Source organism: Marinifilum sp. JC120 (assembly GCA_004923195.1).
Taxonomy (GTDB): Bacteria; Desulfobacterota; Desulfovibrionia; order Desulfovibrionales; family Desulfovibrionaceae; genus Maridesulfovibrio.
This window is the reverse complement of the sequence record RDSB01000008.1, coordinates 1-202,496: the sequence shown is the minus strand read 5'-3', so window position 1 is coordinate 202,496 and position 202,496 is coordinate 1. Positions and strand designations below refer to the sequence as shown.

At 49.7% G+C, this 202,496-nt stretch carries 171 protein-coding genes and 1 pseudogene; 73 read left to right on the top strand and 99 right to left on the bottom strand.

Annotation, left to right across the window (positions count from 1 at the left end; translation table 11 throughout):
- Nucleotides 1-222 precede the first annotated feature (222 nt).
- The 26 genes from D0S45_10215 to D0S45_10090 all read right to left on the bottom strand — a co-directional run bounded on the left by D0S45_10215 (nucleotide 223) and on the right by D0S45_10090 (nucleotide 32,062).
- Nucleotides 223-1,407, bottom strand: coding sequence for an NAD-dependent epimerase/dehydratase family protein (locus D0S45_10215; protein TIH15944.1), 1,185 nt, complete (start codon nucleotides 1,405-1,407; stop codon nucleotides 223-225).
- 50 nt (nucleotides 1,408-1,457) lie between these two features.
- Nucleotides 1,458-2,501, bottom strand: a complete 1,044-nt coding sequence (locus D0S45_10210; protein ID TIH15943.1) for a polysaccharide biosynthesis protein — start codon at nucleotides 2,499-2,501, stop codon at nucleotides 1,458-1,460.
- A gap of 148 nt (nucleotides 2,502-2,649) precedes the next feature.
- Nucleotides 2,650-4,578 carry a glycosyltransferase family 2 protein gene (locus D0S45_10205; GenBank protein TIH15942.1) on the bottom strand — a complete coding sequence of 643 codons (1,929 nt, stop codon included), beginning with the start codon at nucleotides 4,576-4,578 and terminating at the stop codon, nucleotides 2,650-2,652.
- Nucleotides 4,579-4,883: 305 nt separating this feature from the next.
- A complete protein-coding gene (locus D0S45_10200) occupies nucleotides 4,884-5,189 on the bottom strand; it encodes a hypothetical protein (protein ID TIH15941.1) in 306 nt (101 codons plus the stop codon).
- A 344-nt stretch (nucleotides 5,190-5,533) separates the two neighbouring features.
- Nucleotides 5,534-6,061, bottom strand: coding sequence for a hypothetical protein (locus tag D0S45_10195; GenBank protein ID TIH15940.1), 528 nt, complete (start codon nucleotides 6,059-6,061; stop codon nucleotides 5,534-5,536).
- Nucleotides 6,058-6,492, bottom strand: a complete 435-nt coding sequence (locus D0S45_10190; protein TIH15939.1) for a biopolymer transporter ExbD — start codon at nucleotides 6,490-6,492, stop codon at nucleotides 6,058-6,060. The genes D0S45_10195 and D0S45_10190 overlap by 4 nt, the downstream gene beginning before the upstream one ends.
- A gap of 11 nt (nucleotides 6,493-6,503) precedes the next feature.
- The gene (locus tag D0S45_10185) at nucleotides 6,504-7,094 is read right to left on the bottom strand and encodes a MotA/TolQ/ExbB proton channel family protein (protein TIH15938.1); all 591 of its coding nucleotides are present in this window, start codon (nucleotides 7,092-7,094) and stop codon (nucleotides 6,504-6,506) included.
- On the bottom strand, nucleotides 7,091-8,917 hold the full coding sequence (locus D0S45_10180; protein ID TIH15937.1) for a GTP-binding protein: 1,827 nt from the start codon (nucleotides 8,915-8,917) through the stop codon (nucleotides 7,091-7,093). Before D0S45_10180 ends, D0S45_10185 begins: the two co-directional genes overlap by 4 nt.
- 77 nt (nucleotides 8,918-8,994) lie before the next feature.
- On the bottom strand, nucleotides 8,995-10,164 hold the full coding sequence (locus tag D0S45_10175; protein TIH15936.1) for an MBL fold metallo-hydrolase: 1,170 nt from the start codon (nucleotides 10,162-10,164) through the stop codon (nucleotides 8,995-8,997).
- 24 nt (nucleotides 10,165-10,188) lie between these two features.
- Nucleotides 10,189-11,592, bottom strand: coding sequence for a hypothetical protein (locus D0S45_10170; GenBank protein ID TIH15935.1), 1,404 nt, complete (start codon nucleotides 11,590-11,592; stop codon nucleotides 10,189-10,191).
- Between the two features lie 87 nt (nucleotides 11,593-11,679).
- Nucleotides 11,680-11,874: a hypothetical protein gene (locus D0S45_10165; protein TIH15934.1), complete on the bottom strand. Its 195-nt coding sequence runs from the start codon at nucleotides 11,872-11,874 to the stop codon at nucleotides 11,680-11,682.
- A gap of 19 nt (nucleotides 11,875-11,893) precedes the next feature.
- Nucleotides 11,894-12,571, bottom strand: coding sequence for a FadR family transcriptional regulator (locus D0S45_10160; protein TIH15933.1), 678 nt, complete (start codon nucleotides 12,569-12,571; stop codon nucleotides 11,894-11,896).
- 294 nt (nucleotides 12,572-12,865) lie between these two features.
- Nucleotides 12,866-14,140 (bottom strand): diguanylate cyclase, encoded by a 1,275-nt coding sequence (locus D0S45_10155; protein TIH15932.1) that lies wholly within the window; start codon nucleotides 14,138-14,140, stop codon nucleotides 12,866-12,868.
- Between the two features lie 311 nt (nucleotides 14,141-14,451).
- Nucleotides 14,452-16,254 carry an ABC transporter ATP-binding protein gene (locus D0S45_10150; protein TIH15931.1) on the bottom strand — a complete coding sequence of 601 codons (1,803 nt, stop codon included), beginning with the start codon at nucleotides 16,252-16,254 and terminating at the stop codon, nucleotides 14,452-14,454.
- On the bottom strand, nucleotides 16,200-17,969 hold the full coding sequence (locus D0S45_10145) for an ABC transporter ATP-binding protein (protein ID TIH15930.1): 1,770 nt from the start codon (nucleotides 17,967-17,969) through the stop codon (nucleotides 16,200-16,202). Before D0S45_10145 ends, D0S45_10150 begins: the two co-directional genes overlap by 55 nt.
- Nucleotides 17,970-18,140: 171 nt before the next feature.
- Nucleotides 18,141-20,234 (bottom strand): TonB-dependent receptor, encoded by a 2,094-nt coding sequence (locus D0S45_10140; GenBank protein ID TIH15929.1) that lies wholly within the window; start codon nucleotides 20,232-20,234, stop codon nucleotides 18,141-18,143.
- Between the two features lie 128 nt (nucleotides 20,235-20,362).
- Nucleotides 20,363-21,379, bottom strand: coding sequence for an AraC family transcriptional regulator (locus D0S45_10135; protein TIH15928.1), 1,017 nt, complete (start codon nucleotides 21,377-21,379; stop codon nucleotides 20,363-20,365).
- A 60-nt stretch (nucleotides 21,380-21,439) separates the two neighbouring features.
- A complete protein-coding gene (locus D0S45_10130) occupies nucleotides 21,440-22,747 on the bottom strand; it encodes an MFS transporter (GenBank protein ID TIH15927.1) in 1,308 nt (435 codons plus the stop codon).
- 118 nt (nucleotides 22,748-22,865) lie between these two features.
- Nucleotides 22,866-23,873, bottom strand: a complete 1,008-nt coding sequence (locus D0S45_10125) for a class I SAM-dependent methyltransferase (GenBank protein TIH15926.1) — start codon at nucleotides 23,871-23,873, stop codon at nucleotides 22,866-22,868.
- Between the two features lie 117 nt (nucleotides 23,874-23,990).
- Nucleotides 23,991-25,157, bottom strand: a complete 1,167-nt coding sequence (locus D0S45_10120) for a hypothetical protein (protein ID TIH15925.1) — start codon at nucleotides 25,155-25,157, stop codon at nucleotides 23,991-23,993.
- Nucleotides 25,154-25,822, bottom strand: coding sequence for an energy transducer TonB (locus D0S45_10115; protein ID TIH15951.1), 669 nt, complete (start codon nucleotides 25,820-25,822; stop codon nucleotides 25,154-25,156). Before D0S45_10115 ends, D0S45_10120 begins: the two co-directional genes overlap by 4 nt.
- Nucleotides 25,822-26,232 carry a biopolymer transporter ExbD gene (locus D0S45_10110; protein TIH15924.1) on the bottom strand — a complete coding sequence of 137 codons (411 nt, stop codon included), beginning with the start codon at nucleotides 26,230-26,232 and terminating at the stop codon, nucleotides 25,822-25,824. Before D0S45_10110 ends, D0S45_10115 begins: the two co-directional genes overlap by 1 nt.
- A 9-nt stretch (nucleotides 26,233-26,241) precedes the next feature.
- Complete coding sequence (locus D0S45_10105) at nucleotides 26,242-26,862, bottom strand: MotA/TolQ/ExbB proton channel family protein (protein ID TIH15923.1); 621 nt, start codon at nucleotides 26,860-26,862, stop codon at nucleotides 26,242-26,244.
- Entirely contained in the window at nucleotides 26,849-28,270 is a 1,422-nt protein-coding gene (locus D0S45_10100; protein ID TIH15922.1) for a flagellar motor protein MotA, read from the bottom strand. Before D0S45_10100 ends, D0S45_10105 begins: the two co-directional genes overlap by 14 nt.
- Complete coding sequence (locus tag D0S45_10095; protein TIH15921.1) at nucleotides 28,267-29,022, bottom strand: DUF3450 domain-containing protein; 756 nt, start codon at nucleotides 29,020-29,022, stop codon at nucleotides 28,267-28,269. The genes D0S45_10100 and D0S45_10095 overlap by 4 nt, the downstream gene beginning before the upstream one ends.
- Before the next feature lie 355 nt (nucleotides 29,023-29,377).
- Complete coding sequence (locus D0S45_10090; GenBank protein TIH15920.1) at nucleotides 29,378-32,062, bottom strand: response regulator; 2,685 nt, start codon at nucleotides 32,060-32,062, stop codon at nucleotides 29,378-29,380.
- 7 nt (nucleotides 32,063-32,069) lie between these two features.
- Between D0S45_10090 and D0S45_10085 the strand changes: the two genes are divergently transcribed.
- Nucleotides 32,070-32,570, top strand: coding sequence for an HD domain-containing protein (locus tag D0S45_10085; GenBank protein TIH15919.1), 501 nt, complete (start codon nucleotides 32,070-32,072; stop codon nucleotides 32,568-32,570).
- Between the two features lie 70 nt (nucleotides 32,571-32,640).
- On the opposite strand, the pseudogene D0S45_10080 reads toward D0S45_10085, so the two are convergent.
- The 5 genes and pseudogenes from D0S45_10080 to D0S45_10060 form a co-directional block, all read right to left on the bottom strand.
- A pseudogene (locus D0S45_10080) lies at nucleotides 32,641-32,751 on the bottom strand (IS3 family transposase).
- 17 nt (nucleotides 32,752-32,768) lie between these two features.
- Entirely contained in the window at nucleotides 32,769-33,815 is a 1,047-nt protein-coding gene (locus tag D0S45_10075; GenBank protein TIH15918.1) for a tRNA-dihydrouridine synthase family protein, read from the bottom strand.
- Between the two features lie 349 nt (nucleotides 33,816-34,164).
- The gene (locus tag D0S45_10070; GenBank protein TIH15917.1) at nucleotides 34,165-35,127 is read right to left on the bottom strand and encodes a glycyl-radical enzyme activating protein; all 963 of its coding nucleotides are present in this window, start codon (nucleotides 35,125-35,127) and stop codon (nucleotides 34,165-34,167) included.
- Nucleotides 35,128-35,254: 127 nt separating this feature from the next.
- Nucleotides 35,255-37,645 carry a glycyl radical protein gene (locus D0S45_10065; GenBank protein TIH15916.1) on the bottom strand — a complete coding sequence of 797 codons (2,391 nt, stop codon included), beginning with the start codon at nucleotides 37,643-37,645 and terminating at the stop codon, nucleotides 35,255-35,257.
- 257 nt (nucleotides 37,646-37,902) lie between these two features.
- Nucleotides 37,903-38,301, bottom strand: coding sequence for a heme-binding protein (locus D0S45_10060; GenBank protein TIH15915.1), 399 nt, complete (start codon nucleotides 38,299-38,301; stop codon nucleotides 37,903-37,905).
- Between the two features lie 447 nt (nucleotides 38,302-38,748).
- On the opposite strand from D0S45_10060, the gene D0S45_10055 reads away from it, so the two are divergent.
- Nucleotides 38,749-40,641, top strand: coding sequence for a PAS domain S-box protein (locus D0S45_10055; protein ID TIH15950.1), 1,893 nt, complete (start codon nucleotides 38,749-38,751; stop codon nucleotides 40,639-40,641).
- The gene (locus D0S45_10050; GenBank protein TIH15914.1) at nucleotides 40,634-42,049 is read left to right on the top strand and encodes a sigma-54-dependent Fis family transcriptional regulator; all 1,416 of its coding nucleotides are present in this window, start codon (nucleotides 40,634-40,636) and stop codon (nucleotides 42,047-42,049) included. The genes D0S45_10055 and D0S45_10050 overlap by 8 nt, the downstream gene beginning before the upstream one ends.
- A 109-nt stretch (nucleotides 42,050-42,158) precedes the next feature.
- Here D0S45_10050 and D0S45_10045 read toward each other — a convergent pair whose 3' ends face one another.
- The 6 genes from D0S45_10045 to D0S45_10020 all read right to left on the bottom strand — a co-directional run bounded on the left by D0S45_10045 (nucleotide 42,159) and on the right by D0S45_10020 (nucleotide 50,238).
- Nucleotides 42,159-45,194, bottom strand: a complete 3,036-nt coding sequence (locus D0S45_10045) for a hypothetical protein (GenBank protein ID TIH15949.1) — start codon at nucleotides 45,192-45,194, stop codon at nucleotides 42,159-42,161.
- 60 nt (nucleotides 45,195-45,254) lie between these two features.
- Complete coding sequence (locus tag D0S45_10040) at nucleotides 45,255-46,196, bottom strand: hypothetical protein (protein TIH15913.1); 942 nt, start codon at nucleotides 46,194-46,196, stop codon at nucleotides 45,255-45,257.
- 13 nt (nucleotides 46,197-46,209) lie between these two features.
- Nucleotides 46,210-47,490: a TRAP transporter large permease gene (locus D0S45_10035; protein TIH15912.1), complete on the bottom strand. Its 1,281-nt coding sequence runs from the start codon at nucleotides 47,488-47,490 to the stop codon at nucleotides 46,210-46,212.
- A gap of 4 nt (nucleotides 47,491-47,494) precedes the next feature.
- Nucleotides 47,495-47,992, bottom strand: a complete 498-nt coding sequence (locus D0S45_10030) for a TRAP transporter small permease (protein ID TIH15911.1) — start codon at nucleotides 47,990-47,992, stop codon at nucleotides 47,495-47,497.
- 58 nt (nucleotides 47,993-48,050) lie between these two features.
- Nucleotides 48,051-49,052 carry a C4-dicarboxylate ABC transporter substrate-binding protein gene (locus tag D0S45_10025; GenBank protein ID TIH15910.1) on the bottom strand — a complete coding sequence of 334 codons (1,002 nt, stop codon included), beginning with the start codon at nucleotides 49,050-49,052 and terminating at the stop codon, nucleotides 48,051-48,053.
- 151 nt (nucleotides 49,053-49,203) lie between these two features.
- Nucleotides 49,204-50,238, bottom strand: coding sequence for a LacI family transcriptional regulator (locus D0S45_10020; GenBank protein TIH15909.1), 1,035 nt, complete (start codon nucleotides 50,236-50,238; stop codon nucleotides 49,204-49,206).
- Between the two features lie 195 nt (nucleotides 50,239-50,433).
- Here D0S45_10020 and D0S45_10015 point away from each other — a divergent pair, with 195 nt between their 5' ends.
- A complete protein-coding gene (locus tag D0S45_10015) occupies nucleotides 50,434-51,735 on the top strand; it encodes a hypothetical protein (protein TIH15908.1) in 1,302 nt (433 codons plus the stop codon).
- Nucleotides 51,736-51,822: 87 nt separating this feature from the next.
- Here D0S45_10015 and D0S45_10010 read toward each other — a convergent pair whose 3' ends face one another.
- The 8 genes from D0S45_10010 to D0S45_09975 all read right to left on the bottom strand — a co-directional run bounded on the left by D0S45_10010 (nucleotide 51,823) and on the right by D0S45_09975 (nucleotide 62,000).
- Nucleotides 51,823-52,695, bottom strand: a complete 873-nt coding sequence (locus D0S45_10010; GenBank protein TIH15907.1) for a DMT family transporter — start codon at nucleotides 52,693-52,695, stop codon at nucleotides 51,823-51,825.
- A 234-nt stretch (nucleotides 52,696-52,929) separates the two neighbouring features.
- Complete coding sequence (locus D0S45_10005; protein TIH15906.1) at nucleotides 52,930-54,312, bottom strand: SLC13 family permease; 1,383 nt, start codon at nucleotides 54,310-54,312, stop codon at nucleotides 52,930-52,932.
- 8 nt (nucleotides 54,313-54,320) lie between these two features.
- Nucleotides 54,321-55,238: an FAD-dependent oxidoreductase gene (locus D0S45_10000; protein TIH15905.1), complete on the bottom strand. Its 918-nt coding sequence runs from the start codon at nucleotides 55,236-55,238 to the stop codon at nucleotides 54,321-54,323.
- 49 nt (nucleotides 55,239-55,287) lie between these two features.
- Nucleotides 55,288-55,596 (bottom strand): thioredoxin, encoded by a 309-nt coding sequence (locus tag D0S45_09995; GenBank protein TIH15904.1) that lies wholly within the window; start codon nucleotides 55,594-55,596, stop codon nucleotides 55,288-55,290.
- A 64-nt stretch (nucleotides 55,597-55,660) separates the two neighbouring features.
- Complete coding sequence (locus D0S45_09990; GenBank protein TIH15903.1) at nucleotides 55,661-57,184, bottom strand: DUF229 domain-containing protein; 1,524 nt, start codon at nucleotides 57,182-57,184, stop codon at nucleotides 55,661-55,663.
- A 179-nt stretch (nucleotides 57,185-57,363) separates the two neighbouring features.
- Entirely contained in the window at nucleotides 57,364-58,071 is a 708-nt protein-coding gene (locus tag D0S45_09985; GenBank protein TIH15902.1) for a Crp/Fnr family transcriptional regulator, read from the bottom strand.
- A 90-nt stretch (nucleotides 58,072-58,161) separates the two neighbouring features.
- The gene (locus D0S45_09980; GenBank protein ID TIH15901.1) at nucleotides 58,162-59,565 is read right to left on the bottom strand and encodes a sigma-54-dependent Fis family transcriptional regulator; all 1,404 of its coding nucleotides are present in this window, start codon (nucleotides 59,563-59,565) and stop codon (nucleotides 58,162-58,164) included.
- Nucleotides 59,565-62,000, bottom strand: coding sequence for a DUF3365 domain-containing protein (locus tag D0S45_09975; protein ID TIH15900.1), 2,436 nt, complete (start codon nucleotides 61,998-62,000; stop codon nucleotides 59,565-59,567). Before D0S45_09975 ends, D0S45_09980 begins: the two co-directional genes overlap by 1 nt.
- Before the next feature lie 138 nt (nucleotides 62,001-62,138).
- On the opposite strand from D0S45_09975, the gene D0S45_09970 reads away from it, so the two are divergent.
- A complete protein-coding gene (locus D0S45_09970) occupies nucleotides 62,139-62,483 on the top strand; it encodes a hypothetical protein (GenBank protein ID TIH15899.1) in 345 nt (114 codons plus the stop codon).
- A gap of 16 nt (nucleotides 62,484-62,499) precedes the next feature.
- On the opposite strand, the gene D0S45_09965 is transcribed toward D0S45_09970, so the two are convergent.
- Both D0S45_09965 and D0S45_09960 read right to left on the bottom strand, forming a co-directional pair.
- Nucleotides 62,500-62,754, bottom strand: a complete 255-nt coding sequence (locus D0S45_09965; GenBank protein ID TIH15898.1) for a hypothetical protein — start codon at nucleotides 62,752-62,754, stop codon at nucleotides 62,500-62,502.
- A 71-nt stretch (nucleotides 62,755-62,825) separates the two neighbouring features.
- Nucleotides 62,826-64,577 (bottom strand): putative sulfate exporter family transporter, encoded by a 1,752-nt coding sequence (locus D0S45_09960; protein ID TIH15897.1) that lies wholly within the window; start codon nucleotides 64,575-64,577, stop codon nucleotides 62,826-62,828.
- Nucleotides 64,578-64,665: 88 nt separating this feature from the next.
- Here D0S45_09960 and D0S45_09955 point away from each other — a divergent pair, with 88 nt between their 5' ends.
- The 25 genes from D0S45_09955 (at nucleotide 64,666) to D0S45_09835 (ending at nucleotide 100,393) form a co-directional block, all read left to right on the top strand.
- Nucleotides 64,666-64,983 carry a hypothetical protein gene (locus tag D0S45_09955; GenBank protein TIH15896.1) on the top strand — a complete coding sequence of 106 codons (318 nt, stop codon included), beginning with the start codon at nucleotides 64,666-64,668 and terminating at the stop codon, nucleotides 64,981-64,983.
- Nucleotides 64,984-65,087: 104 nt separating this feature from the next.
- Nucleotides 65,088-66,110, top strand: a complete 1,023-nt coding sequence (locus D0S45_09950; protein ID TIH15895.1) for an AraC family transcriptional regulator — start codon at nucleotides 65,088-65,090, stop codon at nucleotides 66,108-66,110.
- Nucleotides 66,111-66,320: 210 nt separating this feature from the next.
- Nucleotides 66,321-68,444, top strand: coding sequence for a TonB-dependent receptor (locus D0S45_09945; protein TIH15894.1), 2,124 nt, complete (start codon nucleotides 66,321-66,323; stop codon nucleotides 68,442-68,444).
- A 128-nt stretch (nucleotides 68,445-68,572) separates the two neighbouring features.
- A complete protein-coding gene (locus D0S45_09940) occupies nucleotides 68,573-69,838 on the top strand; it encodes an MFS transporter (protein ID TIH15893.1) in 1,266 nt (421 codons plus the stop codon).
- 235 nt (nucleotides 69,839-70,073) lie between these two features.
- Nucleotides 70,074-72,758 (top strand): RND transporter, encoded by a 2,685-nt coding sequence (locus D0S45_09935; protein ID TIH15892.1) that lies wholly within the window; start codon nucleotides 70,074-70,076, stop codon nucleotides 72,756-72,758.
- 148 nt (nucleotides 72,759-72,906) lie between these two features.
- The gene (locus D0S45_09930) at nucleotides 72,907-73,731 is read left to right on the top strand and encodes an outer membrane lipoprotein-sorting protein (GenBank protein ID TIH15891.1); all 825 of its coding nucleotides are present in this window, start codon (nucleotides 72,907-72,909) and stop codon (nucleotides 73,729-73,731) included.
- Nucleotides 73,728-75,020, top strand: coding sequence for a hypothetical protein (locus D0S45_09925; protein TIH15890.1), 1,293 nt, complete (start codon nucleotides 73,728-73,730; stop codon nucleotides 75,018-75,020). The genes D0S45_09930 and D0S45_09925 overlap by 4 nt, the downstream gene beginning before the upstream one ends.
- Nucleotides 75,021-75,057: 37 nt before the next feature.
- On the top strand, nucleotides 75,058-75,537 hold the full coding sequence (locus D0S45_09920; protein ID TIH15889.1) for a MarR family transcriptional regulator: 480 nt from the start codon (nucleotides 75,058-75,060) through the stop codon (nucleotides 75,535-75,537).
- Nucleotides 75,538-75,724: 187 nt separating this feature from the next.
- Nucleotides 75,725-79,708, top strand: coding sequence for a CoA activase (locus tag D0S45_09915; protein ID TIH15888.1), 3,984 nt, complete (start codon nucleotides 75,725-75,727; stop codon nucleotides 79,706-79,708).
- A gap of 19 nt (nucleotides 79,709-79,727) precedes the next feature.
- Nucleotides 79,728-80,330 carry a methyltransferase domain-containing protein gene (locus tag D0S45_09910; GenBank protein TIH15887.1) on the top strand — a complete coding sequence of 201 codons (603 nt, stop codon included), beginning with the start codon at nucleotides 79,728-79,730 and terminating at the stop codon, nucleotides 80,328-80,330.
- 18 nt (nucleotides 80,331-80,348) lie between these two features.
- Nucleotides 80,349-80,900: a hypothetical protein gene (locus tag D0S45_09905; protein ID TIH15886.1), complete on the top strand. Its 552-nt coding sequence runs from the start codon at nucleotides 80,349-80,351 to the stop codon at nucleotides 80,898-80,900.
- 194 nt (nucleotides 80,901-81,094) lie between these two features.
- Entirely contained in the window at nucleotides 81,095-82,654 is a 1,560-nt protein-coding gene (gene tssA / locus D0S45_09900) for a type VI secretion system protein TssA (GenBank protein ID TIH15885.1), read from the top strand.
- Between the two features lie 44 nt (nucleotides 82,655-82,698).
- Entirely contained in the window at nucleotides 82,699-83,181 is a 483-nt protein-coding gene (gene tssB, locus D0S45_09895) for a type VI secretion system contractile sheath small subunit (GenBank protein ID TIH15884.1), read from the top strand.
- An 11-nt stretch (nucleotides 83,182-83,192) separates the two neighbouring features.
- Entirely contained in the window at nucleotides 83,193-84,674 is a 1,482-nt protein-coding gene (gene tssC / locus D0S45_09890) for a type VI secretion system contractile sheath large subunit (GenBank protein ID TIH15883.1), read from the top strand.
- Between the two features lie 90 nt (nucleotides 84,675-84,764).
- Nucleotides 84,765-85,247, top strand: a complete 483-nt coding sequence (locus D0S45_09885; GenBank protein TIH15882.1) for an Hcp family type VI secretion system effector — start codon at nucleotides 84,765-84,767, stop codon at nucleotides 85,245-85,247.
- A gap of 52 nt (nucleotides 85,248-85,299) precedes the next feature.
- On the top strand, nucleotides 85,300-85,719 hold the full coding sequence (gene tssE / locus D0S45_09880; GenBank protein TIH15881.1) for a type VI secretion system baseplate subunit TssE: 420 nt from the start codon (nucleotides 85,300-85,302) through the stop codon (nucleotides 85,717-85,719).
- Between the two features lie 118 nt (nucleotides 85,720-85,837).
- A complete protein-coding gene (tssF, locus tag D0S45_09875; GenBank protein ID TIH15880.1) occupies nucleotides 85,838-87,568 on the top strand; it encodes a type VI secretion system baseplate subunit TssF in 1,731 nt (576 codons plus the stop codon).
- Nucleotides 87,532-88,572 carry a type VI secretion system baseplate subunit TssG gene (gene tssG / locus D0S45_09870; protein TIH15879.1) on the top strand — a complete coding sequence of 347 codons (1,041 nt, stop codon included), beginning with the start codon at nucleotides 87,532-87,534 and terminating at the stop codon, nucleotides 88,570-88,572. Before tssF ends, tssG begins: the two co-directional genes overlap by 37 nt.
- Nucleotides 88,569-91,262 (top strand): type VI secretion system ATPase TssH, encoded by a 2,694-nt coding sequence (gene tssH, locus D0S45_09865; protein ID TIH15878.1) that lies wholly within the window; start codon nucleotides 88,569-88,571, stop codon nucleotides 91,260-91,262. The genes tssG and tssH overlap by 4 nt, the downstream gene beginning before the upstream one ends.
- Nucleotides 91,263-91,283: 21 nt before the next feature.
- On the top strand, nucleotides 91,284-93,593 hold the full coding sequence (tssI, locus tag D0S45_09860) for a type VI secretion system tip protein VgrG (GenBank protein TIH15877.1): 2,310 nt from the start codon (nucleotides 91,284-91,286) through the stop codon (nucleotides 93,591-93,593).
- A gap of 26 nt (nucleotides 93,594-93,619) precedes the next feature.
- Nucleotides 93,620-97,453 (top strand): DUF2169 domain-containing protein, encoded by a 3,834-nt coding sequence (locus D0S45_09855; protein ID TIH15876.1) that lies wholly within the window; start codon nucleotides 93,620-93,622, stop codon nucleotides 97,451-97,453.
- Nucleotides 97,450-98,514, top strand: coding sequence for a pentapeptide repeat-containing protein (locus D0S45_09850; GenBank protein ID TIH15875.1), 1,065 nt, complete (start codon nucleotides 97,450-97,452; stop codon nucleotides 98,512-98,514). Before D0S45_09855 ends, D0S45_09850 begins: the two co-directional genes overlap by 4 nt.
- A gap of 10 nt (nucleotides 98,515-98,524) precedes the next feature.
- On the top strand, nucleotides 98,525-99,148 hold the full coding sequence (locus tag D0S45_09845; GenBank protein ID TIH15874.1) for a DUF3540 domain-containing protein: 624 nt from the start codon (nucleotides 98,525-98,527) through the stop codon (nucleotides 99,146-99,148).
- A 42-nt stretch (nucleotides 99,149-99,190) separates the two neighbouring features.
- Nucleotides 99,191-99,595 (top strand): DUF4150 domain-containing protein, encoded by a 405-nt coding sequence (locus tag D0S45_09840; protein ID TIH15873.1) that lies wholly within the window; start codon nucleotides 99,191-99,193, stop codon nucleotides 99,593-99,595.
- Between the two features lie 9 nt (nucleotides 99,596-99,604).
- Nucleotides 99,605-100,393: a hypothetical protein gene (locus D0S45_09835; GenBank protein ID TIH15872.1), complete on the top strand. Its 789-nt coding sequence runs from the start codon at nucleotides 99,605-99,607 to the stop codon at nucleotides 100,391-100,393.
- A 145-nt stretch (nucleotides 100,394-100,538) separates the two neighbouring features.
- On the opposite strand, the gene D0S45_09830 is transcribed toward D0S45_09835, so the two are convergent.
- Nucleotides 100,539-101,999, bottom strand: coding sequence for a hypothetical protein (locus D0S45_09830; GenBank protein ID TIH15871.1), 1,461 nt, complete (start codon nucleotides 101,997-101,999; stop codon nucleotides 100,539-100,541).
- A 195-nt stretch (nucleotides 102,000-102,194) separates the two neighbouring features.
- Here D0S45_09830 and tssJ point away from each other — a divergent pair, with 195 nt between their 5' ends.
- The 6 genes from tssJ to D0S45_09800 all read left to right on the top strand — a co-directional run bounded on the left by tssJ (nucleotide 102,195) and on the right by D0S45_09800 (nucleotide 109,677).
- A complete protein-coding gene (tssJ, locus tag D0S45_09825) occupies nucleotides 102,195-102,767 on the top strand; it encodes a type VI secretion system lipoprotein TssJ (GenBank protein TIH15870.1) in 573 nt (190 codons plus the stop codon).
- A 3-nt stretch (nucleotides 102,768-102,770) separates the two neighbouring features.
- Nucleotides 102,771-104,150 (top strand): type VI secretion system baseplate subunit TssK, encoded by a 1,380-nt coding sequence (gene tssK / locus D0S45_09820; protein ID TIH15869.1) that lies wholly within the window; start codon nucleotides 102,771-102,773, stop codon nucleotides 104,148-104,150.
- A gap of 3 nt (nucleotides 104,151-104,153) precedes the next feature.
- On the top strand, nucleotides 104,154-104,891 hold the full coding sequence (locus D0S45_09815; GenBank protein ID TIH15868.1) for a DotU family type IV/VI secretion system protein: 738 nt from the start codon (nucleotides 104,154-104,156) through the stop codon (nucleotides 104,889-104,891).
- Between the two features lie 27 nt (nucleotides 104,892-104,918).
- Nucleotides 104,919-108,422, top strand: a complete 3,504-nt coding sequence (locus D0S45_09810; GenBank protein ID TIH15867.1) for a hypothetical protein — start codon at nucleotides 104,919-104,921, stop codon at nucleotides 108,420-108,422.
- 10 nt (nucleotides 108,423-108,432) lie between these two features.
- Nucleotides 108,433-109,146, top strand: a complete 714-nt coding sequence (locus D0S45_09805; GenBank protein ID TIH15866.1) for a hypothetical protein — start codon at nucleotides 108,433-108,435, stop codon at nucleotides 109,144-109,146.
- 141 nt (nucleotides 109,147-109,287) lie between these two features.
- Nucleotides 109,288-109,677, top strand: a complete 390-nt coding sequence (locus D0S45_09800) for a PaaI family thioesterase (protein ID TIH15948.1) — start codon at nucleotides 109,288-109,290, stop codon at nucleotides 109,675-109,677.
- Nucleotides 109,678-109,805: 128 nt separating this feature from the next.
- On the opposite strand, the gene D0S45_09795 is transcribed toward D0S45_09800, so the two are convergent.
- From D0S45_09795 to D0S45_09770, 6 genes are all read right to left on the bottom strand, one after another.
- Entirely contained in the window at nucleotides 109,806-110,186 is a 381-nt protein-coding gene (locus D0S45_09795) for a RidA family protein (GenBank protein ID TIH15865.1), read from the bottom strand.
- Nucleotides 110,187-110,205: 19 nt separating this feature from the next.
- Entirely contained in the window at nucleotides 110,206-111,405 is a 1,200-nt protein-coding gene (locus tag D0S45_09790) for a YgeY family selenium metabolism-linked hydrolase (protein TIH15864.1), read from the bottom strand.
- Nucleotides 111,406-111,514: 109 nt separating this feature from the next.
- The gene (locus tag D0S45_09785; GenBank protein TIH15947.1) at nucleotides 111,515-112,990 is read right to left on the bottom strand and encodes a BCCT family transporter; all 1,476 of its coding nucleotides are present in this window, start codon (nucleotides 112,988-112,990) and stop codon (nucleotides 111,515-111,517) included.
- A 110-nt stretch (nucleotides 112,991-113,100) separates the two neighbouring features.
- On the bottom strand, nucleotides 113,101-114,267 hold the full coding sequence (locus tag D0S45_09780; GenBank protein TIH15863.1) for an aminopeptidase P family protein: 1,167 nt from the start codon (nucleotides 114,265-114,267) through the stop codon (nucleotides 113,101-113,103).
- Nucleotides 114,268-114,291: 24 nt separating this feature from the next.
- Nucleotides 114,292-115,503, bottom strand: coding sequence for a diaminopropionate ammonia-lyase (dpaL, locus tag D0S45_09775; GenBank protein TIH15862.1), 1,212 nt, complete (start codon nucleotides 115,501-115,503; stop codon nucleotides 114,292-114,294).
- Between the two features lie 249 nt (nucleotides 115,504-115,752).
- Complete coding sequence (locus D0S45_09770; GenBank protein TIH15861.1) at nucleotides 115,753-117,504, bottom strand: AAA family ATPase; 1,752 nt, start codon at nucleotides 117,502-117,504, stop codon at nucleotides 115,753-115,755.
- 148 nt (nucleotides 117,505-117,652) lie between these two features.
- Here D0S45_09770 and D0S45_09765 point away from each other — a divergent pair, with 148 nt between their 5' ends.
- Both D0S45_09765 and D0S45_09760 read left to right on the top strand, forming a co-directional pair.
- Nucleotides 117,653-118,138 carry a transcriptional repressor gene (locus D0S45_09765; protein ID TIH15860.1) on the top strand — a complete coding sequence of 162 codons (486 nt, stop codon included), beginning with the start codon at nucleotides 117,653-117,655 and terminating at the stop codon, nucleotides 118,136-118,138.
- A 131-nt stretch (nucleotides 118,139-118,269) separates the two neighbouring features.
- Entirely contained in the window at nucleotides 118,270-118,491 is a 222-nt protein-coding gene (locus tag D0S45_09760; GenBank protein TIH15859.1) for a hypothetical protein, read from the top strand.
- Nucleotides 118,492-118,699: 208 nt separating this feature from the next.
- Here the strand turns inward: D0S45_09760 and D0S45_09755 are convergent, their stop codons facing one another.
- The 5 genes from D0S45_09755 to D0S45_09735 all read right to left on the bottom strand — a co-directional run bounded on the left by D0S45_09755 (nucleotide 118,700) and on the right by D0S45_09735 (nucleotide 122,959).
- Entirely contained in the window at nucleotides 118,700-119,590 is an 891-nt protein-coding gene (locus D0S45_09755) for a peptidase (protein TIH15858.1), read from the bottom strand.
- A 116-nt stretch (nucleotides 119,591-119,706) separates the two neighbouring features.
- Complete coding sequence (locus D0S45_09750) at nucleotides 119,707-120,462, bottom strand: DUF362 domain-containing protein (GenBank protein TIH15857.1); 756 nt, start codon at nucleotides 120,460-120,462, stop codon at nucleotides 119,707-119,709.
- A 146-nt stretch (nucleotides 120,463-120,608) separates the two neighbouring features.
- On the bottom strand, nucleotides 120,609-121,460 hold the full coding sequence (locus D0S45_09745; GenBank protein ID TIH15856.1) for a MerR family transcriptional regulator: 852 nt from the start codon (nucleotides 121,458-121,460) through the stop codon (nucleotides 120,609-120,611).
- A gap of 147 nt (nucleotides 121,461-121,607) precedes the next feature.
- Nucleotides 121,608-121,874: a hypothetical protein gene (locus D0S45_09740; GenBank protein TIH15855.1), complete on the bottom strand. Its 267-nt coding sequence runs from the start codon at nucleotides 121,872-121,874 to the stop codon at nucleotides 121,608-121,610.
- Nucleotides 121,874-122,959 carry a hypothetical protein gene (locus D0S45_09735; protein ID TIH15854.1) on the bottom strand — a complete coding sequence of 362 codons (1,086 nt, stop codon included), beginning with the start codon at nucleotides 122,957-122,959 and terminating at the stop codon, nucleotides 121,874-121,876. The genes D0S45_09740 and D0S45_09735 overlap by 1 nt, the downstream gene beginning before the upstream one ends.
- A 754-nt stretch (nucleotides 122,960-123,713) precedes the next feature.
- Between D0S45_09735 and D0S45_09730 the strand changes: the two genes are divergently transcribed.
- The 19 genes from D0S45_09730 to D0S45_09640 all read left to right on the top strand — a co-directional run bounded on the left by D0S45_09730 (nucleotide 123,714) and on the right by D0S45_09640 (nucleotide 140,307).
- Entirely contained in the window at nucleotides 123,714-124,331 is a 618-nt protein-coding gene (locus D0S45_09730; GenBank protein ID TIH15853.1) for a BMC domain-containing protein, read from the top strand.
- Nucleotides 124,332-124,393: 62 nt separating this feature from the next.
- A complete protein-coding gene (locus tag D0S45_09725; protein TIH15852.1) occupies nucleotides 124,394-125,881 on the top strand; it encodes an aldehyde dehydrogenase family protein in 1,488 nt (495 codons plus the stop codon).
- A 30-nt stretch (nucleotides 125,882-125,911) separates the two neighbouring features.
- Nucleotides 125,912-128,458: a choline trimethylamine-lyase gene (gene cutC / locus D0S45_09720; GenBank protein ID TIH15851.1), complete on the top strand. Its 2,547-nt coding sequence runs from the start codon at nucleotides 125,912-125,914 to the stop codon at nucleotides 128,456-128,458.
- A 67-nt stretch (nucleotides 128,459-128,525) separates the two neighbouring features.
- Nucleotides 128,526-129,455 carry a choline TMA-lyase-activating enzyme gene (gene cutD, locus D0S45_09715; GenBank protein TIH15850.1) on the top strand — a complete coding sequence of 310 codons (930 nt, stop codon included), beginning with the start codon at nucleotides 128,526-128,528 and terminating at the stop codon, nucleotides 129,453-129,455.
- 30 nt (nucleotides 129,456-129,485) lie between these two features.
- The gene (locus D0S45_09710; GenBank protein ID TIH15849.1) at nucleotides 129,486-130,133 is read left to right on the top strand and encodes a BMC domain-containing protein; all 648 of its coding nucleotides are present in this window, start codon (nucleotides 129,486-129,488) and stop codon (nucleotides 130,131-130,133) included.
- A 4-nt stretch (nucleotides 130,134-130,137) separates the two neighbouring features.
- Nucleotides 130,138-131,583 carry an acetaldehyde dehydrogenase (acetylating) gene (locus D0S45_09705; protein TIH15848.1) on the top strand — a complete coding sequence of 482 codons (1,446 nt, stop codon included), beginning with the start codon at nucleotides 130,138-130,140 and terminating at the stop codon, nucleotides 131,581-131,583.
- Nucleotides 131,584-131,685: 102 nt separating this feature from the next.
- Nucleotides 131,686-131,970 (top strand): ethanolamine utilization microcompartment protein EutM, encoded by a 285-nt coding sequence (eutM, locus tag D0S45_09700; protein ID TIH15847.1) that lies wholly within the window; start codon nucleotides 131,686-131,688, stop codon nucleotides 131,968-131,970.
- 153 nt (nucleotides 131,971-132,123) lie between these two features.
- Nucleotides 132,124-132,795 carry a phosphate propanoyltransferase gene (gene pduL / locus D0S45_09695; GenBank protein TIH15846.1) on the top strand — a complete coding sequence of 224 codons (672 nt, stop codon included), beginning with the start codon at nucleotides 132,124-132,126 and terminating at the stop codon, nucleotides 132,793-132,795.
- A 115-nt stretch (nucleotides 132,796-132,910) separates the two neighbouring features.
- Nucleotides 132,911-133,726: an ethanolamine utilization protein EutJ gene (gene eutJ, locus D0S45_09690; GenBank protein TIH15845.1), complete on the top strand. Its 816-nt coding sequence runs from the start codon at nucleotides 132,911-132,913 to the stop codon at nucleotides 133,724-133,726.
- Nucleotides 133,727-133,841: 115 nt separating this feature from the next.
- Entirely contained in the window at nucleotides 133,842-134,441 is a 600-nt protein-coding gene (locus tag D0S45_09685) for a hypothetical protein (GenBank protein ID TIH15844.1), read from the top strand.
- 10 nt (nucleotides 134,442-134,451) lie between these two features.
- The gene (locus D0S45_09680; protein ID TIH15843.1) at nucleotides 134,452-134,721 is read left to right on the top strand and encodes an ethanolamine utilization protein EutN; all 270 of its coding nucleotides are present in this window, start codon (nucleotides 134,452-134,454) and stop codon (nucleotides 134,719-134,721) included.
- A 5-nt stretch (nucleotides 134,722-134,726) separates the two neighbouring features.
- Nucleotides 134,727-135,275 (top strand): BMC domain-containing protein, encoded by a 549-nt coding sequence (locus D0S45_09675; GenBank protein TIH15842.1) that lies wholly within the window; start codon nucleotides 134,727-134,729, stop codon nucleotides 135,273-135,275.
- A 2-nt stretch (nucleotides 135,276-135,277) separates the two neighbouring features.
- Nucleotides 135,278-135,622, top strand: a complete 345-nt coding sequence (locus D0S45_09670) for a hypothetical protein (GenBank protein ID TIH15841.1) — start codon at nucleotides 135,278-135,280, stop codon at nucleotides 135,620-135,622.
- A 24-nt stretch (nucleotides 135,623-135,646) separates the two neighbouring features.
- Complete coding sequence (locus tag D0S45_09665; protein TIH15840.1) at nucleotides 135,647-135,934, top strand: BMC domain-containing protein; 288 nt, start codon at nucleotides 135,647-135,649, stop codon at nucleotides 135,932-135,934.
- Between the two features lie 106 nt (nucleotides 135,935-136,040).
- Nucleotides 136,041-137,150, top strand: a complete 1,110-nt coding sequence (locus tag D0S45_09660) for an iron-containing alcohol dehydrogenase (GenBank protein ID TIH15839.1) — start codon at nucleotides 136,041-136,043, stop codon at nucleotides 137,148-137,150.
- Nucleotides 137,151-137,360: 210 nt separating this feature from the next.
- The gene (locus tag D0S45_09655) at nucleotides 137,361-138,686 is read left to right on the top strand and encodes an electron transport complex protein RnfC (GenBank protein TIH15838.1); all 1,326 of its coding nucleotides are present in this window, start codon (nucleotides 137,361-137,363) and stop codon (nucleotides 138,684-138,686) included.
- A 29-nt stretch (nucleotides 138,687-138,715) separates the two neighbouring features.
- Entirely contained in the window at nucleotides 138,716-139,267 is a 552-nt protein-coding gene (locus D0S45_09650; protein TIH15837.1) for a BMC domain-containing protein, read from the top strand.
- A 148-nt stretch (nucleotides 139,268-139,415) separates the two neighbouring features.
- A complete protein-coding gene (locus tag D0S45_09645; GenBank protein ID TIH15836.1) occupies nucleotides 139,416-139,769 on the top strand; it encodes a BMC domain-containing protein in 354 nt (117 codons plus the stop codon).
- A gap of 115 nt (nucleotides 139,770-139,884) precedes the next feature.
- The gene (locus D0S45_09640) at nucleotides 139,885-140,307 is read left to right on the top strand and encodes an ethanolamine utilization protein EutP (protein ID TIH15835.1); all 423 of its coding nucleotides are present in this window, start codon (nucleotides 139,885-139,887) and stop codon (nucleotides 140,305-140,307) included.
- 105 nt (nucleotides 140,308-140,412) lie between these two features.
- Here the strand turns inward: D0S45_09640 and larB are convergent, their stop codons facing one another.
- From larB to larC, 3 genes are all read right to left on the bottom strand, one after another.
- Nucleotides 140,413-141,165 carry a nickel pincer cofactor biosynthesis protein LarB gene (gene larB, locus D0S45_09635; protein ID TIH15834.1) on the bottom strand — a complete coding sequence of 251 codons (753 nt, stop codon included), beginning with the start codon at nucleotides 141,163-141,165 and terminating at the stop codon, nucleotides 140,413-140,415.
- Nucleotides 141,166-141,302: 137 nt separating this feature from the next.
- Nucleotides 141,303-142,100: an ATP-dependent sacrificial sulfur transferase LarE gene (larE, locus tag D0S45_09630; protein TIH15833.1), complete on the bottom strand. Its 798-nt coding sequence runs from the start codon at nucleotides 142,098-142,100 to the stop codon at nucleotides 141,303-141,305.
- A gap of 107 nt (nucleotides 142,101-142,207) precedes the next feature.
- Nucleotides 142,208-143,425 (bottom strand): nickel pincer cofactor biosynthesis protein LarC, encoded by a 1,218-nt coding sequence (larC, locus tag D0S45_09625; protein TIH15832.1) that lies wholly within the window; start codon nucleotides 143,423-143,425, stop codon nucleotides 142,208-142,210.
- Nucleotides 143,426-143,643: 218 nt separating this feature from the next.
- On the opposite strand from larC, the gene D0S45_09620 reads away from it, so the two are divergent.
- The 5 genes from D0S45_09620 (at nucleotide 143,644) to D0S45_09600 (ending at nucleotide 147,919) form a co-directional block, all read left to right on the top strand.
- Complete coding sequence (locus D0S45_09620) at nucleotides 143,644-144,879, top strand: patatin (protein ID TIH15831.1); 1,236 nt, start codon at nucleotides 143,644-143,646, stop codon at nucleotides 144,877-144,879.
- Between the two features lie 114 nt (nucleotides 144,880-144,993).
- Nucleotides 144,994-145,758, top strand: a complete 765-nt coding sequence (locus D0S45_09615) for a hypothetical protein (protein ID TIH15830.1) — start codon at nucleotides 144,994-144,996, stop codon at nucleotides 145,756-145,758.
- On the top strand, nucleotides 145,748-146,287 hold the full coding sequence (locus tag D0S45_09610; protein ID TIH15829.1) for a methyltransferase domain-containing protein: 540 nt from the start codon (nucleotides 145,748-145,750) through the stop codon (nucleotides 146,285-146,287). Before D0S45_09615 ends, D0S45_09610 begins: the two co-directional genes overlap by 11 nt.
- A gap of 5 nt (nucleotides 146,288-146,292) precedes the next feature.
- Nucleotides 146,293-147,201, top strand: coding sequence for a hypothetical protein (locus D0S45_09605; protein ID TIH15828.1), 909 nt, complete (start codon nucleotides 146,293-146,295; stop codon nucleotides 147,199-147,201).
- Between the two features lie 55 nt (nucleotides 147,202-147,256).
- The gene (locus D0S45_09600) at nucleotides 147,257-147,919 is read left to right on the top strand and encodes an HAD family hydrolase (GenBank protein ID TIH15827.1); all 663 of its coding nucleotides are present in this window, start codon (nucleotides 147,257-147,259) and stop codon (nucleotides 147,917-147,919) included.
- Between the two features lie 89 nt (nucleotides 147,920-148,008).
- Here D0S45_09600 and D0S45_09595 read toward each other — a convergent pair whose 3' ends face one another.
- The 10 genes from D0S45_09595 to D0S45_09550 all read right to left on the bottom strand — a co-directional run bounded on the left by D0S45_09595 (nucleotide 148,009) and on the right by D0S45_09550 (nucleotide 158,642).
- Nucleotides 148,009-148,680, bottom strand: coding sequence for a D-lyxose/D-mannose family sugar isomerase (locus D0S45_09595; GenBank protein ID TIH15826.1), 672 nt, complete (start codon nucleotides 148,678-148,680; stop codon nucleotides 148,009-148,011).
- A 22-nt stretch (nucleotides 148,681-148,702) separates the two neighbouring features.
- Nucleotides 148,703-149,587 (bottom strand): carbohydrate kinase, encoded by an 885-nt coding sequence (locus D0S45_09590; protein TIH15825.1) that lies wholly within the window; start codon nucleotides 149,585-149,587, stop codon nucleotides 148,703-148,705.
- Between the two features lie 87 nt (nucleotides 149,588-149,674).
- Nucleotides 149,675-150,514 (bottom strand): carbohydrate ABC transporter permease, encoded by an 840-nt coding sequence (locus D0S45_09585; protein ID TIH15824.1) that lies wholly within the window; start codon nucleotides 150,512-150,514, stop codon nucleotides 149,675-149,677.
- A gap of 3 nt (nucleotides 150,515-150,517) precedes the next feature.
- Nucleotides 150,518-151,636, bottom strand: coding sequence for a sugar ABC transporter permease (locus D0S45_09580; protein TIH15823.1), 1,119 nt, complete (start codon nucleotides 151,634-151,636; stop codon nucleotides 150,518-150,520).
- 70 nt (nucleotides 151,637-151,706) lie between these two features.
- Nucleotides 151,707-152,969, bottom strand: a complete 1,263-nt coding sequence (locus D0S45_09575; GenBank protein TIH15822.1) for a carbohydrate ABC transporter substrate-binding protein — start codon at nucleotides 152,967-152,969, stop codon at nucleotides 151,707-151,709.
- 117 nt (nucleotides 152,970-153,086) lie between these two features.
- Entirely contained in the window at nucleotides 153,087-154,184 is a 1,098-nt protein-coding gene (gene ugpC / locus D0S45_09570) for a sn-glycerol-3-phosphate ABC transporter ATP-binding protein UgpC (protein ID TIH15821.1), read from the bottom strand.
- 32 nt (nucleotides 154,185-154,216) lie between these two features.
- Nucleotides 154,217-155,236 carry a galactose mutarotase gene (locus D0S45_09565; protein TIH15820.1) on the bottom strand — a complete coding sequence of 340 codons (1,020 nt, stop codon included), beginning with the start codon at nucleotides 155,234-155,236 and terminating at the stop codon, nucleotides 154,217-154,219.
- Entirely contained in the window at nucleotides 155,236-156,258 is a 1,023-nt protein-coding gene (locus D0S45_09560; GenBank protein TIH15819.1) for a LacI family transcriptional regulator, read from the bottom strand. Before D0S45_09560 ends, D0S45_09565 begins: the two co-directional genes overlap by 1 nt.
- A gap of 1 nt (nucleotide 156,259) precedes the next feature.
- The gene (locus D0S45_09555) at nucleotides 156,260-157,588 is read right to left on the bottom strand and encodes a galactokinase (GenBank protein ID TIH15818.1); all 1,329 of its coding nucleotides are present in this window, start codon (nucleotides 157,586-157,588) and stop codon (nucleotides 156,260-156,262) included.
- 1 nt (nucleotide 157,589) lies between these two features.
- Nucleotides 157,590-158,642, bottom strand: coding sequence for a UDP-glucose--hexose-1-phosphate uridylyltransferase (locus D0S45_09550; GenBank protein TIH15817.1), 1,053 nt, complete (start codon nucleotides 158,640-158,642; stop codon nucleotides 157,590-157,592).
- A 620-nt stretch (nucleotides 158,643-159,262) separates the two neighbouring features.
- On the opposite strand from D0S45_09550, the gene D0S45_09545 reads away from it, so the two are divergent.
- The 4 genes from D0S45_09545 (at nucleotide 159,263) to D0S45_09530 (ending at nucleotide 162,755) form a co-directional block, all read left to right on the top strand.
- Nucleotides 159,263-159,868: a sigma-70 family RNA polymerase sigma factor gene (locus D0S45_09545; protein TIH15816.1), complete on the top strand. Its 606-nt coding sequence runs from the start codon at nucleotides 159,263-159,265 to the stop codon at nucleotides 159,866-159,868.
- A 99-nt stretch (nucleotides 159,869-159,967) separates the two neighbouring features.
- Complete coding sequence (locus tag D0S45_09540) at nucleotides 159,968-160,282, top strand: hypothetical protein (protein ID TIH15815.1); 315 nt, start codon at nucleotides 159,968-159,970, stop codon at nucleotides 160,280-160,282.
- Between the two features lie 193 nt (nucleotides 160,283-160,475).
- Nucleotides 160,476-161,138, top strand: a complete 663-nt coding sequence (locus tag D0S45_09535; GenBank protein ID TIH15814.1) for a flagellar hook assembly protein FlgD — start codon at nucleotides 160,476-160,478, stop codon at nucleotides 161,136-161,138.
- Nucleotides 161,139-161,165: 27 nt separating this feature from the next.
- Nucleotides 161,166-162,755, top strand: a complete 1,590-nt coding sequence (locus D0S45_09530; GenBank protein ID TIH15813.1) for a flagellar hook-basal body complex protein — start codon at nucleotides 161,166-161,168, stop codon at nucleotides 162,753-162,755.
- Here D0S45_09530 and D0S45_09525 read toward each other — a convergent pair.
- The gene (locus tag D0S45_09525) at nucleotides 162,740-162,994 is read right to left on the bottom strand and encodes a hypothetical protein (protein TIH15812.1); all 255 of its coding nucleotides are present in this window, start codon (nucleotides 162,992-162,994) and stop codon (nucleotides 162,740-162,742) included. The two genes, D0S45_09530 and D0S45_09525, sit on opposite strands and share 16 nt — an antisense overlap.
- 2 nt (nucleotides 162,995-162,996) lie before the next feature.
- On the opposite strand from D0S45_09525, the gene flgK reads away from it, so the two are divergent.
- From flgK to ade, 4 genes are all read left to right on the top strand, one after another.
- On the top strand, nucleotides 162,997-165,081 hold the full coding sequence (gene flgK, locus D0S45_09520; GenBank protein ID TIH15811.1) for a flagellar hook-associated protein FlgK: 2,085 nt from the start codon (nucleotides 162,997-162,999) through the stop codon (nucleotides 165,079-165,081).
- A gap of 9 nt (nucleotides 165,082-165,090) precedes the next feature.
- A complete protein-coding gene (flgL, locus tag D0S45_09515; GenBank protein ID TIH15810.1) occupies nucleotides 165,091-166,584 on the top strand; it encodes a flagellar hook-associated protein 3 in 1,494 nt (497 codons plus the stop codon).
- A 12-nt stretch (nucleotides 166,585-166,596) separates the two neighbouring features.
- Nucleotides 166,597-168,330 (top strand): flagellar hook-associated protein, encoded by a 1,734-nt coding sequence (locus tag D0S45_09510; protein TIH15809.1) that lies wholly within the window; start codon nucleotides 166,597-166,599, stop codon nucleotides 168,328-168,330.
- 94 nt (nucleotides 168,331-168,424) lie between these two features.
- Entirely contained in the window at nucleotides 168,425-170,122 is a 1,698-nt protein-coding gene (gene ade, locus D0S45_09505; protein ID TIH15808.1) for an adenine deaminase, read from the top strand.
- Nucleotides 170,123-170,149: 27 nt separating this feature from the next.
- On the opposite strand, the gene D0S45_09500 is transcribed toward ade, so the two are convergent.
- From D0S45_09500 to D0S45_09375, 26 genes are all read right to left on the bottom strand, one after another.
- Nucleotides 170,150-170,920: an FkbM family methyltransferase gene (locus tag D0S45_09500; protein TIH15807.1), complete on the bottom strand. Its 771-nt coding sequence runs from the start codon at nucleotides 170,918-170,920 to the stop codon at nucleotides 170,150-170,152.
- A gap of 175 nt (nucleotides 170,921-171,095) precedes the next feature.
- On the bottom strand, nucleotides 171,096-173,039 hold the full coding sequence (locus tag D0S45_09495; protein TIH15806.1) for an aldehyde ferredoxin oxidoreductase: 1,944 nt from the start codon (nucleotides 173,037-173,039) through the stop codon (nucleotides 171,096-171,098).
- 155 nt (nucleotides 173,040-173,194) lie between these two features.
- Nucleotides 173,195-174,058, bottom strand: a complete 864-nt coding sequence (locus D0S45_09490) for a hypothetical protein (protein ID TIH15805.1) — start codon at nucleotides 174,056-174,058, stop codon at nucleotides 173,195-173,197.
- Nucleotides 174,059-174,157: 99 nt separating this feature from the next.
- Complete coding sequence (locus tag D0S45_09485) at nucleotides 174,158-175,318, bottom strand: 4-coumarate--CoA ligase (GenBank protein ID TIH15804.1); 1,161 nt, start codon at nucleotides 175,316-175,318, stop codon at nucleotides 174,158-174,160.
- A gap of 3 nt (nucleotides 175,319-175,321) precedes the next feature.
- Entirely contained in the window at nucleotides 175,322-176,215 is an 894-nt protein-coding gene (locus D0S45_09480; protein TIH15803.1) for a hypothetical protein, read from the bottom strand.
- Nucleotides 176,212-177,402, bottom strand: coding sequence for a beta-ketoacyl-[acyl-carrier-protein] synthase family protein (locus D0S45_09475; GenBank protein ID TIH15802.1), 1,191 nt, complete (start codon nucleotides 177,400-177,402; stop codon nucleotides 176,212-176,214). The genes D0S45_09480 and D0S45_09475 overlap by 4 nt, the downstream gene beginning before the upstream one ends.
- Before the next feature lie 4 nt (nucleotides 177,403-177,406).
- Nucleotides 177,407-177,652 carry an acyl carrier protein gene (locus D0S45_09470; protein TIH15946.1) on the bottom strand — a complete coding sequence of 82 codons (246 nt, stop codon included), beginning with the start codon at nucleotides 177,650-177,652 and terminating at the stop codon, nucleotides 177,407-177,409.
- A gap of 23 nt (nucleotides 177,653-177,675) precedes the next feature.
- Nucleotides 177,676-178,599: an acyltransferase gene (locus tag D0S45_09465; GenBank protein TIH15801.1), complete on the bottom strand. Its 924-nt coding sequence runs from the start codon at nucleotides 178,597-178,599 to the stop codon at nucleotides 177,676-177,678.
- Nucleotides 178,600-178,615: 16 nt separating this feature from the next.
- Nucleotides 178,616-179,770 carry a DUF2062 domain-containing protein gene (locus D0S45_09460; GenBank protein TIH15800.1) on the bottom strand — a complete coding sequence of 385 codons (1,155 nt, stop codon included), beginning with the start codon at nucleotides 179,768-179,770 and terminating at the stop codon, nucleotides 178,616-178,618.
- On the bottom strand, nucleotides 179,760-181,154 hold the full coding sequence (locus D0S45_09455) for a lipid biosynthesis B12-binding/radical SAM protein (protein ID TIH15799.1): 1,395 nt from the start codon (nucleotides 181,152-181,154) through the stop codon (nucleotides 179,760-179,762). The genes D0S45_09460 and D0S45_09455 overlap by 11 nt, the downstream gene beginning before the upstream one ends.
- A 6-nt stretch (nucleotides 181,155-181,160) precedes the next feature.
- A complete protein-coding gene (locus D0S45_09450) occupies nucleotides 181,161-181,640 on the bottom strand; it encodes an acyl-CoA thioesterase (protein TIH15798.1) in 480 nt (159 codons plus the stop codon).
- On the bottom strand, nucleotides 181,640-182,026 hold the full coding sequence (locus D0S45_09445; GenBank protein TIH15797.1) for a 3-hydroxyacyl-ACP dehydratase: 387 nt from the start codon (nucleotides 182,024-182,026) through the stop codon (nucleotides 181,640-181,642). The genes D0S45_09450 and D0S45_09445 overlap by 1 nt, the downstream gene beginning before the upstream one ends.
- Before the next feature lie 2 nt (nucleotides 182,027-182,028).
- The gene (locus D0S45_09440) at nucleotides 182,029-182,550 is read right to left on the bottom strand and encodes a hypothetical protein (protein TIH15796.1); all 522 of its coding nucleotides are present in this window, start codon (nucleotides 182,548-182,550) and stop codon (nucleotides 182,029-182,031) included.
- Nucleotides 182,537-184,933, bottom strand: coding sequence for a transporter (locus D0S45_09435; protein TIH15795.1), 2,397 nt, complete (start codon nucleotides 184,931-184,933; stop codon nucleotides 182,537-182,539). The genes D0S45_09440 and D0S45_09435 overlap by 14 nt, the downstream gene beginning before the upstream one ends.
- Before the next feature lie 2 nt (nucleotides 184,934-184,935).
- Complete coding sequence (locus D0S45_09430; GenBank protein TIH15794.1) at nucleotides 184,936-185,568, bottom strand: outer membrane lipoprotein carrier protein LolA; 633 nt, start codon at nucleotides 185,566-185,568, stop codon at nucleotides 184,936-184,938.
- Nucleotides 185,556-186,053 (bottom strand): 3-hydroxylacyl-ACP dehydratase, encoded by a 498-nt coding sequence (locus tag D0S45_09425; protein ID TIH15793.1) that lies wholly within the window; start codon nucleotides 186,051-186,053, stop codon nucleotides 185,556-185,558. The genes D0S45_09430 and D0S45_09425 overlap by 13 nt, the downstream gene beginning before the upstream one ends.
- A gap of 17 nt (nucleotides 186,054-186,070) precedes the next feature.
- Nucleotides 186,071-187,102 carry a radical SAM protein gene (locus D0S45_09420; GenBank protein TIH15792.1) on the bottom strand — a complete coding sequence of 344 codons (1,032 nt, stop codon included), beginning with the start codon at nucleotides 187,100-187,102 and terminating at the stop codon, nucleotides 186,071-186,073.
- 1 nt (nucleotide 187,103) lies between these two features.
- A complete protein-coding gene (locus D0S45_09415; protein ID TIH15791.1) occupies nucleotides 187,104-187,502 on the bottom strand; it encodes a hypothetical protein in 399 nt (132 codons plus the stop codon).
- Nucleotides 187,503-187,546: 44 nt separating this feature from the next.
- Nucleotides 187,547-188,299: a 1-acyl-sn-glycerol-3-phosphate acyltransferase gene (locus D0S45_09410; protein ID TIH15945.1), complete on the bottom strand. Its 753-nt coding sequence runs from the start codon at nucleotides 188,297-188,299 to the stop codon at nucleotides 187,547-187,549.
- A 39-nt stretch (nucleotides 188,300-188,338) separates the two neighbouring features.
- Nucleotides 188,339-188,593, bottom strand: a complete 255-nt coding sequence (locus D0S45_09405) for an acyl carrier protein (protein ID TIH15790.1) — start codon at nucleotides 188,591-188,593, stop codon at nucleotides 188,339-188,341.
- On the bottom strand, nucleotides 188,593-189,819 hold the full coding sequence (locus D0S45_09400; GenBank protein ID TIH15789.1) for a beta-ketoacyl-[acyl-carrier-protein] synthase family protein: 1,227 nt from the start codon (nucleotides 189,817-189,819) through the stop codon (nucleotides 188,593-188,595). The genes D0S45_09405 and D0S45_09400 overlap by 1 nt, the downstream gene beginning before the upstream one ends.
- Nucleotides 189,801-191,297, bottom strand: coding sequence for an NAD(P)/FAD-dependent oxidoreductase (locus tag D0S45_09395; protein ID TIH15788.1), 1,497 nt, complete (start codon nucleotides 191,295-191,297; stop codon nucleotides 189,801-189,803). The genes D0S45_09400 and D0S45_09395 overlap by 19 nt, the downstream gene beginning before the upstream one ends.
- Complete coding sequence (locus D0S45_09390; protein TIH15787.1) at nucleotides 191,297-192,511, bottom strand: beta-ketoacyl-[acyl-carrier-protein] synthase family protein; 1,215 nt, start codon at nucleotides 192,509-192,511, stop codon at nucleotides 191,297-191,299. Before D0S45_09390 ends, D0S45_09395 begins: the two co-directional genes overlap by 1 nt.
- An 18-nt stretch (nucleotides 192,512-192,529) precedes the next feature.
- Nucleotides 192,530-193,252: a 3-oxoacyl-ACP reductase FabG gene (fabG, locus tag D0S45_09385; protein TIH15786.1), complete on the bottom strand. Its 723-nt coding sequence runs from the start codon at nucleotides 193,250-193,252 to the stop codon at nucleotides 192,530-192,532.
- Nucleotides 193,253-193,707: 455 nt separating this feature from the next.
- Complete coding sequence (locus tag D0S45_09380) at nucleotides 193,708-195,195, bottom strand: diguanylate cyclase (GenBank protein TIH15785.1); 1,488 nt, start codon at nucleotides 195,193-195,195, stop codon at nucleotides 193,708-193,710.
- Between the two features lie 32 nt (nucleotides 195,196-195,227).
- The gene (locus tag D0S45_09375) at nucleotides 195,228-197,192 is read right to left on the bottom strand and encodes a PAS domain-containing sensor histidine kinase (GenBank protein ID TIH15784.1); all 1,965 of its coding nucleotides are present in this window, start codon (nucleotides 197,190-197,192) and stop codon (nucleotides 195,228-195,230) included.
- Nucleotides 197,193-197,427: 235 nt separating this feature from the next.
- Here D0S45_09375 and D0S45_09370 point away from each other — a divergent pair, with 235 nt between their 5' ends.
- The 3 genes from D0S45_09370 to D0S45_09360 all read left to right on the top strand — a co-directional run bounded on the left by D0S45_09370 (nucleotide 197,428) and on the right by D0S45_09360 (nucleotide 202,294).
- Nucleotides 197,428-198,585: an efflux RND transporter periplasmic adaptor subunit gene (locus D0S45_09370; protein ID TIH15783.1), complete on the top strand. Its 1,158-nt coding sequence runs from the start codon at nucleotides 197,428-197,430 to the stop codon at nucleotides 198,583-198,585.
- Nucleotides 198,585-201,821: an efflux RND transporter permease subunit gene (locus D0S45_09365; protein TIH15782.1), complete on the top strand. Its 3,237-nt coding sequence runs from the start codon at nucleotides 198,585-198,587 to the stop codon at nucleotides 201,819-201,821. The genes D0S45_09370 and D0S45_09365 overlap by 1 nt, the downstream gene beginning before the upstream one ends.
- Before the next feature lie 110 nt (nucleotides 201,822-201,931).
- Entirely contained in the window at nucleotides 201,932-202,294 is a 363-nt protein-coding gene (locus tag D0S45_09360) for a cupin domain-containing protein (GenBank protein TIH15781.1), read from the top strand.
- Nucleotides 202,295-202,496: the final 202 nt, after the last annotated feature.

Here is a 202,496-nt window from a genome sequence, read left to right as displayed (position 1 = left end):
GGGAAAAATGTGTTGCGGTAGAACACCAATGGCAACTATGCTGGATGGAAGAGAACTCTGGAACGACAAGGTCCAAAGTTTAAACTAAACTGACAATTTCGGTCCCATCAGAAAGGCGGACTGTCAGATCAAGTATGAACCACTACAAATAAAGGCTGAGCATGCATGCTCAGCCTTTATGTTTGTGGTGTCTGGGGATGCCCGTAAGGCAATGGCGGGCGCTTACCATTTTACTCCCTTGAATATTACATCATTGCGTATGTTCTTTTTGTGTTTGGCGACTAAATTAAACATTGAGGTAATTACTTCGTCAGTAAGATAATGGGGGGTGACTCCTATTTCAAGCAGTCCTTGATAGGTTGGGTTGTAGTAGTGATCCTCTGCTTCTTTTCTCGGGTTTTCGAGTTGTTGAATTTCAACATCGTAACCAAGTGCAGTTCCTACCCGCTGAACCTGCGCTGCAATTTCGTTTACGGAAAATAGTTCCATTACCTGATTGTAAATTCTCAGTTCTCCTGCTTTGGCCGGAGAAAGAGCTACTTTTTCAACACATTGCAATGTGTCTTTGATGTTTAAATAGCCTCTGGTCTGTCCGCCTTTTCCATAAACTGTTAACGGATATCCCGTAACAGCCTGAACAACGAATCTGTTTATCACAGTACCAAAAATCTCGTCATAATTGAAAATGGTACTTAAACGTTCGTCAATAGCCGACTCTTCTGTTTCAAGCCCGTAGACAGGGCCCTGCATCAGATCAGTAATTTTTAAGCCCCACATGCGTACGCAGAACCACATGAGATCTGTGTCCATGATTTTAGTTGTGTGGTAAAGCGAAGAAGCTTGCCGCGGGAAGAGAAATTTATCTTTACGCCCTTTGTGTTCTATCTCAAGCCATCCTTCCTCGATGTCGATGTTCGGGGTGCCGTATTCTCCCATGGTTCCTATGTGAACAACATGTGTTTCCGGACTTAAATCGCGCAGGGCAAACATTAGGTTGTTTGTTACCAGAAGGTTGTTGGAAACAGTTTTGTTTGCATATTTGTAGTTCAGTAGAGAGTACGGTGCAGATGGTTGCTCTGCATAATGAAAAACAGAGTCGGGTGCTCCGCTGTATGAGTGATCTACGGCCCAGTCGTATTTTACGGTGCCGCTGAATAATGAGCGCATCATCTCCGGACAAGTAAGGTCTGCTATGACGACTTTGATCTCAAGTCCTGTTTTTTCGTTCCATATTTTTGCCCGCTCCTGTAAAGTGGGAAGAGGGTAGAGCATGCCTACGTCGAGTTCTGTGCATGCGTTGCGACGCATGTAGTTGTCGACAACAGTTACCTGATGTCCGCGCTTAGACAGATACATTGCAGTCGGCCAGCCTAAATAGCCGTCTCCGCCAAGGATTAATGCGTTCATGGTTTTGCTTCCTTTTTTGCTCAGTCTTTAAGGTTTGGTCGGATTCTGATTTATTCGGGCTCTTCAAGCAGATCGTAGTTCAAGAGAAAATCTTTCAGCTCAGAGCGTGTTAAGGCCGTTTCGTTTGCTGAATTATATGGTCGTGTGACAGTTGAGGACATTATACCAGAATATTCATAGGAAATGTTTTTATAAAGATCTCTGAAGGCCGGGAGAATTGCGAAATAATTTTTCAGTTCAAGTGTTCTGCGGGTCTCTTCAATGTTCATGAGTTCTTCATAAAGTTTTTCGCCGGGCTTTGAGCCGATAATATCTATTTCAATGTTGTCTGGGTTGTTACCATAGCGCGGTGCGAGCTCTTCTAACATTACCTTTGCAAGATCGTAGATGCGGATAATCGGCATTTTGGTGACAAAAACTTCGCCGCCTTTTGCATATTCAACTGAATCGATAACCTGCTTGGTTGCCTGGTTGATGCTCATGATGAAGCGTGTCATGTCCGGGTCGGTTAAGGTTACTTTTTCGCCTTTTTTTATCTGTTCCCGAAAGATGGGGATAACCGAGCCTCTGGACCCTAAAACATTACCAAAGCGTGTTGAAGCAAATATAGGACCTTTGCGCGTGGAGCTGTTGGCCGCGGTAATGAGCCGTTCACCCATTAATTTGGAGGTTCCCATAACATTGGTCGGGTTGACGGCTTTATCTGAGCTTGTAAAAATTACTTTTTCAACGTTGCATTCACTTGCTGCATCAATGATATTCTTGACTCCCAGGATGTTTGTCTGCACTGCCTCGAAAGGGGATCTTTCACAAAGAACAACATGTTTATACGCAGCCGCATGAAACAATATATCTGCGCCAAGGCATTTTTGGGCTAATGCATCTTTATCCCTGACATCTGTAAGAAAGAAGTTGGCATTTGGATAATCTATGTATTGCTGTTCCATGAAGAAAAGTTCAGACTCATTGTTGTCCAGTCCAATCAGTTCTTTGACATTATATACATTCAGTAATTGGTTTATGAGTTCTGATCCGATTGTTCCACATGCCCCGGTAACAAGAGCAATTTTATTTTCAAAGTATGAGTGAGTCATATAATGTTTCCTGTAATATGTTGTATATGGGGATATCTATAGCCTGATGCAAAGTCTATCAGATTGCAGTGTTGTGCTGTACGTATCATTTCAGAATGATTAATTGGATATTGTGTAAAATGTCATTCTGGATAATTTTGTCTTTGCTTTATTTTTGCGATTTTACCCCGTAAAGAGCTTCGCGTATATCAAGATAGCAGTCATCATTGCCGTTGTTCCATCTGCATGGTTTGTTGATTGGCGGATATGAATCCTTTATTTCTTGCATTGCTGCCAGGAATTTTTCCTGATCATTGAATATAGGGATAACCTTATTGATGTTGTCCCAGTTTAAAAACCAGTCGGGGAAACGGTAAACAGCGAAGGTTTTAAAAGCTTCTGCCCGTATCTCACGACTTAGGTCTAAGCGGAACCACCATGGATGAAGAGAAGTAATTTCTTCTTTACTGGAAAGGTTTGAGATGTCGCTTAATCCTGGTCTCCGGCAGGCGTGCCGGTATAGAAAAAGAGGGCTGTCCGTAGCAACAGAAGTCCAGCCGTTTTCAGCCAGACTTATCCATATTTCCGCATCTTCCCTATTGGTTAGGTCTTCACGATATCGTCCTAGCTGTTCCAGGGCACAACGCCGAAGCATGGAAGAGCTTGGAGACGGAGATATCATAATTGATCTTGCAAAGTTGTATTCATCGCTCCATGCAACATGGTTGTCCTCACCGAAAACAAGTGTTTTAGGGGTAATCCATGCGACACGTGGGTTCTTTTCCATGAGGCTGATGCTCTCGGCAAAATAGTCGGGAGTGATCATGTCATCCGAGTCAAGGGTGACCACAAATTCTCCGTCACTTTCCTTTATGCCTCTGTTGCGGGTGCCGCCTTTGCCCCTGTTTTTCTGGGTGACGAGTTTGATTCGGCTGTCATCCAGTTCTTTTACAAGCTTTTCGGCTACCTTGTAGGAGTTGTCTGTTGAACCGTCATTGATGATAATGAGTTCCCAGTTTGTCCATGTCTGCCTGATGACAGAGGTCACGGCCTCTTCAAGGTATTGGCCCTGATTGAACAGGGGAATAATTACACTTACCTTTTCCGGGCCGGAAATGGAGTGATCTTTCAAGGGAAAATTAAGGGCTATTTGCTTATACAGTCTCATCAGAGCCGGGCGCTCGCTCACGACGCTGAAACTTGTTTCCATCATCTGGCGGGCACTTTCTGTCTCTCCTGAGAAAAGCGCAAGCAGGCAGTATTGGAAAACATGGCGGTCATAATCTTCAACAGATTCCAGAACTCCACTTTGCAGTTTTTTAAAGATCTCTATTGTCTGTGCAATATGGTATTGATAAATATCGGTGAGTTCTTTGACTGGAAGAATCGTAAATTCCCGTTCAAAAAAAAGTTTCTGATACTTTTCGAGAATTTTGTTTTCTTCGTCCATGATGCGCTGTTCATTCTTTTTCTGAAAAGTCTTTGAACTGGCCGGAATTTTTGGGATGTGCGCAGGGGGCAGATATTTGATTTTTGCCTGCAAAGAGAGTCTGAGCAGCAGTTCCGGCAGAGCGAAGAAAAATAAATCTTCGTGGAGAACTGTTGCATGCGGTTGAAGCAGGTCATTTCGTAAAACTGTCAGAAGTGGGTAAAAAGGATTTTGCAGTATATCCAGAACAAAGGAACTTGCTGACGGGGGATTGTTGAAAGTCTCACCGACAACGGCAAGACCGTATTCGGGGTTGTTTTTTAAATCCGCGATGGCAGAAGGGATGGCTTCTTCGGAAAGTTCCAGTCTTCCGTCAAAAATAATTGTCAGTCCTGCAGAGTGCCGGGTTAGCACTTTTTGCAGGGCTTTTTCCAGAACGAGTGCGGATGATGACAGTTCGGAGGCAAGACAAAGGTTTAAGCGGTTTGTCTCTTCAGCAAGTTTTTGTAGCATTAAAACAGTTCGTTCAGGAAGGCCGGCAGCAGAAATTGTCAGGCGTTTATTTCCAATCCTGTCCAGTGTTGTTCTGATACGCGGTTCTGGAAGATAGGTTCCGGGAGGACAGGTCAATATGTACGAAACCGGAGTTGTCTTATTTGTCATTTTCACTGTGTTTCCTTTCTTAAAATAATTTTAAGCTACAAAATTATTTATTATACCTAATCTGAGCGATCAGCCCGCCTGACACAACATCACGGCTGGCGTCTTTCGTTTTTATTTACACTTTCATCCAGATAACAACCAAAACAATTTCACCCATTTGGTGGAGTCTGGATGTCCAAACGCAAACACAATAGATCAAAATTCATTGACGATGTCCAGACCACGAATGACTGCCTGACGGGGCGGGCTGACCTTAACCTCTCAGAGACTGTCCGTCATCTATAGGGCACTTCACAAGAGGAAATGGGGCCTTATCCCAAACACTCCTCAAGCTTCCGAACAGCCTCAGCATGCTTCTTCTCGTTCTTCCGCAATTTCTCTATATTATGCAGTTTCCAAAGCACGGCAGGAAGTTGTGCGGCGTGAGAGATTCCCAGAAGTTCCCATTCAGGATTTCCTTTTTTGACGGAGAGCAGGAATTGCTTGTCGTCATTGCTTAGGCCAGACTTGATTTCTTGGACCAGCTGAGCGCGGGTAGCTTCCAGCTTTTCAGGGCAATGATGAAATTGTCTCCACAAGGAGTAAATACACTTAATTTTAGTGTTTGGAAAAATCACTAGTCTATCAGATGATCTGTCCGCAAAGTGTCCGCAAAGTGTCCGCAAATCTGCGTACAAAACTCGGTAGTTTTAGGTGGTTTTCGGCAGTTTTGGAAATGGGCTGAAATAGGGGGAGGGTGCATGAATCAAGGAATTACGGGCATTTCCGGCTGAAATTTTGATCTCCCGCCAGACAATTCGTAACCAGCAGGCCGTCGGTTCAATTCCGATCGTTGGCTCCATGGAAAAGTAAAGCCTCACAGTGTGTTAGCACATTGTGAGGCTTCTCCTGTTTGGAGTTGTACTCAGTGTAAAAAATAAAACTGACAGTCTGTGCTTTGTATGTCGCGCAATATCTATACTTACATATTGCGTTGATATTTAACGGTGATTTTTAAGGTGAATGACTGACCCTGAAGGATGCGGGGGCGTTTGACCACTCCACTTGCTGCGGCGATGGCCCGGCCTGCGGCTTTGTCCATATGTTGACTGCCTGAGGAACGGACAAGCCGTATTTCCGAAAAAGTATCATCGGGACGGATGTGGAAGAAATACTGCACATTCCCGATAAGTCCGGAAAGGTCAGCCTTTTCCGTAAGGAATTTGCGCTGTTCAACAGCCTCTCGGATCTGTTTCAGATACCGTTTTTTTGCCAATCGTTCCAACCTGCGCGCACGTTCTTCCGCATTATTTTTATCGGAATTTCTTGTAGCCCCCTGTTCAAGGACCATGGAATCAGTGGAAGAAGCCGCTGGAATATCAAAGTCAATGGGAAGAGTTATCATCTCTCCGCACATGGCCGGTTCGGGAGTCCAGTCAAACTGAATCAGGCAGAGGTGAATTAAGATGGAAGTGGCTATGCAGCAATCGAGAAGTTGGCGCGAGCTCATCGGGATTCCTTAATCTTGTCTTCCTTGCTGTTCATGGTGGCGATGACCAGATTGCCGCATTCTTCTTTGCGAACCAGATCGACAATACGGACAAAATCTTCAACTCGCGCCTGCGGTGCTGATTTGAACAGGATATGCTCCGGCTGCATGGCTGCCGGTTTGCCCGCCAGTAGGTGCAGTTCATGGCTCAGGGCGTGAAAAGTGACCGGCTGCATGTCACACAAGATCTTACCGTCCTCCCGCAATTCTATTTCCAGTGATTTTCCGGCAACAGGTTTGGCTGTCTCTGCCGAGGGCAGGTCCATTTTCATGCCTTTTGCCGTATAAACAGTGGAGACTACGAAAAAGATCAAAAGAATAAAAACAACATCCAGCAGAGGAGTCAGGTCCGGTCCGGCGGGCTGAATTTTTTGGCGGGTAAATGAAATCATGACGGAACCTGTTAGTCCTGCCGGGTGTTATAAATCAGATTGGCTGTATGCTGCATGGCAAAGGCTTCTTTTTCGTGCAGACGGCAGAACCAGCGGTGGGCGATAAGGGCCGGGATAGCTACGCTCAGTCCCGCCGCAGTGGTCAGCAGGGCCTGCCATATACCTCCGGCCAGCATGGTTATATCCACATTGCCTGAAGCTGAAAGCTTGGAAAACGCCTTAATCATGCCAAGGACTGTACCCAGCAGACCTATGAGCGGAGCGGCAGTAGCCACTGTAGCCAGAAAATCAAGGCGGCGGCTGAGGGAATATAGGGCCTCATCCCCGGCCAGTTGAATTTCCTGTTTTTTCTCAGCAGACGGCAGTTCGCTGAGAAAGGCTTTGAATATATGTAGATAGACAGGGCAGGATTCATCCACAGTCTGTAAAACCTCATCCGCTTTTTTCTGGCGGACCATGCTTAGGATTTCATTTAACCGCTTACCCTTTGGGAATCTGTTGGTGGAAAAGGCCACAAATCGTTCCGCCATGATCGCTAATGAACCAATGGAAAGAATAAGCAGCGGCCACATTATGAAACCACCCTGCTGCAAAATATTCATGAATAAACTCCTTCAAGTTTTTCCAATTCTGAAAGATCCATATCCCTGCCAATAGCTACGAGAAAGCTTTCATCATTAAACTCCCCGCCAAGGCTGGAAAATTCATATCTTCCGCATACGTATTGCACGACCAGCGGGTCATTATTTTCAGCAATTTTTACGATTCCTTTAAGCCGGAAAACATTTTCAGGCAGTGTATCCATTAACTGCTGGAGTTTTTTGCGGGGCAGAGATTCGTTAAAGGCAAAACGACGGGAGGTGAATCCTTCCATGTCGTGAGTATGCCCGGGGCGTTCCTGCGGGGGAAAGAAATCCTCTCTGGATTGTTGCTTCCGCGGATCGTTTTCATAAATTGTTCCGGGGTTGATTTCGCCGAACTCGGTGTTGACCAGCAAAGCCCGGCTGTTGAGGGTGCGCAGGTGCTCTGTCAGAGCTTCTTGTTCTTTCCGGGAGACAAGGTCGCACTTATTAAGAATTATGGTGTCGGCAGCCTTGACCTGATTCCGGGCGATGTCGCTTTCTTTAAAGAGTTGCGGTCCGTTTTCGGCATCGACCAGTGTGGTCACGGACTCAAGGCGGACAAGTGAACGGATGGTTTCTATCTCATTGAGGACATTGAAAGGATTGGCGACCCCGGTTGCCTCAAGGACAATAACCTTGGGTTTGAAGCGGGCTTTCAATTGTCTGATTCCCTTGGTGAGGCTGCCAGCCAGACTACAGCAGATGCAGCCTTCGTCTAGTTCGATGATGGAATCATCCCCTTCGAGCAGCTTGCCGTCTACCCCGGTCTGGCCGATTTCATTCTGGATAATGGCTACCAGTTCTTTGCGTGCGGCATGGTATTCCAGCAGCTGGTTCAGGAAGGTTGTCTTTCCTGCCCCCAGAAAACCGCTGATCATGATTAATGCGGGCCGGTCATCAAAAGCGTAATCATGGTCGCCTTTGTTTCCAATGGCGGCAAGGTCGTGGGTTTCCCAGAAAAGAGCTTTGTCCAAGGGGGCCGGTAAATGGTCTCTGTCTTCGGCATTCCCTGATGCTGTAGAGGTAGAGGAATGGGAGAACGCAAGACTGGGTAATGCCTCGCGTTCTCTCCAATCCAATGCGTCAGTGAGGGTAGTGGTTTTGTGGTTGCTAGGAAATTTGTTTCCCATGGCATCGTAGCCCAAGACTTTGCCCGGAGTTTCGATCCTCTCAAATCTACAGGGAGGAATTTCAAGACTGTTGGATATTGCTGCTCCCAGTACAAGCAGGAAATCCGTGGCAATAGCATGAGCCGGAATCTTTTCTTCCATCTCTCCGGGAGCAATGATCCACTGGCCGTCCTCGGTCGCCACACCGTCACGGCAGATAGATATTTTGTACTGGTCGGCGGAAAATTTCAGGGAAAAATTATTTTTGTCCGTATCAAGTTCGGCATCAACCGCTGCGATACGAAACGGAGCCGCCCACTTCTCATCAGATGAAAAGTGGCGGACGGATTCAATATAGTCGTCCTGAATGGCTGAAATATTGGCGGCAAGAGACATAGACTCCAGCAGCTCTTCATCTTTTTCGGGGAAATAATAAAGGGCAAGCAATGCACGGCAACCCGATTCTCTTTGGGTTTCCTTATCAGCACAAAACCCGAAGACTCCCGGCCTTGCACTTATTATCATGGTCCATGCTTTTTTGCCCTTGGGGCAGACCGCGATGCCTTTCCAGCCAATCATTTTTTTGAATTCATCATGCTGGCAGGCAGCCAGCATGCAGTTGACCAGAATTTCCGGCATGTTGATCAGGTGGTTCCTGTTTCGTCCGGGAGGTAATATTGAGGAAAGGTTCATGGTTGATTTACCTTGTAGGGCTGCCCTGACCATTTCATGAAAAGGTCAGGACAGCTTCCATAGGAGTGGTGGGGGCTTTAACAGCCGAAATTGATTTTGTCGCCGTTGCCGAGATAGTCCTTGGATGCTGAGCGGAAACGCGCCGTTCCGCGCACAACAGGATAACCTGCCTCGATGAATTTTTTGGCGGTGAGGTGCCCGGTGCAGTGGTTGCAGCCGATACGCTCAAAGCCCCATTCTCCAAGAGAGATTACGAGGTCGTCGTATTTGGGGTCCCAGTCATCAAAGGGCGAAATGTGCAGCCCACCGTAAATGCCGTAAAACTTATCTTTTTCATATTTAAGGTTGTTGTGTGCAAAGTCGGCAAATTTCAGGATTCCCTGATGGCAGCAGCCGGAGATAAGCACCAGACCATGGTCCTTGACGTTGAAAGCCAGAGAGGTTTCACCAAAGACGCGGTTGATGATGGGGACATCAAACTTAAGCAGTGCCATGCCGGGAATGATCTCAGTGATGGCTTTGTCTGCGATTTTCAGGTCACCCTTGTAGCCGCAGTCCTTAACATACTGGATTCCTTCTTCGTAGAAACCGTCATGCAGGTACAGAGGGATACGATTGTCATATTTCAGGGTAACAGGGAGACCCCAGAAATGGTCCCAGTGTTCATGTGAAATGAACAGAGCTTCGATTTCCTGATCACGCAGCATTTTATCAATGCCTTCACGTTTGAAGCTGTCATTCATCCATTCGTATGACCATCCGGTATCCAGCAGATATTTATGTCTGGTGCCGTCCAGTTCTTCCACTTCGATAAGGCAGGAATAACCGCCGGGATTATCCGGGTGCAGGGCCAGTTTTTTCTGGATTTCCCAAGCTTTTTCCAGATCGTGGGGCAGCAGGTCCTTGATGCTGCTGATGCCCTCTTCGTATGAACCCTGTGCGGAACCTTTACCGTTGGCAAAAGGAGCCCAGTTCAGGGTGTACTGGTTAACCAGCAGTCCCCCGGCTTCGTGGATATCACCGATGAGGTGGGCATTATTGAACCAGCTTGTTTCAGAGATATTGGTTACGCGTACGCTGCGGCAGACACCGAAATCATGCTGTTTACGCTCGGGTTTGGTTAGGTTGCTGTAAGCCATGGGAGTGTATGAATACAGCCCCATTCCAGCCATGGCACCGGCTACGACACCGGTGGCCGCACCTTTGACAAAGTCACGTCTACTTATACTTTTTTTATTACTACTCATAATTTAACTCCTTGTTCCTTGCGCTTATTCAATAATGGTGAAGTTTGCGCTGACCCAGGGCAGGACTTTGATAACGGCGAAGTAGATGATAAGTCCGCAAGCCAGACCAACGGCCAGACCTTTGGCAAGGCTGGGGGTCCATTTCACATCATCCGCTACAATTTCTTCCTTGATCTCTTCGAGTTCTTCAGGGGTTTTGGGAACGGCTTTCCATCCCGGCCATCCATCCATGAACCATACGTTGATCAGGAAGATGTTGATCAGCCAGATCATTGCGATCATGGGGAACTGCTGGGGATGTGAAAAACCTTTCTGGGTTCCAAGGAACAGGTGGGAGGTTTTGTAGTATACAACGTAAACAACTATAGCCATAACCACAGTCAGTAAGGTGCGGATGCATACATTTACAGGGCGGCTGAATTTGGTAGGCCAGTTACCGCAATAGAAGGTCAGGTAAAGACTGGGAACAAGCCAGAAAATAGCCATTTCACCAACGTGGAGCCAGCGCCAGTCCGGAGCCATGAGACGGCGGGTACCGCGAATGGTCTCACCCCAGACAAGATCCTGAGCGTAGTAGAGGAAAAAGCACAAAGCCAATGCTATGCCGATAATTCCGAAGAATGATGCGGTACGGCGCAGAGCGTCGTTTTTGATCAGGTTGAAAGGATAACGTTCCCAGATTCCTTCATATAACCAGACAACAACTGTACAGCACATGATCCAGGCAATGTGGAAGTTACCGGAAACAGTGTTTGCAAAACCTTCCCAGTATGGGGGACAAATGGCCGTAAATTTCTGCCAGGGGTAGAAAAGGATTGCCATATGCGAGTGCATGGTCAGAAAGTAAACAATCATACTGAAGAAGAAGGTAACCAGAACAATTGTTATGCCCCGTGCTGGTTGCTTCAGCTTCTGCCATGGAGCGTTTTCGCAGGCCACAACCCAGCTGGGGGAAAGCCATGATGCGATTGCTGCAAACATCATGATTGCTTCTGCAGCATATTCAATTGCATAGAAATCGGTTAGCCCCATACTTTCAAGGCGAGCCGGGTTGAAGTAGGCAATACCGAAGTTACCCAGAATTTCAATAAAGAAACCTTTGATGAGTAAAAGCATGGCCGCGACACTGACCAGAGTCAGTACTGACCCTTTGACCAACGGGTGCGTTTTTTGAAGCCATGATCTTTTAAACGGCCAGAAGTCAAAAATATATGCAAGCCAGATAAACAGGATCAGCAGCCAGCGACAGACCATGTAACCGATATACGGGGTATACATGCGCATGATGCCGCGGGGGTCCTGAAAAATCCACCAGGTTGCATAAAAGAAAGCAAAAATGATAATCGTGTTGACTAATGCTGGAATGGGACCATTCCAACGTTTTACCAACTTCCGACTCTCAAGGTAGCTGACACTACTATTATCCATGAGACTACTCCTTTGCGAGTACGCCGGGGGGATGATCAGTCCCCGTATCCCAACAGTGCTCTAATAAAGTCCAAATACAGGTTTCCGTCAGGAAACCAGTTCCTCCAATTGCCCGGGCGTAACAGTAGCCGGATCAATCCCCTTGGCCATGGCGAGCAGGAACAGTTCGTTTTCCGTTAGAGGAGTTTTTTTGCGCTCCTCCTGTTTTTGAACTGGTTTCTGCTGTTCTTCGCTTTGAGCCTTTGGTGAAATGAAACGACCGAAAAATTCTCTACGGTTCACAGGTTTTCCCTTTACGACTTTAATTCTCCGGCAGAACCAGCTGTCTGAATGTTTGAACGCAGCTTTCAGCTAGTTTTTCAGCCTGTTCGGGCTGGCCGTTTTTAAGGGCGTTGAACAGTTCTACGTGGTAGGCGAAAAGGGCATCGATCTGCACTTCGGATAATCCCATCCCGCCATGTTCAAGGCTTTGGGATGCCGTCTCAAGCTCTTTCAACAGAAGAATCAGATAACCGTTGTTGGATATTTCCGCCAAAGAAAGGAAAAATGATATGTAAACGCGGCTGATGGTTGTAAGGTCAAATTTTACAATGGCTTCGCCAAGTTTTGCTGTTGCGGATTCCAGCTTGGCCATGTCTTTTATGGAGAGGCGCAACGCTTCGTTACGAACAAGTCCCGGCACCACAATGGAAAGGGTTTCCACCAGTTGCCGACTTGCCTCCAAGTCCTTGCGTCTGCGCAGCATTTCCCAACTGAGGCTCCCTTCCTTGCATTTCAGGTAGCAGCCGCTTTTTTCTCTGATTTCGAGATAGCCCATGCTTTCAAGGTTGCAGAGAGCTTCCCTGATTGTATTACGGCTGGTCTTGAACATTTCGGCAAGGCGTCTTTCTCCGGGCAGGCGGTCGCCCACTGCGAATGTTCTGCCTTGCAGCATTGTGGTTATTTTCCGACAGAGAACAGGTCGTTGTGTAGAAGCCATATCTGGTCCAACCAGTTTTAGTGTTTTTATGAGGTGCTAATTGCTGAGAGCATTTCTAGGGGGCGTTTTTTTAAAAAACAAGTCAATTGTGATTTTTTGCACTTAAACTGGTCCAGCCAGATGTAGGGAGCGAAAAAGCTTGGTTAGTCTGCTCTTGTCTTAATGTCTGAAAATAAAGGGAAAAGTTTATAGATAAGAGAGAAGGGAGGTATAAATACAAAAACGCGATGGAAATTGTTTCCATCACGTAAAGTGTTCATTTTGGCCTTTTGGTTGGACCAGATCAGATTGATTTTAATTGAGGCAACGTTTCATGTTGGCGAGGAATTCTTCGTATACTTCATGCAACGGGGCCGCGGCATCAGCGTCATATCCGTGGCTTTTTGTGGAACAGAAAACCAGCACTCCGGTCAGGATTCCGTTATCGTAGAACGGCTGGGCGTAATATGAATGAATTCCGTGAGGAATAAAAAGAGCCCAGTCAATTGGTTTAATGCTTTTCGAAGTCTCCATTACCACATGCTTTTTAAGATTGAAGCGAACTATATTTTCGGCAATTGAGCCTTCATACGGATGAGTGCGGTTCTCGGACAGTTTTGCAAAAGGGGTTCCTGCACCAGTGACTTTAACCTTATTTTCGGAAATCGAAATATGTGAAAACATTATTGCATCGGTAGATGATCCTGTAGGTATGGTCTTAAGCATTGTTTTCAAAAGACATTTGACGGTGTTGCATTTGGCCAGTGCTTTGGAAATTCCCTTCAGGGGTAAAGTCTCATTTCCATGAACCGGGATTCCCTTACAGGTCGGGCAATCATTTTGATGGATCAGAGTGATCCAGAGCAGGTTTTCTTCATTCCGGGAGAGAGCCTGAATGTTGACCGCACATTTGTGATGCCTGTTTTGACTGTCAGTTACATTCAGTTTCCCATTCCAGCGGTCGGAAAAGATTAGGGCCTCATAAAGTTTGTGTAAATCAGCATCTGTATTGTTTCGGAAAATGTCCTGAAAATTAAGCGAAAGCAGCTTCTGCTGGTCATATTTCAGCAAATCTTCCGCAGCATTGTTGGCTGAATAAACGGATCGGTCTGAAAAACGAACAAACAAGACCGGATCTTCAATGAGGTTTATTTTGGTGGAAAGACTGGGTTTGCCTTCTGTAGTCAGGACAATATCAACCTGCGTTGAAATATCGATAAGCAGACCTATTGAGCAGGTCTGCTGTATCGGGTCTGGCATGGCGACAATCTTCAGCCATCTGGTTGAATTTTTGGCCGAATGCATACGAAATACACAGGTGGTTGCCACACGATTTCTAATCTGTTGAAAACAATTTTGAAAACGTTCCCAATCCTCTTCGAGAATCATATTGCGGGCAAGTTGCGGTTTTTGCAGAACGTCCCTTATGTTATGATTCTGGTTTGGAATTACAAAAGAGTTAAGAAAAGAAATTTTATTTTCCACAATATCAACACGCCATGCAATGGCCGGGAGCTGTTCAAGGTAGCTGGAAAAATATTTTTCCAGATCTGCACGGACTGTCTCATTTTCATTAATATGCTTAGGCATTCTGTTCCTTAAAAAATAGCTGCTCTATAAATAAATACACGATAGCTCCGTTTATACCGTCATTTAGCTGCTTGGCAAACCGGTTTTTTATTGGTCCATCCAGATTAACCGGAAAGTTCCCGCTGAGGACTGCGTGTCTTCAAATGAAAGAATACATGCAATTCGTAACCAGCAGGCCATCGGTTCAATTTGGAATTTTAGCTCCATGAAAAAGTAAAGCCTCACAGTGTGTTAGCATGTTGTGATGCTTTACTTTTTTGGGCTGCTAGGTATGAAAAATGTGTATAGAGTTTGCGTGTATTACTTGAATACTATTTACTTTTCTCCTTAATACTCCAACTTTCGGCTTTTTCCCGTGATTTCCAGAAGCGTTTGTACAGTCCCTCGGATTGCATCAGGGTTTGGTGGTTGCCTGTCTCTGCAATTCCTCCTTTGCCGTCAAGTACTATGATCTGGTCTGCCGAGGTTATGGTGGAGAGACGGTGGGCGATAATCAAAAGCGTTTTTGACTGGACAAGCCCTGCTAGAGCCGCCTGGATCAGGGCTTCGTTTTCAGGGTCCACCGATGCGGTGGCTTCATCCAGCAGGATGACCGGAGCATCTTTGAGGATTGCCCGGGCAATTGAGATCCTCTGCCGTTCTCCGCCTGAAAGCCTGTCGCCCCGTTCTCCGACGATTGTGTCGTATCCTTCAGGAAGCCCCATGATAAATTCATGGCAATACGCGGTCTTCGCTGCATTTATGATTTCTTCCCTTCCTGCTTCAGGAGCCCCGAACGCTATGTTGTTGTAGATAGTGTCGTTAAAGAGGTAGACATCCTGAAAAACCATGCTCAGGTTGTCCATAAGTATTTTTTGAGGGATTTGTTTTACGTCCCTGCCTCCTATGGAGATTGTACCGGAATCTACATTCCAGAATCTTGCGATCAGGTTGGTGATCGTGGTCTTGCCTGCTCCTGACGGTCCTACCAGCGCAGTTATTTTACCTTCCGGGACAGTAAAGCTGACATTATCGAGGATTTTTCTGTCGTGGTAGCTGAAGGTGGCATTTTTGAATTTGATTTCATGCCCTTCTGGAGCCTTCTCAATGTGAGGTTCCGGAAGCGGTTTTTGCTCGAGGATTTCTTTAACCGCAACAAGTCCCGGTTCGGCAAAGCGGTACATGCCGGATGCTCCCAGAAGTTGGCGTAAAGGGTCGTGGATTCGGGGGGCCAGAAGAATGAAGATGAGAAAAGTCTCCAGACTCAGGGAGCCTTCCAGATAAAATAATGTTGCTCCGGTCAGGACTAGCGGGGTTCCGAGGTCAAGACAGGTCAGGAATGCGAAACCGGGTGTGATGCCGGGGATGATCGATTTCAGGCTGTCTTTGTGAAATTGACGCATAGATGAATCAAGGCGTTTAAAACCGCTGCCTACATGCTGGAAAGCCTTAAGTGCTTCCATGCCTTGAATGTATTCAAGAGTGTCGGAGGTCATTCGTGCCAGAGATTTGGATCTACCATTGAATCCCTTTGCGTGTGCTTTTTGTCCACGTACGAAGAATAATATTGCCGGGGGGATCACTGCGACAAGCATTAAGGATAATCTCCAGTCCAGCCAAGGGAGGAAGAGAAGTAATGCTGCCGGGATGAAAAATACCGGAACCAGACTCGGCAGGATGTATGATGGAATCATTTGAATCATCTGCATTTCGTCCGATACCAGAGAGTTTAGCGATGCCCCTGTGGATCGTCCTTGAAACCAGCCCATAGGAAGTTTTCTAATGTGTTCTCCGATCAGTAAGCGCATGCGGGTTGAAAGCAGTGTGCCGAGGGGCCATGAAATTCGCAAAGACACAAAAGTGGTTCCCCAGTACAGCAGTGCGCAGACCAGCATTATTCCGCTATAAAAGATAATGGTTTCAGTCGTAGCGGTGCCTTTAAAAAGGGCTGTCATGATGGCGATCAGCACCACCAGCGGAACAGCTCCTATTATGGTTTCAATTATTTTGCCCAGAAGGACAACCAGTAGTTTTTGTTTGAGTTCCGGGACCAAGCCCAGAATCATTTTAAGCCCTTGTCTCATGCAATGCCTCCCTGCGGGGTCCATCCGGTGGTCGCCGTGTGGGCTTCCCATAAATCATGGTATAGTGTGCAGCGGTCTAAAAGATTTTCGTGAGTTCCCCGGTCTTCTACCGCTCCTTCTTTCATCACGATAATTTCATCGGCCCCGGTGATGGTGGACAGCCGGTGGGCTATGACTATCAGGGTTTTTCCTTTAGCCAGCCTGTTGATTGCTTCCTGAATCAGCACCTCATTTTCCGGGTCGATAAAAGCCGTTGCTTCATCCAGCACCACGATGGGGGCATCTTTCAATATGGCGCGGGCTATGGACAGCCGCTGTTTTTCCCCTCCTGAGATAAAGCAGCCCCGTTCTCCTATCCGGGTTTCGTATCCTTGAGGCAGGGCGCTGATGAAGTCATGGCAACGGGCGTCTTTTGCCGCACGGACCAGCTCTTCGTCTGTGGCGGAGGGGTTGCCCATGCGCAGGTTGGCGGCAATAGTGTCGTCGAAAAGTTGCACGTTCTGGAAGACGAAGGTCATCTGTTTCATGAGGGTCTCAGTATCAATTTCTCTGATGTCTTCCTGTCCCATGCGTATGGCTCCTGAATCAACATCCCAGAATCTGGGAATAAGCCTGGCAAGGGTTGTTTTTCCGGCCCCTGACGGCCCGACCAGAGCCATGAATCTGGCTGTTTCAACTGAAAAATGGACATTTTTCAGCACGGAAACTCCTCTTTCGTATGAAAAATCTACGGCCTCTCCGTTCAGGGGCAATGAGGGATGCCCGGAACGTTGCGCTTCCGGCAGGGGAGAGCTTTTCAATACTGACCTGATGCGGTTTTGGGCTTCGATAATTTTTTCCAGATGATGCCAGAACATGGCCAGAATCATAAGCGGGGCAGCCAGCATCGGTCCCAACAGCAGAAAAAAGGTCAGAGCCTGAATGGTCAGCTCCCCGTTAAGGTAAAGATAAGATCCGACTGGAATAATAACCAGCACAGCACTCGGGATTGCAGCATAAAAGAAGCTTAGTGATGGATGCCAGCGTTTGTTGGCTTGATCTTCTAACTGCCTACAGTCTTCTACTGCTTTGCTGTATTGTTTGAATGTATCGACAGTGTGGTTAAATGCTTTGATCAGCGGCATGCCCTGAATGTACTGAAGCATGGTGGCGTTCATATTTTCTTGTGCAGTGTACCATTCCCGCACTTCTTCCTTGCCTGTGGAAAACATTATGATTTGGCCTGCCATTCCAAGTGTAGGAAGGGCCAGCGAGGCAAGAGCCATGCGCCAGTCCACGACAAAAAGGGCCAGTGTCAGAGTCAGGGTTGATGTTATCGCCCCGAAGAATTCCGGTATGTTGTGGGCCATAAACAGCTCCAGAATCTCAATGTCTTCACACATCACCTTTTTTAATTGAGCAGCTCCCTTGCGGTTGAAGTAGCCAAGAGGAAGACGGCTTATATGCGAGGCCAACCGCACTCGCATGCCATGCAGGATGGAGTATGCGCTTTTGTGGGAAAGAATGCTTGATTGCGCGAGACAGATATTTTTCAGGATGACCGCCAGAGCACAGGTCGCCAGTAGGGGAACGAATTGCGAAAGGCTTAAATCGCTCCGGGAGGTTGTGGATATGATTTCAATGATTCGGTAGGTAATGTAATACGGGGCAATGCCCAGAAGGTTGCCGAGAAGGTTAAGCAGTGAGGACAGGATTAGGCTGTATCTGTGCCCGGCAGTCATTTTTAACAGCCATTTTGAACCCTGTCGCGTAGCGTCGTTAGCCATGGGAAAACTCCTGATGGGTGAAAAACGTTGTGTGGGGGGCGAAGGCCCCCCACGCAAGGCGATTGTTAGTGTCTAGTCCATTAAAGTCATAGATATGAATTTACGAATTTAAAAATGAAGAAAATTAATTTTTCTTCAAAATAAGTATGGATATATTTTTAGCATGTGACACTAAAATGTTAATGATGCGCCGATCCCGATAGTGCGGGGGTCCCCGTCAATGGCCTGTCTGTCCGTACCCGTTCCGGTCATGTCCCAGGCAAATACTGACTTATGGTATTTTGTGTCGAAGATGTTGTTGCACCAGACATATACGCTTCCCATCTCCCATTCTTTACCCACTTTGACGTTGACCAATGAATAACCGTCTTCTTTGGACTGGTTTTTTAAGTCCCCGGTAAAGTCGCCTATCCCGTGCAAATCAACACGCCCATAGAATCCAGTGATATGGTTGTACTGGGTTCCGAGGTTGTAGGTGTAGGTGGGAACATCAGGCAGTCGTTTGTTTTTGTAGTCGAATGTTCCTCCAGCCGCTTCCGGGAGGGTGAGTTTATCGATTTTTGCCTCAGTCACGCCTACACTACCGAAGACCTGCCAACCCTGTGCAGGGCGTGCGTTAAGCTCCAGTTCAAAGCCTTTGCTGTGGGCTTCTGCTGCATTAAGTACTTCAAAAGCATTGGTGCCGGGGTCCCAGCTCATGACCTGCTTGTCCTGAATCTGGATGTAGAATGCGGCAAGGTTTGCAGTCAGGCGGTTGTCGAACCATGATGATTTGATACCGACTTCATAGTTCCAGGTGTACTCGGGGTCATAGGTATAGGTCTTCATGTCGCGGGCGTTGGAGTAGTTGTAGCCGCCGGATAGGAAACCTCGGGTTATGGAACCATAGGTCATCACGTTGTCGGTGATGTCGTAAGCCACGGAGAATTTGGGAAGGGTCTCAAAGGTTTCAAGTGTTTCTTTAAGGTCCAGATCCGTTGCGTCATGCACCTTTCCATCGAAGATGTCGTAGGCGAAACGAAGGCCGGCTGTAATATGAAGATCGTCGAAGAGTGTGTAGGTTCCTTCCCCGAACAGGGCCACACCGTCTTTCTTGATCTTGTTGTTCATATAGTTGATCGGATTGGGCCCGTTACGGAGCATGTAGTCGGTCATGAGGATTTTAAGTTCTTCGTGATAACCATAAAGTCCGACAACCCATTTGAAAGTTTTAGAATCTTCCGGGGAGGTTAAGCGAAGTTCCTGTGAGAATATCTTGCTGTCATATTTAGCGTCTGTCTCTCCATAATAGTATATCGGAGAGGACGAGCAATCCACATCCTGTGAATAATGGTTGGTGTAGCCCCTGAAGCCGGAGACGGAGAGAAAATCGAAATTGTCACCGGTGTGTTTTGCGGTCAGGTTGATTCCGTTTCCTTCCTGAATTGAGAACAGGTCGTGGCCATAATCACTTTCAAGATAACCCGCTACAGCAAGGTCACCTTCTGTTGCACGGACATCCATAATGTTGTCATCGGTTTTGAGGTAGTCCGCTATCAGGCTTACATCCCATGCTTCATCGGGGGTCCATCTCAGGGTTCCGCGCAGGTTGCGGTGCAGTTTTTTGTTGGCCTTGTCGTTGTCATCGTAAATATTAGTTACATGCCCGTCGGTCTGGTCTTGCTGGACAGCCATGCGCAGGTAGAGGTTGTCTTCAATAATGGGGAAGCTCGTGTACCCTCCCAGCCGGGAGGTGTTTGCGGTGCCGTATTCCCCGAAGACTCTGGTCCTTGTTTCGTTGTCAGGCTTTTGGGTGATTACGTTGAATACCCCAGCCTCGGAGTTCATACCGTAAAGTGTTCCCTGTGGCCCTTTGAGGATTTCAACCCGTTCTACGTCCATGAGGTCTAGGTTGTGGGCGTAGTGCAGGGGCAGGGGGACATCATCCACATACATGGGCGCGTTGGGGGTGAGGGAGCTCATGAAGGTGGTGATCCCCCTGATGACGAAAGAATGTTCTACAAAGGAGCCTGATCTGTAGACGTTGGGGGTATAGAGGTACAGATCCTCCATGTTATGCATCCCGGCATCTTCAATACTCTGAGAGGTGATGACGTCAACAGAGGCGGGAATGTCCTGAACATTCTCTTCCCGTTTTTGTGCCGTAACCTTGACCGGGGTCAAGGTTACGGCTTTTTTTTGTTCTTCGGCCAGCACATGAGCGGGGCAGGACAGTAGTAACGCCAGTGTCAGCGTGATCAGCCATAGGGGGGATCGATGTTTCATTTGTGTTTTCCTCTTCACTTTTGCTATAAAGATGATCTCATTGATATTGAGATTCGATTTCGTATAGCGTCCTGTGGAATACGTATCTATTCCACAAAGGAGGAAAACTGTGCTGAAAGGTGGAAGTGTTAGTTTATTAGTGCAATCCGGCGGGCTGTGCTTTTATCACGATGTTCGTAAAGATATTTTTTAGGGGTTACTCCGAAGCGGCTTGAAAAGGCTTTACTGAAGTGTCCAAGGCTGATGTAGCCGATACGATAGGCTGCTTCACTGACAGTAATATCGCCTTTTTCAAGATATTCACGGGCCTTATCCATGCGGAAATCGCGGTAGTAACCAAATACGGAATTTCCGAATACAGCTTTGAAGCCGCGCTTCAGTTTGTTGTCATTGACCCCCACATGCTGGGCGATTTCCATAAGGGTCGGCGGGTTTTCAAGGTCATTAACCAGAAAATCTCGTGCAGCCCGGATGCGTTCCACATCCGAGGGATTAAGATTTATGCCGGAACTGTTGCAGCATTTTCTTTCCGTAATGCATTCATGTAGCTGTCCAGCGATAATCTCAAGTGCCGTTCCTTCATAAAACAAGTTCCGCATGTTTCCTCCATACGGACAATCAAGAATGCGTTGCAGAAGTATTCGTTTTGAGGGGTGGTCAGCTCCATACCAGACAAATTGCTTTTCTTTATGTCCTTCGGTGAGGCTGCGGAGGCAGGAGGGTATTGAATCCAAATCATCTTTAATGAAATCGAGGAGTCGAGCTGGGGTCACAAGGATTGTTACCGTACACATCGGCGAATTTACATCCTGTTCCATGATTCCTTTGGTTTCGGGGAGATAGGAGATCCCATTGCTGCCTTGCGGCATTTCATGGCTGAATCCGCGCAGCTGACCATTATAAAATGATGCTCTTGTATGCCCGGAAGTGAGAAACCCAAATTGGATGGGCGATTGGTCTATTTCAAATTGTACCGTAGATTCCGCAGGTTTACCGAGTCTTTCAATGGATATACTGAATCCGGGCCTGAGTTCTATCAGTTTTGATTTTCCATACGGGTATTGTTTGGAAGGACTCAGGTACTGAATTTCTTCAGCTGCGTCTCTTTTTGTATCATGTGAAACGTTAAGAATATATTTGTCCATGTCGTCTCCGGGCCTGAAGATAAAGATTTTATCTACGCTTATCAAAAATGAAAATCATAATCAACTTCCCGTGTCCGGTATAGTCTGCGATGCAGGGCTTGGAGGTGTTGCCTCAACAGGGGGACGGCTGCTATTTACGGCAAGAGCATAGTCACCCCACTTGGCGTTTAGGATGAATGTGACCGCAAGGGCCAGAAGAATAGAAGATCCTGCCAGTATGCCGTACATAGTTTGATAGCCGTAAGTGTCTCCGATGATTCCAAGCAGGGGCGGGCTTAAGACCGGGGTGAAGTTTGCAATACTGGACAAAAGCCCGGCGTTTGTCGCGGCTTGCGAACCGACACTCACTTCCATGATCATTGTGTAAAGTACAACTCCGGCAATGCTGCCCAGTGACATCTCTCCGGCTAGCAGCAGCAGGGCCTGATAGTATGCAGGATTGGGAACGGCAGCAAGATGCACGGCGAAGAGTTGTATCCCGGCTGCAGTAATCATGCAGAGCGGCAAAAGTGTCTTGGCCGGGATTTTTTGCATAACCCACCCGGAGAGCACAGCCGTAGCAAAAGCGGAGGGGTAAGCCCAGTACATGAGTATTTCTCCAATTTTATCATGGGAGAAGCCGAGGTCTATAAGAAATGGCGGGTATGTTTGAAATGCAGAGTATATTGAGCTGACAAAGAGAATTTCGGCCAGTATGAACCATCCTATTCCGGGACTTTTGGCGAATTTTAGTGTGCTGGGCCGTTCTGTTTTAGTGTTTACGGTTGATTCGTGAACGGGAGCTATTTCTTTATGCAGTACAGCCGGAACAGCCATCAGGAGTGTAAGTCCGCCTAAAAGATAGAATGTGTTTTCCCACCCTGTGATGGAATAGATTGACAGGATTACGCCTCCGCCGAAAATCATCCCTAGATAATGTCCTCCCAGACGTACGGAGCTCCCCCAGGCCATTTCTTTATGTGTCAGGATGTCTGTGGAATATGCACTGACAGCGGTGTCATTTATGGAGAGCAGCAGGTTGAGCATGAAAATTGTGATCATCAGCCGCGGGCTGGACTCCGCAGGGATGTAAACCGCCACAAATAGAATGGTGGCGACTGACAGCAGCAGGCTCAACATCAACCATGTGCGTCTTTTTCCTATTCGTTTGATGTAGTAGTGATCGAGGAAAGGCGCATAAAGAAATTTTCCCGCCCAGGGCAAAAGAAGGAGAGAATACAGCGTGATGGTGGTCAGGCTTTCGTTTAAGCCCCGCAGTATGGCCGGTAATCCCATCTGAATGAAGGCCAGCGGCATTCCCTGACTCAGGCAGGCTGTTCCGAGGATGAAAAGCTTAAAAAGTCGGCCCGATGTGGCTGATGTTCTCATGTGTTAGTCCTGGAAATATTAAAGAGTGTTGGAGTGTGGAGAATCGAGTCGGCAGCGTCCCCGTAAGACTAGGAGATAGTCCCGTAGGAACGCTGCCGCGTGGTTGCTGTGATTATGGTTAATCTTTGTAAGCAGTGTGAATCATGTAATGATGGGTCATGTGGTGCTGGGGAACGCTTTTAATACCTTTGAATCCAGCTTGTTTAAGGGCTTCGGGAATAGTTCCCTCTGTGAACATGTAGTCACCGAAGCCCATAAGTGCCGCTCCCAGATTGAGAAGGGCATTTGTCTTGGGGGCATTTTCATTATGGTTGGTTTCGTTGTGCCTGAGTATGACGGCACCGCCTGTAGTGAGGTTATCTTTCAGCCCTTTTAGAAAGTTTACCAGATCATGTCTGGCCATGTAGATGCAGTCTGATGAAAAAATTATATCGTATGGTCCGCCGAGATCTTTTTGGAACATGTCTCCGCTCAGGAAGTTGAGTCGGTCTTGCTTGCGGTACCGCTCAGCAATTTTTTTCGCATGTGCGGCAACTTCCGGAAGATCAAATAGCGTGACATCAAGATCATCTTTCCGGTCAGCAATCGTCATTGCGAAAACACCGGGCCCGGCTCCCAGATCAAGAAATGATGATGCGTTTTTGAAGACGTCCAGATTTTCGATCAGATCGGCGGTGTGCTTTAGAGTGTGGGGAAGTGCGAAGCCCACACCTGCTTCCGCTCCCAGTATGGCATCCTTTTCACTATAGCCCTTTTGTTCTTCCGGAGGGCTTAAAGGATCGCATTGCTCGTAAAAAGGGCTACCGAATGTTTCGTGGGTGTGCTGGAATAGATGGCCCTGAAACAGTTTATTGCCGCTGACACAAAAAGCTTCTGCAACCGGGGTGTTCTGGTATGAATCATTTTCTTTTTGAACAAGTCTCAGAACCATAAGGGCTTCTAAAAGCTTGAGGATCATTACCGGATCTTTACGGACATGTTCGGCAACTTGCTTGCAACTGTTCGGAGATTGTAGGTACTCGAAAATATTGATGTTAAAAGCGGCCTTTAGTGTGCAATACTGGTAGAAACCAGACTGCGCCTCGTAAATAAAATCAGGGGTGATGTTTGATGGTGCATTGTGCATGTTTCGTGTCCTTGTTGTAAATAATGTTTATTATGACGGCTTATTGCCCGATATTTTTTTTGAGTGCTGCTCTGTAATGGAGAAGGTTTTGCCTGCAACGGACTCTGGTTTTTAGCGCTATCCTTCCGCTTCTATGCGTGCGGTTTCCAGCTCCCTGATGACGGTAAGAGAGCCGGATGCCCTTTGTTTGTATTGACCCTTGCCGGAAACTTTGGAGAACTGTTTTTCGGCTGTTTTCCAGTCTCTTCTCTCCCACGCGCACAAGCCGAGGAAAAAGCGGGCTTCCGGCGTTGATTGTTCTTGAAGGGTCTTGTTGAAAACGTCTTCCGCCTCCTTGAATTTTCGGGCCTTATAGAGCATTTCCCCTTTGCGAAGAGTCGGCATAATCTTGTTTGAATGTTTTTCAAGAAAGCTTACTGCCTGATCTAAGCGTCCTGCTGAACCGTACAGGGTTGCAATCTTCAAGGCCTGTTCCGCAGAAGGGGATGTTCCATATGCCTGACGAAGATTATCAGCTGCCATGAGCGGGGCTTCCAGATAGTTGTAGAGGGAAGCCAGCCGTTCAAAATCTTGCTTTGATGGTTTGACCAGACGGTGACATACTTCCAGGGCTGCTGCGGCTTCGGAATATCTTTCACGATCAAGGTGCAGTTTTGCCAGCAGTTTCCAGTAATCGGCTTCAGACTGATTATTGTTCAGTAATTTGAGTAGCATCTTTTCCGCCCGCTCCGGCTGTCCTCCGTCAAGCAAGGCGTGTACTGCCAATCTAATCCATTCCTTGCGAGGGGTAGGGGATGTGCTGATCAACCTGCTCAAGACTCCGGCTGATTCTGAATATTTACCTCCCAGATAGTATGCCGATCCGGCCTGATAAAGAGTTTGCGGGGTGGGTTGCTTTTGCAGTCCGTATGCTTTTTCCAGAAATTTCCCCGCTTCCCCAAACCGTTGCAGTTCGTATAGAATAACTCCGGTATTGCGGCATAAATGCTCGTTTTTCGGATGTGCTGCATGTCCCTGTTTGAAAACGTTCAGGGCTTTTTTAACTTTCCCAGCCTGATACAAGGCCCCTCCCCTTACAAGGTAGACCTGTTCAGGGACCGGGGTCTCTGTTTTGTCAGCATACATTTTGAGTAGGGTGGCAGCCTCATCGAATTTTTTCTCATCCATGAGTAACTGGGCCTTGTGCAGTGCCTGCCGAGCCTCGGGCGGCAGGGATGCCCGGGCACTGCCGCAGAATGCAATGGTAAGAGCGATTGTTAAGATTATATTTGTAAGTGTTTTCATTGTGTCAGCGTAAAGTTAAATGGAAGCAGAACCCAAGTGTCCACAGCCTTCCCTTTGTATTTTCCGGGTCTGAATCTCCAGCGTTTGGCTGCGTTCAGGGCGGCCTCTTCGAATATTCCTTCAGGGGTTGCCGAGTGGATGGATAGGTTGGTTGGAGCGCCCTTGGCATCGACAAGCATGCGTACCACTACTCCGCCTTCAATATGATTACGTTTGGCTCCGTAGGGATACTGCGGAGGAATGCTGCGCATCACCTGCGGAGTCTCGTCCACCTCGTCCATACTGAATCCTATCCCACCGAATCCGCCGAGGTCGGTTGCCGGGATGGAGATACCTCCGCCCAGACCTGGATGCATGTCCGCACTGAAGTTGGGGACATTGATGTTCATCACGGGTTTGAGTGCTTTGGCCTTGTTTTGGGATGAAAAAGTTTTGGGTAATTGTTTTGGCGGTTCAGGTTCCTTGAGTCTTTTATGTTTCAGAGTTTCTACCACGGAGTCCTTTTGGGGCTGCGCGATTCGTATGGCTCCTTCAACGACGGTAAAATCAGTGGACTGTTCCACGTTGTTGAGTTGCTGCATACCGATGTAGATAAGTCCGGCAATGACTACCGAAGCCAGTGTAGCGAGGAAAAACTCGCTGGAATCTCTTGCTGTGCGGGTCATCATCGCTTTCTCGCCGCAATGCTGATGTTGCGGACTCCGGCAAGGCGGCACTGATCCAGCAATTGGACTGTCTCTCCGGTCATGCTGCTTTTGTCAGCTACAATCACCACGGAGCCGTCCGGGGTTTCGGCCAGAAAGCGTTCCATGTAGGCCCGTACCGAGCGGATATCCAGAGGCCTGCCTTCAACGAAAATCTGTCCTTCACCGGTAAGGCCGAGGATGACGTTGGCCTTTTCTTTTGTTTCAGCACTCTGGGCCGACGGTCTTTGCACATCGACCCCTGCTTCCCTGACAAAGCTGGTGGTAACAATGAAGAAGATCAGCAGAATAAAAACCATATCAATGAGCGGGGTCATGTTGATCTCGCTTCTGTGGGAGCGGGCATTGCGGGGAAAACGATTGTTTTTCATGTTATTCCTCTAGGTCTGCCGGGAATCAGTTTGCTGCTGTAGTCCGATGCAGAACAGTTCCATGCGGTCCTTGAGTTTTTCCGCGTGGCGGAAAAGCAGTCCGCCGAGAATGAGTCCGGGAACAGCGATAACCAGTCCGCTTTGGGTCGTAACCAGTGCTTCGGAAATACCTGAAGCAAGTGCTCGTGCATTACCTGTTCCGAACTGGGCAATGACGTCGAAGGTGGTGATCATCCCGGTAACTGTTCCCAGCAGTCCGAGCAGGGGAGCGATGGCAGCTAGAATGATAATAGTGCCGATAAAACGCATGATTCTGGTTTCCTGGCGGATTCTTATGGAGTCGAGAATTTCGCGGTTAAGTTTTTGATCTTCGCAACGCTCCTCCATATAGCGGGACAGGATGTCCCATTGCCAGCGGGCAAGGCATGCCTTACACTCGCCGCAATCCCTGCGGAAAAGGTTTACGCATTCTCCGGGTGGGTTTTCCCTGCGCCATTCAGATATGAAGCGGATGCATTTAAAAATTGCCAGCGTCCACATAATCAGGGAAAGCAGAGCCAACGGGATCATGATATCACCCCCGGCCTGAAAATGTTCGGCAGTGCTTTCAATTAGGTTATGCTGTAGCATTAAGGATCTCCTCCTTCTTTATCTGGCCCTTTTTCATGAGGGCCACGGTAAATCCCGTACCTTTTTCCTCCATATCGCCGAGAATTTTGTCCACCCGCCTTTCAAGCAGGTGATGGAGGATCATGATGGGGACCGCCACGGCTAGCCCGAGCTGGGTTGTGACCAGTGCTTCCGATATGCCTCCAGACATCATGCGTGGATCTCCCGTTCCGTACAGGGTAATAGTCTGGAATGTATTGATCATTCCGGTGACTGTTCCTAGTAGTCCCAACAGTGGGGCCACTGCGGCTAGAACTCCGAGGGTCGGAAGAAACCTTTCCAGCATGGGCAGTTCTTTGAGCACTCCTTCCTGAAATGCGTTTTCGATGATTGCCCGGGTATTTCCTAAGTGCTTAAGGGTATGTCCGATGATGCGGCAGGTGGGGAATCTGGATTGTTCTCGGCAGAATTCTCGGCATTTTTCCCATTCACCTTTGGAGACCATGTTAATGATACGTTTCATGTTGCGGTCCGAGTTTGCCCGTATCCTGCTCAGGGCGAAGAAACGTTCCACAACGAGTGCCAGTGCTATTGCTCCCACCAGAATGATGGGCCAGACCAGCAGGCCGCCCGCACTAAGCCAGTCGAGGATACTTTTTTGCTCCTGCGCAAGTCGTGTGAATGCCGCTCCGTTTGAAATATCTATTGGAAATGTATTGCTTTTGCCGTCAAAGAATTCATTTATTGTCTGGGAAAGTGACCAGCCCGGTTTTCCCTGCACTGCGATAAGTTTGCTGCCTTCGCTTCCGGGGCGTAGAAATCCGAGAGTTCCGTCCGGCAGGCGGAAGGCTGTGGTAAAGGTTCCGATTCTGACCAGTTCACCTGTTTTATCCATGCCGTCAGTGCCGATGAAAGTGCCTTTATGGCGGTTGATGGTTCCTGCTGCGGCCATTTCGTCAAGGTAAAGGCTGAGCAAGTTTTGTATTCCTTCAAGACCGGGAAACTTTTCCGGTTGGAGGATTCCGGCCAGAACTTGACTTCGCTGCGGATATTCCGGCGAGGTCAGACTTTCATGAAAGTAGTCACGGGCCTGTTTGGCGGAAGTGCGGATAGTTCCGTCAATCGTTTTGAGTTCGTGGGCCTTGGCTTCAAGCCTTTCCTGCAAATTCTTTTCCTGCTTCAGCAGTTCTTCGTAGCGGGTTTTGAGATGGTCGAATTCCTTTTGTCTATTGTTAACACTTGCCTGAAGGGTTTTCTTTTCTCCATTCAATTCTCTCTGTTCGCTTTCAATCAGTTCCTGCGTCTGTCGGGCATTCTTTTTTGCTTCATCCAGAACGGCGGAAATTTGCCCGGTTGCCTCTGTCCAGCCTTGAGCGCAGACCCCGGAGGGCTGGATTAGTAACAATGTTAAAAATAGCAAGGTTCTCATTTTGATTCTCCTATGGGAAGAACCAGCAATTCTACGGATCGTTTGCGGTCGGCCATATCTCTGGCTTTGCGCAGGGTTCTTGCTTGTTGTTCTTCAAGATGTATCCATTTGCCGGAGGATTTGTCCCAGGTTCCTGCGGCTGAGCCGTCAGCAGTCTGGTAGAACAGGGCGGTGCGTCCGAGACGGAAAACTGAAACCTGTGTGGGAGTTCCGTTGATGTCCAGTGTTTGTGAAGGGGAGGCCACGGTGCGTCCGTATTCAGTTTCCACCAACAATGCTTCGAATACACGGCGCAGCTTTTCGCTCAATTCCAGCCTGTAATCGTTAAGAGATGATCGCAGGAATTGAACCCGGTTGCGGCGTTCTTCTGTCAGGAAAGGCAGGTCTGTGGAAATGAATTGTTCAAGTCTCTCCACAATTGTTTCCAGAAAAGGTTCAAGCTCCATCTCAATGCGTTTTGCTTCTTCCTCGCGGCGCTGAAGTTCAGCTATGACTTCTTCCTGTTTTTTGACATAGCTGGCGTATTTCCTGTTTTTGAATTCCAGCCAGGAATCCTTTGCCTTCATATCCAGTATATCCGCAGCGATTTGTTCTTTGCGATCAACCCATTGCTGATATTTTACCGTGGCCGCAGCTTCTGTTTCAGCGGCACGGGCAGCCATTTTATGGACCGCTTGAGCTGTTGTCGCAGCTGCTGATATTGATGGAATCAGCATGAGCGTAATTAAGACCGGAAATATGAACCTTGGCATGTATACTCCTGATGGAAAGGTATTTGCTAACGTTGTTTGATCTGTACTGAACGAGGTGAATACTATTGAGTGTGTGGAAGCTCTGTTCCTGGGGGGAGTAAAACTATTCGATTGTGAATTTCATTTTCGTTTAGATGTGGAGAGTGTCCGCAAATCTGCGTACAAAATTCGGTAGTATTGGGTAGTTTTGAAACTTAGCTGAAATAAAGGTCGTCCGTATTAACCACCGGATAACGGGCGTTCCCGGCGAAAATTTTAATCTTCCGTCAGACAAATCGTAACCAGCAGGCAGTCGGTTTAATTCCGGTCGTTGGCTCCATGAATATCAAAGGCTTACGTCCGTATGGGGTAAGCCTTATCCATTTTCTCTCTTTTCCTGCTCACATTCCGATATAAACCGTTCAACCTTTGTTCGTCCGTGTGTAAAATCGAATTTACCAAGCATAATACCAAGTTCCTTTGCAAACTTGGGAGCAGCATGAGTTAACTCAGGCTCAATGGAGCGATAAACATCCCTGGCTTCGACATCGTGTTTTTCAAGGAGGTCCGACATTTTCCTTATTTGCGGCAAGAGTTTTTGAACTTCATGAAACAGAATGGTTTCGCCTTCAGCGTTGTCAGCACTGACACATTCGTCCTTTTCAGTCTCAGGAAATGCTTTGATGATTGCTTCTGCAATTCTTTTTCTTTCCGGATCCATATTTTTTATTAAAGTTAAAGCGGTATCAGAACCATTTTTCAAAGCAGTCTCAATTTCTTGAAAAGCTTGATATAAGGTTTCAGCACCGATATTCCCCGAAACTCCCTTCATGGTGTGAGCTAAGGAGCGCGCTTCTTTATATTTTTTTTCGGAAATCATAGAGAAAAGCCTTGAGTGCACCTCATCGCAATCATGGGCAAAGTTAACGAGGAGTTTTTCATAAAGCGCAACATTTCCCCTGACTCTAGCTATGGCCATTCTTGCATTGATCCCAGGTAAATTTGTGAAAACAACAGGAATATTATTTTCTTTAAACATCGAAGATTGATGTTCAGATTCAGTTTTAGGTTCATCTGGTAACCAATTGGCAAGTACTTCCATGAGTTGATCGGGATCAATGGGCTTTGTGACGTGGTCATTCATGCCCGCCAGAAGGCTTTTCTCCCTGTCTCCCACCAGGGCGTGTGCCGTCATTGCGATAATAGGGAGAGACTGTAGCTTTTCATCAGATCGAATATTCTTTACAGCCTGAAAACCATTCATGAGCGGCATCTGGATATCCATCAGCACTGCATCGTAAGTGTTGGCCTTGACCATTTCCACCGCCTCCTGTCCATTATTGGCTATTGAGACAGTCACGTCTGCGCCTTCAAGTATTTCCCGTGCTACCTGCTGATTGATTTCGTTGTCTTCTGCCAGCAGGATATGTGATCCGGCTACATTGGCCGGGATTCCATTTCGAATATTTTCATGAACAGTTTCTCTCACCCGGTAGTCATCATGAGCAAAAGCACCCATGATAGTGTCAAAAAGGAGTGAACGATTGAACGGCTTGAGCATGAATCCATCCAGATCAATTTGTTCCACGCGGTGACGGATTTCATCATGTCCGTATGCAGTAAGCATGATAACTTTTGGTATATTTTCAAGAAGACCGGGGCCCTTAATTTTTTTGACTAATTCAATTCCATCGATATCCGGCATTCTCCAATCTGTGACCACCAGTTTGAAGGGATTGGATTTGTCGTGTTCATGCAAAAGTTCAAGTGCCTGTGCTCCATTTGTCGCTGTCTCAACATTGAATGTAAATGACTGTAAAACCTTACTAAGAACTGTCCGTAGCATCTTGCTGTCGTCCACAACAAGAACGCGCATCCCCCTGACATTTTCGGGGTAGATGTAGTGTTCTTGGGTGTGTCTGCTTTGTAGTTCGAATGGGATGGTGAAAAAGAACTCACTCCCTTTGCCCATTTCACTTTTTAGTTCCATGGTTCCACCCATCAACTCTACCAGACGTTTGCTGATAGTTAGCCCGAGTCCGGTACCTCCAAACCGTCTGGATATGGATCCATCTGCCTGAGAAAAAGGTTGAAAGAGCTTTGACGACTGTTCCGGGCTGATGCCTATGCCGGAGTCCTTAACTGAAAATCGGATATTTGCGATGCTACCGGTTTCTTCGAGAAGTCCAGCCGAAATAATAATTTCACCTGAATCGGTGAATTTTATGGCATTTCCTGCCAAGTTCAAGAGTACCTGTCCAAGACGAAGTCGATCGCCAACAAGCAGATTAGGTACCGTGCTTTTGACCATTAAAAGAAGTTCAAGACCCTTTTGCTCAGCCTGAAGGCCGAGTATGTTGAGCATGTCGTTGAACACGTCATCCAGAAGGAAATCAACCTTTTCCATTTCCAGCCTGTCTGCCTCAATTTTTGAAAAATCAAGTATGTCATTAATTATCCCAAGTAATGATTTCGCGGACATATCAACTTTTGTTAGATAGTCATACTGCTTGGGAGACAGTGCTGTTTTGAGAGCCAAATGAGTCAAGCCGATTATTGCGTTCATCGGGGTACGGATTTCATGGCTCATCCGGGCTAGAAAATCACTTTTAGCCCGGTTGGCATCTTCTGCTGCAAGTTTGGCTATTTCTAACTTCTTTTGTCCGAGAACGCGCACAGTTACAAATCTGGCCCTGGTCAGCGCTCCAAAAAGTATGATCAGGAGAATGCCGCAATATACAATAGCGTAGCGAGAAAACACCCGTGAAAGCATAGCCTTGATGGTCGACGCCGGAGTCAGACAAACTATTTTCCATATGCGTACGTTGCCGTTGAGCTCTCTTTTTCTCACTTCTGGAGATACGACAATTGTTGAGTATGTATAGAGGCCATTAATAGATGAGAACTGCCCGTCAAGGGACGAGGAAATTTGTTTCCAGGCTTCTGGATTTACGGTTCTGAAATTAATTTCTTTCCGGTCAGGGTACATGAAGGCCCATTCTTGGGTTCTGTCTGGAGAGAGAAGCCAGTATCCGTCACTGTTTAAGAGCATTGATAACATAGAATGATTGCTGGGGGCTGTTGATTACATCACCAAACCAATTAATCCTGCCATAGTGAAAGCGCGGGTCAGGACGCATTTAGCCTTGTACAATCAGAACATTGCCTTGGAACTTCAGGTGGCTGAGCGGACTAAGGATTTGTATTCAACTCGTCTGGAAATTGTCCGCCGTCTTGGAATAGCAGCAGAGTACAGAGACAATGAAACCGGTCTTCATATTCTCCGTATGAGCAAATATTGCCGCACAATAGCCAAAGGGGCCGGTCTCAGTGAACGGGAAGCGGACATCCTGTTAAATGCGGCCCCTATGCACGACGTCGGCAAGATCGGTATCCCTGATAACATTCTCATCAAACCGGGAAAACTTACCCCTGAAGAATGGGAGGTAATGAAGACTCACACGTTGATTGGGGGAAAGATTCTTGGCGATCATGACAACGAACTTATTGAAGTTTTCTTCAATAACATAGAGGAAATCATGTCCATTAAAGAGAGGTATAGGCAATGAAATATTGGCAGAGGAGAGCTTTTGGTGCAAGAATAAGGTGGATAAGCAAATGAACAAAAAGCGAGTACTTGTTATATGTCCAGAGCCATTTGGTCGCGTGATCCTGCACCTCATAGATGCTTTCAAATATGTAATGGCTCAGCCAGTCGTACCGCACAGTCCTATTAAAGCGTTGGGAATACTTGCCTGTATCCCGGCTTAGAGATTGTACAAATTCATGTTGGGAGACTGGCTTAAGGGCATGTTAGGTCTGATATGTTCTTCGGCCAACCGGCGGACATCATCCATGGTCTTTGCTGTGGAAAAGGTGGCCAGCAGGCTATGGCCAAATTGGAAATTGGCTGCAAAATAGGGCGCGAACATCCGAAATCTTTTGATTGCCCGGACAGGATCGAATTCCTGTTCCAATGCTGTAGCCATGCGCAGGATGTAATCCTGAAAAATATTGTCTCCGGGCGTGAATCCTGCTGTCCACTGGGCAAAAATCCATGGTCGGGCTATAGCCATACGGCCTACGGACACGCCATCGCAGCCTGTTGTATCCAGCATATTCTGGCAGTGTTGCGGGGTTGTTACATTGCCATTGCCAAAGACAGGTATGGATACCGCTTCTTTGATGAAGCGGATGTTGTCAATAACGGGCGGGCGGGTGCGCTTGTCCGGGGCTACTCGTGGGTGGAAGACAAGGCAATCGGCTCCTGCTGCCTCAAGCTTTTGGGCTAGAGCTACTGCCGGACTAATATCCTTGGACCAGCCGGTGCGGAATTTGACAAAAACAGGGATGGACACAGCCTTTCGTACTGCTTCCACCAATGCCACGGCTTTTTCTGGCGTATTGAGTAATACAGCTCCCGCCTCGCGTTTGAGCATTCCCCGTGCCGAACATCCCATATTGATGTCCACGCCAAAGAAGCCTTCGCGCTCCACGCGCTTTGCTGCAATTACCATCTCCTTTGGAGTTGCGCCCACCAATTGACATACCAAGCTGGGGAGTTCCCACTCATGCCACCGAAATACCGGAGATATTCTGGGGTTTTCTGTAGGCACAGCCTTGGCGTTGCACATTTCCGTAAAGGCCAAGCCGCAGGAACCATAGTGAGCGAGAACCTGACGAAAGACACTGTGGGTCAATCCGGCCATGGGGGCCAGCCACAACCTATTGGGGATAGTTTTTCCGCCAATGGTAATGGGGGTGTTGAGTTGGGCCGCCAGCTTGGGTAGATGGGGATAAATGGATTTGATCATGGGAGCTGCAAAACAGGTTGTTGGTTTCATGGAATGCAGCATTGCGTATCCTGTTGTCGCACAAGGGGCAAGTCTTGATATCTGGAAAAGGCTCTTTTCTGTGTCACTCCTGATTGAAATTTTCATTGTCCGAAAAATTGTCCGCAAATCTGCGTAAAAAACTCGGTAGCCTTACGTAGTTTTGGTTGTTGGATCTATGAAAAGTAAAGCCCCACAGTGTGTTACTGCATTGTGAGGCTTTGGCCTTTTTATTCGTTGAAATAATTCGTGTCGCAAGAAACCTTGTTTGGTGCAAGTAAGAATATGGTTTGCAAATATTCTTATAAAAAATTTCTTGGTGTAATTAACGTCAACCTCCCACTGAAACATTAGGACAGTGAGGCTGGACGATTTCCTTCAAGCTCAATACATGCTCGCGTTCCGGGGGCATTACTCCGCTAAGTGGATATTCACGGTTCAGTTGTTCCCATTTGGGTTCACCTAGTCGGTGGTAGGGCAGAATATCCAGCCCTTCGACACTTTTACCTAGAGACTCCACGAATCTGGCAGTAGCTTCAATATTTTCTTCCGAGTCGTTGCAGCCCGGAATGAGCGGAATCCTGATGCGTAGTTTTTTGCCCATTTTTGCCGCCATGCGGATATTATCCAGAATCTGTTCGTTAGGTGCTCCGGTCAGTTCTTCGTGGCGGTCTGAATCCATGTGTTTGATGTCGGTGAGCACAAGATCAGTATACTTAAGCACCTCTGAAAAAGTACTTTTTGTACACAGGCAACATGACTCTATTGCCGTATGCAGCTCCCGTTTTTTGGCCTCGCGCAGGGCACTGATCAGAAAAGGTGACTGTAAGGTCGGCTCTCCGCCTGAAAAAGTAACCCCGCCGTCAGATGTGTTGTAAAACGGGCGATCGCGCTCAACTTCATCCATTACTTCATCAACAGTCAGATAGCGGCCTACAATGGTCATGGACCCGGCGTAGCATTTTTCCACACACTCGCCGCAGTAGGTACATTTATCCCGGTCTATGAACACCCCGTCTTCCCGGTATTCAATTGCCTGTTCGGGGCAGAGCGTCGCGCATTTAACGCAGCTGATACAGAGGTGCGGGATGCGCATAATCTCCGGTTTACTGCTCATGGATTCGGGGTTCTGGCACCATTTGCAGCTTAAAGGACAGCCTTTCAAAAACACCAAAGTACGGATGCCGTCGCCGTCATGCACAGCAAAGCGCTGAATATCAAAAACTAATCCTGTAAGATCAGCCTTGTTTTTGTCGTCCAAACTAAATTTATGCTGCCGCTCTTTCCATCTCATATGCTTACTCACTTTCCCGCATAAAGCGGCGAAGCCTTATTAAAAAGTTTTGGGATTCTTAAACCCTTTTCCCAAAAGGGTTTAAGGCCCCCGGCAGGGCCGCCGGAGGCTTATATGGTACAATCTTTTAGAAGTTCTGTTCAGTACGAGCGAGGATGTCATCCTGTAAGGATTTATCGAGCGCGGTGAAGAATGCGCTGTATCCTGCTACGCGGACAACGAGTCCTTTATGTTTTTCAGGGTTGGCCTGTGCATCGAGCAGGGTATCCCGGCTGATGACATTGTACTGTACGTGGAACCCGCCATTCTGGAAGTATGCTTCGGTCACGGCTTTGAGGCTTTCCAGTCCTTTTTCGCCTTCAATGGCGGAGGGATGGAATTTCTGGTTCAGCAGGGTGCCGTTGGATGCAATTTCGTGATCCAGCTTGGCAACGGAGAGTACGGAAGCGGTGGGACCGCAGGAATCGTAACCGGAAATGGGGGATACGCCATCTGCCAGAGGTGACCATGCCTTACGTCCGTCAGGAGTAGCCATAACTACGGAACCCAAGGGCACGTTGGCGGAAGCGGGATACAGACCGGGCTGGAATTTACCACCACGGGGGTTGGTGTATTTGTTTACTTCCTCGCAATAGATGAGCGCGGCTTCTTTGGCGATTTCGTCGGCGTAATCATCGTCATTACCGTACTTGGGAGCGCGGTTGATCAGCATCATGCGCAGATCTTCCTGACCTTCGAAGTCGTTGGCAAGAGCTGCGTGCAGATCTTTAAGAGTGATGGCTTTTTCATCGAAGACCATCTTCTTGATGGCGGTCAGGGAGTCACCTGCGTTGGCAACACCTACGCCTTGAGGTCCGGTGAAGTTGTAATGCGCTCCGCCTTCCTGAAGGGATTTAGCATCGGCAATGCAATCGTCAACGAGTGAGGAGAGGAAAGGCAGCGGGCAATGCTTGCCGTGGGTCATGTCTACTGCGTTGTCGGCGGCAGCCATGAGTTTTACGAAGTAGGAAGTCTGCTGGGTGTAGGCATCCATGACGTCCTCAAATGATTTAAAGCTTTCCATGGCTCCGCTTTTGGGACCGATTTGCTTTCCGGTGCGCTGGTCAACGCCGTCGTTGAGGGCCAGTTCGATGATTTTGGACATGTTGTAGAATGCAGCATCGTGCCATCCTTCAGTCTTGCCGCCAACCTGCGGTTCAACGCAACCTATGATACCGTAATCGCGGGCATCTTCGCGTTCAAGGCCACGGGCCAGCAGTGCGGGAACGATAACGCGGTCGTTGTAGTATGCGGGGTAACCCATACCCATGCGGCTCAGTTCGGCTGCTTTTTTGTACAGCGGATCAGGGGTGCCTTCATGGATACGCACAGACAGGGAAGGAGCGTAAAGTTTGGTGTTGGCTCCGGCCTGAAGTACGAGGTAGGACATGGCGTTTGTTGCATCAGAGCCGTCACGTTTTTGTCCGCCAACAATCAGGTTCATGAACATGGGATATCCGGCGAAAGCCATGGTGGAATTCTCGTCACGGACCTTGTTTAATTCGGCGAATTTGATCCAGAGCATGTCCAGCATTTCCTGAGCCTGTTCAATGGAAATACCGTCATTTTGCAGGAAGGGATTCATGTATTGGTCAAAGCGCATGGGGGAGATGGAGTGGCCGTTTGATTCAATCTGGATGACCAGATGCACGAACCAGAAGGCCTGCAATGCTTCCTGAAAGTTTTCAGCAGGCTGGGCCGGAACCTTGCGGCAGATGCGGGCGATTTCGTTTAGCTCGATCTTGCGGGTCGGTTCTTCGCAGGCGGAAGCCATTTTTTCAGCCAGATCTGCAAAACGTTCGGCAAATGCGATAACAGCTTTGTTGGCTGTGATGACCGAGTTAAGGAAATGCATCTGGTTCAGCTGTTTGCCGTCTGCAAAATCGATCTCGGCAAGCTTGTCTTCGGCTTGTTTGATGATGGCGTTAATCCCGACATTGAGCACTTTTTCGTAGTCGGCGGAAATATGACCAACACCATTGTAAAAGTAGTTACCAACGGTATAGACAACATCGTTGTGCGCTTCGAGGGATTCGGGGGGCATAAGCTGGGAAGCGATTTCGTTAACTGTTTTGCCGTCCCAGTAGGTGAAGGATTCGCGCAGTTTGGCTTTTACGTCTTCGGAAATAAGGAAAACATCTGCGGTTCTTTTTTCAAGACGGTCCAGTTCGTCTTCAACCCATTTGCAGGAAAATTCAGGGAAGATAGGCGCAGAGCGGGGCATGGAGCACTGGTTGCCGACTAGCAGTTCGTCATCCTGAATAAAAATTGACATGCCGGAGAGGATCTTTTCCAGAGCCTTAGCACGACGGATGGGCATGGGCTGGCCTTCGGTCTCCTTGTAGGACTCGGTGATCAGCACTGCGCGTTCGGCGCAGACTGCCGGGGCGGTATTCAGAAAACGGTCAAGCGTTTTAGTTATTCTGCCGGATGCGCCAACTGTTTTTGGGATTTTAACGCTGGGTTTGTTCTTGGTCATGATTCCATTCCTTTTTTTGATTGAAAGTTGCCTCCGGCGGCTCTTTGAGAACCCTCCGGGGGCCAAAGAAACTTTTTTGAAAAAAGTTTCTCTGGACTCTTCAAAAAACTTTTTTAGTAAGCTGTCGCTACGTTTGCTTTCAATTGTCATCGTCCGCATTTATGAGCTTTAAACGGCGAAGCCTTAATAAAAGGTTTTGGGATTCTTAAACCCTTTTGCAAAAGGGTTTAAGGCTCCCGGCAGGGTCGCCGAAGGCATTAATAAGCCGCAAGGCCCGCTTCCGCACAAGCGATGTCCTGCTCGACACTTCCGCCGCTGACGCCGATTGCGCCAAGGACTTTTCCGTCTTCTTCAATGGGCAATCCGCCACCGAAAATGACAATGCGTCCATTGTCTGCGGTGTGGATGCCGTAGAGCGGTCCGCCGGGCTGTGATACAGAGCCGAGAGTCTCAGTACTCATTTTTGCGGCGACAGCAGTGTAGGCCTTGTTCAAGGCCAGATCTATGCTGACTAAAAGGGCGTCATCTTGCCGCAGCTGGGCCACGAGATTTCCACCCTGATCCACCACGGCAATGACCATGGGTACACCGATTTCATCCGCTTTCTTTTCTGCGGCAGCGATCATCTGCTGCGCAATTTTTGCTGTTACCGGCATCGGTTTTCCTTCAGTTAAAAATTTGATTGAATCCGTTCTCCTTCCATCACGTTACAGACTTTCCTAAAGAGAAAAACGTGCCATGGTTGGTTCTGGTTTGTATTGCGGGCAGTTAGCTGTGATTGGTGACTTCTATGGCATAATAAGCGTAAAAACAGGCTGTCAGCGCAGGTTGACAGGAATGTGGTTCTGTTGGCTGTTCGGGATGGCAAAAACAAATAATTTACGGTGGTTAGTAGGCGGATGTTTGTTTGGTTGACGTATGGTTTACCAAGGTTGTCAACAAGGGTTGATCAGGGGGGTGAGGAACGGGTGCATTGCGCTGGCTGTGGGGATGTGTTTACCTTGCATGAAGGCAAATTAAGGGCTGGCACTGAAAATGCTGTTCTCAGAGCATGAAAGTGTGGCCGCTAAAGATGATTTTTCTTGAAAGTAGATATGGGCAAAATGGAAGCAGATAAAACAAAAGATAAGAACGCAGATGTTCATGAGGACTTTATTGAGGAACTAAACACCTTGCGCGGCAGGGTGGCTGAGCTGGAGGCAACCCGTACTCTTTGCGGTAATTTCGGGAACGATTGTAATCTTAATTCCTGTTTTACTGATTCTGAAAAGAACGGCAGGGAGTATCGGTTTGAGGATTATTTTGATGTTGAAGCTCTTCAGCGAATTCAGGATGCTTTTTCTGAAGCTACCAATGTCGCTTCTATAATCACCGACCTTGATGGGCGCCCCATCACCCGGCCCAGCCGTTTCTGCCGTCTTTGCAACGATGTTATCCGTAAGACTGATAAAGGGTTGAAGAACTGTATGCGTTCCGATGCTTCCTTCGGAACCAAAAGTCCGCTGGAACCGATCATGCGTCCCTGTTTGAGTGGCGGGTTATGGGATGGCGGAACCAGCTTCTATGTCGGTGACCGTCATATTGCCAACTGGATTATCGGGCAGGTGCGTTGTCCGCCCATCAACGATGACAGGATTAAAAGATATGCTCATGAAATAGGTGCAGATGAAGACGAATTCATGGCGGCTCTGGAAGAAGTCCCGGTTATGTCCCGGGAACAGTTTTTGAGTGTCTGTAATGCCCTTTGTCTCATCGCTAACCAGATTTCTATTCTGGCCCGCAAGAATTTTCTACAGGCGCAAGCCATTGCCCGCAGGCGTGTGGCCGAGGCTGCTCTGCGTGAAAGTGAGGAGCGTTTCCGTCAGCTTGCCCAGTCCACTTTTGAGGCCATTTTTATTCATCATGAGGGTGAAATTCTGACCACCAACAGGGCCGGGCAACGTCTGTTCGGTTACTCTCAGGGAGAGTTTGCCGGACTGAATATTGATGATCTTGCTGATCCTGATAACCGGGAGACGGTCCGTTTCCACACAGCCAAGAACCGTAAATCCCGGTTTGAAGCCTGTTTCCGCAGCCGGGACGGGCGTATGCTGATCTGTGAAATTCAGCAGCGGCAAATTATTTTTCAAGGCGAAAGAGTCGGAGTTTGTGCTATCCGTGATATTACCGAACGGGTGGAGTCGGAGCGACAGGCCAAGGAAAAGGAACAGCAGCTTATTCAGGCCGATAAAATGGTTTCACTGGGAGTGCTGGTTTCCGGCATGGCTCATGAGATCAATAATCCCAATAGCTTCATGACCTTGAATCTGCCTTTGCTTGATGAAATATGGCGGGATATCACCCCGATACTTGAGGACTACTATTATGAGAACGGGGATTTTCTAGCCGGGGGGCTTGAATACAACGAACTGCGCAGCTTCATGCCCGATTTGCTCGCACGCATGCAGGAGGGAGCCAGCCGTATCAGCGGTATTGTGAACAGTCTCAAGGATTATTCCAGACTGGAACCCGGTGAACTCATGTGGGAAGTTGATCTTGTTGACGTGATTGAGAATTCCTTGCGGTTGCTGGAAAACCTGATCAGCCAGAAGACAGCCCGTTTCGAGCTGGATCTTGCTACTGAGCTTCCGCAGGTGCGCGGAAATTCGCAACGTCTTTCACAGGTGCTCATCAATCTGCTGGTCAATTCATGCGAAGCTTTGACGGACCGGAATCAAGGTGTTCTGCTTTCTTCAAAATTTGTTGAACGCGAAGGGGTTGTTGAGATTGTTGTCCGCGATGAGGGGATCGGGATTGAAGATGAACATTTGAAAAAGATTACCGATCCTTTTTTCACTACCAAAAGGACCAGCGGCGGTACCGGGCTGGGTTTGTCCGTGTCCTCAACCATTGTGCAGGAGCATGGCGGACGGCTGGAATTTTCAGCTAATCCCGGTGGCGGGACCATTGCCAGATTTTCAATTCCGGTAATCACTGACGGAGAAGACGATGAATAAAAGCACAGGACTGACACCCAGATTTCCGTTGCTGCTGGTTGATGATGAAGATTCGTGGTTGCAAAGTTTCAGGGCCACACTTCGTTCACAGGGTCTCGATAATGTTGTGCTGCTAAATGACGGGACAAAAGTGATGGCAACTCTTGCCGAACGTAAGTTTTGTGCCGTTGCTGTTGATTTGATGATGCCCAATGTGTCTGGAGAGGATCTGATCTCCATGATTGTCGAGGAGCATCCCGAGCTTCCTGTTTTGGTCATTTCCGGGCTGAACGAGATCAAGGCCGTGGTCAATTGCATCCGCAAAGGGGCATTTGATTTCATAGTCAAGACCGAGGACCGCAATACCCTTATTGCCGGGGTGCGTCATGCCATTGAAATTTTCGAATTGCGGCAGGAAAACAAGTCTCTGCAACAACGTTTTTTCAAGGACAGCCCGGATCGTCCTGAATTGTTCTCGGATATTATCACCGCCCACAAGGACATGATTTCTATTTTTAAATATATTGAGGCCATTGCCGAAACCTCCCGCCCGGTGCTGGTTACCGGGGAATCCGGGGTAGGCAAAGAGCTTATCGCCCGTGCTGTGCATAATGCCAGCGGCCGCAAAGGAAATTTTGTGGCGGTGAATGTTGCCGGACTTGATGACAATGTATTTTCCGATACCCTTTTCGGGCACAAGAAAGGTGCTTTTACCGGAGCAACCGAAGCGCGTATCGGTTTGGTGGAAAAGGCCAAGAACGGCACCCTGTTTCTTGATGAAATCGGCGATCTCAGTGCAGCTTCACAGACCAAGTTGCTGCGCTTGTTGCAGGAACATGAATTCATGCCGCTGGGCTCGGATATGGCCAAGCGTTCCAGTGCCCGGATTATTACTGCTACCCATCAATCCATTATCGGTATGCAGGAAGATGGAAAATTTCGGAAAGATCTTTTTTTCAGGTTGCGCGGCCATATGTTGACTATTCCGCCTTTGCGGGAACGTAGGGAAGACCTGCCGCTTTTGCTTTCTCATTTTCTTGATGAGGTGCAGAGTGAAACAGGCAGCGAAGTAGATGCTGATGTACATGAAATTACAGCTTTTCTGGATAATTATCCCTTTCCGGGCAATGTGCGCGAATTACAGCATCTGGTGCATGATGCGGCCAGCATCTGCGGCTACAAGGAATTGAGACCTAAGCATTTTGAAAAACTGCTGGTGGTTCCGGGGGAATCTTTCGGTTCTGTTGATCCGGCACCTGATTCCGGGGAAAGCGTGACCTTCGGTACCCGTTTACCTACCTTGCAGGAAGCGCGGGCCAAACTCATCGACGAGGCCCTGCGTCGGACCAAGGGCAATCAATCCTCAGCCGCACAGCTTATCGGGGTCACCCGGCAAGCGGTGAGTAAATATCTGAAGAAGAACGGGTAATTCTGCTCTATGCAAATCAGCACAACAAAAAGCCCACAATATGTTAACACATTGTGGGCTTTTTTGTTGTTTCTGGTTAGGGAAAGGCAGGCTTCTTTGGTGCGGCCAGCTAGGATGACTCCAGTCCGTAGTCCTTTTTTTCCAGCTTTTTCATGTCCGCAAGGTATTGCGGGGATTGGTCCAGATAGAAGGAAAGGGCTTTGGAAAAATTCTTACCCACCAGACCATCCACAAAGACCTGACTGATTTCCTTATGCCGTTTCAGGATAAGTTGGGAGCGGTAGAATATGAGCCACTCCTCGCGGGACATATTTTGAATCATTAGGGACAGTGCTTTTCGCGAACGCGGCTGATAGAGCCAGAAATACATGAGGTCCAGAGCGTTTACGATGATCAGCTTTTCGAGATCTCTCGCTTCCTTGCTCAAGGTCCGCATCATGATTTTCGGGGTCTGAAGCATTTCAAGCACATCCTCTTCTGGGAACATGAGATCCAGTCTTGAAAAAACAGAAAAGAGCTGGGCTATCTTGGTCTTGTATCCGGTTAACCGAGCTTTGACGTTGGTCTGCCGGTCGGCAAGTCCTTCGATAAAGGCCGCTACTCCGTCTGATGCAAACTTGGAGATGATTGCCGCCCATTTTTGTAGGATTCCAGTGGCGTCCGGGATTCCGGCCATGCCCAGCGAGGCCCCGATCAGTCCGCTAAGGGCCACCGCCACAGGGATGGCAAGGATGGACCTGAAAAAGTTACCCACAGTGGCACCTTTGGGCAGTCCGCGGATGGCGTTGTGACTGGAAAGGTAAATGCCGTTAGCCAGTCCCATTACTGAATAGAGCAGTATGGGATTGGTGGAGGTGGTCACCCCGAAGGTGTTATCCAACAGCAGGGTTTTGACCAGATAATCCAGCAGAGGCACTGAGAATCCGGTATAGAGCAGGGAGTCGGAAATACGGCTCCAGCTGACCAGTGAGTTCCACGGCAGTAAGGGGGAGCGGCGCAATCCTCCTCCGCCGAGGACCGATTGGATAATGTTGCGGCACCCGGTAATGGCAAACCAGATTACCGCCCCGAAATAGGATAACAGCCACCAGTCCTTAGTTAAGTAGAAGGTCAGGAAAGCTGGAATAAAACCCAGCAAAACCTTGGCGGTATTTTTTATGTTGGTGTTCAGATAGTTCCAGGGCTTGTCCAGTGAGTCTGTATTCTGTTTGCTTTCGATGCTGTTTTCAGACTGGATATTCAGGCCGCCCAGCGTACCGATGTTACCCGGTTTGCCTGCATGTATCCTGAAAGAATCAAGGGTCCATTTTACCCAGCGTCTGCCACTGTTTTCAGATATGCGGGACAGCCCGCGCCCGGCAAGACCTACCTTGCTGTTGACGCTTTTGGTCATCAGGGCACTGACAGGTATACGGGTGCGCCCTTCTCCGCAGTTATTGCGGTTGAATGGTTTGCGGGCCCGGGCGGGAAGGGTGTCGAGAACTACGAATCCCATGCCGTGCCTGTGCTCAGCCTGTCCGGTTGAGCCAGACCCGATCCGGGATTTCAGGCTGCGTTTGCGGTAAATCTCATGAAATTTTTCAAGATCTGAAAGTATGGCTACCAGTTCCGGCTTGCGCTCTTGCATGGCCTTGCGGGCAGCAGTTGTCTCATGGTCTTTTTTTAATTGTTCAAGCTGGTCGTCATGGTCATAAATTATTTCGCGGATGGCACTTTTCAGGGTGATCACGCTGTCTTCGTTGAGGGCTTTCTGTAATCTGCCGATCAGTCTGTAATGTTTTTCCTGCCCGGTGAGCTGGGTTCTCTGTTCATTACCGGCAGTGATTTCCTTGCAGGCATCCTTCAGATTGTAGGCCTCAATATGGGTGATCATCCCTCCGCCGTCGTAGAGCAGTTCCAGTGTATCCTGCGCTGTGAGATTGGCAAGGTTGAGGGTGAACTTCGAGCTGGAGTGAATGCGTAGCAAGCGGGTCATCAGTTCGTTGATGTTGCAACGCAGGAGTTTTGGAAGCTCGGTTTCTTTGTGCGGCTCAGCCGGGTCGTGTAATTGCGGATTTTTTTCAGGAACCAGATATTCCGCAATGATGGTCCTTACAGGCAGTGCATGGAGCTGTTCTTTTTGTTCCGGTGTAAGCTGCGTGTCTGCTTTGTCTTCAGCGTAAAGGGAAAGCTTGTTGTGGATGAACCGCCCAAGGTGCAGGATGGAGGGTTGTCCGGTGCCCACAAAGGCCAGAAATTCGTCCTGATTCAGCAGAGGCAGTTTTAATTCCAGCTCTTTGCCGAGGTCATGGCGGTGTTTGTTGTTAAATTCAGTCAGGACATCAAAGACGTATCTCTGCTGATAGCGCGAGACTTCCCTTCCTTCTTCAAAGAAGTTGCTCACACGTTCTTTGTCCAAGAATTTTTGGTAACTGGAACTGTCGGAAAGGACGTTCGGTTCCCATGTGAAACGGACATACTTATCCCGGAACCGGGCGGAGAGTTCAATGACCACCCGTACCTTGATGTCCAGTATGCTGCCTGCTTCAAGTAGTTCCTCAATGACCTGCGGGCGCACGTAGTTGTAGTAGACAACGGTGATATCGCGGATACCCTTGATCCAGGCATCCATGATCAGGTGAGTGGGGGATTTTCTGCCTTTGGTATTGGCATCGTGCACATGGTCGTCAAAGGCGAAGTGATTCCACTCCTCGGGCATTTCAATCAGATGATATTTTGCCAGTTCCTTTCTTATTTTGCGGGGGTTGCCAGCTGAAACCATACGAAAATCATGGGCCAATTTGAGCCTTTTCAACTCACTGTTGCCCGGGCGGACCAGTTGCTTCATGATTTGCAGGAGAACCCGGGCTGTGTTCTTGCGGTAATAGCCGGATGAGGAAAGGAAAACTTCATCCCGCAATGAACGCAGGGCCTTCAGCCGGTCGCGGGTCCTGCCGTTTTCAAAGCTGCCTAGCAGGCTGATAACGGCATAGGCAATGCGCAGCCCTTGCGGTGCCGCCATTTCCTTGATCCCGTGGGGATGCATGTATTCAACAAAAAGGGAGCGGAAAGCGCGGGATTTAGGACCGCGCTTGAGGACATCGTCAACAATCTGCAAAAGCTGATAGTCGAGTTTATCGAAGAAAATAGAAGATATTCTGGTCATGGCATGAAGTTGGCTCGGGGTGGCAGAAGCCGGAAGCCCCGTGCCTGACCCCATGTCCGGTTAAAATTTGTAATCAGCCAGCGTGCGTGTTGCCTCTGCGTAAAAGTCGGTGAAGATTCCATCGACTCCAATTTTAGCGAGGGCAGTCCATTCTTCGGGGAGGTTGGCAGTATACACAAGTACAGCAAGCTCCTTTGCATGGGCTTTGTCAATAAATTCCGGTGAGATTGTGAGAAACCAAAGGTTCACTGAGGTGGCATTCATCGCGGTGGCACTATCCAACAGTTCATCCGTGTAGTAGCGACCGTCGAGGCAGTCCTTAAGTTCCTGACTGAGCAGTTTGTGGATATGTCGGTCAGCACAAATCCTATCAAGAAGCTTTAGATTCTCCGCCAAAACAGGAAACCGGGGCAGCATATAATCTTCATTGCCGTAGGCGAACAGCTCGGCAAAGTAGCGTTCCGCTTCCGGTCCGGTTTTTGTCAGCAGGAGATTGCGGCGGATAGCTCCGTCCAGCAGGCCGATTTTAGCTTCGGGACATACTTCGCGAATAGCTTCCAGTTCCTTCCAGTTAAAGGAACTGACCAGCATGTCAGACATGTCGAGCTTTCCAGCGGCAACGTATTCATTGAACAGTTCTCCCGCCATTTTGCCGGTATTATTTCCTTTCAGTTCCATGTGGATTGCCGGGCGTTTGTCCGGCCCGCAGGAAGCAAAGAAATCGAAAACGTCCGCAAGGAAGGGAATACGGTCCTCGCCTTGCGTGGGGTCTCCGGCAAAGAGGGTTTTCAGGGTAGCAGAGTCCGTGCTGGAAACTTCCCCTTTACCTGTGGATACTTCTTCAAGGTCGAGGTTGTGCACAACCACCAGTTCCTTATCTGCGCTTAGCTGCACATCAAATTCAATGGCCGGCACCCCTTCGGAAGTGACTTTTTTAAAGGAGCGGATAGTGTTTTGATTATATCCTGTGTACTTACATCCCCGATGTCCGATGATCATCATTTAAAAAACTCCATTATAGGATGTTGGGCAGAAACATGACCACTGAGGGCATATAGGTGACGATTACCAAAACAATGAGCAGGGCCAGAATAAACGGCCAGATTTCACGGCAGAATTCCCCTACAGTCGATCCGGTAATGGCGCAGGTCGTGAACATCATCGAGCCGAACGGCGGCGTTATCCCTCCGATCATAATGTTGACGATCATGATTAATCCGAAATGGATAAGGTCGATGCCCATGCCTTTGACCAATGGGACCAGCAGCGGGGCTACGATGATCAGCAGTGCTCCCCCTTCAAGGAACATTCCGAGGAACAGGAGCAGGAAGTTGATTACGACCAGAATCAGCCACGGGGATTCGGAGATAGCCAGAATGCTCTTGGTCAGCTGGTGGGGAATCCGTTCCCAGCTCATGTATTGCCCGAATACAGAGGCGGCGATAACGATCAGCATGACCGAGCTGGTGCCCAGTATGGTATTCTTCATGATGATGGGGAAATGTTCCCATCTCAGCTTCTTATAAAAGAAAACTCCAATGATGATACAGAACAGTACGGCCATGGCTCCCGCTTCTGTGGGGGTAAAAACCCCGAAACGAATACCGGCGATGATACCCAGCGGGAGGAGCAGGCCCCAGATGGATTCGCGGAACTGTTTGAAAATTTCCTTGCCGGAAGCCATTTTTTCGCGGGAAGGCTTGTAGTCTCTTTTCTTGGCAATGAAATGTACGGTGAGCATAAGTCCAAGGCACATGAGAAGTCCCGGAGTGTAACCGCCGATGAACATTTTTGCCACTGAGACCTGCGCGATGAGGGCGTAGATGATCAGGTTGATACCCGGCGGAATTACAGGTGCAATTGCGGATGATGCGGCGGTGATGGCGGTAGCAAAAGGTGCGCTGTAGCCGCGTTTAGTCATCTGCGGGACAATTATTTTGGACTGCATGGCTGCGTCCGCGTTAGCAGATCCTGAGATTCCGCCCATGAGAGTGGAAAGCAACACGTTGACCTGAGCCAGACCGCCGCGCAGGTGTCCGGTCAGTACTTCTGCCATCTTCATGAGGGCGGCACTGATTCCTGAGAAGTTCATAATCTCTCCGGCCATGATGAAAAATGGAATGGCCAGCAAAGGAAAGGAAGCGGTGGATGTGATGAACTTCTGCAGGATCAGGTCCGGCGGCGTGCCAACATCGCCGAAAGTGAAATATGCGAGTGCTGCGGCAAGCAGGGCAAAAGCAATGGGAATACTGGTGAAGTACAGGGCCATTACAATGGTTACGGGAAATGTAAGCATGGTTCTATTCTCCTTCTTCTGCCTGTTTGCCGAAAAGTTTTCCTAAATCCTGATACAGGAAAGCCAGTGCGTAGACAGCCATCAGGGAGAAACCGACCGTAAGTGCCAGATTCACGTAAATGGCGGGAATGTCGAGAACGGGGGTGCGTTTCAGCTTGTTTGCCTGAATATAAAAAATACTGAGATACACGATGTATCCGTTAATGATGAACATCATGAGGTCGATGACCACAGCAATGAAATTGCGCCAGACCCGGGGACCGACCTTGCTGATCAGATCGATGCCGATGTGCATTTTGTAGCGGTATGCAGCGGCTGATCCCACGAAAACTGACCAGATGAAGGCGGTTGTAGCTACTTCTTCGGCCCAGAAAAGACCGCCTTGAAATAGATAGCGCAGCCCGACATTGACGATGACCACCGCAACGGTAATGCACAGGAAAAAACCGCTGAGCAGGAGGTCGAAATTTTTAAAAATAAATCTGCATGCTGTAGTAGACATTGTTCACCACCAAAAGCAGGGCATAGGAGCGCAGGCTCCCATGCCCTGAATTTATTGTTTATCTCAGTGCGTCGAGTTCTTTGAAGATAGACTGGTAGATACCGGGAGTCATACCTTTTTGTTCTTTGTAGAGAGGCTTGAGGGCTGCGCGGAAAGCGTCGCCGTCAACTTCGTTGAACTTCACGCCGTAGGATTCCAGCTCCTTCACTACGCCGCCGTGCTGGGACTTGAGCAGGTTAACCATGTGGTTTGCACCATTGTTGAATTCATCCTGAATGATTTTCTGGTAATTAGCCGGAATTTCGTTCCAAACTTTGGTGGAGATGTATACACCGCAGGTTCCGAGGATGTGACGGGTGTTGGCTACGTTCTTGGTGGGGCCTTCGTAAACTTTGGTACCGATGTTGGTGAACTCGGAACCTTCAAGACCGTCAACAACGCCCTGCTGTACTGCGGAAAGTGTTTCGCCCCAAGGCAGGGGAGTCGCAACCGCGCCCATAGCATTGAGGGTGTCGATGTAGGATTTGGAACCGGGAGTACGGATTTTCATGCCTTTGAGATCAGCAGGAGTCTTGATGACTTTCTGGGTGATCAGGTTACGGAAACCGTAAATGAAGTCGAGAGCGAGAATTTTGATGCCCTGCTTTTCTGCTTCAGCTTTCATTTTTTTAACGAGTTCGGACTGGGTAAGAGTCACGTATTCGTCAAAGCTGCGGTAAAGCATGGGAGCGTAGAGAGCCTTGAAGTCAGGAACATAGTCACCGATGAAAGACGGATCTTCTACGGAAATAAATTTAGCACCGCGAACAACCTGCTCCACGCCTTCCTTGTATGCGGGCAGCTGGGCCTGCGGGAAAGTCTGGATGTTGATTGCGCCGTCGGTTTTTTCATGGATGGATTCGGCAACAGCATCCATGGATTTGGAAAGCTGTTCAGCCGGGCTGAAAACATGGCTCAATTTCAGAGTCAGTTTGTAATCGTCAGCCATACACATGGTACCCATGGACAGGATCAGGACAGCTCCTGCACAAAGCACGGAAAGGGTCTTCTTGAAGTTCATTGTAATCTTCCTCCTAAGGTTGTTTCCTTACTTATCAGGATTACGGCAACAATTGCGGCAATCCTTTTGCTACTGTCTGCCCCCGCCATCCTCTGCTTCCGTTTCCCGTGTACGTTAAAATAAATCATATTTATTTTAGTAAAAACAACACTTAGTGTTGTTTTACGTGTGTTTGCGGGATGGCGGCAGTAGATTCGCGGACAACCAGTTTGGTCTCCATCATATGCTGCTCCGTTTTGTCCGGAGCATCAATTTTCTGTAGCAAAAGTTCACAGGCGCGCCTGCCCATCTCATAAGCGGGTTGGCGGATAGTGGTCAGGGCCGGGACCATATATGAGGCTGTGGGCATGTCATCAAAACCCACGATGGACAGGTCTTCGGGCAGGTTCAGCCCTGCTTCCCGTGCACCCTTGATCGCCCCGAGGGCAATGTAGTCGTTGGAACAGAAAACCGCGCTGGGCGGGGAGTCCTGCTCAAGAAGCTCTTTGATAGAATCCCGCCCTCCGGCGAGAGAATATTCTGTCTGGACCAGCAGGTCCTTGTTGTAAGGGATTTCATTGTCTTTGAGGCATTGGCGATAGCCGTGCCAGCGATGATATGAGCGGTCTGTCACGGAAAAGCTACCCGCGATCATTCCGATCCTGCGGTGGCCGAGGGAGATAAGGTGCTCGGTGGCAACGTAGCCGCCCCGGTAGTTATCAACTCCTACGGCTGAAATGGGACCGCCTTTGACTGTACTGAAAAGCAGTACAAAGGGGATTTCTTCGTCCACAAGGGTTTTGATAATTTCGCCCTTGGGATTGGTCGTGGTGATGATGAGTCCGTCCACTTGACTTTCACGCAGTGCTTTGATCAGGCTTTCTTCCTGTGATATCTTGTAGGATGTGTTGCCGAGGATGACTTTGACCTTTTTTTCATCGGCATATTCTTGAACCCCCAGAGTGGATTCAGCAAATACGGGGTTGTTTATGTTAGGGATGATCAGTCCGATGGTGTTGGACTTCTTGGTGGCAAAACCGCGTGCAAGGGCATTGTATTTGTAATTGCACATCTTCATGGCCCGGAGAACTTTCTCACGGGTTTCTTCACGTACGGTGTCGGGTGAATTTATAACCCGGGAGACCGTAGCGGTGGAGACTTGCGCCAGTCGCGCAACATCACGAATTGTGCTCACAAATAACCTCACTATGTAAACGTTTACATTTTGTTAGCAGCTTGCTAATGTTTATGTCAACGAAATTGTTAAAAAATGAATTTTGTGCTTGTTTTTATTGAGTTTTTGGTTTTGGTAAGTTGAAAATATATAAGCTTGATGTGGCATTATGATCTAGTTTGTGTCATTTCTATGTAAACATATACATTGTGAAGAAGGGATATGTAGATGACAACCAGTACGTTACGGAAGCTGACAGACCGGGTGCAGCGGATTGAACATTGCGGGATGTTTGTGGATCTGGTGCGTACCTCAAAGGGGACTGTGCGGGTCGGCAGTATGCCTGATGTTGCAAAATTCCTGACTGAACACGGTTTTCGAGAGGAGATCGTGGTGGTTCCTGAATGGGAGGTCTCGTTGGCCGGGGACAATCGTACCGGAGAAGAATTTATTCTTTGGCAGTCTCAGATAAAAGGCGGTATTTTAAGGGAATATGTAGGTTTAAAGCAGAACGTGGAGCAGGTTTACAGCCACCTTGAATGCATTTTTCCATATTTTTTTGATGACAAAAATCTCAAAGTGGTACGCAGGGATTGGCTGGGCAAGTGGTTTCATCATAATGTAGCTGATCCTTCTTACCGCAACGGTAGTCTTGAGATCTGTTGCCAAGACGGCAATGTGATCATTTATGAGGAAGGAGCTGTGCTTTACTCCCGCAATGAGCTTGCTCCGGTTGGAAGTCCCGACGAAGAGATTGAATCCCTGCTGGAGACCATTCCCAGAGACGGAAATATTCGTGAGCATCTTGAAGTTATCCCCATCGGCTGCGGAAACGGGGTTTACGGTACTGTTGCCAATACCATTGTCCGCTTCGGAGAATATGTAATCTGGATAGATCCCTGCGGTTATCCGGCCCATACTCTTGCCCGGCATAACATCCACATTGATGACATCACCCACTTTCTGTTCACCCATAACCATGAAGATCATGTGCAGGGTTTCACCGCCTGTATGCAAAGGGCCCGTAAGTTCAATCGCAAGTTGAAGTTGATTCTTGCGGAGAATGTTTATCGGGTTCTTGGCGATCTTTATTTACCGCTTTTCCCTGATCTGAAAGAGCATGCGGAAGTCTTTTTGTTACAGCCCGGTTCGCCGCTGCAGCTTGGTCCCATACAAATAGACAGTCGCTGGAACCATCATATTCTTCCTTACGGGACTGTGGGGCTGAAAATTTCAGCCGGGGGGAGAAGTTTCGGTTATTCCGGCGACACCAAGTATGATGAGAATATCAATAAAATCCTCAAGCGTGCTGAACTGAAAGCCGAGTGGTTTGCATCCTGCGATCTGGTTTTTCATGAAATAGAGTTTAATAACCCGGATAGTGTGCACACCCACTGGAAGCAGGTGGAGTCTTTGCAGGCTAAAATCGATGGCAAAGTGCTCGGTTATCATACCCCTTACCTGGCCAACAGCCCTTTTCCTCTGGCAGAGGAGGGGCTTTGTTATGTTTTGGATGAATATTGGGGATAGCTGATCAATAAATTGGTGTACAAAGCAAAGCCCCACAATGTGTTTACACGCTGTGGGGCTTTTGTCTTTTCCGGGGAAAGCTTACTTTTATTCTACAGAATCCGGTGATCCTGCCAGAAACATTCCGCCGAGAACGAGGGCGGCGCCGCCGTATTGAACGGGAGTGAGCGTTTCGCCAAGGATCAGGAAGGCAAGGACGAGGGTTGCCACCGGGATCAGGTTGGAAAAAAGGATAACGTGGGCGGCCTTGATTTTGGTCAGGGCGTAGTTGATGACGAAATAAACCAGAAAGGTGATCCCCAGCCCCAGATAGACCAGTGCCCCGAAGGCCTGCCAATTCAGATTTTCCGGCATGGGAGACATGAGTGCTCCGGGCAGAAAGAGGATAGTGGCTCCGAAGACCTGAATGGCCGAAAGGTACATGAAGTGGTAGCGGGTTGCGAGGTGCTTTACGGTCAGGGCATAGCAGGTGGCTGAAAGCACTGCGCAGAAGATGAAGAAGTTACCCAGTATTGGATTACTGCCGTGTTCATTGGCTTCTCCGAAAGCGGATACAATTCCCACACCCAGAACCGCAAACAGAATTCCGGCCATGCAGCGGCGGCTGATTTTTTCTTTGTAAACAACGTAAGCACCGATAGCCACAGTCATGGGTACGCAGGCCACAATCATCCCGCCCTGTGAAGCGGAAGTGTATTGCAATCCAAGAGTTTCAAAGATGAAGAGCAGAAACGGTTCGCAAAGAGCGAGAAGCAGCAGCATCTTCCAATCCCCTTTTTGATAAGTGGGCTTGGGAATGCGTGACCAGAGGATCAGATAGAGAAGGGAAGCGAAAAGTACCCGGCCCAGCAGAATCTGTTCCAGAGTAAAGGTTTCTTGCACCATTTTGAGGACGATGAACCCGCCGCCCCAGATGATGTGGACCACGGCAAGGGCCACGAGAAGAAGGGTTTTAGACATGAGAAATCTCCTGAGTACCCTTGGCGGGCCTACAGTAATTAAAAATTTGAATAGGAAAATTGGATAAGGCGGGCTGCGAGGACTCAGCACGCCCAGACTGCTGAGAAAGCGCCATCTGCTGCGTTGCTGCAACAAATCCAGAAACTCACGTATATCTGGATACGCTTCGTTCCTGCATTTGTTTTGCGCCTTACATCTGGACTTCCTCAGCAGCCTGCTATTTTTGTGGTGTGTTTAGAAAATCCACTGCCAGTAGGTGGAGGCTACAATCCAGACCGCAACAGCTCCGCAAAGCATTCTGATGGCCATGATCAGCATCAGGTAACGCATGCGTACGTATCCGGTGGCGAACATGATCAGCGCAGCGGCAAGCTCGTAAGGAAACAGGAATTGGTCCAACCCGTAGAAGAAGCTGTACAGCAGCGGCTTGATATCCATGTTCAGTGAAGTGGCAATTTCAGCCAGCGGGATACTTAGCGAAGTGGCCGCTGCAACAGGTGTCAGGGCGAAATTAGACAGAATTCCGGTGCAGTAGGCCAGCAGCGAGGAGCCTGCCAGACTCTGGACATTTTCAAGATAGGGCACAATTTTGCCGGCCATCCATGCGGGAATTCCGAGACTTCCGGCCACGATACCGATAGCCATGCAGCCGACAATAAAGAATAGGATGGAGAACTGAACCTTAGCTACATCTTCTTTCTTGAGCAGATTAAAGAGCGGGGTAAAACCCAGCAGGACCACGGCGCAGAAAGCGTAGTAACCGGGAATGCCGTGCAGTGTTTCAGTGGCAAAAGCGGCAAGGGCCAAAGTGGTCAGAACCAGAGTTTTCTTTTCATCGCGGGTGATGGAACCCATGGAGGCGAGGTTCTCGCTGGCGTGCTCAAGGCACTGATCCATGTATTTGCCCAGTTCTTTGGAACCGAAAAAGTGTAGAATTCCTACACAGGCAACACCTACCAGCAGGGCGAAGGCTATGTTTTCGATAAAAAAGCTCAGCCATTCAATGGGTACGCCCATATCTTTAACCATAAGCAAGCCGACAATACCGACATTGTTAGGCAGGTAGTTGGTGGCTGGAACAGTAGCACCGAAGAAAGCAGCCATAATCAGGGTGGTGGCGGCTTTAGAGCCTTTCTCCAGCTTCATCGCTGCGCACATACCGGAGGCGATAGCCATGAACAGGATGGTTACGGTGATGACGTCCGGGATGATGGCCCCCACTGCGTATCCGGCAACAATCATGGCGATGTAGAGCCGTAAAGGAGTGCGTCCGATGCGGGTGATAGCCAGCAGGGCGATGCGGTTGGACAACTTGGTCTTTTCCATGAGTGCGCCGATAAGCATTCCGCACATGCAAACCCATGGGATGGGGGTGGTCCAGCCCACAAAGGCGAGGTCCGGGGTGGCGATGCCTGTGACAATGTAGGCCATGAGCAGCAATACCGCTGTGGCGAACAGGGGCATGATTTCAAAGGCGAAACCCGCGATGGCGAAAATTGTTTCAAACCAGTAGAGGGCGATTTTGGGGTTGCCCGGATCGTTCATGATGAAGGCCCCGGCAGCGGCGATTGCAGCGGCCATGCCCCATTTTTTTATTGTTTGCATTGCGTTGGTCATGGTTCTTCCTATGTGCGAATATATCTTTCAGCGGCTAAAGCCGCAATTGTTCCGTCGGACATGGCTGTGGTTATCTGGCGGTAGGCTTTATCGTTGATATCGCCTGCGGAGAAAACGCCGGGGATGCTGGTTGCCATGTGTTCATCGGTAATGATGTAGCCGTTCTTAGACAATTCTATTTTCTTGGCAAAAAGTTCGTTATTGGGATTCTGGCCCAGAAAAACGAATACTCCGTCTACAGGTACGGTTTCCTGTTGGTTGGTAGCTACATTTTCCAGCACAGCGGCTTTGAGTTCGTCATTTTCTACAACGAGATCGACCACTTTGGTCTCAGAGCGGGCGTCTACTTTGCCTGTACCGAGCAATTGATCCTGAGTCCCCTGAGCAGCAAAGAAACGGTCCATCACTTCCACAAGGGTGATATGCTCAATGCCGAGGGTGATCATGTACAGGCTTTCATCAAAAGCACTATTGCCGCCGCCGACCACCAGAACTCTTTTACCCTTGTACGGACCACCGTCGCAGATAGCGCAGTGGTGGACCTGATCGCATTCGGTAGGCACATTAAGAGGAATGGGTTTGCGTCCGGTGCAGATGATAACTGTCTTGGCGTTGAAAGTTTCATCGTCTGTTTCCACGATCTTTATATCTCCTTCCAGAGACATACTCTCGATTTCGCAAACTTCTTCTACTTCTACCTCAAGGCTGTCCACATGGGCACGCATCTTTTTCATCAGATCCATGCCGTGGATGGTGGGGTAGGAAGGAAAGTTCTCTACAGTATAAGTAGAGTTTACCAGTCCTCCGGTGATGTTTTCCTCAAGGATTATGGCTTTCAGTCCGGCGCGGGCTGCGTAGATGCCTGCGGTCATTCCTGCGGGGCCGCCACCTACAATGATGATATCGTATGTTGTGCTCTCACTCATGTTTCCTCCCGTTGCTTGTTTGCGTTGGCTTGGGCAAGTCGGGTTAACGCTATGCCGCAGCGAAAAAGGCCTTCATTTCTTTGGGGTTCATCAGGCCGCCTTTGCGGGCTACCATTTTTCCGCCTTTGATGATGAAGATGGTCGGGGCGCGTTCGGAATCAAGATCAGCCAGTGCTTCGGGGTTGGCTTCGCTGTCCAGTTTGAACAGGGTTACATCAGGATTTTTCTTGCTGAATTTTTCCAGCACCTTTTCCATATTTTTGCAGTGGGGGCACTGCTGCTTGTAGCAGATGAGCACACCGGATTCGGTGTCTGCCATGGTCTGGACGTAGTTGGCGTCGGTCAGTTCGGTAAACATGATCTCTCCAATGAGATATTATTATGGGCGGCCGGGATTACCGGGCCGCCCTTGTTAGTTTGAATTAGGTAGTGCGCAGTTCGCCGATGACCAGCTTGAGCTTTTGGAGCAACTCTTCGGCTTTTTCGGGATTCTCTTCGGCAATGTTATTCAGCTGGAAAGGGTCCTTGCGGCGGTCATAAAGTTCGTTGTGCTGGGGAACTTCGATCTTGGCTCCGGCTGTGCAAGTCCACATGTCCTCGGACATGACTTTGTCAGCACCTTCCACGCAGTCGGCGTTGTCTTTTTCTTCTTCACTGACCAGCCAGTGCACGTAGCTGTAATCATCGGTGATGATGGACCAAGACATGCCGTAGTATCCGGCAATGGCATAATCGCGGACTTTGTCCACTTCGCCTTGCATCATGGGCAGCAAACTTTCACCCTGATAATCTTCGGCACCAAAGGTTTTCATGCCGTGATCGCTGACACCGTCTTCGGTCTCGAGCAGGTCGAGGACATCCATAATAGTGGCGGTTACGTCCACGTTCTGCACAAAGGAGGAAATGCGCTGTCCGCCTTCAACACCGGGGATATGCATCATGAGCGGTACGTGGACCAACTCTTCATAAGGCCAGGGGCGGGATTTACGCATGATGCCGTGGCCGTGTTCAGCTTCGCCCATGGGCTGTCCGTGGTCGGACATGATAACAACCATGGTTTCATCCATGAGACCCTGTTCGCGGATGGAATCCAGAGTCCGGCCTACCCAGCGGTCTACATCGGTGATTTTTTCCATGTACAGAGCGCGGATGTGTTCGCATTCGCGTTCGGTGATGCGGCCTTCCACCGGAACCCACGGAGCGAGCATGATGGGGTTTCCTTCGTACTCTGGATCGTAGGGGCAGGGCTCACCTTTCCATACGGACGGCGGATCCCAAGGCTCGTGGGGATCAAATGAATCGATCCAGAGGAAGAACGGGCGGTTTTTATCGCGGCGTTCCTTGAGCCAGCTGTCGGTGCGGTTCATGACCTTGGCAACGTAGCTGTCGGCTTCAGTGCGGCGGTGCTGCTGCTGGCGCAGGAAGCAACCGATTTCGTCCAGAAGCTGCGGGCTTTCATCATCGATGTATTCGCCGTTTTCATCCCAGACCATGGTGGCGGAGGTGTAATCTTCGGGCTTGAGGGCCGGGTCGAGAGGTTCGTTTTCAAAAGTGGTGTGGTCCAGCTCCTGTCCGGGGCAGAAGTCTACATAATCGAAACCGCGGGAGTAGCCGAATTTGGCGAGGCGCATGGGGGCGGTGTCGTAAATGAGTGCGGTCTGCATGTTGCGGCCCCAGAGGATGTCAGTGATGGTGGTGTCATCACTGCCCAAGGGTTTCCAGCCGCCGTAAGGCAGGGTGAAGCGGCCGGTCATAAGTGCTCTGCGTACGGGGATGGTCGGTACGCCTTCACTGTATGCATTTTCGAAAAGAACTGACTGGCGGGCGAAACGATCAAGATGCGGGGTCTTGACCGTCTCGTTGCCGTAGCATCCGAGATAGTTGAATTGCAGGGTATCCAGCATAATGAATACCACGTTTTTGATCTTGCTTTTGTCAAAGGACATTGCGGGCTCCTTGAAAAATGTTTGCGAAGCATTGAATGTCGCCTCGCGCTTTTTTTCACATATGGAGCAGGGGAGTGAAAAATTCTGTCTCATATGAGACAAAAACCAAATGAGTTGAATTTTTTATGACCGGAATATGAGGATGAAAAGCTGTTTTGAAAAAGTGTTTGCCGATTATATCACAAGCTTAAGCTCTGAAAGAGCAGTCCGCCCGCTTCGCGAGACAACGCATCGGGATCAAGAATTTCAAGGGTTGTTTTGGTGAACTTTCCGATAACTCCGCTCTGGCGCAGGGCTTTGATGACTCGGCATAAAGAACTGCGGTGAACCCCAAGGGTACTGGCCAGCTCACTTTGGGTCAGGCCCGGGGAAAAGGATTCCGATTCACCGTTTTCCTGCCAGAGTTGGTAAAGAGAACGACTGACCCGCGTATTTACCTCAAGTAAACCGGAATCAAAAAGCTGTGCAAAAAAAGCTCCGGCCTTGATGCCCAGTGAATGGATCAGGTTGCAGGCCAGTTCCGGGTGCTGACGGAAGAATTCCTGATCGTTCAGAATGGATTTGGGAAAACGGGCTACAACGCATTCTTCCAATGTGTGCAGGCTATGGCTTTGGAGTAGGGATATATGGATGTGCGAAATTTCATTGAAAAGGGTTCCGGGACCGATACGCATCACAACCCGTTCCTGTCCATTCTCAGAAAGGCAGGACAGTTTAACAGATCCCTTAAGCAGGAAAAAGAAATAGTCTGGGTGGTTGGCTTCTAGTTCATGATCTTTGGGCAGGGTAGCCTGCACTGCTCTGTTCAGCACGGATTCCCAGTTGGAATTAACTCCTTCAATGCTGAAAAAGGCCTTTTCCTGACGAAATATTTTATCTGTGGGCATGCCTATTCATAATAGCCTTGGGCCAATGAGTCGATAGCTTTATTGGCGGGGGAAAATTTAGTTTGCAAACTGGGTACAAAATTAAGCGGTTCACTCTTTTTTAAAATTTGAAGTCTTCAAATTGAACCGTGAGAGCATTTTCTGCACTGCCACTCTGGACAAATCTGACATTCGTGCCGCCTCTGAAACATTACCACCGCTACGGCTCAGAATATCGCTGATGTAACTTCTGCTGAAGCTGTCCACCAATTGCTGCTTGGCTTCTTTAAACGGAAGGTTTGCCATAGAATCGTTTTTTAACTCCATTGACATCTTACCTTCGGCCATGTCCACAGCCAGCATAGTTATGGATTCCCCGGTGCTGAATACGGCCAGCTTGCGCATGGTGTTCTGCAACTCACGGACATTTCCGGTCCATTTCTGTCCGCTTAAATGTCCTACGACAGCCGGTTCCAGTTCTTTTTCAGGCAGCCCCAATTCAATGCAGGCTTTTTGCGCAAAATAACGGGCCAGTAGAGGAATATCTCCGGGACGGTTCTTCAGCGAAGGCAGGTTTAAGGGAAGTACGTTCAAGCGGTGATACAGGTCTTCGCGAAAAGTTTTTTCAGCTACCCGACGGGGCAAATCCTGATTGGTTGAGGCCAACACCCGCACATCGATATTTTTTGAATGGTCTGAACCTACGGGTCTGATTTCTCCTTCCTGCAGGACGCGCAACAGTTTGGCCTGCGTTTCCAGTGGAATATCGCCAATTTCGTCCAGCAGTATTGTTCCGCCGTCAGCACGGGTGAATAGTCCTTCGCGGTCATGGTCCGCACCGCTGAACGCTCCCTTGATATGTCCGAAAAGTTCGCTCTCCAGAAGATTGTCAGGGATAGCAGTACAGTTGACGGTTACGTATGGCTTGTCAGCCCGTGAACTCAGGTCCCGTACCATCCCGGCCACCAATTCTTTACCCGTTCCGGATTCGCCCATAATCAGAACGTTGTAATCAGTACGAGCCACGGCGCCTATGGATTGCTTTAGCTGCTGCATGACGGGGCTTTGCCCAAGCAAACGGTCCTTACGCTGTTCTATCTGTGCCCGAAGTAATCTGTTCTCCTCAAGTAAACGGCTTCGCTCCATGCCTTTGCTGATGACTCGGAACAGATTCTCCTGTTCAATGGGCTTGGTCACAAAATCGTAGGCTCCGGCTTTGAGGGCTTCCACTGCGGTCTCCACTGTTCCGTGGGCGGTAAGCATTACCACAGATAATGAATCGCTTTGAGCAAGGGCGGTCTTTAAAAGTTCCAGACCATTCATGCCGGGCATTTGGAGGTCACTGACCATTAGGGTCACCTGCTGTGATTTAAGCATGGCAAGTGCCTGCTCACCGTTGAAAGCCATCAAAACGGTGTTTTCAGGGAAGGCGCCTTCAATCAATCTTTTGATTCCTCGGGCAAAATCTTCCTGATCATCAACTATCAATATCTTTTGCTGATGTGTGTCAGCCATTATATATCCTTTTTAGTCAGGGGAAATTTCAGGGTGAATACGGCCCCGGACAGTTCTCCTTTGTCCTTGCTGCCGTTTTCCACTTCAATAGAGCCGCCGAGATCGCTCATGAACCCAAATACTACAGCCAGTCCCAGACCGGAACCTTTATTGACTTCTTTGGTGGTGTAAAAGGGGTCAAATACATATTGCAAGTCTTCCTGCGCTATGCCGGGACCGTTATCCGTGACTTTAAGCACAGCCTGCCCCGGCTGTTCAAAACCAAGGCTTATTTTTAATCTGCCTTCGTTTTCCGGCACAGCATCAAGTCCGTTCAAGAGCAGGTTGGCAACAATGTGCTCAAGAGCTTGCGGTTCCACATTCAGTTTCGGAGTGGAGTCGTCAAGTTCAAGACTTATTTTAGCTCCTTGCTTATCCGCCTGAATACGGAATACATCGGCAACATCGCGGACTATCTTTGTTAAATCGCTGCCAACTGTTGAAGAAACTTTTGGTCGTGCGAAGTTTAGCAGATCCTTGAGCACTGTCTGTGCCTGTCTGGTATGTTTGAGGATAACTTCAATATCTTCTGCGTTCTGTCCGGTAGCCTCTTTTTTTAACAATTCTGCATAACAGAGGATAACCCCCAGCGGGTTGTTGATTTCATGGGCCAGTCCGGCTGAAAGTTTTCCTACTGTCGCCATTTTTTCAGCCTGAGTCATATGGGCCAGCATTTGCTTCTGGCTGGTTGTTTCATGAACGTAGATGACTACCCTGCGTTCAAGTGGATTTTCCGCATCGTGAATGGGATAGATATTGATGGCAAAAGAACGGCCCTCCGGCAGAGAAACTTCTCTGGACAAGGGTTTGTTCATAAACAGGGATTTAGAAATTCCACAATTACCGGAATCTCCGGGGCCGTGGCAGAGCAGGCTGACCACGCCGCCGTTAGTAATGGTTCCATCGGAAAGTTCCTCTCCCAGCTTGCGGGCAGATTCGTTGGCAACGATGGGATTTCCTGTTCCGTCAGCAAGCAGCAGCGGATCACTGATGCCTTCGAAGATCGATTGCAGGTTAGCATTGTGGCGCACGATGCTGTTCAGTGCGGAGATGCTGTCTGCTGCAATTCCGAGCTGGCGTCCGATGGCCCGCAACACGGTACGGTCTTTTTCACGGAAGGATGATTTTTCCTTACGGAACAGGCAGAGCAGTCCCTCGGCACTTCCCGAAGAGGACTCAACTGGAATGTATGCCCGGTCATCAAGAATAAGCGGAACGGATTCGGTCAGCAGTTCCACCCAGTTGTCAGGAAGCAGCGGACGTTCCTGGTTTTCCGGCAGGGAGTAGAAATTTTTACTGGAAAAAGTGCAGACATAAGCGGTTCGTTCAAGATTAAATCTTTTATGAATCAGGGGCAGGGTTGCTCTCCACAGTTCTGAACGGGACTGGCTGCGGCTGGACCCGGCTAGAAGTTGTACGAAAAGTTCTACATCTGATTGACGGGCAGTTGCTTCCAGTTCCAGTTCCCCGGTGCGTTCCTCGACCATGTTTTCAAGATTGGATGCATAATCCTGTAGTTTCTGGCGGGTGTCGAACATGTAGTCACTGAGTTTTTCAATGCCGCCGATCATCTCGCCTATTTCATCTTCTTGTTCCACTTCCCGGAATAAAGCCACACCTTTTTCATCACTGAAATTGCGTCGGAAATTGGTGGTCAGGATACGGATGTTGTTGGCCACTATCCGCTTAAAGAGCATGTTGGTGGCTCCGAGGTAGAGCAGAACGGCCAGCAGGAAAACCCCTATGTAGGTCATGATGGTGTTCTGAATTCGGGCTACGGACGCGCTGACCGGCAAGCCGACGAAATCCACTCCGCCGATGCTGTCAGCGGTATGTCCAAAACCTCGATTGCCGTAGAGTTCAACCAGTTCTACCGGCCCGTCTTCGATTTTTCCATGGCAGCGCAAACAGCTTTTTTTGAATACTGCCGGACGGGCCAGGACAAAATGTTTTTCCCCGTTGATAGTTTTGTAACCTTCCCACAGCTGTTGGGCGGGCTTTTTCTTGAAGTGGTTGATCAGTTCCAGTTCGATTCCCTTGGCTTCATAGTCTGGATTACGTGCACCCTCAGCTACACGGCGGTACGTGAAGCTTGAAGTTGCATTCTTATCACGGGCCATGATGTTGCGGGTAATAAATGAGGAGGACATGGCTTGGATTACGAATTTGTCCGGAAGCTCTTCATACATCTGCGGGCGAAGCACACCGCGTACGTAATTCTGCACTGAGTCCACCTGTCCGAAAACCATGCTCGCTTTTTCGCGCACGACATTTTCGAGAACTTTGCTCATATGCATGGAGAAACCCGCAAAAAGAACGCCCCCGATAATAAGGGAGGTCAGAATCAGGCTTAAAAGAAATTTGCTTTGTATGGAATATGGTCTGGGAAGTTTCATGCTTTGCCGCCTGCTCAAGAGTTTATAGCTGGAACCCCCGAAGTCAAGCCCGGTTTCCTTGACCGTGATTGCTTGAGCAGGGTAGGGTTATATTAAATGGGGTAGTCTTTTTTGTAACGGACTTTGAGCGGGGGGCCTATGAACAGTTTTTATCAATTTTTTGCAGCGGTTCTAGCCGGTATTATCACTGCGGACTTGTTTGTGCGTGGCTGGAACAGTTTTTTGCAATGTGCGGCATCCCTGATTCTTTTTTTTCAAGGTAAGCTTAAAGTTAAGGATTTATTCACTCGTCTGAGCAGCTCAATCCCTATAACCATCCTGTGTCTTTTAAGTCTTATTCTTTGTTTTAAGATCTACTTTTCCACCTTTGATTTAGGCAGGACAGAGCTTGAACAGCTTGGGTATTTTCTTGGTGCTGTTCCCCGCACTGGATATTATCTTATTTCTGCCGGTAAAATGATAGATTCCATGTTTAGATCATGAGCCACTGGTCCTTTTTTTATTCCGGGCCGGGGCCATGGGGCAGGTATTCCATTGAACTGCGGGCGTTGTGGTCTGCATGTCCCACGATTTCTACGTCCGTATAGTAGAATTCTCCGGTTTCAATGTCGGATTCGACCACAAAGTCGGCCAGAGTGCGGAAGGCCGGGCTTGTGTCTATGAGCATGGGACCGGCTACAAAGACCATGGCCCAGATTACGGCGCAAGTGGCAAAAAAAGAAAAAATTCTGAAGCTGAGAGGTTTATTTTCCATCTTTTTGTTCCTTTATGGGGAGGGAAGCGTATTTACGCTTCCCTCCGTGCAGGGGGTGTGATTCCAAATGTCTAGATTTTGGAAGTGATATCAGGGAAGACCACGTAGAACATGAGGTAAGCCATGATCAGGGTCAGGCACAGGTTTAAGGACTGACCGCATACGTAAAGGATGAGCGGTTTGCCGCCTTTGAAGTAATGCTTGAGCTCGCGGAAGTTGGTTGCCAGTCCGATTGCTGCAAAGGACAGGCAGAAGAACCAGCCGCGGAAGATGCGGGAGAAGCCGCGCAATACGCCCTGGTCAACCATAGTGAAGCCTGCGTCGGAACCAAGTGAAGTGTAAATGATGGAGAAGATTACCGATGCGGTCAAGAAGCCGAGTACGAACTTGGGAAAGCGGTGCCAGATTTCCATTGCATGTACTTTCTGTCCGGCTTTGGCTTCAACTTTAGTGGCCCAGAAGATGGCGATACCGAAAGCGGTTACACCGATCAGCACGTTCTGGATCATTTTAATGGTCGCCGCCACGTAAAGAGCCTTTTCAGAAAGGAAGGCTCCAGCTGCTGCAACAGCCCCGGTAGCGTCGATAGTTCCGCCCATCCATGCTCCGCCGAGAATGAAAGGCATTCCGGTGCCCTTGATGATGGCGGGCATGATGATCATCATGACGGAAGTGAAGACAAGGGAAAGACCGATTGCGAGGGTTAGTTCTTCTTTCTTCGCTTTACATGCCGCAGCCGCTGCAATAGCTGCGGAAGTACCGCAAACGGACATGTCGGCGGAGATAACCATGTTCAGGGTTTTGGAAGGCACCTTGATTACTTTCTGACCGAAGATGAAGGTAGTGATCAGAACAACCGGGGTGACAACCCAGGCCACGAAGATACCGGGAATACCGATGGCTACGACTTTGTTGAACAGAACTTCCGCACCGAGCAGAACCAGTCCTGTTTTAATGAAGAATTCAACCTGAAGAGCTTTCTTGGCCCAGCTTGGAGTTCCGATGGTGTTGGAAATTACGAGACCGATGGCAATAGCCCAAGCCGCGTATCCGATACCGTACTGTTTCATGGTCGCTTGATTGGACATGAGATAGGAAGCGACGGCAATAACGAAAACCAATCCGAATCCTTTGAGAAATTGTTTGGCCTCACCGTCAATGAAGCGCATTCCCAATGCGAAGAAGAGTCCGAATCCGATCATTAAAACCAACAGTGAAGGGAACAGGTTATATGGCTTGTTTTTGATTTTTTTCTTAGCAGATGATTCCTTTGCGCGCAGTTTTAGCCATGCTTCAATGGAAGCGGAGGTCTCTGCGTTAAGCTTGGCATCCTTGAATCCTGCTTGTTCAGCCTTGGCCTGTGCAATGAGGGCTGCGCTTTTGGCTGCTGTTGCTGCGGCTTTTGCCTTCTCATATTTGGGCATGCCCGCTGCATTTTTTATATCAGCCTGTTCCTGAGTCTGGATGAAAGCATCCAGCGGGTTGGTTGTCCACTTTTGGGGTTTAGCCATGAAGGCTTTAATGGCCTTACCCACAGGCTGATTTTTTGCTTTGATTTTTTCTTTAGCGGTCTGAGCCTCGTACCATGCTACTGTTTTAAAGGGAGCGCGGGCGGCTTCCTCGGTCATGATAGCGTTTTGTTTTGCGAACTTGGCTTCCATGTCCGCGGGCTTGTTGTTGAAAAAGATTATTGCGCCGACGGTCAGGATCAGGAATCCCAGCCAGATGGCCCAATAATCTTCTTTTTTCCAAAGGTCGGACCATGAGCTGGCTGCTTTGTCGACTACGACATCACTGCTTTGCTTAACTGCGTTTTCTGCCATTTCTTACATATCCTCCAAATTTATTTTCAAAACAGACCGGGGTCTGCCTGTATCCTGAAGTCAGTAAAGGCAAAAGGCGGGCCAAAAAATGTATTTCCACAAGTTGCTTAAAATAAAGAGTTTGTTGGTGTTGGGGTGCTTACTTTGGATTGCAGTTGCTGGTTGCGGAGGTGTAAAGTCCGGTTTGCAGTTTAGGCGCGTTTATTTACGTCTGTCTGTGCAAGAAGATTTAAAGATCTCTCTTAAGATCAAAAAAACACCCCATTTGTTAAGCTGCTTAATAATCTGCATGGGCAGACCTCGTCCTTTCAGGACGAGCATGATCGTGTGGTTGTTCTTGTTAGACGCAGAGCAAAGTCAACTGGTTGTACTGAAGGATTTGGAATTAATATCTTCACAGCAATAGAGAAAATGTATACACCCCTCTTGACAGTTAAGCAGGTTAACTATATTTCATATGGAAAATGAAATTCAAACTCAGTTAGAACCTCTCGGGTCAGGAGTGGAGAAATGGAAAACAATACGCTTTCTGAAATAAACAAAAGCTGTTGGGGAATTGAAAATGCATCGACTAAGAGTGCGGTCCGTGCGTTTGAGTCTGTATGTGAGAATGGGGCAATAGCAACCCCTGTCTGGAGGGAAATGGAGCTCAGGCCCGGATTGAGGTTGAGTGCTTTTGAAGCCACCCTTTTTAAGGGGTTCTCCTTCAACTATCAGAAAAAAAACAATTATATAGATTTTGGTTTTTTTCTTGAGGGATCAATCATCAACAATATGAATGAAACCTCACTCGGGCCTTTGCGGGTGGATAATTTTCCCGGTAGCGGAGGCTTGGGATTTTTCCGTGAAATGTCGGGTGTGGTTGAGTCTGCGGCAGAAGGGAAGGCAAGAACCATTCATTTGCACATTAGCCCGGAATTGCTGCACGAACTGCTTTATACAGATATGGATGCAATTCATGATGACCTGAAGGGGGTCTTGGAAAATAGCTCCGAATGTGGTTTTTTTCTCCATCACGCCATGGATCCGGTGGTCCAGGCTGCGGCTAATGAATTGTTTTACGCGTTGGTGGGTGGAAATTGCAGCAAGCTTTATCTTCAGGGGAAGGCTCTCGAGTTGATTGGTTTGCAGGTCATGAAGCTCGAATCCTCCGAGCGGGTTCGCAGTTCCGGTTTGAGCATGCACGAGATTGAAAGAATTAAGTCTATTCAAGAGGAACTAAAGGAAAATTTCGATTCTCCGCCGACCATGGCTGAGCTTGCCAGTGCGCATATGATGAGCATCAGTAAGATTCAGGCCGGTTTTCATGAGCTTTACGGCATGACTGTTTTTGCTTTTCTCAAGGAATACAAATTACGGAAGGCCAGAATGCTTTTTGAAGCTGGAGATATGAACGTGAGCGAAGTTGCATGGGCATTGGGGTATACAAATCTGAGCCATTTTAGTGCGGCATTTAAGAAAAAGTACGGAGTGCTGCCTAAAAAGTTTTTAACTTCAGTGCGCGGTAAAAAAGTTTTTCCGATATCTAATTGACCAAGTGTATTGTTAAATTTGAGTTCATTGAGACTGTATTGCATCTTGGTAATACAGTCTTTTTGTTTATATAAATCAAGAATATTAATTGGGTTAAAATAATAATCTCTTCGAGTAGTTTGTTATTGCGTATCCATATATCTGCTGGTGACGTGTGTTCGTATCTTTCATTTTAGATGTGGACAATATTCAGCAATATATGGAGAAGGTATGTTTAAAAAACGATTTTTGAAAACTGTCTCGTTATTGATAATGACAGTCTATTTCAGTTCAGCAATTGCTTTTGCAGATAACTCGACAGAGGATGGGTTGTATCTTGCTCCTGTGACCGTCAAGGCCCAGAAAAGGTCAGAAAAGGCGCAGAATGTCCCGGCCAGTATTGTGGCTTTGAACGATGTGGAGCTAAAGGACATGGACATCAAAGATACAGATGATCTGGCATTGCATGTGCCTAATCTTGAGTTCAGTGATTTCGGCAGCCGCAGGCATGGCTTCATGTTTTTACGCGGGATCAAGAGTTTGCCCAATGCCGAACCTGCCACCGGATATTTTGTGGACGGGATCAACTTTTCCAAATCTTACATGTTCAATTTTCCACTTTTCGAAGTGGAGCAGGTTGAAGTGCTTAAGGGGCCGCAGGGAACCCTTTACGGACGTAACACTATGGGGGGGGTTATCAATGTTTTTACCAAACAGCCCGGAAATGAGGTGGAAAGTTCCCTTGGTGTGGAGATCGGAAATTATCACAGCAAGGAATTCCGGGCTAGCTGGTCCGGTCCCATTGTCGAGGATAAGCTTTTTCTCGGCGTGTATGGATTGGGGGCTTTTAAAGACGGATACATGGAAAACGACACTCCTGCGGACGGTGATGACGGTCGGCATCAGGACGGAAAATCAGGGCGTTTGAAACTTCGTTACCTGCCTACAGATGATCTGGATATGACTCTTTCCTTTGACATCCAGAATCATGATGATGGTGCTTATCCCATGCGCCGCACCGAGCGAAATTCCTTTGTTAAGTCCGGTAAATTCGCTGTGGACGATCCCTACCATTATTCCCACGATTATGAGGGCAGCCAGAAAAACGACTGCTGGGGGCTTGCGCTCAACTCAGAATACAAAACGGATTACGGAAAGCTCTTTTCCGTGACCGGGTACAGATACTTTGACAGCAAAGAGAAGATGGATGCCGACTTTACCCCTGCTGACATGATGCGCAAGACTTACAATCAGAAAGATAGTGATTTTTCTCAGGAATTTCGTTTTGCCTCGCCTGAAGACAATGGGCCGCTGGAGTGGCTGACCGGGGGGCATTTTTTTCTTTTGAAATCAAAGACCGACATCACCAACCTTTATGGAGTTAATTCCAAGGCTCCGGGATCGAATCTGAAATTCAAGACTGATAAGGATAACGCCGGTGGGGCTGTTTTCGGGCAGGGAACCTATACTTTCTGGGATAATCTGGATCTTACTGTCGGCCTTCGTTACGAATACGAATATGCTTCAGCAGACACGTATAAAGGGCAGACTCCTGCCGGAGGTTCGGAAGCCCCCCTTGTGAACCGTGATGTTTCCAACAGCTTTTCCAAATTGTTGCCTAAGTTTGCACTGGCATGGCATCTCAGCGAAGACCAGACTTTATACGGAACCGTGGCCCGAGCGCACCGTGCCGGGGGCTTTAATGACGCCTCGGCTCCAGAGGCTCATCAGGCTTATGGCGAAGAAGACAGCTGGCTCTATGAGATCGGATTCAAATCAGCTTTCTTTTCCAATCGTTTGAATTTCAATGTCAGCGGTTTTTACACTGCTATTGATGATGAACAGTTGCCTTTGTTCATGACCGATTCCATGCAGCCCTATACCGCTAATGCCGGACGTTCCCACAGGCTGGGCGTGGAAGTGGATTCACGTTTTGTGGTTATGGAAGGCTTGAACCTGAGCGGAACGTTCACTTGGATGGAAGCTGAGTTCGATAAGTATTCTCCTGCCGAAGGTGAAGATTACAAGGGTAACCGGGTGTTCGGCGTGCCTGATTATACCTACACCGTCGCCACTGATTACCGCCGCAATATCATCGGCCAGTGGGGCTTTTTTGGACGGGCGGATTTAGTCGGAGTCGGTTCCCGTTACTTTGATGATGCCAATACAGTTAAGGAAGATCCTTATGAATTGGTCAACCTCAAAGTCGGTGTGGAAGGTGAGCATCTGGATGTTTACCTCTGGTCCAAGAACCTGCTGGACCGCGAATATGTGATTATGGAGAACGTCTCTGCCGGTCTGGCTGAGGACGGCGAACCGAGAACTTTCGGTATTTCAATTGATTACAGGTTTTAAATGCGTGATGCGTCCATGCCCCTGCATGGGCGCATCATTTTCGGGCAAAAACTCTCCTCTTGAGAGTGGAAATCATTTTCCTTTGCCTGTATAAGTTAATCAGCAAGGAGTGAAGAGGAATTAAGGAAATGAGTATTTCAAACAATAAAAGACCGCACAAGACTTCAAAATTATTCAAGCTTTCACTGCTGGCATCCATGTATTTGTGTCAGGCCATACCGCTTGGTTATGTCTTTGGAAGTCTGCCGGTCATCCTGCGTGAGCAGGGCGTAAATCTTAAGGCCGTCGGGGCCGTCTTCGCACTCCATTTGCCGTGGGCTTTAAAGTTTCTCTGCGCTTCATGGGTGGACCGTAAATATATACCTGCCCTTGGCAGACGCAGGTCGTGGATATTTCCCTTGCAATGGATCGGAGCGGCGGTGTTGGTCTGCGTTTCATATTTTCCGCCCTCCACAGATTTCGGCATTATGTACGGGCTGCTCCTTCTTTTGAGCTGCGTCATGGCCACCAATGACATTGCCGTGGATGGTTATGCTACTGATATTCTGACCGAAGAGGAGCGTCCGTGGGGCAACTCCATTCAGTCAGCTGCCCGTTTTGCAGGACTCATGCTCGGAGGCGGGGTCATGCTGTTTATGAACTCAACTTTCGGCTGGCAGACCCTCTGCCTGTTTCTTGCCGCTGCTGTATTCTCCTTCAGTCTTCCGGTTCTCTTTCACCGCGAGATTGATCCCCTCATAACAGCACCGGCGGACAAGGAAACCAGTGGGGAAGGGGTGTGGGCTTTTTTGAAAAAGCGTGAAGTTATCAGAGTCCTCCCAATTCTGATCGCTCCCACGGCATTTGCCTTTACTTCTGTGCAGATGCGCACCCCGCTGCTGGTTGATATGGGATTTGATTCCCGAAGCGTGGGTATTATTCTTATGCATTATGCCTATCCTGCGGGACTTATCGGAACTTTTCTCAGTGGATGGTTTTTGCACCGTGTAGGCGGGCGTACTTTCCTGCGGGTTTTCTGCTCCACAGTGATTTTGCTGGCTGCATACACCGTATTTGTGGCCCGCTGCGGGGTAATTCCTTACTGGCAGGCGGCTCTGCTGCTGAGCATTGATAATATTCTTATCGGGGCGGTCATGGTCTGGAGTTTTACCCTGATGATGAAGGTGAGTGCCGGAAAAAATGCCGGGACCGGGTTTGCTGTTTTGAGCAGTTTGTTCATCATCGTACCCATGGCCGGGTCTCCTGTTTTCGGTCATGTCGGGGACCTGCTCGGCATGGAAGGGCTTTATATTCTTCTCGGGGTACTCTGCTTTGCCGGGTTTCTGGTGGCAGAACTGGCCGGACGCCACGAAGGTAGGGCTGGAGCACCCCGTATGGTTGAATTTCCGGGTTAGTGGATTGATTGTGAATGACTAGTTCCGGGCTTGTAGTCCGGGGCGGTAAAGGCTGCACGGGTCTCCGGTGCAGCCTTTATTTTTGCTTCCGGTAAATGGGGCAATTTTAAGGTTTCGCGGAGTAGTTTCGGTTTTTTACGAGAGCTATAAGTAAGTCAAAGGATGTTTCTGTCTGGGGAAATTCTATGACAATAGTTAAGTTGCTAAACTAAAATTAACCCATAGGGGAAAATAAATGAATAAAATAAAACAAATGCTGATTTCATTCGCCACAAAAAGGAGCTGGATGACCATTGTCCTGCTCCTGTTGCTGGCGGTTTTTTGCGGCTCCTTCTTCCCGAAGGTAGTCATCGATACTGACCCTGAGCATATGCTCCCGGCAGACGAACCTTCCCGGGTTTTCCATAATGAGGCTAAGGAAAAATTTGCTCTTTCTGAAATTGTTGTGCTCGGTATTCTTAATGAGCAGAACCCGCACGGGGTTTTTAATCCTGATACCTTAAAGCGTGTCCATGAGCTGGCAGAATTTGCCCGGACCCTGCGCTGGGAAAATCCTGATGACCCCTCAAGAATGGATGGGGTTATTGAAGTTGATATGATTGCTCCGTCCATGGTGGAGCATATCAGTCAGGATGGACCGGGAGTCATTTCATTTGACTGGCTCATGTCCCGGCCCCCGTCCACTCAGGCGCAAGCTGACGTTGTGAAGGAAAAGGTTTTCTCTAATCCTATGCTGGTGGGGCAGATGGCTTCCGAAGACGGCAAGGCTATCTGCATCTACCTGCCCCTGACCGATAAGTACCAGAGCTACCGCGTCTACATCGCCTTGCAGGAAAAAATAAAGGAACTGGGCGGTGATGATGAATTCCACATTACCGGGCTGCCCGTGGCACAGGATGCCATTGGCATTGAAATGTTTACTGAAATGAGCCTTGCCTCGCCGCTGGCCATGGGTACCATTTTTCTGCTCCTGTATTTCTTCTTCCGTAAACTCTCACTGACCTTCCTGCCCATGATTATTGCCACTCTTTCCGTGGTCATGACCATGGGAACCATGATCGGCTGCGGATTTGAAGTGCACATCATGAGTTCCATGATTCCGGTATTTCTAATGTCCATTGCAGTGGTGGATTCGATACATATTCTATCGGAATTCTTTGACCTTTATACGCCGGAGAAGGGTAGGAAGCAGACCATTATCGAGGTTCTGAACATTCTGTTCATGCCTATGCTCTATACTTCCCTTACTTCTGCGGCGGGCTTTATTTCTCTTGCCCTCACTCCTATTCCCCCGGTCCAGATATTCGGCGTGTTCGTGGGGCTGGGTATTATGGTCGCATGGTTGCTGACCATTATGTTCGTACCCGCTTATATATTGGTCCTTCCGGCCCGGATTTTCAGCAACTTCGGGTTGAATAAACACGGCAGCGGCAAAACCACCCTGCTGTCCCGCATTCTGGAAAAAACCGGGGGAGTTTCCTACCGCTACGCCAAGCCGCTGCTGGGTCTGTTTCTGGTCCTGCTGGTTGTTTCCGCATGGGGAATCAGCAAAATCAGAATCAACGATAACCCGGTTAAATGGTTTGCGACCAGCCACCCTATCCGTTTGGCTGACACCGCTTTGAACAAGCATTTTGCCGGAACCTATCCTGCTTATCTGATTCTGGAGAGTGAGGAAAACGAGATCAATTTCTCTGAATCCGATAAACGCAAGCTGGCTGATAAGTTCGTTGCCTTTACCGAAACCCTCAGCACCGAATTCCCTGATGCACGGGCGAAAGGTGTGAGCTTCATGGCCGAGTTGATGGATAAACCAGATTCGGCAGCGGATGTTTCGTTCCTTGACCGGGCTGTATCTTTTGCCGGACTCAAGGCGGAAAAGTCCACAGGTGATGACTTCTATCTGTATGATGAATTCAGCAGCTTTTTCGGCCTTGAAAAGGAACTTCTGAAACCTTTTAAACAGCCTGCAATGCTCAGTTACCTTGCCGGATTGCAAAAGGAAATTGAGGAGGCCGGACTGGTAGGCAAGAGCACCGCCCCGTCTGATCTGGTCAGCAAAATACATCAGGAACTGACTGACGGTGAAGATGCAAGTTACCGCGTGCCTGGGAAAATGCAGACTGTGGGTGAGTGCTACATGCAGTTTCAGCAGAGCCATCGTCCGCACGATCTCTGGCATTACGTGACCCCGGACTACAACGGAGCCTGCGTGGTTTTCCAGCTTACCAGCGGTGACAACATGGTCATGGAAGCGGTGGAGACCTTTGTCAGCGACTACTTAAGAAGCAATCCCCCGCCCTGCGACATCACCCATAACTGGGCTGGCCTGACCTACATTAACGTTGCTTGGCAGAGCCAGATGGTGGAAGGCATGCTGCGCTCATTTATCGGTAGCTTTGCCATTGTCCTGCTCATGGCTGTGTTCCTGTTCCGTTCATTCAAATGGGGCGTGTTGTGCATGGTTCCGTTAACCATCACCATTGCTTTTATTTACGGCTTCATCGGTCTGATCGGTAAGGATTACGATATGCCTGTAGCGGTTCTCGGCGTACTCACGCTGGGAATGTCGGTGGACTTTGCTATCCATTTTGTAGAGCGCAGCCGGAAAATCTACTCTAAGACCGGATCATGGGAGGAAACCCTGCCCCGTATGTACGGTGCCCCGGCAAGGGCCATCAGCCGCAACGTGCTGGTCATCGCCATCGGGTTCCTGCCCATGCTTATCTCGGCTTTGATTCCGTACCGCACCACCAGTTTGCTGCTTTCTTCCATTATGATGATCTCCGGCATCATGACTTTGGTAGCCATGCCCGCGATTATCACCATGGCCTCCAAGTGGTTCTTTGCCGGAGCCAAGCTGGAAATCCCGGCTCAGTCCACACCGGAAGCGACCGTAACAGTGAAGGTTAATCAATAATAAAATACGATTTGTCCTCTCAAGGCGGCAAAGCCCAAATAAAAGTTTTTGGGATTCTTAAGACCTTTTTGAAAAAAGGTCTTAAGCCGCCGGAGGCAAAATGAGTTCATAAAAAAGCGCGAAGCGCATCAAATCAAAGAGGCTCCACATGAAATCAAAAATACTCTCTCTCATAGCAACAATGGCACTGATTTCGTTATTGAGTGCACCCGCATGGGCAGAAACTGAGGACGTTGAAACCATAGTAAACAAGGCCAACCACATGGCCCTTTATCAGGGTGAAACCTGCAAGGGCAAAGTACACCTTGAAATCACCGATAGTCAGGGCCGTACCAGAGAGCGGGACTTGAACATCCTGCGTAAAGACGCGGGCGATGGTGATTCCAGACAGCTTTACATGTCCTACTTTAAATCCCCGGCGGATGTGCGCAAAATGGTTTTTCTGGTCCACAAAACAGTTGAACCGGGCAAGGACGATTCTCGCTGGCTGTACATGCCCAGCCTCGATATGGTTAAGCGGATCGCTGCCGGTGATAAAAGAACCAGTTTTGCGGGTTCCGATTTCCTTTACGAAGATATCTCCGGGCGCAGCCTGCATGAAGACATGCATGAATTGCTCGGGACTGAGAACGGCTGCTACATGCTCAAGAATACCCCTATAAATCCCGGTGATGTGGAATTTTCCCACTATGTCGCTTATGTGGATATGAAAACCTATTTGCCCATAAAAATGGAATACTTTAAAAGTTCAGACAAACCTTACCGGACTATGGAAGTGATTAAGGTAGATGAGATCGCATCAGATAAGAGCGGTGAAGTCTATCCCACGGTGACAGTTTCAAAGGTGAAAAACCTTGAAACCGGAAGTGAAACCGTGATGACCTTTTCCGGCGTGACTTATGACCTCCCGGTTAAAGAGTCCATCTTCGGCGAAAGGTATCTGCGTCGTCCGCCGAGGGAATTGATGCGATGAGGTTGCTGAAAAGTATATGCGTTATGGTCTGGCTGGTGCTGCTTGCAGCACTGGTCGGATCGGCCTCGGCAGCTGAGAGTGATGACAACTGGCTGGAGTCATTCAGTGAACAGTTTGCGCCGCTGGAGTTCAATGGTTTCATTGAAGCCCGCACAGGGGCGCGTACCCAGCAGGACCCGGAGGAAAAGCAGATTTCCATGGCTGAACTGCGCTTGCAGGGAGAACTATTCACCTATACCGACTGGGCCGACTTTAAATACAAAGGAGATCTGCGCGCGGACGGTGTGACAAATCGTATTGTTTATGAAACCCGTGAATTGTGGATGTTCTCACGGCCTACGGATTACATGGATATCAAATTCGGGCGGCAGGTGCTTACTTGGGGGACGGGCGGGTTGGTTTTCCTGAACGACCTTTTTCCCAAGGACTGGCGTTCTTTCTTCATGGGCAGGGATGCGGAATACCTGAAGGCGCCTTGCAATTCAGCAAAAGTCAGTTTTTTTACGGAAGCGGCAAGTATTGATCTGGTCTACACCCCTAAATTCGAGCCGGACCGTTATATTGACGGGGAATACATTTCATTTTTTAGCGGAATGGAAGACCGTTTGGTGGGCAGGGATAATATCCTCGACACTGACGTGCCTGATGAATGGTTTGAAAATGATGAATTCTCCGCACGTATTTATAAGAATATCAACAACTACGAGTTAGCTCTGTACGGTTATTGGGGTTACTGGAAAAAACCTGCCGGAATGAACGCCGCTGAGGAGGCCACTTTCCCGGCACTCAATGTCTACGGCGCAAGTATCCGCGGTCAGGTTGGACCGGGTATCGGGAACATTGAAGTTGCGTGGTACGATTCCACCAAGAGCAGGGGCGGAACCAATGCGGACGTGGATAACTCCGAGATCCGTTATCTGGTTGGCTATGCGCAGGAACTTTGGACCGACAGCAATTGCGAAGTGCAGTACTATGTGGAGCAGATGCTGGATTACGGCAACTATCTCAATGTGCATAATCCCAAGAATCCAAAGGATGAGTTTCGGCATGTGATCACCATGCAGTTCACCCAGCAGTTCATGAATCAGAACCTGACCTTGAATTTTGACGGCTATTATTCGCCCAGCGATGAGGATGCATATTTGCGGCCCGGATTACAATACAAGGTGTCAGATCGTATGACCGTTGGTTGCGGGGCTAACATTTTTGTAGGTGCCGGAGAGCAGACCTTTTTCGGGCAGTTCACTAACAACTCCAACGTGTACAGCTCGATTAGGTATAGTTTTTAGCTTGACAGGCATAGTTAAGTATCTTTATCAAAAGCGTATGGACAATAATGAAGAAGCGATCCGTTACATGACTGGCAGACTGATCCGTATAATCAATAAGCATAGCAGGATTGAGGAGCAACCCATAGTCCTTGGCGATGGGCTTGAGCTTACGCCGCGGGAAATCCGCTGTCTGCATGCCATTGGCCTCAATGAGGGGGCTAACTTGAAGAGCATAGCTTCCGTGCTTGGGGTAACCAAGAGCGCGGTTTCGCAGATGGTCGGAAAATTGGAAAAACGTGGGGTTGCCCGTAAAGAACATGCCCCGGATAACCGCAAGGAGCTTCTGGCAAGGCTTACAGATAAAGGTTGGGAGGCATTCAATATTCATCAGGAATTTCATGAGCGACATATGGCTAACCTGAAGAAACGTTTGGATGAATTTACCGATCCGCAGCTTGCAACAGCCTCGGCTGTCCTTGCGGTGGTGGAGACCGTGGTTGATGATCGGCTGGCTGAAATGTTCGGGAAGATTTAGCTTTTTTGCTCTGGCTGGTTAAGTCTTTTGTAAAACGAGTTTAATTCCCCAACTCCGCAGGAAGTGGATTTGGTGTTCGTTCGTAGGCAGCACCCCGTAGTGGTGGGCCTCAAGATGAGTAGTTGTGTCCGATTTAGATATTTTTTTGTCACAATAGTTAAGTATCTTAACTAAAAAGGAGGATTTTATGAACAGCATAGGCATAGATATCGGTTACTCCTCGGTAAAAGTGGCTGTTCTTGATGAACAGCGGAATATAATCAGTAGTAGGTATATACTCCACAAAGGGCGTCCAATCCAGATGCTGGCTGAAATGCTGGATGATTTGAAGCCGAAACTTGATACGGAGGAACTTTACGGGGCAGTTGTCGGTTCCGGTGGGAAGGTCTTCGCCGGAGAAGGGTTGGTCCATGGGGCAAACGATCTGGCTGCCGTTGTGGAAGGAGCGCAATTGCTGGCTCCCTCCTGCTCATCTATTATCGAAATCGGCGGTCAACGGGCCGGGTTTATTACCGGGTTTTCCAAGGAGATAAAGAGCGGGATAGAGTTTTCTCTTAATCCTGATTGTTCTGCCGGTACAGGTTCATTTCTTGAAGAGCAGGCTTCGCGTATAGGCATTGAGATTGAGGATTATTCTCGCATCGAATCCAAGGCAAATTCAACTCCCAGGATCGCCGGGAGATGCAGTGTCTTTGCCAAGACCGATATCACCCACCATCAGCAGGAAGGTGTATCCATTCCAGATATCCTGCGCGGGCTTGCTTATGCTACAGCCAGAAATTATCGCAATGCAGTCATGCGCGGGTTACCCAAACGCGCTCCGTTCTTTTTTGCCGGGGGAGTATCCCGGAACAAAGCCATTGTTTCTGCTCTGCTTAAGGTGCTGGATTTAAATGATGATCAGCTCATTATTCATCAACAGGGCAAAGTTGCCGGAGCTGTGGGAGCGGCGGTTATTGCCCGCAAAGAACGAAGAACATTAAATTTAGCACTGTTGCAGGATTTCTTAAAAAACAGTTGCGGCCCCATCATATGCGCGGAAGAGAAGGTCGTTCTGCCTGCACTGGCCGGTTACGGAATCGCAGATGGATCGGGCAAGCATATCTGCCGGGATATTTCTTTGGAAACTGAGTCCGTGGACTGCTGGGTAGGGGTGGATGTCGGTTCCACCAGTACCAACGTGGTGCTGGTAGATTCCGGCAATCGCGTACTCGGTTATCGTTATTTGCGTACTGCGGGCGATCCGGTCAAAGCGGTTAAAAGGGGGCTGGCCGAGCTCGGAGAGGATTTTGCCGGGAAAGTTAATGTTCTCGGCGCGGCAACCACCGGTTCTGGACGTAACATGACCGGGCGGCTTATTGGCGCGGATATAATCAAAGATGAAATCACAGCACAAGCCCGGGCTGCGGTCAGCTTTTGTCCGGATGTGGATACGGTCTTTGAGATTGGCGGGCAGGATTCAAAGTTCATTTCCATCAAGAACGGTGCTGTTTCAGATTTTCAGATGAACAAGGTCTGCGCCGCCGGGACCGGGTCATTTATTGAGGAGCAGGCTAAAAAGATCGGCATTGCACTGGACGATTACGCGGAGATTGCTTTCAAGAGTGAAGCCCCCCTTAATCTGGGTGAACGCTGCACCGTGTTCATGGAAACCAGCATTGCCGCACATCTCGCGCAGGGTGATCCAATTGAAGATATTGCCGCCGGGCTTTGCTATTCCATCATTAAAAATTACACCAACCGGGTGGTCGGCCGCAAAAAAGTAGGAAAGAAAATCCTTCTGCAAGGCGGAGTGGCCTACAATCAAGCCATTATCAATGCATTTCGCGCCGTCCACGGCATGGATGTACAGGTGCCGCCATTTTTCAGTGTGACCGGAGCTGTCGGCGCGGCTATCATTGCCCGCGAAGAGATGAAAGGGGCAACATCGTTTAAAGGGTTCTGCCTGGAAAATGAGCAGCCGGATTTAGTGGAAGTTGAAGCTGAGCCGCAATTCGCTCCCGGTTCATTCAACAAGCAGGTGCAGGACTTTATTTTTCGCGACTATGACGGAACAATTGATCCGCAGAAAAAGACTGTGGGTATGCCCCGTACTCTGTTTACTTTTGGTATGTTCCCCATGTTCCACACCATTCTTAAGAGGATGGGGGTGAATGTTGTTCTCTCTGACCCCACTTCCAATGAAACTATCAGGCTGGCGCAGGAATATTCCCTTGATGAAACCTGCTACCCGGTCAAGCTTATAAACGGGCATGCGGCCCAATTGGTGGAGCGGGGGGTGGATTTCCTGTTCTTCCCCGACCTTTTTACCGCTTTTCATCCCAATTCAAAGTCCCGTCAGACTTACGGTTGCGCTTACATGCAGCTGGCTTTCAAGATCATCAGCGAAGCTATGAAGCTGGAGGAAAAGAACATCAAGCTGCTTTCCCCGACGCTGGCATTTAATCAGGGACCTGATTTTATGAAGAATGTGTTTGCAGATCTTGGCAGGCAATTGGGCAAGACTCCGGAAGAGAGTGGGGCTGCCGTACAGTTCGGGATGGATTATTTCCGGGAATATCAAAAACGTATGAGCCACAGAGGCAGAGAGACTCTGAATTCCCTTGATCCCAACTCCAAGGCTTTTGTGCTTATCTCCAAGATATACGGAGTGGCCGACCCGGTGTTGAACATGGGCATCCCGGACAAACTTGCTGAAATGGGCTACCGGACTATTCCTCTTTTTGATCTCCCGGAATCGGATATTTTTATGGAGCATCCCAATATGTTCTGGCCTTTCGGTCAGCACATGTTAGCCGCTGCCAAATTGGTGGCCAAGCATCCCAACCTTTATCCCATATTCCTGACTCATCACGGTTGCGGACCGGATACGGTCTTTGCACATTATTACGGTGAAATCCTGAAGGACAAACCGTCCCTGACCATTGAGGTGGACGAGCACTCCTCCAGTGTGGGCGTACAGACTCGGGTGGAAGCCTTTGTAAACAGCTTGAGCAGGGTGCCGGAGCGAGAAGCGCTTGCTGTGGAGGAATATGTGAATCTGGGGTCTGCTGATCCGGTGAATATTCAGACGGATTGTTCGCAACTCGGTTCCCGTCCTTTGTTGTTGCCGGACTTTTATCCTTATTCCGATATCGGCTGCGCCATGCTTCAGGCCAGCGGGATTGATGCCCGGGTTATTCCTGCTGCTTCAAAAGAATCCGTGGATATAGGGCGCAGGTTTTCTTCAGGTAATGAATACTTTTCCCTGACAGCCTTGTTGGGGGAAGTTCTTTCTTCTTTGCAGAAGGATGTGGGCGCGGTCAGTCCGGCTGTGCTTATCCCCCAGAATGAGGGAGCTGAGGTGGATGGGCAATACAGCCGTTTTATGCGCTGCGTATTTGATCAGGAAGGGCTGGAGAATGTTCAGTTGATCTCTCCGTTTATGGAAGAGTTGCGGGTGCTTAACGATGATGATGCCCGCAAGCTTTTCCTTTGCCTGCTGGCTGGTGACCTTGTGCTGCTTACTCCTCCCGCTTTGCGGGCAGAGACACTTGAATTTGTGCTCCGTCTGGCCTCACGCGGGCAGTTGGGTATTGAAAAGCTTGAGTCCACAGCCCGGATTATTCGTGAAAGTCTTGCCCGGCAGGATTATGAGGGAGCGATCATGGCCATCGGCGAACCGCTGGTTCTTTTCAAGAGTCTGCTCAATGACAATACCTTTGACAGACTGGAAGAGCAGGGCCGCCGGGTCATTTATGCTCCTTTGAGTGAGTACGTTTGGAATCATTGGTATGACTATTACAATTTCAACAAGGTTGATTCGCATTCATCCCTGCGCAGTAATATTGCTCAATTTAAGGAGTATCTGGGTAGGATTTCTGATTTGCTGGGTGAATTCAGCCATTACGAAAGCAGTTTTGGTTCCCTTAAAAAAACCGCCGACCGGGGCCTCGGATACTATGCCGGAGGATTCGGTCGTTATCGGGGAGCCAAGATCATGGAAAGGGTGGCCGGGGTCAAAGGGGTAATCTCGGTCACCTCCATGTACGAAAATACCGGGATAAGTCTCGGCATCCTCAAGGATCGTCTGGATGACAAGCCCTATGCCCCGATTTTGTCCCTAACCTTTGACGGCAACCGGAATGAGAATAACAGGCTCAAGGTGGATTCCTTTCTATACAATCTTTAACGGCAGCAAAGAGGTCGCAATGAATAAAGAACATAAAACCGGCATACGTTGTCACGGCGGACATGGCCGTCATAGGCGGGGGCCCACCAGTTACGGCATGCACGATTCAAATCAGGTCTTCAAAGCTCTTGCTCTTCAGGATGGTAATGTCTTCCTCGATCTGGGGTGCGGTCCCGGAGATTACTCGATCCATGCCGCCGGCGATGTGGGAACATCCGGCAGGGTTTACGCTTTTGACAGCAATAACGCGATGCTGGAGCAGGTAAAGTTGCAGGCTGAGGAGAACGGACTGAAAAATATCAGCACTTCTCTTGGTGATATGACCGGTAAGTTACCGTTTGAGGACGATAGTGTGGATACCTGCTTCATGAGCACTTCCCTGCATTGTATGAGCCTTGAAGAATATGGGAAATCAATCTTTGCGGAGGTCCGTAGAGTTTTGAAAGTTTCGGGAGAAGTCGCTGTGCTGGAATGCAAAAAAGAAAGGACTGAATTTGGTCCGCCGTTACATATGCGTATTTCCGGCGATGAACTCAAAACTGTACTCGGGCCTCTGGGGTTCACTGAGTCTAAATATGTGGATCTTGGGTTTAATTATTTGATTTGTTTCACAAAAAAATGATATGGAAGGAATTAAAATATGAAAATTCTCAATCTTTACGGTTCTCTTAACGGCCAGACCGAGAAAGTGGCCCTTGAAATCGAAAAGGCGGCAGTTCAGGCCGGGCATAATGTCAGCACCGTTAATCTTAATAAAGAAGGCGTGATTTTCGACCTGCTGAATTACGATCTTACTTTTGTCGGTTCTGGGGTTTATACTTGGCTTCCGGGAAAGAGTGTGCAGAGTTGGATCAACAGGCAGCTAGGCAATGCCCGCGACAATAATCTGATTCTTCCCGGATCACCGCGCATTCCCGGCAAATTTGCCTGCGTTTACTGCACCTACGCCGGGCCGCATACCGGGGAGGCCGAGGCCATCCCGGCTTTGAAGTACATGGGCCAGCTTTTCGATCATCTGGGGGTTACCGTAGCTGATGAATGGTCGATTGTGGGGGCTTTTGTTCCGGAAAAGATGCAGCACTTCAATACCAGCGGACGACTGGGAGATATCGAAGGCCGTCCTAATGCTGATGACTTGAAGCAGGTCCGCGAAAGGACGGTTGGGTTGTTGGGGACTCTGCAATCTGTATAGACTTTTAAAAAAGTAGCCTTTCCCTGTTTCAGGAAAATTAACGCCCCGCAGTGTCTTCACATTGCGGGGTCTTTATTATGCGGCGATCTTTGTTTGCCGCAATACGTATGTATGTTATGCTTTATTTGGACTCTAGCCTGTTCACGATGTTTTAGGGCGGGGTTTTACAGTACATACTCGATTGCGGAGGGAAAATGGATCTACTTGATCTGGGTAGAAAGCCGGTCAGCGAAGAACACCCGGCCGGGGCAGATGCCCGTTACGAACCGGAATATGACCTTTTGCAGCAGGAGATAGATAAGCTTGCCAGCGCTACTGCCGGTGGTGCTGTGGATTGGAAGCGGGTGGTCAAGCTCGGTTCGGTGATCCTGAACACCAAGTCAAAGGATTTGAAAATCGCTTCATATCTTGGTGTGGGGCTTTTGCACCTTAAAGGAGTCGAAGGTCTTTCTGCCGGGGCGCAACTCCTGCTCGATTTGATTTCCAATTTCTGGGACACGCTTTATCCGGCAAAAAAACGTATGCGCGGTAGATTCAGTGCTGTCAGTTGGTGGGCCGAAAATGCCGAAAAATTTCTTAAAAATTATGATGACGGTGATCTTGCCAAGGACGTTGTGGATCTGCTGGGTAAACGCATATCTGATCTGGACGGGGCCTTGGCTGAAAAATCAGAAGACGCGCCTGTTCTCAGAGATTTATCCGGGGCTGTGCGGCGACTGCCAGTGGTGGCGGAGCCTGATTTAAAGCAGTCCGCCTCATCCGAAGGAAGCGATGCTTCCAGTGTTGTCCCGCCCATCGGGACGACTACCCTCTCCGCTCCCCATGCTGCGCTCAGTGTGGGCAATATAAATTCTTCTGAAGAATATGCAGCCGGACTAAAGAACGCTCTTGTTGCTCTAGGTTCTGTGTCCGAATATCTTCTTGCCAACAATCTCTCAGCTGCCGAGGGCTATAGGTTGCGGCGCATGTCTGCGTGGATGCCTATTGCTGTACTTCCGCCTGCGGAAAACGGGCGGACCATGATCCCTGCACCGGACGGCCCGGTCAAAGATTCCATTCTCAGTCAGCTTCAAAAATCTGATTTTGCCGGGGGCTTGCGTGAGGCTGAATCCCGCATCGGGGAATATCTGTTCTGGCTCGATCTAAGCCGCATGTCAGCTGAGGCTCTGAAAGGTTTAGGCGATGGATATGCCGACGCATTGGCCGCTCTTGAACTGGAAACAGGGTTTTATGTGCAGCGCCTGCCCGGTTTGGCTTCCCTGAGCTTTGCTGACGGCACTCCTTTTGCCGATCCCAAGACACGTTCATGGTTGCAATCCCTTGGGAAAAGTAAGGGTGGTGGTGCTCTCGGGACAGAGGGTAAAGCGGACGAAGTTGCTGAAATAATGATCAAAGCTAACGAATTGGCAGCGGACAAAAAAATGTTCGAGGCAGTTTCCATCATTTGTGATAGTATCAATACATCTCCCTCTTTGCGCTCTGCTTTCCGGTTGCGTTCCGAGTTGACCGGATTGCTTACGGCAGAGGAACAGGCCGGAGTGGCTCATGCACATGCAGTTGAATTGCTGGAACAAATTGACAGTTCCGGCCTTGAGAAGTGGGAGCCGGAGCTGGCTTTGTCCGGGCTGCTGGCTGCCTACGGGGCCATGGTCGCAGAGGGCGGACCGGAGGCAGCTGCAAAGAGTATTGAAATTTTACAGCGTATCAGCAGGCTCAGCCCTGTTGAGGGGTTGAAAATTAACGGATTTAACTGACGGTTTGGACTGATCCCAGAAACTTTTCAGCGGAGGTCTTGAATATGGCTAAAGAAGGTTCAGTTGCTCCCAAGGAGCGGGTTAACATTGTTTACAAGCCTGAGACAGGAGACGCCAAGGAAGAGGTCGAGCTTCCTCTCAAGCTGTTGGTGGTCGGAGATTTCACCCAGAAGGAAGATGAGCGCATGGTCGAGGATCGTGATCCGGTGAATATCGATAAGGATAATTTTAACGAAGTCCTCAAGGCACAGGATCTTGAGCTGAATATGGGGGTCGAGAACAAGCTCGGCGATGACCCGGATGCGCAGATGGCGGTCAAACTTAAATTTGAAAGCCTTAAGGATTTTGATCCGGATCGGATTATCAAACAGGTACCGGAGCTGCAAAAACTTATGGAATTGCGTGAGGCCCTGAAAGCCCTGAAGAGTCCGCTCTCCAATGTGCCGGAATTCAGGAAAAAAGTTCAGGAACTGGTCAAGGATGACGGCGCGCGCGAAAAGCTGCTTAAAGAACTTGGAATCGAGTAGGGAGACTATCCATGGCAGAAGAAAAACTTGAACAACAGCAGGCTGCGCAGTCGGCTGCCGAAGGTTCGCTTCTTGATGACATTGTGGAAGCCACCAAGCTTAAGCCCGAAGATGAAGCCTATTCCGTGACCAAGGCCGGCTTGCAGGCATTCCTTGAGGAAATGGTCAAGCCGGAACGCGAGGGAGCCAAAATTTCCGGTAATCTTGTGGACGACATGCTGGCCCAGATTGATGGAAAGCTTTCCTCCCAGATGGACAGCATCGTCCACAATAAGGATTTTCAGAAAATGGAATCCTCGTGGCGGTCACTTAAATTTCTGGTGGATCGCACCAACTTTCGGGAAAACGTACGTATCCAGATGATGAACGTATCCAAAGAGGATATGCTGGATGATTTTGACGACGCCCCGGAAATTACCAAATCCGGACTCTACAAGCAGGCCTATACTGCGGAATACGGACAGTTCGGCGGCCAGCCCTTCGGGGCCATCATCGGCAATTACGATTTCGGGCCCGGCCCGCAGGATATGAAGCTGTTGCAATACACCGCTTCGGTTTCAGCCATGTCCCATGCGCCGTTTATCGCCGCAGCCGGACCGGATTTTTTTGGCATTGAAAAATGGAGTGAACTGCCCAATCTCAAGGATCTTAAATCCATTTTTGAAATGCCGCAGTACGCCAAATGGAATTCTTTCCGCGAATCGGATGATGCCCGCAATGTGGGGCTGACTCTACCTAAATTCCTGCTCCGGCTTCCCTACGGACCGGAAACACTTCCGGCCAAGAGTTTTAATTACCACGAGTCCGTATCCGACGGTGATGATGACTTTTGTTGGGGCAACACCGCTTTTGCTTTTGCCTCCAAGCTGACCGACTCATTTGCCAAGTACCGTTGGTGTGCCAATATTATCGGACCGCAGGGCGGTGGGGCTGTGGAAGACCTGCCTCTCTATCAGTACGAGGCCATGGGGGCGGTGCAGACCAAGATTCCTACTCAGGTACTCCTTTCCGAGCGTAGGGAATTTGAGCTTGCCGAAGAGGGCTTCATCGGTCTGACCATGCGCAAGGGCAGTGACAACGCGGCCTTCTTCTCCGCTAACTCCTGCCAGAAACCGAAGTTCTTCGGCACCAGCAAGGAAGGTAAGGAAGCAGAGCTTAATTACAAGCTCTCCACCCAGTTGCCTTACATGATGATTATGGACCGCTTGGCCCATTATATCAAAGTCATCCAGCGCGAAAATATCGGCACATGGAAGGAACGTGGCGATCTGGAGCGTGAACTGAACACTTGGATTTCCCAGTATGTCACCGAGATGGACAACCCCGCACCAAGTGTGCGCAGCCGCCGTCCCTTACGCATGGCCAAGATTGAGGTCAGCGATGTGGAAGGTGATCCGGGCTGGTATCAGGTTTCCCTGAAGGCCCGCCCGCACTTCAAGTACATGGGGGCTTCTTTCACCCTCTCATTGGTGGGCAAGCTGGAGAAGGAATAGTTAGTCGAAAGAGTCCGGTTGTTGTCCCATATTGGGGCGGCAGCCGCTGCAACGGTCAACCTTTAATCATGCATTTTGAGGAGAAGGGTTATGGCACTTACTTCGTATATGAAGGTAACAGGAAAGACTCAGGGACAGATCAAAGGTGATTGCAACCAGCTCGGTGATAAAAAAGATACCATGCTTGTCTATGCGCTGGATCATAATGTGGAAATCCCCAAAGACACACATACCGGACTTCCCACCGGGCAGCGTATCCACAAACCGTTCACCGTGACCAAGCATGTGGACAACGGTTCTCCCAAACTGGCTCAAGCCTGCTGTAAGGGTGAGCAGCTTACCGTAGAAATTGACCATTACCACATCGACGCCACTGGAATTGAGAAGAAGTACTACACCATCAAAATGGAAGAAGCGATCATCGTTAACCTGCATAGTTACAAACCCATAACTTTCCTGCCCGATAACAAAGGGTATCACGACATGGAAGATGTGAGTTTCACCTATTCCAAAATTACTTGGACCTACGCTGACGGCAATATCGAATACACCGATGATTGGAAATCCAGCTAATATTGATATTCAGGACAGGGGATTACCCCTGTCCTGAATAACGGAGAAAATATTGACCACTCAGCGTTTGCTCGAACGTATACGTTTCATGGAAGAGGACCCGGACTGGCGGGACTCTGCCGAGCCGGGGCAGGTGGTCAAGTCTGTGCTGGATTACCTGCGGATGATCCTGAACACCCGGCAGGGCAATGCCCAGATCGCTCCTGATTTCGGAGTGCCGGATTTTACTTCCATGATCGGGGCTACCGGGTTGGATGCGGTACGCTCCATTGAGGAATCCATGACCGAGGTTATCCTAAAATATGAACCCCGGCTGGCAAACGTAAATATTGAATTTGTTCCCATGGAGGATAACCCGCTGGCTCTGCATTTCAAGTTGCAAGCCAAGCTGGCCTTAGAGGGCCAAGACATGCCCGTAGTATTCGAGACGGTTCTCGATCCCGACGGACAAATTTCAGTGAAAGATAATTAACGCACGCCTAACCAAACAAAGCGGCGAAGCCCTATTAAAAGTTTTTGGGAGAGTCCAGAGAACCCTTTTTACAAAAAGTTTCTCTGGCCCTCGGAGAGCCGCCGGAGGCATCTTAAATATGATCGAAAAGTATTATCAGAGGGAACTTAGCCATTTGCGCGAACTGGCGGTGGAATTTTCCAAAACCCACCCCGCGCTGGCTCCCATGCTGACCGGACCGGGCGCCGATCCTGATGTGGAACGGCTTCTGGAAGGCTCGGCATTTTTGTCCGGCATGATCAACCAGAAGCTGGATGATGAATTCCCGGAGATAGTACACGGTCTGGTGCAGCTGATTTTTCCGCATTACCTGCGTCCTATCCCTTCCACTACTATTGTTAAATTTACCCCCAAACCGAGTTTGATGGAAAGCATCCGGGTCCCTGCCGGGGCGCAAATAGGGTCCATCCCGGTCAGCGGAACGTCCTGCATATTCGCCACAACTTATGATGTGGACCTGCACCCGCTGAGTATAACCGGGGTCGATCTGGTCAAAGAGGCCGGGACTTCGGGTTCCTTGACCATCAATCTGGAATTGAAGGGTCTTCCACTGGATGAATGGGATAATTCCAGTTTGCGTTTTCACCTGACCGGAGACGCGGCTTCAGCTTCCATGCGTTATAAATTCTTGTTTAACTATATCCGCGATATCCAGATCAGCGGGGAAGACGGAAGTCTTTGCGTGCTCGCCAAGAGTAATTTCAAGGCTGTAGGGTTTGAGGATGAAGAAGCTTTGCTGCCTTATCCCTCGCAATCCTTTCCGGGCTACCGGATTTTGCAGGAATATTTCATTCTGCCGGAAAAGTTCCTTTTTTTTGAAATTACCGGGCTGGATAACTGGCGCTACCGGGGCGGAGGCTCAAAGTTCAAGATAGTTCTGGAACTGGAGAAAATTCCCCAGACTTTTGACCGCTTTACCAAGGAAGACATTTGTTTGTTCGCCACTCCGGCCATCAATTTGTTTAAGCGCGATGCTGAACCTGTGATTCTTGACCACAAGAGGCCGGAATATCAAGTCCGCCCGTCAGGAGATTCCGGGGGGGATTATCAGGTTTATTCCGTGGATTCAGTGGTGGGCTATGTGCAGGGCACGGTGGAAGAAAAACCTTATAAGCCGTTCCATATGTTCAATCCGCAGGCCGGAGAAATGCCTGTCTACACTGTGCATCACCGCCGTTCTCCAGTGCGGGACAAGACTGATCTTTTTGTTTCCGTGGCTTACCCGGCGCAGGGTAGTGAACCCATGACCGAGACTCTTTCTATGGCTTTGACCTGTACCAATGGCACCCTGCCGGAAAAGTTGCGTTACGGCGATATCAGCAAACCAACCGGAACTTCTCCAGAACTGGCCTCTTTCGAAAATATTCGCCAGCCTACTTCCCCGGTTCAGCCTCCGTTGGGCCGGAATCTGCTCTGGCGGCTGCTCTCACACCTTTATCTAAACTATCTTTCCGTGGCTGATGTGGAAAGTCTGCGGGCCATGGTCAAACTTTACATTTTTACCGATACCCGCGACCGGAGCGCGGTGGTGGCCAATACCAAAAGGGTGGAAGCCATTTCCGGTATGGAGGTAAGCGAGGGGGACCGTCTGGTACGTGGGCTGGTTATGCGTGGGCGGGAAATCAAGATGTCGCTGAGCTGTGACGGCTTTGCCAACAGCGGTGATCTTTATCTTTTCAGTTCGGTGATGGACCGGTTTTTTTCCGGCTATGCCTCAGTCAATTGCTTCACTCGGCTGACCGTTGAGGACACCTTAAACAAGGAGCTGTATAAGTGGGCTGCGATGATCGGAAATCGTCCGCTTCTGTAACCGGAAGCCTGTTCGACAAACCGACCGGGTTTTCCTTTTTTCAAGCTATCCGGCTGTTGCGGTTGCATTCGCATACCTGCACTGAAAAGGAGCTTGAAGAGTTCTTTCGCGACCATCTTCGTGTGCGTCCGCAACTCTCCCTCGGCTTTCCGGCCACCGATCTAATCGACATTGAGCAACAAAAAGATGAGGACGACGATTTTTACCGCCTTGAAGCCACCTTTTTGGGACTTTACGGGGCTTCCTCTCCACTCCCGGTTTTTTATACCGAGGAATTGCTGTCCGAAGCTTCCGATGACAAGTCTGTTACCCGTGATTTTTTGAATATCCTGAACAACAATGCCTACGTGCAGTTCTTCCGGGCCTGGAGTCGTTCCCGGTTGATGATCAAGGCTGTGGATGAGCAGGATCATTCATGGCTTGAACGGTTGGACAGCCTGTTGGGCTTCGGTCACTACAAGGCTTTTTCCCATGTTCCGCCGGAATGCCGCCGTTATCGTCATATCGGACTTTTGACTCAGTATCCGCGCAGTGCGCTGGGCCTTGAAACCCTGCTTAAGGATTCCCTGCGCCATGCGGATATTCATGTGGAGCAATGCGTGTTGCGTAAGGTCAAGATCCCCGAAGACCAGCGTTTCTGCCTTGGGGAAAGCTCCAATGTTTTGGGCGAGCGGTCATGGATCGGGGAAGAGTTGGAAGACCGCAATAGCAAATTCGCGGTCCATCTGCGTAAACTGGATTCAGGGCGTTTTCACCAGCTGCTGCCCGGAGACGGCAACGGCAAGAAGTTGGATAATCTGGTGCGCGGCTATCTGGTGGAACCGTTTAAATATGATCTGGTCCTTGAAATGATGCCCGGTGAGGCCAATGCTGCTGTACTCGGCGGAGAGGGATGGTCTGCACTTGGCTGCGATACCTGGGTTTTTGCCGGGGAACATCTGGAACATGCAAAAGCGTCTTTTCCCAATAAAGGCGGACACATCCATGAGAGGTACGAAGCATGATCAATGTGGACATAAGAAATCTGCTTTCAAAACTGGACACTTTCTGCACCAACGCATTGCACAATGCAGCGGGCCTTAGCGTTTCGCTCAGCAATTACGAAGTTTCGGTGGAACATTTTTTCATCAAATGCATTGAGGAAGTGAACAGCGACCTGCCGCTTATTTTCCGTCAATACGGGGTGGAAGCACCGCGGGTTAACGCCTCACTTACGGATGTGTTGCAGGATTTCAAAACCGGGAATTCCGGCAAACCTGTGTTCTCGCCCATGCTCTTGGAGCTTTTTGAGGACGCATGGCTGATTTCATCGGTGGAACTTGGCGAAACCCGCATCCGTTCCGGGGCAGTGTTGCTGGCCTTTTTGGGCAAACCTAATTTTTATGCTTCCGGCAATTATGGTGATCTTTTTTCAGCCATTAACCGTGAAACCCTGCTTAAAGAATTCTGGACCGTAACCAAAGCGTCAGTGGAATATAAGATGCCCGCCGCCGCACCGGGAGCCAGTGGAGCTGCTCCTTCCAAGGGAGATGGTGGATTTATTGAGCGTTTTTGTGTTGATTTTACTGCCAAGGCCCGTGAGGGCGGCATTGATCCGGTTTTCGGGCGTGACCCGGAAATGCGCCAGATGGTAGATATTCTTGCCCGCCGCCGTAAGAATAACCCCATTCTGGTGGGTGAACCGGGTGTGGGTAAGACTGCGGTTATTGAGGGAATGGCCCTGCGTATTACTGAAGGCGATGTGCCGGAAGTCTTGAGTGATGTAACTTTGCTCGGTCTGGACATGGGCTTGCTCGAAGCTGGAGCCGGGATGAAGGGCGAGTTTGAAAACAGGCTTAAGGGTGTCATCGACGAGATCAAATCCAGCGAGACACCGATTATCCTGTTCATTGATGAAGCGCACACTCTTGTGGGAGCCGGGGGGGCCGCCGGGGGCGCGGACGCCGCCAATCTGCTCAAGCCGGCATTGGCCCGCGGGGAGCTGAAGACCTGCGCCGCCACCACTTGGACTGAGTACAAGAAATATTTTGAAAAGGACCCGGCTCTTGCCCGCCGCTTCCAGCTGGTTAAGCTGGATGAGCCGTCTGTGGACACTTCGACGATCATTTTGCGCGGGCTGCGCGAAAGTTACGAAAAGGCCCACAACGTAATCATCCGTGATGACGCCAACGTGGCTGCGGCTGTTTATTCCGACCGCTACATTGCCGGACGTTTCCTACCGGATAAGGCCATCGACTTGCTGGATACCACCTGCGCCCGGGTCAAGGTAAATCTTTCGGCCAAGCCCGGAAGGTTGGAGGATTGCCAGCGCATAGTACAGGCCCTTGAAAGGGAAAAGAAAGCCGTGGACCGTGACCGCTCCAACGGTGTGGAAGTGGATGAAGATCACTACAAAGAGCTTTTAGAACAGATTGAAATCAAAAATTCTGAGGCCGCGGAAATCAGCGAAAAGTGGCTCAAGGAAAAGGACGCCGCCCACGCAGTACTGGATGTTAGGGCCCAGATTCAAGAAACACGCAATGGTGACTCTGTTGCAGTAGAAACAGGCGAAGGCGAGGCGGTCGAAGACAATTCCGCTGGAGACGAAGAAAATCTTTCCAAGCTCAAAGAAGAATTGAATAAGGTTGATGCTGCTTTAGCCGAACTTCAGGGCGAAGATCCCATGGTCCAGATTGAGGTTACCCCTGATCTGGTGGGCCGCGTTGTTTCCGATTGGACTGGAATCCCGGTGGGTAAGATGGCCCGTGATGAGGCGGCTACTGTTGCTGACCTTGATGAAAAACTCAACGTGCGCATCAAAGGACAGGATCAGGGGCTTGAGGCAATTGCCGAGGTCATCCGCGCTTCCAAGGCCGGGATCAAGAACCCGGACCAGCCCATTGGCGTTTTCCTGCTGGTTGGCCCTTCCGGTGTGGGTAAAACCGAGACCGGACTTTCGCTGGCTGATCTGCTCTTCGGGGATGAGCGGTCAGTAGTTACTGTGAATATGAGCGAATTTCAGGAAAAGCATACTGTTTCTCGGCTGATTGGTTCTCCTCCGGGGTACGTGGGGTACGGCGAGGGCGGTATGCTTACCGAAGCTGTGCGCCGTCAGCCTTATTCGGTGGTCCTTCTGGACGAGGTGGAAAAGGCTCATCTGGACGTGATGAACACATTCTATCAGGTCTTTGACAAGGGAGTGCTCACCGACGGCGAGGGCAAGGATATCAACTTCAAGAATACCATTCTCATCCTGACTTCCAATCTCGGCACGGATGTTATTCAGGAAATGACTACCGCAGAAGGTGAGGACGAGATGCCCATGGACGCGGTGCTTTCCGCAGTGCGGCCCATTCTTTCTCAGCATTTCAAGCCTGCACTTCTGGCGCGTATGAACGTAGTTCCCTTTTTCAGTCTTAATCCTGACGCCATGAAAATGATCACCAAACTTAAGCTTGGCAAGCTGGAAAAAATGCTTCTTGCCAACAATAAGATGAAGCTGAGCTACGGCGATGAAGTTGTGGATCAGATTGCGGCCCGCTGCACTGAAGTGGAAACCGGGGCGCGCAACATTGAATATATTCTGAACGGCAATGTGCTGCCGAAGATGTCAAAGGAAATCCTGCTGCATATGACCGAGGGCGGTATGCCTGCGGCAGTGCATCTGGGTGTGGACGAAGACGGTTCCTTTACCATGGAATTTTCCGCTGAATAAAGAGCATGAGAGGGTAGTTTTATGGCAGATAACTCCAAGCCCAAGTTTGTTTTTGAGTCCAAGGGTGCGGATAAGAACACCTTCAGCGTAGTCCGCTTCAAGGGAACTGAGGGGCTTTCGAGTATTTACCGTTTCAGCATCATGTTGATTTCGGAGAAGAATGATCTCGATATAGGTTCTATCCTTCAGAATCCGGCGGAATTCACTATTAAACGGGATGACGGGGATATTCCGTTCAAAGGCATCCTCAGTTCTTTTGAGCAGATGCATCAGGTGGGGAAGATATGCTTTTACCGCGCGGAACTTGTTCCTAAACTTTGGTGGGCCACCCTGACCCATTGCAACCAGATTTTTCTTAATGAGAATGCGCAGGGCTTCCTAGGTGATGTGCTCAAAAAGGCAGGACTCAAAGAGGGGCTGAGCTTTGATTTCAAACTGCAAGGTTCCTATCCCTCGTGGGAATATATCTGCCAGTATGATGAATCCCATTTCAATTTTGTCTCTCGCTGGATGGAACGGGACGGCATGTATTACTATTTTGAACAGACCGAACAGGGCGAAAAGATGGTCATTACCGATACTCATATTTCCCATTCGCCCATGAAGGAAGGGACCAGCCTGACCTATTCTCCGCCCAGCAATCTTGACCACACCCATCGCGAGGAGATCGTCAAGAATTTCACGCTCAAGCAGCAGCCTTTGCCCAAAAAAGTGCTGCTTAAAGATTATAATTACCGCAAGCCCAGTCTTGAAATGAAGGCTGAGGCCATGGTTTCGCAGCAAGGGATGGGCGAAATTTATATTTATGGCGAACATTTTAAGACTCCGGGTGAAGGAAATACCTTAGCCCAGATCAGGGCGCAGGAATTTCTCTGCCGGGAAAAGGTATTCCACGGTGTGTCTACAGTTCCTTACATTCGTACCGGGTACATTTTTGAGTTGAAGGATCATTACCGTCAGGATTTCAACCAGCGTTATCTGACCACTGAAGTTGTTCATGAGGGCAGTCAGGAAGCTTACCTTGTTTCCGGTTTGGGTCTCAATCTTGCGGAAGATGCGGACCGTCTTTATTACCGCAATTCATTTACCTGCATCCCGGCCAACACCCAGTTCCGGGCAGAGCGCAAGGCTGTGAAACCCAAATTTTCCGGGACCATCAATGCTAAAGTAGATGCATCCGGCAGTGGTCAGTATGCCGAACTGGATGGCGAAGGACGTTACAAGGTGATCATGCCTTTTGATGAGTCCGGGCGTAGCGGCGGAAAGGCTACCACATGGTTACGCATGGCTCAGCCATACGGTGGTTCCAATCATGGAATGCATTTCCCGTTGCACAAAGACACTGAGGTACTGATCACTTACGTTGAGGGAGATCCGGATCGCCCTATCATCCAGTCAGCGGCTCCCAACCCTGAAAATCCCAGTTTGGTTAAGGATGCCAATCAGACCAAGTGTATTCTCGTCACTGGAGGTCAGAATTTATTTCATATTCAGGACAAGCAGGGCAGTGAGGGTATGCACCTTAAAACTCCCAAAGATAATACTTATGTGCGGCTTGGTTCAGCCGCAGCAGAGCCTTCAGGCGGCGAAAGTTCAATGACTGAGGATAAGGTTAAAGAAATTGCAGACGAGCAGATCGAAGCAAAAAAGAAAGAAGAAAGTCTGGCTCTATCTACTGAAGGTAATATCAAAATTAACGGTAAGAACATTGCCAGCTATATTCTCGGTAATGAGAGCAAGGTTGTGCTCGGTTTTTCTCAGTTGGTAAACATCGGTAACGATACCAAATTCTTTGGTGCTCTTAAGGAGGACATCGTTGTCGGCATGGAGACCGGGATAAAACTCGCCTTACTTAATGAGATAACTGCTACAAAAAATGGGCTGGTGCTTGGTACTGCCCTTAAAGCTGAAACAGAGCGTGAAGAATTGATCGCCGACCATCACCGGATGAACATAGATATGACTAAGCTCAACGCTACCTGTGCTGAAATTAATGGCGATCTGAGTACGATTCGCGAAGCACACACCAATCTTTCTGTGGATTTTGATGACCTGAAGGGTGCAACTGCACAGCTGGCAGGGGAAGCAAGCAAGCTTGCCGGACAGGTTGATGAAGTTTGGGGAGAGATGGACACCGTGGCTGGGAATCTAACTCATCTTTGTGGGGAAGTTACCGCCTTGGCAGGGGAGGACAATAAAATTGTTGGAGTAATGGCTAAGAGTATTGGTGAGTCCACAAAGTTGATCGGGACCAGCTCCAATGTAACTGCTGAAACAAGTCAGATATCAGGCGAAATGAACAATATTGCCGGACTCATCAACAACATCTAGGCAATAACATCTAGCCCCGGAGTATCATGAAGATATTTAAGGAAAAGCAACATTCCTTTTTTCCTCGCCCGCTGGGTATTCGGGATAAATATTATCTCAGTGTCGGGGTTATGGCTTTTTTCGATCTTAATGATCCCGACAATCTGCTTGATGAGCAGGAACTTTGGAAAACAGTAACCACACAGCTCGGACCCAAGCCTATTCTAGATCAGGGTGTACCCAAGCCGCGCGGCGAGTTTCTGGTTAGCGGATCATGTTTTGCCCCGCGCGGACAGTCCCGTCCAGCCTCTCAGGTGCAGGTTCGGGTGGGGGAAAAAGAAAAGACGCTTAATATCTTTGGGGATCGTTATTGGAAAAACGGATTGATCAGTGAAGCTGAGCCGTTTGTGGAAATGCCCGTAGTCTGGGCTAATGGTTTCGGCGGACCGGACTACGCCAAAAATCCATTGGGTAAAGGCATGGGGAAAGTCCCTATGCATGATGGTTCCGAGGCGATTCCTCTGCCTAATATCGAGCTTCCGCAACAGCAGATAGGCTCCCCCTCCCAGAAACCGGACCCGGCTGGGTTTGGGCCGCTTGATCTCATGTGGCCCCAGCGGACTAAGAAGAACGGCACTTATGATGAAAAATGGAAAAATGAGCGTTGGCCTTTTTTTCCTGATGACATGAATTACGAATTTTTCAACGCAGCCAGTGAAGATCAGTTCATGGACGGTTATTTCAAGGGCGGTGAGCCTGTTGAAATTAAGAACATGCATCGGGATTTTCCGTTTATTGAAAGCGCGTTGCCCAGCTTGCGCATGCGTTGTTTTGTGACCGTTAATAAGAATTTCAAGCCGCACAAGTTTCCGGTGGGGCCACTGCCATCCCACCAGATAAGCGAAGATGAGGAGTTCCGCGAAGTTTCCACTCGTTTGGAAACAGTATGGTTTTTTCCTTCGATCATGCGCGGGCTCCTCATCTATCGTGGAACCACTGAAGTTGTTGATGACGAGGGCGCGGATGTGTTGCGGGTCATGATCCGCCATGAAGTGCAGGACGAAGACCCTAAGTCCATCGAGCATTACCGGGACTTGCAGATCAAGCTCCTTGATCGCGGGGTGGACATTGATATGTCCAAGGCTGAAGAGGCCATGCAGAAGGCCAAGAAGTCTTTGCTCAAGATTAAAAATATCCCAAAATTTGCTGATGGAATTCGCCAGAAAGCTCTTGGCAATCGTCCTTCCATGCCTGCACAGGAACCGGAAGAGGTGCTCGCTGGGGCGCAGAAGATAATCGCAGGACATTACAAGACACTGGACAGTCTGGAATCTATGGCCCGCAAGGCTCACGCCGAGCACGGGCATTTGGTGGATATCAATCTCGGGGTATTTAATAAGTTTCGGGGTAAAATTGCTGACCTTGAAAAGAAGCTGACAAGTACAACAGCAAAGTTCTCCGCCACCAAGAAAAAACTTGAGGCATCCCGAAAGGCTGCGGTTAAAGATGCTTCGACTAAGCTGAAAGGAATCAAGCCCGAGCATCTTAAGAAAAATGATCTTGATCCTGATGAACCGATTTCCCCTGAATTTCCTTTTCATAAAAAGGTCAACCCGTGGCATGACCGGGGTTTTCCGTTGGTTGCGCGCTGGCGCAGGGCTCTGGAAAATGACCGCGAGACCATGAAAAGACTCACTGACCTTGGCATTGAACGCAAGACCATCAAGCGCATGTGGCTAGGTGTTAACAGTGAGGATTTAACCGAATATCCTGCGAATTGGGGGCTGGACGGCGAGAATGATTTTATCGTCCCAGCAGGGTTGGTGCTACCCCGGTTTGACGGGCCGGTGCTCAATCATATCAAGACTAATCCGGGAGGATTTGCAGACGGCAAAGAGCAGTTTGTTCCCGGTTCGGACAAAGCACCGCTCTTCCTGCCCAGCGCTACACTTATCGATTTGCCGACCATGCCTGCGGCTTCCGCTGCCCCGGTGGTCTGCGTAGCTGATGAGTTACAGGCCATGTTTATGGAGCAGGAAGTGGGAGATTTTTGCTCTATCCTGACCCTCGGTTCACCCAAAGATAAGCCGGGTAAAGACGCGGCTAAGGAATTGAAAAATGCACTTGCTGTTTTGATTGTCCGGCCTGAAAAGTGGCGTGATGACAGAGATCTTAAAGCAGAGTGGGCCGACTGGCAGTCCGCACTTAAGACCGCTCAGCCGTTGGAACTTGAGCATGGACGTACCGTTTTTGAATCCAGCAAAAAAGGCAGCGATATCCGGCAGTGGGTGCTGGATCATTTGCCCGTTGAGCATGGGGCAGAGCATTCCATAGCCATGGCTATGCCGGAAAAAGGCAGTCCCCCGAATGACAATTTTCTGAAAGGTTTTATGCCCCCGTTCCCGGATGTGAAAGGGTTGGCAAAAGGCATCCATGCCGAGGTTAAAAAGAGTATGGAAGCGAAATTCGTCCCGCTCAAGGCCAAGCAGGACGAGATGCTTAACCTGATGCGCGAAAAAGCTGAGAAATATTCCAAGCTGGGGGCTGATCCATCTAAAGTGGTTCTTGGGGCGACAAGCCCGAAGCAGCCCCCTACGCAATTGGGTAAAGATGCTGCCGCCAAGATTAGGAGCCGGGCCGCTGAGTTGACTAGGAGTAAACAGATTACCCCTGAAATTGCCGCTAAAATGGAGACTGAAGCTTCGAGGGCGGAAAAAACAGGTGCAAAGCTTGATGCCCATAAGGCGAAACTGCTCAAAAAGTTTGAAGCCAAAAAAATCGAGCTGGCTGAAGGGCTTAAAAAACTCGAAGCCAAGGAATTGCCTGATGATGCCGCAGCAAAGCTTGCCGAGCATGGGTTAAGTGCTGACTCCCTGCGCTCACTTACCCGTGAAGAAGTTCAGCGTTACCATGAGCAGGGTAAATCCTTGGTTGGGGCGGTGCTTTCCGGGGTGGATCTTTCCGGGCTTGATCTTTCCGGCGCGGATTTAAGCAAATGTCAGCTTAAAGGGACGAATTTCAAAAATACAGTTTTGGATGGCACAAAGCTGGTTCAAGCTCTGGGAATTGGGGCCGATTTTAGCAAGGCTTCCCTTAAGAGGGCGGACCTTGGACGCGGTTTATTCAATAAAGCTTTGTTTAAAGAGAGCGATCTAAGCGGGGCCATTGCCGCGCAGGCTATCTTTAAAGGTGCTGATTTTTCCAAAGCCGTACTTGATGATGCCAATTTCGACATGGCTATCCTTGAGAAAACAGACTTTACCGATGCGGATCTCAAAGGCGCACGCATCAATATGTGTATGATTAGCGGTAAGGCGGATCGGTCCGATTTCAGCCAGTCGACCATCAAAAAATCCATCTTCAAATCTTCTTCACTCAACCAGGCAAATTTTAGTGAAGCCTCGGTAAACGAGTCGTTGTTCAATGGTGTTGATGCCCAAAAAACTGACTTCACTGATGCCAATCTGGATAAACTTCGTACCGGACGTAATTCCCAATTCAAGGATTCCGATTTCCGCAATGCCACCCTGCGTGGCGCGGCTCTGCGGGAGTCTGATTTTACCGGTTCTGATTTTCGGGGTGCGGATTTTGAGAACGGGCTGATCGATAATTCGCAACTGGTTAGGGCTAATTTGAACGGTGTTTCCGCCAAAGGAGCACGCTTCACCAAGAGCAATCTTGAAGCTGCATCCATGCGGGCAGCAAATATTCATATGGGCGGCATGCGCAAGGCCCGGTTGGTGGATACCGACCTGCGCGGTTCCAACCTTTTTGCTGTTGATTTCTACAAGTCCGTGCTCGGTGATACCCGTTTTGAAGCTGCCAATCTCAAGCGCAGTCAGTTGCATGGTAAACTCGAACTGCTGGATGACGACTCATGAGCAAGCTAAGTAGCGAACAGATACTTGCGGCTATTGCAGATAACCAGACCCTGCGCAATGTGGATCTTTCCGGAGCTGACCTTTCCGGAGCTGACCTCACCGGGGGGCGTTTCCACAATGTTAAGTTGCATGGTGCGAACCTTTCAGGTGCCAATATCCTCAAAACCGGATTCAAGAATTGTGAATTCAACGAGGCTCGTTTTGACGGAAGCGACCTGACCAAGCTTAATTTCCAAGGTATGAGTTTTGCCGGGGCTTCTTTTAAGGAAGCAAAAATCCACATGGCTATGCTCCAGAAGGCCGATTTCAGCGGGGCTGATTTTTCCGGGGCGGAGTTAACATGGTCCATGGCTCAGCATTCAAGTTTTAAGGGTGCTAACATGCGTTCCATGAAGATCGTCAAAACCGTGCTTTCTCATTCCTCTCTGGACGGGGCTGATTTCTTTGGGGCCAATCTGGATCGGGTGGTTTTTAACGGTTCTTCCTTCAAGGGCACAAAGTTTAAGGGCGGAACCTATTTCAAGATAATGATGCGTGAGGCGGATCTGGAAAATCAGGATATTTCCGGGCAGCTTTTTTCGCAGGTGTTACTGGACAGTGCGAATCTGCGCGGAGCCAACCTTGCCGGGGCCGACATGACCATGTCCAATTTCATGGGCGCAGACCTCACCGGGGCCGATCTTTCTGGGGCAACATTGCGTAGTTGCATGTTTAGCGGGGCCGTTCTTCGCGAGGCAGATTTCAGCCGTGCGGATCTTACCAAGTCTTATTTCGGCGGGGCGGATGCGACTATTGCTGATTTTAGCGGGGCGACCATGGTACATGCCATCTTTGCCAAAGCGATTTGTCAGGCCACTAAATTTGTGGGGGCCAGTTTGCAGCATTCTGATTTTTCGCATGCGGACCTGACCCATGCGGATTTCAGCAGGGCTTCCATGTATCGGGCCAAGCTGCATTGCATAATTGAGAAGGGAACGCACTGGGATGGTGCGTCCCTGATTATGCTGCAAGGCACGGATAAAGATATGGAAGAAGCCGAAAACTGGGTACACGGAGGATAAAGGAGGAAATATGAATAATTTGGCGGAAAAAAAAGAAGCGGTCAGTCCTCAGCTTGAGTATGGGCGGGTTATTTTGGCTGACGGCGGCGTTGTAGTTGAAACTTCCCTTGGAGAACTTGAAGCTCAGAAGGCGGTCAGTTGTCTGGTTAGCCCCGAGGCTGGTGATTCCGTGCTTCTTTCTGTGGATGCACAGGGCGGGATTTGGATTCTCTCGGTGCTCAGCAGGGCTGCGGAGACAGCGACTTCTCTGGAAGTTGAAGGTGATCTTACTTTAAGAAGTACGAACGGTAGCCTAACTATTGCTGCCGACGATGAATTGAATTGCATCAGCAATAAAGCTGCGTTGCATTCCAATGAAGTTGAAATTTCAGCGGGCAAAGTCTCCCTTACTTCGCGTTTGTTCAGCAGCAATGTGGAGCGGGTTAAGCGGGTTGCCGGGAATGTGGATGATGTCAGCCGTGAATTTACCCGCAGGGTGGTCAACTATTTCCGGTTCACCAAAGAGCATGAAGATTGTCAGGCCGAATCCCGCAGGCAATTGGTGGATGAGACCCTGACTATGCAGAGCAAGAATACCATGATCGTTTCCGAGGAACATGTGAAAGTTGACGGCGAATTGATTCACATGGGTTAGGCTTGTGTAATTTGGATTTTATCTCTGACCAAGGAGTAGTATATGTTTGCGCTTACCATGGGAGCTGGGATGGATATGGGGTTCCCGGATGTCTGCCTGACCCCGGCGGGTCCGGTTCCGGTGCCGATTCCTTATCCGAACATTGCCGAGTCAGCGACTTCGGCTCCGGCAGCTTACAATGTGCTTTGTGATTGCATGCCCACCTTGAATCAACTTTCGCTGGGCTTGGTTAGTGAAGGTGATGAACCCGGTGTTGAAATGGGAGTGGTCTCGCATCTTGAGTCCGGGCAGACCGAGTATATTGTCGGATGCATCACCATTCTTGCCGATGGTATACCCGTGCAACGGCTGACCAGCGTGACCGGGCAGAATTGCCTTGCGGTATTGCCCAACGCGCCCGGAATATGCGCCGTACCAAGTCAGGTTACTGTACTGACTTTAGGTTAGGAGGCATATATGGCAAAATCAATTTTCATATCAATACTCGAAAAAGACGAAGCCAAGGGTAAGGGGCTGTTCCAGACTGTTATCCGTTACGGCCTGGGTGTGAACGGTCATTTCTGGTCCGATAATCTTGAGAAAATGGAATGGGCCGGACCTATTGGCGAAATGGAAAAACCGGAAGTGGGTGTCTGGCTGATCAAGGGCGGCAAGGCTAGCTATGAAAATCCGGAAACCCGTTTTGGTCTGAGCCTACTGGCTGCGGCTGTGCAGGCTAGGCGCGGGCACGGTTTTCCGATTTTGTGCATCTGCGATGATGGAGAGCTTGATCCCGCAACCCTGCCGACCATGCTTCGCGGCGCGGAAGTTGTGGACGAAGCCAAGCTGGGTGCCAAGCTGGCAGCCAAGGCCAATATGCCGATTAAGAAAGTTGCGGCTGAATACCGTTTTGACCTTTATCCCCTGCCAAGTCTGGGACTGTGGCTGGAAGTAGGTCCTGCTCCGGGGCATGCATGGAAAGGTGCATTGCTGGGAGTCTGTGATGGCGACGACTCTGATGCTGGCATAGGGGCCCACGGCGTGGGGTCTGCCGGACAATTGCCGGAAAGATGCGTACTCAATTACCCCATGAAGGGCTTGAAGATGGAACTTGGCGGCAAGGAATTCATCGGCTGGGCCGTGAAAAACGGGCTGAGTGAAAATGAATCATATTTCGTAAAAGTAACCGGGACACCGGACGCACTGATCTTCGGTGAATTCCCGGACGGCGATGATGCGGAGTTTTATTCGTTACAACTTAAATGATTTGAAGCAAGTGAAGTACTACTATAGAATGTGGCGAAGCCTTATTAAAAAAGTTTGGGATTCTTAAACCCTTTTCAAAGGGTTTAAGCCGCCGGAGGCGAAATTTTTCATCAAAAGCGCGTAGCGCATCGAATTAATGCTTTTCTTACCAATTAAACCCAAAACTAATGGGCGCATTTCCGGGCAGGATTTCCGTCCCGGGACTAAGTGAAATTTCAAGGGGAATCGTCTCGCCGGACGGTTCTCCTTTTTTTATGCTCAAATTTTGCGGCTCCGGATAGCCCTGCTTTTGTAGGAAGAGTGATACTGCTTCTGTTAGCTGTGATTCAATTTCGCTGAATTCTTTACGCTTTTCACTGGATAACAGAATCAGGAAATGAATCAGCCGAGACAGATAGAGCCGTAGATTCATTGGGCTACCATCCATGGAAATCGCGCCGAGCAGGAAAGCCTGATCACCATTAAAGGCTAGGGTGTTTATTCCGGCCTGCCGGAAATCTTTGATTCGTTCTGTTCCCAAAGGGGGATTAACCGGGCTTGGTTTTGGCCCTTCCGCAAGGGGAAGCCCTTCCAGCCGGACACTGGAATGGTCGGCAAAAAGCGTAATCCTGCCATACTTAAATAGACTGCGCGCACAAAGTGCTGCTGCGGACCAGACGGAATTTACCCAGAGCGGTCCCCGTTCGGAAAGGGACGTGTGATCAAACCCGGCTTCCGGCCCGTGCATGGTTCTGCCCATGATCGACCCGGCGCAACCCATAATCCATCCGGCGCTGGGTTGTTGGCGCAGGGTTTTCCAGCGTCCATATTCCGGCCCTTCCAGCAGGGCGGGGATAAAGGGCAGTTTGTCCGCTTCGGCCCAGTTTTGCAGCTCAAGAAATTTCGGCCCGAATGCAACCATTGCCGGGGCCAGCATGGATTCCGCGAAATTCATAATCCTTTCCAGAATTTCCATGGACCGGGGGGTATTGCTTAAACCGTGATCCAGCAGAATCAGATCCGGCGGTGATGCTTCAAGCTCTTCATCAAGTTTGTCCAAAACCGGAAGAAGATTGTTTTCAGTGATAGGCACGAGCATGAATTCCACGCTGGTTTTGCTGCCGGACGGAACTTGCCGTCCCAGCAATTCCAGCCCCCGCCATGCGGCTTCCATTATTCTGAAAGCAGGATCAGCGAAAATAGCCTTTAAAAGTTCACTTTTGGGTCTATCATGCTGACTGGTTGTACTGGGAGGGTGTTGTTCGGATTGTTCGCTATCGACCATGGACATTATGTCGTCCAGCAGTGCTGAATATCTTTGATTGGAACCGGTTGACTGCTCTGACGGGGGATTGTCTTTAGCCATCTGATCAAGAATAGCCTTGAACGCTGAGGTGCGACTGATGTTCTTGGGCCTGAAGTCGGCCAGCCTGCTGATGGAAATATTGATACTTGCTGCGGGGAATTTATTGCGGTCCAGTGGAATATCCAGAGTTGGTTGAAGCTTTGCGAGGGCTTGGTCAAGAGAAGACGGATCAGCCTTTATGCACGGGGGATTGTCCGTTTCCAGTGCCGGGGAGAAATAGCCCAGTATCAAGATGTTGAAAGGCGGCAGTTCAATATGCATGAAGACCTCACTGTGGTTACATTGCAGACAGGAATTGGAACCATATTAGCGCATATTGCTTTTCGGGGAAATAAAGAGTTGTGATTTTGCTGTAAAATTGCATCAGTCGTCGACATAAAGTTATTTTCTGTGTAAATTGATGTTAGTACTGAAATCTCTTTTGGTGGCTCCAACTATGCAATCGGAGGGCGGATTGTGCGCGGCAGATTACTGATACTCCTGTTACTACTGCTTGTGGTTGTTTGCGGCTGTGGTGGAAAGCAAAAACCTGTGAATCCGACAACCGTAACCACACCCGCAGCAAGTCCGGAGCAGATGAAGTGGACTTACCAGATTAATGCAGTTTCGTTTAAGCTGGGTGTGGATAAGAATTTAAATGAATATGACGGGGCACCGCATTCGTTGCTGCTCTGTTTTTATCAGCTTTCAAACCTGAGCAAATTCAATGAATTGACCGGGACTTCCACCGGAATGGAAAAGCTTTTTAATTGTACTTCCTTTGATCCCAGCGTCACGCAGGTTAAGCGTGAGTTTGTGCAGCCTGGAAAGAATTCTACAATAGTCATGGACCGGGCCGAAGGTACCAAATTCGTAGGTGTTGTGGCCGGGTATTATGATTTGCAGGGCAAGGCTTCCCGCACTTGGCAGATTCCCATGGATGTGAGTGAAACCGGCATGCTTTGGTGGGGGGATACTTGGTATGCCCCGGCCAAACTGGATGCTATGATCATCCTTGGGCCTAATGAAATGCAAAAGGTGGGGGAGTAGGAAATGCATGCTGACAAGCCGCTTTTCTGGCATCAGGGATTATTCTTGCAACCGCAGCATTTCCAGCTTTCGGACCTGCACCAGTTGCATCGCTTCCGGGCTTTGCGCCAATATGGAATGCCTTACTTCTGGGGTGTTGCCGGTCTTAAAATCCGCAAAGGAGCACTTGAGCGTAGACAAATAGAAGTAACCGAGATTGAAGTACTTTTTGATGACGGACATCTGGTAACCTTTCCAGGTAACGCCCATATCGAGCCACGTTCCTTTGAAAAAGCCTGGGAGGATGGCGGGAAGCCGTTCATGGTCTATCTGGGTTTGCGCAAATGGAACCCGGAAGGGGGCAATGTTTCGCAGGTTGAAGATACTGCCGCTTCGGTGAACACTATGTATGCGGTTTCTCCGGACCCGGTGGAACAGCCGGATTTGCTGGGTAGCGGTCCTGCGGCCCAGCTCAAACCCATGCGCTATGTACTGCGGCTGTTCTGGGAAGATGAGCTGGACGATCTGGGGGCCTACAACATAATTCCGCTGGCCCGGCTGGAGCGTGATGTGCAGGAGGTGCGGCTTGATGAGAGCTTTGTGCCGCCCTGTATTACCCTGAGTGCTTCCCGCTGGCTCTGCCATGTGTTCAGCGATATCAGCGATCAGGTGGCTTCGCGCTGCCGCAGGCTGGAGCAGTATAAGAACCCTGCCGGACTCGGGTCTGGCGATCTTGATTTCACTTCCACGGTATTTTTGCTGGTCCTGCGCAGCCTGAACCGTTACGCCCCGCAATTGGATCATTTTGCCACGGCCCCGCATATCCATCCATGGCATGCTTTCGGGTTGTTGCGGCAGATGATCGGGGAATTATCCTCGTTCTCGCGGGAGATGTCTGCCCTTGGTGAGGGACTGGACGGGCAGAAGATCCTACCCGATTACGATCATGAAAATATCGGTCCCTGCTTTGAAAAAGCCCGTGAAATTGTGACCAATATTCTGGACAGTCTGACCGCCGGACCGGAATTCATGAGCCAGTTTGTATTCAGCGATCCTTATTTCACAGTGGAATTGCCGGAACGTGCCTTTGCAGCCGGAAACACTTTCTGGTTGTTGGTCAAGACCGAGAACCCGGAACAATCCCTGCCGGAACTGTTGAATATTGCCAAGCTTTCGGCCACCCACGGTATGAGCACCCTGCTGGCGCGTGCGGTGCAGGGCATCGGCATGATTCACATGGAGAATTTGCCCCCCGGTCTGCCGAGGTCCAAAGGGGCCTTGTGCTTTCGTGTTGATACAGACTCCCCGCATTGGGAGGATGTCATCCGTTCAGGAAGTCTTTCCCTTTATTGGGACAGCGCACCCAGTGACCTTGCGGTCTATATTGCCGCTATGAGGGGATAAAATATGCACCTCTCTGATTGTTTCCTCGAACTCTTTACCTACATCAGGCTTCTGACCGGATCACCGGAAATGGCTGGGGCTGAATATGAACAGGTGCGTGAAGATGTGAGGAATTTAATCAGCCGCATGGATGACCGCAGTGATTTGCTGGATATTCCCGAATCTCTTTATGATGATGCCCGGTTCGCGGTTTTCGCATGGGCGGACGAGGCTGTGCTTGTTTCAAAATGGGATGGGGTGCGCGAATGGCTTAAGCATCCTTTGCAACGGGAATTTTATGCAACAGCCAATGCGGGTGAAGAATTTTTTGAGCGGTTGGATAAATTGTTCAACCGCAACAATGGTCCGGTGGATCAAAGCCTTTTTGCGGATATGGAAAAGGAAGGTGAAGAACCTGTAAATGGTAATGACAATGGATTGGCCGAAGTTCTGGAGGTTTACGCCCTTTGCCTCTCGCTCGGTTATACCGGAAAGTATTTTAGTGAGTCCGGGGAAAAGCGGCTTGAGGAGCTGCGCCGGGAATGCGTAGCCCGTATACCCGGAAGCGATACGGTAGACGGCGGACCTGCTTTCCCGCAGTCCTACGGAACAGGGGAGTCCGCGCCGCGCAAGTGCTGTTACGGGCGGGTTTTCGATCCGGTGTCTCTGGTTTTTTTTATCCTGCCTGTGTTGCTAACGGGCGGGATGTATCTGGCGTACAAAGTTCTGCTTGAGCACAGCCTGAAGCTTTGGTTTGGGTGATTTTTTAAGGAGTGACAAGGCGAAAGCATGAAGAAATTTCTACTCAATCTGCTCAAGATCATCCTGCTGGTGCTGCTTTTTGTGCTGGCGGCAGTGGGGTCCTACGCCCTTGTAAATTATATGGGCTGGCCTTGGTGGGCCGGGGCCTGCCTTTTTGGTGGATTGATCGGGGTGATTGCCGCTTTTCTTTTTGCCCGAAAATGGATGCTGCGCAGGCGGGAGAAAAAGTTCGTCAAACGCATTGTGGATCAGGACGATTCCGCCATTGCCGCTGCGCCATTGCATGAACGTTCCCGCTTGCAGGAATTGCAGACCCGCTGGATGGAAGCGGTTCACCTGCTTCAGAATTCGGAACTGCGCAGGCACGGTAATCCCCTTTACGCCCTGCCGTGGTATATGGTTTTCGGGGAATCAGACTCAGGCAAGAGCACTGCCGTAGCCAGCAGCAGACTGACTTCCATCCTTTCCGATGTGGGACCCACCCCCGGCGTTTCAGCCACCCGCAATTGTGATTGGTGGTTCTTTGAAGAAGCAGTAATCCTCGATACCGCAGGCCGTTATGCCATCCCTCTTGATGAATCGCGGGACAAGGAAGAGTGGGAAAAATTTCTGACTCTGCTGGTTAAGTACCGCAAGCGTGAACCGCTCAACGGCTTGATTATCACTCTTCCTGCCGACCGTTTGCAATCCGGTGATGAGGACAGTCTGCAAGAGTACGGGCGCAGTTTGCGTAAGCGAATCAATGAACTCATGCGTGTGCTGGGGGTGCGTTTTCCGGTTTACGTGCTGCTGACCAAAATGGATCTGGTCTTCGGACTCAAAGGGCTGGCCGAGGTCCTGCCTGCCGAGGCTAGGTCGCAGGCTATGGGCATGGTTAATGAGTCCGTAGTTTCTGATCCTGAAGAATTCGTGGACAGCGCAGTTTCCGGGGTAATTGAACGGCTTCGTGATCTGCGGGTGACCCTGCTGGAACGCGAGAATCGTTTTGATCCCGCATTCTTGCTTTTTGCCGATGAATTGGACCGTTTGCGCCCGCGTATCCGCGCTTTTGCAGACGGGGTTTTCGAGGAGAATCCTTATCAGGAACAACCTTTGTTCCGGGGTATTTATTTTTCCAGTGGGGAGCAGAGCGGTGAGCAGAGTTCTGCCTTTCTGGATAGTCTTCCCTCCTTGCAGAATGTGCAAACAAAACTGCCTGGCACGCGGCAGGGCTTGTTCCTGCACGATTTTTTTTCAAAAGTGCTGACCCGTGACCGCAATCTGTTTACTCCTATCATTGAATTTTTGAAATGGAAGCTGCTGACCCGCAATCTGGGTATGTTTGTCTGGTTGTTGTTACTTTTCTTTGTCTGCGGTTTGTTCAGTATGTCTTTTCTCGGCAACCGTCGTGCTCTGGATGATCTGTTTACCGCTTTCCCGAAACCGCCTGAATTCTCTGAAAAGATTGATGAACGCATTGTGGAAATGGAAGGTTTTCGCCAGAAGATTTTACATCTCCAAAAGCTTAACACTAATTGGTGGATTCCGCGCATGGGCCTTGATGTGAGCCTTGAAGCTGAGAAAAAAGTCCAGCAGCTCTATGTGAAAAAGTTTGAATCCGTGCTGCTTAAGCCCGTGGATGAGAAGTTAACCCAAACTATAGAGGGATTGCATGCAGGTTCCCCGGAGCAGGTAATCAGTGATTTTGTAAAGTTGCTCGGCTGGCGTATCGATCTGCTTGATAACCGTCTGGAAGGCGGGGGTTCAAAACCACTTGCTCCTTACGAGCTTCCTTCGGGACAGGCTTTGTCCGTGGCTGTAAAGGGTTTTGACCCGGATTTGATGAAATACTACGCCCAGACCTATAGTTCTTATCTGGATTGGGATAATAATGCTGAGGCATTAAATGAACAGCGGCTGCTTTTGCAGGCTCGGCTTGGTAAGGTCTTCAGTCTTAAGGGGTCGGATTTTAAATGGCTGGTGGACTGGGTTGATGCCAATCCCGAAGTCAGCTCGGTGACTCTGCGTGATTTTTGGGGCGGACCGCGTCTGCATTTTGAAAATGAGGTTAATGTTCCTCCTGCCTACACAACCACCGGGCGTAAGATGCTTGAAGATTTCCTTGCTGAATTGCGCCGGGCCATGCCGGATAATTCCAGCTTCGCACAGCGTGAAAATGATTTTTGGAGTTGGTATGCCGGACAGTTCTATCGGTCATGGTACACATTTTCCGAACATTTTACCGAAGGTGAGCGGCAGTTGCTGACCAAGGACGACTACAGCAACATGGCCCATTCCATGGCCAATCCTGACAACCCGTATTTTAAGCTGATTGTCAGGATGAAAAAGGAATTTTCGTCCATAAAAGGATTGGGCACTCCCCCGGGTTGGGTTGATGAGCTTTTTGATTTCAATATTGTTCTGACCCAGTACAGGGCCATTAAAGCCAAGGGGGTAGAGGAATCTTCCCAGAAGGCGGAGGAATCCCTGCGTAAAATCATGGCCGATCTGGGCGGCAAAATGGCTGAAGATATTGAAGAGCGTATTGAGGGTGCCAAGCAGCTTAATGAGTACATGCAGGTGCTTAATGATATGGCCGGGTTCACCGCCAGTCAGGAGACAGCTTTCAAGAGCGCGGCTGCTCTTTATCCCGCTACCGGGCAAGCTTCCGGCTCCAGCGGAGCGGACAGCAAGTCTGCCGGTGCGGTCAAGAAGAATCCTGTGGATGGAGCCACAAGAGCCATGGCTGCTTTACGGACCCGTATGCGCGGGGGCGGTAAGGGGACGCATGTATTCTGGAATCTCGTGGCCGGACCACTTGAGTTTATGGTTTATGTGATCACCATGGAAGCTTCCTGTGAATTACAGAAGCTCTGGGAAGGGAAGGTGATGGCCGAGACTGCCCATGTTCCCCCGGAAAAATTGAGGACCACCCTGTTCGGTAAGAGCGGGCTGGTTGATAAGTTTACTTCCGGCAGTGCCGCGCCGTTCCTGAGTCGTGGCGTTAAGGGCTGGCAGAGCCGTAAATGGCTGGGGATTCCTTTTCCCTTCCGGGAAGATTTCTTTGTTTTCCTTAATGATGGAGAACAGGGGGCGCAGGAAATCCAGCCGGAATACAAGGTCAGCCTGTCCACAATTCCTACTTCTGTGAATAGCAATGCCACGGAAGAGCCGTATGCCACTATTCTTTCTCTTGAGTGCGGCACTGGCAAACAGGAGTTTGTAAACTACAATTATTCCGAAAAAATGGTTTTCAAATGGAAGCCGGACCAGTGCGGTACAACAACCCTGACCATCCGTTTTCCGGGTCTTGATTTGGTCAAGAGCTATGAAGGAAAGCTGGGCTTTGCCAAGTTCCTGTCCGAGTTCCGTAACGGCGAAGTTAGTTTTACTCCCAAGGATTTTCCGGAGCAAGGTAAAGGTCTTGAGGGGCTTGGCGTAAGCAGCGTTAAGGTCGGCTACAATTTCAGCGGGGCCGTTCCGGTCATTGAAGTGCTGAAAATTAAGCCTTTGAACCTGCCTAACTTCATAACCGACTGCTGGCAGCATTAAGGAGGCGGATGTGCTTACTGTTTTTTACAGAAGATTCTACATCTTGCTATTCCTGATCTGGCTCGGGATGGTGGGCAGTCTTTTCGTACTTTCCGTGTGGGGGGATTTTGATACATTTATCCGTGATTTTAATCAGCCTGCCCGGATGATCTATAATGGCACTTCTGATGTAAACGGTTCGCAGACTTTGATGCAGGCCGCCAAGGAGGAAGTAACCTCCGTGCGCAGGGAAGTTGTGCATGAAGTGCGTAAAGTTGAGCGTGAGGCAAAACAATTGTTTGAGAGTAATGGGAGTGCAAAAGCTAATGCCTCTGATCCTGTCAAAAGGGAAATTGAGCAGGATCTTGCCGCCAATCGCACGGTTTCTGTAGCCACAGATGCTTCAGGCTCCACGGGCATGCTGGACAGCCTTGAATTTACCCATACGGAAAAAGAGTTTCTGGCCCGTCTGCAAACCTCCAATAAGGTAGGAAGGGTTACGTATTTCTGGCTGGATAAGCCTTCCAAATTGGTGGTGGATTTGCGCGGAAAGTGGCGTTATTCCGTGCCGCGGGTTACGGATTTTATTTCAGGGTTTGTAGGGCAGGTAGTGCTGGGTAGACATACGGATCGTCTGCGGCTGGTATTTAATTTTCGAGATCCGGCAGCTAAAAAGGGACCGTCTCCGCAATTGATCCGCACCCCGCAGGGTCTTGATATTGTGGTTTCAAAATCGGGGCAGTGATTAATTTTCTTGATTGATGATGGGGCTTCTGTGTTCAGGATGAACTTCGCTGGTGAATGGCCGAAATTTGCTTATATTGGAATTTTGCATTAACTCCCGGCTTTTTCACATTGTCGAAAGGATAACTGAATGGAGAAAGTTATGAATATCAATACTCATGAAAATATAGATCAATCCCTTTGTGGTGAGCCTGTTTCTGTTGCTGAAGGTAGCAGTGAAGTTCGTCTCACATGCACCCGGAATATGGCAGCCGATGCCAGTGGTCTGGTTCATGGCGGTTTTATTTTCGGTATGGCCGATTACGCGGCAATGCTAACCGTCAATCATCCTAATGTTGTTCTGGCGGGCGCGGAAAGCCGCTTTTTGAAGCCTTCGCAGGTTGGTGATGTTTTGGTCGCCAAAGCCCATGAGCAGGAGAAAGATGGACGCAAGCATATCATCAAGGTGGATGTGTCCTGTAACGGAGAAGTTGTTTTCAGTGGGACTTTTACCTGTTTCGTCACCAAAGAACACGTTTTGGCGGGCGCATAGGTCCTTTTACTGGAATACGCAAAACAAGATTAGGCAGCTATGAAAAAAGCTGCGCTCGTTTCATAAAAGAAAAGCCCCGAAATGCAACCATTTGCACTTCGGGGCTTTATTACGCCTTCCGAATTAAATTAATCCAGAACAACTATTGCTTCGATTTCAATGCGGCCGCCAAGGGGCAGAGCGGCAACCTGAAATGCGCTGCGTGCGGGGAAAGGCTCGGCAAAATATTCAGCGTATACGCCGTTCGCAGGTACGAAGTCAGCGAGGTCAGCCATGAATACGGTTGTTTTCACAACGTTATCGAGGGATGCGCCTGCTTCGGTGACGATTGCTTTGAGGTTTTCAAGAGCCTGACGAGTGCAGTCTTCAATGGAACCTTCGCACATCTTGCCAGTTTCGGGGTTGATGGGCAGCTGACCGGAAACATAAAGGGTGTTGCCGGCTTTGATTGCCTGGGAGTAGGGGCCTACTGCTCCGGGAGCATTTGTGGTGTTAATCTGTGTTTTCATTGTATTAATCTCCTTAAGACTATTTATTGTTAGTATATATTACAGGAATTGCCGCGTACATCATAGCCGCATCAAGAACCTGTTTTTTACTTACATATTCGTTGGGGACATGGCAGGCATCAAGGGTGCCCGGCCCGTAGCCGATGACCGGTATATCGTTTTTGCCCATGATAGCCACGCCGTTGGTGGAAAAGGGCCAGGTGGTCAGGGTGGCTTCTTTATTAAATAGACCTTTGAATGCTTCTTGCGTCGCATTGGTCACAACATGTTCTTTTTGTAGTTTCCATGCCGGGAAGATGCATTCTTTGGAACAGGATTTTCCGGTGTAGGAAGGTTCTTCAAAGAGATAAGCTTCCACTTCAGCCCCGGACTCAGCAACACTGGGCAGATTTTTGATCTGGTTGATTGCGTACTGGGCGGATTCTCCCCAAGTGAGTCTTCTGTCGATGGATATTTCGCAATAATCCGCAACCGAGCATCTGGAAGGTGCATGGGAATTCACTTCGGACACAACAAGGCATCCTTTGCCAAGTTCGCTGTCTTCGATTTCCATGTTTGAGTTCAATGATTCCAGATCGGCAATGATGCGGGCCATTTTATAGATGGCGTTGTCGCCCATGTGGGGGGTGGACGCGTGGGCGGTCTTGCCGGAAACGGAAACTTTCAGCTCCATGCGGCCTTTCTGGGCCAGTGAAACTTTGTCATCACTGGGTTCAGCAAGGATGACAAAGTCGGGACGTAGGCCGAGATCTTCGATCATGTATTCCCAAGCCAGACCTTCGCAGGGTTCTTCCTGCACACTGGCGCAGACCATGTAGGTCAGGTCAGCGGTCAGCTCAAGATCCTTGAGGACTTTGCCCGCATAGACCATGGAAGAAATGGCGGATTTCATGTCTGTTGCGCCGCGTCCGTATATGTTTTTATCGTCCTGCTCACCGGAAAGGGAGGGACGGGACCATAATTTTTCTTCGCCGGTACCGACAACATCCATGTGCCCGTCAACACAGATAATGGCCGGGCCGTTGCCCAGTGATCCGCAAACATTGCCCATTTCGTCTGTTTCAACTTTGTCGAATCCAAGCTGTTCCATTTTGGCGGCAACAGCTTTGGCTACACAGCCTTCCTGACCGGAGAGGCTTTCAATGCGAATCAGCTCACTGGCAAAATCGTAAATTTCCTGTTCGTAATGTCGGGTGCGTGCAACAATTTTATCAAACATATGTCTTTCTTCTTGCTTTGAAATTTTGCCCGTTGGCGCGGGGGATGTGGTGCTGTCCGCGCCAACGGGAGGCTGTAGGTAATGTCCTAGGAGTGGAGGTCCTACGTTGCTAGTTCTGGAATTCTTCGCGGAACATCTTGATGGTGCTGATCATGCACAGGAAGAGCACGAACATGAGCGGCAGGGCGAAGATCAGACTGATACTCTGGAGGAGTTCAATACCGGTCTTACTACCGAGCATGAGAGTAAGTGCCATGGCTGCCTGAGCGATGGTCCAGATGGTTTTCATTTTGTTGCTGGGGTTGGCTGCGCCGTCCTGACTCATGGAGCTTAAGGTGAAGGTGGAGCTGTTCAGGGAAGTGATAAAGCAGGTGAACAGTGCCAGTACAACACCCCATGAGATAAGTGTTCCCAAGGGGAAACCTTCAAGGACGATGAATGTTGCTGCCTTGGAGGAAGCTGCTGCTGCCTTGAGGGCCTCAACAGGAGCCTGAATACCGATGGTTCCGAAGAATGCTACCCAGAGGAAGATTCCGAGGCAGGGCAGGATCATGGAACCGAGGATGAATTCACGTACAGTGCGGCCTTTGGATACGCGGGCGATGAAGGGGCCTACAAAGGGTGCCCATGCGATAGCCCATGCGTAGTAGTAGATCGGCCAGCCGGTGATCCATGAAGTTTCTTCTTCTGGTGCGAAAGTAGGTAGCATGAGGCCGTCGCGGAAGAAGTCGTTCATGTAGTTACCGAGGGAATCGAAGTATACGTTGAGCATGGTGGTGGTCGGTCCGACAAGACCTACCAGCAGAATAAGACCCATGAGCAGATATGCGTTGTAGTCGGAAAGGACTTTGATACCTTTTTCAAGACCGGTTGTGGTGCAGAGCACAGTGATTCCGGTAATGGTTCCTACTACAAGGAGTTTGGTCATGGTGGAGTCCGGGGTTCCCAGCAGGTAAGAGAAGCTTACACTCAGGGAAAGTCCGGTCTGGCCCAAAGATGTGGAGATACCTGCGATGGCACCGAATACACAGATCAGGTTGACGATTTTACCAAGGTTACCGTTGGCTTTGTCGCGGCCCCAAGGGAGCAGGATATTGGAGATCAAGCCGCTCTCTTTTTTACGATACATCAGGTAGCCGAGGATCAGACCTACTACGGAGAAGGCGGACCATGCCTGAATACCCTGATGGATGAAGCTTTGCTTCATGGCGAATTCAGCTGCGGCCGGGGTCATCGGATCGATTCCGGTGGTTACCAGCGGGTTGATGTAATGATAGACAGGCTCTGCTACCCCCCAGTAGAGCATTACAGTACCCATACCGGCGGAGAAGAGCATTCCCATCCAAGAGAAGGTGCTGAACTCGGGTTTTGAGTCATCATCACCAAAGCGAATGTTGCCGTATTTACTGAAGGCAAAGTAGAACATGACCAGTACATAGAGGAAAGATCCTGCCATGTAGATCCAACCGAATGTTTCGGTCAGATAGTTCATTGTTCCGATACCTACATCGTACAATTTGCCCGGGAAGAGCAGTCCTGCAAGAACTACCATGACGATGAAGGTCATGGTGCTGGTGAACAGCATCTTACCCTGTTTAAGTGTGGTCCCCTGTTCTGCGGTCTCAGTTCCGGCCATGGGCTTTGCTGCGACAGCTGTGTTACCGTTTGACATAATAATCTCCCTCTTATTCCTAACTAATCAATGACGATAATGTGTTCGCTGGCGCGGCGGGTCAGCCATTCTGCGCCGTCTTCGGTGATCACGATGTTTTCTTCGTGAACCATATCTTTACCCTTGGCATAGGTCATGCCCGGCTCAAGAGTGATAACCATGCCCGGTTCGAGGACAGTGTTGTCGGTTGCGGTGTTGGAAGGCCATTCGGTAAGCTGGGTTCCCAGACCGTGTCCGAGACGTCCTACTTCGTTGCCGAGTGCTCCGCCTGCTTCCATAATTGACCACATGGCATTGTATACGTCTGTGGTGGTAGCGCCGGGGCGTGCTGCTGCGAAACCTGCGTCGGTTGATTTGTAAACGCAGTCGTAAGCACGCTTGGTTTCATCGCTGCAATGTCCGAATGCGAAGTTACGGTCAAAGTCAGAGAAGTAGCCGTCGTAAATGGCGCCTACATCAATGATCAGTACGTCGCCTTCTTCAATGACGCGGGAAGTGGGGCCCATGATGATGGAATCGTAACCGTCGGGACCGGAACCGGAGATGAGGTATTTAACGAATTCAGCACCTTCCTGAAGCATGTTGATGCGCATCTGAGTGCAGATTTCGCGTTCGGTCTGGCCTACTTTGGCGTGAGAGGGGATCATGTCAAAGCCGTGGTTGGTGATGGCGCAGGCGCGGCGGATCTTTTCAACTTCAGCAGGGGATTTGATGCTGCGCAGGTAGTGCATATCTTCAGCAATATCGACGAATTCCTTACTGACCTTTTCGGTGATGGTCAGGTAATCGGCGGTGGGCATGCGCAGGTAGGACTGCAAACCGAGGGTCGCACCAACGCGGCCGAAACGGCTGGGCAGGGAATTGAGAACATCGGATACAAGGGTGATCCCGTCATCTTCGGGGTTGGGAGATGACCAGGTGCGGATGTCTTCAATCCATGTGGCCCGCATGCCGCTGGCGCCGATGCCGGGAATTACGGCAATAGGTTTACCTTCAAGGGGAATGACCAGAAACCAGGGACGGGTCGGACTTTCCCAGAACTGGGTGTAGTACCCGGTGTAGTAGCGGATGTTCGGTTCGGTGGTCAGGAAAACAGCGTCGAGTTCTTTTTCGCGCATGAGTTTCTGCATGCGTGCTGTTCTTGTTTCAAATTCAGCAGTAGTAAAACCAAAATCGAGAATTTCCATCATATACTCCTTAAAAGTTGTTCTGAACTATAATTTTTCCCGTCCGAACCAGACCACATCACGGTATGTCTGGGGGGAGGTGTCCCCTTCAGTGCTGATGCACAGAACTTTCGAACTTTGGTTAAGTCCAAGTTTTTCCCTTGCTTCGCGCCCTTCTTCTTCCTGCATCACCCAGTGGAGGAATCCGGTGGTTGCCGCGCCGGATTCACCGGATACAACCTGCTGGTCTCCTTTCATGGGTGCCCCCAGAATACGCATGCCTTTGGCGGCAATGTCGTCAGAGCAGGAAGCGTAAGCCAGAGGATAATCGCGAAGCATTTCCCAGCTGGTCAGGTTGGGCTCGCCGCATGCGAGTCCGGCCATCAGGGTTGCGAGGTCTCCGTCTACTGTGTGCGGTTTCCCGTCATTGGCGCAGGCGGAAATGTAGAAGCAGTTGGCTGCTTCAGGTTCAACAAGGATGAAAGTAGGGGCATCCTCGCCGAAAGCGGACATGAAGAATCCGAGCATGGCTCCGGCAAAACAGCCAACCCCGGCCTGAAGGATCACGTGGGTAGGACGCTCAACACCTACTGCCTGCATTTGCTCAAGAGCTTCAAGGGCGAGGGTGGTGTATCCTTGCATGATCAGGTTGGGGATTTCGGTATATCCGTCCCAGGCTGTGTCTTGCACGGTGATCCATCCGTTTTCTTGAGCTGTATCCCAAGCCATGCGTACACAGTCATCATAGTTGAGGTTGGATATTGTGCATTCTGCGCCGTGGGCTTTGATATTCTCACTGCGCACCGGGTCGGACCCTTTGGGCATGTAAATGATCGCTTTCTGGTTGAACTGCTGGGCAGCCCAGGCCAGACCGCGGCCATGGTTACCGTCTGTGGTGGAGGCAAAGGTGATGTCGCCTACAGCATCGCGCACTTCTTGAGATTTAAGAAAGTCGCAGCTGACTTCGGTGATATCTTTACCCAGCTTGCAGGCAAGGTATTCTCCTACTGCGTAGGAACCGCCGAGGACTTTGAAGGCATTAAGGCCGAAGCGGTATGACTCGTCCTTGACCAGCACTTCACCGAGTCCAAGATGGTCGGCGAGGTTGTCGAGTTTTGCCAGCGGGGTAGGTTCATATGCATCAAATGTGGAATGGAAGTTCCGTACTTTTTCAGCAACATCCCTGCTGAGCATGGAGACATCAGCTCCGGTTGTCGGGGCTTTGAGGCTCCCGTTGTATTGAATCTTAACTTTAGACAAGGTGTATTCTCCTCTTCTCCTCAAATTTTAATCTTGCAGATTGGATTTCCCTAAAGCAGAGAGCGTGCCAAAAATTTATCACGATAATAAAGTGATTAAAATTAAGTAGATAGAAGAGTATGGGTGTCTTGAGATAGTTTGAGATGCTATTCTCAAAATGAGAAAATTCTCATTTTGAGAATAGCGGAGAACGAGAGCGGTAGCAGAAAGAGTGGAAGTAGGGAAATCAGCTAAATATCTTTACGGGTGTCAGTCGCCCAGTTTGCGGTAAAGTGTCGCCAGTCCGATACCAAGAGATTTGGCAGCTTGTTTCTTGCCGGATGTGGTGTCTCCGTAATATTCTATAGCCCGTAAAATAGCCTGTTGTTCCAGTTCTTTAAGGGAGACTATTGGGCATTCCGGTCCTTGCGAAATCTGGACCTGTTCCTGCTGGAAATTCTCCTTACATTGCAGGAAACCGCTGTGCAGTCCGGCTTCATTGATGATTCCTTCCGGCGTGGCCATGTTCACAAGATATTCAATGGCGTTCTCAAGTTCGCGGATGTTACCGGGCCAGTCGTAACTGCGCATGCGCTGGACGATGGATGATTGCAATTTTATCTTGTTTTTGCCGAATAAATCACAATACTTAGTGATGAAGTGGTTGATCAGCAGGTCGAGGTCATCCAGCCGTTCTCGTAACGGCGTGGTTTGGATGGGGATTACGTTGAGGCGGTAGTAAAGGTCGTCTCTGAACATGTTCTGGGCCATGAGTTCGTGGAGATTGTCGTTACTGGCGGCAATGACCCGGATATCAACGGATATGGGTCGGTTTCCGCCTAGACGGGTGATCTTTCTTTCTTGGAGAACTCTCAGCAGTTTTACCTGTAAGTACAGCGGCATACATGAAATTTCGTCCAGAAAGAGTACCCCCCCATCGGCAAGTTCGAATTTACCGATCTGACCTTGGCGCAATGCACCGGTGAATGCTCCTCCAACGTATCCGAATAATTCACTTTCAAGCAGAGTGTCCGGGATGGCTCCGCAGTTGATAGCTACAAACGGTTCGTCTGATCTGTCTCCGATGCAGTGAATGGCGCGGGCCACAAGTTCTTTACCGGTACCGCTTTCACCGCTGATCAGAACCGAGGAATTGGTGTCCCCGGTGGCGGTAATTTGTTCTTTTAACTGAAGAATATGTGGCGATTGCCCGATGATGTTGTCTAAACTGCTGTCGAAGGTCACTGTGGCGGCCTGCAATGATTTTGAAACAACTGAACGGATGGTATCGAATACTAAAACTGAAGAAAAACGGCTGTTTGTAGAGTCGATATCAGCTTGTTTACCGACAATCATCTGCTGGCGGCCTTCTTGTTCCACTGTGTATTCATTTAAATCCGAGAGGGTGAAGCCTGTGGGGGTGATAGAAAAATTCTCAAATTGAGAAGGGATTGTTTTGCTCAGAATTTCCTCAGCCTGATCGTTCTTGTAGGCCACCTTTCCTTTGGCATCGTAGATGAGAATTCCTTTTTCATTGGTATTTACCACTTGGGACATGATGTTCAGCAGGTCGGTTATGTCTTGCAATTCCTGTCGTTCACGTACCCGCACTGCGATACTGCTGGAAAGAAGGGAGAGGAAATTCATATATATTTCCCGCCGTTCAAGCATCTGCTCGCGGGAGTCGGAGGAAAAGCAGATCATTTCCATGGCCCCGTAAGTGGTGATACCATCTGAAATAGGCGCGCAGACTGAGCAGAGCTCGCGGCAATTATCCTTCGTTTGACAGCCTTTGCAGATCTTATTTTGGCGAGGGTTTTCAATGAAGAGTGGAGTGCTTCCCTTCAAGGTGTTTTTCAGCAGGTTTCCCGCACTCTTAATGCTTTTTCCGATGTTCTGGGAATAATCACCGGTTCCGGCAATACGGATAAGCTCTGTATCCACAACCTCAACTTCAAGTCCGGTGATGGCTGAAATTGTTTCTGCGTAATATTGAATTTGTTCTTGGATCTTAAGCAGCATTTCTTCTCCTCCTGAAGATCCTGTTAGCGCACTGTTCTCATTTTGAGAATAGATTTTGTTGATCAAAAGGGAATTTATAAGTGATTTTTTTCTATATAAAAAACGAACACGGATGTATTTTTAGAATTTAATAGTTCTTGACAATTAAATGAAAATGGATTTCATTTTCGCCATGACCAATGAAGCAGCAAAAACATTCGTGGATTATCTTGCGCAGAACGGGCTGAGCATGACTCCGCAGCGCAAGGTGATTGTAGAGACCTTTTTGGAGACCGAAGGGCACTTTTCGGCTGAGGATCTTTTGAGACTTGTACAGAAAAGGGTTCCAGAGGTCGGGCAGGCTACAGTTTACCGCACCTTGAAATTACTTGTTGATTCCGGGCTTGCAGAGAGTCTTGATTTTGGATGCGGGGTTGCCCTTTATGAGCACTCTTACGGACACCAGCATCATGATCATCTTGTTTGCACAAAGTGCCAAAAGAAAGTTGAAGTGGTGGACGAGGATATTGAGCGCAGGCAGGAAATACTTGCAAGAAAAAATGGATATGTTCTTACCCACCACCGGATGCTTCTTTTCGGACTATGCCCGGAATGCCAGAAATTGCGGGATCAAGAACAGGAATCTGAATCCTGAAATTGGTATTCAACGTCTTGATTTTACAAACTGGATACAAAGTATAATCCTCTTATCAAACAGGGAATTCAGATTGGAATCAACCCCTATGCCGTCAGGATATAGGGCCTGACGAGTAAAAGGAGTATATTATGTATCTTAAAAAAGCAGCTATTGTTGCGGCTGGAAGTGTTGTAGTTGGACTCATCGGTTACGCGGCTTACAAATCCGAGACCGTGCGGGGGGCTGCAAAGTCCACCATTAAAGCCGGAGTAAAGGCCAAAGATTGGGCAGTGGATTCATACCAGAAGACCACTGGCGAATTTAAGGAAATTGTTCGCGACGCCAAAGCTGAAGCTGAGCTTGAAGCATAAGCTTTCTTTTAGGTAATAGAATTTATAAAGAATCCCCCGGAGCATAGCTTCGGGGGATTTCAGACTGCTGAGAAATCACCATCTGCGGCGTTGCTGCGAAAAACACTGGGGCTCACGTATGTCTAAATACGCATCGTTCCGGCGTTTTCTTGCGCCTTGCATCTGGCACTTTCTTAACAGTCTGTTGATTTTAATCAACTCAGCTGGTTTAAATATTTTGCTCAATCACATAATCCAACCCGCCCCTGATTGCGGCGATCTGTCCTGCAATGCTTGATTCAGGGGTCATCCAATCCCCGTCAGGATAGATCTCGGTGGTTGAATGATAGGGGGCGTCGGTCAGTATACCGCTCAGGCCGAGTTTCAACATGGGATAAAGGATAACTCCATGGGCCACGGCAGGTTCACCGAGAATCTTTCCCGACGCATCAGGTTTAGCAATGGGCGTAACTTCTTCAACTGCACGGTTTATCGCGTTCTGGAAATCCAGTTCCGGTCTTGCTTCGTCTGCCACAAGATAGAACCCCTGCGGAATCTCACCATTTGTGCATTCCACTCCGTCCCTTGCTGCCAGTGCGGGCCGGAAGACCGTTTTGTCGCGGTCGGTTGTTTCGTGCAGGTCAATATGCACTGCAATTTTGCCCGCAATAGTGGAGACAAATTGTTTGAGCAACACGGATTCTTCGGCTTCGTCGTTGCTGAATGACCTGTTCGGATCTACAGTATATGGATTCCAGCGGTTATTGGTTTCATAGCCCCAAGGGCTCACACAGGGGACAACCACCAGATTGAATTTTCCGGCATAGTTCTGGGCTGTGCTTTCTAGAAATTCAAGGGCGGCATATATACCACCAGTTTCATATCCATGTACCCCGGCGGTGATCAGCGCGGTGGGCAGCTTTGCAGACCAATCAGCGGATAGAAGCGCATAAAGCGGGTAACGCGACTGATCGTGGGACAGCTGACCGTATTTTTCCACGCGGAATGAATCCGGCAATCCAGATATTCTGTCCAAAACATCTTGCTTATAGTTTTTCTCAAGAGAGACTTCGGCCAGCCACTGGCTCTTTTCCGTCTCCCCCCATTTCTTATTATTCATGGCAATCCTTTTATCATAAAATAAGGTGATATGCGCAAAGACATACCACCTTACAGGTTCGCTTAAAAGAGAAACAGATGTGTGAAATTTTTGCGCCGATTTATTTAGTCCGCTTATTAGCGCAGGTGACCGATATCCCGCCAGTTGAGGCCGAGGATTTCCGCGGCCCTGCGGTCAAGGGCCTGCGCATCGAAGCTGGCGAGGACCAGTTCAGGATCAGGGTCACACAGCGCACCGCCGAGATGATATTCTGCCAGCCCCACGCTAGCGTCCATAATTGAGAGCCACGGTGGAATGAACATATTCAATTCCCTCACCGATTGCTGCATCTGCTGATGAAAAAATGATTTTTTCCAGCTTCCGGCGTTGTAATGGGCCGGGGGCGCAAAGCCCATCATATTTTTAATGGCCCCGGTTATCCCGGCCAGCGAATGGGCCTTGAGGTTGGGCAGGGAAATGATCTTATGACTGAAAGCGATCTCCGGCAGGAAGATGGTCGGGAAGACTTTGGCCCCTTCAAGTTTTTTCTCACAAAGCGGGGCGTGATTCAGGTCCAGCAGCTCTATTCCGTATTCTTCAGCCAGTTTTTCATAGCCGAGCAGCTTGAATATTTCATCAGTTTCATAATTCAAATCCCCGCATCCTTCGCCGATTACTATTTCCGCGTCCGGGTTGGCTGCCTGTACGTATTCAATTACCGCGCGGCAGAATTCAGGCTCAGTAGTCACCGGGGGTGTGGAAGCATTAACCAGATTGGGTTTGAGCAGGATTCTATTTTCAGTGGCAATAGCTTCGGCTGCTTCAATTCTGTCCAGTGCCTTTTTTACGGAACTGCGGTAGTCTTTGAAATTTATTTCAGCTACGGGGGGCATTGGTCTTCCTCATTTATGGGGATTGATGAGTCTTGGATGTTAAAAAATGTCCGACCCCAGTGTCCATAAAAAATGGACAGGTTCATAAAAAAGGCCTGCTCCAAAAGTGAAGCAGGCCGATATTTAATGCGTGTTGAGGAGCGGGACTAATAATCCTGATCGCCGTGCCGCGAGCATTTGATCAGGACTTCGGTTACAAATTTCTTACTGTTATTGGTGGTCCAGTAATCGGTTACGAACCGTTCAAAGGAATCTTCACTCAGTATGTAACCTGTGTTGGCTGCCCAGCGTTCCATTTTCATATAAGTCTTATGGATGTCTTCGTGGGCTCCGAGATGGTAACAGGAGAGCATCATGTCCCCGCCGAATTCATATGTGTTTTCTTCGCTGCAAGGAATAACTGTTTTTTGCAGCATCTTAATCTCTTGATCTTCGCCTTCGATGCGTTTTTTGCGTGATGAGAAGTTGATGATGACCGGGCCGGTTATCTCGTTATTCACATCTTCCACATGCTGGGTGAATTCAAGATTGATGATCGACCATTGCAGGTCGTCTTCAAATTTCTGGTCCTGAAAGAGCAGGTCGTTGCTCTCAATGTACTTGATTGAAACTTCGTTTATGTTGTTGTCGATTACCATTTCCGCTTCGCGGACCAGTTCATACCAGTCTTTGACCGATACGTGCCTGCGGCGGATTTTTTCCTGCTCGTCCTCAAGTTCCCTGATTTTGGCCCGGAACGAGTGCTGTATGGATTTGAATACGTGTTGCGCGCTGCCCTCAATGAATTCCTTCATCTCTTCGAGAGTGAAACCCATCTGCTTGTAATATTTGATAACCGGGACTGAGAGCAGGGATTCCCGGGTGTAATACCTGTAGTTATTGTAATCGTGTCGCTGTGAGGGGATGAGATTAATCTGATCGTAATAACGCAGTGCTTTTTTGGAGATGTTACAGATTTTGCTCATGTCCCCTATGAAATAGCGTTCCTTGTACTTCACTGGTCTCTCCTCCAGTTCTTATGGTCCGGTATTTCGAAGATTATTTCAACAGAATCTTTCCGTGCGTTGATGTGCCTACCTCTAGAGACGAAAGCGGGGAGCGTCTCTGCGAGACAGCTCCCCTTGCTTTGGTGAGGTATTTGGCTATTAACCTTTGATGTAGTTATTGATTGTTTCGGCTCCTTCAGCGTGAGCGCGGTAGTAAACGCGCAGTTCCTGATTGGAGTCGAGGTCGAAGCGGGACTCTTCAATGAGTCCGTTTGCTTCTGCGGTCATCAGGGCGTTGATGACTGAGGGCTTTTTAAAAGCCTTGAAGGTTCCGTACTGATCTTTAAGGGCGTTCATGACGCAGTCAGCGCAGGCTTCTTCCACTTTAGTGAAGTGCTTCAGGATAGCGTAGTTAAGAGGGATCATTATTTTGCCTCCTCGTTGTTCTTGAACAGGTCCAGGGGGTTCATGGAGATGATAAAGATACCGATTACCATGATTACTGCTGCTGCCCATGCGACGGGAGGCATATCCCAGCCTTCCATACCCATGGCAACGCCAAGGACAATCCAGCAGCAGAAGGGGCCCCAGAAGGAGAATGTTCCGTTGCAGGACATGCCAAGAGCAGCGCCGCACATGGCATTTCCTTTATACCAGTACATGAAAGTAAGGTATGCGGAGAGACCGGCCAGTACGAACCAGATCATGGATTCGCTGTCGGTGAAAGACTGTGCGACCATGCCGAAAGCATCAACGTGTGCGATGAAGCCGAACAGGGGTACGAGAATGAAAAGGTTGGAGAAACCAGCGGTAACCTGACGGATAGTGATGCCGATTTCGGGGTCGATCATGGAAGTACCGTAACCGCATACACAACCTTCGATACCCCAGCATACAGCTGCGAGAAAGCCGAAGAAGAGGCCGAGCATCAGGTTGGGGCCGCCTGCGCCGTCGAGGCTGGTGGAGCCGATCATGAAGCTGGCGCCAAAGCAGATGGCGATACCCATCAGCATGCGGGCATTGAGTTCCTGTTTAAAAAGGAAGCGGCCGAGGATAGCACCTACAGCCGGGCAGAGTGCTGCAATGGGAACTACCAGAGAACCGGCAAGCTGAAGGCCTACAACATAAGCGGTACTTGCAAGAGGCCCGCCGATTATCGCGGCACCGACCATTACCATGCCGGGTTTAGTTTTGATGCAGCGAACAAAGTCGGCAAAACGGCCGCGGAAGCCAGCAATACCTACAGCCCAGAGTGCGCTGCATGTGTCGGTGGTTGCCGCGCCGATGGCGCTCAAGAGATACATGACCGTAAATGCGGACAGTCCGGAATTCTCACCGTACCATTCCACCCAGATACCTTTAGACATGCCCAAAGTCATGAATGCAGTGTAAAAACCATACAGCAGTCCGGAAAGAAGGGCGATAACAATACCCTTTCTTTTAAAGCTGGTCGCCAGCTTGTGCTTTGCAGCGACGGCTGCCGGGTTGATTGCAATAGTTGCTTCCCCCATGGTCGTCTCCTTAATCATTAAAAGTTAATCTGAAATTCACACCCTCGATCCCTGCATTTACATCACTGGTCTATGAATTCGCTTCCACATAGCAGGGAAAAAACACCCTTCCCCTAGCGGGAAGGTCCTAGTTCTTAAATTTATATCCTTTCCCTTAAGGGGAAGGTCAATGCGGTTTTTTTGATTAGCTGTGAAATGATCCTGTTAATGCAGGTTTGGAGATCGGTAAAGAAGATATAATGTCCATAAAATTAGTAGTTTAGAGTTCTGCTTTAAAAAATAGAAAATAATTACCCACGATTACCTACCAAGTTACTTCGTTAAAGATAAAACACAAGCTCACAACGTTACATTCGTGTGACAAATTAGGGTCGCTGATCAGTTGATGATTTGACACTCCTGTGCCGCAAATCGACAAATTTTGTCGTGTTACAGATCTGAAACTGAATGTTGGTTCAATCCTTATTTTGCTTGGTGAACATGAAACTCGCAGAGATGTATTGCGCGAATAATCTAATTGATTTCGAGAATCATGTAGTTTTTGTCGTGACGAAATTGTCACTGTTTAAAAGGCTTGTTTTTTAAGGTGTTACAAAAAAAGTTGCTAAATTTGTGAAATCCTTATTGACCTTCCCCCTTAGGTCAGGGGCTAGGCTGGTTGCAGGATGTGGAAAAGGTGGATTCTTAAGAAAAGCATCCGTCAAAAGTCATAAGTCATGGTTTTGAACTGCAATACCAGCTCAATGGAGATTACATGAGGTACCAAGGCGAAGAGGCCCTCGGGCTTATCGAAACTCTCGGAATGGTTCCGTCCATCGGCGGCGCGGACCAGATGCTTAAAACAGCAGATGTTAAACTCGTTGGTTATGAAAACATCGGTTCTACCCTCGTAGCCGTTATGGTTAAGGGTGATGTCGCAGCAGTAAAGGCTTCTGTTGATGCCGGAGCTGCTACTGCTGCTGAAATCGGTGAACTTACTGCTCAGAACGTTATGCCCCGCCCCATTCGCGGCGTCGGCGACATCGTGTCTGTTCATGGTGTGGAGACCACGGACGATACTGATTACTCCGGCCCCCGTCCCCGGGCAATGGGCTTAATTGAAACATTCGGTATTGTTTTCATCCTTGAGGCGGCAGACGCCATGATGAAAGCCGCAGACGTAGAGCTCATCGGCTACGAAAACGTTGCTTCCGGATATATTTCCGTACTGGTTCAGGGCGATGTGGCAGCTTGTCAGGCCGCTGTTGAAGCAGGTGTGAAGGCTGTGGAACAGATGGAAGCGAAAGTATACGCATCTCTTGTTATCCCCACACCCCATCGCGATCTGGAACAGATCACCAAGATTTACGCAATCGACAACCTGCTCCCTTAATTCGGAAGCAGGCGGAACCGGATATTAAAGTAACGTTTCAGTCACAGGTAAAGGGGTAGGCGATGATTGTTGACAACGATTTGCTCTCCATCCAGCAAGCCAGAATTCTGGCGGAAGTTGCTCACGAGGCACAGAAAAAGCTGGCAACCTTCCCGCAGGAGAAGCTTGATGAAATAGTCGAGCACCTTGCGGACGCGGTTGAGGAGCATGCTGAGGAGCTGGCGCTCATGTCTCATGAAGAGACTGACGGCGGCAAATGGCAGGACAAGCTGGTCAAGAACCGCTTCGTCTGTAATCAGGTCCGTAAGGAATTGCGCGGTATGCGCTGTGTGGGTGTTATCAATGAAGACCCGCAGAAGAAGATTACCGACATCGGTGTGCCCGTTGGGGTTATCGCTGCTCTTTGTCCAGTGACCGGTCCGGTTTCAACCACAATTTATAATACCCTGATTGCGATCAAATCTGGAAACGGTGTTATTTTTTCCCCCCATCCCGGTGCAGTAAAAAGCATCGGCCGGGTTCTGGATATCATGATCGAAGCCGGAGAAGCCTGTGGGCTTCCTGAAGGCTGTCTTTCCTATTTGGAGACGGTTACCAAGAGCGGAACCTGTGAACTGATGAATCACAGGAACATATCGCTGGTCATGGTTACCGGAGTTCCCGGGATGATCGAATATGCCCAGAAAACCGGCAAACCGGTCATTTACGGGGGAACCGGCAACGGTCCGGCTTTTATCGAACGTTCTGCCGACATTGGGCAGGCTGTTAAAGATATCATTGCCAGCAAGACTTTTGATAACGGGATTGCTCCTTCTGCGGAGCAATCCATCGTTGTCGATTCCTGTGTTGCCCATGATGTCCGTTTGTCGCTGAATTCCTGCGGGGCATACTTTATGTCCGAGAGCGAGGCCGAAGCTCTTGCCGCACTGTTCATCGCGCCTGACGGACAGCGCAGGAAAGGCATGGCCGGACAAGCCGCTCAGACACTGGCTCGTAGAGCCGGGTTCAGCGTGCCCGAAAATACCACCGTACTGGTGGCGGAACGTAAATACGTTTCCGACACCGACCCTTACTACAGAGAATTTCTTTCCCCTGTTCTGGCCCTTTATGTGGAGGACGACTGGATGCACGCCTGTGAAAAGTGCATTGAGCTGCTGCTCCACGAAAGGAATGCCCATACACTGGTTATTCACTCCGCAGATGAGGACGTGATTCTCCAGTTCGCTCTCAAGAAGCCTGTTGGCCGCCTTCTGGTCAACACCCCGGCAGCTTTTGGCGGCATGGGTGCCACTACCAATCTATTCCCCTCAATGACTCTGGGCAGTTCATCTGCCGGATTCGGGATTACTTCCGACAACGTCTCCCCCATGAACCTTATCTATATCAGGAAGGTCGGTTGCGGGGTTAGGCGTGCGGAAGATGTGCTGGGACAGAATGGCCAGACAGGTGATCAATATAAAACAAAAGTAAACGATTCCAATATGGTGCAGGTTATTCAACAGATCCTGCAAACGGCCATTGAAGCCATAGATGATCCTGCGGATCGCTAAGAATCAAATCCATTAAACGGAGGAAATACAGTGGATCTTCAAAGTTTTTCCAACAAGCTTGCTGAAGCAACCAAGAACCTTACTGATACCGAACGTGCCTCGTTGAAGAAAATTTTCGAGGGCGTTTCTGCCGAGGTTTTCAAAGAAAAAGCAGAGCAGTCTGCTGCTGCGGTATCCTGCACCGAGACCAAGGGTATCCCCAATGGTCCTACTGACCGTCACGTTAAACTGAAAGAGAACTTCCTCAAGCAGGTTCCCTCCATCAGTGTTGAGTCCGCTCGCGTGATGACTGAGATTACTAAAGAATTCCCCGGCCTGCCCGCAGCTATCCTGCGTGGTAAAAGCTTCAAAGCGAGCTGCGAACAGGCTCCGCTGGTAATTCAGGATAATGAACTCATCGTAGGTAACCCCTCCGGCGCACCCCGCAGAGGTTCTTTTTCTCCTGAAATCGCATGGCGCTGGATGAAAGACGAGTTGGAAACCATCGGTTCCCGTCCGCAGGACCCCTTCCATATTTCTGAAGAAGACAAGAAATACATGAAGGAAGAGCTTTTCCCCTTTTGGGAAAACAAATCCATCGACGAATACTGCGAAGGCCAGTATCGCGAAGCAGGTCTCTGGGAACTTTCCGGTGAATCCTATGTTTCCGATTGCTCCTACCACGCAGTAAACGGTGGTGGTGACTCCAACCCCGGTTACGATGTCATCCTTATGAAAAAAGGCATGCTCGACATCAAAGCCGAAGCTCAGGCACACCTCGACAACCTCGATTATGAGAACCCTGACGATCTGGACAAGATCTACTTCTACAAGTCTGTAATCGACACCGCTGAAGGTGTAATGATCTACGCCAAGCGTATGTCCGAGTACGCAGCAGAAAAGGCCGCTCAGGAAACTGATCCTAAGCGTAAGGCTGAACTGCTCAAGATTTCCGAAGTCAACGCCCGTGTGCCCGCACACAAGCCCGAAACCTTCTGGGAAGCTATTCAGGCAGTATGGACTGTTGAGTCTCTGCTGGTTGTTGAAGAAAACCAGACCGGTATGTCCATCGGTCGTGTTGACCAGTACATGTACCCCTACTTCAAGGCTGACCTCGAAGCCGGACGCATGACCGAGTATGAAGCTTTCGACCTCGCCGGTTGTATGCTCATCAAGATGTCCGAAATGATGTGGATCACCAGTGAAGATGCCTCCAAGTTCTTCGCCGGTTACCAGCCTTTCGTTAACATGTGCGTCGGTGGTGTCACCCGTGAAGGTTATGATGCAACCAACGATCTGACTTACTTGCTCATGGATGCAGTCCGTCACGTTAAGGTCTACCAGCCTTCTCTGGCTACCCGTGTTCACAACAAATCTCCCCACGAGTACCTAAAGAAAATTGTTGATGTTATTCGTTCCGGCATGGGCTTTCCCGCAGTTCACTTTGACGATGCTCACATCAAGATGATGCTCGCTAAAGGCGTATCCATGGAAGATGCACGCGACTACTGCCTGATGGGTTGTGTTGAACCCCAGAAGTCCGGCCGTCTCTACCAGTGGACCTCCACTGCTTACACCCAGTGGCCTATCTGCATCGAGCTGGTCATGAACCACGGTGTGCCTCTCTGGTACGGCAAGCAGGTTTGCCCGGATATGGGTTCTCTTGAATCCTACGACACTTACGAGAAATTCGAAGGTGCCGTTAAGGAAATGATCAAATACGTTACCAAGTGGACTAGCGTAGCTACTGTAATTTCCCAGCGCGTTCATAGGGAACATGCTCCCAAACCCCTCATGTCCCTTATGTACGAAGGCACCATGGAGTCCGGACTTGACGTAGCCTCCGGCGGCGCCATGTACAACTTCGGTCCCGGCGTTGTCTGGTCCGGTCTCGCCACTTACGCGGACTCCATGGCCGCCATTAAAAAGCTGGTTTATGAAGACAAAAAGTACACCCTTGCTCAGATGAACGAAGCTCTCGTTGCTGAATTTAAGGGATTTGATCAGATGAAGGCTGACTGCCTCGCAGCACCCAAGTACGGCAATGACGATGACTACGCCGACATGATCGCTGCTGATCTGGTTCACTTCACCGAAACTGAGCACCGCAAGTACAAGACCCTGTACTCCGTACTCAGCCACGGAACCTTGTCTATCTCCAACAACACTCCCTTCGGTCAGCTCCTCGGCGCATCCGCGAACGGACGTGACGCATGGATGCCTCTTTCCGACGGCATCAGCCCGACTCAGGGTGCGGACTACAAAGGACCCACCGCGGTTATCAAGTCTGTTTCCAAGATGGCAAACGACCTGATGAATATCGGTATGGTTCATAACTTCAAGATCATGTCCGGACTGCTCGACACCCCCGAAGGTGAAAACTCCATCATTACCCTGATGCGTACTGCAAGCGCACTGGGTAACGGCGAAATGCAGTTCAACTACCTTGATAACGCAACCCTGCTCGACGCTCAGAAGCACCCCGAGAAGTACCGTGACCTCGTTGTTCGCGTGGCCGGTTACTCCGCGTTCTTCGTAGAACTCTGCAAAGACGTACAGGATGAAATTATCAGCCGTACCATGATGAACGCGATCTAGGTTCAATTACTGATTGAATAAAAGTCCCTCGGGATTTGAAGTAACAGCACAGCAAGAGAATAGTACCGTGATTGAAAGAAAAGCACAGATATTCAACGTACAGAAATACAATATGCACGACGGTCCGGGAGTGAGAACTCTCGTATTCTTCCAGGGTTGCCCCCTGCGCTGTGAATGGTGTTCGAATCCCGAGGGACAGTATAAACGCTACCAGATCCTTTATAAGCAGGATCAGTGTGTAAATTGCGGAAACTGTGTTTCCGTCTGTCCCGCCGGTGTCCATAAAATGGACGGAGCAGGAAAACATTTCATCGACCGTGATGCCGAGTGTGTGGGCTGTCGCAAGTGTGAACATGCCTGCTTGCAAAGTGCTCTGGCAATCGTTGGTGAATCAAAGAGCATCTCCGAACTTGTCGAGATGATCGAAGAGGATCGCCCTTTTTACGAAACTTCCGGCGGCGGTGTGACTCTCGGCGGAGGAGAGGTTTTGGCCCAGCCCGAGGCAGCAGCAAGTCTGCTTCAGGCCTGCAAGCAGCGCGGCATCAACACCGCCATTGAGACCTGCGGCTATGCCCGTCCTGAAGTTATCGAAAAAGTGGCTCCATTCGTGGATCTCTTCCTTTACGACGTCAAACACATGAATTCCGAGCGTCATCGCGAAATTACCGGTGTGCGTAATGAGATGATTCTCCAGAATCTGATCTGGCTCCTTGAGAACAGGAACAACGTCAAGATCAGAATGCCCATGCTCAAGGGCGTAAACGACGGCGAAGAAGAAGTTCTGCAACTTGTGAAAATGCTCAAGCCTTATCAGGATCTTAAAAATTTCAAAGGGGTGGATCTGCTTCCATACCACAAGATGGGCGTGAACAAGTACACCCAACTCGGTTGGGAATATCCGGTGGAAGGTGACCCCAAATTGAGCAATGCCGATCTCGAACGCATTGAGCAGGCCATCAGTAAGTACAATTTTCCGGTCTCAGTGGTTAGACACTAAGACAAAGCAGCGATTAGGGAGAACAGAGCTATGAACTCACTTGGATTCATTGAAACGAAAGGACTGCTGGCCGCCATTGAAGGCGCGGATGCAATGCTTAAGGCCGCCGCAGTAAATCTTCTGGAAAAGAATATTTCCGGCGGCGGACTGGTGACCATCACTGTCTGCGGCGAGGTTTCCGCAGTGCAGGCCTCTGTTGAGGCCGGGGCAGCAGCTATCGCACGCATTGAAGGTGCAGAGCTGGTTTCCCGTCATGTGATCGCCCGTCCCTATGATGAACTGGAAAAGATTATCGCAACCAGCGTGCCTGTTGCGAAAGCTGAAGAAATTTCACGGGAAGTAGCACAATCTCCCGCTTCTGCGGCAGAGCAGACTCAACCAGCTCCTGCGGAAGAAAAAGTCGAAACTTTGGAATCTCCGAAAAAGGAATCCGAAGCCCCGGCAGTGCAAGAGTTCGCACCTGAAGCCCCGGTTGCTCCCGAAGTAAAGGAAGTTGCCCCGGCAGAGGAAGACCCGAAGTATCGGGCAGCGGAACTCAGGAAAATGAAAATCAGTAAGGTCCGGCAGATTGCCAGAAACTTGGACGGTATTTCCTTGACCAATGAAGAGGTCAAGAAAGCCACCAAGAAGACACTTATTGACGCGATTATAAATGTTACCAGGCAGATAGAGGAGTAATCCAATGGTAGACAAGGATTTATTGTCCATTCAAGAAGCCCGTTCACTGGTTCGTGCCGCTAAAACAGCACAGGCTGATCTGGTGGAAATGACTCAGGAACAGGTTGACGGCATTGTAAAGGCTATTTCCGAAGCAGCTTACGCTCAGGCGGAGTCCCTTGCAGCACTCGCTGTTGAAGAGACCGGTTTCGGTAAGGTTCAAGACAAGAAGACCAAGAACGTTCTTGCAAGTCAGAGCCTTTACGAAGCCATCAAAGATATGAAGACCATCGGTGTGCTTTGCGACGACAAGGAAAAGAAGATTGTCGAGATCGCCGTTCCCATGGGTGTTATTGCAGGGATCGTTCCCTCCACCAACCCCACGTCTACGACTATCTACAAATCCATGATTGCCTTGAAGTCCGGGAACGCGATTGTTTTCACCCCGCACCCCAGTGCAAAGAAATGTATCGGTAAGACCGTTGAAATTATCCGTTCCGTACTGCACGACTGCGGCGTAAGTGAAGATCTGGTTAGCGTAATGAGCGTGCCTACCATTCAGGGTAGCGGCGAGCTCATGAAAGTTTCCGATCTCATTCTCGCAACCGGCGGTCCGGGCATGGTTAAGGCTGCATACAGCTCCGGTACCCCCGCTCTCGGCGTAGGTGCTGGTAACGTTCCCGCCTACATTGAAAGATCCGCTGACATTAAAGATGCGGTCACCAAGATTTTTGCAAGTAAGACCTTTGATAACGGTACTGTCTGCGCATCCGAGCAGTCCATTATCACCGAGTCCTGCATTGCCGAGCAGGTCAAAGCTGAAGTTATCGCACAGGGCGGTTACTTCCTTTACGGCGAAGACCTGACCAAGGTTAAAGCTGTCATGGAACGCGGTAACGGTTCTATGAACCCCGCAATCGTAGGCCGCGATGCCGGTTACATTGCCAAGCTGGCCGGAATTTCCGTGCCTGCCGGAACCCGCCTGCTCGTCTCTGACGAAAAAGGTGTCGGTCACAAGTATCCTTTCTCTAAGGAAAAACTTACCGCGTTGCTTGGTTTCTACGTTGTTGAAGATTGGAAAGGTGCTTGCGAGATGTGCCACGCGCTGCTCGAAAACGGCGGCATTGGTCATTCCCTGGCCATCCATTCCAAGAACGAAGAAGTTATCCGTGAATTCGGTATGAAGAAGCCTGTTTCCAGAATGCTGGTTAACACTCCGTCCACCCACGGTGCTGTAGGCCTCACTACCTCTCTCTTCCCCTCTTTTACCCTTGGTTGCGGTACTGTAGGCGGAAGCTCCACTTCAGATAACGTTACTCCGCTCAACCTCATGAACGTGAGAAGAATGGCTTACGATCTCGGAAATTTTTCTTGCGAATCCGCTCCTGCGGCTCATGCATCCGATTCCGAGTCCATCGATGTTCAGGCAATCACTGCCATGATCGTCGAGCAGCTTAAGCAGATGGTATAGCCGGAAGTCTGAACTTCCCGCTCGAAAATATAAAAAGCGATTCCCGTACAGGGAATAGAGGGTGGCCGAAAGGCCGATAAATCAATTTAAAGGAGAACAAAAATGTCCTCATTGAACGCACTGGGTATGATTGAAACCAAAGGTCTCGTTGGCGCTGTTGAAGCTGCTGACGCAATGGTAAAAGCAGCAAACGTAACTCTGGTCGGTAAGACTCAGGTTGGCGGCGGTCTCGTAACCGTTATGGTTCGCGGCGATGTTGGTGCTGTTAAAGCAGCAACTGACGCTGGCGCAGCAGCTGCTCAGAACGTTGGTGAACTCATCAGCGTACACGTAATCCCCCGCCCCCACGGCGAAGTTGAAATCATCCTTCCTAAGTCTGAAGGTTAATTAGTCTTGAATGCCTTCGGTTTGCCGGAGGCATCAAGGCCGGGGGAGGAAAGCTTTGCCCGCATGCTCTTTCCTTCCCCGGCCATATTAAAGTAGGCCGTACCGCGCCCGGCGCGATACCTGATCAGAACGGACAATATTTTTCACACAGAAATGAGCATGAACGAACAAGTCATTAATAATATCATGGAAGGGGTCATCAAAGGCGTAATCGACCAGCTGAAGACCGAAGCTCCGCACGTTTCCGTATCTACCGGAGCAAGCGAGCCTATTCCTGTAGAGCTTTCCGCCCGTCACGTTCACCTCAGCGAGCAGGACGCCCTTGAGCTTTACGGCAAACCTCTGACACCGGTTCGTGAACTTTCCCAGCCCGGTCAGTTTCTTTGCGAAGAGCGTGTGCGCCTTATCGGCCCCAAAGGCGTAATGGACAACGTTGCTGTGCTCGGACCCGCACGTTCCGCTTCACAGGTAGAAATTTCCAACACCGAAGCGCGTGCTCTCGGCATTAAAGCTCCGGTTCGTCAGTCCGGTGATGTTGCCGGAACTCCCGGTATCATCCTTGCTTCTCAGACCGGAATCGTCGGTCTCGAAGAAGGCGTTATCGTGGCTGCACGCCATATCCACATGTCTCCCGAAGACGGCGATAAGCTCGGCGTAAAAGACAATGACCGCGTCAGCGTACGCCTTGAAAGCGAACGCCCGGTTATCCTCGAAGACGTGGTTGTACGTGTTAACCCCCAGTTCAAGCTTGCTATGCATATCGATCCCGATGAAGGCAACAGCGCAGGCTGGAACAAGTCTGTTACCGGTAAGATTGTAAGATAAGAGATGCCTCCGGCGGCCAGAGAAACTTTTGCAAAAGTTTCTCTGGACTCTTCAAAACCTTTTATTAGGCTTCGCCGCTTTGTTTACTTGAGTGTGCGGGGAGAGAGTTGAGACCATGGATTTTTCAGCAATTGACCAGAAGATCAGTGATCTTGAGAGCTGCATTGAGAACACCGTTTCCGTCAGTCCTGACGAGGAACTTCTGGTGGGTGTAGATCTCGGTACCGCTTACATCGTGGTGGTTGTCCTGAACAGCAAAAAAGAACCTGTGGCCTGCGCCATGGAATTTGCTCGGGTCATCAAAGACGGTCTGGTTGTTGATTACATGGGCGCAACCCGCATCACCCGCAAGTTGGTGGGCGAGCTTGAAGAAAGGCTGGGACGTAAGCTGGAACGCGCAGCCATCGCAGTTCCTCCGGGAACCGGGGAAAAGGACTGCTCCACTCATCAGTATGTGGTGGAAGGTGCCGGGCTGGAAGTTACTTCCATTCTGGACGAACCAACCGCAGCCAACGCTGTGCTTGGTCTTGAAAACGGTGTCATCGTCGATATCGGCGGCGGCACTACCGGGCTTTCTGTTCTGGAAGACGGCAAAGTCGTTTACGTAGCTGACGAAGCTACCGGCGGAACCCACGTGACTCTGGTTCTTTCCGGTAACTACAAGGTCAGTTTTGAAGAAGCCGAAGATTTGAAAAAAGTTAAGGAACGACAGAACGAGATCCTGCCTGTTGTTCGTCCGGTAGTCCAGAAAATGGGCACCATCGTTAAGAGTCACATCAAGGATCGCGATATTTCAGCCATCTACCTTGTAGGCGGTACATGCTGTCTCAAGGACATGGAAAAAGTGGTGGAAAAAGAAGTGGGTATCCCGGTCTACAAACCGGCCAACCCGTTTTTAGTAACTCCACTGGGCATCGCCCTGAACTGCTAGAACAGCAGATTGTAGTAACCGAAGGGGCGAAGCCCGCTAAAAAAGTTTGAAAGAGTCCAGAGAAAACTTTTTAAAGTTTTCTTTGGTCCCCGAAGGGCCGCCGGAGGCATACAACATGACCGTAGACGTAAATGAACTGGTTAAATCCATCGCAGCAGAAGTGCTGAAACAGCTCAAGTCAGATCCTAAAAAGGACTGTGCGCTGGTTTTGGCCGAACGCGACTGCCTCGTTGCCGAGAAAGTGCGCAACAGCGTTGGCGATGAATATGAATACTACTTCTTCGGCGAAGAGGCTTCCTGTGCACAGTTTAGCCGTTACATCGTGCCTTCCCTGTGCGTCTGCGAAATGTCTGACCTCGCTGTTGGTAAAGCCCACGGCAAGATCATGACCGAGGTTCTGCGGCAGATGCTGCTGGGCCAGACCGTGGAAGTTCTGGCCTTCGGTTACGAAGAGTACAGTCAGACTGCTCCCGGCCCTCTGTATGCTCTTTATCAGGCGCATGAAAAGACTCTCGCTGGCTTCGGTATGAAAAGATTTCAACCCAAACGCCCCGAGTCCCTGAAATTCAGGGAAGCACTGATCACCGAAAAGGTGGTCAGTGACGCGGCGGGGCAGGGTGCTAAAGAACTGGTGGTACTGCCTGCGGCACGGGTAACCCCGCTTGCCGAAGAAGCAGCCAAGGAACTGAACATTAACATCAGCAAGACCCTCTAAGGATTGTTTTATGATTATCTGCAAAGTTGTCGGCAATGTCTGGGCCACCCGCAAAGAGGAGACTCTGAGCGGAGAGAAGCTGATGGTTGTTCAGCGGCTCGATATTGAAGAAAAGGGCAGTGAAGAAATTTTCGTAGCCGTGGACTGCGTGGGCGCAGGCATCGGCGAGCAGGTTCTGGTTACCACCGGAAGTTCCGCACGCATGGCCCTGCGTAACCATGATGCTCCGGTTGATGCTTCCATCGTGGGCATTATCGACGAAGTTCAGGCACAGGTCTAATTATTATGGATACGCTGGGAATAGTTGAATGCTGGAACATCGCACCCGGAGTACGCATTGCGGATGCCATGATGAAAGCCGCGGATGTAGATCTTGTCCGTGCTTCCACTATTTGTTCCGGCAGATATCTGATCTTTGTCTCCGGTGAGCGTGCAGCTGTGTCAGCCAGTGTCGATTCTGCCAATGCAGACGGCGGCAAGATCAAGGCCAGCTTTGTTATTTCCAGCCTTTCTCCGGAAGTGGCGGCTGTGTTGAAAAGCCCCGTTGCCATTGCAAATGTTCAGTCTATCGGGGTTATTGAGTGTCGTAATGTTTCCACTGGAGTGGTTGCAGCGGATACGGCAGTCAAGCGTTCAGGTGTTGAGCTTGCCCGTTTTGTAGCAGGGCAGGGTATTAACGGTAAATCATATTTCGTTATGAGCGGCGATGTTGCCGCGGTTCAGGAAGCCGCAGATGCTGCATCTGCCGTTTTGGGCAACAATCTTGTTGAGGCGGTCGTCATCCCCGGACCCGACGCCTCGGTCGTAAAGGCCTTAGTACGGGGAACGAGGTAAAGATGAAAAAGAAACTTATCGAAGCGGGCAATCTTGATTCATTTATCTGCCCGGACAGTGACACTCTCTATGTGGACAATACCATGATCCTGACTCCCGGTGCTAAAGATGAGCTCCGTAAGAGAAAGATCAGCCTTGCCCGCGTGGAAGATGCCGCAGCTGCTGTTGCCGAAGCCGGTAATGGTGGATGCGGAAACCCGGACTGCACCAAAGAAGTTTGTGACGAATGCGAAGAGCTGGTCATGGGCATCGCAGTTCTGCTTAAGGAAGAATACGGAATCACCGATCTTGGTCAGCTCAAGGAAATGAGCTTCAAGTTTGCTGAAGCCGTTAAAGGAAATATTTAAAGCTTAGTATCCTAAGAGGAGAAAATTATGTCATCCAATGCTCTCGGAATGGTAGAAACTAAAGGTTTGGTCGGCTCTGTTGAAGCAGCCGATGCTATGGTTAAAGCAGCAAACGTAACTCTCGTCGGCCGTGAACAGGTCGGTGGCGGCCTCGTAACCGTTTTGGTTCGCGGCGATGTTGGTGCTGTTAAAGCAGCAGTAGACGCAGGTGCAGCAGCAGCTGAACGCGTAGGCGAACTGCGCAGCGTACACGTGATACCCCGTCCTCACAGCGAAGTGGAAGTTATTCTTCCCAAATGCGCTGTAAAGTAAGGACTTAAGGGGCGCAGGTACCCATCACCCCTCACACCTGCGCCCCTATACAAATTTCAAGCTGAATAGATTATAACCTGATATTTTTGATTCATTGGAGAAAAGGGTGACACAGTTCTACGGAAAAACAAAAATCTGCTACGGCGAGGACGCTCTGGATAATCTGGAGACTATTCCGGCTACGCGGGCTTTTATTGTTACCGATTCCTTTATGGTTAAGACCGGGTTTGCTGACCGGGTCCGTACTCATCTGGATCGTAATGGGATTCCCTACATCATTTTTGATGAGGTTGAACCCGATCCTTCCCTTGAGACAGTTACCAAGGGAGCACAGATTTTCCTTAAAAATCAGGCCGACCTGATCATTGCTCTCGGCGGCGGGTCGCCCATTGATGCGGCTAAGTCCATTTCTTTCTTCGCCAGCAAGGCCCTTGAAGGAAAGACCAAACCCACGTTGGTTGCTATCCCCACCACAAGTGGTACCGGAGCAGAAGTTACCAGCATCGCCGTGGTCACCGACAAGGTCAATGAGGTCAAGATTCCCCTCAATGATGAAATGCTCATCCCGGATATGGCTATCCTTGATGCTCGTTTCACTCGTTCCCTGCCGCCGCATGTTACTGCTGCAACAGGTATGGATGTGCTGACCCACGCCATTGAGGCTTACACTTCCCGTCAGGCCAACGCTTTTACTTCCATCTACGCAAGATACGCTATTCGTTACGTATTCAAGTATCTCAAGCGGGCCTACATCAATGGTGATGACATGGAAGCACGCGAGAACATGCTGCTCGGTTCCTGCATGGCAGGCATGGCTTTCAATAACAGCGGACTGGGTATCACCCATTCAATCGCCCATTCCCTCGGCGGAATTTTCCATGTGCCGCATGGTCTGGCAAATGCGGTAGTCCTGTCCCACGTAATCAAGTTCAACAGCTTTGATGTGGGCATCCGTTATCATGAAATTGCCACCATGCTGGGACTGCCCGCAGAAACCGTTGAAGAAGGCACCAGATCCCTCATCGATGCGGTTTGTGAACTCAACGAGTCCATGGGTATTCCTAACAACGTTGGCGCATTGAAGATTGATGAAAGTGTTTTCAAGACCAGCCTGAACACCATTGCCCGCAACGTGCTCGATGATATCTGCACTGCAGGCAACCCCAGAATTCCTTCTCGTGATGACGTAAAGGAACTTCTGCTCAAGGCTTGGTAGATATAGCAGTTTTGAACACCCCCGGCAGCGAAGCTTAATGAAAGTTTTAGGAGAGTCCAGAGAACCCTTTTACACAAATCCGCAGGACAGCGGATTTGGACGTTGTCTGAAAGGCAACGCCCCGCAGGGGTGAGCCCCAGGACGGGGCGAATCAAAAGGGTTCTCTGGTCCCCGAAGGGCCGCCGGAGGCAAATCTGAAGGAATAATTAAATGGCTGTAAATATAGTTGATATTATTCGCGAGACAGGCGTTGTCGGTGCCGGTGGTGCCGGCCTGCCGACTCACGTTAAAGCTGAAGCAACAGTAGATACCGTTCTGGTAAACGGTGCCTCCTGTGAACCGCTGCTCATGAGCGATCCTTACCTCATGGAAGCGGAAGTAGATACCATGATCCGCGGTCTCGAAGCGATCATGGATTGCACTGGAGCCAAGAAAGGCATCATCTGTCTCAAGGGCAAACACGCTAAGGCTGTTAAGGCTGTTGAAGCTGCTGTCGGACGTGACACTTCCGGTCGTCTCGAGTGCTTTGTACTTAAAGATTTTTACCCTGCCGGTGACGAGCAGGTGCTGGTTTACGAAGTTCTGGGCCGTACTGTTCCCGAACGCGGCATTCCCCTTCAGGTGGGTGCTGTGGTCAGTAACACCGAGTCCCTGTTCAACGTTGCCCTTGCCATAGACGGTAAGCCGGTTACTCATCGCTACCTGACCGTTGCCGGGGAAATTAAGACCCCCATGGTTGTTAAAGTTCCCGTGGGTACCCTTGTTTCCGATGTGCTCGAATTCGCTGGTGGACCGACCATTTCCGACTACAAAGTCGTTGACGGCGGTCCCATGATGGGCCGGGTCCTTCCCGATACCAACCAGCCGGTAACCAAGACCACCAGCGGACTTCTGGTCCTGCCCCCGAACCATAACGTGGTAGCAGGCAAGGTCATGGACCCCGCAAAGATCCGCCGCATCACTAACACTATCTGCTGTCAGTGTTCCCGCTGCACCGATCTTTGCCCGCGTAACCTGCTCGGACATTCGCTGCATCCTCACAAACTGATGCGGGTGATCGCCAACAACGAGTTGGACAGCGAGATCGCCAAGGAAGCACTACTTTGTTCCGAGTGCGGCATCTGTGAAAAATTCGCCTGCCCCATGATGATTTCACCGCGTGAGGTTAATGCCCAGATCAAGCAGATTCTGATGAAGGAACGCGTGACTTGGGAATCCAAAGGCAACGAGCTGAAAGCCAACCCGTTCCGCGAGAGCAGAGCCATTCCCACCAAGCGTCTGATTCAGCGTTTGAACCTGACCAAGTATGACGGTCATCCTGAATACGCAGGTGAGTTCACACCTTCCGTGGTCAACATCCGTCTCGGTCAGCACATCGGTGCCCCGGCGCAGTGTGTTGTTTCCGCAGGAGATAAGGTCAGCTGCGGTGACTTGCTCGGTGAAATTCCCGAAGGCGCAATGGGCGCAAGGGTTCACGCCAGCATTGACGGCGTTGTTGAAAGCGTTGAGAACGGCGTAGTCGTTATTAAGAAATAATTATCAGGGATTCCAAAGAGGATTTAGATATGAATTTACGTACTATCGGTTGTGTAGAATTGAACAGCGTTGCCCTCGGCATACACACCGCAGATGAAATGCTCAAAGCAGCACAGGTCGAGCTGGTTATGGCCCGCCCCACCTGTCCGGGCAGATATATTGTTGTTGTTACCGGGGATACCGGGTCGGTAAAGAGTTCCGTTGAAGTCGGTTGCGAAATCGGCGCGGATATGGTCGTTGATCATTTCACCATCGCCAGCGTGCACGAGGATGTTATCCCCGCTCTGAGCGGAACTTCCATTGTTCCGCAGATTGATGCGCTGGGTGTGATTGAAACCTACACTATCGCATCCTGTATCCTTGCAGCGGACGCCGCAGCCAAGTCTGCTGATGTAAGCCTGATCGAAATTCGCATGGCAGCAGGGCTTGGCGGTAAAGCATATGTGACCATGACCGGTGATGTGGGGTCCGTGAGTGCCTCTGTTGAGGCCGGAGTGGAAGGTGTCGGCGAGTCCGGACCTGTTCACAGTCACGTGGTTATTCCTTCCCCCAGCGAAGGCATTAAAGAGCAGTTGATTTAATTTTAAGAAGAGCCTCCGGCGGGTCTACCGACGGTCCCTGCCGGGGGCCTTAAACCCTTTGAAAAGGGTTTAAGAATCCCAAACTTTTTTAGTTTGGCTTCGCCGCTTCGGATGGCAAAACGTCGTTTAATTTTTCAGGAGTACAAGCATGATGGACAATGACAACAAACAGCGCATTATTCAGGAATACGTTCCCGGTAAGCAGGTTACTCTTGCCCATCTTATTGCCAGCCCGCACCGGGATATCTATCTCAAGCTCGGTCTGGATGATAATTCTTCCGGGGCCATCGGCATTATGACTATCACCCCTAGTGAGGGTGTGATCATCGCCTCTGATGTTGCCACCAAGGCTGCTTCTGTGGAGATCGGTTTTCTGGATCGCTTCGGCGGTTCATTGCTGATTCTGGGAGATGTTGCCAGCGTGGAAGCTTCGCTTCGTGCCGTACTCGATTACTTTGAGGGTACCCTGCATTACTCTTCTGTGGAGCTGACTAGATCCTAAAATCAAGAAGAGGTTTTGCCATATGAAACGGGAAAGCCTATTAAAACGTTTTGGGATTCTTAAACCCTTTTGGAAAAGGGTTTGAGGCCCCCGGCAGGGTCGCCGAAGGCATCTTATGAAAAAAACAATGTTCGTGGGTGAGACCCGTTCCGGCAAAAGCTCGCTTATCAAAGTTCTTTCCGGGGAATCCTACTCTCCGCGTCGCGCCATGGCCGTGGAACATTTCGGCCCGTTTATCAACACCCCCGGTGAATTCTTAGAGAACAGCTGGTTTTACCACGCCCTGATAACTTCTTCCGCAGATTGTAAGGTCTTGGCTATCGTCCAAGATTCTACCCGCCGGACCAGTCTTTTTCCTCCACTTTTCGCTTCCATGTTCAATCGCAAGGTCATCGGTCTTGTCTCCAAAGTTGATGCACCCAACGCCGATCCCGTTCTGGCTGAACGCTTTTTAAAGCAGGCCGGAGCAAAGGAAGTTATTCATACCAGTAGTGTGAGTGGTGAGGGGATTGAGGAAGTGCTGGAAATTATATCTTAATTTTATATACGCTAGCGGCGAAGCCCAATTAAAAGTTTTTGAAGAGTCCAGAGAAACTTTTTCCAAAAAGTTTCTTTGGTCCCCGAAGGGCCGCCGGAGGCATTCCTATTTATCAATAGCCTTGTTAATCTTACATGCTGCGCAGGCCGCACCGAAGCCGTTATCAATATTTACTACTGTCACTCCGCTGGCGCAGGAAGTGAGCATCCCGAGCAGCGCGGACAGCCCGGAGAAACTGGCCCCGTAGCCTACTGAGGTCGGCACGGCGATGATGGGTTGTTCTACAAGACCACCGACAACGCTGGAAAGTGCGCCTTCCATACCTGCGACTACGATGAGCACGGAGAATTTTCTGATCTCATCAATGCGGTCGAACATGCGATGGATTCCAGCCACCCCGATGTCGGAGATGATGGCGGCGCGGCTGCCGAGCATATCGCAGGTCACCAGTGCTTCCTCGGCAACGTCCAGATCGGAAGTCCCGGCGGTGATGATGCCCACGGTGCCGCTGTTGTATTCGATTTGCCTGCTCTTGCAGGTCAGGGTGTTGGCTGTCGCGCTATATTCAACATGCGGGAAACGGGATATTACGTGCTCGGCTGTTTCCGGGGAAACGCGGGTTGCCAGCACGTTGCTACGTCCGCACATATGTTCGAAAATATCTCCAATCTGTTCCGGGCTTTTGCCTTCACCGTAGATAACTTCCGGGAAGCCGTTGCGCAGGCTGCGGTGATGGTCAATCTTGGTGTGGCCGATATCCTGATAGGGCAGGTCGCGCAGCTTCTCCATCCCCTGATCCACATCCATGCTGCCGTCACGGATAGCATGTAAAATATTTTTTAAATTATCATTGGTCATTGTGAATTCTCCATCGTAGGCCTCCGGCGGGTCTGCGACGCTTTGATTTGATGCGCTATCGCGCTTTTTATAGATCGCATTTCGCCTCCGGCGGCTTAAGGAGCTAAGCCCCTTAAGAATCCCTATTAGGGGCTGTTTTATTTCTTGTTCAGGCTACCCATTTTGTAACCCTCTAGGTCCAGCGTTATATGGCGGTAGCCGAATTCTTTTAATTTATTGTTGATCTCGTAAATTTCATTGGCGTTGATGAAATCTTGCAGTCTGTCAGCCGGAACTTCAATACGGGCAATTTCGCCGTGATGGCGGACCCGCACAGCCGGGAAGCCGATTTGCATTAGGAACACTTCGGCCTGTTCAACTTGGCGCAGGGCTTCGTCAGTTACCTCAACATCCATAGGCATGCGTGATAGCAAACAGGCGAAAGAAGGTTTGTCCCATGTGGACAGGTTGAATCTGCGGGACAGTTCGCGGATCTCCTGCTTGGTCAGTTTAGCTTCCACAAAGGGGCTGCGGATTCCAAGTTCACGCAAGGCCTTGATGCCGGGGCGATAATCGCTGAGGTCATCAATGTTAGTGCCTTCAAGGACGTGTTCAAAGCCGTGCTCTTGCGATACTCCCAGCAACTTACTGAACAAAATTTTCTTGCAGGTGTAGCAATGTTCTGGCGGATTCATGCGCAGTTCAGGTGGAAAATCGATTTCCAGCACAACATGTTTTACACCCACCTGTTTTGCGAATTCCATTGCCTCGTCCTGTTCCCATTTTGGAACATAGGGCGTGGTGATAGACGCAGCCAAGGCACGTTCGCCAAGAGTTTCTTTTGCGGCATGGAGCAGCAGAGTACTATCCACGCCACCTGAAAAAGCTATGACCGAACCGGCTGTGTCAGCAATAGTTTCGAGTAGTCTTTTATATTTTAAAGCAAGTGTGTCCATCAAAGTAACCAGTGAAAACAACTAAAACGTTTTGGGATTCTTAAACCCTTTTGGAAAAGGGTTTAAGCCGCCGGAGGCAAAAAATCTCAATAAAAGCGCGTAGCGCATCAAATCTCTCTTACTTTTCCAATCTGTAAATAGACTTCACTCAGTGATATCTCATGCGCCTTTGCTAAAGCGCGGCAGTCTTCGAGTTCGGGCTTGGAGCGAATAATCTTGCCGTCGAGAAGGGCGTTCTTCATGGTTACCGGACCAAGCGGGGTTTCGAGTTTGTCAAAAGAAGTCCCAAGTGTGGTCTTTTCAATGGCAATGCTTTTGATGCCGTTGGTGGTGGTATGCTTAAAAATCAGCCGTTTGAATTTGTCTTCGTCTTCAGCTCCGCAGAGTAGGGACAGGGTGGTTGCCGGACGGTTCTTTTTCATGACGATGGGCGTGAAATGCACATCCATGGCTCCGTCTTCCATGAGCTGATCAAGTGCCGCGCCAAGCATTTCCCCGGTCATGTCGTCAATGTTGCATTGCAGCAAACGGGCCGGGACCGTGGGCAGGGATGCTGTTTTCTTTTCAACTTTGGCAAGCTGTACCCGAAGCACGTTTGGAATTTCATTGTCCCGGTGTCCGATGCCGTATGCTGTTTTCTGCACAGCCATGCGCGGAGAATCAGGAAAATGGTCAACCAGTTCGGCAAGTATCGCCGCTCCGGTGGGGGTAGTGGTTTCTTTGGGCACCGCGCCTTGGGTGGTGGGCTTCCCGGTGAGTATTTCGGAAGTGGCTGGGGCGGGAACGGGAATTTTACCGTGTGCGCAATTGACAAATCCGCTGCCCAGTTCAATGGCTGAACACCATATTTCGTCAATTTTGAGCGCATGGAAACAGATGGCTGCGCCAACTATATCTACTATGGAATCAGTGGCTCCGACTTCGTGAAAATGGACTTCGTAAAGGGTGCTACCGTGAATCTTGGCTTCGGCCTTGGCAACCCGTTTGAAAATAGCGAGACTGGTTGTTTTGACTTTCTCGCTGATATTGCTGGAATTGATGATCTTTTCTATGTCTTTCAGGTTGCGATGTTCATGATGGTGGTGATGACCATGATTATGCGTATGTCCGTGGTCATGATGGTGATGCGCAAGCTCCACATCTACGCGGGTCCCGAAAATGCCTTTGCGGGAATCTTCGGAGATCTTGATGCTGAATTCGTCATCCAGTCCAAGTTTGGAAAGTTCATCGCAAAGGAAATTGGGGTTGACTCCAAGTCCAATCATGGCGGCCAGATTCATGTCACCGCTGATGCCTGAAAAACAATCGTAGTAGAGTATATTCATCTCGTTTCCGTGCGTTCGTTGGATAAGTTTTACATCTCGAATATCCTATTAACCGCTTATACTTTTAAACGCTTAGGCTGCAATGTCCAGCTTTGTGAAGGGCTGGACCCCTGCTATAGTGAAATGTTAAGGGAATATTACTGTCTTTTTCCTGCTAAGTTTTTGGATAAGGATAATTGGAACAGACAATCATGCCATATGTTATGGCGGAGCAATAAATGATTATGAAATTTAAGCACGAATATGCTGGACGGGTTTGCAGACAGCTAATCTTTTTTCTGCTGCTGATTCTGGTTTCCGGATGCGGATTAAAGCGTAATCCCATTCCTGTGGAGATGCAGGCTCAGGCCAGTCTGCCCGGATATGATCAGGTCCGTTTTTTCGGGGATACCACTCCGAAACACATGGACGCGGTCATGAAAAAATGGGCCGAGTTGGGCAGAATGAATAAACTGCCAGCTGAGATCAGCTTCCTGTCCCTTTCCGGCGGTGGTGCGGACGGTGCTTTTGGCGCGGGCTTTCTCTGCGGCTGGACTGAGCGCGGTGATCGTCCTACTTTCGGGCTGGTTACCGGAGTCAGTACCGGGGCACTCATTGCTCCCTTTGCTTTCATGGGGTCTGACTACGATCCCTTCATCGAGATGTTCTATACCACCTTTGAAACCAGCGATCTTGTTCAGCAGCGATCCTATGTTTCCGCTGTTTCCGGGGACTCGGTGTATAGTACTGAGCCTTTGCGTGAGGCCCTGAAAAAATTTATTAATGCCGAATTTATAGCCAAGATCGGGGCCGAGCATCGTAAAGGGCGCAGACTGCTTATCGGAACCACCAATCTTGATGCCATGCGCCCGGTCTATTGGGATATCGGTGCCCTTGCCCAGTACGGAACCCCGGAAGCGGATCAGCTTATCCGTGATGTTATTTTAGCTTCGGCTTCTGTTCCGGTGGCCTTTCCTCCGGTCTATTTCAAGGTTAAGGCCGGAGATAGAATTTACGATGAAATGCACGTGGACGGCGGGGTCAGCAATCAGGTTTTTTCCTATCCGCCCAGCATTCATCTTGCCGAGGAATTGGAAAAAATAGGCGAAAAAAGAAAGATCGTTCTTTATGTAATTCGCAATGACGCCCTTGTTACCGAAGGAGTGCAGGTGGAACCGTACATCGGGGGCATAGCCGCTCGTTCACTTGCCGGGTTGATCCGCAATCAGGGCATCGGCGATCTTTATCGCATGTATTACACCTCCCAGCGGGACGGTATTGATTTTAAACTGACTTTCATCCCACCAGATTACAACGAAGAGTCTGACGAAATGTTCAGCCCGGTTTACATGAGCAAACTTTTTGTGCTCGGCCACAGTATGGCCAAGGCCCCAAGCCCGTGGCATGCCGCTCCTCCTTCCACCACAGCCCGCAAAGGACCGGATGCTGTCCCGGCGGAAGTGATCTTTGAATGATGTGGATTAATGAGCAAAAGTTCTCTATATCAAATTTAACGTTGTTTTATTAAAAGAAAGACAGTCGAAGTATAATCGGTGAAGTTAAACATGTAAGTATAGGTGTGCGTATTTATGATCCCGAAGATTTTTCATTTTGTGTTCGGATTCAAGGAACAGACCGAACCGCTACACCTTGCGCATGCTTTGGCTGTTCTTTCCTGTGCTAGAGTAAATAGACCGCAGAGGATTTTTTTCCATTACTATCACGAACCCTTCGGAGTTTATTGGGATCTTATCAAGCCGCTGGTCAAGCTTGTAAAAGTCGAACCACCAAAAGAGATTTTCGGTATCCCCATTAAGCACTATGCCCATCAGGCGGATATTGTCAGGCTTAATGCTTTGCTTGAAATCGGCGGTGTTTATGCGGACATGGACACCATCTTCGTGAATCCGCTCCCGGAAGAGTTATTTGAAAAGCCTTTTGTCATGGGCAGGCAGGGGGAGATGGGGCTTTGCAATGCTTTTATGATGAGTACCCGCCAGAGCCGTTTTGCCAAACGCTGGATGGACGGGCATGCCGGAGCTTTTAAGGGTGGGAATCCCGGTACCCCGGAATGGGACAACCATTCGGTTTTTTTTCCCGGACAGCTTGCCAAGACCATTCCCGCAGATATTCACATTGAGCCGCAGACAAGTTTTTTTAAGCATCTGTTTAATAAATTCGGTTTGAAAGCCCTTTATGAGGATAACGACACTGATCTGGGCAAGGTTTATTCCCTGCATCTCTGGGAAAACATCGCTTGGGATCGTTATCTTTCCGGTTTGACTCCGCAGATAATCAAAGAGGTCGATACCACCTACAACTGCATTGCCCGGAGGTTTTTAAATGAAATTTGATCTCGGAGGGCGTGGCAGGAACAGGGAATTCACCACCGTTAATTTTGAAGATAATTGTGATATTAAACACGACATCCTCGACCTCGACGGTTTTATTCCCGAAGACGGTGTGGTTGATGAATTCCGCATGATTCACACCCTTGAGCACATCCCCACAGCAGATTATTTAAAGTTCCTGAAAGACATAAAACGCAAGCTCAAACCGGGTGGCAAGATTACCATTGTTCTGACCGATGCAGAGGCTGCCATTAATATGTGGAAGGCTAATACGTTATCTTTCCGGGCTATGAAGAAAGTAATATTTCCCCCGGCCCACCTGACCGGGGAGAACAAATTCATGGCCCATCATAACATGTGGAATACCCTTGATTTGGCAAGGGATTTTCAAGCTTTGGGTTTTGATACTTTCAGCTTTGAAGCCGGGGCGTGGTCCTTCGATCTGACCGATGAATTTTTTCCTGAAGAGATGGCCCATTTTCATGGCGTACAGATTAAAAATCTCGGCGTAATGGCCGTGCTACCGGAGTAGAATAAATGAGTAAGGTTGATGTGATCATCAGTGTTTGCGGCAAGCCTTTGCAAACCTGTCTTGCTCTGCTGTCCCTGGAACGGGCCAGTGGGCAGCATATTGATAAAATTTATTTTATTGAGGAAAATACCCAGACCAAGGGCATTGATGCGGGATGTCATCAATATGTATTGGATGCCCTCTCCCACAAAATTGAATATTTCATGCCCAAGTATTGGAATTACTGCTTTCCCATTGAATGGGATCGGGTGGATGATGAGGAATACCGTCATTCCGTGCGTTACCAGTACGGCTGGGAAAAGAGCGACAAGGATTACGTACTCATCATCCATAACGATGCCATTTTCAGGCAGGACATCATCGGTGCCATGGTCGAAGGTATAGGTGACCATGTGGCTGCCGGGCATATCGGGCAGTGCTGGTATTGTCCGGCCGCTTTTTCCGGAAAATGTTCACCTGATACGTACATGGATTACCGCCCGGACTTCCGGGAGTTGGTCGATCTCTACCGTAGTGCACAGCCGCCGGAAGGCAAGCAGGTCCGGGCCTATCACCTGCCGCGCATGCATGATATTTTTTTCAAGCAGCCATGGCCGTTGCCTGAATGTAGGGTCAATGAATGGTGCTGTCTGGTAAATATGAAGATAGCCCGCAAAATGACTATGCCAGTGGGCAAAGCGACTCCTTTCGGGGCTTTCATCAATGTGGGCAAGCAGATTCTGGATGTGGGTTGCCAGTGGTTCAGGGAAATGCATCTGCGCAATAAGACTTGTCTGAATTTTGATATCTATAAATATATGTATCATGATGTTCCGCCCACCGGGCAGCCTACGCTCATTGATAAAGACAAATATAAAACAAAAGAAGAACTGGCTCTTGATGTTTTACGGGCGGAGTTTGATTACCCGAAATGATGTTTTTTTGACTGACGTAACGCATTCTAAATAGTTTAAAAAAACGGTTATAGATATGGAATGTTCACTTGATTTTTCCGCTGTAATTTTTGATTTGGACGGAACTCTGCTTGATACCTTGGGCGAGATAGCAGCTGCGGGCAACTCTGCTTTGACCCGCATGGGCTTCCCGCCTCACCCGGTGGATGCTTACCGCAGGTTTGTTGGGGCAGGTGCGAAGAAACTTGCATGGCGCGCTTTACCTGAAGAAAAGCGGACTGAGGCAATTTATGATAAGTTTGTTCCTGTCCTGCTTGAAGAGTTCAACAAAGGGCTGAATACTATTGCCAAACCTTATGCCGGGGTTCCGGAAGTGCTTGTTGATTTTGCTTCTTGCGGTAAAAAGATGGCCATTCTTTCCAATAAGCCGCATGAGTTTACCGTGGATGCGGTTAATAAATTTCTGCCGGGTGTTGACTTTTTCGCTGTCTACGGCGGACGCAAGGATGTTCCTCTCAAGCCTGAACCGGATGTTGCCCTTGAACTTGCAAAAGCTATGGGTGTGTCCCCGCAGCAAACACTGTTTGTGGGTGATTCCGATGTGGATATCAAAACCGGGGTCAATGCAGGCATGATTTCCATCGGTGCCGGATGGGGCTTCCGTGGAGAAAGAGAGCTTGTTCAGGCCGGGGCCAATATTGTGCTGGATACTCCGGCGGATTTAGTTTCGCTGCTCTAAATTTTTCATTGCATTCTCTTGGAAGGGGTTGCCTATTTTTTAGCCGCTTCCATTTCTTTGGCTTTTATTGAAGTTAGTGGAGTTCTTATTTACACATATTTTCCATAATCAGTAACCAGCAAATGGATCGGCTCTTCGTCCTCGTCCACTTCGGGGAAGCGGGGCAGTGGTTCGTGAAAGCGATTGTCGATGTTGTCATCGTTGACCGCGCTTACTTCTCCGACCATGACGTCTCCGGTTCCTTCTTCGCAGTAAAAGCAGTGGTACATGCCCGGTTCAAGGCAGATGGATTCCCCTGGTTCGAGTACGATCACGCCGCCCGGTTTCACGGTGCGTATAAAACCGTCCACGCTTACTTCCAGCGGCTTATCGGACATGGATTCGTCTTCATTAGATCCGTATAACTTGATGACAAGGTTGCCGCCTGCACGGTTGATGATATCCTCGCGTTTGGACCAGTGGAAATGCATGGGGCAAAGTTGGCCTTCACGCAGAATCATGATTTTTTCTGCGTAAGGCTTTGGGTCTCCGGTCTGAAGGTTACCGTTGCGGATGGTGAACAGGATCAGCCCCAGTTTGTCGAAGTCGCCCTTGCCGTAATCGGTCAAATCCCAGCCGAGCATGTTGCGCACAACTTCGCTTTCGCCTTTGCCTTTCCAATCTTCCGGTCCCCAGAAGGCCCATTTGGGCAGGTTGAAACGGTGGCTGGCGTAAAATTCTTTGGCTTTGACGATTAATGCGTTGATCTCGCTTCTCTTCATGTTTTTATCCTGTATTGAAAAATTATTTTATCAATTTAAATTCGTTAGGAATAGCGGGCATAGCCCCTTTGCAAGTGCAGACATGGGCAGCCAGCCTGTTGGCGTGTTCGCTAATTTCTTCCAGCGAATGATCCAGCAGCAGTCCTATGGCAACCGATGCGGTAAAAGAATCACCTGCACCGATAGTATCGGCAATTTCTTTAATCTTTATTCCGGGATGCTCAACTCCATCGGTGTCACTAATGATCAGGCTGCCGTTGCTTCCACGGGTCAGAACTGAGCATTTCAGTTCGAATTCATTATGCAGTTTTTTGAGCATATCCCGCTCACTGCCTTTAAGTTCAAACATGGTCGCGATGACTTTAATTTCGTCATCATTCAGTTTAAGCACATCAGCCCGTTGCAGGGATTCAGCAATGATTTCCTTGCTATAAAAAAGCTGGCGCAGGTTCATGTCATAAACCTTGAGGGCCTGCGGGGCGGCATCCAGAAAAGTATGGATCGCCTTTTTGCTTATCTCGCTGCGCTGGGCAAGGGTGCCGAAGCAGACCGCATCCACCTGCGGGGCAAAGCCCATGGCGGTATCGTTCAATTTCAGGTGGTCCCAAGCAATGTCGTCCGGGAAGTAGTAGGTTGCCACGCCCTGATCATCCAAGCGGGCTTCCACGTATCCGGTCTCATGGTCGCGGTCAATGCTGACCCCGGAGAGGCAGAGTTCACGGTTCATCAATTCTTTGGATGCCCGGCGACCACGTTCATCATCTCCGATAGTAGAGACGGCTGCGCCGTCAGCGCCTAGTTTGCCAGCGTGGTACGCAAAGTTGACCGGGGCACCGCCGATCTCTTCATAATCAGCCAGTACGTCAAATAATATTTCGCCAAGTCCCGCGATGAAGAATTGTTTCATGTATGCCTCCGGCGGCTTAAACCCTTTTGCAAAAGGGTTTAAGAATCCCAAAAACTTATATTAGGGCTTCGCCGTGTTATCTGTTCTTTACTCTTTTACTGAACCAGCAAGTAATCCGCGGATAAAGTATCTGCCGAGAAAGATATAAATCATGAGTACCGGGAGCGCAGCCATCATTGATCCGGCCATGGGCAGGTTCCAGCTTACGGCCTGTCCGCCAGCTAGCTGGGCCAACCCTACGGTGATGGGGTTGTCTTCGTGGCGTGTTAGACAGATCCCCCAGAGAAACTCGTTCCAGATTTGGGTAACCTGCCAGAGACTGGTGACTACGAAACCGGGGATGGACAGCGGGAAGACTATCTTGGTGTAGATGGAAAAAAATCCGGCCCCGTCCAGCCTTGCGGATTCCACCAGCGCGGTAGGGATCTGAGAGTAAAAGTTACGGAAAATCAGCGAGGTGATGGGCAGCCCGTAAACCACGTGGGCAAGAATTAAACCCGGTAACCCGCCGTACAGGTTCATGGCCCGCAGGGTCTGAAACAGCGGGATCAGGATAACCTGATAGGGGATGAACATGCCGAACAGAAACAGTGTGAAAATCAGCTCGCTGCCTTTGAATTTCCACTTGGAAAATACGTAGCCGTTCAGTGAACCGAGTACCGTGGAAAGTGCGGTGGCGCAGACGGTCAGGATCAGTGAACTGGCAATGTTTGACTTGAGCAGTCCAAAGGCTTGCGGGAAACTTTGCCAGTTAAATTTTTCCGGCAGCTCCCATGCTGTGGGCAGGCTGATGTTTGCCGGGTCCTTAAGTGCGGTGACAATCGCCATGTAGGCCGGCATGAGGAATAACAGAGCCAGTACAAAAAGTGAGCCGTAAAGCAGGATGGAGCCGGGGGTAATGGATGATTTCTGGGTTGTAGTACTCATGGTTTATCCCCTTCTCCTTTGCTTGTACTGGCCGATCACATAGGGAACGATGAAGGTGCCTGCCACCAGAAAAAGTACAATGGCAATGGCCGCTCCCCGAGCAAAATCGTTGGCCCGGAAGGTGGTCATGTACATATTCAGGGCCGGGTGCCCGGTCTGGGCGTTGTCCGGTCCGGTCATGGCGAAAATGATGTCGAACATCTTCAGCGAGATGTGCGAGAGGATGATCACCGCACTTATGGTGATGGGTTTGAGCATGGGAATTGCGACATAGCGGTAATAGTTGGTGGAGCTTGCTCCGTCGAGCATTGCCGCATCGCGCAAATCCTGTGAAATTCCGTTGAATCCGGCAAGGTAGAGAGCCATTGTGTAGCCCGCGTACTGCCAGACTGTGGCGATGATGATACCCAGTGTGGCGAGATTGAAGCCGTGCATTTCTTCCATGAACAGGGTCTTGGGAAGCAGGGAGCCGCCCAGCCATGCGAATGCTCCGATAACTACTCCGGGACCAAGCCAGCGTTTAACTGCCTTTTGCGGATCGCCTTTAAGAAGGAACAGTCCGACCAGAATCAAGATAAACGCTGCAATATAGATAAGGATCTGTAAAATATTTTGCCAGTTGAATTCAAGAATGGCCTTGGTGGATGATGTCCACTGAAAATCAAGGGCATCGAAACCCAAGTAGGTGGGCAGCACGTTGACTCCGCCCTGCGGTGCCAGCAGCCAACGCCAAATAGTACCGGAGACAATAAAGGAAAGGGACATAGGATACAGGAATATTGTCCGCAGGACGTCTTCGCCTTTGGGTTTCTGGTCCAGCAGGATGGCGATGAACATGCCAAGGCCGATAGCTCCGGCTAAAAGCATAAGCGAATAGTAGACCGCGTTGACAAGGTCCTGCCTGAATCCGGCGGAAAGGAATCCATTGAACAGGTCCACGTAGTTATCCAGACCGATGAAATTTTTCTGCGGATCAAAAGCCAGTGCTCCGGAGCCGCCCCAATCGGTCATGGAAATCCAGATGGTGTTGCCGATAAAACCGTAAACGAAAACGGCGATCAGGATGATTGATGGCAGAAGGGTTAAAAACGCCTTCAGTCTGTCCCGTGATGCTTCCCTCATATGCCGAAACCTCTTTTGGGACCGCGCCGGACTGTATCCGGCGCGGTATTAATTACTTAATGCGAATATCTTATTTGCCAATCTGGGCTTTGTCAGCCAGCTGCTGGCTTGCCATGGCGGTAGCCTTGGCATTCTTGGTCTTCAGGAACATTTCCATGACCTGTGCGAAGCCGCCCATGAAGGTTTCGTTGGCTGCTGCGCCGTGGATCAGGGATGCTGCAACAGCGTCCTTGGCGAAGTCTTTGGCTGCGGACTGCAAGTAAACGTTGTACTTGCTCAGGTCGGTATCAGTACGGGCGGAGATGGAACCCTTGAGGGGGTTGAAAGTATCACTGCCTTTCTTGGAACCGAGCAGTTTCAGCCATGCAATAGCGTTGTCGCGGTTGGGTGCGCCCTTGGGCAGACCGAAGGAGTCAGCGAGGAAGATGAATACACCTTCTGTCTCAGGGGAAGCTAACCAAGCAAAGTCTTTGCCCGGAACCATTTTCTTGGTTGTCTCCATGTAACCTGCGGCCCAGTCACCCATGATGTTGAATGCTGCGCGACCGTCGATAACCATATCGGTTGCCTGCTGCCATGAAAGAGAGGCTGCATCGGTGTTGGTGTAAGGCAGGATTTTGCCGAAGAGTTCCCAAGCCTTGATCATTTCAGGGCTGTTGAACTTCATTTTGCCAGTCCAGAGGTTGTTCCATTTTTCAGCACCGATGGATGCGATAACAACGGATTCCCAAAGGTGGGTTGCGGTCCAGTTTGCACCCATGGCGAGAGGGGTGATGCCTTCTTTCTGGAGTTTGGGAGCAATTTTCAGGAAATCATTCCAGTTTTTAGGTGCTTCCACGCCCCATTTTTTCAGGTTGGCAGGGATGTACCACATCACGTTGGAGCGGTGAATATTAACGGGAACAGACCAGATACCCTTGTCAGTACCGATCAGCTTGACCAAACCTTTAGGGAAAGCGTCCATCCAGCCTTGTTCTTTGAACAGGAAGGTCAGATCTTCCATGCGATCGGATTTAACCCATGTTCCGATGAGTTCCTGACCTGCGTGAACCTGAAAGCTGTCCGGCGGCTCACCACCGAGCATGCGGGTTTTCAGTACAGCCTTGGCGTTAACGCCGGAACCGCCGGAGACGGTAGCGTCAATGACGTTAACATTGGGGTACTGGCCTTTATATAGACCGATCAGGGCCTGCAAAGCCGGACCTTCATCACCCGCCCACCATGAGAAAATTTCAAGATCGCCTTTGAGTTCCTTGGCCTGTGAGACCTGCGGAACCGCCAGCAGCATTACCGCCGCGAACACCAAGCAAAGTTTAATTAGGGACTGTTTCATGTTTCCTCCTAAATGTTAAAACACTCTACGTTATCCAAAAGCCTTTTATAAATTGCCGCTTTTAGAGATTCTTCCAGTAAATGTTTCTCACTAACGTTTACTGTTGACGTTGCCTCTCTAGTAAAGCGCCTCTTTCGTTTCAGAATCGAAAAGGACCATGCGGTCAAATTCAAATCCGATGGGAACAATCTCGCCGGGATGGGCAACAACCCGGCCTTCCACTTCGGCAATGAGTTCGTTTTCGCCATCAATGATGATTTCAAGCAATGAATGGGCACCGAGGATTTCAGAGACGACAACTTCTCCGCTGCACCACCAGTCTTTTTGCAACCGCTCGATATTGTCTCCCATTTTGATGGAGTCCGGGCGCAGTCCGGCCAGTACCGGATCACCGTCTTTGAGGTTCGGACCCTGATGGTCCTGCACTGGAAATTTAGTATTGCCTTTGACAACATACCGTTTGCCGTCAATAACCTTGATCTCACCCTCAAGGATGTTCATGGGCGGGTTACCGATGAACTGGGCTACAAATACATTGTTGGGTTTTTCAAATACTTCCACCGGGGTGCCCACCTGCTGGATATGGCCGTCCTTGAGGATGACAATGCGGTCGGCCAAGGTCATGGCTTCGATCTGGTCATGGGTGACGTAGATGGTGGTTGTCTTGAGCCGCATGTGCATCTTGCGCAGTTCCATGCGCATCTGGGTGCGCAGTTGGGCATCAAGGTTGGAGAGCGGTTCATCGAAAAGAAATACATCGGGATTGCGGACCATGGCCCGGCCCATGGCTACACGCTGGCGTTGTCCACCGGAAAGTTCCGAGGGCTTGCGGTGCAGGTAGGGTTCCAGTTCGAGAATCTTGGCAACGTCGTTTACGCGCTGTTCAATCTCGTTCTTGGACTTTTTATGCATCTTCAGGGAGAAACCCATATTTTCGCCAACGCTCATGTGCGGGTAGAGGGCGTAGTTCTGGAAAACCATGGCCACGTTGCGGTCCTTGGGGGATACATTGGTGACCACCCGTTCGCCGATGTGGATGTCCCCACCGCTGATGTCTTCAAGACCGGCTACCATGCGCAGCAGGGTGGACTTGCCGCATCCCGAAGGGCCGACCAGCACGATGAATTCGTTGTCGTTTACCGAAAGGTCCACACCGTGGATGACCTCGACTGATCCATAACGCTTGATGACGTTCTTAAGCTCTACGTTTGCCATGTTTCATTTCGCCTTGTTCGTTTCCAGTTCCTTCAGGAAATCCTGCGGAACCTGTACTCGGTTGAATGATTGTATTTTTCTCCGGGATGCAGAATCACGGAGGGAAATTCGGGTCTGTTGACCGCGTCCGGGTAGCCCATGGGTTCAATACAGAAGCCGCATTGAGGGCCGTACTTAATTTCGTGTTTTCCGCGAGTTCCTTCTTTTACGCCGTCGGCAGTATAGAGTTGCACTCCACGTTGATTGCTACGGATTTCCATCTCAAGCCCAGATTCATTGCTGCGGGCAATGGCTACCGGAATAAGTTCTTCGCACTCATTTTCCAGAACATAAAAGCGGTCCTGTGCGGTTTTGCCCAGCGTGGTAAATTCGCTGAAGTCAGCTTCAGTGCCGCAAATATCAATGACATTGCCATCAGGAATGAGAGCTTCATCGAACTTAGTTGATTTTGTAGAAAAAATCTTCAATTGATGATTACTTATTTCGCGTCCGTCCCCATTTAAGTTGAAGTAGGGATGTGCCGTCATATTCAGGGGGGTGGGGCTGTCAGTTGTAGCCCGGTAGGTGATACGCAGAGATGTTTCGTTCAGGATGAAGGTTGCTTCCACTTTCAGGTTTCCGGGGTATCCGCCTGCAAGGTGCAGGCTGATAAGAGAAAGAGTCAGGGAGGGAGTGTTTTGTTTGTCCTCAATTGCTGCAACTTCCCAGATTTGTCGGTTGAAACCGTTTGCTCCGCCATGAAGGTGGTTGGGACCTTCGTTGCTGTCCAGTTGAAATTTTTGTCCGTCCAGCTCAAAAGATGCAGTTGAAATTCTTCCGGCAACCCGGCCCACAGTGGCTCCCATGTAGTTGCCATCAGTCATGTATTCTTGCAAAGAATCAAACCCCAGCACAACATCAAGTCTTTCTCCATCAACTGGGATTTCCAGCCCGGTCAGAGTTGATCCGTATGTGGATATATGCGCTTTGCAGCCTGTGCTGTTTTCCAGAGTGAAGAGCATTGCTTCTCTTCCGGAGGAAGTGCGGCCCCATGGTTTGTAAGTTACTCCCATTAAATCACTTCCTTGTAGCTCGATCCGCGGATGAGCAGCTTTGTCTCAAGAGTGATGGTTTCAGGACGGAAATTTTCTTTTTCCTTGAGCTGCTTGAGGAGCAGGGTGGCAGCTGTCTTGCCCATTTCAAAGGCGGGTTGGTCCACCGAGCTCAGCCCCGGTTCGATGAGTGCGGATTCAGGTGAGCCGGAAAATCCTGCCAAGGCCACATCTTCGGGGATGCGCCAGCCTTCCTCGCGGAATCGGCAGAACGCGCCTACAGCCACGGGATCATTAATGCACAGTATGGCGTCCGGGGGATTGTCCATCTTCAGGTACTCATCTGCTCCGGTTCGTCCGTTGCTGCCCCGGCAACCGCCGATGTTGATGTTCAGTTCCGGGTAAAAGGGAATGCTGTGGTTTTTGAGTGCCTGCAAATAGCCGTTGAAGCGCAGTCTGTTCATGGAGATACCTTCGCGTCCGGCAAGAAAACCGATACGTTTGTATCCCCGGTCAATAAGGTGGGAAGTCATTCTGTATGAGGCCCGAAAATCATCAATGACTACTTTTCCGGTATCCAGCTCATCTACAACCCGGTCAAACTGGACCAGCGGGATACCCTGCCGCATTATGGTGCGCATGTGGTCGCAGGTGGTAGTTTCAAGGGAAATTGCCATGAGCACCCCGGCCACCCGGTTGGCAGCCAGAGCCTTGGTGGTCATTATCTCCCGTTGCAGGGTCTCGTTGGACTGGCAGACCATGATGATATACCCGGCGTTGTAGGCCACCTCTTCAATGCCGCTGATAACTGTGGCAAAAAAATTGTGCCGGATTTCAGGGACAATCACCCCGATGATCTTGCTGCTTTGCTTCTTCAGGCTCTGGGCAATGGGGTTGGGCTGGTAGCCGTATTTTTCAGCCGCTGCCATGACCACTTCTTTGGTCTTGTCACTGATGTCCGGGTGATCGTGCAGGGCGCGTGAAACCGTGGATGCGGATATTCCCAGTTTGCCTGCGAGATCTTTGAGGGTCATGTGTCCCATGTTATGCTCCTGTACCTGTTTCAGTTATGGTCAGGAACTCATTTCCCGGTTGGCGGAGAGTCAGTTCGATTATTGACTTTTCACCGAAAACTTTTCCCATGGCATGGCAATATCTCTCGAAATCAGAATTATGTACGTAGGTTTGGATGGTTCCGGCAAACCCGCCGCCATGGACCCGGCCCACCCCTTGTGAGCCTAGAATCAGTTCGGTGAGTGTCAGGGCCAGCGGGATGGGCTGTCTTTTAGGCGTGCTTGGGCTGTAGCAGTTTTGGAGCAAATCGCGGGAGGAGTGCCCGGACTGAGCAACAAGCCGTAAAAAATCATCCATATTTCCATCAATCAGGGCTTTGGCCTGTCTCAGGGCCCGTTCGTTTTCTCCAAGGAAATGAAGGAGGCGTAGGACGGCGCGATCTCCGACACTTTCCCGGATGCTGTCCATATGGTCCAGAACTCGGTTCATGGTTAGTCCTTTGGCCTGATCCTGCCCGCAACACTTGGCGGCCTGAAACATTTCCTGCGGGATAGCTGCATAATCCGGGGTCAGGTCAGCGTGGCTGCCTCCGGTATCGATGACGCAAAGTCGATATCCGGTTCCGTAAAATCCATCGGAGTCGTTGTCTGCATTGAAACCCGGTTCCACACGGGTGATTCCCGGATTGGACGGATCATCAAAATCAATGGACAGGATGCCCTCAAATGAGCTGGTCATCTGGTCCATGAAACCGCAGGGCTTACCGAAATGGATGTTCTCGGCCTGCTTGGAGACGCTGGCAATTTCAAGGGGGCCAACTTTCCCCTTGTTAAAAAGATAGCTGAAAATACGGCCCACCAGCACCTCAAACGCAGCGGAAGAACTCAGTCCGGCCCCGGCAGGGATAGTACTGTGCACACATGCGTTGAAACCACCAATATTAAATCCCCGTTTGCGCAGTCCGTCAGCTACTCCGCGTACGATCGCTGCGCTGGTTTCTTTTTCTTCTTTGCGGGGGGCGGTGTCAGAAATATTTACAGTGATGGGATTGTAGCCTTCGGAAATAATGGTCACCACGTTGTCTTCGGCTCTGGAAAAAGCGGCAAGGCAGTCCAGATTGACAGCTGCGGCCAGCACATGACCGTGGTTGTGGTCGGTATGGTTGCCGCCCATTTCGGTTCGGCCCGGTGCGCTGGCAAAGCCAATTTTGTTTCGGCCGAAATGTTCAAGCATGCAGTGCAGAAGATCGGCCATGCGCTCACGTGACTCATCTATTGCGGCGTGTGAATGTATCAGGCTGAGTTGCCGGTCAAATCCGCCTTCATCCAGGTGTTTACGATAAGCCTCCATGGAATGCATGTTATTCTCCCCGGTCCAGATAATGAATTTCAGGGAGTTCTCGCAACTGCTTGGCACTTTGCTCAGCAGTAATATCTCGCTGGGGCATGCCCATCATTTCAAAGCCGACCATGAATTTTTTCACCGTGGCTGAACGCAGCAGGGGCGGGTAATAATGAATGTGCCAGTGCCAGTGCCAGTGATCTCCATTTTTCCGTGTGGGCCGCTGGTGGATACCCATAGAGTAGGGGAAAGATGTCTCGAAAAGATTATCGTAGCGGGTGCCCATGCGTATCAGTGCATCGGCAAGTTCATCGCGCTGTCTCGGATTCATTTCAGTTATGGCGCCCATATGGGATTTAGGCAGCAGCATGGCTTCGAAGGGCCAGACAGCCCAGAAAGGGACAAGAGCGATAAAGGAATCATTTTCAAAAATGATCCTTTCTTTGTTTACAATCTCCCGCTCCAGATAACGGCAGAGCAGACATTCTCCCTTTTTATCAAGGTATTCCTGTTGGTATTTGTCTTCTGCTTCCGGGATGACCGGAATGGAACGGGTGGCCCAGATTTGTCCGTGAGGATGAGGGTTGGAGCAGCCCATGATGTCGCCCCGGTTTTCAAAAATCTGCACATAGCCGATATCTTCACGTTCTCCCAGCTCCTTGCACTGGTCGCACCACGCATCAACTACTTTTCGAACGGCTTCCGGCTGCATGCGTGAAATGGTCAGGTCATGGCGGGGAGAGAAGCAGACTACCCGGCAGGTTCCGCTTTCAGGTTCAATTTTAAAAAGATTGTCATCGTCGCTGAAGCTGTCCACTGATTCATGGAGCAGTGCGGGAAAGTCGTTGTCGAAAATAAAAACGTCATTGTAATCAGGATTGGTCGCACCTTGATTGCGGGTATTACCGGGGCAGAGGTAACACTTGTCATCATATGGGGGCAGGGTGTTTTGGGCAGGTTTTTCCTGCTTGCCCTGCCACGGACGTTTAGTCCTATGCGGTGAAACAAGCACCCATTCTCCGGTCAGGGGATTGAATCTTTTATGCGGATGGTCCTGAAATGCTTTGCTCATTTTTATGCTCTGGTTTGTCCGTTGCTCCGGGCTTTGCAAACGATTGTGCAAACGTAACCGCAAACGTTTTCGGAAATATTGCCTTAAGCAATTTATCTTGTCAATAAGCCGTGGCGAAAAAGTCTTTGCCTTGATGTTTTTTGGGTTGAACTAATTGAAAATACAGATATTTTATGACGCAAAAACAAGTACTACTTATTATTCGCTTTGTATCTAAGGTGCGGAAAATATTGCCTATTGAGATGGTTTGAAAAATTGTTTAGAGTGCTTATACAACCAACCGGGCGGAATCCTTTTTCGCCATTTTCTAATAGCTGCGTGATTTTTTATTTCATTCGAGTTCAAATACGTATCCCGTATTTACGGCATGGACTTACTTTGAAAAATCAGCCTCGCACCGAATTTATTGAGTAAGGGACAGGAGTCTTTATCCCTCGGCAAGACAAAAAAAGTTCTGCTGTTAAGGCCTTGGTTTGACTTGATTAAATTAAGATAGATTAATTTTTATCAAGTTTTGATTAAGATAGTGGGGATGTTTCGGATTTTTTCTTCGTATACAGTTGTAAGAATGCCCATGGAGGCAATCAGCCTGTTATGATGAAGGGAAAACATTAAGAAGCATTAAACAAAGACATCGGGTGATTGTTTTGAACGTAGAACATAAGACAGTAATCAACATTGTCGGAAAGTGCGCTGAAGGTGATAGCGTATCCTGGAATACTTTTGTGGAGAAATATTCGGGGATAATCTATTTTACCATTAATAATACATTAAAGAGTAAACTACGTTACTACTCTCAGCATCACGCTGATGATATTTGTCAGAATGTTTTTCTGCGTCTTGTACAGAATGATAGAAGTTTGTTAAAAAGATATGATCCGCACAAAGCCAAGATTACAACATGGCTAATGGTTATATCCAGAAGTGTGACCATGGATTTTTTACGAAAGGGGGTATATTGTTTGGCCCCTTTGGACGATTTTATTAATGAACTTGAGGCTCCTGTCGATTCAAACCATGAAGAATTGGACATTCCGGAGCAATTGCTTTCGCCACGTCAAAAGCTGATAGTGAAGCTTTTCTTTGAGGACGGGCTAGATATTTCTGAAATTTCCGAGTTTATCGGAATCAAGGAGCAGTCGGTCAGAAGTGCCAAACATAAGGCCCTGATCAAACTTCGCTCCTACCACGGAGTCAGTGGGGAGACTTATGCGCTGACCCGTTAGTGTCTAAAAAAAATTCATTTTATGAATTTGACGGACACGGTATAGACAACCCTGTCGGCACACGGATGGGCCGACAGAAAAACAACCACGAGGTGTTCCATGGACGGAACCGAACGCAAAAGTTGCAGCCGCATGGAGAAAGACCTGCCTTTCGGGCCAACTCCTGCCTGCCCTGAAATTGATGAGATATGCATGTATCTCGATGGCACTGCTTCTGATGAATTGGTAAGCAGACTTGAGGCTCATCTTGCCGAGTGCCGGTCTTGCAGAACGGCGGTTATGGAGATGAGGCGCAACCTTAAAGGAGCAGTCGTCGCCCCTTTCGGCGGACACTGCATTGAAAAAGCCAAGGAGCTTGTTCAAGAAAAAGATTCTGAAAATGATAATGACCGGGAGTTCAAGGCCATGGCGTGATAGAAAGACCTCCACAACCCACTTCCTCTCACGTCTGCACATCTGGAAACGGTTACCCCTTCATCAACTGTTTCCTTCCTGCCTTGATCATGCCGAATCCCGGTTCATAGGCTGATTGCCTCCTTGAGGCGCATCAACTTGTCTTGCGTATTTCACGCCGGACCCAAGCTGTTGTGCAGAACAGGAGGAAATCATGATCGACGCTACCACGTATTTAAATAATGTTACTAAGAATTCCAAACCTAAGACCCCGAGCAAGGATCTTAATAAAGACGCATTCCTGAAGCTTTTCGTTACTCAGCTTAAAAATCAGGACCCCGTCAATCCCATGGATAACAAGGACCAGCTTGCTCAGTTGGCCCAGTTCTCCTCTCTTGAAAGACTCACCAACATCTCCAAAGCAATGGACGGTCTGACCAAGACTGTTAAAACCGTGATCGGGCTTAACGCTACCGGATACATCGGCAAAACAGTAATGGCCAAAGGGATCAGTGTGTCCAAAAAAGGTTCGGAAACCACGTCCGCTTCCATTTCTCTCCCCGCAGCCTGTAAATCAGTTTATGTAGATATTTACGATAAAAAGGGTGGACTCGTCCGCTCAGTGGAAATGGGCAGCAAAAATGCCGGAAAATTTGATTTCAAATGGGACGGCATGGACAAGGACAAGAAAGCCGCAGCTGACGGTCAGTACAGGATCGCAGTCCGTGCAGAAACTTCCACAGGTAAAAAAGTTCTCGCCAATATTGAAGTCTCAGGAAAGGTCAAAGCCGTCAATACGGCTGGTGGCCAGAATATTCTGGAGCTTGAAGACGGCCGCAAGGTGCTTTTGTCTAATGTGACAAGAGTTGTTGCTTAACCACTATTTTACCGCAAGGAGATTCTCATGAGCTTAAAAGGATCAATGTATAATGGTATCAGCGGCATCCGTGCTCACAGTCAGGCTATGAGTGTTATCGGCAACAACCTTGCCAACGGTAGTACCATCGGTTTTAAGGGAGCGCGCACTTCCTTTGAAGATGCTTTTTACAGTTCGGTTAATACCGGCGGGGGGATAGGGCAGGTCGGGCACGGTGTAGGAATCGCTTCAATTTACGGTGATTTCAAACAGGGCCCCTTCGAACCTTCTTCCGAAGCCACAAATGTCGCCATTGGCGGTAAAGGATTCTTTACCGTCCGTCACCCGGATACAGATGCTACTTTCTACACCCGCGCCGGAAACTTTATCTTTAACAAGCAGGGAGTACTGACAGATCCCCACGGCTACGTGGTTCAGGGCTGGAAAGTTAATCCCAATTCCGAAAGCGGGAAACCGGATACCATCGGCTCCCCCACAGATATAGTATTGGATCGTTTTCAGTCTCCGCCGGTACGCACTTCTGAAATAGCCATGAACGTGAACCTCAGTTCCAAGGCCGAGGATAAGTGCGAAGTTACCGGACAGCCTTTCTTTTCACTGCACCAGACATGGGATGGAACCAAGAATCCGCCCATTCCGGCAGATCGTTATGCCTTTCAGAACACCATCAAGACTTTTGATGAAAGCGGAACTTCTCACGATCTGACCATCTATTTTGATCCGGTCAAGGAAGCTTCAGTGACCAAGGACGCGGCAGGTAACAGGATTTACGAATTCATAGTTACCGTCCCTCCCAATGAGGATGGCCGGACTATTAACGGGACAGCTCTGAAGACTTCATCCGCAGCAGGGCTGCTCATGACCGGGACCATGACTTTCAACCCGCGCGGGGAAATGATCGGCATGAGTTCCTTTTCACTTAAAGGCACTGCCGCAGGTAGTCTGAAAAATCTGAACAATTGGACCCCCTCGCCCATGTCGGATTCCGGTAAGCCCATCTTCACTGCCAACTTTCTCGGAAAGGCCGACGCCAACCTTGCCACTGATGCCAAAGCCAACCCCATCACTCTTGATTTCGGATTGAGCAACAGCGGCAATCCACCCACATGGACCACGCCGGGAACAACAGATGCCTCCGTTGTCGGTTCCAACCTGTCCAGCATCCCAAATTTTACCACTCCTAAACGGAGCGCATCCTACTCAACTTCGTACGACACCGGGAATGCCCGTAATTCCCAGTCCCAGAATGGTTACGGAGCCGGATTCATGCAAGCTGTCGAGGTTGACCGCGACGGTGTTGTTACCGGGCGTTATTCCAACGGGCAGGTGCTTGACCTTTACGTACTTACCCTCGCCAATTTCAACAATCAGTATGGGTTACGTCGTGAAGGCAGTAACCTTTTCTCCCAGACACGCGATTCCGGGCCGGCCCTGACCGGACGGGCCGGAACAGGACCGCTGGGGTCCATCGCATCCAACAAGCTGGAGCAGTCCAACGTGGATGTGGGAGATGAAATGGTCAAGCTGATCACTACGCAGCGCGGCTTTCAGGCCAACAGTAAAGCCATCACCACAGCTGACCAGCTTTTAGGCGAATTGATTCAGTTAAAGAGATAGTTTTTGAATGCCTCCGGCGGCTGGGGAAGGGAAACTTTTGGAAATAGTTTCCCTTCCCCAGACCCCATCCCTTCCAAACTTTTCAGTAGGGCTTCGCCGCTCCGTATCAGCAACTGTGCGTAAACAGGGATGCGAAACTTATTAAAAGTTTTTGAAGAGTCCGGAGAAACTTTTTGAAAAAAGTTTCTTTGGTCCCCGAAGGGACCGTCGGTAGACCCGCCGGAGGCATGGGAGCACACTTATGCTTGGTAATATATTTTCTATAGGCCGCGGAGCCATGCAGAACGCCCAGATGGGGCTGACTGTTCACGGCAACAACGTAGCTAATCAGAAGACCCCCGGTTACCGTCGCAGGACTGTTATTCAGGACGAAGACATGTCGATCAGGGAAGGTCGCTGGTCCTATGGTACCGGGGCGTCTATCCAGAGTATCCAGCGTAATCTGTCCCAGTTTTTGGAGCGCGGTGTGCTGGATAAATCCCCGGAATTTTCCCGCTGGAGCGCTGAATCCGGCAACCTTTCCATGGTTGAGAAATTCTTCGTGGAAAGTAAGGACGCCGGGGTTAGCAAATCCATGTCCGACATGTGGGCTGCTTGGCAGTCTCTTGCCAATGATCCGCAACTGGGCGCGAACAGGGTCGCTCTTGTGGGATCGGCCCAGAAGTTTTCTTCACAGCTTAATTCACTCATGAGCGATTTGCATCGCCAGCAGGATCTGATCACCTCCCACCTTAAACAGGAAGTGGGCAAGGCTAACGACGCTATCAAGGAACTGGCCCAGCTGAATAAACGGATCATTGCCAACCCGACTGATAATACTTTGCTGGACCGCAGGGATGTGGTGCTGCGCGGTCTTTCCTCGATGGTAGATATCAGTGTGCAGGAAGAGCCTTCCGGGCAGGTAATTGTTTCACTGGGAGAAGGGCAGAAGCTGGTCGAAGGTGACAAGGCCTTTGAATTGAAGTTTGAACAGGGGAAAGTGCGTAATTCGTTGGTACACGGCTCTTCGTTCAAGGATGAAGTCCATTTCAGCGGACAGTCCGGTGAAGAATTGACCATTCAGGTTGTTAGCGGCGGTAATGCTTCCGGTACGGCTCCGGCAGCACAGTTTAAGGTTTCCCGTGACGGCGGCAAAACTTGGATCAGCAACCCTGATGGTAGCGAAAAAATGTTCAATGCCGGGGGGCAGAACGATGCCGTGACCGTGGGCGGGGTCAAGTTCTGGTTCGGAAAGGCGGGCAGCAGTGCCAGCGCGGCTACTACCCAGCTTAAGGATGGTGACCGTTTTATCCTGACTCCAAAGAGCGAAGTCCGCTGGTATAGAAACAGCTCCACTTCCGAATCGGTCAGTCCCATTCCCGGAAATAACGGAGAACGCCGCTTAAAGGGCGGTTCCATTGCCGGATTGCTCCGGGCCCGTGATGAAAAGATCGGTTCCTATATTGATAAGCTGAATTCTTTTGCCAAATCCATTGCCTGGGAAGTGAACCGCGCCCATTCGCAGGGAGCAGGGCTGGTCAACCACGCCAATACTATTGGCTCCTATGGGCTACGTGACAGTTCCATACCGCTTGCAAAAAGTAATCTACCTTATGCGGATAAGCTCACTTCGGGAAGTTTCAGCATGGCTTTTTACAATGCCGATACTGGAAAAAAGGTTTCGGTTTCGGCTGTAGATTTTTCATCCATTGCACCGGGCAAGAAGAATTTCGATCCTTCTGTGCATTCTCTTGAAAATGTGCGCGACGCCATCAATGCCAGCTTTTCCGGGAAGGCGCAGGCTGTGATTACCAATGGCAAGCTTTCCATCAAAGGGCTGGGAGATAACAGGTTCCAGTTCTCTAACGACACCAGCGGAGTACTTGCCGGGCTGGGCATCAACACATTCTTTGAGGGACATGACGCAGCTTCTATCAAGGTACATTCAAGTATTGAGGCTGATCCTTCAAAGATCGCCGCTGCTCATGTGAACGGGGCCGGAGAAGTGAACAAAGGTGATAACACCACCGCCCGTGCTGTGGCGGCCCTTGCCGGGAAAAAGAACGTTAATTTCAAATCCGGGGGGACTTCCACTGAGTCCAGTTTTAATGATTTCTATTCGTCTCTCGTGGCAACTGTCGGTTCGCATGCCGCTGACGCCAAGGCCAACATGTCCATTTCCCGGACTGTGCTTAAGGGGTTGGTGGATAAACAGGAATCCGTGGGTGGGGTCAGTATTGATGAAGAGATGAACCACATTAGCAGTTATCAACGTTCTTATCAGACAGCAGCCAAGCTGATTAAAACTGCCAATGAAATGTTCGAAACACTGCTTTCACTAAAGTAGGGGGACAAAATGAGAATATCCACCAATCAGATTTTCAATATGTCGCTTTACAACTTGAATTCATCCATGAGCCGCATGGCTGAAGCTACCATGCGTAACTCCGCCCAGAAGCGGGTGCTGGTTCCTTCCGATGATCCGGCAGCCATGGGTGGGATCATCAATTGCCGCTCATTTGGACATGAAACCAAGCAGTATATCAAAAACATCAAGACCGCTTCGAGCTGGCTGAGTCTGGCTGACGGTGTGTTGCAACAAACCAGTACAGATATCGGGCGCATCAAGACTCTGGCGGAGCAGGCAGCCACCGGAACCCTGACCGCAGAACAACGGCGTTCCATTGGCCAGAATCTGCGTGGAATAATGGGTAATCTGCTCAATAAATCCAACACCGAGTTCGGGGGCAAGTCTCTTTTTGCCGGACATAAGCTGGATACCAACGCTTACGAACAGACCCTGTCCGCCACCACAACCGATCCCAATCTTCCTGCCGGGTCCGTGGTTGCAGTGAAAGGTGCTTCGGAATCCTCAGTCGATGTGCGGTTTACTTCCGGCGGAACCGTGGGCACCGATACCATCACTTATAAATATAGTTCAGACGGCGGCAAGACCTGGAAGAATGGAACCCTCAATCCGGGAAATACTGAGCTTGATCTTGGTCCGGCCACTGTGGAGATGAAGAATGGTTCCGCCGTTACGGAATTTACGGACAAGGGAACCGGGACCCGGCTTATCGTGCGTCCGGCCCTTAAGTACCACGGTGATGATAACGACGATCTTAATGTTATCAAGTACGGGGACACGCAGGTTATCACCAAGGCTGACGGTAAATTCCATAGCGATGTGCTGGTGCGTATCGACAAGAACGGCGATGTGAACACTCCGCCTATCACTTATTCCTACAGTCTCGATAACGGGTCCAGCTGGGTTCATTCCAATGTTTCCGCCGATTCCCGCCTTGAAGTTCCTGGCGGCAGCCTGACCCTTTCTTCCGGTGCCGGGAGTACCATAAGCAGCGGAGATCAGTTCGTTATCCGGCCTAATACCGCTGACCTGCGTCTTGATATTTCCCAGAGCCGTTCCATCCGGGTCAACAATGTGGGTAAGGAAATATTTGGCGGGATTTATACCAAGCCCGGAGAATCCGATCCTACTCCTTCTCCTGATAATAAAAACAGCAATCTCTTTGAAACATTGGGCAGGCTTATCGGCTACGTGGAGACAAATGACAAGAAAGGCATCGGCGAATGTGTGGCCGAGCTGAAGAAGGTTCACGAGCATGTGGAAATGAAAGCCGCAGAAATCGGGGCCCGCATGAACCGGGCTTCCAGCGCGGAGAAACTTGCTGAAATTCGCAAGGACAATAATACCGCCCTTATCAGCCGTCTCGAAGATGCCGACCTTGGTGAACTTCTTAGTGAGCTTAACCAGAGCAAGCTTATTTATGAGGCCGTGGCCCGCAGTTCGCGGATGATTAATGAACTGTCTATCCTTAATTACATGTAAGGGAGAAAAGTCATGGCAGATATAGGTAAAGTTGGAGCACAGGTTTCCGCAGCCAAGACAACTTCCGGTTACTGGTCCGGGCAGACCAAGTTTGAAAAGCTGGGGAATGGTACTGATTTCGGGAAAATTGTTGAAAAGACAGTTAAGCAGCAGGGTTTTCATAAGCGCAGACTGGAGAATTGGAGATCCCAGTGGGTGCAGAAAAAGGAAAGTCTTAAGGATCTCAATACCAAGATGGGGGAATTGAGCACTGCACTTAAGAAGATGGATAGTATCGGCAAGTTTATGGGCCGGGTTACTACTTCAACCGATTCTTCCTGTGTAACCGCCACGGCGGACAGTACCGCTCCTACTTCTCCTTATAAGGTTGAAATCAAGCAGCTGGCCCGTAACGATATCTGGACATCCAGCTCCGGCTTTGCTTCGGACAAGACCGTTGTTTCCCCCGCAGACAGTAAAATTAGTATCAGTTGTGCAGGCAAGACCGCAAACCTTGATGTGCCCGCAGGGACTACGGTGGAGGGATTGGTCAAAATGCTTAACGCCACCACAGAGCTGAGGGGAAATGTTCAGGTGGAAGCGATTAAAACCGGGAGTGAATATCGGCTTAAATTCAGCAGTCTGAAAATGGGTGAAGCCAACCGTGTTACTTTTAACAGTTCCACCACTCTTGCTGCCCTTGCTCCTTCTGCCATGAGCAATTTGCAACAGGGACAGAATTCCAAGGTCAAAATTGACGGCTTCCCTGAAGGTGCGGACAACTGGATTGAACGCGAAACTAACATGGTCACGGATGGTTCAAAGGGGCTGACCCTGAATCTTAAAAAACCGACTTCGCCGGGAACGGTTATTGTCAATGTGAGCACGGATACCGAAAAGATAATGGAAAACGTGCGTGAATTCGTGAAGCAGGTTAATGTGGTGCGTAAGGCCCTGCGTGATATTTCCAAGGTGGACAGTGAAACCAAAAAAGGCTCGGTTTTGACTGGGAATTATGGGGTGCAGCTCGCTTCCCATCGTTTCAAGGATATTACGGCCACCAAGGGACAGGGGTTCAATAATTTTGATACCGCCACCGGTGCCGGGGATAGATATAATACCCTGCGAACACTCGGTATTGAAACTGATTCAGATCAGAGTTCAGCTAATTTCGGGCTGTTGAAAATTGATGAGGAAAAATTTGAAAAGGCCATGAAAGATAACCCGGATGGGGTTGCTAAACTTTTTTCTGCTGATTACGAGGCCAGTACCAGCTCCCCGAACTTCACGATCAAATCTTTGATTAAAGGAGTCACTAAGCCCGGCAGTCATGAAGTTTCTTATACCGTTTCAGGCGGCAAGATAACTTCCGCCACAATTAACGGCAAAGCCGCCCGGATAGCCGGATGGGAGATTACAGCTGATGATATGGCCGGGCTGGGTATGGCTCTCCGTGTAGATAACCGTGCAGATGGAACATATTCCGGTACAGCGGGTATCAAGACCGGGAAGACAATAGAAATGGTTGAGACGTTGAAAGACATGACCAATTCCAAGACCGGTATCCTGAACATTATCAGTGAAAACTACACCGGAATTATCAAGAATATCGATAAGAAACTTGATTATGAAAAGAACCGTCTGGAAAGGCTGGAGAAAACCTTGAAGGCCAAGTACGCCCGCCTTGATACTGTACTTTCCAAGTATGGGGGGAAGCTGAAAATGCTACAGGGACAGATTGCCAAACTGGGGAGTGGTAAGAAGTAAATTCTTATATTTAAGTGCTATCCTGCTCAGTCCAAAGGTGTTAACTTGATAGTGTCGGAGATTGCTTTGACTCTGTTTTAATGCTGGAGGGTTTATGCAGCTGGCTCAAATGATTGATCTGGCCCGTGGTTCTGATCGTGCTGATTTGGTTATCCGTAACTGCCGGGTGGTGAATGTTCTCAGTGGGGAAATCCACGAATCGGATGTTGGTATTGCTAATGGTGTTTTTCTTGGTTTTGGGGATTATGCTGCTGAACGCGAATTTGATGCTGAAGGGCGTTTTTTGCTTCCGGGTCTGGTGGAAGGGCATATCCATATAGAATCTACTTTGCTGACTCCTCCCCATTTTGCCAAGGCCGTGGCTGAACACGGCACTGCTGCCGTTGTCTGTGATCCCCATGAAATAGCCAATGTGCTGGGCCGTGCGGGTGTGGAATATATGCTCAAGATCTCCCATGATTTGCCCGTATCCATCTTTTTTATGTTCCCTTCCTGCGTTCCGGCCACCGGGTTGGAGGATTCCGGCGCACGGCTGGGTGCTGTTGATGTAGAGAATTTTTTACGACGTTATCCCGACAGGATTCTTGGGCTGGCTGAAATGATGAATTTTCCCGGAGTTCTGGCGGGGGACCCGGAAGTGCTGTCCAAGCTTGAGGCTGCAACAGGCATGATCATTGACGGTCATGCTCCTTTGCTTTCGGGAAAAGATTTGAACGGCTATGTGATTGCCGGGCCGCGCAGTGACCACGAGTGTTCCAATGTTTCGGAAGCAATGGAGAAGATCCGTGCGGGCCTGCATTTGATGATGCGTGAAGGGTCTCTTGAGCGAAATATGGAAGATTTGCTCGGCGTAGTTAATGATTTCAACTCCCAGAATATTTCCATAGTTACCGATGACCGCAATGCGTTGGACCTGCGCGAGAACGGGCATCTTGATTACGGGGTGCGCCGGGCCGTGGCTTTGGGCATGGACCCGCTACGGGCAGTGCAGATGGTTTCCATCAACCCGGCCCGCTATTTTGGGCTTCGAGGTTACGGTGCAATTGGGCCGGGCTACCGGGCCAATTGTTTTTTGGTGGATGACCTCAAGGATTTTGCCATTCAGAAAGTTTATTTAAACGGTACTCCTTTAGAAGAATGCAGCTTTGAATCCGGCAATGGTGTTGCCCCGCGCGGTTCCATGCATGTGGGAGCTGAGATAGACGAGGATATGTTTGCTTCGGAAAAGGGCAGCGGGCTAATCAGGGTTATCGGGGTAACTCCCGGACAGCTTTTGACTGAGAATCTGGAACTGGAACCTTTGCTGGAAGACGGTTTGCCTGTTGCCGATCCAGTGCGGGATATTTGTAAGCTTACGGTGATTGAACGTCACCGGGCAACAGGCAATCATGCCAGTGCATTTGTGCGTGGGCTGGGGCTTTCTCATGGAGCTATTGCCGGAACCGTGGCTCATGATTCCCATAATTTGATTGTGGCCGGAATAAGCGATGCGGACATGGTGCTGGCTGCACGTGAAGCCGTCCGCATGGGTGGCGGTTTTGCGGTTGTCCGTGACGGTACATTACTGGCGACATTGCCCCTGCCTGTGGCAGGGCTGATGAGTGATAAAGGGCTGGCTGAAGTGGCCGCAGGAGTGCGCGGACTGGACCATGCTACTCAGCGGCTTGGTTGCTCCTACAATCCTTTCATGCTGATATCTTTTCTGGCCCTTCCGGTTATCCCCAGCCTGAAACTTACAGATCGGGGATTGGTGGATGTGGATGCATTTGATTTTACCGGGCTGTGGGTGTGACAAAGCTTTTTTAAGTTTGAAGGAGATTTAATTGCTGTCGGTTTGCTTGCTCAGGTAGTTGTTTCTTGACAGATAAACGTTTTCTCCCTGTTTCCACTCCGTATCAAAACCATTTGTCCCACAATAAAAACTGCGGTTGCAGCCCGGTTTTTGGCTTTCATGGAGTTCTACTATGATGGAATTCACTTTGTTCACCCATGGGGAACTGTCGCTGAATACCTCTTTTTCTGCTCCCTCTATATCAATTTTTAAAATATCAATTTTTTCGAGATTATAATCTTCCATGAGCTTGGAAACAGTAATAGCAGGAACGGAATGGCAGATATTGTTCTGTTGGGCAGAGATTCCTTTTTGTTCGGTCATGAATCCCCATTTACCGAGGCCGGGGTCAACAAGGTTGATCTGTTCGTTTTTATGCCACAATGCAGCTTGAATTGCGGTTATGTTTGGGTATGGGGCAGTGTTTCGGGCAAGCAGATCGAAATTGCTTTTCTCTGGTTCTATGGCGAGAATTTGGGCATCAGGATATTTATTTGCAAAAAAAATTGATGCAAGTCCAATATTTGCTCCTGCATCAATTATGATTTTGGGGGATTCTTTTACTGCAAAATCATATTCCCGGTATATGAAAATTTGTTTGCATGTAGGAATATCCGAAGTAGTGAGCCGAACCCAGAAAGGAAATTTGCATTCTTTTCTACTTGTTTTATAGATGGGATCGCTTTTCGTCAGCTTCGATTTCAGTAGTTGCAGGAGACCATTTACTCCTACTGTTCTTAAGTATGTTTTTACGCCCATGTTTTGTTTGCTTTATAGGTAAAAAATGAAAAGGTTAGAGGGATGTGAATTGGCTTCCCTCTCATGATTTTGAGTCTTAATCATGACAAAACTTAATTTTTTATCTTTATATTTTTGCCGAGGAACCGTCAAGCTGTGTCAGGGAATACTAAATTATTTAAAAGATATTGCCGTTCTAGATCCTTCTACACCCTGAGGGATAATTATCCATCTTCCACATGGGCGGGCCGTCCCAAGGCTTGCGGGCCGGGGTTTTATTTAACCCCTGTTCTACAAATTCCAGCCCCAGTTCCTTGAACCGTTTCGGAGTGGGGCGTCCGTTTTGATCATATCCGCGCAGGGTGTAGTATCGGTCCAGATGTTTCTCGTGATTGCGCAGGTCGTCTTTACCTTCATTTGTGTCGCGAATTTCCGGTTTTTGGGGCATGCGGTCATCCTTACGGGTGGTTCCTTGCCGGATGTTGAAGGCATGTTCCAGTGCGTAAACGCGATCCGCAGCTTGTTTCAGTTTTTCAGCGGTGTAGTTGACTCCTGTTGCCGCTGTCAGCAGCTCGGCCAGTCCTTCGAAAATGGGTTTTTTCCAGACCAGCGGCATGGCACTGATCCAGTTGTTTACCGCACCCTTGCAGCGTCCGATGCAGTCGGTCAGGGTGGTCATGCGTTCGCCTACTATTACTGCTGGTGCCGGGTCATTTTCCACATTTTCCAGTAACAGACCCTGTTCTTTTAAGATGGGAAACATGTCCGGGTCCGGCTGGCTGAAAGCCCAAGAACGCCCGCGCAGGTGGTCGGCTCCGCGGGTGGATGTTGCGTGAGCCAGCGAGAAAACACCGCTGGGATAGGGCCCGCGTGACAAGCCCTTTACATGATAGCAGTAATCCATGGCCTTGCCGCCCAGCCGCTTGGCAAGGGTGTACATACCTTCAGCCACGAGATTACCCAGTCCCTGACGCAGGGCTGTGCGGTGCAGCAGCTCGATCTGGTCGTTATGGTTTTCCCAGTTCAGGTCCAGCCCGTCGGTTAATTCCTCGTCAATCAGGCCCCGGCTGTATAAATCTTTGAGCATGGCAATTGTATTGCCAAGGGCCAGTACATCCATGCCGTATGCGTCGCAGATATTTTCCATCTCCATGATCGCTACCGGATCAGTCACCCCGCAATTAGTGCCAAGGCAGAAGATACATTCGTATTCCATGGCTTTTCCGGTTTCCCCGGCTCGTGATCCGGAGGGAATACGGTAATAATCTTTGCAGCGCACATGGCAACCGTGGCAGCCGTGCCGCCCGAGAGAAAATTCCTTCCAAGCCTCCGGACGTAGCTTGTCCGGTACATCTTTGTCGTCCCAATATTTTTCGTAATTGCGGAATCCCGGTTCCCACATCATCATTCCGATATGGGTTCCGTACTGTCCGACCACTTCGCGCTGGAAATCTGATTCTTTGAAAAATTTACGGTCTTCGTCGGCGAGTTTTTTAAATAGATCAGCGTCCGCCAGCGAAACCCGCCCACTACCTTTGACCACTATAGCTTTTAGTTTTTTGGAGCCGAGGACCGCGCCTGAACCTCGAGCGGCGGAAGCATACTTATCCACCATGGTGGTTGCTACCCGGACCAGATTTTCCCCGGCCTGACCAATGCAGGCAACACTGGTGCCCTTGCCGTGTTTTTCCTGCAATTTATCAGTGGTTTCCCAGACGGAAAGTCCCCACAATTCCCCTGCATCACACAGTTCTACTTGCTCGTCTTCCACCAAGAGGTAACAGGGCTTATCGGCCTGTCCGGTAATGACAATCTGATCCAATCCGGCCCGTTTCATCATGAAGGCCAGCGCACCTCCGGCATTGCCGTCACCGAGAATACCGGAATATGGGGAGAGTGTGCTTACTTCCACTCGGCTGGTTAGCCCCAGCGGGGTGCCGGAAAGGGGGCCTGCCCCAAGGCAGTAGACGTTTTCAGGCGAGAGAGGATCAATGTGCGGTCCGACTTCATTGAATAAGGTCAGTGAATTCAGCCCGCGTCCGCCGATGAAGTCCCGCGCAAGCTCTGGTTCAAGCGGGATCCTGTTGATTTTTCCGTTACTTAGATCAACCCTTAAAATCCATCCTGCCCATCCGTGCATGGTGCCTCCGTTGTTTCGGGAACTGCTTATCTTACTTAAGGATATACCATGTGCTGAGGAACAGTGGCAACTTTTCCATTAATGTTGGTGATAAAAAAGAGGAATCTCTGGGGTGGAGATTCCTCTTTTTTATTGTATTTTGTGAAAGTCTATTCTTAATGGTTGCAGGCTCGGAAGACTTCACCCTTGTAACTGTATTCCCATGAATCGCGGAGCAGAATCTGCCGTGCTTCGGGAAATTCTTCCTGAATGATTACGTCATGCCTACCTTCAGGATGGGTCCATATGGCACTGCCGCCTCCCCACTTGATGGGAATTTCCATGACGATTGTTCCCTCTTCATTTGTGGGACGCCAATGCCTGAGAATCTGCCCGTCAAAGATGGCCCTTCCGTCCGGGAGGATTACCACAGATGCGCCGGAGGGAGCCTCCCAGAGTCCCCAGGCCCAGCAGGCTCCGATTTTTTTGAAATTGCCGCTGGTTCCGGCATCTTTCGGAGAGTCATAGGGAGTGTCTTCCTTGGGGGTGTCCTCGGAAAAATTCCATGTGTTCAGGGAGTGCCTTACCAGTTGTTCAGCCTCGCGGTCTGCATCGGGATAGCGGCCCTGAAATATGTAATTGACCCCATTGTGGCGGCTGGCTGCCAGAAGTGATTCAAAATTTCTGCCATCGGACTTCCCTTCGTATTCACGGAAAATTGCCGGGGCTCCGGAAACATGTCCTTTGTTTTCTGAAATCAGTTTTTGCAGCGGGAATCCCTGTTGTTTTAGGGCAGTGATCCAATTTTCCAGCAATTTATCCAGTGGAATTCTTTTCCCGGGGGTGACGTAGAGTTCAATGCTTGAATCCAGTGATGGGGAAATGCACTGCTTAACTCGGTTCTCCCCACGGGCCACCTGATTGTCGCTCCAGCCGGGAGGACAGTTGACTCCCTTGGCTATATCATCGGCACAGGCGGTGGATAGGGGAAAAAGTGCAAGTATAAAAAGCAGCAGTGCGGTTTTATTGATTGTGTTCATTTATGCGCTCCGGTCTATGTTTAATCATATGTAATCTTTTTTCAGAAAGATTGCCAGAAGGAGCAGCAAGATAAGTGGGTAACTGCTTATGCGCGTTAGCTACCAGTCGCCTCGTTTACCCATATCCGAGACCGGAAGGGCCGGACCGAAATTATATTTACCGGGTTTCTCGTGGCGGGAAAGCTTTTGGTTAGCCAGATTGCGCAGTTCTTTTTCAAGGTCAGCGCTTTCAATTTCAGAAACAGGGACGATAAAAACTTTCAGTCTTTCGCCCTCGTCAAAGCGCATGGGACGGACCGAGCAGTCTTTGACCTGCGGGCATTCCTTGAAAATATTTTCCACCCGCGTCGGGTAAACATTGATTCCTGCCACCTGCACGGCTTTGTCTGCACGTTTCAGCGGCCTGAACTGTGTTCCATGCCATTCGAGGTTGTCTTGCAGGGTATGCAATTGCTTATTGCCCGTTGCTGCGGTCCGTTCAATCGTCGAATCTCCGGTCCGTTCCCAGTGGGATAGCAGAGTGTACATGTCCGTAGGGTTGTGGCGATAGCCTACGCCCCCGGTCTCAGACGAGCCGTAGACTTCGGTCATGCGGGCTAGTCCCTGCGCTCTCAGGCTGGTAATTGTTTCAGCCGGACATGGTCCGGTGGAAGTTACGCCAAAAATATTATCCGGGAATTTACTATCCAGCTTTTCCAGTTTTTTCCAGAGCAGGGGAAAGGCGATGATCAGGTCTCCGCTGCGCATTCTTTGAATTTGTTCTGTGCCGGGCATGGGCGGCCAGTATTCCACCGGGATATTTAGGGCTTTGGGTAGCATGATGGAGAACAGGAATCCGTAAATATGGTGGCGGGGCACAAAACTGAGCACCTGCTTCCTGTCCGCGAAGAGTTGGGCCAGAGAGTTGGTTTCCTGTTCAAGATTTGCAAAGCTGGATTCAGCAGCAACTGGCGTTCCGGTGCTGCCGGAGGTGAAGAAGGTCAGGTTTTGTGGTCTGCCTTCAGTTTGCTCAAAGATAAAATCAGCCGCGTAGCTTATGCTTTTTCCTGCCGGTATAGGTGATTCAATGCCGAACTGAATAGCAATACGCTCAAGAAGAAGCTCCGGATTCTTAAAGACTCCATTGCCGGGGGTAAAACCGCTGGCAAGGGATTGTCCCTGACATAGTTCCAGTTTCTGACAGTATTTCATTTCCGCCAGCAGGGTGGAAGATATCATTTCCTCAATATTTTGCGCAGTGAGTGAAAGGTTTGCTGTCATGGCTCAGCCTTGCGGTTTCACGGAAATGAGTCCGAAATTGTTTCCAGCCTGCTCAATGCAGCTCGCAGCTCCTGATTTTCTTGCATGTATTGCAGCGGCAGCCAGCTCTGTTCCGGCAGCAGTGGGCATATCGGCCTGCCGGGAGGCAGTGGCGGAAAGGCTCAGTTTTGCCAGTCTGTTCAGTGAGCGGGCCGGGGCAAAGGCCGATCCGGGGAATTCTGTTTTTTGCAATTCCTGCGGGGAAAGAGTTTCGAATTCCAGTGTGCCGTATCTGGCGTCATTTGTTTCTTCAGCAGGGCCGAGCAGGAAAAAACATGCTCCTTCACCAACCGGAATGTGGTCGCCGGGAAGTCCTTTTTTTTCCAGCAGACGACGGGTGTTGTCTGTCAGCAGGGGAGTTTTTTCGTCCACGAGGCCGAGGAGTACTTTTTGTACCCTTTTTTCAGCCAGCCAGCATCCGGCGGTCTGCAATCCGGCAAGAAGGGGGCCGTGCAGTTGGCAAAGAGTGGTGTAGGGTTTGGGATTGTTTAGAAAAACAGACATGGTTGCCGCCGGGATATTGTGCACCGAATGGGAAAAAGCCAGCGGAGATGCGCAGCCCGCTCCGTGATCGATGATGGAACTCAGAAATTCAAAGATGGTCTGGGAAGGGCCATACCCGGTACTGATGACAATGCCCATGTCTTCATGCAGGGGCAGCGGTGTTTTCAGGTCTTCCTGTATTGTTCCGGCTGCGTCGTGCAGGGCGCGGCATCCGGCCAGCAGGGTCATGCGGGTAAAATGGTCCACCCGGCGTAAACGGCGGGGTGCGAAATATGAATTGAGATCGGATGTATCCACTGGGCCTTCGGTTTCAGCCAGCGCGGAGCCGATTCCATGTAGGGCAAGGCGCATTATACTGCCCCCTTTTTGAAAACGAGTGCAGAGTTGTTGCCTCCAAAAGCAAGTGAGTCGCTGAGCCCGTATTCAGCTTTGATCTCGGTCTTTTGGGTAACCGGAATTGCTTTTGCGTCGGGGGCTGCTTCGTGAAAGCCACGGGTGGGCATGAGTAGCCCGTATCGCAGGGACATGAGCGTCATGACTGCTTCAATGGCCCCGGCAGCACCGAGGGTGTGTCCGGTAAAGCTTTTTACTCCGGTGAACGGGGTGGATGGGAAAAGTTCGCTGATGACCTGACCTTCAATGCGGTCATTGTTTTCAGTCCCTGTTCCGTGCACATTAATGAAACCGATTTCTTGTGTGTTGATCTTGCTACGCTTGAGGGCTTCGCTAATGGCCTGCTTCAGCCCGGTTCCTTCGGGGTGGGGAGCGGTCAGGTGGTAGGCATCACAGCAGGTTCCGTAACCCAGCACTTGGCCTATGGAACCAAGTTTCAGTTCCTGCATTGCCTTATCGCTGGCCAGAATGAGTACTGCCGCGCCTTCGCCGAGATTTAAGCCCTGTCGGTCTTTGTCAAAGGGACGGCATCTTTCCGGGCTGGTGATCATCAGCCTTGAGAATCCGGTGTAGGAAATTCCGCTCAGTGCGTCTGCGCCCCCGGCAATGACCAGATCGCAAAGTCCCTGCCTGATCCACGAAGCCGCGATGCCGATGGCGTCAGTGCCGGAAGAGCATGCGTTGGTCACGGTTTGTACCGGGCCGTTAAGTTCGTATTGATCTGCCAGAGCCGCTGCCGGGTTGCAGTGCAGATAGCTTTCAATTACTTGAAGATCCGGTTCGCTGCCTTCGCGCCACTGCTGATAAAAGGATTTGAAATTAAGGGAGGCCCCGGTGGATGATCCGATGCAGGAACCGACTTTCAGGTTCCCCAGTCTTTCCCGGTTCAGTCCGGCTTGCGCAAGTGCTTCTCCCACTGCCGGGAAAAGAAGCTGCATGGTCTCGGTCAGTGCTGGAGTTTGTTCTTTCGGGGTGATCCACTCCTGCTCTACTGCAAAAACAGGGGAATGCATGGGCTGGTCATAGGAAAATCCGGGCGCAAAAGTTGGCTGGACATCCCCGTCCAACATGGTTTCAAAACATGCGCGGGTGTCCTTTCCGGCGGCGCAGATGCAGCCGCTGGCGCAGATACTGACGGGACGGTCCATAAACTTAAGCCTGTCTTTCCTGGATGAATTCTACGAGAGAATTAACGGACTGGAAAGCAGCCTTGCCTTCTTCCATGTTTTTGATTTCCACGTTGAAATTTTTTTGGACCAGTACCACGATTTCTACCGCGTCCAGTGAATCAAGACCGAGACCTTCCCCGAACAGGGGGGCATCGTCTTCAATCTCATCAATGGTTACATCCACAAGGTTCAGCTCTTCAATAAGCAGTTCTTTTAGTTTGGTATGCAATTTTGCCTCTTTATAAAGAATTGTTAATTCCACAAGTTAAAAAAATTGTAGAACTGGTATGGATTATCCTGACAGTATTTTTCCAGTTCATGGGCAAATTCTTGCGCGTAGGGCGTAAATGCCTGTGTGCCCCGGATTCCAGACTTACCCGTATCTTTCGGGACATGGATGACCTTGGCAACCCGAAATTTGCCTTTCCCGGTTCCGGTGCGGGCGGAGAAAACGATTGCCAAAGGCGTTTCTGTTGTTGCCGCGATTTTGAACGGGGTGATCGGCAGTTCTATTTTGCCGCCTAGAAAATCCACCTGCACGTTGTGCCTGCTCTCACCCATGGTCCGGTCCCCGTTTATGCAGAGAACGGAATTCTCTCGCAGGGCGGTGAGCATTTCAAGTGTGCCGCCCAGCGGGGCTGCCGGATTGATGACCGTGATTTCCTCTTCTTTTCCCGCACCGCCGGACATCTTCCATTTAAAGGAATGTTTGTCCACGTCCCTACGGTCCATGAGCATAACCACCGCCTTGGGTGCGTCCAGAAAGCCGAGGTATGAAAATCCCATTTGCCAGCAGCCTACATGTCCGGTGAGCAGGATTAATCGCTGGTGCCCGGCATAAAGCTCCTGTAATTGGCGCACGTCTTCGTCCGGGCCAATGGCATTGAAGTCACCCAGTATACGCAGCACTGAACGGTCCACCAGCATCTTTCCGAAATTCCAGTAAAGCTGAAAGGTATGGTACTTACAGCTTAACCAGCTTTGCGTCCCGAACCTGCGGCGTATGTACTCCGCTGGCCTTTTACCCACTCCGGGCAGCAGGCAGTAAAAGCCGACTACGAAGAAGAGCAAACAATATGCTCCCGGTCTTCCCAGCAGCCGGATTACGCCGTAGAAAATATTATGGAAAAACGCGGGGGCCAGACTTCTGCTGGACCATTTTTTATTGCGTTTCATGGTGACTGTCCCCGAACTACTGCGGTTTCATATCTAAAAATCGCTTGATAGTAAACGCCATAATGTAAATCGTAATTCCTATAATTACTGCAAATGCCGGCCCAAGCACCAATGATCCCAGCACCCATTCATAGAATCGGTCCAGTGCCTCGTAGCCAAGGGTCTGCAATGATATTTCAGTCAGGAACTGATTGTAGCGCATGTAGTGCCCGGCCTCAATGCATAGGGCCGGGACCAGCGGCGGGATGCATAACTGGCTGACCGCCAGTCCGGTAATCTTACTCAGCCGGAAAAATCCGCAGAAAAGGATGATGGCAATAGAATGCATGGCAATAAGCGGCAGAGTGCCCAGAAGCATACCCATGGCTCCGGCAATTGCCAGATTGAGCGGGGTTTCATCCTTGGAAAGTAGTATGCGTAGTGAGCGCAGGGGATGGATGGGGGTTATCTTGCCTTCTTCATCCTTGTCATACTGGCGATGGGGCAGAGGAATAAAAGAACGCATGGTCAGCCGGGTATTCAAAAGCGATATACGAACATTGTCCTTGATGGCGTTAAAGTGGGAAATCCTTTCATCCGGCGCTGGATAGTGCACTTCTATGGGCAGGTCTTTAAGGTCGTATCCGGCCCATGCTGATTTAACCAGAATCTCCACCTCAAAGGCGTAGCGTGTTTCTGTGGTTTTAACCACGGAGAAAATTTCCAGCGGATAGGCCCTAAATCCGCTCTGTACGTCACCGAGCTTAATCCCGGTCTGGACCCGCAGCCAGAAATTGGAAAAACTGCGTCCGAACTTTGATGAACCGGGTACGTTTTGTCCTTCGAAATTTCTGCTGCCTACGAAGATTGCTTCCGGTGATTGTTTGATTGCATCAATGAAATCAGGAATCTCTTCGGGAAAATGCTGCCCGTCAGCATCAATGGTGATGATATGGGTCTTGCCCTGTTCGCGTGCTTTTTCCGCCGCAGTGAGGATGGCCTGCCCTTTGCCGAGATTCTCATCATGGCTGACCACGGTCAGGTCAAGATCACGGACTTCTGCCGAGCCTCCGTCTGTGCTGCCGTCGTCTACAACGAGCACTTCACCGTAGTTCATGGCCCGCATAGCTACATCACGCAAGGTGGCAGCGTGGTTGTAGACGGGGATAATGATCAGCGGTTTAACCTGCATGAGCGGAATCTGCGATTGGTCGAGAATATTTTTTATTTCCGGGCTGGTCATCGAATTTTATTAATTGATCCCAGAGAATTCCCCGGAATCCGAATTTTTTCATAATGTTAATACGTTGCTGACCTTCGTCAGGAGGAAACAACCTGTCTCTGCGCTTCTTGAATCCCTGAATCAGCGCTGCGTTCATCTCATCTTTATCTAGGCCGGGGGAGAAGTAGTAAAAGGGTTCAAGCAGTGATTGGTCGGGGCGGATTAAACCTTCTTTAACTGCTCTTGTAAAGAGGGGGGTTCCTTCATGCAGCCGGATACCGGAAAAAGGGAAAACCACGCAACTACGCAGATAGTTCATGTTTTCGATTCCTTCCCGGACAGTCTCCATGGTTTCTCCGGGACCGCCGAAAATTACGAAATGCGCGCAGGGAATTCTTTGCTGCACGCATTTGTTATTGAATTCCATGACTTCAGCGAAATTAAAGCTTTTGTGCAACCCTTTTAAGGTTGCATCGCTGGTGGCGTCGGTTCCCACTTCCATGGCTTGTAAGCCGGAACGTTTGAGCAGAGCAATTTCATCCTGCTCAATGGGTCCGGGCTGGAAGAATCCGCACCAGCTGATTTTGATTTTTCGGCGTACTATCTCATCGGCCAGCAGCAGATAATGTCCTCCGCGGTCATTGAGTACGGAATCGGTAAAGAAAACATTGTCCGCTCCGTAGCCGCAGAGCATTTCAAGTTCATCGGCAATTTCGTTTACCGGGCGGAGCCGCATTTTACGTCCCTCAAGGTAGGGGTAGGTGCAGTATGCACAGCGATGCTCGCAGCCGCGTTTGGTCTGCACATTGATGACCCCGCTTTCAGCAAGGTAGTAGCGCAGTAATTCCGGGGACCAGCGCGGTACCGGGATTGCATTGCCGGGAATACCTTTTACCCGACCGTAAATTTGTGAAGTTTTTTTGTTCTGTTCCAGTCTGTGGATGAGCTCGACCATCTTACGTTCACCTTCACCCACTATGCCGTAATCCGCCCCGGTATATTCAAGTATTTCCTCCGGAAGCAGGGAGAACCCCGCGCCCCCGGCAATGACCGGGATTCCGGTTTCTTTTATGGTATCCACAATCAGCTTGGCCTTGTGGATGTACTTGTTGGTGTGGGAGGTGAAAGAGTCCACATTATCCACATTACGGATGGAGATGCCCGCATAATCCGGTGCGGCGTCAGTCAATGATTTGCGCAAATGCTTAAGTGAATTACCAGCAGCCAGCATGTCGTACTGGATGACTTCATGCCCGTCAGCATGCAAGGCCCCGGCAATAACCGACATGCCGATGGGGTAGACCGGATAAGGTTCTACGTTGGTGTTTGCGGAAATCAGGAAAATTGTTGCCATGCGTATCTACATATCCCTCTTCAGGGGAGTAAGGTTGCCAGCCTTCCATTTTTCGCAGAGCTGGGCAAAGAAGTCCGGTTGGAACATCATTAATTCATCGTCTTTGACAAAGAGTTGTACTGTGCATCCGGTGGTGGTTTTTTCTCCGGCAGAGTCGCGGATGATGAATTCGTAATTCATGCGCGCGGCTTCGGTCCAATGGAGCAGGGTCTCAATGCTGAAAGTATCCCCGAAGCGCAACGGCTTGATGTAATCCACCTGCATTTTCTTGATGGGGGCAGCCACCTTGTAGCGGTAGAAATCCATGTAGCCGACCCCGTAGATATCCCCGAGTCCGGTGCGTCCATCCTCAAAATAGCTGGGATAGCGGCCATGCCAGACAATATTCATGGGGTCCACTTCTTCGAAACGGACTTTTCGTTCCACCACATGGCGCAACGGTTCCGGTGCTCCATCAATTCTTGGAAAATATGATTTGCGGGCCATTATGTTGCCTCCGGGCCGAAGATGAGCTGATAGGTTGCTGCGGTTTCACCGTCTACCGTCAGCGAGCAGATTGAGATGTGATTGAGTCCCTTGGTTTTGAGGGAAAAGTTGAGATCCAGCTTTTCCATGGGTTTGACCGGGCGCAGAAATTTGCAGCGGGTTACGGATTGCAGAATGAGTTTTTCAGCAGGGTATTCGCGGTCAAGGGCTTCGGCTGTGGAAGTCTGTCCGAGCAGGGTCTGAATTACACCGGGCAGGATGGGATTGCCGGGAAAATGTCCGTCAAATCCGGGAAATGATTCTTTGAAAATATATGAGCGGGTGTATCCGGTCTCAGATTTTTCAAGAACCGAGCTGCTCTTTGAAATATGTTCATTAAGTTCCATGGCTAGGAATCCTTTTGCGAGCCTGAGTTGAGGAAAAGTTCAAGGGTGTAGTTGCCGTGCGGGTCGGAGATTATAGTGTGGGCGGCGAATTCGCGGTTACCGACCTGTTTGCTGCCCTTTGTTATTATATTTTGACCGCCCGAAGCGGCATCTTTCGGGGCAAGGTACATTTCATAAATACAGCGCATGGATTCATTATAAAATGGTGGAATCATACGCAGGAAAGGGGATACAAACAGCTTTTTCGATTCAAAACCGTTTGCATTGTCAGCAGAGATCTCTGCTACCAGCAATTTCATGCCCATTTCATTGAGCATGACCACTCGGGCTGTTTTCTGCTCGGGATTGAGTTGCAGCATGCCGCGCAGGGGCATGCGCTTGCCTGCAATAGAGAGAACCCCGGAATGTTGCAGCAAATAGGTGGATGAAGTCTTGCTCTGCACAGGAGAGTTTGCGCTGTGTGTTGAGCAGCCTGCAAAAAAAAGCAGGGCCAGCAGAGGCAGTAATATTTTAAACCTGTGCATGGTTATCCCCTTCTAAGCGCAGCAGATGCGGGAGCACGAAAACTGCACAGCACAGGGCCGCAGTGATTCCAATGAACACCGTACTTCCAAGTGAATGCAGTGAAGGATGCTTGGCAAAAACAAGAACCCCGAAACCCGCCAGCGTGGTCAGGCCAGAAATTTTGACCGCTTTGACGGTCCATAGTGAGGGTATTCTTATTTCCTGAAAAACCATGAATATTCCGTAATCGGCTCCAAGGCCGATGACAAGCGGTAAAGCCACGATGTGAAAAATATTCAGCGGAATTTGCAGCATCCCCAGTAGCCCGAAGGTTACAGCTACACCGAATACCGCTGGGAAAAGGGCCAGTACTGCCCGGCGAATGTTGCGGAACAGTCCGAAGATTAGCACGATCACCAGAATGCCGGAGCAGGTGATGAATTTAATGATGTCCCGTTCCATTTCATGTTCCAGCGTGGATTTGAAACGGGATTGCGAAACAAGACGCACCCCAAGCTCATTTTCTTTTTGCGGCGTGTAATATTCATTCACTTGCTCATTATCCTGAAGCAGAGTCATGAGCAGCTTTTCTTCGCCTATATTACTGGGAGGGATGAACATTTCTGCAACAACTCCCAAAGGACCGCTTTGAAATGTTTGAGCATTAAGAATCGGAGGAGCGCCTGAAATACGGTTCATTGCCGGACCGAATGCTTTGGGGGCAAAGCCTATTTCTTCGCTGAATTCTCGAACCGAAAGTTCTGTTTGCTCTATTTTGGTGTTCCAGAAATGGGACCAGCGGGCTTGGTTATTTGCAATGGTTGCTGCGGCGGGAAGTGCCGGGGCAATGCTGACTGCTTTGATCTCTGCAAGGTTTTGTTTGATGTCTGCCCATGCATTTTCGTTTTTATGTAGGGCTTCGTCCATGGTTTTGCCGGAAGCAAAGAGCATGGATTGGGCGCGCATCTTGCCCCATTTTTCTTGAAAATGCTTTTCCGCATTGGAAATTTCGTTTGAGATATAGCCAAGATTTTTAAGCTCGGTATCAAAATTATTGCTGAAAGCACCTGCAATTGAAGCTGTAAGTATGAACAATGCAGCGCAAAGGGTGACTGTTTTGTTTCCTTTTATTTGAAAGGAATGTTTGTTTTTGTCCGCAACCGGAAATGAATTACAGAGCCGGGGGATGAACAACAGGGCGTACATGCAGGCTGCGACTATTCCGGCAACGGAGAAAATTGAGAGCTGTTTAATGCCCGGAATGCCGGAAATATACAGGGCGGTAAAAGAAGCGCAGGAGGTTGCGGCTCCGAAAAGAACGGGTTTGCTGACTCTGCGCAGCGCCCCGGCTTTATCTTGCGGGCTTTCGGCCAAGGCGAAGTAGGTGTGCACCGCAAAGTCGATGGAAATGCCCATGAGTACCGCCCCGAAGCCGATAACAATTGCGGACATCTCCCGGTAGACAAAGGCCGTTGTCCCCAATCCGGCCATGATGGCTATGCCCGGGGCCAGAAAGACGCATAAGGCTCCTTTGTTTCGGAATGCAAAGAAAAAAAGTATGGCCAGTGCGCAGAAAGAAATAATGGAGACGGTCAGAATGTCTTGTTTAATGATCGCAGCATTAGCGGTTGTATAGCAATGGCCGCTCAAAACTTCGATGGCAATGTCCGTTTCAGGTCTGTGGTTTTCCTTCAAAACGGTCTGTTTTATCTTTTGAAAACGGTCCAAAAGTCTGGCTCCGTTTTTGGAATCGGTTATGGGAATGTTTGATTTTGCAATGAGCAAAACCGCATTTTTACCCGAAACATAATAGTGCCCGCCCTGAATTTTTAAGCGGGGCAGGTTCTGCAACGGGGCAATCTTTTGAAGGTATATTGAGCGTAAATTAAGCGGATCTGCTGCTACAATAGCTCGCATGCCAAGTCCTGCCGGGGAAATGAGCAGCTTCTTTGCATCGCTTAAATTTGTTTTTATTGTTTTGCTGTCTGTGTGTGTCTGTAATTTTTCGAGATCATTTTGAGTCGTAAGGTTCGGACCGTTTTGGAGCAGGAAATCGATCACACTTTGCGGGTTAATGTCTGAAATATCCTGAATTGCGAGTAGCGGCGAGTCCATTTTGCGGGCCATGCTGTCGGCAATTTGCCCAAGTTTTTCCTCTTTAATGTTCTCGCTGGCAATTGATATGAGAAGTTTCCCACTAAGGGGGGCCTTCTGAAGTAGTGCAAAGTCGCGGCTTATTTCGCCATCTTTCCCGCTGGGAAGCATGGCGGAGATGTCTTCGGAGAAAGTTACTGAGAGCAGAGGAATGGCGCAGAATAGCAGAAAAACGATCAGAATCAGCGCGCTTTTAAATTGAGTTTTTCTGTCTGCAATAGTTGGGTTATGCGTCTTGTTGGGATGCATTTTTATTCTTTCAAGAAGATGTCTTGGGCTAAGTTTTGATTAAGCAGCACATTGGAAAAAGTTATTTTTGTGTAATCTCCGCCCGGTTCATGCAGTTCAATGCCTTCAAGGTGGGTTGCTTCCGGGGAAAAAAAGATGCGTATCAAACTCAGGAACTGTTTTGCCTTGCTTGATTTGGGAGTCAGCTCCATCACTGCGGGGGAAAAATTGGTGACCTTTATGGTGTACAGGGATTGCAGCCACGGAATATTCATGGTCGTCCAAGCCAGAATCTGTTCCGAAATGATAGCCATTTCCGGGGAAGTTTCCGTGTTGAACGGGGCGGGTTTCTCAGCTGCACCGTCCCATTTTAAACCTTCCTGCCCCTTGAGCAGGAAGCCGGAAATAAATGGCTGGTTGTATTCCCAGCGCAGATTGTCCGGGCGGGCAAAGCAGAATTTACCTTTTGATTCAATTACATCAGCGAAAAGAGCGATGTGGCTCTGCTGGGTAAAATCGCTGCTGATGCTGCTGATGGATTTAGAGCGGGCTTGCAGGTCTTCCAGAAAATCAGCCTGTTTGTCCGCTAAAACACTACCCGTTGAGAGCAGGAGCAGCAGAAAAGTCAGCAGGAGTGCTTTTTTTAAAGCTGCCATGAGGCAACATTCTCCCCGGCTTTGGCTTGCGCCACAAGCTCGGTCATGGTTTCATCCTGTGGCACAAATAGTTTGATTCTACCCTCAGCCATAATTTTTCCTTCACGGCTGACCGTGCCTTCCACCACTGCGAATCCATCAAAATCACCAACGGTCTGGACACTTATCAGCAGTTCGTTGCTGGTCCAGTTTGTGTTGGCTGCTTCTGGGGTTAGCTGAAATTTTTGTACTCCCACGAGATAGCCTTCGGGTACTGGCTGGCCGAGGGACTGGAGATGGTAGCCGCATACGGCAGCGTAGGCTTGAGCCACCAGTTCTATGTAAAAGGGAGGCAATAAGTTGCCGTCCGTTCCCATGGAAATGGATTGCGTGGAAAGATCAGCCTGTGCGGTTCCGGCTCCTTCTTCGGCAGTGAGCACACTGTCGATAAGCAACATCTGCCCACGATGGGGCAACAGTTTTTCAGCCTGTGCGGGAAGGTTCATAAAAGAAAACTCCGAAATTAAGTGCGCCAGCAGAGCGGGTCGGATGAAAGGTAATCACCGTTCAGGTGATGGGCCATGCCCCTGCAGCCGTAGCATTCATCGCCCAGTTCACAGGTTCGGCAGGGCCCGGTAACGGTCTGGCGGATATTGCGCAGATTGTGGAATACTTCACTCTGCGAAATGATATTTTCAAGTGTATCAAGCCGGATATTGCCCGCAGAAATGTCCACCCCCGGACAAGGAATAACTTCTCCGGTAGTGGTGATGGTGCAGGAATAAAAATGGCGTTTGCAGGAAAATGCAGCAACCGGAGGCTTCGGTTCCCAGATAACCCCGAATTCTTCGCGGTCAATGCGCGAAAGCTCGTTGAACAATGTTTCGATTCTTTCCGGGCTAAGGGCCAGTTCTACATGATCCTTGGCTCGGCCCTGATCGGTGATGGTCTCGAAATAGGGGATGATTTTGCGGGTGCGTAGCCAGCGCCACATTTCCGGGATTTCATCACAATTCTGGCGGCAGATGATGGTCTGCGCGCCCATGGGAACATCGCCATTGGCATATCCAGCTTCAAGGAGGTTATTTAGTCCTTGGCGGATGGCCTTATGAGCATCCTTTTTACCTGCCAGCAGATCCTGCACCTGCGGATCAAGGCTGTTAAACTTGATCACAGGTTCTACTTTAAGTGAATACAATTCAGCTGCGATTTCCGGTGTGATCCGGGTTCCGTTGCTGAACAGTTCTATTTCAAGTCCCAAGGAGTGAATATAACGGATAGCATCCATAATGCGGGGGTAGAGCATAGGCTCCCCCCCGCCGAGGATGATTATCTTGCGCGCGCCGAGGTTTTGGCACTGCTTAACTGCGTCGATGATCTCATCAAAGCTTAGCTCATTATTGAGCTTTTCCCCGGATGAGGCATAGCAATAGATGCAGCGCAGGTCACAAACTCTGCTGAGTTCAAGCTCTGCGGTCAGCAGTTGCTTATTCTTAAGGGCGTCTTCAATTTCAGGCCCGGTAAAGGGACTGCCCCAGCAACGGTTGGAATTCATATTATTGCAGCTGGCCCAGTTCGCGGTTGATGGAGTTGGCGAGGTTTTTGATCCAGGCATTGTAGTTGCTGTGGATCACGTTGCCCTTGTGCTTCAAATTGGTGCTGTCTTTGTAGTTAATGCTATATGTTTCAGGGGTGTAGGTGATGTCTACAACAGCCTGATGGGAGCGGATATTCAGGGTGGCTACAAGGTGTCCGGGGGCCATATCGCTCATCTGCCAGCCACGGTCATATCCACCTTTGATGATGGCATTTTTCACACTTTCCATAGAACGGGCCTGCTGGCTGGTGGAAACAATCGGAGCCATTTCGATATTCTGGATGGGAGCGGTTCTGCATCCGCCGAGAAAAAGTGCGCAGGCAACCAGTACAAAAGCAACAATACGAAGTTTTTTCATTTGTAGCGTCCTCATCTTGAAAAGTTAAATTTGTGAAATTACTGTTACACTTCCTGATTCATTTCCTGAATGCAGGCAACCATAGTTTTTTTGACCGCTCGGCGCAATTCAATATGCGCATTGTGCATGTTTTCGAACTGCTCCGGGTAAATGGGAGGCAGTATTTTGCCCCGTACCTTTGCAGGGCGGATGAGCATGTGCCCGCGTGGCAGCATGCTATGTGTACCGTTCATGCATAGTGGAACCACCGGAAGCCCGGTTTGCATGGCTATGTGAAAAGGACCGGAATGAAAGCGGTTCAGCCTGCCGTCTTTGCTCCGGGTTCCTTCGGGAAAGAACATGAGTGTGGCGCCGTCATTTTTTGCACTTTCAGCCTGCTTGATGATGGCATCCAGATTATCGGTCTCAACATTTATGTAGCCAGCCAAACGCATATAAAATCCGTAAAAAGGGATTTTAAACGGCCAGTTGCGCACGGCCATGCAGATGTTGCGCTGTGGCTGAAAGGAAACCAGATAGGGATCGAAAAAGGATTCGTGGTTGGTAACGATGATGCACTGGGGTGGCAGCTTCCGCTGCTTCGGCCATTTAATGTCAACGAACAGGGACATCAATTTTGAGCTGGTCCATCCGTAGTACCAGATCATTTTTCGCAGGGTTTCCGGCTTTTTCCATTTCAGGATACGGGTAAAGAACAGGTAGAAGAGCGGCGAAATGATGACCCCGATAAGGGTCCAGAGAATGACGCTTAGATAAATCCCGGCGTTGATCCAGATAAGTTTGAGAAATGCGGGCATGGCGGAAAGAGTGCGGAGCACGGAGTACCGAAGCAGCTTTTACGCTGCTTCAGATTTCTTGCTGAGAATAAAATTGTGCAGATCCCCAAGGGTGCGGATGGCCTTGAAGGCTTCGTCTTTCTTGATTTTTATCCCGAATTCCTGCTCCAGAACGATAACCATGTCCACAGCATCAAGGCTGTCGAGATCAAGGTCGTCTTTGAAGACCGCTTCAGGGACCATTTCGTCCAGTTCCAGCTCGAATTCCTCAGCCAGAGCGGAGTTGATTTTTTTTATTATTTCTTCATCAGTCATTATGATCTCCTCAAAACCAGCGATGTATTTATACCGCCAAGGGCGAAATTATTTTTCAGCGCATATGTAATTGGTCTTGTCTGCAAATGCAAGGCGTTGTTTATCGCAGAACATTCTTCAGCAGGATTAGTCAGATTTGCAGTGGGAATGATAGTATTTTCTTGCATCATGCGCACTGTGGCGATGGTTTCAATGGCCCCGCTGGCAGCCATGGTGTGCCCCAGATGACCTTTCAAGCTGCTTACCGGGGGAGTTGATCCGAGCAGGGTTTCCACTGCCTGCGCTTCAGATGCATCACCCTGTAAGGTCCCGGTGGCATGGGCATTCACGTAATCAATATCTGTTTCGGAAATTCCGGCATCATTCAATGTTTCGGACATGCAACGTGCAATGGCATCCGCGCTGGGGGAAGCCATGTTTCCGCTATCACACAGAGATGAAAACCCGCTGATTTCGGCAAGAATTTCAGCCTCGCGAGCCTTGGCATGATCATAGCTTTCCAGCAGCAGTATGCCCGCACCCTCAGAGCAAACGATGCCGTCCCGCTTTGCGTCAAAAGGCTTGGATGCTGTGGTTGGATCATCTTCGCCGGAAGTGGAAGCCGCTTCGATAATGTCGAAGGTACCCACGGTCAGGGGATGGAGTTCGTCCGTACCACCGCAGAGCATGACATCCTGCTTGCCGTGAGCAATGGCTTCTGCTGCAAGGCCGATGTTCTGGCATCCGGTGGAGCAGGCAGCAGAGGCCGCAATCACCCGTCCGCTGATTCCCAGAAATTGGGCAAGGTTGGCGGCTGCGCTGTGGTTCATGATTTTGAAAAATTCAGTGGTGCGGATGGCTTCAAGGGAGTTTTCCGGCAGGTAGAGCTTGAAGAATTGCTCAAGGGCCTGTGAGCTTCCGGTGGTGGAACCCACGGAAAGTCCGGCCCGTCCTCCAGTCAAAATGTCTTCACTCATCCCGGCCTGCTCGATGGCTTCAAGGGCGGCAAGGGCTGCGAAAATAGACATGTTGGACATGGTCCGGCGGGCTTTGCGGGGAATGGATTTGATTTTTACCTCCGGGACTCGTCCGCCGATGCGCGGACGTAAGCCCTTAATACCGTCAAGTTCGTCCAGCCGGGTAATCCCGGAACGACCTTCAAGCAGACCGTTCCAGAGTTCTTCAACTCCACTGCCCAGCGGGGAAACCACACCCATTCCGGTGATGACTACGCGTTGTATATGCATCTCAATTCCTCATGTATCTTTTGGTGTCCGCAGATGAATCCGCAGGTCAAGTAGGCGGAAATCACCGCTCCCATGACACCCGGTGCGATGATGGACTGTCCGGCCAAAAGCAACCCTTTTATCTTAGTCGCTGGAAGGGGATTGTATTGTGAAATAGTGTGCGCCGCTCCGTACATGCTGCCGTAAGGGGAATGACAGTAATCGCGTAGGGTCAGCGGGGTTGCAGCGTCTATGAATTCAACTTGTCCGCGTAGTTCCGGGCAGCGGGCAAGGACTTGTTTTTCAAAATCGGCCATAATTTCGGCTTTGAAATCAAGATAGTCCTGCGGTCTGGTCGTCAGTTTGGAATCCTGCCACTTGCTGAATTTATCAAAGCTGTAGGGCATGATGGCGGTTACACTCTGCTTTCCGTCCCGGCCAAGGGTTTGCCCGGCTGAAAGGAATATGGCGTTGTCGGCCATTTCAGTTTTGCCGGAAAGAACTTCATTGTAATTTGATTCCGGCCAGAGGTAGATGTTGCGGCCTTGCAGAGCTTTGATGGGAGTTTCTGCAATTCCGAAAAGGATCAGTGCGGAAACGGTTTCCTGCAATTCATTGATCCTGCGTCGGAAAATCGGGCGGAATGCTCCTTCTTCTACACAACGCAGCATGGCAGCCGGATGCGCGGACCAGATGCAGATTTTGCCACGCAGTTTGGTTCCATCATCTAAAAGCAAGCTTTTGAAATTTTTATCTTTGTCGTAATTGATGCGTACTGCTTTTTTGTTGCAGAAAACATCAACCTCATGTGCTTTAAGTTGCTTTTGGTATGCATCAACAAGTGCTTTGCCTCCGCCTTCAATGGTGTGCGAGGAGCGGAAATATGACCCGGCTACAAGGGCGTGGGTGGATAGCATGGCCTGTTCCGGCGGGGTGCCGTAAAGCAGGGCGTGACAGCTGAGCAGGTCTTTTAGTTCCTGATTGTTGCTGATGGAATCAAGGTAATTTTTCAGGGATTCTGTTTCATCATGGGCTGCTGATTCCAGATTGAAATCCAGCTTGAAATTAAGAAAAGATGAGGAGTCGAAAATTGTTTTGATCCGCTTTAGATATTGATCAATTGCATGCTTTTCAGCGGGAAAGGCTTGGTGCAGGGTCTGGCAAACCCGCTCAAAACCGTATGGCAGGCAGATTTCGTGTTTACTTTTCTCAAAGCGGAAGCAATCGCAGCCTTCTTCATTAAAAGGGATTTTAACCAGATCATCCCCGATACCCAGATGTTTGAAATAAATATCCAGCGGATCGCCATCACCCATTCCGCCGATGAGATGGATTCCGGTTTCGAAATGCACTCCTTGTCTGCTGAAGCCGCGCACTGTCGGTCCGAGCAGAGGAAAGGCTTCCACCAGCGCGACTTTATGTCCCTGTTTTGCCAGCAGCAGGGCTGAGGTCATGCCTGAAATTCCCGCGCCCACAACTATTTGATCGTAGCTATGCATTAAAATTCAAGCACAAGGCAGGAGTTGGTTCCGCCGAAACCTGCGGAGTTGAGCAGGGCTTTTTGCGGCGGACGGTTGTCTTTTTCCGTTAGGATATTCAGCCCGGAAGTATCTTCGTCGCCAGCCGTGAAATTGATGTTCGGCGCAGTGAAGCCGTAATGATTCATGAGTGTGGTGTAGACCACCTGGCTGGCCCCGGACATCCATAGTTCGTGTCCGGTCATGGATTTGGTGGATGAAACGCGTGGGCTGCTATCGCCGAAAAGAGTTTTTATATTGGCGGCTTCTGCTCCGTCACCGGCCGGAGTGGCTGTGGCGTGGGCGCAGATATAATCGATATCCGCCGGGGTGAGTCCGGTCTGTTTGATGGCTTTGGCTCCGGCCCTTGCCAGTCCGTTCCTGCCGGGAACTGAAATATGCTCGCCATCCGAGGAAAAGCCGTATCCGCTGACTGTGCCAAGAATGTCGGCTCCGCGTTCTTTAGCAAGATCGTAACGCTCCAGCATGATAGCTGCTGCACCGCCGCTGGGCACCAGTCCGTCACGGTTTTTGTCAAAGGGGCGGCTGGCCTGTGCGGGATTTTCGGTGCCGGTGGAGAAGGCTCCCAGCCCGTCAAAGCTGCACATGGATTGCCAGTTAAGTTCTTGCGCACCGCCGCAAATAATCCGGTCCTGCTGTCCCATGGCAATGAGACCTGCGGCCTGACCCACGGCATGTCCGCCGCTGGAACAGGCCGAACTGATGGTCCATGCCGCTCCACGGGTTTTGAAAAGTGTGTTCAGATTCATGGTTACGCAGGAAGTCATGGAACGGAAAACCGCGCCGCTGCCGATGAGTGATGTTTCGCCCCGTTCCTTAAGCAACTCCACTTGATCAAGGGCGGCAATGCAGCTGGAATCGCAACCGAAGATGAGTCCGCTTTCATCATTGTGCAGGTCTTCTTCGGTCAGTCCGCATTGATTAAGGGCCTGCTTTGCAGCAGCGTATGCCTGCACCGCGAAATCGGGCATGGTCTTGCGCTGCTTGCGGCCCAGCCATTCTTTGGGATTGAAATCTTTGATTACCCCGGTCAACGGGCTTTCGAAGCCGAGTTTGATCCGTTTTTCATCAATTTCAATGCCGGATCGCCCGTTCATGAGGGCGTCTGCAATGGTTTCAAGGTCTGAGCCCAGAACCGAAATGGCCCCGATTCCTGTGATTGCCACTTTGTGCAAGGAATGTTCTCCGTGAAATTAGGTGTGAATGCCGCCGTTCACAGCGATGGTCTGCCCGGTGATGTAGCTGGCCTTGTCTGAGCAAAGAAATGAAACCACTCCGGCAACTTCTTCAGGAGTGCCCAGTCTTTTCAGCGGAATCTGTTGTTTGATCTGGTCTACGGGAAGCTTAGCAACCATGTCCGTTTCAATAAACCCGGGGGTGACCGCGTTGACCAGAATGTTGCGCTTGGCTACTTCCACGGCCAAAGAGCGAGTGGCCCCGATGAGTCCGGCTTTGGCAGCTGAGTAGTTGGTCTGTCCAGCCACGCCGGTTTCGCCGGAAGTGGAAGCAATGTTGATGATCCGCCCTGTCCGTTTGCGCAACATGCGTGAAACCACGGGCTTGGTCACATTGAAAAAACCACTCAGATGGACTTGCAGCACTTTATTCCAGTCATCGGAGGACATCATCATCATGATAGAATCCCGCGCGAATCCGGCATTGTTGACCACGATGTAGGGCACTTCGTCCTGTAGCAATGGGGATAGCGCGCTTTCTACCGCATCCTCATCGGTCACGTCGAATTTGAGCAGGGTACATTTGCGTCCTATTTCGCGGATGGTCGCTGCGGTTTTCTTCGCGCCGGCATCATCGCTGCGGTAGTTGAGCCAGATATCATATCCGTCTTCAGCCAGTTGCAGGGCTATAGCCGCGCCGATACCTTTGCTGGCTCCGGTAATCAAAGCAATTTGTGACATATTTTGTCCGAAATAAATTCGCCCAACACAAAAAGGGGCTCAAGGCCCCTTCCAGACAGCTGATAAAGCACCATCTGCGGCGTTGCTGCGAAAAATATTGAAACTTACGTATTATAGATACGCATCGTTCCAATGTTTTTCTTGCGTCTTGCATCTGGCACTTTCTCATCAGTCTGGTGATTTTGCTAATGGATTATGCGTTAAAATTAAATGTTGTCTTCTTTGGAATTTCTACCTTCGTCATACCCGCCTTTAAATTCTCCGGGCATTTCCTTGACTTCCTTGATGGTCTGACCTGTGGCTTTGCCGATTTTAGCACAGCCAAGGGAAGAAATCATAAGTGCTGCAATGATCAATGCAGCGGCAATTCTGGTGATCATATCTCCTCCAGCGTGTTTTTATTGTCTCTAACTAATCCGGTCTTTTTTGAAAAGTCAATTCCGGGCAGCAACGGATTAGCGCACAATACAGCCGGACATGGTCGACAGTCTATTGCGTCCGCTTTGCTTGGCTTCATAAAGAGCGGCGTCGGCGATTTCAATCAGTTGTGCCGGGGTGGTCAGTTTCTCTTCACTGCTGGCCAGACCGATGCTTATAGTCATGTAATGGGTGCTTGCTTCATATTTAAAAGGGGTTGATTCTATTGCCCGGATCAGCCTTTCTCCTATAGCTATTGCTGTTTCCTGATCCGTTTCCGGCAACAGCAGAGCAAATTCATCCCCCCCAATACGGGCTAGCAGGTCATTTCTGCGCAGATGGGATTCGCAGATTTCAACGATATGCCGTAAACCTTGGTCTCCTGCCTGATGTCCGTACCTGTCATTGAGTTTTTTGAAATGGTCGATGTCAAAAAAGAGCAGGGTAAAAATCGTCCCTTCGGTGATGGAGTCGTCAATGAATTCTTGTAACCTATGTTCAAACAGGCGGCGGTTGATAGCCCCGGTGAGCGGGTCGGTAACTGCTTCCTCGCGTAACCGTTCCTCTTCGCGTTTCCGTTTACGTATATCAATCAGGATTCCGGCCAGCTGTTCCGGGTTACCGTCTGTACTGCTGCGTGTATTGCCTATTAATTCCACCCAGCGCAGGTCTCCGCAATCTGTGAACAACCGCATATCAAAACGGAATACTCTTTCACGGTTACCCTTGAGATATTTTCTGACCGAGGATAGCAGCGGGCGGCGGTCTTCCGGGTGAATTAAGTGCAGGGCCTGATGCAGCGAAAAGCGAATATTGTCAGTGGGTACGGGGACAGAATGAAGTAATTCCGGTGAACACCAGATCTGGCCTGTTTTGAAATCGAATTCCCAGACACTGCTGTCTGTAAGCCGCTTGAGAATACTGAACTGCCTGCGTTTGGCACTGAGCCGATCACGCAGCACTGCATTTGAAATAAGGTATCCGGCGGTTTTGAGAAGGGCTATTTCTACATCCGACCAATCATAGGCCCGTTCGCAGTCATCAAAGCCGAGTGTTCCCCACCACTTGTCTTCAACCATGACTGGTATGGTCAGCATGGATTTGATCTTCTGAATTTTAAGCTTATCCTGTAACCAGCCCGTTTCCAGTTGATCGACAATCATCTTCTGCCATTCACCGCGTAGCCTGCTTTGGACTGTCTCCCGGTATTCCGGGCGATCAATCTTGTTGGTGAACATACTAAACATGGGCATGCCCAGTTGTTTGTAGTGCGGCGTGGCAGCCCATTCAAATGTGTAGTTTTGAGTGATGTGGGTCTCGGTCAATTCAATGGTTTGAAATATCCAGACCCGGCTTACTCCTGTCGCCAGCCCAATAGCGGCAAGCAGGCTGTTTACCCCGTCCGGCCAGCCTTTGCCGGATGTTAGCTCTTCTGCGCTCCGGGCAATTGCCGAGAGAAGGGCTGCATTAGATCCCTTTTCATAAGAGCTACCTAGATTTTTAAAATTCCCCGTATTTATACCCATAAAGTATGTATTTCATTTATAGTCGTTGTTCGTCAACCGTGTGAGCACGGTAAAGCATTCAGACTCAATTGCAAGGCCTTCATGATTACTTTGTAAAGATCCTCTTTGACTACCGGTTTTGCTACATAGTCATTCATGCCTCCTTCAATGAAACGGTTTCGGTCCCCCTGCATGGCATATGCGGTAATAGCTATGATCGGGATGCGTTTGTTGTGTGCCCCGGCTTCTCCACGTCTAATGGCCTGCGTAGCTTCAATGCCATTCATCAAGGGCATTTGCACATCCATGAGTACCAGATTGAAGTCTTCATAAAATAATTTGTCCAGAACCTGCTGTCCATCGGTTACCGCCTCAACAGTGAATCCCTGTTGTTCAAGGTATTGCTTGGTATAGAGTCTGTTCACTTTTTCATCTTCAGCTATGAGGATGCGATAGTCAGCGAAAGAGGGTGTGGCTTGCGGTTTTGTCTGTAACCGTTCTCTCTGCTCGGGGGCGTAGTCCGGTATGGCAAAAGGAATGGAAACGTAGAACGTAGTTCCTTCTCCGGCTGCACTGTCCACAGAGATAGTCCCGCCCATAAGCTCAGTGAGTCTTTTGCAGATGGACAACCCCAGTCCAGTACCCTGATACTGGCGGGTGTATCCCTCACTGGCTTGAGTAAAGGACTGAAAGAGTTTGTGCATTTTGTCGTCAGCAATTCCAACTCCGGTATCTTCGACAATAAATAGAATACGGCAGTGGCCGGGAATGCTGTGGGGTAATGCCTGCGCTTCAATTGAGACGTGGCCCTCATGGGTGAATTTTAAAGCATTGCCTACAATATTGGTCAGAATCTGTTGCAAACGGGCCGGGTCTCCGCTGACAATTTCGGGCAATCCGTAAGGCTGGTGGAGTTTCAGTTTGACCCCGGAGTGTCTTGAGGTGACTTCGAAAAGTTCGAAGACATGTTTCATTTCGTCGATGGGATCGAAATCCCTGTTGTAAAGAGTCAGTTTGCCAGCTTCTACACGAGCAAGATCAAGAATGTCAGAGAGGACATTGTTCAACCGTCTGGATGCCTGCATTGCCGCGTTGATATACTCTACTTGCTTGGCAGGCAGAGTGTCCGTTATCATAAGTTGCAACATCCCCATTATCCCGTTCAGGGGGGTGCGGATTTCATGACTCATGTTGGCTAGAAATTCGGACTTGGTATTGCTGGCAGCTTCCGCCTTTGCTTTTTCCTGTTCCACTCGCTCAAGGGCATTCTTCAGCTCCGTGACGTCCCGGACTATACCTTCCACCATAACGGGATTGCCGTGTTCATCGTAGAAGGGGACGTTGCTTTGCTGTAGCCATTTTACCGTTCCATAGCGGTCAATGATTCGGTATTCCACAAGGGGGGCCATTTTGCCGTCGGCCATATCCTGCCATTGCTGGTGCATGAATTCTTTCCAGTCCGGATGGACCATATCAAAGAAAAACTGCGAATTATCGTAAAATGTTCCCGGTGGATACCCGGTTATATCTAAGCAGGCAGGACTGACGTACTCAAATCTCTTGTCCGGCACGGAAAAGCGGTAAATGAGGTCTTTAGTGTTTTCAGCCATGATTTTAAAACGGGTCTCTGCTTTAGCCAGTCTTTCTTCAATCCTTTTGCGTCCACCAATATCTTCGGCTACCCCTATCACTTCCGTTGGGGGATTGTCCGGGTCAATGGGATTGAACATTCCCCGGATGAAAGTTGTTTTTCCTCCGGTCACGGAAGTGTAGTAGTCTTCGTATTCTGTCGCTTCTCCGTTAATGGCTCGGCGTAATTTTTCAGACACTTTCTGTGGGCTGTTTTGGGCGACGTTGAAACCGATCAGTTTTCCCCTGGTGGAGCCCATCTGGTCTATAAATTTCTGGTTACAATCGATAATGGTTCCGGTTTTGTCGAAGCGGACCATTGCCAGCGGAGAAAAGTCAAAAATCAACCTGTAATGGTCAGCATCTTTTTGCGTTTTCTTAGCCTTCATGTCTTCTCCGAAAATATATTGTTTGTGCGTTGGTTTCAAAAGACTAAAGCATAATACAGAATAATTTATGTATTGTGAATTAGTAGTGTGTTTCTTGTAGATGGTGACATGTTTTAATTGCACCTTTAGAGTCATATAAAAATGTTTGTAATTGAAACAGTTGGTTAACGGTTGTATAAGATCACTAGTAATGATTTGTTTTTTGCGGGTTATTCTGTTTTTAATGGAGTTAAGTATGACCAAAAAATGTGTTCTAGTCGCCATGCTTGGTGGTGCCATAATGTTTCTTGTCCTTTGGATGACAGGCTCGTTTGAGTCCGGGAGAATTGAAAAAGGCCGTATTATTCCAACTCACAGCATGGAGCCGCCAACCAGCACTGCTGTTGCAAAGTCCATGACTGTTCCCGTAATTTATGAAGCGGTCGGAACTGTTCGTCCTGAGACTGAAGCCTCCATTGAAGCGCAGGTCACCGGAAAGGTTCTCAAGGTTCTGGTCCGTTCAGGGCAGAAAGTTAGCAGGGGTGACAAACTTCTCGTGCTGGACAGCCGTGAACTTATGACCCGGCTAGAAAGCGCGCAGCAGGGCTTGAAGTCTGCCGAGGCTGCGGAGCGTCAGGCTCGTGAAGCCATCAATGGAGCAAAGGCCGAGTCCGATACAACCACTGCTACATGGAAGCGAATGAAAAAACTTTTCGAAGGCAAGGTCGCCACTCGCGATGAATTGGATCGGGTTGAGGCTACTTACCTTAAGTCCAAAGCTGTTCTTGCTCAGGCTGAGGACGGTCTTGATGCTGCTACAGCCGGAGTTCGGCAGGCTCGTAAAGGCGTGGAAGCAGCCCGCATCAACCTTGACTATGCCACGATAACCGCCCCGGCTGACGGGGAGGTTGCCAAGCGTATGGTTGAGCCGGGTGATCTGGCTTTTCCCGGAAAGCCACTTATGCTGATTCAAACAGGGGGAACCTTGCGTTTGGAAGCCCTTGTGCGCGAAGGCGTTATCGGTCAGGTGCGCATCGGGCAGAAGTTGGATATTGATATTCAGGCCCTTGGCGAGAGAGCTGAAGCGGTTGTGGAAGAAGTGGTTCCATCCGCCGATCCCCTGACCCGTACATTTCTGGTCAAAGCCGGACTTGATCCCTTACCCGGACTTTATCCCGGTATGTTTGGGCGGTTGCTTATCCCGGTTGATGAAAAAAAAGTAGTTCTCATTCCCGCAAAAGCTGTATCCCGAGTGGGCCAACTTGAAACCGTTCTGGTCAAAAGCGGAGAGATATGGGAGCCGGTCTATGTGCGTAGCGGTGCAAAGCATGGGAGTATGATTGAGATCCTTTCCGGGGTGAGCGGTAACGAGATCGTGGGTATAACTTTTCCCGCAGCCGGAGGTCGGCAGTAATGTCCGCTTCGGTAAATCCAGAACAGGCTCAAGGATTGATTGCGTCGGCAGTCCGGTTCTTTTTGCACTCCAAGCTTACAGTGGTGCTGGTCATCGGCGCGCTTCTGCTGGGAGTGGCTGCTGTGCAGCTGACCCCGCGTGAAGAGGAACCTCAGATCGTGGTGCCCATGGCGGACATTATGGTGAAGGCTCCCGGCGCCGGGGTGGAAGAGGTGGAAAAGCTGATCACCACCCCGCTTGAGCGTATTCTTTGGCAGATTGACGGAGTTGAGTATGTTTATTCCATTTCCCGGCGTGATTCCTCCATGGTTACAGTCCGCTTCTTTGTGGGTGAGGATCGCGAAGAATCCTTGATCAAGTTACATAATGCCATTGCTAAGAACACTGATATTGCTCCGGGGATAGCCTCAAGCTGGGTGATTAAACCTGTTGAAATTGATGATGTCCCCATTGTCTCTCTGACTCTTTATCCGTCTGAGGGGCGTGAAGATATTTCCGATTTTGAACTGCGGAGGGTGGCCGAAGAGCTTGCTCCCCGGCTGGCTGAGGTGGAAGATCTTTCCCGCGTATCCCTTGTTTCCGGGCGTTCCCGTGAGGTGCGGGTGGAGTTGCAGCCCGAACGCATGGCCGGATTCAATGTTTCTTCATTGGAGATAGCTCGTGCCCTTGAGGGTGCGGACCAGTCGGCTGTGGCAGGATCAGTGCTTTCCGGCAATCGTGAAATAACTGTCTCTGCCAATTCATTTTTGGAAGATGCCGCTGACGTGCGTAATCTGGTGGTCGGGGTTTTTAACTCCCGCCCGATTTACCTGCGCGATGTGGCCAAAGTCATCGACGGTCCGCAGGAAGCTGACTCTTATTCCCGGATCGGTTTTTCACGTATGTATCTGAGCAAAGCGGGACAGGACCCGGAGCAGGTTTCCCGTCCGGCGGTAACCATAGCCTTTTCCAAGAAAAAAGGGACCAACGCGGTTAAGGTTGCTGAAGCTGTGCTTGAGCGCATGGAACAACTGCAAAAGGCGATTCTGCCAGCAGGAATTGAAGTGGAAGTAACCCGCGATTACGGGAAGACCGCTGACGCTAAAGTTGACGAATTGCTCGGTTCATTAGGATTCGCTGTGATTACCGTGGTTGTTCTGTTGGCTCTGACTCTTGGCTGGCGCGAGGCTGCTGTGGTGGCTCTTGCCGTGCCGATCAGTTTTTCACTGGCCCTGTTCGTCAACTATCTGTTCGGTTACACTATCAACCGGGTTACCCTTTTCGCGCTCATTCTTTCCCTTGGGCTGGTGGTGGATGATCCCATCACCAATGTGGACAATATCCAGCGGCACATCCTTATGAAAAAAAAGAAGCCGTCCGAGGCAACTCTTGATGCTGTATCCGAGGTTTTGCCCCCCGTGATTATGTCCACACTGGCGATTATTGTCTCATTTGTTCCGCTCTTTTTCATCTCCGGGATGATGGGACCGTACATGGCACCCATGGCCGCAAACGTGCCGCTGACTGTGATCTTTTCCACGGTCTGCGCCCTGACTATTGTCCCATGGCTGGCTTTCCGTTTGCTTAAGGATTTGCAGCCCAAATTCATGGCGACAGATTCCGGTCCGGGCCGTATTGAAACTATGTACACCCGGATTATTACCCCTTTTCTGGAATCCCGCGCACATCGCTGGATGTTGGTGGGAGTAATCGTGGTTGGGCTGATCTTTTCCATGGCTCTCGCCGGATTGCGAATGGTACCGCTTAAAATGCTCCCCTTTGACAACAAAAACGAATTCCAGATTGTCATGGACATGGATGAAGGTACTCCCCTTGAGCAGACTGACCGGGTGGTCCGTGAAATGGAGCAGGTTCTGAAAAGCGTACCCGAAGTGACTAACTTTGTGACTTATGCGGGCAAACCGTCCCCCATGGATTTTAACGGGCTGGTCCGTCATTATTATTGGCGCGAGGGCGGGCACATGGCCGATATCCGGGTCAACCTTGCAGATAAATCCCGGCGCGAGGAGCAAAGTCACGCAATTGTTCTGCGCTTACGTAATGAGTTGGAACAGGTTGCCCAGCGCAACAACGCGAATATCAAGATTGTGGAATCCCCGCCCGGACCTCCGGTCATCTCCACTATTACGACTGAAGTCTACGGGGCCGAGGGCCGTCCATATTCTGCCCTGATTGAGGGCGCGCAGCAGATTGTGGATACCATGAAACAGGAACCCGGAGTGGTGGACGTCGACACTTCCACCGAAGCGGAGCAGACCATGATCGACTTTGTGCTCGACAAGGAAAAGGCTGCTTTGCATGGAGTCAGTGCCCGGGACGTGGTAAATACTTTACAGATGGCTCTTTCGGGTATGGTTCCGGCAACAGTTCACGAACAGGGTGAACGTAATCCGCTTCCGGTGCGGCTGATCCTGCCGCTTTTGCGCCGGGCAGATGTCTCTTCTCTTGAGCAGCTCAAAGTGCTCACGGCCGAGGGAAAAAGTGTACCGCTGGCTGAGTTGGGCCATCTGGTTGAGATCAGCCGGGAGCAGCCCGTCTATCACAAGAACCTCAAACGCGTTGTTTACGTGTTCGCGGAAATGGCAGGACGCGCACCGGGTGAGGCTATCCTTGATATGCAAGGGAAGCTTGATAGTGACCCGCTGCCTCCGTTTATCTGGTCCGATTGGGCAGGGGAGGGAGAGTGGCAGATTACCCTTGATGTTTTTCGTGACCTCGGCCTTGCATTCGGCGCGGCCCTGCTGGGCATCTACATTCTGCTCATTGTGGAAACCGGATCATTTGGCATGCCGCTCCTGATCATGTCTGCCATTCCGCTTACCCTGCTGGGCATCATGCCCGGATTCTGGCTGCTCAATGTAATCAGTGCCGGGACCGTACAGGGCGTAGTGGGGGAAGCTTTTGCCGATCCGGTCTTCTTCACCGCAACGGGCATGATCGGTATGATCGCGCTGGGAGGGATTGTCATCCGCAACTCTCTGGTACTTATAGACTTCATCCGCCAGTCCGTTGCCGAGGGGATGAAATTAAAAGACGCCATCATTAAGTCCGGTTCCGTGAGGCTGAGACCTATTGTTCTTACTGCGGCTACCACCGCCTTGGGTGCATGGCCTATCACTCTTGACCCGATCTTCTCCGGGCTGGCATGGGCGTTAATCTTTGGATTGTTGGCATCAACCCTGTTTACACTACTGGTAATCCCGGTGGGGTATTATGTTTTTGAGAAAGAAAAATAGGTATGTTGACTTACATCATATAAATCCTATTTTCTTTGTGTGAAATATAAGCCGTAGCGGTTGAGAAATTCAACCTGAACCCAAACCCGACCTTTTATATGGAGGTTGATATGGCTGATTTAGAACTCAAGAATCTTAAGGACGTAACCATAAAGAATATTGACCACAACAAGGTGCTGAACCTGACAGATCTGGTAGTTTATCAGGAAGGGCAGGTGGTCAGCAGAACTCTTTCGCAGGTCAAGCAGATTTCCCTGACCCTGTTTGCTTTTGATACCGGGGAAGGGATCAGCACTCACAGTGCCCCGGGCGATGCCATGGTGCAGGTGCTGGACGGAGTGGCCGAAGTAACTATCGGTAGCGAAGTCTTTAATGTGGCAGCTGGTGAGTCTATCGTCATGCCCGCAAATATCCCTCACGGCCTTGAGGCGCGTGAGCGGTTCAAGATGTTGCTGACTTTGATTAAGCAGTAGATTGAATACTGAAAGTGTTTATGGCCCCTTCATATAGTATAGTTGAAGGGGCCATTTCTTATGCGGCACAATGTCAAGCACCCCGTCAAATCTATCTTCAAGTCTTTTTAGGCCGTAGTCGTCCCTCACCTAATGGTGTAACTATTGATATTCCTTTTCTTATTCGTGCTCTGAGGCACCAAGTACCGATTCGGTATCAAGT

Excerpts from the sequence above, each read along its gene's own strand:
- D0S45_09645 (TIH15836.1), top strand. The coding sequence starts at position 139,416 with ATGATGGACAATGACAACAAACAGCGCATTATTCAGGAATACGTTCCC.
- D0S45_10180 (TIH15937.1), bottom strand. The coding sequence starts at position 8,917 with ATGAACCTTTCCTCAATATTACCTCCCGGACGAAACAGGAACCACCTG.
- D0S45_09960 (TIH15897.1), bottom strand. The coding sequence starts at position 64,577 with ATGGCAGAAAACGCAGTTAAGCAAAGCAGTGATGTCGTAGTCGACAAA.
- D0S45_09750 (TIH15857.1), bottom strand. The coding sequence starts at position 120,462 with ATGCCCCCCGTAGCTGAAATAAATTTCAAAGACTACCGCAGTTCCGTA.
- D0S45_10195 (TIH15940.1), bottom strand. The coding sequence starts at position 6,061 with ATGAGCTCGCGCCAACTTCTCGATTGCTGCATAGCCACTTCCATCTTA.
- D0S45_09905 (TIH15886.1), top strand. The coding sequence starts at position 80,349 with ATGAAAATTCTCAATCTTTACGGTTCTCTTAACGGCCAGACCGAGAAA.
- D0S45_09380 (TIH15785.1), bottom strand. The coding sequence starts at position 195,195 with ATGGGTATAAATACGGGGAATTTTAAAAATCTAGGTAGCTCTTATGAA.
- D0S45_10130 (TIH15927.1), bottom strand. The coding sequence starts at position 22,747 with ATGAGAACATCAGCCACATCGGGCCGACTTTTTAAGCTTTTCATCCTC.
- D0S45_09475 (TIH15802.1), bottom strand. The coding sequence starts at position 177,402 with ATGGACCGTCCCGTCAGTATCTGCGCCAGCGGCTGCATCTGCGCCGCC.
- D0S45_10055 (TIH15950.1), top strand. The coding sequence starts at position 38,749 with ATGGAAGCAGATAAAACAAAAGATAAGAACGCAGATGTTCATGAGGAC.
- D0S45_09365 (TIH15782.1), top strand. The coding sequence starts at position 198,585 with ATGTCCGCTTCGGTAAATCCAGAACAGGCTCAAGGATTGATTGCGTCG.
- D0S45_09560 (TIH15819.1), bottom strand. The coding sequence starts at position 156,258 with ATGGGACACATGACCCTCAAAGATCTCGCAGGCAAACTGGGAATATCC.
- D0S45_09440 (TIH15796.1), bottom strand. The coding sequence starts at position 182,550 with ATGCACAGGTTTAAAATATTACTGCCTCTGCTGGCCCTGCTTTTTTTT.
- D0S45_09585 (TIH15824.1), bottom strand. The coding sequence starts at position 150,514 with ATGAGTACTACAACCCAGAAATCATCCATTACCCCCGGCTCCATCCTG.
- D0S45_10175 (TIH15936.1), bottom strand. The coding sequence starts at position 10,164 with ATGAGTAGTAATAAAAAAAGTATAAGTAGACGTGACTTTGTCAAAGGT.
- D0S45_10025 (TIH15910.1), bottom strand. The coding sequence starts at position 49,052 with ATGAACTTCAAGAAGACCCTTTCCGTGCTTTGTGCAGGAGCTGTCCTG.
- D0S45_09710 (TIH15849.1), top strand. The coding sequence starts at position 129,486 with ATGAACTCACTTGGATTCATTGAAACGAAAGGACTGCTGGCCGCCATT.
- D0S45_10115 (TIH15951.1), bottom strand. The coding sequence starts at position 25,822 with ATGACCCGCACAGCAAGAGATTCCAGCGAGTTTTTCCTCGCTACACTG.
- D0S45_09375 (TIH15784.1), bottom strand. The coding sequence starts at position 197,192 with ATGAAGGCTAAGAAAACGCAAAAAGATGCTGACCATTACAGGTTGATT.
- D0S45_09595 (TIH15826.1), bottom strand. The coding sequence starts at position 148,680 with ATGAAGAGAAGCGAGATCAACGCATTAATCGTCAAAGCCAAAGAATTT.
- ugpC (TIH15821.1), bottom strand. The coding sequence starts at position 154,184 with ATGGCAAACGTAGAGCTTAAGAACGTCATCAAGCGTTATGGATCAGTC.
- D0S45_09555 (TIH15818.1), bottom strand. The coding sequence starts at position 157,588 with ATGCATTCCATGGAGGCTTATCGTAAACACCTGGATGAAGGCGGATTT.
- D0S45_09830 (TIH15871.1), bottom strand. The coding sequence starts at position 101,999 with ATGCATATTGAACTGCCGCCTTTCAACATCTTGATACTGGGCTATTTC.
- D0S45_09430 (TIH15794.1), bottom strand. The coding sequence starts at position 185,568 with ATGGCAGCTTTAAAAAAAGCACTCCTGCTGACTTTTCTGCTGCTCCTG.
- D0S45_10120 (TIH15925.1), bottom strand. The coding sequence starts at position 25,157 with ATGAAAACACTTACAAATATAATCTTAACAATCGCTCTTACCATTGCA.
- larB (TIH15834.1), bottom strand. The coding sequence starts at position 141,165 with ATGACCAATGATAATTTAAAAAATATTTTACATGCTATCCGTGACGGC.
- D0S45_09845 (TIH15874.1), top strand. The coding sequence starts at position 98,525 with ATGAATAATTTGGCGGAAAAAAAAGAAGCGGTCAGTCCTCAGCTTGAG.
- D0S45_09405 (TIH15790.1), bottom strand. The coding sequence starts at position 188,593 with ATGACTGATGAAGAAATAATAAAAAAAATCAACTCCGCTCTGGCTGAG.
- D0S45_10150 (TIH15931.1), bottom strand. The coding sequence starts at position 16,254 with ATGGGAAGCCCACACGGCGACCACCGGATGGACCCCGCAGGGAGGCAT.
- D0S45_09995 (TIH15904.1), bottom strand. The coding sequence starts at position 55,596 with ATGTTTACCGAACTGACCGACGCCAACTACGTCCAGACCATGGCAGAC.
- D0S45_09540 (TIH15815.1), top strand. The coding sequence starts at position 159,968 with ATGGACGGAACCGAACGCAAAAGTTGCAGCCGCATGGAGAAAGACCTG.
- D0S45_10145 (TIH15930.1), bottom strand. The coding sequence starts at position 17,969 with ATGGCTAACGACGCTACGCGACAGGGTTCAAAATGGCTGTTAAAAATG.
- D0S45_09815 (TIH15868.1), top strand. The coding sequence starts at position 104,154 with ATGCACCTCTCTGATTGTTTCCTCGAACTCTTTACCTACATCAGGCTT.
- D0S45_09590 (TIH15825.1), bottom strand. The coding sequence starts at position 149,587 with ATGAAACAATTCTTCATCGCGGGACTTGGCGAAATATTATTTGACGTA.
- D0S45_10065 (TIH15916.1), bottom strand. The coding sequence starts at position 37,645 with ATGACCAAGAACAAACCCAGCGTTAAAATCCCAAAAACAGTTGGCGCA.
- D0S45_10040 (TIH15913.1), bottom strand. The coding sequence starts at position 46,196 with ATGATGATCATCGGACATCGGGGATGTAAGTACACAGGATATAATCAA.
- D0S45_09770 (TIH15861.1), bottom strand. The coding sequence starts at position 117,504 with ATGCTGCTTAAGATCCAAGAACAAATTCAATATTACGCAGAAACAATT.
- D0S45_09530 (TIH15813.1), top strand. The coding sequence starts at position 161,166 with ATGAGCTTAAAAGGATCAATGTATAATGGTATCAGCGGCATCCGTGCT.
- D0S45_10090 (TIH15920.1), bottom strand. The coding sequence starts at position 32,062 with ATGTTATCAATGCTCTTAAACAGTGACGGATACTGGCTTCTCTCTCCA.
- D0S45_09725 (TIH15852.1), top strand. The coding sequence starts at position 124,394 with ATGATTGTTGACAACGATTTGCTCTCCATCCAGCAAGCCAGAATTCTG.
- D0S45_09500 (TIH15807.1), bottom strand. The coding sequence starts at position 170,920 with ATGGGCGTAAAAACATACTTAAGAACAGTAGGAGTAAATGGTCTCCTG.
- D0S45_09600 (TIH15827.1), top strand. The coding sequence starts at position 147,257 with ATGGAATGTTCACTTGATTTTTCCGCTGTAATTTTTGATTTGGACGGA.
- D0S45_09655 (TIH15838.1), top strand. The coding sequence starts at position 137,361 with ATGGCTGTAAATATAGTTGATATTATTCGCGAGACAGGCGTTGTCGGT.
- D0S45_10005 (TIH15906.1), bottom strand. The coding sequence starts at position 54,312 with ATGACCAACGCAATGCAAACAATAAAAAAATGGGGCATGGCCGCTGCA.
- D0S45_10170 (TIH15935.1), bottom strand. The coding sequence starts at position 11,592 with ATGGATAATAGTAGTGTCAGCTACCTTGAGAGTCGGAAGTTGGTAAAA.
- D0S45_09535 (TIH15814.1), top strand. The coding sequence starts at position 160,476 with ATGATCGACGCTACCACGTATTTAAATAATGTTACTAAGAATTCCAAA.
- D0S45_09970 (TIH15899.1), top strand. The coding sequence starts at position 62,139 with ATGAACAGTTTTTATCAATTTTTTGCAGCGGTTCTAGCCGGTATTATC.
- D0S45_09790 (TIH15864.1), bottom strand. The coding sequence starts at position 111,405 with ATGTTTGATAAAATTGTTGCACGCACCCGACATTACGAACAGGAAATT.
- tssF (TIH15880.1), top strand. The coding sequence starts at position 85,838 with ATGATCGAAAAGTATTATCAGAGGGAACTTAGCCATTTGCGCGAACTG.
- D0S45_09640 (TIH15835.1), top strand. The coding sequence starts at position 139,885 with ATGAAAAAAACAATGTTCGTGGGTGAGACCCGTTCCGGCAAAAGCTCG.
- tssH (TIH15878.1), top strand. The coding sequence starts at position 88,569 with ATGATCAATGTGGACATAAGAAATCTGCTTTCAAAACTGGACACTTTC.
- eutJ (TIH15845.1), top strand. The coding sequence starts at position 132,911 with ATGGATTTTTCAGCAATTGACCAGAAGATCAGTGATCTTGAGAGCTGC.
- D0S45_09420 (TIH15792.1), bottom strand. The coding sequence starts at position 187,102 with ATGAATTCCAACCGTTGCTGGGGCAGTCCCTTTACCGGGCCTGAAATT.
- tssI (TIH15877.1), top strand. The coding sequence starts at position 91,284 with ATGGCAGATAACTCCAAGCCCAAGTTTGTTTTTGAGTCCAAGGGTGCG.
- D0S45_09780 (TIH15863.1), bottom strand. The coding sequence starts at position 114,267 with ATGATGGAAATTCTCGATTTTGGTTTTACTACTGCTGAATTTGAAACA.
- D0S45_09575 (TIH15822.1), bottom strand. The coding sequence starts at position 152,969 with ATGAAACAGTCCCTAATTAAACTTTGCTTGGTGTTCGCGGCGGTAATG.
- D0S45_09840 (TIH15873.1), top strand. The coding sequence starts at position 99,191 with ATGTTTGCGCTTACCATGGGAGCTGGGATGGATATGGGGTTCCCGGAT.
- D0S45_09550 (TIH15817.1), bottom strand. The coding sequence starts at position 158,642 with ATGAGCAAAGCATTTCAGGACCATCCGCATAAAAGATTCAATCCCCTG.
- D0S45_09795 (TIH15865.1), bottom strand. The coding sequence starts at position 110,186 with ATGAAAACACAGATTAACACCACAAATGCTCCCGGAGCAGTAGGCCCC.
- D0S45_09885 (TIH15882.1), top strand. The coding sequence starts at position 84,765 with ATGGCACTTACTTCGTATATGAAGGTAACAGGAAAGACTCAGGGACAG.
- D0S45_10140 (TIH15929.1), bottom strand. The coding sequence starts at position 20,234 with ATGAAACATCGATCCCCCCTATGGCTGATCACGCTGACACTGGCGTTA.
- D0S45_09965 (TIH15898.1), bottom strand. The coding sequence starts at position 62,754 with ATGGAAAATAAACCTCTCAGCTTCAGAATTTTTTCTTTTTTTGCCACT.
- D0S45_09465 (TIH15801.1), bottom strand. The coding sequence starts at position 178,599 with ATGAAACGCAATAAAAAATGGTCCAGCAGAAGTCTGGCCCCCGCGTTT.
- D0S45_09425 (TIH15793.1), bottom strand. The coding sequence starts at position 186,053 with ATGAACCTTCCCGCACAGGCTGAAAAACTGTTGCCCCATCGTGGGCAG.
- D0S45_10190 (TIH15939.1), bottom strand. The coding sequence starts at position 6,492 with ATGATTTCATTTACCCGCCAAAAAATTCAGCCCGCCGGACCGGACCTG.
- D0S45_10010 (TIH15907.1), bottom strand. The coding sequence starts at position 52,695 with ATGTCTAAAACCCTTCTTCTCGTGGCCCTTGCCGTGGTCCACATCATC.
- D0S45_09730 (TIH15853.1), top strand. The coding sequence starts at position 123,714 with ATGAGGTACCAAGGCGAAGAGGCCCTCGGGCTTATCGAAACTCTCGGA.
- D0S45_09455 (TIH15799.1), bottom strand. The coding sequence starts at position 181,154 with ATGGCAACAATTTTCCTGATTTCCGCAAACACCAACGTAGAACCTTAT.
- D0S45_09855 (TIH15876.1), top strand. The coding sequence starts at position 93,620 with ATGAAGATATTTAAGGAAAAGCAACATTCCTTTTTTCCTCGCCCGCTG.
- D0S45_09400 (TIH15789.1), bottom strand. The coding sequence starts at position 189,819 with ATGCATATACAACGCGTAGTCATCACCGGAATGGGTGTGGTTTCCCCG.
- D0S45_09925 (TIH15890.1), top strand. The coding sequence starts at position 73,728 with ATGAGGTTGCTGAAAAGTATATGCGTTATGGTCTGGCTGGTGCTGCTT.
- D0S45_10030 (TIH15911.1), bottom strand. The coding sequence starts at position 47,992 with ATGTCTACTACAGCATGCAGATTTATTTTTAAAAATTTCGACCTCCTG.
- flgL (TIH15810.1), top strand. The coding sequence starts at position 165,091 with ATGAGAATATCCACCAATCAGATTTTCAATATGTCGCTTTACAACTTG.
- D0S45_09485 (TIH15804.1), bottom strand. The coding sequence starts at position 175,318 with ATGACAGCAAACCTTTCACTCACTGCGCAAAATATTGAGGAAATGATA.
- D0S45_09490 (TIH15805.1), bottom strand. The coding sequence starts at position 174,058 with ATGAACACAATCAATAAAACCGCACTGCTGCTTTTTATACTTGCACTT.
- D0S45_09760 (TIH15859.1), top strand. The coding sequence starts at position 118,270 with ATGTATCTTAAAAAAGCAGCTATTGTTGCGGCTGGAAGTGTTGTAGTT.
- D0S45_09920 (TIH15889.1), top strand. The coding sequence starts at position 75,058 with ATGGACAATAATGAAGAAGCGATCCGTTACATGACTGGCAGACTGATC.
- D0S45_09985 (TIH15902.1), bottom strand. The coding sequence starts at position 58,071 with ATGCCCACAGATAAAATATTTCGTCAGGAAAAGGCCTTTTTCAGCATT.
- D0S45_09450 (TIH15798.1), bottom strand. The coding sequence starts at position 181,640 with ATGGCCCGCAAATCATATTTTCCAAGAATTGATGGAGCACCGGAACCG.
- D0S45_09360 (TIH15781.1), top strand. The coding sequence starts at position 201,932 with ATGGCTGATTTAGAACTCAAGAATCTTAAGGACGTAACCATAAAGAAT.
- D0S45_09620 (TIH15831.1), top strand. The coding sequence starts at position 143,644 with ATGATTATGAAATTTAAGCACGAATATGCTGGACGGGTTTGCAGACAG.
- pduL (TIH15846.1), top strand. The coding sequence starts at position 132,124 with ATGAGCATGAACGAACAAGTCATTAATAATATCATGGAAGGGGTCATC.
- tssB (TIH15884.1), top strand. The coding sequence starts at position 82,699 with ATGGCTAAAGAAGGTTCAGTTGCTCCCAAGGAGCGGGTTAACATTGTT.
- D0S45_10095 (TIH15921.1), bottom strand. The coding sequence starts at position 29,022 with ATGCCAAGGTTCATATTTCCGGTCTTAATTACGCTCATGCTGATTCCA.
- D0S45_09370 (TIH15783.1), top strand. The coding sequence starts at position 197,428 with ATGACCAAAAAATGTGTTCTAGTCGCCATGCTTGGTGGTGCCATAATG.
- D0S45_09650 (TIH15837.1), top strand. The coding sequence starts at position 138,716 with ATGAATTTACGTACTATCGGTTGTGTAGAATTGAACAGCGTTGCCCTC.
- D0S45_09935 (TIH15892.1), top strand. The coding sequence starts at position 70,074 with ATGAATAAAATAAAACAAATGCTGATTTCATTCGCCACAAAAAGGAGC.
- D0S45_10185 (TIH15938.1), bottom strand. The coding sequence starts at position 7,094 with ATGAATATTTTGCAGCAGGGTGGTTTCATAATGTGGCCGCTGCTTATT.
- D0S45_09940 (TIH15893.1), top strand. The coding sequence starts at position 68,573 with ATGAGTATTTCAAACAATAAAAGACCGCACAAGACTTCAAAATTATTC.
- D0S45_09495 (TIH15806.1), bottom strand. The coding sequence starts at position 173,039 with ATGCACGGATGGGCAGGATGGATTTTAAGGGTTGATCTAAGTAACGGA.
- D0S45_09755 (TIH15858.1), bottom strand. The coding sequence starts at position 119,590 with ATGAATAATAAGAAATGGGGGGAGACGGAAAAGAGCCAGTGGCTGGCC.
- D0S45_09680 (TIH15843.1), top strand. The coding sequence starts at position 134,452 with ATGATTATCTGCAAAGTTGTCGGCAATGTCTGGGCCACCCGCAAAGAG.
- D0S45_09910 (TIH15887.1), top strand. The coding sequence starts at position 79,728 with ATGAATAAAGAACATAAAACCGGCATACGTTGTCACGGCGGACATGGC.
- D0S45_09980 (TIH15901.1), bottom strand. The coding sequence starts at position 59,565 with ATGGCTGACACACATCAGCAAAAGATATTGATAGTTGATGATCAGGAA.
- D0S45_09785 (TIH15947.1), bottom strand. The coding sequence starts at position 112,990 with ATGCTGTTCACCAGCACCATGACCTTCATCGTCATGGTAGTTCTTGCA.
- D0S45_09765 (TIH15860.1), top strand. The coding sequence starts at position 117,653 with ATGAAAATGGATTTCATTTTCGCCATGACCAATGAAGCAGCAAAAACA.
- D0S45_10210 (TIH15943.1), bottom strand. The coding sequence starts at position 2,501 with ATGACTCACTCATACTTTGAAAATAAAATTGCTCTTGTTACCGGGGCA.
- D0S45_09835 (TIH15872.1), top strand. The coding sequence starts at position 99,605 with ATGGCAAAATCAATTTTCATATCAATACTCGAAAAAGACGAAGCCAAG.
- tssA (TIH15885.1), top strand. The coding sequence starts at position 81,095 with ATGGATCTACTTGATCTGGGTAGAAAGCCGGTCAGCGAAGAACACCCG.
- D0S45_09800 (TIH15948.1), top strand. The coding sequence starts at position 109,288 with ATGAATATCAATACTCATGAAAATATAGATCAATCCCTTTGTGGTGAG.
- D0S45_09435 (TIH15795.1), bottom strand. The coding sequence starts at position 184,933 with ATGCATCCCAACAAGACGCATAACCCAACTATTGCAGACAGAAAAACT.
- D0S45_09975 (TIH15900.1), bottom strand. The coding sequence starts at position 62,000 with ATGAAACTTCCCAGACCATATTCCATACAAAGCAAATTTCTTTTAAGC.
- D0S45_09395 (TIH15788.1), bottom strand. The coding sequence starts at position 191,297 with ATGCATAGCTACGATCAAATAGTTGTGGGCGCGGGAATTTCAGGCATG.
- ade (TIH15808.1), top strand. The coding sequence starts at position 168,425 with ATGCAGCTGGCTCAAATGATTGATCTGGCCCGTGGTTCTGATCGTGCT.
- D0S45_09705 (TIH15848.1), top strand. The coding sequence starts at position 130,138 with ATGGTAGACAAGGATTTATTGTCCATTCAAGAAGCCCGTTCACTGGTT.
- D0S45_09735 (TIH15854.1), bottom strand. The coding sequence starts at position 122,959 with ATGGGGGAAGCAACTATTGCAATCAACCCGGCAGCCGTCGCTGCAAAG.
- D0S45_09915 (TIH15888.1), top strand. The coding sequence starts at position 75,725 with ATGAACAGCATAGGCATAGATATCGGTTACTCCTCGGTAAAAGTGGCT.
- D0S45_09580 (TIH15823.1), bottom strand. The coding sequence starts at position 151,636 with ATGAGGGAAGCATCACGGGACAGACTGAAGGCGTTTTTAACCCTTCTG.
- D0S45_10105 (TIH15923.1), bottom strand. The coding sequence starts at position 26,862 with ATGCTACAGCATAACCTAATTGAAAGCACTGCCGAACATTTTCAGGCC.
- D0S45_10135 (TIH15928.1), bottom strand. The coding sequence starts at position 21,379 with ATGGACAAATATATTCTTAACGTTTCACATGATACAAAAAGAGACGCA.
- D0S45_09930 (TIH15891.1), top strand. The coding sequence starts at position 72,907 with ATGAAATCAAAAATACTCTCTCTCATAGCAACAATGGCACTGATTTCG.
- tssC (TIH15883.1), top strand. The coding sequence starts at position 83,193 with ATGGCAGAAGAAAAACTTGAACAACAGCAGGCTGCGCAGTCGGCTGCC.
- D0S45_10035 (TIH15912.1), bottom strand. The coding sequence starts at position 47,490 with ATGCTTACATTTCCCGTAACCATTGTAATGGCCCTGTACTTCACCAGT.
- D0S45_09950 (TIH15895.1), top strand. The coding sequence starts at position 65,088 with ATGGAAAACAATACGCTTTCTGAAATAAACAAAAGCTGTTGGGGAATT.
- eutM (TIH15847.1), top strand. The coding sequence starts at position 131,686 with ATGTCCTCATTGAACGCACTGGGTATGATTGAAACCAAAGGTCTCGTT.
- larE (TIH15833.1), bottom strand. The coding sequence starts at position 142,100 with ATGGACACACTTGCTTTAAAATATAAAAGACTACTCGAAACTATTGCT.
- D0S45_09445 (TIH15797.1), bottom strand. The coding sequence starts at position 182,026 with ATGGAACTTAATGAACATATTTCAAAGAGCAGCTCGGTTCTTGAAAAA.
- D0S45_10050 (TIH15914.1), top strand. The coding sequence starts at position 40,634 with ATGAATAAAAGCACAGGACTGACACCCAGATTTCCGTTGCTGCTGGTT.
- D0S45_09415 (TIH15791.1), bottom strand. The coding sequence starts at position 187,502 with ATGAAAAAACTTCGTATTGTTGCTTTTGTACTGGTTGCCTGCGCACTT.
- D0S45_10015 (TIH15908.1), top strand. The coding sequence starts at position 50,434 with ATGACAACCAGTACGTTACGGAAGCTGACAGACCGGGTGCAGCGGATT.
- D0S45_10125 (TIH15926.1), bottom strand. The coding sequence starts at position 23,873 with ATGCACAATGCACCATCAAACATCACCCCTGATTTTATTTACGAGGCG.
- D0S45_10000 (TIH15905.1), bottom strand. The coding sequence starts at position 55,238 with ATGAGTGAGAGCACAACATACGATATCATCATTGTAGGTGGCGGCCCC.
- D0S45_10060 (TIH15915.1), bottom strand. The coding sequence starts at position 38,301 with ATGCCGGTAACAGCAAAAATTGCGCAGCAGATGATCGCTGCCGCAGAA.
- D0S45_10070 (TIH15917.1), bottom strand. The coding sequence starts at position 35,127 with ATGAGATGGAAAGAGCGGCAGCATAAATTTAGTTTGGACGACAAAAAC.
- fabG (TIH15786.1), bottom strand. The coding sequence starts at position 193,252 with ATGTCACAAATTGCTTTGATTACCGGAGCCAGCAAAGGTATCGGCGCG.
- D0S45_09615 (TIH15830.1), top strand. The coding sequence starts at position 144,994 with ATGATCCCGAAGATTTTTCATTTTGTGTTCGGATTCAAGGAACAGACC.
- D0S45_10155 (TIH15932.1), bottom strand. The coding sequence starts at position 14,140 with ATGCCTAAGCATATTAATGAAAATGAGACAGTCCGTGCAGATCTGGAA.
- D0S45_09850 (TIH15875.1), top strand. The coding sequence starts at position 97,450 with ATGAGCAAGCTAAGTAGCGAACAGATACTTGCGGCTATTGCAGATAAC.
- D0S45_10100 (TIH15922.1), bottom strand. The coding sequence starts at position 28,270 with ATGAGAACCTTGCTATTTTTAACATTGTTACTAATCCAGCCCTCCGGG.
- D0S45_09410 (TIH15945.1), bottom strand. The coding sequence starts at position 188,299 with ATGCCCGCATTTCTCAAACTTATCTGGATCAACGCCGGGATTTATCTA.
- D0S45_09460 (TIH15800.1), bottom strand. The coding sequence starts at position 179,770 with ATGCAGGTTAAACCGCTGATCATTATCCCCGTCTACAACCACGCTGCC.
- tssK (TIH15869.1), top strand. The coding sequence starts at position 102,771 with ATGCATGCTGACAAGCCGCTTTTCTGGCATCAGGGATTATTCTTGCAA.
- D0S45_09740 (TIH15855.1), bottom strand. The coding sequence starts at position 121,874 with ATGATCCCTCTTAACTACGCTATCCTGAAGCACTTCACTAAAGTGGAA.
- D0S45_09685 (TIH15844.1), top strand. The coding sequence starts at position 133,842 with ATGACCGTAGACGTAAATGAACTGGTTAAATCCATCGCAGCAGAAGTG.
- D0S45_09945 (TIH15894.1), top strand. The coding sequence starts at position 66,321 with ATGTTTAAAAAACGATTTTTGAAAACTGTCTCGTTATTGATAATGACA.
- D0S45_09955 (TIH15896.1), top strand. The coding sequence starts at position 64,666 with ATGTATTTCCACAAGTTGCTTAAAATAAAGAGTTTGTTGGTGTTGGGG.
- larC (TIH15832.1), bottom strand. The coding sequence starts at position 143,425 with ATGAATATACTCTACTACGATTGTTTTTCAGGCATCAGCGGTGACATG.
- D0S45_09990 (TIH15903.1), bottom strand. The coding sequence starts at position 57,184 with ATGTCCTTTGACAAAAGCAAGATCAAAAACGTGGTATTCATTATGCTG.
- D0S45_09610 (TIH15829.1), top strand. The coding sequence starts at position 145,748 with ATGAAATTTGATCTCGGAGGGCGTGGCAGGAACAGGGAATTCACCACC.
- D0S45_10215 (TIH15944.1), bottom strand. The coding sequence starts at position 1,407 with ATGAACGCATTAATCCTTGGCGGAGACGGCTATTTAGGCTGGCCGACT.
- D0S45_09670 (TIH15841.1), top strand. The coding sequence starts at position 135,278 with ATGAAAAAGAAACTTATCGAAGCGGGCAATCTTGATTCATTTATCTGC.
- D0S45_10045 (TIH15949.1), bottom strand. The coding sequence starts at position 45,194 with ATGACCAGAATATCTTCTATTTTCTTCGATAAACTCGACTATCAGCTT.
- D0S45_10160 (TIH15933.1), bottom strand. The coding sequence starts at position 12,571 with ATGGCTTCTACACAACGACCTGTTCTCTGTCGGAAAATAACCACAATG.
- D0S45_09510 (TIH15809.1), top strand. The coding sequence starts at position 166,597 with ATGGCAGATATAGGTAAAGTTGGAGCACAGGTTTCCGCAGCCAAGACA.
- D0S45_10110 (TIH15924.1), bottom strand. The coding sequence starts at position 26,232 with ATGAAAAACAATCGTTTTCCCCGCAATGCCCGCTCCCACAGAAGCGAG.
- D0S45_10075 (TIH15918.1), bottom strand. The coding sequence starts at position 33,815 with ATGATCAAATCCATTTATCCCCATCTACCCAAGCTGGCGGCCCAACTC.
- D0S45_09565 (TIH15820.1), bottom strand. The coding sequence starts at position 155,236 with ATGGGAGTAACTTACAAACCATGGGGCCGCACTTCCTCCGGAAGAGAA.
- flgK (TIH15811.1), top strand. The coding sequence starts at position 162,997 with ATGCTTGGTAATATATTTTCTATAGGCCGCGGAGCCATGCAGAACGCC.
- D0S45_09605 (TIH15828.1), top strand. The coding sequence starts at position 146,293 with ATGAGTAAGGTTGATGTGATCATCAGTGTTTGCGGCAAGCCTTTGCAA.
- D0S45_09675 (TIH15842.1), top strand. The coding sequence starts at position 134,727 with ATGGATACGCTGGGAATAGTTGAATGCTGGAACATCGCACCCGGAGTA.
- D0S45_09810 (TIH15867.1), top strand. The coding sequence starts at position 104,919 with ATGAAGAAATTTCTACTCAATCTGCTCAAGATCATCCTGCTGGTGCTG.